This window comes from Chloracidobacterium sp. N (assembly GCF_018304765.1).
In the GTDB taxonomy this organism is placed as follows: Bacteria; Acidobacteriota; Blastocatellia; order Chloracidobacteriales; family Chloracidobacteriaceae; genus Chloracidobacterium; species Chloracidobacterium aggregatum.
In genome coordinates, this window is the sequence record NZ_CP072642.1 from 452,378 (window position 1) to 681,811 (window position 229,434).

A 229,434-nucleotide genomic window follows, 5' to 3' on the forward strand; every position below is an offset into this window, starting at 1 on the left:
GCCCACCCCAGCAGCAGCCCAACCGACAGCGCCAGATTAAGTGCCAACCTGAGCCAACGTCGTCCCGGGTTCACAGCTTGCCTTCGGCGTACATCTGACGGAGCACCTTCTTGTCAAACTTGCCCACCGAGGTTTTGGGGATGCTCTCAACAAAGCGAAACTCATCGGGAACCCAGAACCTGGCACACTGCGCCGCCACCAGTTCGTGGAGTTCCTCCGGCGTCGGGCGGTCATCAGGGTTGCGCGGGACGACCAATGCCAGCGGCCGTTCGCTCCACTTTTCATTCGGGATGGCAATGACCGCCGCTTCCAGCACCTTCGGATGCGCCATGATGACGCTTTCCAACGCCACGCTCGAAATCCATTCACCGCCGCTTTTGATGAGGTCCTTCGTCCGGTCGGTGATGGTCAGCAGCCCTTTGGGATCAATGGTGGCCACGTCACCGGTACGAAACCAGCCGTCGGGGGTGAACTGCGCCGCGGCCGAGTCGTCGTTGTAGTACGCACCGACAATCCAGGGACCACGCACCTGGATTTCGCCCACCGACTGGCCATCCCAAGGCATTTCACGGCCATCATCGCCCACGATACGCATTTCGACGCCGGGTGGGGCATAGCCCTGGTGGGTTTTGATGGCGATTTTCTCGTCAATGGAAAGGTCTGTGCGATGACTGAGCGTGCCAGTGGAGGTGCCCATCGGCGACATCTCGGTCATACCCCAGGCGTGAACGACCGGTATGCCCAGTTCTTTCTCGTAAGCTTCAATCCAGGTTTTGGGAAATGCCGCGCCGCCAACGATGAGCGCCCGCAGACTGGAGACATCGAAGCCATGTGCCTTGATCGCCTGATACATCCCAATCCAGAGTGTGGGAACGCCGGCCGCCACCGTGACTTTTTCATCCTGGATGAGTTGCGCCAGGGTTTCCGGCTTGAGGTGCGGCCCCGGCAAAACAAACTTGAAGCCGAGCGAAGCACTCAGATAGGGCAGTGCCCAGGCATTGGCGTGAAACATCGGCACGACGGCAATCACTGTATCCGTCCCGCTGAGCGAGAGGGCGTCTCCAGCGCCGGCCGCAATCGTGTGAATGAACTGCGACCGGTGGCTGTAGAGAACGCCTTTCGGCTTCCCCGTCGTTCCGCTGGTGTAGCACAGCCCGGCCGCCGCCCGTTCGTCCAGCCGGGGAAATTCATACGTCTCCGGTTCACCCTCAAGCAGCTCTTCGTAGTGCCGGACGTTGGGCAGTTTCGTCGCAAAGTCCGGCGGGGCATTGATGATGACAAAGTGCTGGACCCCCGTCAGGTGCGGTTGAATGGCTTCCAGCAGCGGGACCAAGCTGGCATCCACGAAAATGATGCGGTCGGCGGCGTGATTGATGACGTAGGTCAGTTGGTCGGGTGCCAGGCGCAGGTTGAGCGTGTGCATCACCGCCCCGTAGCAGGGAACGGCAAAGTACAGCTCAAGGTGCTGGTAGTGATTCCAGGCCAGGGAGCCAATCCGGTCGCCCTGTTCGACGCCCAGTTTGGCCAGCGCATGCGCCAGACGACAAACCCGCCGGTACGCTTCGCCATACGTGTAGCGGTGCAGTGAGCCGTCGGGGCGTTTGGTGACGATTTCGACATCGTGGTGATAGCGCCGGGCACGTTCGAGAAAATGTGTCATGGTCAGGGGATAGTCCATCATCAAACCCTGTAACATAGGCAACCTTGCGCTCCTTGCGTGGAATGATTCGTCTTGTACAATCCTTTTGACAAAGCCTTTCTGCCCCGAAACCAGGGTGCGGTGAGAGGCAGCGCCTGTCGCTGGTCGTTCATCGAAAGGCTGGCCTGGCAAACCGCAGCCGTCTTGTTGAGTGATTCAGGCTTGTTCAGTGATTTCAGGTACGTGGTGATGTCGTCTGGATGCTTGATACCGCAAACCATCAGAAAGGGATGATACTCATGTCAGGCAGGGATTTGAAGTCACAGTCGGGAGAAGTGACTGCTGTGGGACGGAGCGAGGCAGGACTTCGACGCAGCCGGATGACGCGCAGCATGGCCATGCTTCTGGTCGGTCTGGTGCTGGTAAGCGCCATGGGCGGGCCAGTGTGGGCCGCCGACCGCAACCGTTCTGCCGGACCCAACCCGTACGACAAGTTCCGGCGGCTCGACGACCGGGCGCGCGCCCGTGGGGCCATGTCTGTCCGGGATGAGCTGGCGTTTGCGGAAATGGCCCATCAGGAAATCGCGAAACAGTACCGTTTTGTGACCGACCCGGTCATCGTCAACTATGTCAACCAGGTCGGACGACGGGTGGCGGAAGTGTCCGGGCGACCAGACCTGCCCTACCAGTTCTATGTCGTGGAAAACGACCAGATTAACGCTTTCACACCCGGCGGCGGGCGCATTTACATCCACACGGGACTCATCAAACAGGCGACGACTGAAGGGCAACTGGCCGCCGTTCTGGCGCATGAAGTCGGCCACAATGTTGGCTATCACCTGAGCGCCACACTCCGCCGGACGCAAACGACGGGTCTCATCATCGGGATTGCCGGGATTCTGTTGGGCAACGGCGCCATCGGTCAGCTTGGGCAGTTGGCCGTGACCCTCGTCGCCGGCGGCAAACTGTTTCAGCGGTCGCGCGATCAGGAGCGCGAAGCCGATTTTCTTGGGCTGTACGACATGCACCACGCCGGCTACAACACCGAGGAAATGAACAACATGTTCCGGCTGCTTGGCTCGCTGATGCAGCGTAGTCCCGGCACGTTCGACAAAATCTTTGCTTCCCACCCGCCGCCGGCGGAACGTCTCCAGAATACCCAGCGCGAAATCGCGCAGTATCTGGCGGGATCGGATCAGCGCGGGGTACGGACAACCCAGGCTTTCATTGATGTCCAGCGCCGCCTGGGAGTGACGGGACGGGCAGTGCCACCAACCCCGGATGACGAGGTGTGGCCGGCGTCACGGGATACGGGGGCGGACACAACGGCATCTGAGCCGCCGCCACCCCGCAGCCGGGAAGTCACCTACGAAGACGCGGAAGCAATTTTCAGCCGCGCCGATCTTCAGGGCGCCAATCCGCTGCGCGCCGTCCGCGGAGACATGCTCGGCAGTGATGCGGTTGGCAACGATACCGTAATTGCCTATGAGCAGGGGGGGCGCGTCGGCGCACTGGTGGACGTGAGCGGACGGGTCTATCCGCTGTTCATCGAAGACCGTGGGCAACGGACCAACGTGCTGCCGCTTGCGCCAAGAGAGGTCGCGGCCGTCGGCATCATCCCGGTCAGCAGCCAGCAGCGGGCGCAGGTTGTCGTAGTCAGCCAGCGGCGACTTCGCTATGTTTGGGAGTGGACCGGCCGCGGCTTCCGCTATCTTGGCAGTCAGTGAGTCCACGTGGCCGTTCCGTCAGCCCGGCGGTCGGGATGAACGGTGTCAGAGGAAGCGTACGCATGCCGGAACATCTTGAGCAGCAGGAGACAACACCACTGCCCCAGAGCCAGCCAGCCACCGATGCTTTTCACGAGGAGTTCGAGCTGTTTCACCGTCACTTGGTCAAGCATCGGCTCAAGCGGACGGCCCAGCGTGACCTCATCCTGCGGACGTTTCTGGAAACCGAGGCGCACCTGAGCGTCGAGGAACTCTATGACCTCGTCAAACAGCGTGACAAAACCGTTGGCTTCACGACGGTTTATCGAACCCTGCGCCTGCTCGTCGAAGCCAAACTGGCCCGGGAAGTCAACTTCAACGATGGGCGCGCGCGCTATGAACACGAATACAAGCACGATCACCACGACCACCTGATCTGTACGGAGTGTGACGCGCTCATCGAATTTTTCAGCCCGGAGATCGAACGCCTGCAAGAGGAAATTGCCAAACAGTACGGCTTTGTCATTGCCGACCACAGCCATCGGGTGTTTGGGATGTGTCAGGCGTATTACACCAACAGCGACGACTACCCCCCCTATTGTCGCAAGCGTCCGGGAGCAGCTCAGGAAGGGAAGATGCGCTAGGCCGGGTCGGCCACACCGTCTGGCCACAGCCGACACTGCATGTTTGTCTCCTATGCGCCGGGTTACTTCGTGGACATCGGTGATGCCCACGTGTTTCCGATGGTCAAGTTTCCGCGCGTCCATGCCCAACTGATTGAAGAGGGCACGCTGTCGCCGGAAGATGTCGTTGCCCCGGCCCCCGCCCGCGAGGAAGACATTCTGCTGGCCCATACCCGTGATTACTGGACGCGCCTGGCGGCCGGGCAGTTGACACCACGCGAACTGCGCCGTCTGGGGCTTCCCTGGTCGGAAGGACTGGTGATGCGCGCGCGGCTGGCGGCCCAGGGGACACTCAATGCCGCCCGCCACGCCCTGGCAGAGGGCGTCGCCGGCAACCTTGCCGGGGGCACGCACCATGCCTTTCCCGATCATGGCGAGGGCTTCTGTGTCCTCAACGACATTGCGATTGCTGTCCGGGTGCTCCAGCGTGAGGGCGACGTCGGCCGGGTAGCGCTCATTGACTGCGATGTTCACCAGGGAAATGCCAACGCCGTCATTTTCGCCGGCGAGTCGGATGTCTTCACCTTTTCCATGCACGGCCGGAACAACTATCCGCTGCGCAAACCGCCGGGTTCGCTTGACCTGGAGCTGCCGGATGGCATGACGGACGCGGCCTATCTGGAGGTGCTCCGCGAGTACGTGCCGCGCCTTCTGGCGGCGTTTCGCCCGGACCTGGTGTTTTATCTGGCCGGGGTGGACCCCTACGTCCACGACCGCTTCGGTCGGCTGGCGCTGACGCTGGAGGGCCTCATGCGCCGGGACGAGTTCGTGCTGCGTGCCTGTCGGCAGGCCGGCATCCCGGTCACCATCACGCTTTCAGGCGGCTATGCCCGTGACCGTCAGGATACGGTTGAAGCCCACTGCAACACCTACCGCGCGGCCCGCGAGGTCTTTGGGTGAAAACCGGCCCGGCGGTGGTGAAGGGGGGCTTCAATCGGCGCGTAGCGCCTGAATGGGATCGAGCCGGGCGGCCTTGCTGGCCGGATAAATCCCAAAAAACAGCCCCACACTCCCCGACACAACCAGCGCCAGCACCACGGCCCAGAACGGCAGTGCCACCGGCAGCCCGGAGAAGTGCGACACAACCAGCATCACCAGGTAGGCCAGCACCAGCCCGATGATGCCGCCAATCAGCGACAGCAGGGCCGATTCCGCCAGAAACTGGCGCAGGATGTCGCGCCGGCGCGCCCCCAGGCTTTTGCGGATGCCGATTTCACGGGTTCGCTCGGTGACGGAAACCAGCATGATGTTCATGATGACGATGCCGCCGACGACAAGGGAAATACCCGTGATGGGCAGCACCACGGCGCTGACCGTGGCGAGCAGGGTCGTGAAAATGCCCTGTGTGGCTGGATCACTCGTGATGCTGAAGTCGTCTTCCTCGCGGGGTGAAAGGTGGTGTCGCGTCCGCAGAATGGCGCGAATTTCATCTTCGACGAGTTCCGTCGGCACTCCCCGGCGCGGACGGACGTACAGGGTCAGCGAGCGCCGTTCACCATAGACTTTGTGAAACGTGGTGAGCGGAATCTGCACGTAGTTGTCCTGCGACTGACCAAGAAACGTGCCGAGCGGCTTGGCAACGCCGATGACCTCATAGGGATCACGCCCCAGCTTGACGGTCTTGCCAATGGCGTCGCCCCGGGGAAAAAGCTCTTTGGCCACGTCGGCGCCAAGCACGCACACAGCGCGGCGGTTTTCTTCATCGAAAGGACTGATGACGCGCCCCTGGGCAAGTTCAACGGTGGAAAGGTCATTGAAGTTGGCCGTGACGCCCTGGATGCCCACCAGTGTAACCACCGTGTTGCCATAGCGGACATCCGCTGCCGAGCCGTCCTGCGCTGCGACTTCATCGGCCAGGGTCAGTTGCTCGCGCAGCGCCCGCATGTCTTCGGTCGTCAGATCGGGATTGCGCTGAATGGCGCGCAGGAATTTCTCGAAGTCCGCAAAGCCCTGAAAGGCGGCTTTTTCGACCGTGAGCGCCCCGGTGCCATAGACGGCCACTTTTTCGTTGACGTACTCGCTGAAGCCCTCGATGACGGTCGCTACGGCCGTGACGCTGGCCACCCCGATGATGATACCCAGCAGGGTGAGAAAGGAACGCAGCTTGTGCGCCCAGATGGCATCCAGGGCCAGACGAAAGACCTCATACCAGCTCATAGCCCACTGACTCTAACAGAGCCGGGCCGCTGTCCGGTAGGGAAACAGCCCCACGACAGCCATCTCGCACCGGGCAGGATGGCTGTCATGGGGCTGGCAAAAGGAAACGGTGGCTCACCGCCACCGGTCACTGCACAAAGGCCGGCGCCCGCAGCGATGGCTTGAGGTTGCACACAATGCCTTTGGGCCTGGTTGACGCGCCGGTGTCCGATGGACGCGGCCGCCGGGGCGGCGGGTTTGTCGCCCGGGCTTTCCGGGGTTGCCCGTTCGGGGTGACAATCTCCACTTCGAGCGTGTTTTCTCCGTAGCCGACGACGGGCGCCTTGAATTTCATTCCACCAGCTTCAAAAGTCTGGTCATTGAAGAAGTTGTAGAGATCGAGCACCTCCAGCGTCGTTTCAACCGTCATGCGGTCGCCGACGCCGCCGACGCCAAGCGTCACATAGGCATTCTGCGCCTGCAGCGCCTTGATGATGGCCTGTGTCTGCTGGGGCGAGGTTTTGCCATAGACGGTCAGGGCGATGTTGTTCCTGAGCTGCTTCTGATCGTAGATGACATCGCTATCTGCGAAAATGGACTGGTACAGTTGCCCGACGGCGCGCGTCATCAGGATGGGGGCCGCTTCGTCCATGGCTTTGCCGAACGCCACCATCCCGGAGTTGGCGCTGCCACGGGTTGTAATCACGCCTTCGCCCAGGATGCGGTTGTCGTTGGGGCGCATGACCGTGTAGATGAAGTTCGCGTCGCAGATATGGCCGCCGATGCTGGCCGGGCGGTTGTCGGTTTCCGGGTCCACATAGATGAGGTAGTCCGCTCCATACTGAAGCGCCTGCTTGGCGAGCACCCGCAGCCCGTTGGGCGATTGCTTGATTTGCACCGAGGTAATCTCCGTCACCCCCTCGAACGCCACCGATTGCAGCCCGGCCTGGCGCATCTGCTCATAGACGAGGGCGCGCAGCGTCTTGGCTGCTTTCGGGTCATCAAAGCGGCTGGAGGGCAGGAACATCACGCGCGGCGGGCGCTCGCCAAAACTGAGCACCTTGTTTTGAACCAGGGCCGACACCATGGCCGGCAGGTTGACGTCGCCTTCAACCGTCAGAATGATCTTGGTTTCATCGTCGTTGAAGCGTGTGTTGGTAATTTTGAAATCGGTCAGGAACTCATCCGGTGGATCGAGGGCAATGTCAATTTCCTCGGCCAGGCTCTCGATGATGGCGCGGGAGAACTTGGCTTCAAGGAAGTCCGCCAGGAATTGCTTCCGGGCTTTTGATTTGGCGCGTGCTTCCGAAGCCGAACGGGTGGCCGGGTTGTAGTCGAAGGTGTAGCGTTTCTTGAGCGTCTCGGCCTGAGCCGGGAGGGCTACGGCGAGCAGCACCGCGCCGGCGGCCATGAGGAAACGCAGAGTGGATTGGCGTACGAGTTTCACAGGGACCTCCTCCAAAGCCCACGATGGTCAACAAAAAGACCCCGGCAGGTGGGCCTCCGGCCGGGGCTGGGAATGACCAGACTATTTGTTGCGGCGGGGTGGCGGGGCCGTCATCCGCGCGACCTGCCGCACGGTCATGTCGGTCTGGATGCGTCCGAGGTTGGGCGTCGGATCGGCCACCTTTGAATTCGGATCGAAGGTCTGAACCACATCGCAGTAGGTGACTTTCTCACTGACCTTCGCAGCGCGCAGCGTGGCCACGCGGTTCGTGATCCGTTCCAGAATGCTTCCGTCTGCATCCCGGATGGGTTCCCCTTCGAGGATGACATCGAACTGAATCCCCTCCTGGACGCCGTCGGCCGACCCGCTGCGGATGATGACCTGCCCATCCCGCACCATGGCCACCGTGGTTTCAAACGGTACTTCCAGGCTGACGACTTCGGCGAAACGCTGCGCAAAGGTCTTCATCATCTTGGTGAAGGATTCCTGTCCGGGCGCATCGGCCGTATTGCCGCCAAAACTGCCCACCTGCGTCGAGGTGGTGGCATCGCTGGCGTCATAGTTTTCTGACTTGATGACCGAGCCGGTCTCGGCATTGATAAGCTGTATGTTGACCTTGGTGGTCATCTTCTTTTCGCGGCGTCCAAAACCGCCGATACTGACGCCACCTTCCTTCACATCAATCGAAACGCACTTGGCGACGATGATGTACTGCGCCGAGCCAAGTCGCCCAACTTTGATGGCGTTGTTGGGATCGGCCAGATCGGAGTTGGCGAGCTTTTGTTCTGCAATGATGGAGTTGAGGGAGTCACGGGACAGGATGTCGAACCGGCCGCCGGTGAGCGCCGTCTCCAGTTCAGCCACCATAATGTCCTTGGTCCAGCCGCGCTGGTTGTCCTGCGGAATGATGGCCACCTTGATTTTGCCTTTCTTCGGCTGGTTGCTCCGCATGTCACTTGCCGGGGAGTCGCTGGTCTGGCGTTGCGCAAAGACCTGCGTCCCCCCAACGACGGCGAGCAGGCAGCCGCCGACGACGAATGCCAGGAAAAACTTGTGATACTTCATAGTGGGTCGTGTCATCTCCAGTAAAAAAATGGCTGTGGCGTTTGACGTTCAGGTGAAGCTGGAAAGTAGCACAGAGCGTTGTGTAATGTGAGAAAACCTACATCCGATGTTCTGGTTGCCAGGCGGGGGCCGCGCTGGCGGGTTCGGTCCTGTTTGGTTGGGTGCTTTCATGACGTTGCATGAGTACCGGCGGTTGATTGATGAAACCGATGCCCAGTTGCTGGCATTGCTGAATCGGCGCGCCGAACTGGTCATTGCCATTGCGCACCTCAAACACGCGCAGGGGCTGCCGGTACACATCCCGGCGCGCGAAATGGAAGTGTTGACGCAGGTCATCACCAGCAATACCGGGCCGCTTGATGACCAGGCGGTGCGGCGGCTTTTTGAGTCCATTATTGCCGAGTCACGCCGGCTTGAACATCGGGTTCTGGGAACACCGGAAGACACGCCGGCGGCTTCTCACGAGGGCCGGTAGGCTTGAAAGCCAACAGGCTGAAAGCCAGCAGGCTGCCTGCGTCACCGCGTTGCGTACGCTCGGCAGATGTCAGCCACTTTTCAGTCGTTGCCCGGCCGGTGCTGTGCTAAAAAGGAATGCTGCCTGCCGGTCAGCCGAAACAATGACCTGCCAAACCGCCCGGCAGCCTGGAAAGGCATGCGGGAAATGGCTGACAATGGCGCGGAACCCTAGTTGAGAGTGGACAACCTCGATGACCGAAACCCCTCGGCGGTTGGCCAAACCTCCAAAGGCCTATCGCAATCACGAATTTCTCGAAAGCCGCGCGGCGCGCATCATTCGTATCCAGAGTGAATACCTCGAACCGGCCGTCCGGTTGCAGCAGCACCAGGTACGCGACACCATCGTGTTTTTCGGCTCGGCCCGCATTCACCCCCATCCTGAAGGCAAGTACCCACCGGAGTACGAACCGGAGGAAACCAACGGAGAGCACGCGGACCCGGCGCTGTCCCATTTCTATGATGACGCGGTGGACCTGTCCCGGATGCTCACGACCTGGGCCATGAGTCTGCCAACGACGCAGCGCCGGTTTCTGGTCTGCTCCGGTGGCGGCCCGGGGATTATGGAAGCTGCCAATCGTGGCGCTGCCATTGCCGGCGGCAAGTCGGTCGGGTTCAACATCAGCCTTCCCTTCGAGCAGTATCCGAATCCCTACATTTCGCCTGAACTGTGCTTTGAGTTTCACTACTTCTTCATGCGGAAGTTCTGGCTGGTCTATCCGGCCAAGGCGCTGGTCATCTTTCCGGGTGGGTTCGGAACGCTCGATGAGTTGCTCGAAGTCCTGACACTCCTTCAGACGCGCAAACTCAACCGCCGGATACCGATTGTCATTTACGGTGAAGCCTACTGGCGTGAGGTGCTCAACTTTGAAGCGTTGGTCAAATGGGGCATGATTTCGTCTGCCGACCTGAATTTCTTTCGCTACGCCAACAGCCCGGAAGAGGCTTTTGTCTATCTGCGGGACTGTCTGCTGGAGATTTACGGCCAGCCGGAAGACGGGCCGGCTTTCAGTGACTGAACTTCTGGGGATAAGCGAGGCGGAAACAGGCTTCCATGTCGTCTGCGCCAGCACTTTTGGCCACCAGGTCCACGACCGTCCGTTTCGGCGGACTGGTTGCCGTCAAAGACCTTGACCTGACGGTTGCACCCGGCCAGGTCTTTGGCCTCATCGGCCCGAACGGGGCCGGTAAAACGACGATTTTCAACGTCCTGACCGGCGTCTATCGGCCGACTTCAGGCGATGTACAGTTTGAAGGCCAGAGCATCGTCGGGTTGCCGCCCCACGCCATTGCGCGGCGCGGGCTGGCCCGGACGTTTCAGAACATCCGTCTTTTTGGTGAACTGTCGGTGCTGGAGAATGTCATGACGGCCTGCCATAACCAGAGTCGGTCGGGTGTGCTGGCCACCATCCTGCGTACGCGCCGCCAGCAGGCCGAAGAACGCGAACAACGCGAGTTCGCTCTGGAACTTCTGGAGCGTTTCGGGCTGGCCTCCCAGCAGCATGCCCCGGCGAAGAGTCTTTCCTATGGCAACCAGCGGCGGCTCGAAATTGCCCGCGCCCTGGCCACCCGCCCCAAGGCCCTGCTGCTGGATGAACCGGCAGCCGGTATGAACCCCCAGGAATCTCTCGCCCTGATGCGTCAGATTCGTCAACTCCGCGAGGATTTCAAGCTGACGGTCGTTCTGGTTGAACACAACATGCGGGTGGTGATGGGGGCTTGCGAGCAGATTCACGTCGTCGAGCAGGGGCAGACCATTGCCGTGGGCACGCCGGATGAGATCAAACAGGACGTCCGGGTGATTGCTGCCTACCTTGGCCGGGCCTGAGGAAACGATGTTGATTGCAGGCGATACCTACAAGCCGGAGTTGGGAGTATCCGTTTCAGAACAGGAAGCGACCGGACCTGTATCACTCCCTCGGGACCGGATTCTGTGCGGGGACAGCCTGGTTTTGTTGTCATCGCTGCCGTCCGGTACGGTGGATTTGGTGTTGACCTCGCCGCCCTACTTTCGCCAGCGGGATTACGGCGGCGGCATCGGCAACGAAACCAGCCTGCAGGACTATCTGGAAGGCTTGCTGAGTATTTTGGGGCACTGTGTACGCCTGCTCAAACCGACGGGCAGCATCGTCATCAACATCGGGGACAAATATGCCCACCGGGGGTTGGCGCTGATCCCGTATCGCTTCGCCGTGGCTGCCATGGAGCGTTTTCCGGTACGCCTCGTGAATGCCATCACCTGGGTCAAGCGTAATCCCACACCACGTCATTTTCGGCGGCGGCTTGTCTCCAGCACCGAACCGTTTTTTCACTTTGTCATTTCGGATGCCTACCAGTATTTCCCGGAGAGTTTTCTGTGCCAGACAAAGCCACCCGACGCCACCCGCCGGGGAAACCGGATCGGACAGCGGTATTTTCGCCTCATCGAGGCCTCGACGCTGACTCCTGACCAGAAAGCACAGGCGCGCCTGGCGCTGGAAAATGCGATTGCCGAGGTGCGGCGCGGTGAGATTCAGGACTTCCGCATGAAAATCCGTGGCATCCATTCCGTGCCTTTTGGGGGGCGGGAAGGGGGGCGAAACATTCATCTGGAACGCGATGGCTTCACCGTCATTCGCATGCATGGTGCGCGACTCAAACGCGATGTCATTGAAACGCCGGTCGAATCGCTCAAGGGTTGTCCCCACCGGGCTGTCTTTCCAGAGGCGGTCGTAACGGAGTTCATCCGGCTGTTGACGCGCCCTGGGGATGTCGTCCTCGATCCCTTTCTTGGTTCGGGAACGACAGCGGTTGCCGCCAAGAGGCTGAACCGCCACTACCTGGGAGTGGACATCAATCCTGACTACTGCGACTATGCACGTCGGCGGTTAGCCGGCGTGGCCCTGCAGACCTCGCTGCTCGATGTGACCTTGCCGTAGCGCCCATCAAAGCGCCCCACAGAAGCCCTGTTTTGGAAAAGAGGCAACGATGTCGGTTGCACCCAACCACCACCTGCCGGCTGATGGAACGCCGCTGCTGACCGTGGAGAACCTTGGTGTGGCCTATGGGGCCATCGAGGCGCTGCACGATGTGTCGCTGACGGTGGGCAGGGGGGAAATCGTGACCCTCATCGGCGCCAACGGGGCCGGCAAAACGACGACGCTGAAAACCATCGTCGGACTGCTCAAGCCGAAGCGGGGCCGGGTTGTGTTCAATGGCGAAAGCATCACGGCACGTCCCACGCACGAGATTGTTGCACGCGGCATTGCCCTCGCCCCCGAAGGGCGGGGCATTTTCCCCGACCTGACGGTGCTCGAAAATCTCGAACTCGGCGCTTACCGCCAGCCGGACCGGAAGCAGTTTCGCCGCGACCTCGACCACGTGTGTACGCTGTTTCCGCGCGTCAGAGAGCGGCTCCGGCAGCGGGCCGGAACGCTTTCCGGGGGCGAGCAGCAGATGGTGGCCATTGGAAGGGCGCTGATGAGCCGTCCGACGCTGCTGCTTCTGGATGAGCCATCGCTGGGGCTGGCGCCACTCGTCACACAGGCGATTTTTGACGCGCTTGGGGAACTCAACCGCGAAGGTTTGACGATTCTGCTCGTCGAACAGAACGCACACCTGGCGCTGAGCTGTTCCAGTCGCGGGTATGTGCTGGAAACCGGGCGTGTCCTGCTGACCGGCAGCGCCGCCGAACTTCTGCAGGACGCCCGTGTACGGGAGGCCTATCTGGGGCAATGAAAAAGTTCATCCGACAGCTTATCGAGAAGGCCGGATACACGGTTTTCAAGACCGCGTACGCGCCCAAACAAATGGATGTCATCCTCGACATCCGGCGGCTTGTCCCGCTGTCATCGGTACAGGTCATTTTTGATGTCGGGGCCAATGTCGGCGAAACCGTTTGCTGGCTTCGGGGGGCGTTTCCACACGCTCACATCGTGGCCTTTGAGCCGGTCAAGGCTACCTTCAATGAGCTTGAGCGTCGGGTTGGCCACCTTCCGAACGTGACACTTTTGAATGTTGCTTTGGGGGAGCAGCCCAAAGTTGAAGTCATGCACCTGCAAAGGTATTCAGCGCATAACTCACTCAATCCAGCACTCAACCAGCCTTCACCAACTGGTCAATCTGAGGAAGTTCAGGTTGAGACAGCACAAAACATCGCCAAGAAGCTAGCTCTTCCGCGAATTGATTTCTTCAAGATTGATACCCAAAACTATGAGATTCCGGTTCTGGCCGGAGCGGTGGATTATCTGCCGACGACGACGTTTATTTATGCTGAAATGGGCTTTGAGAAAGCTGGAGAAGCTACTAACTTTTTTGCCTTGCATGAGTTTCTAAGCCGTCATGGTTTCGCCTTCTTTGGCCTTTACGAACTGTCTCATCATGAAGATGGACGGCTGTATTATGCCAACGCCCTGTTCATCAACCCTGCCCGACTTCGCGCGCCGGTGGGTGGCGCGGCGACGGCCTGAGTCCGATGTTTGTCGCTTGCGGGGGGGCACGTATGGCATCCTCTGCAACAGTCCATTTGCGTCAACTGATGTGGTGCATTCTGTTTCCGTGCACGCTTGCGTGCATCCTGAACCTTGGAGGTAACGATGCGAAACAACGTCCGACTGGCGTCCGTTTGGGGGCTGGCGCTGCTTGCCAGTCTGATCCTCTGGCTTCCATCCACCGGTTTGGCGCAGGCAGGTACGCCAAATGAGCCGACACTGGTGGTCTATGGTGGTCTCAACCCACCAGCGCATATTGCGCAAATCACCTACACCCATCCGCAAACCAAAGTTTCCAGCACATTCGACATCCCGCTGCTGACGACACGTGAGCACCACCGCCACGAGATCAGGCTTTCAGCCGACAGGGATTGGCTGCGTCACCTCACCGTGCACCTTCAATGGATTGAACGCCCCCAGATGGTCGAGCGTCTGGATGTGGCGTTGCTGCTGGACATACAGGGCCGGCAGGTCAAGATTCCGCTCAAGTCTGACGATGGATTTCAGACGTTCCATGTGGATGAGCGGCATTACAATGGTATGAGCAGCCCCGGACTGATGGGCGGCCGCCTGTCTTCGCCGGCAACGGCCCGGGTCGCCATTATATCCGTCGCTTTCCAGGATGGACGGCAATGGGCGCCTACGTTGGGCTACTACCAAGTGCGGCAACTGCCGGATGGCAAACGCGCCATCGAGGTTGATGATAAACAAGGGGGGGCAGAATCCCCTGAGCGATGAATTTTGCGGCTGTGCCAGGCTGTTGGAAAGCTGGCGTGAGGCCTGTCCGGGCGTAAACGACTGAACTGGAACCGGGCGGTGGCTCAACCGCCCGGTTTGTTTTCTGGCTGGTTTTGGAGCAGGCGTCGCAGCCGCTCAATCTCGGCAGCCAGAGCTGCTGCCTGTGCTTCGGCCGCTTCAGCGCGTTTTCGTTCAGCTTCCGCCTCAGCCTGGGCAGCTTCGGCACGGGTTCTTGCCGTCTCAGCTTCCGCCTGGGCGGCTTCAGCCCGCTTTCGTTCGGCCTCAGCTTCCGCTTGGGCACGTTCCGCCTCGGCTTGGGCGCGTTTGGCTTCCGCTTGGGCACGTTCTGCTTCGGCTTGGGCGCGTTCGGCTTCCGCCTGCGCAGCTTCCGCTTCCGTCGGAATCAACCGCCCCTCGGCATCATACAGCCGCAACCACCGACTCCGCGCCCCGTGATACTCGCCTTCCCACTCCCCCACCCACGCCCCAAACACCCGACTCCACAACCACCCACGCTCATCCGCCGCCAGCGCCTCGTACCCATCACGCCCCAGCACCCACCCCAGCAACTCCGGCTCTCCACCCTGTGTCGGGTCCGGCCCGTAGCAAAAATACTCCCGCGTCCGAAACACCCGCTCGTACAACGCCTTCTTCGCCCCCAAATCCACTCCCCGCGTCGAGGGCGACAGCAACTCCACAATCACGTCCGGCAACCGCCCGCCTTCCCGCCACGCCACCCAGCACGGTCGCACGTACGACCCGTTCACGTCCTTCACCACGAAAAAGTCCGGCCCCTTGTAGTCCTGCCGCTGCACCTGCTGAAGGCTGTAATAGACAAACATGTTACCACCGGCATAAAAGTCCGTCCGCCCGCGCCAAAGCTGGTGAACGCAGTCGTCAAGCAGGTTGATTTGCAGCCGATGCCAGAGATTCTCCAAGGGTATCCCGTCCTCACAGGGCAGTTCCCGGGTGAAGTCTTCCGTGAAGTCCAACGCCTGCCCCACGGCTTCCACAGGTCCAGCTTCCACAGATACGGCTTCCACGGGTGATGTCATTGGTTGTCCCTCCCGCCTGATGTCAGCGGTGCAGCCACCGGGTGAGATTGTTCCAGCCTGAAATCCACGCTAGGGCTGCGATGGTTTTTCGGGTTGACTTGATAGCAATGCCTGCACCCGTGCCAGTTCCGCCTCCAGCGCCGCCGCCCGCGCTTCAGCCGCTTCCGCGCGTCTCCGTTCAGCTTCGGCCTCGGCCCGGGCACGTTCTGCCTCCGCTTGGGCGCGTTCGGCTTCCGCCTGCGCAGCTTCCGCTGCCGTCGGAATCAACCGCCCCTCGGCATCGTACAGCCGCAACCACCGACTCCGCGCCCCGTGATACTCGCCTTCCCACTCCCCCACCCACGCCCCAAACACCCGACTCCACAACCACCCACGCTCATCCGCCGCCAGCGCCTCGTACCCATCACGCCCCAGCACCCACCCCAGCAACTCCGGCTCTCCACCCTGTGTCGGGTCCGGCCCGTAGCAAAAATACTCCCGCGTCCGAAACACCCGCTCGTACAGCGCCTTCTTCGCCCCCAAATCCACTCCCCGCGTCGAGGGCGACAGCAACTCCACAATCACGTCCGGCAACCGCCCGCCTTCCCGCCACGCCACCCAGCACGGTCGCACGTACGACCCGTCCACGTCCTTCACCACGAAAAAGTCCGGCCCCTTGTAGTCCTGCCGCTGCACCTGCTGAAGGCTGTAATAGACAAACATATTGCCCCCGGCATAAAAGTCCGTCCGCCCGCGCCAAAGCTGGTGAACGCAGTCATCGAGCAGGTTGATTTGCAGCCGATGCCAGAGATTCTCCAAGGGTATCCCGTCCTCACAGGGCAGTTCCCGGGTGAAGTCTTCCGTGAAGTCCAACGCCTGCCCCACGGCTTCCACAGGTCCAGCTTCCACAGATACGGCTTCCACGGGTGATGTCATTGGTTGTCCCTCCCGCCTGATGTCAGCGATGCAGCCACCGGGTGATTGTTCCAGCCTGAAATCCACGCTAGGGCTGCGATGGTTTTTCGGGTTGGTTCGACAACAGCGCCTGCACCCGTGCCAGTTCCGCCTCCAGCGCCGCTGCCCGCGCTTCAGCCGCTTCCGCACGTCTCCGTTCGGCTTCGGATTCCGTCGGAATCAACCGTCCCTCGGCATCGTACAGCCGCAGCCACCGACTCCGCGCCCCGTGATACTCGCCTTCCCACTCCCCCACCCACGCCCCAAACACCCGACTCCACAACCACCCACGCTCATCCGCCGCCAGCGCCTCGTACCCATCACGCCCCAGCACCCACCCCAGCAACTCCGGCTCTCCACCCTGTGTCGGGTCCGGCCCGTAGCAAAAATACTCCCGCGTCCGAAACACCTGCTCGTACAACGCCTTCTTCGCCCCCAAATCCACTCCCCGCGTCGAGGGCGACAGCAACTCCACAATCACGTCCGGCAACCGCCCGCCTTCCCGCCACGCCACCCAGCACGGTCGCACGTACGACCCGTTCACGTCCTTCACCACGAAAAAGTCCGGCCCCTTGTAGTCCTGCCGCTGCACCTGCTGAAGGCTGTAATAGACAAACATATTGCCCCCGGCATAAAAGTCCGTCCGCCCGCGCCAAAGCTGGTGAACGCAGTCGTCAAGCAGGTTGATTTGCAGCCGATGCCAGAGATTCTCCAAGGGTATCCCGTCCTCACAGGGCAGTTCCCGGGTGAAGTCTTCCGTGAAGTCCAACGCCTGCCCCACGGCTTCCACAGGTCCAGCTTCCACAGATACGGCTTCCACGGGTGATGTCATTGGTTGTCCCTCCCGCCTGATGTCAGCGATGCAGCCACCGGGTGATTGTTCCAGCCTGAAATCCACGCTAGGGCTGCGATGGTTTTTCGGGTTGGTTCGACAACAGCGCCTGCACCCGTGCCAGTTCCGCCTCCAGCGCCGCCGCCCGCGCCTCGGCCGCTTCCGCGCGTCTCCGTTCAGCTTCCGTCTCAGCTTGGGCGGCTTCGGCGCGTTTTCGTTCGGCTTCAGCTTCCGTTGGAATCAACCGCCCCTCGGCATCATACAGCCGCAGCCACCGACTCCGCGCCCCGTGATACTCGCCTTCCCACTCCCCCACCCACGCCCCAAACACCCGACTCCACAACCACCCACGCTCATCCGCCGCCAGCGCCTCGTACCCATCACGCCCCAGCACCCACCCCAGCAACTCCGGCTCTCCACCCTGTGTCGGGTCCGGCCCGTAGCAAAAATACTCCCGCGTCCGAAACACCCGCTCGTACAGCGCCTTCTTCGCCCCCAAATCCACTCCCCGCGTCGAGGGCGACAGCAACTCCACAATCACGTCCGGCAACCGCCCGCCTTCCCGCCACGCCACCCAGCACGGTCGCACGTACGACCCGTCCACGTCCTTCACCACGAAAAAGTCCGGCCCCTTGTAGTCCTGCCGCTGCACCTGCTGAAGGCTGTAATAGACAAACATATTGCCCCCGGCATAAAAGTCCGTCCGCCCGCGCCAAAGCTGGTGAACGCAGTCATCGAGCAGGTTGATTTGCAGCCGATGCCAGAGATTCTCCAAGGGTATCCCGTCCTCACAGGGCAGTTCCCGGGTGAAGTCTTCCGTGAAGTCCAACGCCTGCCCCACGGCTTCCACAGGTCCAGCTTCCACAGATACGGCTTCCACCGGTGATGTCATAACCTACCCTCCCCCACGGCAACCCGGTCCGGCCGGGCAGAACCAGGTAGGTTGCCGTGTGATCCGTCAGAAACCGCCGGTGGTTGTGAGTGCACGGCTGCGGCAATTACAAGCGGGGCTTACAATCGTCCCTGAGCTGCGGCAATAAACGTCTGGGCGTTTTCCACCGGCGTTGGCGGCAGGATACCATGCCCCAGGTTCATGATATGACCCGGCGCATCCTTGGCTTTGGCACGGATGTCTTCGACGCCACGCAGGATACCCTCGCGCGGCCCAAGCAGGCGGCAGGGATCGAGATTCCCCTGCAGCGCGACCCGTCCCTGAGTACGCCGTACCGCCTCGGCCAGGTCAGTCCGCCAGTCAATGCTGAGCACCTCGGCGCCTGAAGCGGCCATGCCTTCGAGCAGGTGGGTGCTGCCGTTGACATAGAGGATACGCGGCACAGCCGACCCGACCTGCTCAAAGACCCGCTGAATGTAGGGCAGGGCAAAGGTGGCAAAATCTTCCGGCGACAGTTCGCCCGCCCACGAGTCAAAGAGTTGCAGGGCGTCAATTCCAGCTTCAATCTGGGCTTTCAGATAGAGTGCCTGCGTGTCGGCCAGCTTTTCCATAAGCCGGTGAAAGATGGCCGGCTCGCTGTACATCAGGCTCTTGATAATGTGGTAGTTCTTCGAGCTGCCGCCTTCGATCATGTAGGCCGCAAGCGTCCACGGCGCGCCGGCAAACCCAAGCAGCGGAACGGCATCGGCAATCTCGCGCTTGAGCGTCCGAATGATGTCATAGACAAACGGCATCGTTTCGACCGGGTCCGGGACGCGCAGGGCTTCCACATCGGCGGCCGAGCGTACCGGATGCGGCATTTTGGGCCCGATTTTTTCCGTCAACTGCACCTCCAGCCCCATCGCCTCGACCGGAATGAGGATGTCGGAAAACATGATGACGGCATCCACTCCCAGAATGCGGAGTGGTTGCAGGGAAACTTCGACGGCCAGATCAACTGCTTTGCACAGGGTCAGAAACGGCAGGTCCTTGCGTACGGCGCGGTACTCCGGCAGGTAGCGTCCGGCCTGGCGCATCATCCAGACGGGCGTACGTTCAACGGGCTGGCAGCGCGCAGCGCGAACCAACAGGTCATTTTTGAGAGGCATGGGCGTGAGACTCGCAGGTGGCGAAAGAGTTGTCGCCGCGCAGGGGCGACCTTGAAGGCAATCTACATTGCCCGTCCGACGAAAGTCATTGTCGAATTGGCCCGCCCAGGCATGCTACGAATAGGGTGCTGCGCCCGAAACCGGCCGCACTGCCGACGGAAGCCATCCCAAAGGACACCCAACACCATGCCTGCGGTTGCCACCAACCACGCCAAAACCATTGAACTGATCTATCAACTCCTGTGCGACGACGTGCGGCTCGAAGTCGGCAACAAACTGAGCTTCATGGGGGTGTTCCAGGAAATTCACGTGCCGGAAGTACCCTTCGGTCTCCCACGCATAGCCGTCTGCAATCACTGGCGTGGCACCGGGGATTATCTGGCCGAAGTGCGCATTCTCTATCCGGGACGCCAGCAGGCGCTGGCCGCTTCGACACCTTCCCAACTGTCTCTGCCGGCGGCCGGCGGGTTCAACACCAACATCACCTTTTTCTTCAACCTGCACTTCACGCGACCCGGCGATTACATTGTGCAGACCCTGCTCGATTCCAACCTCTTCTGTGAAGCCATCCTGCCTGTGCGTTGTGCCAAGTCGCCAGACGATGGTTACGCCAATCCACTGCTCAACTAGCCGCCCACGTCTGTCTTTGGCGCCACGCTCCGGCCGAAACCTGTGTCGCTGGCGTCCCGTTTGCACGCAGGGTTGGGCTGTGCTACAGACCGGGACGCACCTTGTAACGCCTTATTTTTCAGGGAACATCCCGTGACCCGATCAACCAGCGCCTACTCCCCGACACGCCCCCGGATTCGCAGCACAACCGTGCTGGCCGTCCGGCGCGATGGGAAAGTCGTCATGGCGGCCGATGGGCAGGTGACCATGGGAGCCAACGTGGTCAAAGGCAACGCCCGCAAGATTCGTCGGCTGTACAATGACAAGATTCTGGCCGGATTTGCCGGCGCCACGGCCGATGCGTTTTCACTCTTTACGCGCTTCGAGGCCAAACTCGACCAGTACCACGGCCAGCTCCAGCGGGCGGCCGTCGAGCTGGCCAAGGACTGGCGCACCGACCGCATGCTGCGCCACCTGGAAGCCCTGCTCCTGGTGGCCGATGAGAAAGCCACCCTGCTGCTTTCCGGCACCGGCGACATCATCGAGCCGGATGCCGACTGCATGGCCATTGGTTCAGGTGGGCCGTACGCGGAAGCGGCAGCGCGCGCCCTGCTGCGGCACACGGACTTTCCGGCCCGGCGGGTGGCCGAAGAAGCCATGCAGATTGCCGCCCGGATATGCATCTACACCAACGACACGATTGTGTATGAAGAACTGTGACCTGACCGCTTCGGCCGGGTAACGGGGCAAGCCATGGCCCGCGAGCACGACTTCATCGAGCGCCGGCGCGCAAGCTGGCAACGGCTGGAAAGTCTCCTCTCCACAGTGCAGAAGGGCGGTCTGCATCGCCTGCAGCGGGAGGAAGTCCGGGAGTTCGGGCGGCTTTACCAGCGGGCGGCGGCCGATCTGGCCATTGCCCGGCAGGAAGTTCGTGATGCCCAGCTCGTCAACTATCTCAATCACCTGGCCGTGCGGGCGCACGGGGCGATCTACCGCACCGAAAGCGGAAGCTGGCGCAAGCTCTGGCACTTTTACCGCTACGACGCACCGGCGCTCTTCCGCGCCTACCGGGGCTACGTGCTGGCGGCCTTTCTGGTCTTTGCCGGCTTTGCCCTCGGCGGCGGTCTGTTTGTGTGCTACGACGAAGCCTTTGCGTCCGTGATCGGGCTGTCCGGTGCGCTGGAGCAAATCAAACGCGGGCAGGACTGGACGGCGAATATCAACGGTGAAAACCAGCTTGTGGCTTCGCTCATTATGACCAACAACCTGCAGGTGGCCCTGGGTGCGTTTGCCTTCGGCATCTTTGCCGGTCTGGGCACGTTCTACATTCTGGCGTTCAACGGTCTCCACATCGGCGGCATTCTGGCGCTGGCCGTGAAATACAGCTTTACGCCGCTGCTGGTCTTCGTCTGCGCCCATGGCGTTTTCGAGCTGATGGCCATTTTCATTGCCGGGGGAGCCGGTTTTCTGATGGGAGGCGCGCTGATTGCACCCGGCGACCGAACACGCGGCGAGGCGCTGCTGGAGCGCGGCATCGCCGCGATCAAGCTCCTTTCCCTGTGCTTTCCGCTGCTCGTCGTGGCCGGTCTCATCGAGGGCTTTCTCTCGCCGGCCAATGTGCCCGGCGTCTTCAAATTCTCGGTAGCCCTGCTTTGCGCGGCTTTCCTGGTCATCTATCTTGCTGTACCGGCATCGCGCCCGCTGTCCTCGGACGTGGCGTAAGTGGCTCCCCCAAGTCGCGTGGGCTGGATTGAATTATCCTGTGCAGGTTGAAAGCTATGAAACCCATTCTCGAAGACATTGATGTTGAGCAGACGACGGCGCTGCTTTCTGAAATCATGGAGTGCGAACTGGCCGGCGTCGTGTGCTACACCCACTTTGCCCTCATGGTGACCGGGCCCAACCGGATTCCCATCGTAAACTTCTTCAAGCAGCAGGCGACAGAATCGCTGTCCCACGCCCAGCAGGTGGGTGAAATCCTGACCGGACTGGAGGGGCATCCCAGCCTGCGGATTGCCGCCATCGAGGAAACCCACCGCCATAGCGTCCGCGACATTCTCGAAGAAAGCCTCGCGCACGAACGCCGCGCGCTGGACCTGTACAAAAAGCTCCTGGCGCTGGTGGCTGACCGGAGTGTGTACATCGAGGAATTTGCCCGGACGATGATTGGGCAGGAGGAGCTGCACTGCATCGAACTCAAGAAGATGCTGCGTGATTATGGTCAGTGATGGCGATGGTGGCCAACCCTTCCGTTGTCTGACGGCGGCCGTGAACAGCCTGCACCACAAGTGCTATGACCTGTCTGACCTGGTGGCCCAGCGGTCCGAGTGGCGGCGACGTGGACAACGTGTCGTCTTCACCAATGGCTGTTTTGACTTGCTGCATCCGGGTCACGTGACCTACCTGCATCAGGCGCGCGCGCTGGGTGACGTTCTCATCGTTGCCCTCAACAGCGACCGCTCCATTCGGGAACTCAAAGGTCCGGGGCGTCCCATTCTGACGGCCGCCGAACGCTGCCAGGTCATGGCGGCGCTCGCGGCTGTGGACGCCGTAACGGTTTTCGACGCGCCAACGCCGCTTTCCATCATCGAAGCACTGGCGCCGGATGTGCTTGTCAAGGGCGGCGACTGGCCCATTGAGCAGATTGTCGGCCGGGAAATCGTCGAAGCCCACGGGGGCGCTGTGTACTCCCTGCCGTTCGTCCCTGGTGTTTCCACGACGGACCTCATTGACCGCATCCTTTCGCGTCAGGCCGCCCTGGTGCGGCCCCAACCGTGAAGTCAACCGCTGCCGTGTCCACCGCGACGCCCCAACTCGTCTTGCCTGCGCCATTCAGCGACCTGGCGCGTACCCCTGAAGGCAGCGAACTCCTGCGTCAGCTTCGCCAGACACGACCGGTCAGTGTCGTCTCCGGGGTGACGGGAAGCGCCCGCGCGCTCATCCCGGCGCTGCTCCATGCCGTGACCGGGCAGCCGGTGGTGTTTGTTGTCCCGACGCCCCAGGATGGCGAGCTGCTCGAAGCCGATGTGCGCTACTTCGTCCGCCTCACGCAACGACTGGCCGCCGATTCCCCGGATGGGGTGCAGGTATTTCCGGTGGTGGAAGGCGGCCCCTACTGCGCCACGTCGCCGCATCCCGATGTCCTTGAAGCCCGCGCCCTATGTCTGAACCGGCTGCTGCAGGGCGAAAGCCGGGTCACGCTCGTTCCGGCGCGGGCGTTGGCGGAAAGACTCGCACCGCCACAGGCATTGACGGTGGGGCGGGTGACGCTTGAAGTCGGCGAAGAATATCCCCTCGATGACCTGCTCAAACTGTTGAGTGGGACCGGGTACGTGCGGCGCGAGCCGGTGATGGCCCCGGGCGAGTTCAGCCTGCGAGGGGGCATTCTGGACATTTACTCGCCGGCCCAGGACAACCCCGTACGGCTGGAGTTCTGGGGCGACACGCTGGAGTCCATCCGGGAGTTTGACATCGAAAGCCAGCGTTCCATTGCCCGCCGGACGAGTTGCCAGGTGCTTCCCCTGCGCGAGTTTGCGACCCTGCCGGAGGGGTTGCGCGCCTGGGCCGCCCGTGCCCGTGAGCACTGGGCCGAGGCACGCTTTGCCGACGAACTGCGCCCACGGCTGACACTGGCCGAGCGTGGGGAACTGTTCGACGGCTGGGAATCGCTCCTGCCGCTGGCGCATCCGCTGACCGGCAGCCTGTTTGACTACCTTGGCGCGGTGCGGTTCGTCATCGAGGAGCCGGCGGCTGTCGAGCGATCGCTGGAAAAGTATGCCCGGCAGCTCCACGACCAGTTCACGGCGGCCAACGACGCTGGTGAACTGGTGCTGGCGCCCGATTATTTCCTGCTCGATGCGGAGGCGCTGCGGACGGCACTGGCCAGGTATCCCCGGTGCGAACTGCGCGCGCTGGGCATCACGGCCGACCGCGTGGACGCCGGTTTCATGGGTGAGCTGACGCCCCGCGAACCTTCGGACAACGGCGCGGCGGCGGCCGGTGCGCCGTGGTTTCTTTTTCCGCCGCCGGAAGACGCCGCTGAACTGGCGCTCGCCACGCCGCCGATGCGCCGTTTCCACGGCCGGATGTCACAGCTCGTCACCGAACTGCGCGAACTGCGCCAGCGTGGGGTCACGACCCTCTTTGTCATGCCTTCGTCCGGGGTGGCCGAGCGGGTTCGCGACATGCTGCGCGAATATGACATCGCCGTTGGCTGTTATCCCGACCTGCTGACGCTCTGCCAGGCACTGGCTGAAACCCAGCGCGCAAGCTGCTTTGTCACGGTGGGCAGCCTGCTCAACGGCTTCCGTTTTCCGGCCGCACAACTGGCCTTTGTCGTCGAGCGGGAGCTGTTTGATGAAGCGCCGTCGGTTGAGGAAGTGCGGCTGACGCCGGCCGGCAGCCCCAAGCGCAAGGTCTCGGTGAGCAGCTTCCTCTCCGATTTCCGCGACCTCAAGGTGGGGGATTTCGTCGTCCACGTCAACCACGGCATCGGACGTTTTCTGGGCTTGCAGCAGGTGCAGGTGGACCATCGGACGCCGCCCTGCGAAGTCATGGTGCTCGAATACGCCGACCAGCAGCGGCTTTCCGTCCCGGTCGAGCGGCTCGATCTGGTGCAGAAGTTTTCCAGCGCGGAAACCAGCACGCCCCGGCTCGACAGGCTGGGTGGCAATGCGTGGGCCAAGACCAAGGCGCGGGCCAAGCGCGCCATGCGCGACATGACCGAGGAGTTGCTCCGGCTCTACGCCGAGCGGCAACTCGTGCAGGGCGCAGCCTGCGCCCCCGATACGCCGTGGCAGCAGGAATTCGAGGACGCCTTTCCCTACGAACTCACCCGCGACCAGGCCACCGCCCTGACCGACATCAAGCGCGACCTCGAATCGCCCGTGCCCATGGACCGTCTGCTCTGTGGCGATGTGGGCTTCGGCAAAACTGAAGTCGCCATGCGGGCGGCTTTCAAGGTCGTGATGGAAAACCGGCAGGTGGCCGTCCTGTCGCCAACGACTGTCCTGGCCTTTCAGCACACCAAAACCTTCCGTGAGCGGTTTGCGTCTTTTCCGGTCACGATTGAAATGGTGTCGCGTTTTCGGACGGCCAAAGAGATTGCCGATGTGCTGGCGCGCACGGCGCGTGGCGAGGTGGACATCCTCATCGGCACGCACCGGCTGCTCTCAAAGGATGTGACGTTCAAGCACCTGGGGCTGGTCATCATTGACGAAGAACAGCGGTTTGGCGTGGCGCACAAGGAAAAGCTCAAGCAGTTGCGGCGGAAGGTGGACGTGTTGACGCTTTCGGCCACGCCCATCCCGCGCACGCTCAATCTGGCGATTGCCGGGCTGCGTGATATGTCCGTCATCGAAACGCCGCCCCGCGACCGCCTGCCGATCCATACCGTCGTGGCGCAGTTTTCCGAAAATGTCGTCCGCAGCGCCATCGAGACCGAACTGGCGCGCGGCGGACAGGTGTTTTTTGTCCACAACCGGGTCGAGAGCATTTTCACCATCGCCGAGCTGATTCAGCGTCTGGCGCCAGCGGCGCGGATTGGCGTCGGACACGGGCAGATGGGTGAAAAGGAACTCGAAGCCGTCATGATGCGCTTCGTCAATCACGAACTGGATGTGCTGGTTTCGACGACCATCATCGAAAACGGCATTGACATCCCGCTGGCCAACACGATTGTCATCAACCACGCCGACCAGTATGGTCTGGCACAGCTCTATCAGTTGCGTGGCCGGGTCGGACGCTCCAACCGCCGGGCCTTTGCCTACCTGCTCATTCCGCCGGAGACGGAACTGTCCAGTGTCGCCCGCCAGCGGCTGGCGGCCATCCGGGAGTTTTCCGACCTTGGCTCAGGCTTCCGCATTGCCGCTCTTGATTTGGAGCTGCGCGGCGCAGGGAATCTGCTCGGCGGGCAGCAGTCGGGCCACCTCGACACCATCGGGTTCGATCTCTACTGCCGGTTGCTGGACGAAACCGTGCGCGAACTCCGTGGGATGCCCATCGAGGAAGACATCCAGACCGCTATCAACCTGCGGATGGACATTCGGATACCGGAGACCTACATCGCCGATGTCGGACAGCGGTTGCGCACCTACAAACGGATTTCCTCGGCGGCGGATGATGCGGCGCTGGAGGCGCTGGGGCAGGAACTCGATGACCGCTACGGCCCGCGCCCGCCGCAGGTTATCGCCCTGTTCGAGTATGCGCGGCTACGGCATCGCGCTTCGGCGCTGGGTATCTTGTCGCTGGACTGGGATGGCGGTACGCTCAGTGTCAGGTTCGCCGACAAGCCACACATTGACGTTGCCGCTCTGACCCGGCTGGTGGCGGAAGTTCCCGGGGCGCGGCTGACAGGCGGGCAGATGCTCCGGTTGCCGTTGGCCGCCGCTGAACCTGCGGACGTGTTTGCGGTCATCCACAGGTGGCTGGAACGTCTCACACCGGAAGAGACACAAGGTTAGCCGGATGGATGAGGGGACAGGGAAGACAGCCAAGGCCGGCAGATGGAATTTCGACGCCAGCCCGACCGCTCATGGTGAAAGCTATCGCTTCGTGACGAGACGTGTATGAAAGTTCTGGTGCTTGGCGGCGGCGGACGTGAATCCGCCATGGTGTGGAAAATCCTCCAGGCGGCGCGGGTGGAGAAAGTCTATTGCGTGCCGGGCAATGCCGGCATCGCCCGCATGGCTGAATGTCTTGACCTCGACCTGAAGAAGCCGGACAAGCTGGCCGCGGTGGCCAAAGACCTGGGTATTCATCTGACCGTCTGCGGGCCGGAACAGCCGTTGGTGATGGGCGTCGCCGATGCCTTCACGCGCCTGGGACTGCGGTTCGTCGGCCCGTCGCGCGCCGCCGCCTGCCTGGAAGGAAGCAAGGTCTTTGCCAAGGAATTCATGTCCCGCCACCATATCCCGACGGCCACTTTTGCCGTCTGCGAGACGGTGGAAGAGGCCGAGGACATTTTCGACTCCAACCTGCTCGACGGTTTTCCGGTGGTTGTCAAGGCGGATGGCCTGGCGGCCGGCAAGGGCGTTTTCATCGTGCCTGACCGGGAGCAGGCGCTGGAGGTCATCCGGGGGCTGCTTATCGAGCGCAGGCTGGGCGAGGCCGGACGGCGCATCGTTCTCGAAGAATGCCTGTCCGGGGTGGAAACGTCTTTCCTCGTGTTTACAGATGGCAAAGCCATGCTGCCCCTCGTGCCGGCGCGCGATTACAAGCGCCTCGGCGACGGCGACACCGGCCCCAACACCGGCGGGATGGGCGCTTATTCCAGCCCGGATATGCTGGAGCCGGGACTGCAACGGAAAATCCTGCGCCACATCGTGCAGCCCACCCTGACCGGGCTACAGTCGGAGGGCACGACCTTCAAGGGGGTGCTCTACGTCGGGCTGATGCTGACCGAACAGGGGCCCAAAGTGCTGGAATACAACGTGCGGTTGGGCGACCCGGAAGCCCAGGTCATCCTGCCGCGTCTGAAGACCCCGTTCATTGACGTGCTGACCGCCATTGCCGATGGCACCCTCGAAGGCCTCGAACTCAACTGGTCCGATGAATCGGCAGTCTGTGTCGTGTTGGCTGCGGACGGCTACCCGGAAGCGCCGGTTTGCGGGCATCCGATCACAGGTCTCGAAAAAGCTGAACTCCACCCCGGCGTGCTGCTCTTTCATGCCGGAACCAAACGCGATGAAGCGGGGCAGCTCATCACCAGCGGTGGACGGGTGATTGGCGTCACGGCCCTTGGCGACACGCTGGCGCAGGCCCGGCAGCGCGCCTACGCTGCCGCCGCCGAGATTGAGTTTGCCGGCAAGCAGTACCGGAAGGACATTGCCAGCCCCCTGCCAACACCCTGAAACGCCTGCCTGGGGGTGAAACTAGCGCCCCAGGTGGCGGCGGAAGAAGTCCGGCAGCCGCACCTGGTGTTCCTCCATGGCGGCGCGGTAGCACCGGGCATGCGTGGCTCCCTCCACAAGCCACAGGTCTTTTTCCCGGGCGTTGACCAGCGCCTCGAAAATGGCCTGCGAGTGATGGGGGCGCACGAAGTCGTCGGCCAGACCGTGCACAAGCTGCACCGGGCAGGTAATCCTGCCGGCCACGGCCAGCGGATTGACATCCGAGATCGAAAAGTTGCCCCGGTAGTTGGCGATGAGTTCAGCCACCCAGGTGGTGGGGGCTATTGCCGTGGAGGGCATGTGCAGCACGTCGGCGACATACTCGCGTGAAATTTTTTGCAGCGATGAAAACGGGCTTTCGGCCCAGACAGCGGCAATGCGCGGGTCCCGCGCCGCCGTCTGAAGGGCAATGGCAGCGCCCATGGAAATTCCAACCAGACCGAAGTGCTGGTCCCGCAGGCGGAACTTTTTGGAAATGTGGTCAAGCGCCGCGCTGACATCGCGTACCTCGTGGTAGCCGTAGGTGACAAAGCGCCCGCCGCTGTACCCGTGGGCGCGGCCGTCGAACAAAAACACGTTGAACCCGGCGTCGTAGAGGATGACGCCAAACCGGATGAGGCTCGTCCGGTTGCCGGTCACGCCGTGCAGACCGACCACCGTGGGCCGCCACCAGCCACGGTCCAGAAACCAGCCGGTGAGTTTCGTGCCGTCGTAGGAGGTAAACTGCGTTTCGCGGTAGGGAATGCGCCGTGCCCAGAGGTAATCGCGCAGCCGCATGCTCTCCAGGTGGCGGCGGCGCTTGGGGCGCGGGGAAACCAGCAGTACGGAAAGCGGAATGGCAATGGCCACCGAGGCAGCGACATAGCCGGCCGTGACTCCGGCCGCGACGAGTCCAAGCCGCTTCAGCCAGCGTCCCCAGGAAGAGGTGTCCTCACGCGGGGTGGCTGTGGGCTGGGTGGTGGTGGTGACGGGATGCGGTGACGCCATCGGTGACAGTCGTCAGGGCCCGTGAAGGTTGCCATCGGGGCCCGGAAAGAAATGGGAGCCGGGCCGCGTACGGCCTGACCTGTATTGTGGCGGCCGGGTGGGGCAGAAAACAAGCCGTCGGCTGCGGGCGTCCGGCCGGGGCGTCCGGGCCGGACAGGCACTGGTGTCCGCCCGCACGAAAACTTCGGAACTTTCTTTCCGGGGGGCGTGCTATACTGGCAAGCCTGACCTGATTGGATGTTGTTGCTGACGGTTGGAAAGCATGCCTGAGTTTACCTGCCGCCTGGGGACTCCCAGCGGTGACATTGTGACCCGGATCGTTGAAGCCAACGGGATTGAAGAGCTGCGAGCCCGCCTGCAAAACGAGGGGTTTCGCATTTTCGCCATCGAGCGTCCGGTACGGCAGGCGCTGTCCCGGTCCCTGTTCGGTGGCGTCAAGGTCAAATCCCAGGAATTTCTTCTTTACAACCAGCAGTTGGCCACGCTGCTCCGCGCCGGGCTGCCGCTGCTTCAGGTGCTGAACATTCTGATTCGCCGTCAGCCGCCGGGCGCCTTTCGCACGGTGCTGGAAGATGTCGAGCGGCGCATTACCCGTGGTGCCCTGCTTTCGGAGGCGTACGGTGAGCATCCCGACGTGTTTCCCCGTCTGCTGACGGCTTCGGTGCTTGCCGGGGAGCGCTCCGGGGAACTGGATGCGGTGCTGGAGCGGTACGTGACGTATGCCAAGGCGACCGCCGAAGTACGGCGCAAGCTCATCAAGACGCTGACCTACCCGGCCGTCCTCACCGTGGCTTCCGTGGCTCTGGTGGCCCTGCTGACCACCTATGTCATTCCCAAGTTTGCCACGTTGTATGAGTCGTCCCAGAGCCAGTTGCCGCTGGTGACGGTCTATGTTGTGGCGGTGTCGAAGGCCGTTGAGAGCAACATGTCGTGGGCCGGGCCGTTGCTTCTGGCCGCATTGCTGGGCTTCTTTATCTGGCGGCGCACGACCCACGGGCGCGACGTGCTGGATGGTCTGCTGCTCAGGTTGCCCATTGTCGGCGACATCATCCGGCAGTCCACGACCGTCCGGTTCTGCCGCAGCGCCGCCACCCTGCTCAACGGCGGGCTGCCGCTTCTGGAATCGCTCGACATTGCTTCCGAAGTGATTGGCAACCGGCGCATTGCCAGGACGATGCCCGATGTCGTGCGCGGGATTCAGGAAGGGAAGACCCTCGTCGAGGTGCTGGAACGGGCGGCCTGGCTCCCCCCTCTGGCCACGGACATGATTGGTGTGGGCGAACAATCCGGCGCGCTCGTGACGATGCTCGATGAGGTGGCCCAGTTTTATGAAGCCGAACTCGATGTGAAAATTGCTTCGCTCACGGCGCTCGTCGAGCCGGTGGTGCTGACCTTTATGGGCACCATTGTGCTCATCGTCGTCATGGCGCTTTACTTACCCATCCTGAGTTTTGCAACGGGAGGTGCGGCGGCGCGCTGACGGCACATCGCCGACGCCTGAACGGTTTATGTCTTTGGATTCCACCCCTGATCTGCCCTCGATGCTTCCCTCGGCCGAGGAAGCCGACCGTGAACTGGCGGCGGCGCGCGAACTGGCGCGGCGCTACCGGCTCGAATTCGTGGATTTGACCACGGCCGAACTGGATTACGACCTCATCCACAGCCATCCGGTGGATTTGATGACCCGGTACAAGTTCGTTCCCCTGCGCCAGGAGAACGGACGGCTGCTGGCGGCCATGGCCGATCCGACCAACCTCGATGCGCTGGATGAGTTGTCAGCCCAGTTGAAGGTACGCATCAAACCGGCCGTCGCCACGCGGTCGGCCATCGAGACCGCCCTGCGCCGGGGGGATTCCGCCCAGCGCGTCCTGCAGGACGCCACGGAGTCGTTCCGCATCAAGCTCGTCAAGGAAACCGACCAGGGCGAGCAGGACCTCGATCTCGACCGCCTGGCGGATGAAACCGCCCCCGTCATCAAGCTCGTGGACACCATCGTGCTGACGGCGCTCGAACGGCGGGTTTCCGACATCCACATCGAGGCCCACGAGTCGGAAGTCCACGTCAAGTACCGCATTGACGGGGCGCTCTATCCGGCGATGAATCCGATTGATGCGAGTTATCACCAGATGCTCGTCTCGCGCATCAAGGTCATGTCGGAACTCGACATTGCCGAGCGCCGGACACCCCAGGACGGACGCTTCCGGGTGCGCGTCAAGGGGCGGACGATTGACTTTCGCGTCTCCATCATCCCGGCTGCCTTTGGTGAAAACTGTGTCATCCGTATTCTGGACAAGGAACAGATCAACGAAGCCTTCCGCGAACTGACGCTCAATGTCGTGGGGTTTGACCCGCATGATCTGGCGCGCTTCCGGCGGTTCATCAAGGAACCCTACGGCATGGTGCTCGTCACCGGGCCGACGGGTTCCGGGAAGACGACGACCCTCTACGCCGCGCTCAACGAAATTGCCAATCCCGAAGACAAGATCATCACCATCGAGGACCCGGTCGAGTACCAACTGCGCGGCATCATGCAGATTCCGGTCAACGAGAAGAAGGGACTCACCTTTGCCCGTGGTTTGCGCGCCATCCTGCGGCACGACCCGGACAAGGTCATGGTTGGCGAAATCCGTGACACCGAAACCGCCCAGATTGCCATCAACGCCGCGCTGACCGGCCACCTGGTTTTCACCACGGTTCACGCCAACAATGTCATTGACGTTATTGGCCGATTCGTCAACATGGGCGTCGAGGTCTATAACTTCGTCAGCTCCCTCAACTGTGTTCTGGCGCAGCGTCTGGTACGGCAGCTCTGCCCCCATTGCAAGCGGCAGTACCAGCCGACGGACCGGGAACTCGAAGAAGCGGGCCTCAATCCAAGCAAGTTTCGGGATCAGGTTTTTTACGAAGCGGTGGGCTGCCCGGAATGCAACGGGACAGGCTACCGGGGACGTACGGCTATTCACGAAATGCTGGACTTGACCGATCGCATCCGGGAACTCATCCTCGACCGGCGCCCCGGCTCGGAGATTCGCCGCGCTGCGCGGGAGGAAGGTTTGGGTTCGCTGCGTGAATCGGCCCTGAAAAAGGTGTTTGCCGGAATTTCGACGTTGCGCGAAATCAACCGCGTGACGTTCGTCGAATGAGATTGGTATTCACTCGATGTTTTTGTTTCGCGCCGACTGGGGTGTGCTTATGTTTCAACCACGGCTGACGTTTCGTTTCGCATCCGACTGGCGTCGGATGATGGCACTGGGACTGGCAACGGCGTTGGTCATCGTCACGCTGTCACCGGCCGTCTGGGCCGGCAATGGCCGGAAGTATTTCAAGGAAGGTCTCAAGTACGAGGCCGTCAAGCAGTGGGACAAAGCCGCTGAGCTCTTTGCCCAGGCGCTCCAGGAAGACCCACGCAATGTCGAGTATCAGCTTCACCTGCAACGGGCCCTGTTCAACGCCTCGATGTTGTGCGCCACCCGTGCCCGGCAGATGGAAGAGCAGGGGGATTACGAAGGTGCTTATCACGCCTACCGGGAAGCCTACCGCTACGACCAGACCAACGAAGTCGCCCTCGCCAAGATGAAGGAAATGCTGAAGAAGCAGGGCATCGAGGCGACCTCGCAGGGCGAACCTTCACCCTACCAGCGCACGGCGGCCGAAGCCAATGAAGCCGAAGTGCGCAAAGCCGCCGAAACGGCGGCCCGCCAGCGCTATGTGGGACGCTGGCAGGGCTTCATCAACCAGCCGATTGAAACCATCATCCGCACCCTGTGCGACAAAATGCGCCTCAACGTCGTATTTGAAAGCACGACCCTCCAGCAACTGGCCAACACGCGCTTTACGCTCGACATCAAGCAGGACATGACGGCCGGCAAGGCGCTGGAACTCGTCCTCGATGCCAATGGCTTTCAATACTTTCGGGTGGACACCCGGACGATTCTCATCGTCAAGCGGGGGCTGGGACAGTTCCCCAACGGCGGCTCGCTGGCGCAGAAGTACGAAGATTCACTCGTCAAGCCGTTCTACATCAAAAATGCCAAGCTCGATGACATCAAGCAGATGCTGACGCTGCTCGGCCCGGCTATGGCGCAGCAGGTGGTGAGCGTTCCGCAATCGAACATGCTGCTGGTTCGCTCATCGGGCGAGAACCTGAAAATCATCGAGCGGATGATCAACACCGTGGACCGCCCCCAGGCGGAAGTCGTCATGGATGTCAACATCTATGAAGTGACTCACCAGGAAGCCCTTCAGTTGGGGAACCAGTTCGCCACGACACCGCCGGCGATCACGACGCCCGACGGCGGCACCACCCTGACCCTGACGCCGCCCAGCGCCACCAACCTGGGCGGCATTGGACAGGGGCCGCTGCTGCGTCCCGCCTCACCGGCCGGAATCTTCTCCAATACGCTGGGCTTCGGGCTGGGACTGCCGCCTTCGACCATCACCGCGCTGCAAAGTCGCGGGCTGGGGCGGCTGATCTCACAGATTCAGGTGCGCGCTTTCGAGGACAAGGAAGGCAAGGTCAACATCGGCCAGTCCATCCCGATTCAAATCGGCAATCCCTTCCCAACCGGCCCGGGCAACGGACAGCCACCGGGACAAATCTTCTTCCCCGGCTTCAACCAGGTGCAGTACCGTGATGTCGGTTTGAACATTGCGGTCAAACCGCACATTACCGACGACATCGTGCAGATGGACATCTCCATCGAAACCTCTACGGCTCCGCCCAACACCGGGCCGCAGAATCTCACCCCGACGATTTCCCAGCGGAAGGTCAGTGGTGTGGCGCGGGTCCGGGACGGCTACACGGCTTTGGCCGCGAGTGTCATGCGCGAGGACGACACCGACAGCCGGACGGGGCTGCCCGTCATCAGCTTTATTCCGGTCATCGGGCGGCTGTTTTCCACACCGTCACGGAACAAGCAGGCCACCCACATTGTCATCACGATCACGCCACACATCGTACGCGGCGGCGCGGTTACGGAAGAAGAACTCAAAACCGCCTTCGGGCCGCTCGATGTCTCCGTTGGCGTTGGCGGTCTGAGCTACGGCCGGTTTCTCACCATTGATGAGATCGTGGCCGATGCTGACCGCGAGGAAATGCGCGAAGCCAACCAGCTCCGGGAAACACCGGTCACGGTGCAACCAACGGACAAGCCCGTGGGCACCCCGGCGGCCGCGCCGCCGGTAAGCGGCAGTGGTGAAAACGGACGCTTCACCATCACCACGGCGAGTACGACGGCACCACCTCCGACTGTGCCGGCCGCGCCGGTGGTGACGGCCCCCAGTCCGATGACGGCCACGAGTGGCGGAAGCCTTGGGGCCACCATCCAGCCCTTGCCCGTAACCGAGCCATCGGCGGCCGGGGGCGTGGCGCCCAACGGCACGGCAACCAATCCGGCCTTCAATCCAAACGATCCAAACACCCAGACGCCAACCCGGCCGAATCCGGGACCCACCACGCCGGTGCGCGCCATGCTGATGGTGTCCCCAAGCCTGCGCCCGATGGTGGGGCAGGTGGTTTCCGTGGCGGTCATTCTCAACAGCGACGGCACGAACATTTCCGCGGCATCGGTCTTTTTGCACTACAACCAGACCGTCTTCAAACTGGTCGGGATCCGGGATGGCGGGTTGCTGGCGCCCGGCAGCTTCCAGACCGGAGACAACGGCGGGCAGGCTTTTGCCACGGCGCTGGTTTCATCGGGCGTCAACACGGGCCGCCCGGCCATGGGGCCGGTGGCCATTTTTGACTTCCAGGTGATTGCGCCGGGCAATGCCGATGTCCGCCTCGATGTGCTTGACTTGCGCGGCCTGACCAACGAACTCATCCCGGCCATTCCCAGCCCGGCGCCACCGGTCATTGCTGGCGGTACGCCGAACGGCAAGCAGTGAGATGTCGTCAGGAAGGTGAAACCGTGAAGAACGGATGGTCTCTCCACATCAAAGACGGGCAGCGGCCGGGACGCCCCGGCACCAACCCGATGGCTGCTGGCCGGCCGGCTCCGTCCGGGGTATGGCGCTGGATGGGAAGCGTCCGCGCGGCACAGCGTGGCTCATCCCTGCTGGAGATGATCATCACCCTGGCGATTCTGGCCATCCTGACCAGCGCCGCCCTGCCCCTGGCGCGCACGGCCGCCCGAAGCCGGCAGGAAACCGAACTACGGCGGGCCCTGCGTGAAATCCGCTTCGCCATTGACCGCTACAAGGAGTTCAATGACCAGACCGGGGGGCAACGCATTCCGGCCGAGTTGCGTACGCCAAGTGGCTACCCCAAAAACCTGGAAGTGCTCTCCGAGGGGTTCGTCCCGGTCGGCAACGTGGATGGCAGGAAAATCTTTTTTCTGCGGCGGCTTCCGATTGATCCGATGACGGGCAAGGCCGACTGGCAAATCCGTAGCTCACAGGATGACCCGGATTCATCACTTTCCATGGGGGACGATGTGTTTGATGTCCGGTCACGTTCGACGGCTACGGCCCTGGATGGAACACGCTATGACGAATGGTGATGTGGAAATGGCAAGTGGAAGGAAGGAAACTGGTTTGAAAGGGAACCACAGAGGGTGGGCTCCGGGACACCGGAGGAAAGCAGGGCGCGACCGGGGGTTCACCCTGCTGGAACTGGTCATCGTCATGACCATCATGTCCATCCTGCTGACGGTGAGCATTCCCATCTACCGCAGTCTTCTGTTGCGGGCGCGGGAGACGGTTCTGCGTGAAAATCTTTTCAAGCTGCGCGATGCCATCAACCGCTACACCTACGACAAAAACCGCGCGCCGCAAACCCTGAGCGATCTCGAAAGTGCCAAGTATCTGCGCGAAATCCCGATGGACCCCATCACTCAGAGCCGTGATACCTGGGTGGTGCGGATGGAAGATGAGCCGGTCGTGCCCTCGGCGCCACGGGGCATTGTGGATGTCTTCAGCGGCGCAGAAGGCATCGGCACGGATGGTGTTCCCTACAACGAGTGGTGAGCGGGGACGTCTGTCGGGCGTGCGCGTGCCGGGTGGCGCTTCCATTGGCGATCCCAACATCCCTGGAATGAACCATGAGTTTCTTTGAACGCTTCTGGCGGCGGCTTGTGCTTCCGGCCCCTTCGCGCGCCATGTGTGCGCTGACCGCCGAGGGGGTGGTCATGTTTGACCGGCGAACCCGGCAGTCACACTTCCAGCCCTGGGTGGACCAGGCTTTCCAACCGGCGTTTGACACGGAAAACGTCCGCCATGCCAAGGCGTTTGCCTCCACGCTGGTTCAGGGAGCGCATGCGCTGGGGGTGGCTGGAGAGCGCCGGTGGTCAGTGCTGCTGCCGGGAGCCACCGCCCGCGCCTATGTCGTGACCATCGAGGCGACCGTCCCCCCGCAGGATGTGCCGGATGTCCTGGTGTGGAAAGCCGAGCGGTTGACCGGGCTGCCGCAGGAAGACATCTGGATGACCACCGCCGAGCTGGGCCCGGGCATGACCGCAAACGGCGCCGCCGGGAGGCGGTTTTTGCTGGCTGCCATGAGCCGGCGCGTGGCACTGGCCCTGCACGCTGACCTGGAACCGTTGAACTGGCAACCCGGTCTGTTGCTGCCCCGGCTCGTCGGGGAGTCCCTGTGGTTGCAGCACGCGGCGGCGCAGCTTGACCAGATGCTCATCAGTGTCGAGGGCGACACTCTGGCCGTCATGCTGCTTCAGCGGGGTGTCCCGCTGGCCATCCGCACGTTGCCGCTGGCCGGCGAGCTGCCGGCCGAGCAGTTGCTCCGGGTGCTGCTCTTCTTTCGTGAACACGCTGTCGAGTCCGGGCTTGGCTCGGCCGAACAGGAAATCCGGTTTGAGGTTTTGCCGGTCAACGTCCCGCTCGAAATCGCTGAAATCAGTCAGTGCATCCGGGAGACCTTTGGTGAGCTGCCGCGAGTCATCGCGCCACAGCAACTTGGGTTTGATTCTTCAGCAGAGTTTTCCCGGCTGGCCGGCGTCACCGGGCTGGCTCTGGCCACGGCTTGAGGTTGTTGTGGTCTGTGGAGGTGTGCTGTGTCTGTGACGCTTGCCGGGGACACACCGGAAACCGTCGTCGAGGCGCTGTCCGGGACGCCGCTGATGCGGCGCCTGACGGCGTATCTGACAACGACTGCCGATGCCATCACCCGCGAGCATCTGGCCGTCACGGAAATTCCCGCGCCCCCTTTTCACGAAGCGGCCCGGGCGGCCTTTGTTGCCGACCGCCTGCGCGACAGCGGACTGTCTTCCGTCTGGCAGGATGCCGAAGGCAACGTCTATGGCTGGCTGCCGGGGACGGAAAAGACGCTGGCCCGCGCGCCCATCGTGCTTGCCGCCCATCTTGACACGGTGTTTCCGCCCGGAACGGATGTGAACGTCCGGGTGCAGGGAACGCGCCTCTGCGCGCCGGGCATTGCCGACAATGCCTGTGGTGTAGCCGGACTGCTTGCTCTGGCGCGCGCCTTTGTCACCCAGTCCGTCCAGTTCTCCGGCCCGGTGTGTTTCGTGGGAACCGTCGGGGAGGAAGGCAGTGGCAATCTGCGCGGCGCGCGCGCCGTCGTGGAGCAGTTTCCCCACATGCGGAGTTTCATCGCCCTGGACGGGCCCGGACTGGAGCACATCACCTGCCGCGCCATTGGCTCACGGCGTTTCTGTGTGACCTTTCACGGCCCGGGTGGTCACTCCTGGGCTGACTTTGGCACGGTGAATCCGGTTCACGCGCTGGGTGAGTTCATCAGCCGGGTGCGGCGTTTGCCCCTTCGCCGGGGCGCAACCTGTACGGTGGCTATTGCCAGCGGCGGCAGTGCCATCAATGCCATTCCGGCAATGGCCCAGGGGGAAGTGGACTGCCGGGCGCACCGGATGGCCGACCTGGATGCACTCGAACACGCGCTCCAGTTGGCGGCCGTCGAAGCCCAGCAGGCCGAAATACAGCATGCAACCCGGCAGCGTCGCCTGTCGGTGGCCGTGCAGCGTCTGGGCGAGCGTCCGGCGGGAGAGACACCTTCCACCTCGCCGCTGGTGCAGTGCGCCATCGCTGCCACCCGTGCCTGTGGCCGGCGTCCGGTGCTGGAGAGCGGCTCGACGGATGCCAATGTGCCTATGGCTCTGGGAATTCCGGCGATTGCCATTGGTGTTGGCGGTGAGTATGGCGGTTGCCATACCTTGGAGGAATGGTATGACCCGGTTGGGCGTCCGCAGGCGTTGGTGCGGGCCGCTCTGCTGGTGTTGGCCCTGGATCAGTTGGTGGCAGCATCGCCGGAGGTCGCCCGGCCGCTGGCGGCATCACACGCTGTTTCGTCCCTGCCCGAGCCCGAATGATATGTCACGTTACTGGCTGCTCAAATCGGAACCGGGTGTCTTTTCGATTGACGACCTGCAGGCTGCGCCCAACCAGACGACAAGCTGGGAAGGGGTACGCAACTACCAGGCCCGGAACTTCCTGCGCGATGTGATGCAGGTTGGCGACCGGGCTTTTTTCTACCACAGCAACGCCACCCCGCCGGGGATTGCCGGCATTGTCGAAATCGTACGGGCCGGGTATCCCGACCACACGGCTTTCGACCCGGCGAGCCGTTACTACGATCCGAAAAGCGACCCGGCGCAGCCCACGTGGTTTATGGTGGATGTCCGCCTGGTGCAAAAATTTCCGCGCATCATCGCCCTCGATGAACTCAAACGCACCCCCGGTCTGGAGAACATGCTCGTCATTCAGCGCGGGATGCGGCTCTCCGTGCAGCCGGTGACAGAAGCCGAATGGCGCATCGTGCTTACCTTGGCCGGTGAGGCCGACCGGCCGGCGTGAGGTGGGCCGGGCTGTTCAGCCCCTGCCAATCCGGCCTTGTCGCCCGGATGTCGGCTTTCCATAATCCGCCCTGACCGGAAACCTGTCACTGAAGGAGCCTGATCTGCTGTGCCTGTCGTTGAATCTGCTGCCGGCTGCCGTTTTGGCGGCGAACATGCCCAAGCCCTCGAACAGCTTTACAAACTCGTGGAACGTCTGTGGAAGGAACACCGGACTTCACCCACCCGCGCCGGAGATGAACTGGTCTATGCGTTCGGGAATCTCGACTGCGTGGTGATTGTCAACCAGGATGTGCTCGGCGCCCTGGTCGAAGTCAAGACCAAGCTGGGCAATGTGGACTGTCAAGCCAACGACAAGGGGGAAATCGTCGCCACACTCAACACCGACCCCAAAGAAGGCGGCCGGGAGGATGGTGATGTCGCCAAAATTCTGAGCTTCGCGGTGCGGGCGCTGGATGACTACTACTACAAGCGCCGCGTGGCGTGACGCCCGTCGCCGTGGGCACTTCTGACGCGGGCCGTCGGGAGCCGTCCTGCCGCCACTTTCTTGTTGCCGGCGGACTGGTGGTTCTCGACCAGGCCAGCAAGCTGTGGGTGTACTGGGCGCTGCGTCCGACGGATACCATCATCCGCGTCATACCCGGATGTTTCCAACTGCGCTACGCCGAAAACCCCGGTATTGCGTTCAGCCTGCTGGACAGCGGCACGCCGGCCATGCGGCTGACACTGCTCGTGGTGGCCATCTGTGCGGCCGTGGGCGTCGGGCTGTACCTCTGGTGGACGCCGGCCGACCGCCGGCTGCTGCGCTGGACGCTGACCTGCCTGCTGGGCGGCATTCTGGGCAATGCCATTGACCGCGTCGTGCACGGCGCGGTCATTGATTTTCTCGATTTCCACTGGGGAGCGTGGCACTTTCCCACCTTCAACCTGGCGGATAGCTGCATCACCGTCGGGGCCGTCATGCTGGCGCTGGACACCTTTGGCGAACTGTGGCGGCCGTCCCGGACGGAGACCTGACCGGACCCATGCCAACCGGCCCCATGCCAACCTGCGATGCCGACATCGTTATCGTCGGTGCGGGCGCGGCCGGATTGATGGCCGGCATCTGGGCGGGCCGGACGGCCGGGCCGCAGGCGCGCATCGTGGCGCTGGATGGTGCGCCGCGCCTGGGGGCAAAAATTCTCGTCTCCGGCGGCGGGCGCTGCAACGTGACGCACGAACAGGTGACCGCCGATGATTTCGCCGGTTCCGGGCCGACCTTCATTCACCCTGTGCTGCGGCAGTTTGACGTACCTGCCACGGTTGCGTTCTTCAATGAACTCGGCGTGCCGCTCAAGCGGGAAGCCACCGGCAAGCTCTTTCCCGTCACCGACCGCGCGCGGACGGTCCTCGATGCCCTGCTCACGGCAGCCACAGCGGCCGGGGTTGTGTGTCGTCATCCCTGCCGGGTTGAAGTCGTACAGCCGACCGCACATGGCTTTCTGGTTGGCGGCCCCTGGGGGACAGTGACGGCCCGGCAGGTCATTCTCGCCACGGGCGGCAGGAGCCTGCCCAAGTCGGGTTCGGATGGCTCCGGCTATCACCTGGCAACGGCACTGGGACACACCATCACGCCGACGTTTCCGGCGCTCGTCCCGCTGCTGCTTCCGCCAAACCATCCGCTGTGTGACCGGCGTGGCATCAGTACGCCGGCCGCCATGTCCGTCAGGGTTGGAAGCCGGACGCTGGCGGCCGTTACCGGGGCGCTGCTGTGTACGCATTTCGGATTGTCTGGCCCGGCGACGCTCGACATCAGTCGGCACTGGCTGGCGGCACGGCAGAAAGGGCTGGCGGCACAGCTTGTCATCAACTGGTTGCCGGAACTGCCGCCGGGCCGGTTTGAGCAGCAGTTGCTGTCGCTGGGGCGGACAACCGTCCTGCGGTTTTTGGGCGAGCATCTGCCAGAGCGTCTGGCGCAGCTTCTGCTCGAACTGGCTGCGGTTCCCCTCGCCCGTACCGGAGCGCAACTGACCCGTACCGAACGGCAGGCGCTGGTCACCACCGTGCTGCGGTGGGTGGCGCCGGTCACTGGTGATCGTGGATTTACCTGTGCGGAAACAACCGCCGGCGGCGTGCCGCTCCGGGAACTCGATGTCAGCCGCATGGCCTCGCGGCGCTGTCCGGGGCTGTACTGTTGCGGGGAAATCTGCGACGTGGACGGCCGCATCGGGGGCTTCAACTTTCAGTGGGCCTGGTCAAGCGGCTACGTGGCCGGCGTTGCGGCAGCCCGCGCCCTTCGCATGGCGTCGGACAGCTTGCGCCAGGCTTAGGAAAGTCAGGAAAAAAGCCGGCGCGCCACCTGCTGAATGAGTGGCGGGATGCCTTCGCCGGTCACGGCCGAGACCGGAAAGCAGGGCACGCCAAGCTGCTGGCAGTGCCGTTCGAGCGCGGCCGTCCGGGCTGGATCAGCAATGTCCTGTTTGGTGGCGACGACCAGGCGCGGCCGGGCGGCGAGTTCCGGGTCATAGTGCGCCAGCTCGTTTTCGATGGCGTCGTAGGCCGTTACCGGGTCATGGGCTGCCATCGCCGACACATCCACAAGGTGCAGCAGCAGCCGCGTCCGCTCGATGTGCCGGAGAAATTGCAGGCCGAGGCCGCGCCCCTCGTGGGCTCCTTCGATGATGCCGGGAATATCGGCAATGACGAAGCTCCGGTAGTTTTCCAGGCCAACGACGCCCAGGTTGGGAACGAGTGTCGTGAACGGATAGTCGGCAATTTTCGGCCGCGCCGCTGAAACGGCCGCAATGAAGGTGGACTTGCCGGCGTTGGGATAGCCCACCAGTCCCACGTCGGCCAGCAGTTTGAGTTCGAGCCGCAGGGTACGGCGTTCACCCGGTTGTCCCGGTTCGTGTCGCCGTGGGGCGCGGTTGACCGAGCTGGCAAAGCGGGCATTGCCGCGTCCGCCGCGTCCGCCCCGGGCCACGGCCACCATCTGACCGTCCGTGGTCAAATCGGCCAGGCATTCTCCGGTATCGGCGTCATACACCAGCGTGCCCACCGGGACATCCACGATGCAGTCAGCGCCGTTCCGCCCATGACGGTTGCTGCCTTCGCCGTGGCCGCCGCGTTCGGCGGCGTAACGCGGGTTGTAGCGGAAGGCGAGCAGCGTGTTGGTGTGGTGGCTGGCCCGCAGATAGACCGTGCCGCCATCGCCGCCATCGCCACCGGAAGGGCCGCCGCGTGGCACGAACTTTTCACGGCGAAAAGCCATACAGCCGTTGCCGCCGTTGCCGCCAGCGACATCAATGATGGCTTCATCAATGAACATGGGACAAAACACAAAGCCCAAGGCCGGTCCGGGACCTTGGGCTTCCGGTTGGGGCTTTTTGCCAGTTGGGGCTTTTTGCCGGGGGCTGCCGCTGGCACGCCAAAGCGCCAGCGCCAGACATCACCCCATTCAGGACCCCACTCAGGCTGTCGCCGTGTCAGCCGTGGCGGACGGCGTTTCCAGCGGGATGACCTCGATGTAGCGCCCAAGCTGTCCACGGTCGCGGAAACGCAGGTGTCCGGCCGTCAGCGCAAAGAGCGTGTGGTCACGCCCCAGACCAACATTGCGCCCCGGCTTGAAGCGGGTGCCGCGCTGCCGAACCAGAATTTCACCGGCCTTGACGAACTGATTGCCAAAACGCTTGACGCCAAGGCGCTTCGCATGTGAGTCGCGCCCGTTGCGGGAACTTCCAACGCCTTTTTTATGAGCCATGGCTGGTATGACCTCGTAGATGAAATGGGATCGGAACCAACTACGCGGCGGCTTCGATCTTCTGCACCAGCAGCGCCGTAAAGTTCTGGCGATGCCCGCGTTTGCGCCGGTACTGCTTCCGACGTTTGAACTTGAAAACAATGACTTTCCGGGCGCGTCCATGCCCGATGACCGAAGCCGTGACACTGGCGCCGGTCAGGTGTGGCGCCCCGACCCTGAATTCCGAACCGGTGTGCAGCGCAAGCACATCGAGTTGCACCGTCTGTCCTGGCTCGGCTTTCAGGCTTGGCACCTGAATGACATCACCTTCGGCAACCCGAAACTGTTTTCCACCCGTGGCAATAATGGCATAAGACATGGCGTATCTCCTGCTTCCCCGTGACAATCTTTCTGCATGACAATTGCCGGCCGACGCACGATAGGCGGCATTTAAGGGCAAAGCCGGAAGTCTAGTGATCGGTGGGTGAACCTGTCAAGTTTCCGGCTTGCCATGTCAACGCTGCGACCGTCTGCGGTGCAAAGACCTCCGGCCATTGCGAAGGTCTTGTTGGGTTGGGCCGGGATTGCTTATGCTGCGGCCCACCCCATTGCCCATACATGGTCATTGCCATTCAAAGTCCAACCTTCAGAGAGACTTGTGTACTGGAAGCCGCATCGTTCGTCCTTTGCTTCGCGGGTCGGCGTCTTTGTCCTCATGGGACTGGTTGCCGTCTCCGGTCTGCCGTCAGCGTTCCTGTCTGACACGAAATGGGGAAGTCCGGTTGCCGCCAAAGCGAACCAGGACCCGCTCCGGGAGACCCTTGATTTCGTTGCCCAGGCTACGCGCCGGGAGACACAGGGACTTCCCTGCCGCCAGCTCAAAAACGGTGCCCTGATGATGGAACTTGGCGACGGCTTCCAGCACGTCGCCCTGGCGCGTACCGAAGCCGACGGTCGGATTTCCGTGCGCTGTGTGGGCAGCGTCACCGAAGCGGAAGCCTTCCTGCGTGGCGGCGATGAAGCTGCTGGCGGGCAGGATGATCAGCACACTGGCCAGAACGACCACCCTGCCGGGCGTGACCTCGTGCTGCCGCCGCTCCGTAAGCCGGCTGGCGTGGTGACGAGTCTGGCAACCCGGTCTGAAGTCCGCATCGAGAACCCACAGGGTTCGACCATCATCATTCGGAACGTGAATGAACCTGGCGTCGGCTTCAACGATCCGACGCCCGCCACTCCGGTCGGCGGCAACCCGGGGACGACCCTTGGCCAGCAGCGCCTGAACGTCTTTCAGCGCGCGGCTGAAATCTGGGGCGCGACGCTGCGCAGCAACGTGCCGATTGTTATCGAAGGAAGATTTACCTCGCTGGGCAGCGGGGTGCTTGGCTCGGCTGGAACGACATTCATCTTCCGTGGCTTCCCGAATGCGCCGTTTGGGGATACGTGGTACCACTACGCCCTGGCCAACGCGCTGGCCGGGGAGGACCTGTCGGCGCAGAACCCGCCGCGTGCGCAAATCAACACCAACTTCAGCACGAACTTCAACTTTTACCTCGGACTGGACAACAACGCGCCGCCTGACCAGTCCGATCTGCTCAGCGTCGCGCTGCACGAATTCGCCCACGGTCTGGGCTTCAGCACCTTTGTCAACGGCGCCAACGGCCGCAATGCCGGCGCGGACGATACCAACCCGGACGGCGGCTTCACCGATTGCTATGCCCGCTTCCTCCGGGATGAAAACCTCAACCTCAACTGGAACCAGATGACGGCCGCACAGCGGCAGGCATCAGCCATCAACACCGGAAACCTGACCTGGACCGGCCCCACGACCCAGAGTGCCCTGTCCGTTGCTCTGGAGCCATCGGCGGTGCTGCGCGTTGAACGCACACCGCCGGTGTTCATTGCCGTCAACCAGGCCACGTTCGGCGGCCCCATCACCTTGGGCGGATTGACGCGCCCACTCGTGGCGGCCCAGCCGCCGCTGGCCTGTGGGCCGCTGTCGAATCCGGGCACGGTCAACACCAACTTTGCCCTGGTGGACCGGGGCGAGTGTCCCTTCATAGATAAAGCCGCCAATGTCCAGCAGGCCGGGGCGCAGGGGCTGATCATTGCCAACAACACGACGGGCGGCTTCATCCCGGGTGGAACCGCCCCGAACATCACCATTCCGGTCGTCGGGATTTCGCAGGCGGATGGCACGACCCTGCGCAACTTCCTGTCCAGTGGAAGTGTCACCGCCACGCTGCTCCTGGACTCCACCCTCCTTGCCGGAACGACCAACGGACGGATTCGCATGTTTGCTCCCAATCCGCGGCAGGCGGGTTCGTCGGTATCGCACTGGGACAACACGGTACGCCCACGGCTGCTGATGGAGCCGGCCATTACGCCGCGCCTGCCGCGTACCCAGGACCTGACGCTCAACCTCTTCCGCGACCTGGGTTGGACGGTCAACCCCATCTTTTCCACATCGGGACTCCAGGTGCCGTCTGACGGTGCAACGCCACAAGTTGCCATCAATGCCGTCGGGCCGTGGAGCGTGGCCGGGCTGCCCGCCTGGGTCACGGGCTTCCCGGCGGCCGGCAACCTGTTGACCAATATCAATTTCCAGGTCGCGCCGAATCCCGGTTCACAACGCACGGCGACGCTGACCCTCAATCCCGGCGGGAATACGCTGACGATTGTGCAGAACGGCGCTGCCGATATTGCGCCAGGTTTTACCAGTCCCAACAACGTGACGTTCACTCTGGGGCAGGCGTCGAGTTTCCTCATCACCGCGAACGGCAGCCCGGCTCCCACCATCACCCTCGTGAGTGGAAACCTGCCGGCCGGAGTGCGGTTTATCAGCGGTGTCGGCGTCGCCACACTGGTCGGGACACCGGGAGCAGGCACGTCGGGCAACTACACCCTCGTGGTTCAGGCTGCCAACAGTCTGGGGGCTGTCACCCAAAACCTGACCCTGACTGTGGGCCAGGGGGTGTGTGCGTTTACGGTTGCGCCAACGGTCCTCAACGTGGGCGGGGAAGCGATTGACAATGTAACGCTGACGGTGTTGACAGGCACAAGCTGTGCATGGGAGGCGCGGGTGCGCAGCACCGATGCCCCGTGGATCAAGCTCATTTCAGCGCAGCTCGTCAGCGGACAGGTCGTGACGCCGCGCATGGTGGATGAGCTCGGGCAGGAAGCCCGGCGGCTGGTGATTTCCGGCATCGGCAACGCTACGTTGACCATTGGTGTCGGGCGCAATCCACGCTCCACGCCACGCACCGGAACGTTTGTGGTGGCCGGGCAGGTGGTGACGGTGACGCAGGCTGGCAGCAGTGGCGGGGGCGCGCCGCTGGGCGCGACGATGGCAATGTTCCGGCCGTCAAACGGGTACATGTACCTCAAGAACCGGCTGATTTCGGACTTTGCCGACCAGGATTTCTTCTACGGGACGGCCGGGGATGTGCCGATTGCCGGAGATTGGGACGGCGACGGCATTGACACGCCGGGGATTTACCGGAACGTGGGTGGGGCGATGACCTTTTTCCTCATCAACAACAACACGGGCGGATTTGCGGACGTGTCGTTTGCGTTTGGGCAGCCGGGGGACATTCCGATTGCCGGCGACTGGGACGGCAACGGGACGGTGACGTGCGGGGTGTACCGTCCGGGGAATCAGACGTTCTTCCTGCGGAATACAAATGCGGCCGGGAATCCCGACCTGACGGTGGTGATCACGGGGGCGCAGGCGACGGACCGGCCGGTGGCCGGGCGCTGGACGCTCGGAAGCCCGGCGACAGGGGTGGGATTGTACCGGCCGGGTAACGGGCAGTTTCTGCTGAAGAACGTGAACGTAAGCGGCCCGGCGGATGCCAGCTTCGTGGTGACGACGACGGGGACGCTGGTGGCACCGGTGGCCGGGGACTGGACGCGGCAGGGATTTGCGGCGGTGGGCGTGGTGGTGAACGTCGGGGGAACGATTCAGTTCCAGTTGCGGACGGCAAATACGGCCGGGGCGCCGGAGCTACGTGTGAACTACGGTGCGCCGGGGGACGTGCCGCTCATCGGCAACTGGGATGGGCAACCCAAACTGCCGCCGGTCTCCGTGCCGTAGTCGGGAAACCGAAGCCAAAAATGGAGGCGGGGTACACACGGTGTACCCCGCCTTTTTGCCTGCTGGGAGATGTCAGTTCAGGTTAGGGTTTGCGGCCAAAAGGAAGGCTCGCCGGTCCCGGTCCGGGCATCGAAATGGGCTGGCTGGAAGGGGCGCTGTTCGCTGGCGAAGGCGAAGATGGCGATGGCATGTCAAAGTCGAAGTCACTGCCTGAGCCTGATACGCCGCGGAGGTCGTATTGGGCTTCTATGTATTCACGAAGCCTTCTCAGGTCTTCCGCTGATGGTGGGGGTGTTCCCGGCTGCGGTTTCTGGCCGAATACCAGGTCCGGTCTGACCGTGAGCGGCTGTCCCAAATGGAAAGGCTCCGTTGACAGTGACTGTGTTGACGGCGACGGCGTTGCCTGCGGCGTGTTGGCTGGCACAGGCACCATCACCGGTATCATCACGGGCTGATATTGGGTCGCGGTGTTCGTACCACTTGAAACCTCCGGCTGGCCCGGCGCGGTGGATGCACTTGGTGGCGGGGCATAGGCCGCTCCGGCCGGAGCCACGGCAGCCGGTCTGGGCTTTGGCGTTGCGTAGGGCAGCGGCGGGGCGGGTTGTCCTTCGCGTGCGGCCCGCCGGACGAGTTCCTGATAACGCCTGGCGTCTTCCATACCCTGCAAGACACCAATCGGCAGGTCGGCGGGGTTGTTGTCGGTGGTCTGGGGGGCAGGGGAAGCGCCGCGGGTGGAAGCTTTCTGACGTACCTGTGGCTTTGGGTTCTGGGCCAGCGCGGTGTCAAGTGCAAGGGCAACGAGGAGACCAAACGCCAGGCCGGCGGTCGTGTACTTCGGGTTCATGGCGGTCCTTCCTTTCATCTCAGCCTTTGTCTCGGGGATTTATCCAATCAGGTGTGGGAGCGACTACTCAACTCAGGTGTGGGAGCGACTACTCAACGGTACGCGCCGGGCGTTTCGGCGATGTTTCAAGGTTTGTTTCAGGTCCTGAAAATGGAGTCCGCCCCGCCCGCCGGGTGGCTTTGGTTGTGTTGGTTTGGATGGTGCCGGCTATTGCGGTGGGCTGGGCTTGGTTGTCTTTCTGACTTGCGGCCAGGTGCGGATGATGGTTTTTCCTCCGGCCGGTGGCGCCGGTGGTGCTGGCGTAGCATTTTGCGCGCCGTTCCCACTTTGACTTTCAGGCGGTTGCGTCATCATCTGCTGTTCCACCGGTGGGGTGGTGGGTGGCGGTGGGGTTTCCTCTTCAGGCGGTGGCGCCGGCTGGGAAACCGTTTGGGGCGGTGTGGGTGGTGGTGTGGCGGGCGTTTCCGGGTTGGTTTCTTCCGGTGGCGGCCACGGAAGTCCCTTCCGGCGGGCCTCGGCTTCTGCCCGGCGACGCGCAGCTTCCTCACGCCGGTATTGCTCCTGAAGCCGCCTGGCTTCAGCCAGATTGTCCTGCACGCCCAGCGGAAGGTCAGCCGGGTTGGTTACAGGAGATGTGTTTTCCTCAGTCGTTGGTTTGGCTTTGACGCGCTTTTTGGCGGCTTTGGGCGTCGCCGGTTTGGGAGAAGTGGCCCCTTCCTGTGCCGGCACAAGCAGGGGTGAACAAACGAGGCAGGCAATGAACAGACTGCCGGTCCAGAAATGTTGGCGGTACGGTACAGACATAAAAGCCGGGACTCCTTCCATCAGGCCGGGCGGATACCCTTCCGGGCCGGCAGGGCATCCGCCCGGCCGGACTGGTATCGTGCGGAAGGTCGTTCGGCTTCGTCAAGTGGTGCAGGGATGCTGCCTTTTTCAGGGGCTTCAGGAAGCGCCACGTCCCACCGTTTTCTCGGCGTCGGGTCAGGTATGGAGTTCGTCCAGCAATTCGGCCGCGCCTTGCGCCAGTACCCGTTCGGCCAGTTCCCGGCCAATGTCTTCGGCAAAGCGGGCGTCGCCGGTCAGTTCATCCTGCACGAGCCGCGTCCCGTCCACGCGGGCGACGAGCCCGCGCAGGCGCAGCCGGCCTTCGTTGTCCACGACGGCATGGGCGGCAATGGGTACCTGACAACCGCCTCCCAGTCCGTGCAGAAAGGCCCGTTCGGCTTCACAGGCGTGCCACGTGCGGTGATGGGCCATGACCTGAACCGCCGCCTGGGTCGTGGCATCATCCTCCCGAATCTCGATGCCCAGTGCCCCCTGGCCGACGGCCGGCAGCATGACCTCGGTTGGAATCCGCTGGGCAATGCGTGCCCCGAAACCAAGGCGACTCAAGCCGGCTGTGGCCAGGATAATGGCGTCGTAGCGCCCTTCTTCAACCCGCTGCAAGCGGGTGCCGACGTTGCCACGCAGGTCAGCCAGTTGCAGGTCGGGACGCCGGGCCAGAAGCTGCGCCTGGCGGCGGAGACTGCTCGTGCCGATGATCGCCCGGGGCGGCAGGTCATCGAGTGACTGGATGCCTTCCCGCGCCACAAGCGCATCCCGTACATCCTCCCGCTGGGTCACACAGCCCAGCTTGAGCCCTTCCGGCAGGCGCGTCGGCAGGTCCTTCAGGCTGTGAACGGCCAGGTCCACCACCCCGGCCAGCAGGGCTTCCTCGATTTCTTTCGTGAAGACACCTTTGCCGCCAATCTTCGAGAGCGGGGCATCAAGGATGGCATCCCCCGTCGTTTTGATGATTTGAATGGCAACGCGACGGGTCGGAACCGCCTGTTCGAGCTGTTTTTTGACCCACTCGGCTTGCCAGAGCGCCAGGGCGCTGCCGCGTGAACCGATGACAAGATCGGCGTCGGGTCGGGCGGTGGGAACGGAGAGCGTCATGGTCAGGGTCTGGATGTATGTAAAGTGACAAAATTGCTACTGCCAGCCTATATCGTCCGACGGCGTTTCACGACAAAAAATGGCGTTGTGGCCGGCGGTCCTTCAGCTTTTGCGAAAGGCAAAAAAGTTGTTGAGACCCAACTGGAAGCGCTGGTGTGCGATGAGTTCAAAGCCGGCCTGCCGAAAAATGTCCGGCGTTTGCGATACATCGAAGCCGTGGTGCGCCTCGGTTTCCATGCCATCCAGAAGGCGCAGGGCGATCATGGCGTCCAGGATGCGGTCAACGAATGGATGAGGCACGGTCATGAGCAGCTTGCCGTTCGGACGCAGGGCGTTGGCGCAGGCGGTGGCAAAGTCTGCGAGCTGATGGCTGGGGATGTGCTCGAGCACGGCCAGCAGGGTGATGGCGTCGAAGGGGTCGCCCGGCGGCAGATCGTCCGGGAAGTGTCCGCGCACCAGTTGGATGCGGTCGGTGGCCAGACGTGGATCGGCGTCGGGGTCAATGCCGACATACTGCCGGAAGCCCGTGACCTGCCGGGCGAGTGCGCCATCAAAGGCCCCGATGTCCAGAATGCGATCCGTGGGCGCAAGATGCGGACGTACCACGGCAATGCGCCACCGCTGGAGGTAACGGTCAAGCGGCTTCATGCTCTGGAAGTCCCGTCGTGGTTATCGCTGGCGCCATCCGCCGGATGCGCAGCCCCAGAATGCTCAGGAAGAGGCTGGCCAGAATGGTTTCGCAGCCGAGCATCAGGCAGAGCACCGAAGGAATGACCATCCGCAGCGTCCGGCTGGCATCGAGTGGGCCGTAGGCCGCTTCGTTCCAGGAAACAACCGCGGCGATGGAGCCGGCCAGTCCGCCAACGACGAGCAGGCTGCCGATGATGAGGCCGGTTTCGAGGGTGATGTACTGGAACAGTCTGGTCAGCCGTGGGTCTTCGGGGAGAAGTCCCTCGTTGATGGCAAAGACCTTGGCCAGCAGGGCAAAGGTGATGCACTGAAAACCAATCAGCACCGCCAGCGCAGCGTAGAGCAGCGTGTGCACGTCCAGAACGACACCGGCCAGGCGCTGCGGCCCCGGCAGAAGCCAGGTTCCCACACCCAGCCCGACCAGCATCAGGAACAGTCCCGGATAGAGAAAAAGCCAGCGTGGGCTGTACAGCAGCATGAAGCGCAGATGCCGCCAGCCGTCCCGCCACGGACGCAGATGCGGCGGACGCGACCGCCCATCGGGCGAAAGCGTGGTGGGCACTTCGGCAATCCGCAGTCCCAGGAGCGTGGCCTTGATGACCATTTCCGAGGCAAACTCCATGCCCGTGGTGCGCAAGTCCATACGCTTGAAGGCCGCCATGGAATAGCCCCGCAGGCCGCAGTGAAAATCACCCGCCGGGCACCGGAACAGCAGCCGTCCGATGCCAGTCAGGACAGGGTTGCCGATGTAGCGGTTTTTCCACGGCATGGCTCCGGGCTGAATGCCGCCGCGAAAGCGGTTGCCCATCACCAGGTCATAGCCGGCGCGGAGTTTTTCGAGAAACGGCATCAGGTTCGCGAAGTCGTAACTGTCGTCGGAGTCGCCCATGATGACGTAGCGCCCACGGGCGGCCAGCGTGGCCCCGTACAGCGCCGCGCCGTAGCCCCGCGTGGGGATGTGGACCACCCGTGCGCCAAGGCGGTGGGCAATGGACTGTGAACCGTCGGTCGAGCCGTTGTCGCCAACGACAATCTCTCCGGTGACACCGTGGCGGTTGAGAAAATCGAAGGCCTTGCGAATGCAGGTTTCCAGGGTTTCAGCCTCATTGAGGCAGGGCATGACGATGGTCAGCTCAACGGGAGCTTCAGGCGAAGCAGCGGACATGCGACATCTGGCAGATGAGGTGTGGAATCACTGGGAAGGGGGCGCTGTGACGTGGGTCTGTTCGCGCGGCGGGTCCGTGCCGTCCGGTCGCACACCAACCTTGCCGCGATTGATGAATGTCCAGATGAGCGCCACCAGCGAGAGCACCACGAGCACCCCCGTAGCCACAAAGCGATACATCTGAAGTCCATCTTCGGAAGCCGGGTTGTGCGCCCTGGTCTCCAGGTGTGAGGTGTCCGGCAGGTGCGCCACACCGTTGGAGCTGGAATCGGAGCTGGAAGCTGCCGCCGGGGCTTCTGCCGGGGCCGGAGTGACGGCGGCAAGCTGGCGTGTCAGCCCCAGTCCACCCGTAATAGCCAGTTCGGCCGGCGTCGGTTCCTGCACGGAACCACCTTCCGAGGTCAGCTCCATGGTTGGCGAGGTGTCCGGCTCGTCCTGGGTCGGTTCGTCACCCAGCCCCAGGCTTTCTTCGGTTGGGTAAGGCAGGTCGTGATCGCGGTCAATCGGGATGATGCGGTCATCGCCGGCAACCTCGCCGCGCCGTGGAAAACCCTCACCCGTGAAACGCAGGAGCATGACGGTGATGTTGTCCTCGCCGCCGCGTTCGTTGGCCAGATTCACCATGTGCTGGCAGGCCAGGCGCAGGTCGCCGTTGGTGGCGCTCAGGATGTGCTGCATGTCTTTGTCGTTAATCTTGCCGGAGAGACCGTCGCTGCACAGCAGCAGCACATCGTCGCGGCAGACCCGGATGCTATCTACCGTCACTGCGACGCTGGGCGTGGCCCCCAGCGCCTGAAGAATGACGTTTTTGTAGGGGTGGGTTTCCGCTTCTTCGCGGGTGATATGCCCGGACTGAATGAGCTGTTCGACGAGGGATTGATCCGTCGTCACCTGCTCGACGTTTCCATGCCGAAACAGGTAGGCGCGTGAGTCGCCGACTTGCGCCAGATAGAGCACGGTACCATCCAGTCCCGCCCCGGTGAAGGTCGCTCCCATCCCGGCATATTCCGGGCTGCGCTGGCTCTGGTGGTTGATGAACAGATTGGCCCGCTCAATGGCAAACCGGAGGCGCTCGTGAAACTTGAAGTGACTGAATTCGGGGGCTTTCTGAAGCCGCATCAGGCTGTCGCAGACCTGCGTCACGGCCAGATGACTGGCCACTTCGCCCGCCAGCGCCCCGCCCATACCATCGGAAACGGCCAGCAGCACACCCTGATCAGCAGGGTGCAGCTCAATGAGCAAGGGATGGTCCGGGAGTTGATTTTCAGCCGTCCAGCTCTGCCCGTTACTGAGGTTGACAATCAGGAAGTTGTCTTCATTGTGCGGGCGGACCACGCCAACGTCAGTCAGCGCATACACTTCAATTTTTCTCACACCGTTGACGGTTGTCGCAGTGGTCATAGCATCGTGATGTGGTGAGGGTTGGTCGTTCCCATGGTGGGTCATTGCCATCAGAATTTCGTGTCAGGCCATAACGCCGTGGTGATGATTGTTGTTGAGGATAATCCTTTGTGCGTATGGTGCTGCGAGAATACGGTGCCGCCGATACAAGGGCAACGTTGCGTACAACGTATGACCGCGTAGGTGCGGGCCATTCAAGGAGTCCATCACCTGTGCGCGTTGCCGACAACCGCAATCTGTGAGTCCTTGGCTGTGTTCATCACAAGAATGGATGCGTCAGTATAAGTCAACCCGGGCAGGGCGACTAGGGGGTAAATCTACCTTGTTCCAGAGGCCAACACCACCTCACAGCGGGGCCAGCGCGTGATCCAGATCGGCCAGCAAATCCGCGATGTCTTCGATGCCAACCGAAAGCCGGACAAGTCCTTCCGTGATGCCCAACCGCTGCCGCTCCGCTGGCGGTACGCTGGCATGGGTCATCGTCGCCGGATGGCAGGCCAGGCTTTCGACGCCGCCAAGCGATTCCGCCAGCGCAAACACCCGCAGGCTTTCCAGCACCCGCTGGGCGGCTTCCAGGTCTCCGACATCAAAGGCCAGCATTCCACCAAAACCCGTCATCTGCCGAGCCGCCAGCGCGTGCTGGGGATGCTCCGGCAGTCCGGGGTAATACACCCGCGCCACACGCGGATGTTCGCGCAGAAACCGGGCAACGGCGCGTCCGTTGGCGTCGTGGGCTTGCATGCGTACGACCAGCGTTTTGATGCCGCGCATCGTCAGCCACGCATCCATCGGGGAAAGAATCGCTCCGGCGGCATTCTGGACAAACGCCAGGCGCGCGGCCACTTCCGGTTCCGTGACGATGACCACTCCGCCCACGCTGTCGCTGTGGCCGTTGAGGTATTTCGTCGTCGAGTGCACGACGATGTTCGCCCCCAGCGTCAGCGGCCGCTGGAAGTAAGGCGACATAAACGTGTTGTCCACGACGACGTGAATCCCCTGCGGCCGCACTGCCTGCGCAATGGCGGCAATGTCACACAGGCGCATGACGGGATTGGTCGGCGTTTCCAGAAACACCATCCGCGTCGTCGGGCGCAGCGCCGCCACCACCTGCTCTGTATCGCTGGCATCCACGTAATCAAACGCCAGCCCGAAGTCCGTCAGCACCCGCTCAAACAGGCGGTACGTCCCGCCGTAGGTGTTGTCGGACACCACGACGTGATCGCCGGCCTTGAGGCAGGCCGTCATGACGGCGTGAATGGCCGCCATCCCCGAAGCAAAGGCAAAGCCCGCCACACCGCCTTCCAGCACGGCCACGTTGGCTTCCAGCGCCGCGCGGGTCGGATTGTGCGTGCGGGCGTACTCATATCCTTTGTGCCGCCCCAGCCCTTCCTGGACGTAGGTCGAAGTCTGATAGATCGGCACGGCAACAGCGCCGGTTGCCGGTTCCGGCGGTTGACCGGCATGGATGACGTCAGTCGCAAATCCCATGGGGTGCATTCTCCCGCCGCCGCGCCCGGCCGGCCGACGGCTGCTGTGAGTGCAGAAAGTTCTACCGCAGTTTACGCCGGTTCGCTACCGGCTGGTCATACCGCCTCTCCCCGGCAGTGGCGTCACGTTCCGCGTTCTTCCGCCGGGCCGCCGGTTCATGACCCTTCCAGAGAGGATTCCGAAGGTTGTCGGGCCTTTTCAAGCAGCATCTGGGGAATACCGTCTTCAATCGGGTACACCCGGTGACAGCGTGGACACTGGACGCCCGTCCGGTCAGCCAGCAACACGACCGGAACCCGGCACACCACACAGCAAATCAACTCAATGGCGGGCAGGGCGGCGTCGGTGTGACCGGTAGCAGTTTCCATGACAGGACTTTCAGCGGCGGCGCGTCCGGCTCAGGGTTTCGGCCAGCCGGCAAAGCCAGGCCGAAGCCTCATCATACCCGGCAAACCGGCGCTCATCTTCCTGAAATGCCGGCGTGTGAACGCACCGGCGGCCGTTGACGTGCGTGACGCCATGCCTGATGTGCAGCATTTCGTGGTAGAGCACATACTCGACGACCAACTGCGGCACGCGCGCGTCATCCAGCGTCCGGCTGATGACGATGGTGTGGTGGGCCGCGTCGTAGTGGCCAAAGGTCCGGCGCGTCCGCCGCTGGCTCCACGTCAGCGCCGGACGCCGAAGCTGGCCGTCGAAATACTGCTGATTGAGCCGGTGAAACAGCCTTTCGAGGTCATAGTGCTTCCCGCGCGCGCCGGAAATCAGCTTGAACCCGCGCTCGCGCCGCCGCTGCTCGGCCAGCCGCGTCACCGGCTTCGAGCGCACGTACTCCCGGAACACCTCCGTGCAGCGGCCGGGAACGGGCTTCCGGTACAGACGTGCCAGCAGAATGCCGGCCACGGCTTCGATGACAGCCTTTGGCGCGTGGATGAGGATGTCCGACAGCCGGACATACATCACACCCTCCCGCAGGCGAATGGTGTTGTTGATGCCCACGTAGGGGTAAAACGTCACCTGAATGGCGCGCGGCTGTCTGGCCCGGGGCGCAATGAATTGCTGCCAGCGGGCAAACATCTGGATGAGTTCAGCTTCTGAAGGTGTGCGGAGTGGTTGTGCCGGATGAGCCATAAGACCAAGCGTAAACCCCGACGATAGTCTGCCCGGGTTGTCAGCGTCAACGTACCCGCTTTGCCCCCCAAGTCAGCCTGGGCCGGTGCGCGAAGGCCGGCATCAGACACGTGAAAGGCTGAAAAAAACAGAAAACACCGTTTTGACTCCAGCCGCCCTTTCCGGCACAATGCCCGAAGGCCACAACATCACTTGTGGCTTTGAGTTGAAAAGCCATGATGCCCCACTCCGAGCCTGACCTGCCGCTGCCTTCCGGCGAGAGCCTTCCCGCTCCCGTTCCTTCAGGGCCTTCCGCGCCGCCGGACACCGGCTTTCCGCTCAAGTCGCTGCTGCTGGCCGTGGGTGGTGTCCTGATGCTGGTGGTGGTCGTTTTCGGGGGCTTGCTCTACTATGCCTTCCAACCCCAGAGAACCACGATGACTGTCGTCGGGCTGGAATGGGAGCGGACGATCCAACTCGAACAGCGGCAGCCGCCAGCCCCCGGAGAAACCGATGAGCGGTGGGTCGCCGTCCGTGAGCTGACCGAAGCCGACGCCACACCCAACCCCCGCTGGCCCGAGCTGCCACCGGGTGCCGATTACCGCGCCGGCAAGCGCACGGAACGGTATCTTGTGCGTGTCCGGTCATCCAAAAGCCCGAAGGTGTATGAACATCCCGTGCCGGCGGAACTCTTCATCCGGTTTCGTGTGGGCGCTCCATGTGAAGTCATCATCCGGCGCGGCATGGTCGAAGCCGTCACACCGCCGCCGGCGTCCCCCTGAGTGACAGGATGCCCTCTGTTGCTACGTCAACTCCGACGCCCAGAATGCGCCGGTTGTTTTTCAGACTTGTGGAAGTGTGGGGCCATCCAAACCGCATGGCGGCGCTGGGATCGCTTCACGTCGCTGTCTGGGAAGACCCCGGCGGACTGGCCACGGCTTTCAACACGCTGGGCCTGTCTGACCAGGCGCAGACTCCAGATGGCACACCCTTTGAGCTGCACTGGATGATCAAGCGTCCACTCCCGCCTGCCGGACAAACTGAGGCCGCGGCCTTTCTGGCGCAGTTGGCCGTCACCGCCAGCCAGTCACAGCCGGCCTTCGACTGGCAGACGCGCGTGGAAGTCCCGACCGGCGTTCCCGGCTTCACGCACTGCCGGGAAGTCTGGCTGCACCCGGCCCTGACCGACGACGATCCTGACACCCTCGATGACCCCCAAGGGCCCGTCAAGGTGCTCTACGTCATTCCACTTACCGAATACGAAAGTTTCATTTTGCGGCGGGAAGGCGCTTCAGCCCTGCGCGAATACGCCAGCGCCAACAGTATTGACCTGCTTGAGCCACGCTGAAGACGCCGCTGCGTCCTGACTGTCCAGGCTCACCTGACTACCCACTGAGGTCTCCCTATGTCGAATTCATCAGAGCCTTCCTATGAAACAGCTTATGCTGAAGCCTTGGAAGCCGCACTCGCCGGTCAGCCGGCGCTGCCGTCCTTTTTTGAGTCCTGGGAAGCCGATGCCTGGCCGCCGGCGGCTGACCTCATCCGCCTCCACACCCGGCTTCTTCAGGGGCGGAATGATGTGGCCCAGGAGCGTGCGGCATCGTTTCTGGCCGAGGTTCTGGCGCAGTACGACGCGCGGTATGCCGCCCTCCGGGAAGACTTTGCCTCCCTGGAGCGGCTGACCAGCGTCGGAACCTGGAAGTACGATGTCCGACAGCAACGCCTGTCGTGGTCAGACCGGGCACTGGAAGAGCTAGGGATGTCGCGGGAAGAGGCTTTGACGGATCCAAACATGGTCATTGCCCATTTCGTTCACCCGGATGATCGGGAACAGGTAGCTGCTGCCCTGTTCCGTACCATAACGGAAGGAACTGACTTTTTTCAGCAGTATCGCCTTCTGCATCCCACACAGGGGGTGCGCCATCGGCAGTGCCGTGGCGAAGCGCGCCGCGATGCCGCCGGGCAGGTGACGCAGGTGTTCATGGTTTCACGGGATGTGACCGAGGATGTGGCCTACCGGGAACACATCCAGTTGCTTGAAGCTGTTCTGGACAACATCCACGATGTCGTGCTTGTGACCGAAGCCGAGCCGATTGATCCGCCCGGGCCGCGGATTCTCTACGTCAACCGGGCGTTTGAGCAGATGACGGGCTACACAGCGCTCGAAGCCATCGGGCAGACGCCGCGCATGCTCCAGGGACCGGAAACCTCGGCGGAAGCCCGCGCCCGGATTCGGCAGGCGCTGCAAAACTGGCAGTCCATCACGATTGAACTCATCAACTACCGCAAGGATGGCCACCCGTTCTGGTCCGAGATGGCGATTGTGCCGATTGCCGATACAACCGGCCACTACACCCACTGGGTGGCCGTCCAGCGCGATGTGACCGAGCGCCGCCGCATCGAAGCCCAGCAGCGCCAACGCTCCCGGCTCGAATCCGTGGGGCAGTTGTCGGCCGGGATTGCCCATAACTTCAACAATCTGCTCGCCATCATCCAGGGGTACGGCGAAATGATCCGCCGGGATGTCGCCCACTCCCCGCAACTTCTGCGCCGCCTGGAAAGCATCCTGCGCGCCGTCAGGCGCGGAAGCGAACTCGTTCAGGAACTCATGGTGTTTTCACGCCAGCGCGACGGGCAGCCGCAGATACTTGACGTGTGCCGCGCTGCCCGGGAAGTGCTCGATATGGCCCGCCGCCTGCTTCCCGCCGAAATCGAAGTGGATGATCTGTCTCTGGCGTCGCTGACCGGCGAAAGTCTCCTGGCCCATCTCGACGCCAGCCGTTTCTCGCAGGCGCTGCTCAATCTCATCCTCAATGCGCGCGACGCCATGCCGACCGGTGGGCACCTGACCGTCACCGTCGGGCAGCAGACCGTCACCAACGCACTCACGCAGTTGACGGCGCGTGTCGTCTATGCCCACCCGCCGGAGCCGGGCGACTATGTGTTCGTGAAGGTGAGCGATACAGGTGTGGGGATGGATGCCGGAACCCAGCAGCGCATCTTCGAGCCGTTTTTCACGACGAAAGAGGTGGGCCAGGGCACCGGCCTGGGACTGGCAACCGTCTATGGCTTTGTGGGTGAAAGCCGCGGCTTCATCACGGTGGATTCAGCTCCCCGGAAGGGCACGACCATCGGGCTGTTCTTTCCACTCGCGCAAGGCACGCCGGCGGCTGAAAAAGTTTCAGGTGAGGTGAAGCTGCTCTCGGCTCTGCTCCCCGCAGATGCCACGGCGCTGATCGTCGAGGATGAAGCCGAACTGGGTGCGTTCCTGTCCGAAACGCTCTCGGACATGGGCTTCAAAACGGTTCACCACGTGCAGGACGGCGCGGAAGCCGTTCCACTGGCCGAACGCCTGGGTTCACCGCTGGCGCTGGTTGTCACTGACCGGTCGCTGCCGCACGTGACAGGGCTACAGATCATAGCGGAGTTGGCAAACCGTGGCCTGTGTGAACGGTTCCTGCTCATCAGCGGGCTGCCGGGGCAGGAAGACCTGCCGGAACTGCCGCCCGGCGTACGGCTTGGGCGGCTTCAGAAGCCCTTTTCTGTGAAGCAGCTCTATCAGGCGGTGCAGGGGTTGTTCCGGCCGACAGGTGCGCCTTCCTGAACCACAAGCCGCAGACCGTCATAGGCCAGCCGGACACCCGGCGGCAGACGGGCGTCCAGTTCGGCGTGGCGGATGTCGTGCGCCATGTGCGTGAGGTAGGCGCGTTTGGGTTGCAGCCGGGCAATGTAGGCCAGCGCCGCATCGAGGTGCAGATGGGTGGGGTGCGGCTTGTAGCGTACGCAGTCGAGCACCAGCACTTCCAGCCCCAGCAGTTGTTCACAGGCGGCATCGGGAAGGGCGTTGCAGTCGGTGATGTAAGCGAAGTTTTCGAGGCGGAAGCCGAGCGTCGTCATGTCGCCGTGGGGCAGCGCCACTGGTGTGACATGTAGGCCGCAGAGGGTGAAATCGCCGCCGATGACGTGGGGCACCAGCCGCGGACGGCTTGATGGTCCGGGCGGGCCAAAGGCGTAGCTGAACATGCGGTACAGGTTGTGCCACGTTTCGGCGCTGGCAAAGCACGGCATCGCGCCCTGGCGGTAGTTGAGGGCGCGCAGGTCGTCCATCCCGAACACGTGGTCGGCATGGGCGTGGGTGATGAGGACGGCATCGAGCGACTTCAACCCGGCGCGCAGCGCCTGCTGGCGGAAATCAATCGAAGGGTCAATGAGTATCTGCGCTCCCTGATGGCGGACAAGTAGTGAGACGCGCAACCGGCGGTCGCGTGGATCGTCCGAGGTGCAGGTGGGGCAGTCGCAGCCAATCATCGGGATGCCCACGGACGTGCCCGTGCCGAGGAATTCGATTTCCATGGTTTTGCGAGGGGAGGCTTCAGCGTGTGCGTCGGATAGGGGGGGCGCACCGGTCAACGATACTCTCAGGAAGGAACGGAAAAAACTGGTCGAAAAGAAACTGGCGGCCGGAAAACCGGCCGCCAGCGGGTTTTCGTGTGTCAGGCGTCGTCACTCGACGACAGGGCTTTGGGTGCGGGTTTGGCCGTCGCCGCCGGAGCGTACCGGGGCAGCCGGGCGCATGCCGCCGCCGGGCGCGGGACTGATCCCCGGCCCGGCATCGCCGCCGTAGCCCCCACGCATGGTTGAGCCGCCGTAGTCAGGCGTCATGCTGCCGCGCGTCATCCCGCCGCGCATGGGCATGTCGTAGCCGGGCTTGCCGAAGCCGCCGTCATCGAAGGTGGGACGTGCCACCGGCGAGGGCAGTTCCCGGCGCGGCAGGGCCGGCAGATGATCATCGTCTCCCAGGCTGGCGGACGGGCGCGGCGACGGATCGAACCGTGGTGGTGTCGGCATCGGACGCGCTGTTGGCATGGGGCGCTGGCGGCCCATTTCGCCCAGCGAGCCATCGCCGGGCGCGACCGGCTCAATCGGCATCTCGCCCGGCGCGGTCGGCTTTCCGGCCGGCTGACCGGCGACTGTACCAGGGCCATTCATCGGCGCGGTCGGGGGCGCTGGATTGAAGTACAGCGTGGGGCGGTACATATCCCACGGCAGGCCCCAGCTCGTGCCATAGGCAAAGCCGTAGGGTGAGTTCCAGTACCCGTAAAACGGAAAGAAGGTATAGCTGCCCAGCCGGGCATCAAAGAGCCAGAGACCGAAGAAGGGCGCAAAGCCGAAACCATACGCGCCGCTCTGCCGCCAGCCGTTGAACGCCGCCAGCACATCCCGGTCGCGCAGGCGGGCGTTGGCATCCCGCAGGGTCTTGGCGCGGTTGCGGCTCCATTCATCGAAGGCGTCGCGGTCTTTTTTGTCGAGCTTGGCCGTCGTCACCGCCGTGGCATCGAGGGTGACAAGCTGTTTGTCCTTGACCGGCAGCGAGCGCCCACCCTGCTCGACGGTAATCCGGCCCTTGGTCACGGCCACCGTCGGTGCGCCTTCCCGTGGGACGGTCACGCGGTACAGACCGTTCCGCACGACATTCACCGTGCCGTTCGGCGTGATGATGCGCAGCAGAAGTTCCGTGCCATCGGTTCCAGTGATTTCAAACAGGGCGCTCCCGGAGATGACTTCCACCGCCAGTGCGTCGAGGTTGGGGTTGGTCATGACGATTTCCCCGTCGCCGTCGAGGCGCAGGTAGGAGCCGGGATTGAGCAGGATTTCAGCCCGCCCTTCAGCGCTCGTGCGCAGGCGATCACCGGTTTTGAGGCGGTCGCTGAGACTGACGCCGCGCCAGGTGTCCGGGGTTTTGGCCCGGCTGCTTGTGACCGTACCTTCGATGAAGTTGATCGTGCCGGCCTTAGCCGAAACGATGAACTGTTCCGGCAGGCTCACCGTGTTGGCGCCGCGGATGGGGACTTCCGTCGTTGGCGCCTGGGGGGTCGTTTGGGCGCTGACGGCGGTTGCGCTGAACGTCCAGGCACCAGCCAATAACGTCAGTGTGAGAATAGATCGCTGCATACCCAGAAACCTCCGTGGGGTGAATGGTTGCGTTTCCCGGAAACGATGGCGTTTTCCAGTGCAGGCGTTGTGAGCGGTATTCCGGCACGGTTGCGGAACGTTGAATGCGGTGTCGCACACTGTGGCACAAGAAGCCGGACGCATTCAAGCCGCGCCGGCCGGAATGGCTTCCGCCCGGCGCGCTGCTCTCTCTTCCCAGCTATCGGGCAAGCAGTCCGCCATCCACGACGAGATTGATGCCCGTCACCCAACCGGCTTCGCCAGAAGCGAGATACAGGGCGGCGTAGGCGACATCTTCCGGGCGGCCCAGACGGCCCAGGGGATAGCCGGCCTCAAACTCGCGCCGGCGGGCAGCCGGGTCGGGCGCATCGTCAATGAGCTGCCGGTTGCCTTCGGTCGGGACGAAGCCGGGTGAAATGCAGTTGACGCGGATGCCTTCGCGCCCGTAGCGCACGGCCAGGGATTTCGTCAGCGTCACCAGCGCGCCTTTCGAGGCGGCAAAGGCCGGCGATGCGCCGGCCCCGCCCTTGACGCCCAACAGTCCGGCAATGTTGATGATGCAGCCCTGCCGCTGCGCCTGGAAGTGCGGTATGGCGTGGCGGGCATAGAGAAAAGCCCCCCGGACGTTGACATCGAAAGTCATCTGCCAGTCGTCATCCGTGGTGGCTTCGAGGCTGACCCGGCGGTTGACACCCGCGTTGTTGACGACAATATCCAGCCGCCCATAGCGGTCGAGCGTCGCTTCCAGACTGCGCCTGACATCGGCTTCCTGTGTGACATCCGCCTGAATGTGAATCGCCTGCCCGCCCATCAGCGTCAGGTGGGCCACGGTTTCCTGCCCGGCCGACAGTCGCCGCGACACAATGGCCACGCGCGCGCCGACTTCGGCAAACAGTTCGGCGATGGCGCGTCCGATGCCGCTGGAACCGCCGGTGATGAGGGCTACCTTGCCGTCGAGCCGGAACATGGGCTACGGACGCGAGCCGATCAGCCCGTCGAGGGGGCTGCTCGCGCTGGCGTAGAGGCGGCGCGGCATCCGTCCGGCCAGATAGGCCATGCGCCCGGCTTCAATGGCGTGTTTCATGGCAGCGGCCATCAGCGGCGGATTCTGGGCCGTGGCAACGGCGGTATTCAGCAGTACGCCGTCCATGCCCATTTCCATGGCAATGGCAACATCGGACGCTGTGCCAACGCCGGCATCCACGATAATCGGTACATCGGTGATCATTTCCCGCAGGATGCGCAGCGTCGTGAAGTTCTGAATGCCAAGGCCCGAACCAATCGGGGCCGCCAACGGCATAATGGCGGCGGCGCCGGCGTCTATGAGTCGCCGCGCTGCCACGAGGTCATCGTTGAAGTAGGGCAGTACGATGAAGCCTTCCTTGGCCAGCGTGTGCGTGGCTTCGATCAGTCCGGCATTGTCGGGAAAGAGCGTTTTTTCGTCCCCGATGACTTCCAGCTTGATCCAAGGCGTGTCGAGGATTTCACGGGCAAGCCGGGCCGTGCGGATGGCTTCCTCGGCGGTGTAGCACGCGGCCGTGTTCGGCAGGATGAGCATGCGGTCGAGGTCGAGGTAGTCCATCAGCGAGCCGGCCGAACGGTCGGCCAGGTTGACGCGCCGGACAGCGACCGTGACGACTTCCGCCCCCGACGCGCGGTGCGCGGCGCGCATGGTTTCCAAATCAGGATACTTGCCGGTGCCGATCATGAGCCGTGAACGAAAGGTACGGCCGGCAATCACCAGGTTGTCTGTCATAGGGTTTGTTCCCAAGTGTGGGCAGGGTGGTGTACCAAAAGCTCCCGCGGGCGGGACGCCCGCGCTCCCAGGATTATCCGCCTCCGACGAAATGGACAATCTCAATCCGGTCGCCCTCTTCCACCGGAATGTCCGCCCACCTGGGCCGCGGTGCCAGTTCGCCGTTGCGTTCAACAGCAATCCGGCGGGCATCCGTAAAACCAAGCCGGGCGACCAGTTCAGCCAGGGTCGCCGGTTCTGAAAACGTCCGGGATTCTCCGTTGATCGTGACCGTCATGGATTCCAAGGCAACCAAAAAAGCGGTTTCGGCGACACCAAACATTACGCCGAAACCGCTGTGGTTTTCAAACCGGTCGCATCCGGGGCGCCGGTTGCATGTCCAGACTAGGACTGTGGCGCTGTTTCGCCGCCTTCTTCCTTCTTCCTGACCGGCGGCTTGCGCTTGGGCAGCCCCATTTTCTCGCGGGTTTCATTGCTAAGCGTGCCGGTTACTTTGAGGCCGTTCTGTTCCTGATACTTGCGCAGCGCCTCGGTGGTTTCGGGGTTCTTGTAGCCGGTGATCTCGCCCTGGTACAGGCCAGCGTCCTTGAGCATCTGCTGGGCCTTGCCGTAATCAGTGTTGGGATTGTTGGCGCGGGGTTTTTTCTTCTTTGGCTTGGCGCTTTCTTCAGCCGCCGGGGCTTCCTGGGCCGCGGTGAAGGTCGGGCTGCCAAAGCCGGTCAGGATGAAAGCGGTCAACAGAGCCAGAAGCAGGGATTTGCGTAACATCGAAGAATCCTCCTTGGGGTGTAGAAATCCAGATGAAGTGTCCTGACAGTTGAAACCGTCAGGGGTTGAAAGGTTGATAGGCTGATTCAGGTGGCGGGTCCACACTCGGCGGCGCCAAGAGAATCATTCCGGTCTGCCGGCGCGTCACCGTCGAACGCAGGCGGTAGCGAAAGCGCCGACAGCGACGTGCATGGGCTGGAAGCGGGTCGGCGTCGAGCGTGAAGCCCGCCGCATTGGCTTCAAAACGCAGGCTGTAGCCGTACCAGCCATCGCCAATGACCTCACTGGCGGCAACCCCGTCCAACCGACGCTCAAAACCATCCAGCAGACCCAGGTGGTCAATAAGCTGTTCCCATGTGCCGAACCGCCCGTGCAGGGCATGGTGCGCCGTTTGGGCCGTAACCATCGTCTGGATGTTTTTGACCGCTCGCTGTTCAGCCACGACGACGACCACCCACCGGTAGGCCAGAACGGACAGCGCCAGCAGGATGCCAAGGATGGCCACAGCCACGAGCAGTTCAACGGCACTGGCCCCACGCGCCCGAACCCGGCCGCGGGCACCACCAAGTCCCGTGCAAAAAATACGGCGCTGCCCACGCTGCACCGGCACCCACCTGAAACCCTGGATGGAAATGTTTGCTGGGGCGCAATGGTAACGAAGGGGAAATACCGGAAACAAGCCTGAATCCTGCTGGTGAGAGGTACTTTCGGGCTGTGGCGCGGCCGCCGGTCTTTTCAGTCCCGCCCAACCAATGGGGGCGGCGGCGGAAGGAAGAAGATGAGGCGGCGCTGGCGCAGGTCGAAGGCAATACGGAAGGGGCGCAGGGCGTCACGCCCAAGGAGAAGGGGCGTTGCAGGGGCTGTGCCGTGCAGCAGGTCGGTTGGGATGCGTTCCAGGTACAATGGCTCCAGCCGGACACTCACCGGTGACACCCGCGTGACCTCAAGTGTACGACCTGTGATGTCCCGCAGGCGGCGCGCAGCGACCGGAACCTCCGGCTGGATGCCAAAGGCTGCTGCTTTGGCGGCCGGAATGGCCAACCCAAAGCCTGAACCCGTGTCAATCAGGGCCGGTTCCCGGCCGTTGAGCGCCACGAACGGACGCTTTCCGCCCGCTTCGGGCAACCAGCGCACGACCGTTCCTCCCAGGGTCCGCTGGGGTATTAGTGGGGCCAGTGTCCGGTTGGGAAAGTCGAGTTCGTAGCCAGTGTCTCCAAAAACTTCGGTTGGATCGAGAATGCCATCCACATCGGGCGGCAGCGTCTCCACAACGACCAGGCGCCCGACGCGGGGCAGCCGGTTGTTGCGCTGTCCAAGCGCCAGCGTTTGGGCCGTCACCAGACGGTGGATGTGCCCTGCACCCGCGCCGGTGCCTTGGAGCCGCAACGTGCGGCCGGTTTCGCGTACGCTGGCGCGCGCCGCCGTACGGGGCGACAGCAGGGTAAGTCCGGCGCCGGTGTCCAGCACAAACGTAAACGGCCCGGCGTCGTTGACCCAGGCCGTCACACACAGGCCGCGCCGGTCTTCCTGCCAGATGACCGGCGCGGGCCGATACGTGGGATTTCGTTTTGGTATGGCTGCCAGGGGCAGGCTTGCCTGGGTCAGGATGACCAACCATGCCCACCACAAAGGTTGCCAACGGATGAACAACGTCGGTCGTGACATTCTTTACCTCCCGTTGGCTGGTTTTCATCCACGTCGTATCCTGCCCGTTCCCGACCAGGTATCAGTTGCGGGGACGGAGACCGTAGATGTACAGCGCCGTACCGCCGCCCCCGGCCAGGGCGCCAGCACCAGCGCCGCGCTTGCCCCCGGCTATCGCGCCCACCCCGGCACCGAGACCGGTACCGGCGGCAATCGTCACGACATCCCGCCGGTTGCGCTGCCACCAGGACTGCTGCCGCCGGGCCGCCGGAGCGTTGTCATAGTTATAATAGGCGCGCTGGCTGTTGACCGGCGCACGCCCTGTCCGTCGGTTGCCATTTTGGCGTACCTGTCTGACCGGTGGGTTGTCCTCCACGGCCGTCGGGGCCGGTTGCGCTGGTGTCGCGGCTGGCGCTTCCTCTGGAACGAGACGATAGGTCTGCCCCTGAATCTGCACCCTACCTTCGGCTGGCAGTAACGGCTGGGCAACCGGCGTCTGTACCGGTAAGACCAGCGGCGCAGACGCCGGTGCAGAAGAAACGGGTGAGGAACTGGAACGGGTCAGCAGCGCACCCGCGCCGCCGCCCATCAGAAACATAGCCAAAGCCCCGGCCGTGAGCTTGAGTGTATGGGGATGTTTCAGCCAATTGAAGTCCATGGAGAGTCCTCCGTCGTCGGTCAAAAGATGCTTGGGGCGTCAACCTCGACAACTGGAAGGACAAACACCGTGCCACGCCAGCACGTCAGACCGGAAGCAAGGCACCGGGAAGCTGTGAAAACCGGGCTGGAAAATACTTTGTTCCGTAGTTTTTCCGGTTTTTTCAGTTCTGCCTGCCGGTCATCCGCATCCAGCCTCCCCGGCACGGGCGCTGCGGGCCGGCATCCGGCGACGGCGTTGTACACGATTTCGTGTCCCGTGGCGGGGCATCTACCCCAGTTGGTGCAGATGGACAGGGAGCCGGGAACGCCTCCAGGCGGGGGGGCTTCACTTGGCCATGTCGCGGTGCCGGACGCGCACGGCAAAGCGCAGCTTGCGGACTTCCCGGGCCAGCGCTTCGGCCATCATCACCGACCGGTGTTTGCCACCCGTGCAGCCGATGGCAATCGTGAGGTAACTGCGTCCGTCGCGCGCATAGCGCGGGACGACAAAGGCAAGCAGTTCCGCAAAGCGGTTGCGGGTTTCAACCACTTCTTCGTCAGCGAGCAGGAAATCGGCGACGGGCGCATCCCTGCCGGTCAGTGGGCGCAGTTCGGGAACGTAGTGGGGGTTTTTGAGAAAGCGCACGTCGAGCACCAGATCGGCTTCCGTCGGGATGCCGTGTTTGAAACCAAAACTCAGCAGCAGGACGCGCATGCGGGCCGTCTGCCCGGCACCGAGGGCTTCTCCGAGCTGGCGGCGGAGGTCGTAAATGGTCAGCCCGGAGGTGTCAATGATGCGGTCGGCGAGTTCGCGGACCGGTGCCAGCAGCGTCCGTTCGGCCTGGATGGCGGCGCGGAGTCCGCGCGTGTGGCGGTTCGCCGTATCCAGCGGATGCGGGCGGCGGGTTTCGCTGTAGCGGCGCATGAGCACGTCGTCAGTGGCTTCAAAAAACAGCAGCCGGACGTGGCTGACGAGTTCGCGCAGCCGCGTGTAGGCCGCCGGAAAGGCGGCGACAAAAGCCGGTTCCCGCGCATCCACTACGACGGCCGCGCGGGACAGTCCGCCTTCCGAACGGCGGCACAGTTCGGCAAAGGTCGGCAGCAGCGCCACCGGCAGGTTGTCCACACCAAAGTAGCCCAGGTCTTCCAGGGCATTGAGCGCCGACTGTTTGCCGGAACCGCTCAGTCCGGTGATGACCACAAAGTTTGGCGGCGCAGGCGGGGGAGACTTGGGGCGACGCGGCATCACGAATCCAAAATGGCCGGCCAGGCAGGGACTCGGCGTGTTGGCCACATCCTGTGTCGTGCCAACCGCATTGGGCAAGGTGCCGCCGGCAAAAAGGTACCGCCAACAAAAAAGTTCGGGATGCCCCGGCAGGCATCCCGAACGGCGTGACTGGCAGTGTTACGTTGGGTTTCAGTTAAGTTGGCGTCCGTAGCGGACGATTTCCCGTCCCTTTTCGAGCTGTTCGCGGTCCCAGACCATGCCGGCCCGGTTGTAGCTGGCCAGCTCAAACTCCTGAGTCAGCTCGATGCAGTCGGTCGGGCAGGCTTCCACGCACAGGTCACAGAACATGCAGCGCGACGTGTCATAGACGTAAGTGGCAAGCACTTTCTTTTTCTTCGGCTTGCCGTCTTCCATGACCACGCGGTTGACAGCGCCGACATTGATGCAGTTTTCCGGGCAGGCCAGGGCGCACAGGTTACACGCAATGCACAGCGTGTCGCCGGTGGCCGGGTCGAGGTTCAGACGTGGCGCGCCACGAAACCGCTCGCTGACCTTGGGACGCTCTTCCGGGTAAAACTCCGTGTAAGCGCCGCGCAGCGGGTCACCGCCGGTGCCACGGGGTTCGGTCAGTACCTTTTTGGTGTACTTGAAGGTAAGCGCAAAGCCCTTGAGCAAATCCAGCATGAAGAAGCGCTCCAGGGTCTGCTTCCAGTTGCGTCTGGTGGGCGCGGTTGTCGTCATAAGTGTTTTTCCTCGTGGGAGTTGCAAGTGCCGGGCCGGCGTGGAGGTTGAACCGCGTGAAAGCGTGGTATAGCCTTCCGGGGCTACTGGCGAAGCCGTCAACCACGATTTGTGCCAAGTGGTGGTGACGTTTGCCGGCGTCATTGAAAGCGTTTGAGGACTTTCAAACTGTTTGCAGGCACACATTTCAAGGGAGGTATCCGGTAATGCATGGATGGCTAAGAACGGTCGTGGCCGGGTTGCTTGTGGGGACGCCGCTGCTGGTCGGCAGCGTTTCAACCCCGGCAGCCGCGGCCAAAGCAGCCGCGGTCAAAATTGACCGCAAGGTACGCGAACGGCTCGACCGTTCAGCAGAGATACTGACCGAAATCATGCGCGCGCCTGACCAGGGCCTGTCGCCGGATTTTCTGCGCCAGTGTGAAGGGTTGGTGTTCATTCCGGGCGTCAAGAAAGGTGCCCTGATCGTGGGTGGACAGTTTGGCCGGGGCGTCATGGTCGTGCGCCAACCCAACCGGCAGTGGGGGCCGCCCGGCTTTGTCACGCTGGGAGGCGGCAGCTTTGGCCTCCAAATCGGCGGGCAGAGCACCGATGTCATTTTGCTGGTGATGAACCGCCGCGGGATTGAAAAACTGGCTTCCAACAAGTTCAAACTCGGCGCGGATGCCTCGGTGGCGGCTGGCCCTGTGGGGCGTGACCTCAAAGCGGGGACGGACATCCAGATGCAGTCCGAGATTCTCAGCTATTCGCGTTCACAGGGCGTCTTTGCGGGCCTGTCCCTGGAAGGCGCGACCCTGCAGGTGGATGATGAGGCCAACAAAGCCATTTACGGGCGCACCGTGGCCAGCCGGGAAGTTGTTGAAGGCACGCTGCCGCGCCCGAAAGAGGCCGCCCGGCTGTATGCCGTCCTTCGGCGGTACGCCGGTTGATCGGGAGACTTCATTTCCGGGAAACAGGCTGAACCATGCCTTTGTCCTCGTCACCCGTTTACCTTGACAATGCCGCCACGACCCGCGTGCTGCCGGAAGTTGTGGCGGCCTTGTTGCCGTATCTGACCGAACAGTACGGCAATGCCTCGTCGGTGCACGCCTTTGGGCAGCGGGCCCGGTCGGCCGTTGAACGCGCCCGCCGGCAGGTGGCCGCACTCATTGGCAGCGAACCCGCTGAAATCACCTTTCTCAGCGGCGGAACGGAAGCCAACAACCTGGCCATCCGGGGCGTGGTTGAGTCCTATGGTGATGCCGTTCGCCGCAACCACATCGTCACCACGTCCTTTGAGCATCCGTCCGTGCTGGCTCCCTGTCAGGCGCTCGAAGCGGCCGGTTTTCGGGTGACGTACCTGCCGGTTGGCACCGCCGGGCGCGTGAGGGTGGAAGACGTGGCCCAGGCCCTGACCGATGACACCTGCCTGGTAACGGTCATGCTGGCCAACAACGAGGTCGGCACACTGCAACCGGTGGCCGACATCGGGGCGCTCGTCGCAGAACGTCGCCAGCGTGGACAAGCCATTTTTCTGCATACGGATGCCGTTCAGGCCGTCGGCAAAATCCCCGTCAACGTCCGCGACCTGAAGGTGGACCTGCTTTCACTTTCCGGCCACAAGCTGCATGCGCCCAAAGGCATCGGCGCACTGTATGTTGCCAGGCATGTACGGTTGGCGGCACAGCAGCTTGGGGGCCAGCAGGAACGCGGCCGCCGGGCCGGAACGGAAGCCGTTGCCCACATCGTGGCGCTGGGCTGTGCGGCGGAGCTTGCTGCCGAACGGCTTGACCAAATGGAAGCCGTCCGTGCGCTGCGCGATGAACTCGAACATGGGCTGCGCGCGCGTCTGCCCCGGCTGGTTATCAATGGCGCTGCGTCACCACGTTTGCCCAACCTGACCAACCTTGCATTTGACGGCCTTGATGCCAATCGGCTCGTCATCGCCCTTGACCTTGCCGGCATTGCCGTTTCAACGGGTTCGGCCTGCTCCTCCGGCACGACCGAGCCGAGCCATGTCCTGCGCGCCATAGGGTTGCCGCCGGAGCGGGTACGCGGCTCCATCCGCGTCAGCCTGAGCCAGGAAACGACGGCGGCCGACATCGCCCGTGTGCTTGAAGTCCTGCCCCAGACGGTGGAGCGTCTGTCCCGTCAGTCCGTCGCTGCCTGAAAACATGTCAAGTGAAGGCTTCCCACGCGCCACAGCCTATCTTCAGTGCATGGAGACAAACTGCCAGGCCACCTACGACGCTGGCGAGCGAATCTACACCTGCGAGCAGTGCGGTGGGTTGCTCGATGTGCAGTACGAATGGCAACGCGCCCGGTTGTTCGATGTGCTGGAGACCTTCGATGCCCGGCGTGCGTCTTTTCATCCGCACGACATCAGCGGCGTCTGGCGTTTCCGTGAACTGCTGCCCTTTGTGACTTCGCCCACGCAGATTGTCACCTTGGGCGAAGGCAACACGCCGGTGTGGGATGTGCCACGCAGCGCCGGCTATGCCGGTCTCAAACGGCTGGCGGTGAAGCACCAGGGTCTCAATCCGACCGGTTCCTTCAAGGACAACGGCATGACGACCGGCATGGCGCAGGCCCGCCGGCTGGGAGCGCGGGCCGTGGCCTGTGCCAGTACCGGCAACACGTCGGCCTCACTGGCCGCCTATGCTGCGCGCGCCGGTGTCCACGGAATTGTCTTCATCCCCGGCGGGCGCATTGCCTACGGCAAGCTGGCGCAGAGTCTCGACTACGGCGCGGTGACACTTCAGATCGAAGGCAACTTCGACGATGCCATGCGTCTGGTTCGGGAACTGGCCCGTACTACGCCGCTGTATCTGCTCAACTCGGTCAATCCGTTTCGGCTCGAAGGGCAGAAGACGATTGCCTTCGAGCTGTTGCAGCAGCGCCGGTGGCGCGTACCCGACTGGGTTGTGGTACCGGGCGGCAATCTCGGCAATGTCTCGGCGTTGGGCAAGGGCTTCAAAGAACTGCATGACTTGGGGCTGATCGCACGGCTTCCCCGGCTGGCCGTCATTCAGGCGGAAGGTGCAGCGCCGCTGGCGCAGTGGTACGCCGCCGGCCAGACCGGCAATCTTGCGCCTGTGGCGCGGCCCAAGACCCTGGCGACAGCGATTCAGATTGGCAATCCCGTGTCGTGGTGGAAGGCCGTTCGCGCCCTGGAGTGGACGAACGGCGTATGTGCCGCAGTTTCCGAACAGGAAATTGCCGACGCCAAAGCCATGCTGGGGCGCGACGGCATCGGCTGCGAACCGGCCAGCGCCGCAACCGTGGCCGGACTGCGGCGGCTCGTTGGGGGGAGTGTCATTCACCCGGACGCCGACGTGGTGGCGATTCTGACGGGCAATACCCTCAAGGACCCGGACTTCACGGTGCAATACCACACCGGGCAGCTCTATACCGACGCCGAACGTGAAACCCATCTCACCCGCGCCGAAGGGAAGCTGACTGCGACCTTTGCCAATACCCCCCGGCGGGTTCCGGCCGATGCCAACGCCCTGCGGCAGGTCATCCTCGACCTTCTGGAAACACCGCCGGCCTGATTGGGGCGTATGCGGCAGGGGGTGCTTTTCCAAAGGCATGGCAGACGACACTGGCTGATCTGGCTGCTTATGGCCGGTTGGCTGCTTGCCGGTGTCGTTCCTGTCCTTTCCCAAGAAGACGATCCTGAGACCCTGCCGGAAAAAAGCCCCAACTGGACAGAACGCACCGGCGCACGCGCGGCTTTTGTCGCCGATGCCGGTCTGGCGGCGTTACGAACGACACCTGGCCCCGGCGGCGATCTCAAACAGCGCCTGCGCGTCGGGCGGCGCGTCTATGTGCTTGGCGGACGCCGGGTGGTTGAAGACCGTGTATATGTGTTCGTCGCCGTGACCCGGCGCACACGGGGCTGGATGGACCGGCGGGCGCTGGTACGTCCGGCCCAGCCGGGAGATGATGCCAGGCTGCTGGCGCTCATCCGGGCTGAAACCGGCGGCTACGAACGCCTGCGGCTGTGCCGGCTGTTTGAAAACCTGTTCCGCCGGTCGCCCCAGTTGCCAACGGTGCTGTTGCTGCTCGGAGAAACGGCCGAGGCCGAGGCCCCGCTGATATACCGGCGCGCCGAACGCCGGGTGTCCCAGCGGGCCGCCGCCGGGAATGCCGATGTCAGGGCGTACTTTGATGACGAGCCGGCGCTGGATCGGTACAACCGGCTGGGGGTGAAGTTCCGCTATGATGCGGTGCGGAAGGCGTATCGCTACGACGGCGCGGCCTACCGGCGGCTGGTACAGCAGTACCCACGCGCGCCGGAAGCCGAAATAGCGCGCCAGCGGTTGGCCGGCTTCTGAGGTGGTTGTGGTCAGCCTACGGGCAGGTACACGGTGCGCCGCTTCCTCCCCGGCGGTCGGCCGCGGCTTCCGCCTGGGCGCGGGTGTCAAATTCGCCAAGCAGGCAGACCTGTCCGCGGGCGCGCTGCATCTGCTCCGGCGTGCGCGTGTCCACTTCGAGTTTCCCATTGGCGCAGTAGAGACGGTACTTTACGTCTGCGTGAACGATACCAATGGCCAGGCAGCATGCCAGTCCCAATGCCAAACCTGTGAGCAGCCCTGAGCGCGCGGTCAGCATGGCAAGTTTCTCTCCCTATCCAAAGCAACGTATCCTGTCCAAGGCAGCATATTGGAGCGTTTCCGGCATAGAACCTTTGGTGTGCATTGCACACCAAAGGTTGCTTGCGCCATAGTGCCGGATGGTTGCCGGTGGTCGCAACCATCCAATCTGGCTGGTTTTGATCCCATGCTCAAATTGACGGAAGTCCAACTGCGCCGTCTGGCCGAAACCCTCGATACCCTGCACTTGCGCGGTGTTCTGGGGGGACATATCCCGGCGGCCCGCAACCGGACGGCGCTCATCGGGCAGGTCGTCGAACAGGCCCGGCAGCACACGGCAGCGGCGCACCGCCTCTACGAAGCCGCCCGGCTGACACCGGAGCAGGTGCGCGAGTGGCTGGCCGAAGCCGCCCCCGAACTGCCGCCGGAAGCCCACACGCGCCTGCTCCAGCTTCTGACGGCTTCGCTGGAGCCGGGTGAGCTGATTCCGGCCCAGCAGGTGGTGAGCCTGCTGACGATTGGATTGCCAACGGTTCTGGAGGAACTGCGCGAGATTGAACACCGCCGTCCGCGCCCGGGCCTGACCTATCACGAATTTCAGGTTGCCCGTCACCGCCGGGCGGCCCTCCAGAAGCTGCTCGAAGGCATCGGAACGCCGGAGCCGCAGCCGTTCGTGCCCGACCCCTTTCAGTTGGCGGCAGTCGCTTTCGTGACCGAAGAAGACAAGGATGTACTCGTGGCTGCGCCGACCGGTTCGGGCAAAACTTGGATTGCCGAGCAGGCTATCCGGTGCTTCCTCGAACGGGGTGGCACAGCGTGGTACACCTCTCCGCTCAAGGCGCTTTCCAACGACAAGTTCCGTGAGTTTGGGCGGAAGTTCGGCCCCGATGCCGTGGGTCTCATCACCGGCGACCGCCGGGTGAACCCCGATGCGCCGCTCAAAATTGCCACGACGGAGATTTACCGCAACGGTCTCTATGACGCCATGACGCGGGACGGCGTTTTTGGCGCGCCGGATTTGGTCGTTTTCGATGAAGTTCACTACCTTGGCGACCGCCACCGGGGTGTCGTGTGGGAAGAGTCCATCATCTACACGCCGGCTTCGACGCGCCTGCTGATGCTGTCGGCCACGGTCGGCAATGCCAGGGAACTGGCGGAGTGGGTGACGTGGACGCGCGGCGTCGAGTGCCGGCTGGTGGCGCATCCGCAGCGGCCCGTCGCGCTGCGAACGGCCTTCATTCACCCGGACGGACGCCTTCAGCCGCTCTTCGAGGAAGGGAGCGCCGGTCGGCTTCAGGCCGATGTCGAAGCCCTGTACATCAAGGCCAAGCAGCAGGAAGCCGCCGCACAGGCGCGCCGGCGCCGGCCACCTTTTCACCGCCGCCGGCGCTAACCTGGGAGCGCGGGCGTCCCGCCCGCTTCTTTCACTGGCGCACACCCTGGGGGCGCGGGCGTCCCGCCCGCCTGGGAGTAAGCTGCGGTTACCGCTTTTTGTCGTCTCCGGCATACTTGACGCCGATTTTGGTGAGAAACTCCTTGGGTGCAATGCTGCCGATGAGGGCAAACACATAGTCGTTGGGAATCCGCGCGATTTCGGATTTGTCCCGAATCTTTTCGATGACGACTTCCCGCTCGGTAATCTCGCGGATACCGGCGCCAAAGTAGGCTTTGATACGGCCGGCATCCATGCCGTAGTACACCCACATTTTGTTTTCGAGCGTCAGGTCTTTCGGAAAATCTGACCGAACGACGAGCGTGACGTGATTGGCTTCGGCCTCCGGCGGAAACTTGATCGTGCCATCGGGTTGCCGTTGGCCGGTCAGGTCCACGGCCGCTTCGACGGCCGAGTTGCCCGCGCCGACGACGACAATGTGTTTCCCCTTGAAGGCGCCGGGGTCCTGCAGGCGGTACAGCACCCGGCCTTCAACCTCGCCGGGACAACCCAGTTTGCGCGGCTCGCCGGCATTGCCAATCGCCAGCACGACCTTGCGCACGCGATACCCCGGCGCGTTTTTGGTGGTCCTGACGACAAAGACTTCGCCCTCACGCGCGATTTCCTTGCAGCCTTCATATTCCCGGATGACCAGACCGAGCTTTTCGACGGTTTCATCCCACCACGCGAGCATGTTTTCCTTGAGGTCGCCCGGCCCTTCGAGGCGAATGGTGCCAAGTGGCGGGTCAGAGGGGTTGAAGGGGTTGAAGGCGACGTACTTGCCGGCCGGATACTTGTCGGCGATGGTCGAGTACCGGCGGCCCTGTTCGATGGCGACGTAGCGCAGTCCCAGTTCGGCCGCCCGCGCCACGGCGGAAATCCCGCCCGGCCCAATCCCGATGATGGCCACGTCGTACTCGGCCCCGGCGACCGGCCCTTCCGCCTTGAGTTTCTCGGCGATGCGTTCGATGGTGAGCCGCCCTTCCTTGATGGCATTCCGAATAAGCGGCACGCCGGATACGTCCCCGACGAGGTAGATGCCCGGCGCGGTTTCGGTTTCAAAACCTTCGTTGGCGCCTTTGCGCAGCGGCTTGGGCGCTTCCCGGATGTTTTGCCGCGTGTTGATGAGAACACATGACTGCGGCACGGTCGGACAGGCCTGCTGGCAGCCGGTGTCTTCCATGCACTGTTCGAGGTTGACGACGATGGCGTGGTGTTCCTGTTCGTCGAAGCCCAGCACGTCCTGGGGGCAGGCCAGAATGCAGGCGTGGCAGCCAATGCAGGTTTCGTAGTTGATGACCGGGTGCGGAACAGGATTTTCGCGGGCCGAGGCGCGCGCGCGTTCGACCTGGGCCGGCGATTCCCACCGCTCGGCGTAGCGCGTGTCGGTAAACTTGCGGTGCCGGTTCGCCAGATCGAGGGGGTTGCCCTTGAGCGTTGCCTGTTCCCGCCGTTTGCGCAGCGTGTCGAAGGTCAGAAACCCGATGCCGGTGAGTGGAATGAGGCTGAAAAACAGCAGCCAGTTGCCAACGGTGAACCCGCCGAACCTGGCCGCCAGACTTGTCCACTGCCAGTCCTTTCCGCCCCGGTACACCCGGTCTTTGGTGAACACGACCGGTTCGGGGCCGCTGCCGGCCGGGCGGCGGGCCGCCGTCAGCGTTTGCGACTGGGGGTGCTGGGCGTGGCAGGAGTTGCAGTCAATGCCGAGGCGCAGGGCGTCGGTGTCCAGTTCCCTGAGCGATGCGGTTTGGACGTATGCCTGCCCGTGGCATACGGCGCATTTGTCGCGGTTGATGACCTTGACCTCGGCCGCGCCTTTGGCAAACGAACCGTCATGGCACTCGCTGCACTTCCAGGCGCTCGTGGCCGGCGCAACGGCGGCGTGAATGAGGTGAAACTTGGTCGAAGGATCGAGCGGCGTCCGGCTTTCGGCAAAGAGTTTGTCCCACTTCGGATTCATCGGATGCTGCCACGACCACACGCCGTTTTCGACCGGATAGCCGAATGAGCCACGGTGCGGTTCGCGCAGGGGCGTGCCGTCCTTCAGACTGACGGCCTTGGGATGGGTTGGCCCGTCGCGGTGGCAATCAATGCACATGCTGCGCGAAACGATGCCGGGGCGGAAATCCGCGCCTTTGTGCTCGGTGTGGCAGTCCACGCACTGAATCCCGGCTTCTTCGTGTCTGGCAATGACGGTCGTGTTGAAATGGTTGGTTTCGTGGCAGTCCACGCACTTGTTCTGCATGGAGGAAGTGGCGGCATGGCAGGCATTGCACTTGTTTTCCACCGGCGCGTTGGCCACGAGCTTCAATTCCAGCCGCTGCTGGATGGGGGCCGGCAACCGGTCAGCCGGAAGGGCATGCGGATTTGACGTGTCGCCCGGCAGGTAGGCCGCTTCCCAAACGAAGAAGGCTGCCACGCAGAACAGGGTTGCCACTGCGCCAAAAACATACAGGTAGCCCCGTGGCCACGGACGGATCAGATCGTTGGTGGGAATCCAGTTGAACCGTTTTTTCCCCAGGTGCAGGTTGTGCTTTTTGAGTTCTTCGGGGAGTTCGCGGGGTTCGAGCGGAGACCGCTCATCCAGCTTCTGCTCGCCCGTGATGGCCGCCTTGCGCCGCTCCCAGAAGACGTTCATCGCCTGCTGAAAACGCTTCTGTTCCTGCTCCGGCAGCGCGAGGATGGAGGTCAGCAGACCGGTCATGCCGCGCTGGAGGCGGGCCGCCTGGAGCAGTCCGGTCGCCGTTTGTGGTGGCGGCGTCTGTTCCGGTGGCTCCGGCGTGGCACCGGTGAGCGGTGTTTCCAGGCGTTGTGTTTTACCGCTCAGGTTTTGCGTCATGCCGCGCTGTTGCAGGTAGCCGGTCAGCTTTGGCAGCAGCGCCGTCCTGCCCTGGGCGGTGGCCTGAAGGGGGTCGCCCAGCAGGCGTGTGCTGCGTTCAGAAGCCGCGTAAGTATCCACCTGCCGGTCCACGTCAAGCGTCAGAGCGCCTTCTGCAAGCGTCGGCCGGAGAACAAAAATGCCAATGCGGATGACATCATCGGGCTGGAGTTCGACCGTTTCAACCAGAGCGCCGTTGACCTGGGTGCCGTTCGTGCTGGAAAGGTTCGTCAGCCACCAGCGCCCTTCGACTTCCCGGATGCCGGCATGAATCCGCGACACCGTGGGATGATTGAGCATCAGGTCACAGTCGGTCTGCGAGCCGATGACCAGCCCTTCCAGTTCGAGGACAAGGTCGCCCTTGTCAAGAAGGTCTTTCCGCTGAATGAGGAAGCGACTGAGTTTCGCCATGGTGGTTTCCAGGTTCGGTGAAGAAAGGTTGCTGGTCGCGCCAGCGGGGGAGAGCGGTCATACGACGTTTCAGGTCGCGCGTCTTAGCGCCACAGGTAGTACACCACCTGAAGAATATGGACGACCATGAGGGCCAGCATCACGGAAGTCGAAATGACGTGTGGGGGCAGCCACAGCTTCAGCGCCCGGTGAATGTAGAGCAGCGCATCAATCCGCCGGATGGTGGCCAGGGCGTCGAGGATTTGCCCCAGAACGGCCTGCTCGGTCGGCGTCGTCTGGCTGGCGATGGCTTTGGCAAAGCGTTGCCGCACGTGTTTTAGCAGATCGTCCAGGGCTTCCCGGCGCAGGTATTGCCGGAAGAGAAAACCCAGTGAAAGCAGCGTCGCCACGGCCTGGTCGCGTGCGACCAGAAACGTCTGGGCAAATTGCACTCCGCGCCCTTCTTTTTCGGCCTGTTCCTGGGCCGTTACGGTCAGGTCGGCAATTTCCTGGTACAGCTCTTCCCGCCGCCGCAGCAGGTCTTCGGCCAGAAGCGGCTCGCCCTCGATTTTGGTCAGCAGTCGGGGGCCAAGCTGATACAGCAGGATGCCGATGAGTCCAGTCAGGATGACCAGATCGAAGGAAATCATCAGCGCCGCTGTGACGGCCCCACCCAGGTTCGTTCCGCCGTGAAGCAGCAGGACAATACCGGCGATGACACCGGCGTAGGTGTGCGACAGCATCCACACCTTGAGCGCTCCTCCCCGTCGCCGCCACATCTGCCGGCGGACGGGATAGAGCATGACGATGACGATGCCAGCCAGTCCGACCAGTCCGGTGATCCAGCGGAAGTTGAACCAGTCCGACCTGAAGAGCGGTGTTCCCAGCCCATACTGGACGATGCCGGCCATAGTGGCCCCGCACAGCAGCACCGTCACCACAATACCCACCAGGTGCGCCAGCCACTTGGCCCGGTCGGCATGTCCAAACGCATTGCCAACGATCATCGCACCCGAATGACGCAGGGCCGGGCCGTGAATCCGGGCAATTTCGTTGAAGTAGGCGGTGGGCTTTACCCGTTTGAGCGCCCCGGTCGGGCAGTTTTCCTCGCAGTTGTACTTGTGGGTGGTATAAACCGGCTTGCCGCTGGCGTCCTTCGGATTCAGGGGCGTGTTGTTGCACAGGTTACATTTGATGGCGACCAGTTCTTCCCCTTGCGTCACCGGCTGGGGTTTGGGGTCAAAGCGCAGTCCGAAGGCTGCCAACGGGTCAACCGGCGTTTCCGGCGCGGATTCACCTTTGGCCGCCCCCCCTTTGCCGTTGCGGGACGCCCCGTTTTTGGAAGGTGCGGCCTTGGAAGGTGCCGCCTTGACCGGCAACCTGGCCGCGGGGGCTTTGAGTTCGCTCCGGGGGATGAGAGAAATGGCATTGTAGGGGCACTGGGTCGCGCAATCGCTGCAACCAATGCACAGACTGGGAAGGATATCCACCTGTCCCCCCTCGAAGCGTGCAATGGCCCCAGTTGGGCAACCGGTCAGGCACTCCGGGTCCTTGCAGTGCAGGCACACGGACGGCATCAGCAGGGATTGATTGAGCGTGGTGTGCGTCGGCGTCCTGGGGCGCAGGACGTGAATCCCGGTTCGCTTGAGCCGGGCCTGCCCGTGAATCTGATGGCAGGCCAGCGAGCAGTTGCCGCAGCGGATGCACAGGTCCATGTCCATCAGCAGCAGGTTGTTGGCATCTGCCAGCCCACGGTCGAGGATACGTTCCTGAGCCGCCTTGACGGCCGGGTTGAAGACCAAGGCTTGCGTCGGCTGGAGGGGTGTGCCGATGTCTCCGGCAGCCCCCAGCGCTGCCCGCAGCGCCTCCAGCAGGGCCGGGTCGCGGTGGAGAGCTTCAACCGGGATTTCCAGCAGTTCGGTCCGGCTCATCGCCACGGCCCGGTAGGGAAACCGCGCCTCACGGACGGTCAGAGCATTGAAACCAAGGATGTAGCCCGGCCCCAGGTAATCCGTGACTTCGCCGTTCTGTGCCTGTCCAATGCGTTTGACCCAGCCATCCCGGATGAGCAGCAGCTTGCGGATGACTTCGCCTGCACTGGCCAGGACATGGCCCCGGGCAACCAACTGAAAATCCGCAATTTCGGCGACTTTTTTCCGCAGTTCGTCGGGAATCTGAAGCTGATTGGCAACGGCTGCGCGTCCGTTGTTGCGATAGGTGATGTCCAGCGCCGCTCCAAACTTCCTGAGCTTGCGCAGGACGCGCAGCGCCGGCCGTTGGACTTCCAGCACCCGCGCGCCGCGCTGCCGGTGGGCGATGACCGTGGCGCTGCGTGGCATCCCGGCCAGTACACCCATTTCACCGAAGGGTTTGCCCGGCTCAAAAACAGCCACCGGCTCGGCCACGCCGGCCACGAAGACTTCGACCGCCCCGGCAACGACGATGAAGAACGTGTTGGTGTCCCAGTCGCCCTGGCGTACGATCTCCAGTCCCGGTGGATAGTCATACATCCGTATGTAGGGCCCCACCTTCTTGCCGGGGCCGTAGTTGCGCCCGTAGATGGCAACTTCCAAATCCACGCCAAACTTGTAGCCATGGCCGGGTTCGTATTCGACCAGCTCTTCAATGGCTGAAATCCCCCGGATGGCTTCGAGGATGGCATGCCGGTTGGCGATCTCCTGACGTTTCATCGCGGTGGCTGTCACGGTGGCCGTCGCCGCAGCGTTCATAGGATATTGTTCTCCAGGTAGGGGTGCCCACCAACGACCGACTGGGTGGTGATGATGGGCGCGGCAAGGTGTTTGGTGCCAGGTTGAGAGGTGGCCTGTGCTGGGGGATGAAGATAGCCGATTTGTGAACAAAACAACACTCCGGGGACGGCCTCCCGAAAGGTTGAGCTGCCCGGCCGCCTGACGCTTGGCAGATGACCGCGTGGGCGTGACATATTGGTGTCGGCAACCTGGCGGCGTACCATGCACTGGAAGTGACGCAAATGCCAGGGAACAGACGATCTTTTCTGCGAGGCATCTTCAATCCATGAGTTTTTCCCGAATGTTGGTGGCGGCCCTGGTGCTGGCGGGCACGGTGCTGCCATGTGTTGGGGGGCTGGGCACGGCTTCCTGTACGGCTGCCCAGAACCGCGCAAATGCCGCCGGCTACCGGCTCGTCGTGGGGATTGTCGTCGATCAGTTGCGGGCGGATTATCTGGAGCGTTTCGACGATCTGTTTGGTGAAAAGGGTTTCAGACGGCTTAAAACCAAAGGCGCGTACTTTGCCAATGCGCACTACGGGCATGCCTGTACCTACACCGGGCCGGGTCATGCCGTGATCCTGACCGGTTCCACGGCCGCCATAACCGGCATCATTGGCAACAAGTGGTATGACCGCCAAAGCGGCAAGGTCATCGAAAGCATCACGGATGAGACAACAACCGGTGTCCCCGAAGGCAAAGGGGCCTCACCCCGGCAGTTGCTGGTTTCCACTCTGGCGGACGAACTCAAAGCGGCAACGGGCGGGCAGGCCAGGTCCATCGGTATATCGCTCAAAAACCGTGGCGCGATCCTGCCGGTCGGACGTACCGCCGACGCTGCCTACTGGTTTGACGACAAGCGCGGACAGATGCAGACCAGCACCTACTACATGAAAGAACTTCCGGCGTGGGTGGCGGCCTTCAATGCCCGGCGGATTCCCGATCAGTGGTTTGGCAAAACCTGGGAGAAGCTGCTGCCGGAAGCGGTCTATGCCCGCTGTACGGCGGATGATGTGCCTTATGAAGGGCGCTTTGCTGGCGGCGGGGCGGCTTTCCCGCACCAGGTCGGCCGCGGCGACAAACCCAATGCCCGGTTCTATGACGACTTCACCATGACGCCCTGGGCCAACGACTTTCTGGTGGAGTTTGCCACCGCGGCCATTGAAAACGAACGGCTTGGCGCCGACGACATCCCCGATGTCCTGACCATCAGCTTTTCGGCCAACGATATTCTCGGTCACGCCTTTGGGCCGAACAGCCACGAGGTGCTCGACATCACGGTACGGACTGACCAGACCCTTGCCCGGCTGCTCGATGTGATTGACGCCAAGGTGGGCCTCGACCGGACGCTGGTGTTCCTGACGGCTGACCACGGTGTGTCGCCGGTGCCGGAATATGCCCGGCAGCAACGTCTGCACAGCCGCCGGATTCCCTTCGAGCAGGTGGCAGTGGCGATGAAACGCGCTTTGGACGCAAAATTCGGCGCCGGGCAGTGGTTTGCCGGCTTTTCGGCTGAGTCCGTGTACTTCGATCTGGCGACCATCGCGGAGAAAAAGCTCGAACGTGCCGAGGTGGAGCGGGTGGCCGCCGAAGCTGCACTGACGGTCGAGGGCATTGCCGCCGCCTTTACCCGCACCCAAATTCTGTCCGGCGGCCTGCCGCGAACACCCTTGGCCGAGCGCGTCCAGATGGCCTTTCACCCACAGCGCAGCGGGGATGTCTTTCTCGTGCCCGAACCGTTTTGTTTTTTCGGCAGCGAGGAATACACCACGGCGACAACCCACGGCACACCTTATGCTTACGACACGCACGTGCCGGTCATGCTCATGGGGCGCGGTCTTCGCCCCGGCACGTATTGGGCGGAGGCCAGTCCTTCGGACATTGCCCCCACCCTGGCGGCCCTGCTGGGGATTACGCCGCCAAATGGCACGGTAGGGCGGCCGCTCCAGGAGGTGCTATCCCGTTAGGTTGCTCAGGCAGCCGTGACGTTTCTCCAGCCCAAAGGCTGTGGCGTGCTGTACAGGCGTCATTGGCCGGGTTGCGACCTGTGCTATGCTTGCCTTTGGCCACGGTTGCACCACTCACTTCTCTCCTGTTTCCAGGGAAACATCCGATGACGTGTGGTTTTCCGGTCATCATTGTCACCGAGGGAATGAACCGTGAAACGTTCGCTCAGGCTATGTTACTCGCTCATTCTCAGTGCCCTGCTCATCCTGCTGGCCCCACTGCGTGAACATCAGGCCCATCCCCAGGGGATGCCGACCATTTCGGCTGCGGATGAACTGATGCACCGGGCGTCGCTGCTGGCCCAGACGTTGTATGGGCGCCCTCCGGCGGCGCGTGAGGAAAGTGAATATCTGGCCCTGGTGGATGTGTACACCCGCGCCATTGCGCTGGATGCCAATGCGGCGACCGGGGATGCGGCGCTCGTGGCCCGGGCGGAACTGTTCCGCGAAATGGCGCAGTTGTTCAACAAGCCGCGTTATCTTTATGCCGCCCTGGACAGCTATGACACCGTGCTGCGCCGCTATCCCGATGGGCCGTTCCTCGTCCGCGCCCTGGTTGGCGTGGCGCGGATTCACGAGCGCGATCTGAAAACGCCCGAATCGGCAATGCAGGCCTACCGCGAAATCATCCACCGCTTTCCACAGTCGGTCAGCGCCCGCGAAGCTCTGGCCTGTGTGGCGCGACTTCAGTCCACGGCCGGACAGCGGACGCCCCGCGATGTCGCCGAAGCCTATTCTGAAGACGATGCCGCCGGAGTGACGACCATCAGCCAGGTGCGTCATTTTTCGGGGCCCGACTACGCGCGGGTCATCCTCGACCTGAGCATTGGCACGGCTTACGAGCGGCGGGTTGAAGGGACATCGCTGGTGATTCGGCTGCCGTCGGCCCGGCTGTCGCCGCTGGTGACGCCGGTACAAAGCCTGGCTCCGGCCAGCGGGATGCTGCGGCAGGTTCGGCTCTCCAGCCGGGAGGGTGGCATCGAAGTGCGCATCGAGTGCACGCGCCTGCGTGACTTTGCCATTTTTGCCCTCGACAACCCGGCCCGGCTCGTGGCCGACGTGCGCGGCGCGCAACCGATTGCCGAGGAACCAACGCTGCTGGCGGAGTCGCCCATCCCTTCGTCGGGGGCCGTGCCGGGGTCACTCGTCCGTGCCCTGGGCCTCAAGGTCAAGCGCATCATCATCGATCCGGGGCACGGCGGCTCGGACACCGGCGCCATTGGCCGGGACGGTATCTACGAAAAGGATGTCGCCCTTGACATTGCCCTGCGCCTGCGTGCGGCCATTCAGCGGGAACTCAAGGATGTCGAAGTCCTGTTGACGCGCGACACCGACCGGTTCGTGCCGCTGGAAGAACGGACGGCGATGGCCAATGCCCGGCAGGCCGACCTGTTCATTTCGATTCATCTCAACTCCAGCCCGACGCCGTTGGCCAGCGGTGTGGAGACCTACTTCCTGAGTCTGGATGCCACGAAGGAAGAGCTCGATGTCGCCACCCGCGAAAATGCGACGACCTCACGCAGCGCCGGTGAGTTGCAGGGGCTGCTTCAACGCATCGTCACGGACACGCGGGTGGCGGAGTCGCGCACCTTTGCGCAGAGCATTCAGACCAGTCTGGTGTCTGGACTGGGCCGCGTCAGCCCGACGGCTGGCTTCAATCGCGGCGTCAAAAAGGCGCCGTTCGTCGTGCTGCTGGGGGCCAACATGCCGAGTGTATTGACGGAAGTTTCCTTCCTGAGCCATCCCCGGGACGGTGAGGCGCTGCGGACCATCGAGTTCCGGCAGAACATTGCCGAGTCGCTGTGTGACGGCATCAAGCGGTACATCGAAACCCTGAAACGTCCGGGCATGGTCGCGGCGGAGTAGCGCCGGGCAGGATTCCACCTGCCCGTGCGAAGCGTTTTTTCGCTCCACTGAAGCTGTGCCGGTTGGCCCGAGTGGGCGCCCTAAGTCCGCCTGAAACCACGTTCAATCAGCGACATATCGAACCGCAGAATGACCGGCCGGCCATGCGGGCAGTTGGTCGGCTGCTCGCACCGGAACAGTTCATCCACGAGCCAGGTCATCTTTTCCGGCGTCAGGTTCATGTTGACCTTGATGGCCGCCCGGCAGGCCAGGCTGGCTGCCAGTTCGCGCAGGAAATGCTCGCGGGAAACGGTCTGCTGCTCGGACGCCAGAGCGTCCAGCAACTCGGTCAGCAGGGTTTTGGCGTCCTCTGCACTCAGGTCGGCCGGTACGCCCTGCACCGCCACCGTGCGCCCGGCCAGGCGGGTGGTCCGAAATCCGGCGGCTTCCAGCTCACTTTCCAGCGCGTCAAACACCGTCGCCTGGGCCGGTGACAAATCCACAACCAGTGGCGTCAGCAGCATCTGCACCAGTACGTCGCGTGCCAGCAGGGTGCGTACCCGCTGCTCGAACAAAATCCGCTCGTGGGCTACGTGCTGGTCAATGAGCAGCAGTCCATCGGCATCGGCCGCCACGATGTAGCTGTCGTGAATCTGCCCCAGGATGCGCACATCCGTCCGCCGTCCGTCCGGTGGATGCAGTTCAGAAGCGGGCCGGGTCGCGTGTGCCTGCCGGGCTGTGCCAGCGCAGCGCGTCCGGGGACGGCCGCCCAGAATGCTGTGCAGGCGGGTGGCGGCTTCATCCGGTGGCTCCGGCGTCGGCAGCGCGGCTGCGGAAGGCGTTGCGGAACCGGAACCTGCGTCGGGATGGGGTGTCGCCGTGAAAAAGGGCGGCGGTTGGCGCTCATTCCGGCCCGGACTTGCCGGAACGGTCACAGGTGGCGGTGGCGCCAAGGCCTGAAGCGCCGCCTGAACCGCCGGCGCCGACGGCCTGCGTGTCTCCGTGGAGGGTGAGGTGGCAGCAGGGGAGATGGGCGGGTGTGCCGGGGGCGTCGCTGCCGTCGTGGGGAAAGGCGCGAACTGGGGCGACCGTCCAAGCGCCTGCTGTACGGCCGTGACGATGCTCTCCAGCACATGTTGCGGTGTGCGGAAGCGCACTTCGGTCTTTTGGGGATGGACGTTGACATCCACCATGTCGGGCGGCACTTCCACAAACAGCATCGCAGCCGGAAACACGCCCGGCGGCAGGATGTTCCGGTAGGCCTCTGACAGCGCCCGACCGATGAGCCTGTCCCGTACGAAACGGCGGTTGACGAAAAGGTACTGTCCGTCCCGGCTCGTCCGCTGGACGTGGGGACGCGAAACAAAGCCTCCGACGACAATCCCGCCCTGGGAAAATTCGACGGGCGCCAGACTGTCAAGCAGGTTCGCGCCGAAAAGCTGGTAGGCACGGGCGCGCAGATCGGTGGTGGCCGTCACGGCCAGCACCTGCCGTCCGTTGTGTTGCAGGGTGAAGCCACACTGCGGATGCGCCAGCGCATAGTGAGTGACGAGATTCGTGATGTGGAAGGCTTCCGTTGCTTCGGTTTTGAGAAACTTGCGCCGGGCCGGCAGATTGAAAAACAGGTCGCGCACGAGGATTTCCGTGCCGCCGGGGGCGGCGACTTCGCGGACATGCCGCAGCTTTCCGCCTTCGAGACAGACTTCCGTGCCGGAAGTGGCGCCGTGCAGTCTGGTCGTGAGTGTGATGCGCGCCACCGAGGCGATGGCCGCCAGGGCTTCACCCCGGAAACCGAAGGTTTGAATCGCCATGAGTTCTTCAGCCGTACGGATTTTGCTCGTGGCGTGACGTTCAAAAGCCAGGATGGCGTCATCCTGCGTCATCCCTTCGCCGTCATCCCGAATCCGAAGGCTTTCCTTGCCGCCGCGTTCAACGGCGAGGTCAATCTGGCGGGCCTGGGCATCAAGGGCATTTTCGAGGCACTCCTTGACAATTGAAGCCGGACGCTCGACGACTTCCCCGGCAGCAATCCGGTTGGCGACGACATCCGGCAGAATGCGAATCTTGGACATAGGTTCTGGCTATCCGTGGGTGAGGTGAGCGCCGGCGTCCGGCTTCACATCAGGTCAATCGGGTCAACTTCGATGAAAACGTGGCGGCGCTCCGTATCGGTCAGCGCCGGCAGCATGTGCCCCAGCGCGTGACGTATCTGCATGCGCTGGCGGCCCTTGAGCAGGATTTGAAACCGGTACTCGCCACGCAGCCGGGCGAGGGGCGCCGGAGCCGGCCCCAGAACGCGCAGCGGGGCATCGGCCGGGGCCGCCTGTGGGATGGCTGCGCGCAACAACTCTGCCACTTTTTCCCCCAGCGCCTGACCTTCGAGTTCCCGCTCGTGACGGATGATGACCGTAGCCAGAACACAGAAGGGCGGGTAGTACGCCGCCTGACGCTGGATGAGTTCCTGCTCAAAAAACGCCTGGTAGTCCTGCTGGCAGCCGGCCACCAGGGCGTAGTGTTCGGGGCGATAGGTCTGGACGATGACCCGGCCGGGGCGGTCGCCGCGCCCGGCGCGGCCGGCAACCTGGGCGATGAGTTGAAAGGTGCGTTCCGGGGCGCGGAAGTCCGGCATCATCAGTCCGGCATCCACTGAGACGACGCCGACCAGCGTGACGTTGGGGAAATCATGCCCTTTGGCAATCATCTGTGTCCCAACGAGAATGTTGAGGCTGCCGGAGGCGAAGTCGTGGAAGATACGCTCGAAAGCGCCGCGTCGCCGCGTCGTATCGCGGTCAAGGCGCGCAATGGCGAGCGTGGGAAACAGCTCGCGCAGGCGGGCTTCGAGCTGCTCCGTTCCTTCGCCGACGTAAGCAATGCCTTCGCCTTGGCACTCCGGGCAGCGGCCGGGCGGTGGCGTCGTATAGCCACAGTAGTGGCAGGCCAGGTAATGGTCGGTGCGGTGGTAGGTCAGTGTGACCGAGCAGTGGGGGCAGGTGATGACGAAGCCACACGCCCGGCACAGCCAGGAACTGGCGAAACCGCGCCGGTTCAGCAGCACCATGACCTGTTCGCCCTGGCTACAGGTTTCGGCAATGGCCGTCTGGAGTTCGTCCGAGATGAAGCGCGGCTCGCGGTGGCGCTTGAAGACTTCCCGCATGTCCACCAAGGTCACTTCCGGCAGGCTACGGTTGCCGATGCGCTGCGGCAGTTCCAGCCGGGTGTACTTCCCGACCACGGTATGCTGGAACGTCTCGATGGCCGGCGTGGCGCTGCCCAGAATGACCGGGCAGTTGAGCCGGCTGGCGCGCAGGATGGCGATGTCGCGTCCGTGGTAGTGCGGCACGCTCTCGGATTGCTTGTAGGACGTGTCGTGTTCTTCGTCCACGACGATGAGGCGCAGGTTGACCAGCGGCGCAAAGACGGCCGAGCGGGTGCCGATGACCACCCGGGCGTCACCTGACCGGATGCGTTCCCACTCGTCCACCCGTTCACCCGGCGACAGCGAGGAATGGAGCAGCGCCACCAGTGAGCCGAAACGCTGGATGAGCCGGCGCGCCAGCAGCGGGGTCAGGCCAATTTCCGGCACGAGCATCAGCGCCGAGCCGCCACGTTGCAGGACAGCACTGATGGCGGCCAGATAGACTTCCGTTTTGCCGGAACCCGTGACGCCGTGGAGCAGAAAGGTGCGGAAGCGTCCGCTGTCGTGGGCGGCCAGAACCGCCTCGCAGGCCTGGCGCTGTTCCGGCGTGAGTTCGGGGGCCGGTTCCGCCGGCAGGTGCGCCAGATGGGCCAGCGGGTCGCGCCGGATGGTCTCCGGCGCAATTTCGACCAGCCCTTTTTTGGCCATCTGACGGAGTACCGCCGGGCTGACCTCGGCCTCGGCGACCAGCTCGGACACCAGCGCCGTCGGCGTCTCGTCCAGGTACGCCAGAACGCGCGCCTGTGCCGGCGACAGCGGGCGTTCCGGTTGGTCGGCAGGGCGTTCTATCCGTCGCACGACCAGCCGCCGTTTGAATCGGACCGTCGCTTCGCCGGTGCGGGTCGTGACGCTGACCAGTCCCATGTGTTCCAGTTCACGCGCAACCTGCCGTGGGTTTTTCCCGAAGCGGTCAGGAGGCAGATCATCGAGCCGAACCGCGCCACCGACTTCCGCCAGCCACGCCAGCAGGCGTCCGTTCCGGGTGCGGGGCGAAACCGAACCGGTCTGCACGGCCTGGCGTCCGTCTTCAGTGAGGTCAATCCAGTCTTCGAGGCGGACATCGAGACCGGGCGGCAGGGCCACCTTGAGGGTCTCGCCCCACGGCGCATAGTAGTAGTCGGCGACCCACTGGGTGAGCTTCAGAATCTCATCGTTGATGACCGGTGTTTCGTCAATCCAGTCGGCAATGTCCTTGACGGCGGAGGGCTGCCCCGCCGGTTTGGCCGCCAGCGCCGCCGGGAGTTGCTCGTGGATGGCGACGACATACCCGATCAGGGTCTGGCGTCCAAAGGGAACGACAACCCGGCAGCCCGGCCCGGCCATGGCGTGGTACGCCGCCGGGATGCGGTAGGTGTAGGTTTGGGTCACGGACGCCGGTACTGCCACTTCGGCGTAGAGTTCAGGGGGAGCAGGGAACGTTTCCGGCATGGCACGCAGGCACTCCCCGGCAGCTCAGGGGCGCGGCGGGGAACAGTTTGGGAGGCAAGGGCGCCTACACGACGACAACCAGTGGGACAATGGTCGGTTTTTGTCCTGTGACGCGCATGATATGGCGTTTGAGCGCCAGGCGCAGGTGTTCCTGGAAGTGTTCCTTGCCGCCGTTGATGCGCTCGGCTGGAGGCAGGGCTTCGACGGCAGCCAGCACCACATCGCGCAGTTCGGCAATTTCTTCCTCGTCGCCATCTACGCCCAGATAACCGCGCGTGGTGATTTCCGGCGGCCCGAGCAGCATTCCGGTGGATTCCTCCACGGCGACGCCGGCAATGACGACGCCTTCGTAGGCCATGCGTTTCCGGTCGCGGAGCAGGGTTTCATCAAGTTCGAGCGAGCAGGTGTCGTCAATATACACCCGGTTGATTGTAATCTTGTCGCCCAGCCGGGCCGTTTCGCCGTCGAGCACCACGACATCGCCGCTTTCGATGAGCAGGACGCGGTCGGGGCTGTAGCCCAGCGTCTGACAGGCAAAGAGCTTGTGCCGGTACAGTTGCCGGTATTCGCCGTGAATGGGGATGAAATACTTCGGGCGCACGGCTTCGAGCATCAGGCGCAGGTCTTCCTGGGCCCCGTGTCCCGACACGTGGATGCGCGCCTGGGTGGCGTCAATGACCTGCACCTCATTGCGGTAGCAGCGGTTGATGAGCCGTGAGATGGACTTTTCATTGCCCGGAATCTGGCGGGCCGAAAGCACGACTGTGTCGCCGGCCTCCATCCAGGCCTGCCGGTGGCTGCGGTCGGCGATCCGCCACATCGCCCCCATCGGTTCACCCTGGCAGCCCGAAGCCAGCACCACGGTCTCGCCCGGCTCATAGTGCTTGAAGTCCTTGGCGCTGACCAGAATATCGGCCGTATCGAGAAAGCCGGTCCGTTCGGCAATCTCGATGTTGCGCTCCATGGCCCGGCCGACCGCGACCACCTGCCGTCCGAACTCCTGGGCGAGGTCGAACATGATCTGGATGCGGTGAATGCTCGACGCAAAGCAACTGACGAAAATACGTCCGGTGGCGCGGTCGAAAATTTCCTCCAGCGCCGGGATGACGACCCTTTCGGAGGGCATCTGCCCCGGACGCTCGATGTTGGTCGAGTCGGACAGCAGCGCCAGCACACCACGGCGTCCGACGGCGCGCAGGCGTTCGACATCAATGGCGTCGCCGCAGACGGGTGTGGCGTCGAACTTGAAGTCCCCGGAGTGCACCACCGTGCCAATCGGCGTGGTGATCGCCAGCGCGCAGCAATCCACCGTGGAATGGGAAACCCGGATGTATTCAACGGAAAACGCGCCGACCTCAACGGTCTCGCCGGCGCGCACCGGATGCAGTTGGGCCGTGGCCAGCAGGTGGTGTTCTTCAAGGCGCGGCTCGACGATGTTGAGTGTATAGGGCGTGCCATACACCGGCACGTTGACTTTTTTGAGCAGGAACGGCAGCGAGCCAATATGGTCTTCGTGGCTGTGGGTGAGCAGGACGGCCCGCACCTGTTCCCGGTGACGTTCGAGAAAGGTAAAGTCCGGGGTCATCGAGTCCACGCCAAAGTGTCCGACTTCAGAGAACATCAAACCGGCGTCAATCACGATGATGTCTGCGCCGTAGCGCAGCACCATGCAGTTCATGCCGAACTCGCCGAGTCCGCCCAGGGGGATGATTTCCAGTGTGGTATCGTTTGCATTGCTCATGCCGCCTGCCTTGCGCCGACCGGAGGGCGGCCGGCGATGAATGGTTGGTGAACCAGGGGAAGTTCCCGGTCATAGTAGCGAAGTTTGCCGTCGGCGGCGATGTGTGACGGCCTTGTTTCTGCCATCCCGCATGCTTTCGTTTTGACTCTGTCCATGAACCTGACGGGAAAAATCGGCTTGGTCATTGTTGTCGGGCTGTTGCTGGTGGCGTTGGCGGGGCCGTTCTTCATTCCTCTGGAACGGGTGACGTTTCAGGACCTGGAACGCAGCTTTGACCCGCCCTCGTGGCAACATCCGATGGGGCTGGACGAGAACGGCCGCGACATCCTGGCGCGAATTGTCTATGGCGCGCGGATTTCACTCGCCGTCGGGGTGATCGTGGTGGCCATTTCAGCGGTAATCGGTCTGCTTCTGGGGTTGCTGTCCGGCTATGCCGGGGGCTGGGTGGACCGTTTCATGTCCGGTTTCTGGTTCAACGTGTTTCTGGCCTTTCCGGGCATTCTGCTGGCCATTGCCACCGTGGCCTTTCTTGGCGCCAGCCTGGCCAACCTCATTTTGGCGCTGTGTGTGATTGGTTGGGTGGGCTATGCCCGGCTCATCCGGGCGCAGGTGCTCAAAGTCCGGGAGTACGACTTCGTGACGGCGGCCCGGGCGCTTGGTGCCAGCGATCTGCGGATTCTGTTCCGGCACATTCTGCCGAATGCCGTTCAGCCGCTGATTGTCCAGGCGAGTCTGGGGATGGCCGGAGCCATTTTGGCGGAGGCCAGCCTGAGTTTTCTGGGGTTGGGGATTCCGCCGCCGACGCCAAGCTGGGGTGCCATGCTGAGTGATGCCCGGACGCACTTCGCTTCGGGGTGGCACCTGACTGTCTTTCCGGCTGCCATGATCACCCTGACGGTGCTCGGCTTCAACCTGCTGGGGGACGGGTTGCGGGAGTGGCTCGATCCCAGGCAGCGCCCCCGGTAAGCGTGCGTGCGGTAAGCGTGCGTGCGCGGCTGGTTGCCTCTATTTCCGGTATCGCCTAGCATCTGTGTCACAAACCGCTTGCCTTCTGAGTTTGTTGCCAACCCGTATCCGTTTCCCGTCAGTCCGCGCGTTGCGGAGGCCGTACCGTTGGGTTCAGGGAGGAACTTGTCCGTATGTCTGCGCCAAACCAACTGAGCCATGTTCAGCAAAGTTTCAATCAGGTATTGCAGATGATGTTGTCGGTCTCCGACAAGGTGAGCGATCTCATCTTTTCACCGGGGCGGCCGCCGCAGGTGGAACTCGTCGGGCAGCTCCGCGCCGTCAAGATTCAGGGGCTGGAACAGCTCACGCCGCAGCACACGCATGCTTTCGCGCAGGTGTTGCTCGCCAACAATCCGGCCAACCTGGAAAAGCTGGAGAAGTTCGGCTCGGTGGATTTGTCCTACAGTGTGCCGGGGCACTCACGTTTTCGTGTCAATATCTTCAAGCAGCGGGGTACGGAAGCCATCGTCATGCGGGTGATTCCCAACCGGATTCCAACGCTTGAGGATTTGGGGTTGCCGCCCCAGCTCCGCCAGATTGCGGACCTCAAAAACGGCATCGTGCTGGTGACAGGGCCGACCGGAAGCGGCAAATCCTCCACGCTGGCAGCCATCATCAACCTGATCAACGAGACGAAGTACTACCACATCGTCACCATCGAGGACCCCATCGAGTTCATTCACCCGCACAAAAACTCCACGATTCACCAGCGTGAGCTGCACAGCGACACCCCGGATTTTGCCCTGGCGCTGCGGGCCGCCCTGCGGCAGGCGCCCAAGGTCATTCTCGTCGGTGAAATGCGTGACCGTGAAACCATCGAAATTGCGATGGAAGCCTCTGAAACGGGGCACCTGGTGTTCTCGACGCTGCACACGATTGACGCCGCCAAGACGGTGGACCGCATCATCGGCGTCTTTCCGAAAAGTGAAGAACACGTCGTGCGGACGCGCCTGGCGCAGTCGTTTCGCTACATCATTTCGCAGCGGCTCATCCCACGTGCCGACCAGCGGGGAAGGGTGGCCGCCATCGAGATTCTGCGTTCGACGATGCGGACGCGCGAATACATCGAAAAAGGCGAAACCGCCGGGAAGACCCTCGTGGATGCCATGCGCGATGGGGAAATCGAAGGCATGCAGCACTTCGACGGCGTCCTCGAAAAGCTCATCCGCCAGAATGTCATCACCAAAGAGGACGGTCTGGCCTACGCCACCAATCCGGGCAACCTCATGTTGCAGTTGAGCGACATGGGGCGTCAGTCGCCGCAGGATGCCATGCCGCCGACCACCGGCGGCCACCGCATGCCCAGCGAGTCCCCCAATCCCTCGCCGGCCTCCGGGGGGCGTCCCGGCTCGATGTTGGACATGCTCGAACGCTGATGTGACACGTCCACCGGCCCCTGTCCCGAAGGAAAACGGTCTTCCGGCGGCGCGCACTGTGGTGTTGGCCGCCGGTTGCGTCATGGGCTGCCGCTCGGTTAAGGTTTTGGCCTGAACCATTTCCGGGCTGGAGGAAATTTCGCCATGGATGCGGCTTCCAAGGCGCTTGCCGAGGCGTCGCCTCGAACCTTCGAGGCGTTTTTCCCACACTATCTCGCCATGCACAGCCATCCCATGACGCGCATGTTCCACTTCATCGGGACGGTGTTGCAGGTGCCTATCCTGTTGGCCTGTGCCCTGACCGGCTGGTGGTGGGGGCTGCTGGCCATTCCGGTGGTGTCCTATGGTCTGGCCTGGTTTTCGCATTTCGTCTTTGAGCGAAACCGGCCGGCGACATGGACCAATCCGTGGTACTCCCTGCTTGGCGACTACAAAATGGTGGGGATGATGCTGCGGGGGCAGTTGTGGCGCTGACGCGCGTCATGGGCGAACCTGTTGCCGGGGTGCCGGCCGGACGCCGGTGATGCTCCCTTCCGGCTGAAGCGACGGGTGCACCATGGTGACTTCCGTTTGGGGAACGGCGCTGTTGCATCTGCTGATTGCCACCGGTCATGGCTTTCTTGGGGCGTGGCTGGCCGTACGGATGGTGTTTCGTCCCCGCCGGGCCTGGCGGCTGTTTGGCTGGCGGATACCGTTCACGCCCGGCATGATCCCGGCGGAACGCGCGGCCTTCCTCAAACGCTTTGCCAGTGTCATTGCCGAGCGCGTGCTGACGGTCGAAACCATTGCCGATGAAATCGTGGCGCTGGGGGTCGAGGGGGAAGTCGGCGCGGCATCCCTCCGGCACTATGCGGAACAGACTTCCAGCGAGGACTTCCTGCGTCATCTGGCCCAGCGCATCGTTGAGTTGCTGGCCGATGAACGCAATGCCGCCGGCATCGGACGCCGCCTGACGGATGGTTTTGCCAACGTCGTCATCGAGGAAGTCGGCCACACGTATGGCCTGGTCGGGCGTCTGATTGCCCACCGGCTCGTCGAACTGGGGATGCTCAAGCGCATCCTCACCCTGGCGCTCGAAGACATCGCGGTGCTGCTGAGTCAGAACGAGCCGGCGCGGACAACCATGGTGGAAACCATCACCACCGTGGGCGGCCATCTGTTTGCATCGGAGGCGGCCAACCTGCGCGTGACGGCTTCCGAAGTCACGCCAATCACTGAGTTTGTGCAGTCGCTCGGCCGCCGCCTCGACATCGAAACCCTGTTGCGGACCCAACTCGAACGCCTGACTGACCAGATGATCGAGGAACTCATCTACCGCGCGGCCGGCCGGGAGTTACGGATGATTGTCCGCTTTGGGGCGCTGGTCGGACTGGGGGTGGGGATTCTCCAGGCCGGGCTCTTTCTGCTGACGGAATCCTGAAAACGATACGGCCGGCGATGCAGGTTACTCCGGGGATGTGGAAGCGTCTGCGCTTTGGGAAGTCGCCGTCGGCCGGGTGCTGAGCCGTTCCTGAATGAACGCCAGCATCTTCTGGAGCACTTCCTCCGGCGAAAGCGACGATGTATCGAGCCAGATGGCATCGTCGGCGCGGCGCAGCGGGGCAATGGCCCGGTTGTAATCCCGGCGGTCACGTTCGAGCACATCCAGGCGGGTCTGTTCGCGGGTGCAGTCCACACCGCGCGCGCGCTGCTCGGCGTAGCGCCGTTCGGTGCGCGTTTCCACGCTGGCATCGAGAAAAAATTTCACGTCGGCATCGGGAAACACGTGGGTGCCGATGTCACGTCCGTCCATGACGACCGTCCCTTCAGCTCCCATGCGCCGCTGCTGGGCAACAAGCGCCGACCGGACGCCGGCGATGGCCGACACAATCGAGGCATAGCGGCTGACGACGGGCAGCCGGATGTCCTCCGAGACATCCTCGTTGTCGGCAAAAACCTGCAGGTGAAACGGATCGCCGGCCAGCGTAATCGCCGTGGTGCGGGCAATTTCGGACAACCGGTCTTCCTGTTCGGGGTTCAGGGGTTCGGGTGGGTCGCCGGGATGAATCACCCCCAGCCGGAAGCCCTTGAGGGCAACGGTGCGGTACATGGCACCGGTGTCAATGTAGAGCGCACCAAGCTGCGCCGCCAGAAGCTTCCCGATGGTGCTTTTGCCGGCGCCGGCCGGACCATCAATGGCAATGACGATGTGTTGGGCGGGTGGTACGACTTCCTTCATACGTGCCAGGGCCGATGTGCGCTGCCGCGCCGGTGACGCGGGCGGGTCTGGAGAGGCACCCTTCAGAACACGGCTTCTCCGGCCAGATCGGCAATGACCAGGGGATAGACGACCTCCAGAAACTGCTGGACGATATAGCCGGAGGCGCCCCAGATTGGGTCACGGTCGGCATGGTGGAAAAAATACACGTTTCGGAGGCGATGATTGACGATGAACTGCCGCACTTCACGGGCTTCCGTCCGCGCAATGACGGGCAGTGGAACTTCGATGAGGGATTCGGTTTCGCGGTCATCGAGGTGGAACTCGATGGGATAGGGAATGACGCCCACCACCGGAGTAATCCGAAAGCCGGTGTGGGTGGCAAAGGTTTCAAGCAGTCCAATAACCAACACCTGTTCTGCCGGCAGACCGATTTCTTCCTGGGCCTCGCGCAGCGCCGTCATCACCGGGGAGGTGTCCTGGGGGTCGCGCCGTCCGCCCGGAAAAGCCACTTCCCCACGGTGGCGGCGCAGGTGGGAGGCCCGCTTGGTCAACAGCAGGTGGGGGATGCCCTGCTTGAAAAACAATGGAACCAGCACCGCCGCCTGCACGTCATCACCGCCGGTTGGGTGGTAGCCGGCATCCCACGGTTGCAGCACTTGCGCCGCCTGCCGCGTAAACTCGATGCTGACCGTGTAACGTTGTAAGTCAGCCCCACCCTGGCTGCTGACGGACCAACCTGATTGGAGATGGATACCCATGCGGATGTTATACGTACTCGTGCTGCTTGGCCTTTGGTTCACCACAGCGGAGGGACAAACTCCGCGTCGCCGTGCCCTGCCGCCGTCCCCGGTTCCTGCGACGGCCACCCTTCCTGACCGGATGCCAGCCGAGCCGTCGGCCGGGGTGTCGGGCGCCTCAGACACCGAGCCACCCGATCCCATCGTGCGAGAACTCCAGGCCCTGGTCAAGGCAGTCGTGGCGCTCAGGGCGCAAACCAGGGTTCAGGCCGCCAATGTCCTGTTGGATACCCTGCTCAAACGCCAGACCACGCTCGAAGGCCAGATCGAAGCCATCCAGTCCGAATACGACCGGCTACGCACGGAGCGGGCGGCCAACCTCGCCCGGCTGCAGGACCTGGCGGCGGAAGTGTCGCGCATGGCCTATGTGTCCCAGGCGGATGCCGAAGCGCGGGTGCGGGCCGATGTGGCCAGTCGGGATGCCGCCTTTCAGACGCGCCTGACGAGTCTGGAGACCCGTTTCAACGAAAAGCGCGCCGAACTCGTGCAGGTCAATGCCGAAATCGAGCTGCTCAAGGGCCGCCTCCGGGGCTTCATTGACGAGCCGGCCGAGCCTGGCCAGCCCTGATGCTGCAACCGGTTTTCCGGCAGGAACCTGCCGGAAGGGATAGCCACCTGCCAGGTGGCTTCGATAAAGTCTGTGGCGTCAAAAAAACCTCTGTGCTGGCATTGCCGGTATATCCACCGAATGCGCCACTACCCTACTCAGGAGTCATGCAGCCTATGCCTTTCGACCTGCCAGAACTACCCTACGCCAAGGATGCCCTTGCACCGCATATTTCGGCGACGACGTTCGAGTTCCACCACGGCAAACACCACAAGGCCTATGTGGACAATATGAACAAACTCATTGAAGGCACACCCCATGCCGACAAATCACTGGAAGAGATCATCCAGGCTGCCCATACGGACGGCAACGCGGCCTTGTTCAACAATGCCGCCCAAGTCTGGAACCACACCTTTTTCTGGAATTCGATGAAGCCAAACGGCGGCGGCGCGCCGACGGGCGAGCTGGCCGACCGCATCAACCATGCTTTCGGGGGCCTCGATCAGTTCAAGGACGCCTTCAAGCAGGCCGGTGTGACGCAGTTTGGCAGTGGCTGGGCCTGGCTCGTTCTTGACCATGGCGACCTGAAAATCATCAAAACCGCTAACGCCGACCTGCCGCTCGTCCACGGGCAGACGGCGCTGCTGACCTGCGATGTCTGGGAACATGCCTACTATCTCGACTTTCAGAACCGCCGCCCGGATTTCCTCCAGGCGTATCTGGATTACCTGATCAACTGGGATTTTGCCGCTGCCAATCTGGCTCAGGCGGCCTGACGCCAGCCAGACTTTCGCCTCGTCCGTGTCAAAGGGCTGCCGGGAGACTCTCTCCCGGCAGCCCTTGATGGTTTCCCGGCTGTGTGTCTGGAAAGCGGCAGGTTAGTCGAGCACTTTCACATCGGTCTGGAAGCGCCGGTAGTTGGTGTAACGAATCTCCAGCCGGATATGGATGGACTGGTTTGGAAACTCCAGCGTGTCGTCGGCATAGACGTAGGTTGGAAACCAGAACCTGCCATCGATGTTTTCGCGGTAGCTCTCGAAGCGGGGGAACTTGTTGTTTCGGTCTTCGGGCAGCGTCCGCCCGGCTGTTTTGACCACCATGAGGTCCTGGGTGTCCACCCAGACGCGGCCGGTGAAAAACCGCTTCCCGCCCTGCTCGAATTTGGGAACGCGCTTGGGGCGTACGTCAAAAACATAGGTGTCGAGTTCGTCCAGCCGTTCACGTGTCACGTACTCGATGTGATAGAGCGGGGCATTTTCCCTGGTGATTGCAAAGGGCTTCGTTGTTCCGAAGTCTTCCAGGTCAGCCGGGGTGATTTGCAGTCCCTGCAGGGTCGAAGGTGGAAAGCGTTTGACCTCTTCGCGGCGCTGTCCGCTCTCGGTGAAGGAAACTTCGGAAAGCCGGTAAAACTCGCCCGTTGGGCGGTCGTCAAACCCAAGGGTTTGCATGCGCACTTCCTGGCGATAAATGTAGTTGGCGAACTCCCGCATCAGCAGGGATTCGTTTTCGGTGAAGCGTTCGATGACCTGGGCGATGTCGAGGGGGCTGCCCCGGCGTACGTTGGGAGGCGTGCTGCGACCGGCATTGGGGGAGGGGAACTCCTGCTCCGCTGAACCGGTCGGCGGCTGGGTCACGGTGCGTGGGCGGCCGCCGCTTTGTGCCGGGGTTGTGACAATCCCCAAACTGCCCCACCCAAGCAGGGCACCTGCCAGAAGTGTCGTGCATGGTTTGGAAAGCGTCCGATGAACACGGTGGGCTGTCATGTCTGTATCCTTTCAGAATCCTTATCATCAAAAGCGGTTGACACCGGCAAACGCCTGCCGACACCAGCCTGGGGCGGCGGGACTGGTGTCACGCCATAGCGACGACGCGCTGCGCCTTTTGGAGGCACGGCGGGCAGAGGTCGTTTCCTGGGTTCCGGGCGTGTATGCTGCTGATGATACGCCAACCCTGTGGATGCCGGTGCAGAACCGCGTCCGGGCCGTGTGCGCTGCGCCACCTGACCTGCCATGAAAAATCTTATTCTTTCGGCTATCCCGTTCTTTCTGCTGACCATCATCCTGGAAGCTGTCTGGGACAAAATCAAGGGAACGGGCTTCGTCACCTGGAAAGACAGCCTGACCAACATCGCAATTGGCACTGGAAGCCTGCTGGGAAAATTCATTCCCACCGCGGCAATTTACTGGTTCTGCTGGTACATTTCACCGTTCAGAATCGAACCCGCCTGGTGGTCATGGGCCGTGGTGCTGCTGCTCGATGACTTCTTCTACTACTGGTTTCATCGCATTAGTCACGAGAGCCGGTTCTTCTGGAACATGCACGTCGTCCACCACTCAAGCGATCACTACAACCTGAGTGTGGCCGTCCGCCAGAGCTGGTTTGGTGGCTTGGTGGCGTGGGTTTTTTACGTACCCATCGCCTTGCTCGGCTTTCCGCCGGAGATGGTGCTGACGGCGCATGCCATCAACCTGCTGTACCAGTATTGGATTCACACGCAATTCGTCGGGCGTCTGGGCTGGCTCGAATGGATTTTCAACTGTCCGACGCACCATCGCGTTCATCACGGCGTCAACGAGCCTTACCTGGACAGGAACTACGGTGGGATTCTCATCATCTGGGACCGGCTCTTTGGCACTTTTGCCGAGGAAACCGAGCCGGTACGCTATGGCATCATCAAGCCCCTGCGCAGCTACAACCCGCTGTGGGCCAACCTTCACGCATGGAAGGAAATGTTTGATGCGATGCGGACCCGCCCGACCTGGCGTGAGAAATGGCAGTGTGTCTGGGGCGCGCCGGCGATGAACCCACCCCAACCCCGGACCCCGGACTGGCAGCCGGAGACAAGGGCGACTGCACAGGTCTGACTTGCATCGCCACGGCAGGTTGGGGCAAGGTGTCGGGGCGCTGCCTGTCACGCTGTGCCATTGTATTTTCGTCCCTTCTGATGGTGCGGCGCACCCTGGAAGGTATCCCCGTGCGGGATGCCACCCCTGCGAGGTGGCAACGATGGCCTGCTTTCAAGACCCACAGAAACGCTTTTCGCCGGTTGAGGTGGTGGAACGCCTGCTCATTCTGTACCACTGCGGCGACACACCGCCGTCCCTTTACCTGGCCTCGGACTTCGATCTGGCGCTGTATCTCGACGGTCTGGGCTTTGATGCCTACAGCCGCGAGCGTCTCGTCGGGCAGCACCGGGCGATAGACTTCAATCGCTTTTCGATGAACGTCCTGCCGAGTGGTGATCGGGGACACAGCCACCTGACGGCGCACTGAATGGCCTCCCGTCCCTGGTCCTGAAACTGACCCGTGGGTGGTGTCCTCCATAACGCCTTTGCCCTCAATCAGGGACTCGTGTCAGAGAGATGCCAGGCTTCTGCCTGGGACGGGTTGAATGGCAGGGCTATGGTTTGGGTCTTGACAAAATAATCTCAACCCGGGTTCTGGAGTATTCGTCACTGGAAACCCGGACCTTGCACGATACCTTCCCTTTCTCGGCTGTTATGACTGTGCCGAGATTGTCCTTTTCAATGCTATAGGAGTATCCTCTCTGGTCGAATTGCTCCTTGTAATAAAGAACTGCTTCTTTAGGGCTGTCAGACGTTGCAAGCTCGAGAAAAGTCTCGCCTTTTTCTGTACCGGTAATCGTTGTCATGCAGTTGGGACAAAGAATCCATTCTTCGGCAAGAACGTCGGATATTGACTCTTCCCGAAGATGACCCGGAAGAAATATCCTGTATCCGTGTTTGTTTACCAATACCAGGGAAGGAACCAGCCCTGTTGCCAGAACACAGGCGAGGGTTATAAAGTAAGTCTTCCAGAATCTTTCTTCTCTATTGAGTTGAGGATTTCCGTGATACATAACTGTTTTCTCCGGTAGTGAAACTTAGGTAGATTAAGACGCTTTTTCGTAGACATTTGACCCTAGAATTATGTCATACACCTGTCTTCGTTCTGAATCAAAACGTAACCAGACGGACGCCAGTCCAAGAAGGCAGCAAACTCTTTTTAGAATACCTGCGTTGCAAAGGAAAAATCGCAGGCCCTCACGAAGTGCAGACTTTCCATAGCTCAGAAAAGCTTTGCTTTCCCTGTCGAGAACAACGGTCCCTACCAGGCGCTTGCCGACTGTGCCACCGTAAGCACTCGTCAAATAAACATTCAATCCAAAGTTGACGATTGTGCCGAGAGTCATGAGGATGTAGGGGGTTGCTGTGACAGCTTCCTCTGGTGCAATGCCCTCAAGGGTTGCTGCGCTTTCCTGTAAATACAGCAGCAAAAGGCCCGGTGCGGCAAAAAGGCTGTAAGAAAGATTATCTAAAAAGAATCCCATTCCTCTCTGGAAAAGTGTAGGAAGGGTGTACTGATTTGCTTGTTGGTAGGCATAAGGTTGGTGAAAGGATGGAGATAGAGATGTCTCCTGTTGCGATGGAGGCTTTTTTCTTTGTTCTTCAAAAGCCTCCCGGAGCATTGGTACTTCTCTGGCTATTCTCCAGCCCAGTCCCTGACGGAAAATCATGTCTTCGGGTAAGACCCTACCTTCAATAACCCACTGCTTCAGCTCATCAATGTTTGTTTCGTATTCATATCCCTGAATTTTGACCAGCCACTTGCTCATATTTTCCCCTCCGCATGTTTTATATCCCACAGACGCAGCGATTTGACTTCTTGACAGGCAATACGGAGGGCGCGTTACTGCGATGTGAAATCCGCTTGTAGCGATTGTGAAAGCGGAGCGGCAGTGCCAACTAACCGTGGGCAGGGGAATCCCAGGGGCCACAGGCTGAACCACGGAGTGCGCCGCAAGTCTTATGCAGAGAAGGCAGATTGGCTTGTAATAGCAGACAGTGAAAGAAGGACGGGCCTACGTCCGCTGACGCGCAAGCATGGCGGCAGGCGCGGTGGTGTCGCCATCAGACAGCTCGCGGTCAAGGGCTTCGAGGCACTGGCGGGCGGCCGCCCGGTGCTGCGGTTTGCCCTGGGTGGTGTAGCGCACGAGGCTGTCGTACAGCGCATCGAGCTGGTCATCCGAAACCTGGTCCTCTGAAGCCACTGACAGGCTCGCCGCCATCAGGTCGGCAATGCGCCGCTGTTCTTCGGAAGGGAAATGGCTGAGACATTCCAGAAAGCCATCGAGGTCAGAGGTGATGAGGTCGGCGTAGAACATCCCCAACAGTTCCGCCGATTCCCCGACGCACCGCCGCGCGGCCCCCAACAGGGGCTGCCGCAGCGTCGTGTCGCCGCGATGGCAGAGCGAAATGACGTACTCAATCGCATCGTCGTCTTCGGTCGGATCGGCCAACCGTGCCTCAAACGCCTGCAACACCAGCGCACGGTTGTGCGCGTAGTCCTCATCCAGCGCCGCCAGCAGGTAGGCGACAGCTACCGCCCGCCTGCCGGTGGCGCGCTGTTGTTCCGCCAGAAGCGCCTGCCGAACCGCTGCCCGGTCGTAGTATTCCAGTTCCTCTGCATCCGCGTAGTCATCCGCCAGAAGTTCACTCAGCAACGGGTCGGTGACGGCTTCCTTGGCGGCAACGGTGTCAGGTGTCAGGTGTGGTGCCTGTGGAAACCTTGTGTGCGACCGCGACACGAGCCAGACCGATACGCCGGCAGCGAGCGCGAGGCTGCCGAGCAAGGCGCCAACCGTGAGACGTTTAGGCAAGTCACGCATAACCGATTTGGGACGGAAAAACGCAGACGGCGGAATCAAACTCCAGATGTGGACGGCGACACGAGCATTGCCTGGGAAAGCCGCTGCGCTGTGGCTGCATCCACCAAGTGCGCCACCAGTTCAAGGGCAAACTCAAAGGCCGTGCCGGGACTGCGACTCGTCACCGTCCGGCCGTCCACGACGACCCGCTGCTCAACATACTCGCCGCCGGCCGCCTGCAACGGTTCGCGTACGCTGGGATGCGACGTGAAACGCTTGCCGCGCAGGACACCAAAGGCCGCCAATGCCAGCGGTGCCGCACAAATGGCCGCTACCCAGCCATCCTGCTCCGCCGTGCGCTGGACAAGCCGCGCCACCCGCGCATCATCCCGCAGGTTGGTCGCGCCCGGCAATCCGCCGGGAAGCACGACAGCGTCGAAGTGGTCTTCGGCCACGGCATCCAGGGTCGTCTCGGCCACCAGAGGAATGTCATGCGAGCCGGTGACGGTCGGATGGTCCGTCAGGGAAGCCGTCACCACGGTGATCCCGGCCCGGCGCAGGACATCCACGACGATGACCGCTTCCATTTCCTCAAAGCCTACCGCGAGGGGAACCAGAACTTTCGGCATACGCTGCGAGCTTGGGCGTGAGTGTTGAGGTCGTGAATGATTCTCAGGCGTTGTTGGAGAGCGTTATGCTGGCTGCAAAGCCTGCCCATCGTCAAGCCGTTTTCAGTAAATCGCTGCGCCGTATGAAACCACCACAGTCAAACTCTTCATCTGCCAACGCGGACAATCATGATCTGGCGGCCCAGCGCCGCCGGATGCAGACAGTCATCCGGCGTTTGCGCCGCGCCTATCCCGATGCCCACTGCTCGCTCAACTACCGCACGCCGCTGGAACTGCTCGTTGCCACGATTCTTTCTGCGCAGTGCACCGATGAGCGGGTCAACCTCGTGACCAGGGAACTGTTCCAGAAATACCGTACGGCGGCTGACTATGCCCGGGCCGACCTGGAAACCCTGCAGGAAGACATTCGCTCAACCGGCTTTTACCGTAACAAAGCCAAGGCATTGCAGGGCATGGGGCAGCGGCTCGTCGCGCACTTCGGCGGGGAAGTGCCGCGTACCATGGAAGACCTGCTGACGCTGCCCGGTGTGGCCCGCAAGACGGCGAATGTCGTTTTGGGCAATGCCTTCGGGCAGGCGCCGGGCGTGGTGGTGGATACGCATGTCACCCGCCTGGCAAAGCGCCTGGGGTTTTCCGCCGCGCCGACGCCCGAAAAAATTGAGCGCGATCTGATGGCCATTGTGCCGCGCCAGCACTACGTCATGCTGCCGCACTGGTTCATCTTTCACGGGCGCGCCGTCTGCCGCGCGCGGAATCCGCAGTGTCAGTCCTGTATCCTGGCCGATCTTTGTCCCTCAGCCGGACAGGTCTGAACTGTTCGGCCCTTATCGCTGCTCCCGTTGCCGCTGCCGCCAGTACACGAGTCCGCCGCCAAGGATGAGCAGCAGCGCCTCGCCGGGGATGATGACCGGCTGCTCCTGAACGATGACATTGGCCGGCGGGCGAATCGTAGCTTGCGTCGTGGCCGGAACGATGACCGGGTTGGTCTGAAACACCCGCTGGTCGCGCTCGGTGTGAAAATACGTCGTCAGGAAAGTGTCTTCCGCCGGCTGAAATTCCGGTTGGGTGGGCGCGAGGACCCGCTTGGCCCAGTCGGCTGCCGGAACACGGTCGGCAAAGGGGACGGCCGCCGGCTCAAACAGCAGCGTGCCGTCGGCGCGGACTTCCGTCCGCTCTCTGGTCACGATGAACACCTTGAAATTGCGATATTTCGGGGCGTCTTCGAGCGCCGGCAAGGGCGGCGGGCAGATGAGCGGGACAACCGGCTGCTCGGTCGTAAAGGACACGACGAAGGGTTGAATCGAGGCCTGCTCGTCATATCCAAGGGAGATGTCCGGGACATCCGTCCGGGCCGTAACGACGACCCACGTGGCTTTCTGGTCGAGGTGCGGCCTGGCCCAGTTCAGAAAGGTCTCCGACAGCGGAAGCGGTTTTTCCGGCGTGGGCGGTTTGGTCGGATCGAAGGGAAGTTCCTCGGGGTTGCGCGCCACGGCCTTCTGGAGCGCTTTGGTCAGCTCTTCTTTCGTGGCGCGGGGCAGGGTCTCAATCCCGGCTTCGACGACACGCCGCGCCACCACGACCTGCCCCGGTTGCGGTTTGGGCAGTTCGCCGGGTTTGATGACGGGTTTGGGTTTGAACCACTCCCACAGCCAGAAAGCCAGCTTCCAGCGCCGGCGCGTCTCGATGACGGTCGGGGCCAGATATTCACTCAGGCGGAGAAAAATCTGTGGCCCGGCCGCCGCCAACTGAACCTCACCCGGAAATGGCATTGCCCAGGCAAAGGCTTCTCCGCGAAAGCGGATCGCCGGCTCGAACACGACCGTTTCGCGCTTGGCGGCCGCATCGTAGTAGATGAGCAGCCGGTCTTCCGCATAATTGAACGGTGCGTTGTCGCGGGTCACGATGCCGGCCGCCGCTACGGGCCCGGAAGCGATGCTGGCCCCAAGCCAGAGGCATCCCAACCCGATGGCGACACCGGCTACAGCCCGCCAAATAGGCAAACGAGTGTTCATGATTTCGTTCCAACCGGAGACGAACGCGCAATCCGGTAAAGACCAATGCCCAGCAGCAGGAACACGGTGATGGCCCAGGCATCGGCGAAGGCACCGTGTTCAAGCGCCGGGAAGTGTTCCGCTACGTTGAGCGTGGTCAGAAATCCGCTGGCGACAACCGTCAGGGCGGCCAGCAGCAGACCCCCAATCGAACCACCGGCAATCAGTCCCGAACTCAGCAGGACGCCACTCCCGGCTTCGGCTTCGGCCTCGGAAGCCGCGCCGCCCGTCTGACGGTCAACCAGCCAGCGGATGAAGCCGCCGACGAAAATTGCCGCCGAGGTCGAAAACGGCAGGTACAGCCCGACCGCAAACGGCAATGCCGCCACACCGCACAACTCCATGGTGATGGAGATGAACACGCCCAGCAGCACCAGCCCCCACGGAAGTTTCTGGGTCAGGATGCCGTCAATGATGAGCTTCATGAGGCTGGCTTTGGGGGCTGAGTAGGGCAGGTCGCGCCGGTCGAGCCGGTAGTGGGCCTGCCCCTGATCGTCCACGAGATATTCCACGGTGACTTCCGGCGATGTGGCCACCTGCACGACACGGTAGGTCTGGTCATCGAGGCCGCGCAGGGTCCGGCCGGTGTCTGTGCCCTGTATGGACCCGGTCGTTTCAATGAGCTGTCTGGTTTCAATCCCGCCCACGCCCGGATCAATGACGAACCGAATCTGTCCGGCGTCGTTGATGAGGTAGCGTCCGGGAAGCAGTCCCGCCGCCGGTTCGGTCACGTTGTGAATGCGGTAGGTTTTTCCGGCAAGCGTTACCGTACGGTTTTCCGTGGCCGCAGCCGTGTAGCCCGGCGCTTCCTTGGGGAAGTAAATCGTGTTCGAGTCGTTCAGAAACGAAAGCACCCAGCCGATGGCCAGCGCTGAGGTGGTCACACCGATGACCAGTCCGATTTGCTGCTGCCGTGGCGTGGCCCCGACCAGAAAGCCCGTTTTCAAATCCTGCGAGGTCGCACCGCCGATAGCCGCCGCAATGCACACCACCGCGCCGACCGAGAGCGCGACCACCCGCGCTTCAATCCCGACTTTCCCAATCGCCAGAAAAATGAGGCAGGTCAGCAGGATGGTGGCGACGGTCATGCCGGAAATCGGATTGGAGGAAGAGCCGATTTCGCCCGTAATCCGGGACGACACGGTGACGAAGAAGAAGCCAAAGGCAATGATCATCGCTGCTGCCAGCAGGCTGAACCCAAGCTCGGCCGCCGTGAAGTAAATGACGGCGCTGAGAATAATCCACAGCAGCCCGGCGCCGCCCAGGACGAGGTTCATCGGCAGGTCGTTTTCGGTTCGTGCCACGGCTGTCGCCGCCGCCGCCTTGAAGCCCCCCACCCCAGCGCGAAAGGCGGACAGGATCATCGGCAGGGAGCGTGCCAGGCTGATGATGCCACCCGTAGCGACCGCGCCGGCGCCAATGTAGAGCACGAAGTTGGTACGCACATCGCTGGGCGACATATCCCGGATGAGCTTTGCCGCCGGGAACAGCGGTTCACTGAGGCCGCTGCCGAAAAAGACAATCGTCGGGATGAGCACCAGATACGACAACGCGCCGCCGGCCAGCATAATCCCGGCCACACGCGGCCCGATGATGTAGCCGACACCCATCAGCTCCGGCGACACTTCGGCGCTGAGCGTCGCGCCGGGCAGCGCCTTGCCAAGGGCTTTTTCAGGGTACTCTTTCCACAGGTGCAGCCCGGACATCAGAAATTTGTACAGCAGCGCCAGCCCGAAGCCCCCAAAGACAAGCTTGGCCTGGCTGCCGCCCTTTTCGCCGACGATGAGCACTTCGGCGCAGGCCGTGCCTTCGGGATAGGTCAGCTTGCCGTGTTCCCTGACGATGAGCGCCCGCCGGAGGGGAATCATCAGCAGGACGCCCAGCCAGCCGCCAGTCAGCGCCGTCAGGGTCGTGCGCGACAGATCGAGCGCATAGCCCATCAGCAACAGCGCCGGCACAGTAAAGACGACGCCCGCCGCGACCGACTCGCCGGCCGAGCCAATCGTCTGCGTCATGTTGTTTTCGAGAATGGAACTTTTGCCCAGCGCCCGGAAAATCGTGATGGAAAGGACGGCAATCGGAATCGAGGCCGATACCGTCAGACCGACCTTGAGCGCCAGATAAACGGAAGACGCCCCGAAGACGATCCCCAGAATGACGCCAACGAGGACGCTGCGCAGGGTAAATTCCGGCAGGACAGTTTCGCTGTCCACGAAGGGCTGGAAGTGCGTCGCCGCCGGTGACTCAACTTGGGTGGACATGGGTGAGTTTGGCTCCAGTTTGGGCGGATGTTTCAGGTCTTCCTGCGTTGGAAGGCCTCACCGGGAAGCCAGTCGGGCATGGCCGGGTCATCGGCAACGGTGGCCACGATGAGCAGGGCGAACTGCGCATGCTGGGCCGCCCCCCGAAAGTCCCAGTCTTCCTGAATGGTGTCCGTGGGTTGGTGGTAGTCGCGGCGCACGTAGGTGTCAAACCGCTGTTTGCCCCAGCCTTCCGGTTTGCCTTCGACTTCGACCCCAAAGTTGAGCGACAGACACGGCACACCGGCCTTGGCAAAGCAGAAGTGATCCGAGCGGAAAAACGAGCCGTTTTGGGGGAACGGGTCCGGCTTCATCACCAGCCCTTCCAGTTTGGCCAGCGCGTCAATGGTTTTGCCAAGCGTCGAACGCTCCGCCCCCAGCGGGACGAAATCGCGGGTGCGCCCAAAGACATTGACTTCGTCGAGGTTGATGTTGGCCGCCGTTTTTTCGAGAGGAATGAGGGGATGTTCGCAGTAATACTGCGCCCCCAGCAAACCTTGTTCTTCGGCCGTGACCGACAGAAACAGCACTGATCGGCGCGGACGCCAGTCCGATTTTCCCAACGCCTCGGCCATTGCCAGCAGGGCCGCCACGCCCGAAGCATTGTCCAGCGCGCCACGGTAAATCAGCCGTTGCCCGGAAGCCGGGTCTTCCTTGACGCCAAAGTGGTCGTAGTGCGCCGTGACGACAACACATTCATCGCGCAACTTCTCGTCACGCCCCGGCAGCCACCCGACGACATTCGGTGACTCAAGTGTGGACACTTCACTTTTCAGGTGCAGCGAAAGGGTCGTGTCGAGCGGCACCGGGCGGAAGTCCCGCCGTTCGGCCTGCTCGATGAGTGTGGCCAGCCGCTTGCCGCCGAGCCGGGCAATCCGTACAGCCGCGTCATCGGTAATCCACGACTTCAGGGCCACGACCGGCGGGGAGTTGGCATCCCGGACGAGTTCCGACCGCGTGCCGGTGTTGGAGCTTTGGACCACCTGCCACGGGTAGGTGGCGCTCTCAGTCGTGTGAATGAGCAGCACGCCACGCGCACCCTGGCGGGCGGCTTCCTCGTACTTGTACGTCCAGCGCCCGTAATAGGTCAGCGTCCGCCCCTGAAAAATGGACGGGTTGTGCAGTCCCGGATCGTTGACCAGCAGCATGACGATCTTGCCGCGCACGTCCACGTCCTTGTAGTCGTTCCAGTCATATTCCGGCGCGACGATGCCATAGCCGGCAAAGACAACCGGAACATCATCGAACCGGACTTCGGGCAGGCACTCGCCGGATTGCGCCGTGAACTCCGTCCCATACGTCAGTTCGACGGTTGCCCCGGACGCGGCGCGAAAGGTCATCGTGGTTGGGATGGCGCGCAGGTTGACAATGGGCACGTTCTGGAAATACGAGCCGCCAAGCGGCTCCAGCCCGGAGGTCTGGAACTGGGCGGCAATGTATTTCGCGGTGAGAAGTCCGCCGCGCGTGCCGGGGGCGCGGCCTTCAAACAGGTCATCGGAAAGCAGTTCGGTGTGGGCGCGCAAGGTGGCCGGTTGAATCCGGGCCACGATGGCGCGGACTTCGGCCGGGACAGTGACCGTTTCCGTTGCCCTGACCGGCATCCCAATCTGGATGACCAGCCACAGCAGCCACCAGCCCGCAACGCCCATGCGCAGCGTTTTCATCAGGTCTGTCCTCGTGGAAACCAAAAGGTTGCCGATATTTGACGAACATCAACGGTAGCGGCATTCTCATGCCAACGCCGGCGGAATTTCAACGGCAAAAACACGCTCTGCCAGACTCATCCCGCTGAAAAAACACATGATGCCTGGACGGTTGCTTTCACGGACGGTTGGTTCACAAGGTTTGGGGGGGCAGCATGCCGCCGGGTGACACGCTGGGGCCATACACTCTTGTCCGCCTGCTCGGACGTGGCGCTTTCGGGCAGGTCTGGCTGGCGGAACGGCGTACGGCGCTGGCCGTGACGCGCGTGGCCCTCAAAATCCCACTGGCGGACGATGTGGACCTCGATGCCATCCGCAAGGAGGCGTCCATCTGGGCCCAGGCCAGCGGCCATCCCAACGTGCTGCCCATCATTGAGGCCGACATTTACGACGGCCAGGTGGTCATCGTCAGCGAGTACGCCCCGGACGGTTCGCTGGTGGACTGGCTGGCGCGGAAAGGTGGCGTGGTGAGCCTGCCGGAAGCCGCCAAAATGGTGGATGGGATTCTCGCCGGGCTGGAGCACCTGCATGCGCGCCAGATCGTTCACCGCGACCTGAAGCCGGCCAATGTGCTGCTGCAAGGGGAAACGCCCCGGCTGGCGGACTTTGGCATTGCGCGGGTGGTGCGTGCCACCTCCCACACGGGACACATTGCCGGCACACCGGCTTACATGCCGCCGGAGGCCTTCGACGGCGTACGTACCGAGCAGGGCGATCTGTGGGCCGCCGGCGTGGTTTTCCAGCAGCTCATCACCGGTGGGTTGCCCTTTCCACAACCCGACCTCACTTCCCTGATGGCGGCCATCCTCACCCGCGAGCCGGCGCCGCTTCCGGCGGACTTTCCGCCTGCTGTGCGGTCATTTCTGGCGACGGCGCTGTGCAAGGACCCGGCGCGCCGTTTTGCCACAGCCACGGCGATGCGGCGGGCGTTGGCGCAGGCCGTTGCGGCGTCAGCCCCGGTCGGGGCCTGGGGGGCGTCCCCGGCGACAGCGCCGGCGCGTCCGGCCACCGACAGCCGGGCAGCCGCTGTCACCGTACCGGCGGCATCCGTTCCGGCGCCGGTTTCGACGCCGGCCGGGGCTGCTCCGTCTGCAATCCCGGCCACCCCGACCGCCGATACGCTGCCGCTGCCGCCGGACCGCGCTGCCGGCCTCGGCCCGGCAGCTTCCGCTGCCCTGGGCAGCCACAACAAAAACCGTCTGGACAGCGAGACCCCCGGCACAGAGAGCCGGGGCAACCAGGGCCGGGAAAGCCAGGGCCGGGAAAGCCAGGGCCGGGAAAGCCAGGGTTGGTGGTGGATTGCGGCTGGTGTTGCCGTAACCCTGCTGCTGGGGGCGACGTTGTTTCTGGCCCTGCTGGTCTATTTTCAGGGCCAGGCTTTCCGCTCCCAGGCACAGCCGGCTCCTGTGCCGCCGGTTGTGGAACCGGTGCCCTCTCCGCCAGCTCCCACGGCGTCAGATACCCCGGCTGAACCTGCTGCCGAGCCACCCGCGCCGCCGACCTCCCTCGAACCGGGTTCGGAAGGGTTTTACGTCATTGCCTTCTCGGCCAAAACGGCCGAGGCTGCCGAAGCCAGAAAACAGTCCTATCTCAAGGCCGGCTTGCAGCCCTTTGTCGTCAAAACGGACGACTGGACGAACTTCGAGCCGGGCTTTTACATCGTGGCGCTGGGGATTTACCCCACGGAAGCTGAGGCAAAGGCTGTCGCGTCACTGGCAAAGGAAAAGGGAATCAGTGCCTATACCAAAGCCTCCGGCCCGCCCCGCCAGCCCGAAGCTGCCGGCCCGGACGCCCCGAACCCGGATGACGTACCGGGGGATTTCCCGGAGGCTTCCCTTCGCGATCTCACCGATGACGACCTGCGCGACCTGACCGCAGAAGAGCTGCGGCTGATGCGCAACGAGATACTGGCGCGGCATGGCTATCGTTTTTCCGACCCGGAGTTGGCGGCACACTTTGGCGCGCAGCCGTGGTACCATCCGACCGACGGTAATGCCGAAGACAAGCTGACCGCCGTGGAGCGCCGCAACATCGCGCGGATTCGGCAGGCCGAAAAACAAGCCAGAGCCGCCGAACGCACCCCCAAAGATTGAGGCTCCTGAAGGTTCAGGGCTTTGAGTCCGGCGTGATCGCCCCCAGGCAGGGAGATCACCCGACCGCCTATTGAGACTGATCAGGCAACGGGCTATCGTCAACCATCTCACCTGCGATGTGGCCGTTGCTCCAACCGGCCACAAACTGTCGCGCTGCTGCCCGGCGCCGACTGCTACCGAGCGAGGTATCTGTCCGTGGACAAAGAACTGGCTGCCCTGGAAGAAGCTCTCGAACGCATCTGGGAAATCGCCCGTGGGTTTGGTCTCGACCCGTTTCCGGTCAACTTCGAGATCGTACCGGCAACGGTCATGTACGAGATTGGCTCGTATGCGCTGCCGGGCCGTTTCTCCCACTGGACGTTCGGCAAGGCTTACCACCGGATGAAGACGATGTATGACTTCGGGCTGTCGCGCATCTATGAAGTCGTCATCAACACGAACCCGGCCTATGGCTTCCTGCTCGAAACCAACTCACCCCTCCAGAACAAGCTCGTGATGGCGCACGTGCTGGGGCACGTCGATTTCTTCAAGCACAACGCCTACTTTGCCCATACCAACCGGCGGATGGTGGATGAAGTCAACCTGCATGCGGCGCGTATCGAGGAATATGAGTTCAAATACGGCCGCAAGACCGTCGAGGCGTTTCTGGATGCCGTGCTCTCCATCGAGGAGCACATAGACCCCAACTTTCTCATTCGCAAGGAACGCGACCTGCCCCCGCCGCCGGAGAAAAAAGCCACCAGCGGCCGGGAAAACCCCTTCGAGGACATCCTGCGGCTGGGCGAGAAGCCGGCTGGCGAGACGGCACCGCCGCCGAAGCGCAAGCCGGGCGAGCCGGTCTATCCCGAAAAAGACCTCGTCTGGTTCATCGCCAACTATTCTCCTGCACTCGAAGACTGGCAGCGCGACGTGATGATGATGATTCACGACGAAATGCTCTATTTCGTGCCGCAGATGCAGACAAAAATCATGAATGAAGGCTGGGCGAGCTACTGGCATGCCCGCATCATGCGTGAACTGTGCGAGGGCACGGATGATTTCGTCGAGTTTGCCGAACTCCATGCTTCGGTCGTCTCGCCACACAAGGGACAGCTCAATCCCTACTATCTGGGCTACAAAATCTTTGAAGACATCGAGCGCCGCTGGGACAACCCGACGGCTGAGGAACGGGAAGCCTACGGCCGTCCCGGCGGGCAGGGGCGCGAAAAAATCTTCGAGGTGCGCGAGGTGGATAACGACGTGTCCTTCCTGCGCAACTACCTGACGGAAGAGCTGGTTGAAGAACTGGACCTCTATGTCTATGAACTCGTGGATGACGAGGAGTGGACGATTACGGAAAAACGCTGGGAGCGCGTCCGCGATCAGTTGGTGGCGAATATGACCAACTTCGGCTTCCCGTACATCGAGGTCACGGAGGGCGATTACAACCGGAACCGGGAGTTGTACCTGACCCACCGGTTTGACGGCGCGGAACTCGACCTGAAATACGCGCGCAAGGTGCTGGAGTACGTGTACGCCCTGTGGGGGCGGCCGGTGCACCTTGAAACCCGCGCGGACAATGAGCCGCTGGTCCTGCACTATGACGGAGGCAGCCACGACGAAGACTAGCGCCGCACGGTCTTGTGCCGGATGCGCCTCATCCACCACACTTCGGTCCCTGACTGAAATCCATTGGAGGACACCACCGTGCGCGGTGAATACCAGACACTTCGTATGCTGGCCTGTGCCGGCAAGATTACCGAGGAGATGATGGCCGTCGCCGAAGACGAGCGGCTTGACCCGGAGTTCATCCGGCAAGGGCTGGCCGACGGCACCATCGTCATCCCCAAAAACATTCGTCACCAATTTCGCCCAATCGGCATTGGCAAGGGACTCCGTACGAAAGTCAATGCCAACATTGGCGCGTCGGGCTATCACCAACTGCTCGAAGAGGAAATCACCAAGCTGCACACGGCCGTGCAGTACGGGGCCGACAGCGTCATGGACCTTTCGACCGGCACGGATTTGGACCTGATTCGTGAGACGCTTATCCGGGAAAGCCCGCTCATGCTGGGCACGGTGCCCATTTATCAGGTGGCTTCGGAAGGTTCGATCCTGAAGATGGACCCGGAAGAACTGTTTGCCGTCATTGAGAAACAGGCGCAGCAGGGCGTGGACTACATGACCGTCCACTGCGGCGTGACGAAGGAAACAGTCCGAAAACTGCGCCAGCACCAGCGCATCGAGGGAATCGTCAGCCGGGGTGGGGCGCTCCTGGCGGCCTACATCGAAGCCACCGGTAATGAAAATCCGCTCTACGAGCAGTTTGACCGCCTGTGCGACATCTTTGCCCGTTACGACGTGACCTTTTCACTGGGCGACGGCCTGCGTCCGGGCGCGACCGGTGATGCCAGCGACCGGGGGCAGTTGGCGGAGTTGCTGGTTTTGGGCGAACTCGTGACGCGCGCCCGTGAGAAGGGCTGCCAAGTGATGGTGGAAGGCCCGGGCCACGTGCCGCTCGACCAGATTGTGGCCAATGTGCAGCTTCAGAAGCGCGTCTGTGACGGAGCGCCGTTTTATGTGCTGGGGCCGCTGACCTGCGATGTCGCGCCCGGCTACGACCACATCACGGGCGCCATCGGCGGTGCGATTGCCGCCGCCGCCGGCACGGACATGCTGTGCTACGTCACGCCGGCCGAGCACCTGCGGCTGCCCGACCGGCAGGATGTCATTGAAGGTGTGATCGCAACGCGCATTGCCGCCCACTCCGGGGATTTGGTGAAGGGCGTCAAAGGGGCCAAAGCCTGGAACGACCAGATGTCCCGCTACCGCAAGCAGCTCGACTGGGACGGCATGTTCCGGTTGGCGATGGACCCCGAAAAGGCGCGGCGCTACAAGGAAGAATCCGAAGCCGCCAACGCCAAGGTCTGCTCGATGTGTGGCAGCCTCTGCTCCATCAACATTGACAACGCGGCCATTGAGAAGTTTTCCGGGCAGAAGCCGGATACCTCAGAGAAGTTTCTGACCCCGCGCCCGGCAGCCGCCGTGGCCGGCGGGGACTGAATGGGTGCCGGGCCGGGCAAAACGCACAGAGGCTTGACAGCCAGCGCCATTCCGCCTAGTCTGGCGGTTCTCCGACGCGGGGAGCGGTCACGGGCGGTTAGCTCAGTGGTAGAGCATCGGTCTTACAAACCGGGGGTCACTGGTTCGAGCCCAGTACCGCCCACCACGTCGCAGCGCGGACAGGCGCGGTGGGACGTGAGCGGGGGAGAATGATTTGCGGAGTTGTAGCTCAGTTGGTTAGAGCGCCGGCCTGTCACGTCGGAGGTCGCGGGTTCGAGCCCCGTCAGCTCCGCCACACATTTCAAGGGAACAAAGCCGTGCTTCGTCGTTGCTGAAGGACGGCTTTTCCTTTTGGCCAGAACCCTTTGAACCGCCCCTGCAAAGCGGCCTCGTCGCCGGTCAGCCTGTCAAGCCCATGCCGTTCAGCCACATTGACGAAACCGGACGCCTCACGATGGTGGATGTCGGAGAAAAGCCAATCACCGACCGGACGGCGACGGCTTCGGGCGTGGTGTTGATGCGGCCGGAAACCCTGGCGGCCATTCGCGCCCGGACAACACCCAAGGGCGATCCGCTCGAAACCGCCCGTCTGGCGGGCATCATGGCGGCCAAGCAAACCGACCGGCTGATTCCCCTGTGCCATACGCTGCCGCTGGCCTATGTCAACGTCGAACTGACGCTGGCGGCGGACCACATCCTCATCACCGCGACGGCCCGGGCGCGGGCCAGCACGGGCGTCGAGATGGAGGCCCTGACCGCCGTCAGTGTGGCGGCGCTCACCCTATTTGACATGTGCAAGGCCATTGACCGTACGATGCGGATTACGGACATTCAGGTACGGTCAAAAACGGGCGGCGCGTCGGACTGGCTGGCGTCGGGGACGCCGACTTCGGACGCGCCACCATCACCGGACATGACTCCCTCCGGGGCGGGAACCTAAGCGATGCCGGTCAAGAAGCGAAATCTGGCCAATCCCCACCTGCCGCAGCTCGAAAAGGCGCTGGCCCAGGTTTACGGCTGGGCCCCGAATGAGACCCTGCGCGCGGCGTTGCAGGCGGTGGTGACAGACAAGGCGCGCCGGCTGCTCTTTGACGAGATGACCTACTGCCGCGTGGCCGCGCAGTCGCCCGGCGAACTTCATTCGGTTGCGGAGGAAATTGCGCTGGGTGAAACCAGTTTCTTCCGCGAGCCGGAGCAGTTTCGGGCACTGTGGCGCATGGTCCTGCCCGAACTCATTGAGAAGCGCGCCGGCACGAAGCGCCTGCGGTTGTGGAGCGCCGGCTGCTCGACGGGCGAGGAGCCGTTCTCGCTGGCGATGATTCTGGAAGACCTGCTTGGAGAAGCACCCGACTGGCGCATCGAAATCCTGGCCGTGGACCTGCGCAGCAAAGCCCTGCTGCATGCCAGCCAGGGGCGTTACCATCCACTCCAGTTGCGCAATCTCGACCCGGCGCTACGCGACCGGTTTTTCCACGGCAGCCAGGCCCCGGATGCACCACCGGGCGAGCTTGACCGCCGGTTGCGCCGCAACATCCGCCTGCGCCATGCCAACCTGTACGACCCGCACCTGTGGCAACACCTGCCGGGGCCGTTCGATGTCATCGTGTGCAGCAATGTGTTGACGCACATGCACTACACGGCCGTACAGCAGACGACGGCCCGCATCCAGCAGGCGCTGGCTCCGGGCGGCTATCTGCTGGTCGGGAGTGTCGAGGTCGGATTGGTCAACCAGGCGCGGCTGCGTTCTTCACAGGCGTTGCCACGTGGCTTTTTCCACCGTCCGGAGTGAAAAAACGGACGGTTGTGGCTGGCCGGGCCGTGCAGTGCGCAACCCGGTTGCGCTACAACGTCCGGCTATGATGAACCGTCGCCATTTTTTGTCTCTGTGTTGTCTGACGGCCGGCTGGTGTTCCACGGCGTGGGGGCAGCGGCGTTCAGGTCCGCCGCCGGTTCTGGGGCGCGCCAACTCAGCCCAGCAGGCCTTTGCACGGCTGCTTCAACTTGAAGATGAGCGGTACTACCACGCCGAGGAGTTCGTGGATTTCCTTGGTTCCGCCAACGCCCGCGTACGGCGGCGCGCCTGCCTGGCGCTTGGCCGCATTGGCGATCCCCGGTCATACACCCTGCTGCTGGAACGGCTCTACGATGACGGCAACGCGCGGGTGCGCGCCATGGCCGCCTTTGCGCTGGGCGAACTGGAAACGACCGAGCCACTGGAAGACCTGCGCCGGGTGCTGTTGCGGGAAACGGAGATGCTGCCGGTGCGGGCGCGCTGCGTAGAAGCTCTGGGCAAAATCGCCGCCGCCAATGCCAGAACCCTCGATGCCGACACACTTCAGGGGCTGTTGGCCGCCGTGCTGAAGTCCCTGCCGCAGCCTGCCGAAGACATCCCGCCCGGCAGCGAACGTGAGCTGTTCACCACATTGAGCCTGACCGCCGTGATGCGGATGCGCCATGCGGCAAGCCTGCCGCCGCTGCTCAGGTGGCTGGCGTCGCCAAATGCTGCCGTTCGTTTCCACGCGGCCAACGCCCTGGCGCGGTTGAGCGATCTGCCGGAGGCGGAAAGAACCCTGACCCGCGAACGCGAGAAGCTCGTGGCGTACTTCCGGGATGAAGAGCAGGTGGTTGTGCAGGTGGCTCTGGCGCGGGTGCTGGGCGCCATGGGGGACGGAGAAGCCACGGCAGCCCTGCTCCACCGCCTGGCTTCCGAAGAAGTTGCCGTACGGATTGCCGTCATCCGGGCTTTGTCAAACGCGCGCCAGCCGGAGGAAGTCATCCCGCTATTGCTGGACCGGCTGCGTGCCGGGCTGTCCCGCTATGCCAAAGTGGAAGCCGATGAGCGCCCGACCTGGGATGGTCTGCCGGAGCTTCTGACGCTGGCTGAGGCCCTGGGGCGCCTGAAAGCTGTGGAAGCGCAACCGTGGTTGGAACAACTGCGGATGCTGCCGACGGGCAGGCTGGGGGCCAACCCGGAAGTCGAAATTGCCCTGGCGCGGCTGGGCACGGCGGCCTTTCTGGGGGCTGACCCTGAAAAGCCGCTGCTTCCGCCGGACGACGACTGGCGGGCGCAGGCGCATTACTTTGCCGGTCTGGCCGCACTGCCGCCGGAAGAGCCGCGCCGCCGCCGCGTGGTCGAGGATTTTCTGGCGCGAACCGGCCTTGATGCCCGTGCGCGCACGGCGCTGCTGGCGGCCGTGCCGAAAACGCCGGCGTGGGCCACCGTCTGGGAGCAGGAACTGCGTCACCCGGACGTCATGGTGCGGGCGGCCGCCGCCGCCGCGTTGGAAGTGCTGCCGCCGACCGACCAGGGGCGAAAGGCGCTCATTGCCGCCCTGACTACGGCGCGGGAGGACACGCAAAACGATGCCCGGCTGGCCATCCTCAAGGCCTTGGCAGCCGACCCGCATCCCGACACAGAAGCTGCCTTTGATCTGGCCCTGCGTGACCCGGACTGGCTGGTACGCAGGCAGGCCGGTGAAATACTCCGGCGGCGGCTTCCGTCCACCCTGAGCGAGGAAGAGCGCGCGCAGGCAGGCGAGACGCTCGACAGCCGGATTGGGATTTGCCGCACAAACCGTCCGGCAGCCTTTTATGGCCGGCTGGTGCGGCAGTATGCGCGGCATCCGCGCGCCGTCATCACCACGACCAAAGGCGAACTGACCCTGGAATTGTTTTCCGAGGATGCGCCTCTGACGGTTGAGAACTTCATCGCCCTGGCCGAACGTGGTTTCTTCGACGACCTGACCTTTCACCGGGTCGTTCCCAACTTTGTCGTCCAGGGCGGCGATCCACGCGGCGACAGCGACGGCGGGCCCGGCTACCAGATTCGCTGCGAAATCAACGAACGGCCCTACCTGCGGGGCAGTGTCGGCATGGCGCTTTCCGGCAAGGATACAGGCGGAAGCCAGTGGTTCATCTGCCACCTGCCGCAGCCACACCTGGACGGCGGCTACACCTGTTTCGGGCAGGTCGTCGAAGGCTGGGAGACCCTGGACCGGCTGGTGCGCCAGGACCGCATTCTAAGCATTCGTCTGGTGAGGGATTAGCTGGCAGGATGAGGAATGGAGCCGACTGCCGGACTTGAACCGGCGACCTACTGATTACGAATCAGTCGCTCTACCGACTGAGCTAAGTCGGCTCAAGGGCCTGCGGTAGGGCGAAATAGTACCACGCCTGTCAAGATGCCGGGGAAAGTGAGGTTGGCGCGTTCGCGTTGTCCTCATCCCGCCCGGTGGTTAGACTGGACAGACCAACTGGGAAGGCAGGGTGCGCCGTATGGAAACAAAGCCCACCATTGAAATCGTCCTGAGAACGATGACTGAGCAGACGGCTTTACTTCAGGAACTGGTGACGGAAGTCACAAAGAACCTGCTGCCGGAAGTTGTGGCTGTAAAGGCAGCGCAGCAGAGATTGCTGACAGAAGCCCTCACGCTGAAGTCTGAACAGTCAGCGATGAAAGCCATGCTGCAGGAAATAGACACGCGCACCCGCCGGATCGATCACCGCATCACAGTTCTTGCCCAGGACATGCTCGACCTGCGTGCCACCATGCAGCGGATTGATGCCGATCTGCTTTCCCTGAAAGCCGTCGGATAGCACGTGTGCTGTTGCCAGCAGAAGACAAGTACCGTTCAGAAGCTGGAAATCCGGTGGGCCTACGGACGTTTGGCGCGGGCGCGACGCACCTCATCAGGGCTGGGCGGCGTGCCATTCCAGACGGCCAGCACTTTTCCCTGCCGCAGCAGAACGATACGCGGGGTGTCGCCATCCGCCAGCAGACGCTTGAAGTCCTCTTTGGAAATCTCACCCAGCTCGAACTTGGCCCCGAACCGCTGAATGAAAAACTTGCGACGCCATTCCTCATTGGAGCAGAGCGCCACGAACAGCGGAAAATCCTTCACGCCCACATAGGCATTGAGCTGCGGGACGCTTTCCTGGCAATGGCTGCACTCCGTGTCAATGAGCGCCACGAGACGTTCGCCCGTCGCCACATTGACCGTGGTCCCGGAGACCTTGACCCGCGACCAGTCGCTGCCGCCAAGCGGGAAGCCAAAAGCCAGCGGCGTGAGCAGACCAAACAACGCACAGAGCAGGACGCCCAGACCGCGCCAGCGGCGTGGCTGCAAGGCCGTCACTGTGGCCTGCGGTTTCCACACCAGCCATCCCGAAACCACGGTCACCAGCAGCATCAGACTATCCTCCAGCAGGGCTTCCTTTGGGCTGCGTTTGACCTGTGAGCCAAAACAGCCACAGTCCTCGACCGGAATGCCGGCGAGGATGACCCACCCCAGCGCGCCCATGAAGATAAGGGTGAGGCCTCCGGCCCCCACCAGCGCCCAGCGCAGGCGGTAGCCGAGAATCAGCGCCGCGCCCAGCGCGCACTCGGCCACAAGCAAGCCCCAAGCTAGGGCCGTTTGCATGGCTTTTCCCGGCACGAGCTGGAAACCGGCCACCTGCCGCACGAAATCAAAGGGTTCGAGCGCCTTGATGACGCCGGCAGCCAGCCACACCAGACCCAGAAGCGCGGCCAGCCCCCAGCCAAGATAAAACCGCCACGGCAGGGAAACGGCTTCCGAAGGTTGGGAAGCCGGTTCGGCGACGTTTTCGTACCTCATGAGCGAACCTGAAAGCGTCCGCCCGAACGGCCGTCGGTCGGTCGGGGCGGGGTAATCCGTTTGACCACAAAGGTATGCGTCGGCTTTTCGCCGGGGACGGGCAGTTGCGCCTGATCACAGGGAAACAGCGTCGGATTGGCATAGAACCAGTCCGCCGCCTTGTAGTTGGCGATGCTGTGCGGGTCAATGAGCTGTGGGTCGAACTGAAACAGACGCGCCAGCTTGATGACAAACGACGCCAGCCCCTCGCGGAAGTCCCAGTGACCAATGCAGATTTTGCCGTCCGGCCACACGTGCGGATGAAAAATGGGGGTCATGCCGTGCATCATCACGGTCGGCTTCTCGAAAGGATGGTTGGGCGACAGCAGAATCCGAATCTGGTGCTCGTCGCGGGTTGTGTTGGGGCCGATGTAGCTGCGAATCCGAAGCGTCACGATGTAGTCCGTGGCCGGGACGTTGAGGTTTTGCCAGTGGATGTATTCGCCCCGGATGGTGCGCATTTCCTCATAGTCCGCCGCCAGGCGAGCGCGCCGGACATCATCAGGCGTGGCCATGAAAACCGTCATCCCCCATTTCCCTGGAATCGTTTCACCGGTAGAGTAGGCCCATTGTAGCCCGGCTTGGGGCAATCGAAAAACAAACGGTGCATTCCCCCGGGCCCGTCGCCATTCTTCACCATGGAAAATCCCATTGCCTTTCAGGGTTCGGAAAAAGCCCGGCGCATCCAGGCGATGTTTGCCGGCATTGCGCCGACCTACGACCAGCTCAACCACTGGCTTTCCCTCAACATTGACAAACGCTGGCGACGTGCAGCCGTCCGGGAAGTGCAGGACGTGCTGACGCGGCCCGGCGCCCGCGCCCTTGATGTCTGCTGTGGGACGGCCGATCTGTCACTGGAACTGGGGCGTCTGGCTCCCACGGTCGGCGTGGATTTCTGTCAGCCGATGCTGCTCCGGGGCATGGAGAAAGTCCGGCAGAGTGGCCGCCCGGTGCATCTGCTCGCCGGCGACGCCCTGGCGCTTCCCTTTGCCGATGCCAGTTTCGATGTCGCCACCGTCGCTTTTGGGATTCGCAACGTCGTGGATTTGGATGGTGCGCTGTCCGAGCTGTACCGCGTGCTGAAGCCGGGCGGCAAAGTGGCCATTCTGGAGTTTTCCCATCCGGTTGTGCCCGGCCTCAAATCGCTGTTCGGCTTCTACTTCACGCAGATTCTGCCGCGCATCGGCAATGCCGTCTCACGGTCAGGCTATGCGTACTCGTATTTGCCGGCGTCAGTACAGAACTTCCCCGATCAGGCCACCCTTGCCGCCCGGATGACACAGGCCGGGTTTCAGCAGGTGAAGTGGCGCAACCTGTCGGGTGGAATTGCGGCCCTGCACACCGGCGGCAAGCCAGCCCTTGCCGGCCAGTAGCCGCCAGACGTGAGCGCCAGCAGTGACGCTGACCGTTGATGCCAACGGTCAGCGCGTATGACCGGCGCTGGAAGTCTAGTGCCGGAAATGGCGCATGCCGGTAAAGACCATGGCCAGTCCATGCTCATCGGCGGCGGCGATGACTTCTTCATCCCGAATCGAGCCACCGGGCTGAATGACCGCCCGTGTGCCGTGGCGCGCCGCTTCATCGAGGCCGTCCCGGAAGGGGAAAAAGGCATCCGACGCGACGACCGCACCGGACAGCGGCAGACGGGCCTTCATCGCGCCCAGCCTGACGGCGTCAATGCGGCTCATCTGTCCGGCCCCGACGCCAAGCAACTGGCCCTGCCGGGCATAGACAATGGCGTTCGACTTGACGTGCTTGCAGACCGTCCACGCAAAGAGCAGGTCGCGCCATTCGTCCTCGGAGGGCGACCGGCGGGTGACGACGCGCATCTCGTCCGGCGTCGCCAGCCGATCATCCGGCGATTGCAGCAGCAGTCCGCCGGAGATCGTACGGAAGGCCGCCGCCGGGCGGGCTTCGTCGGCAACCACCAGCAGGCGCAGGTTTTTCCTGGCCGCCAGTACCTTTTGCGCTGCATCATCGAAGCCGGGCGCAATGATGACCTCCAGGAAGATTTCAGACAGTTCGGTAGCCGTGCCCGCGTCAACCGTCCGGTTGAACGCCACGATGCCGCCAAAGGCCGCAACCGGATCGGTTTCCCGCGCCAGACGGAAGGCTTCGAGCGGAACGGCCCCCAGCCCGACGCCACATGGGTTGGTGTGTTTGACGATGACGCAGGCCGCCGCGTCCCGGAATTCGCTGACCAGTCCCCAGGCGGCATCGGCATCGAGCAGGTTGTTGAACGACAGTTCCTTGCCCTGTAGCTGGCGGGCGGCAGCCAGACCACCGGCGGGATGCTCCGCCGTCACGTAGAGCGCCGCCGACTGGTGCGGGTTTTCACCATACCGCAGCGCCTGTTGCCGGTGCAGGACGAGCGAGAGGCGGGGAGGGAAGGCATCGGAGGGCTGAACCTGAACCTGTCCCGTCGCTTCCTCGAACTGTGTCCGGTTGGCCAGAAAGTCGGCAATCATCCGGTCATAGCGCGCTGTGTGGGCAAATGCCTTGCAGGCCAGGCGGTAGCGTGTCGCAGCGGAAATGCTTCCGGTGTGGGTCAGTTCCGCCGCCAGTGCGTCATAGTCGGCCGGGTCGGTGACGACGACAACGTGCTGGAAGTTTTTGGCGGCGGCCCGGATGAGGGTCGGCCCACCGATGTCAATGTTTTCCAGCGCCTCGGCAAGGGTGACTTCCGGTCGCGCAATCGTGTCGGCGAAGGGATAGAGATTGACGACGACGAAATCGAAGCGGTTGATGTCGTGCAGGGCGAGTTGTTCAAGATGTTCCGGCAGGTCGCGCCGCGCCAGAATTCCGGCGTGAATGCGTGGATGCAGGGTTTTGACGCGCCCATCAAGCATTTCTGGAAAACCCGTGACCGAGGCCACATCCAGGACGGAAATGCCGGCATCGAGAAGGGTTTGCGCTGTCCCGCCGGTTGAGACGAGTTCGAGTCCGTGGGCGTGCAGGGTGCGTGCAAAATCAACCAGTCCCTGCTTGTCAGATACACTCAGCAGGGCGCGTGGGGGAAGGGGTAAGGTCATAGGCGTTTACAGAGTCTGGCGGATTGCCGAAGATGATGTCCCGAACGGGATGATGTCCCCGCACGATAACAAAAACCCGTTTCTCTTGTCTTTCGCCCGGAATTCGGCCTAAAAGCCTGGCATCCACTGCTTTCGGTCTGGTTCTGGCAATGTTTGTTTCGATGGTCGAACTCCACGACAGCCTGCCGCTCTGGTTTTGGGCCATCTGGGCTTTTGTTCTCGGAAGCTGCATCGGCAGCTTTCTCAACGTGGTGATTTACCGCCTGCCACGCGGCGGCTCGGTCAACTCACCGCCCCGGTCCTACTGCCCAAGCTGCAACGCAACCATTGCCTGGTACGACAACCTGCCGATTCTCAGTTTCCTATGGCTCCGGGGGAAGTGCCGCGCCTGCGGGGTACGCATTTCCTGGCAGTACCCCATGGTGGAACTGGCAACCGGCCTGCTCTTCCTTGCTGCGCTGCTGGTGTTTGGCCCCACGTTGCAATGTGTCTTCAACTGCGCCTTCGCGGCGGCACTGGTGGCGCTCATCGTGACCGATTTCAACGAACAAATCCTGCCCGATGCCATTACCCTGCCTGGTACGGCCCTGGCGCTGGCGGCGCGGATGCTGGACCACAACCTGGTCGGGCTGCCCTGGATGAACCTGTTTTTTGAAGGACTGACCGGACGGCCGCTCCCGATGAACGGGCTGGCCGGCTCACTGGTCAATGCGCTGCTGGGAATGGCCATTGGCGCCGGTACGCTCTGGGTGCTGGGCGTCGGTTACTTTCGCCTGCGCGCCTTTCCCATTCGGACGCCCGACGATCTGGCGGATTTTCTCAAGCGCCGCTGTGTGGTCGGCACCCTGGCCCGGCTCAAGCTGCGCCACGCGGACGGCAAACGCGGTGTCGTCTATGTGCTCGGCGGGGATTTCAGCGAACTGTCGGCAGAGGAACTGGCCGCGGCAGACTTTGCTTCGTCCAACACCGGCGCACCGGAACTCAGCATGACGGCCCTCGACGGGGCCTGCGTTGAGGCGGGTGAACGGGGCGTCCGCATCACGAGTATCCCGGATGCCCTCGAAAACACCGTGGATGGCCGGCTCGAACCCGGTGATACGATTGTTTCCGGCAACCTGGAAGGCATGGGGCTGGGCGACGTGAAGATGATGCTGTGTGTCGGAGCGTTCCTGGGCGGGGGGCTGACCTTTTTCGTACTGCTCGTGGCCTCGCTGCTGGGGGTTTTGGTATCCATGCCACGCCTGCTGCTGCGTGGGTCATCCGCCCTTCAGCACGCGCTGCCGTTTGGCGTCATGCTGGGGCTGGCGGCCCTGGTGGCGCTCTTTTTCGGAGAAAAGGGGCTGACGACCTATCTCGATTTCATTTCCAGTTTCGTGTCCTGAACGCTTTATGCCTGACGCATCCACCCTCGACGCCGCGACCCTTCAGACCGTCATGGCCGATGCCCACCGGCGGTTGGCCACCACCTTTGGCGAACATTTCCCGGAATGGACGCTGCCGGCCTTTGAACTTCCGACATCCATACCACCCCGCCGGCAGTGGCAGGCGGTCAATGATTACTGGCTGGCCCGCAAGCAGGGCGTGCTGGCGCTCAAACTCAAGGAACTGGGCGCTTTGCCGGCCGACCAGCGCCCGGTGCGGGGGGCCGCACTCAACCGCTTCAAGGCCGAAGTCGAAGCCGTCCTGTCCGACCTCGAAGCTCAAGTACGGGCTTTCGAGGAAGCCGAAACCATCCGGCGCGAGGCCGTGGATGTCACCCTGCCGGGGCTGGTGCGCCGGCGCGGGCGCGCCCATCCGCTGACGCAAATCCGGGAACGCATCGAGGACATCTTTGTGGCCATGGGCTATGCCGTCGAAGACGGCCCGGAAGTGGACACGGTGTTTTACAACTTCGACGCCCTCAACATTCCACCAGACCACCCGGCGCGCGATCTGACCGATACGTTTTACCTTGACGACGAACTGGCGCTGCGGTCGCAGACCTCAAACGTACAAATCCACGCCATGCAGCGGCGCAAGCCCCCTCTACGGATCATCGCACCGGGGCGCGTCTTTCGCCGCGATGAGCCGGACGCCACGCACAATCCGATGTTTTTTCAGGTGGAAGGTCTCAACGTGGCCCCCGGCATCACCATGGCCGATCTCAAGGGCACGCTTCAGGTGTTTCTCACCCGGCTGTTTGACCGTCCGGTGACACTGCGTTTCCGGCCGAGCTACTTCCCCTTCGTCGAACCGGGCGCGGAGACCGACTTTCAGTGTCCGTTCTGCGGCGGCTCCGGCTGCCGCATCTGCAAGCATACCGGCTGGATTGAACTCGGCGGCTCCGGGATGGTGCATCCCAACGTCCTGCGCGCCTGTGGGATTGACCCGACGGAATTCTCCGGCTTTGCCTTCGGCTTCGGCATTGACCGCATGGCTGCGCTGCTCTACGGCATTGATGACATCCGGCTGTACTTTGAAAACGACCTGCGGTTTTTGAGCCAGTTCTGACCGCACCCCTTCCCGCGCCGTACCGTGAACCCATGAAATGCCTGCTGTTCCTGCTGCTCACTGGAAGTCTGGGCCTCTTCGGCGGCCCGGCGCAAACATCGGCACAAACATCGGCACAGGCCCCGGCGTCGGCGCCAACGCCTGACCGCCAGCAGCTTCGGGTCTGGCAGGGGCGCTATCCGCACCACGATGTCAGGGGGCCGCGCGGCCGGGTGCAGAAAATCAGCTTTTTCAAGCTGCCGGCGTTACGCAAGCCGCTCGCCGAGATGCTGGGGGAGGACTTTCTCGATGGCGTCGAACAGGGGAATTACCTTGAAGAACCCATTGAGCTGTTCGGGGATTATCTCCTCGTCCGGCTGTATCCCAACCTGCGCCGGATAGAGGACGAACACCGGCTCATCATCGTCGTGCCACTGGAAGGAACGGCGCTCCATGCCGTGTATTACCAGGAAGTCACCGGTGCGGATGGCCAGCGGGACATCCAGACCGATTGGCGGCATAGCTTCGGTACATCACTGGACGACCTGCCGGAATCGCTCAAGACAAGGTTGGCGACGATAATGGGCCTTCCGTGAACGATGCGTATGAAGGCAACCCGGACGCCTGTGCTGACAGAACGTATCCTGTGCCATCCAGAGTCCCCGGAGCCGGAGTCCATTGCCCGCGCGGCGGCACTGCTGCGCCGGGGCGAACTGGTGGCCTTTCCGACGGAGACCGTCTATGGCCTTGGTGCACTGGCTTTTGATGCCGAGGCCGTGGCAAAGGTCTTTTCAGCCAAGGGACGGCCGTCGAACAACCCCCTCATCGTCCACATCGCCGGGCGCGACTGGCTGGAGTGGGTCGCCGTTGCCATTCCACCGGTGGCCCACCGGCTGGTGGAGACGTTCTTCCCCGGACCGCTGACGCTCATCCTGCACAAACACGAACGCATCCCACCAGTGGTCACGGCCGGCGGGGCGACAGTCGGCGTCCGCTGGCCGGCACATCCTGTGGCCCAGGCGCTCATTCGCGCCGTCGGCGCACCGCTGGCCGCGCCGAGCGCCAACCGTTTCACGGAAGTTTCTCCGACCACAGCCGACCACGTGCTCAAAAGCCTGGACGGCCGCATTGCCGCCGTGCTCGATGGCGGCCCCTGCCCGGTCGGCATCGAGTCCGCCGTACTCGATGTCACCACCACACCTCCCACGCTCTGGCGGGCAGGCATTCTGTCCCAGGCAGAGCTGGAAGCGGTTGCCGGGCAGCCCTTCCAACGGCCCCAACCGGGGGCCGTCGTGGCCAGTCCGGGCCAGTTTCCGCGTCACTACGCCCCACGGGCGCACGTTGAGCTTGTCCCGTCAGGTGACGTACCGAACATCGAACACCGCCTTGCCCGGTGGCTGGCGCAGGGGCAGCGTCCAGCGGCACTGGTCATTTCGGAGATCACGCCTCCGGCAGGGGCCCGGCGGCTCCGCCTGCCAGCCCAGCCGGAAGCCTATGCCCACCGGCTCTACGCGGCGCTGCACGAACTGGATGCCCAAGGGGTGGAGGTCATCGTCATCGAGCAGGTTCCGGCTGACCCGGCCTGGGATGGGCTGCGCGACCGCCTGCACCGGGCCGCCGGCAAGCCGTAGCCCCCTTTGTGCCTTTGGCCTCCCGTAACTTCACCACACAGAACGGTTCGGACGGTGGTATCATCCGTCCCGAATACATCCTTTGGCGCTGGCTGCACTGCCTGCATGGACATCTTTCACGATTGGCAATCGTCTGCCCTGCGTACGCCGACGGTACTCACCATGGGCGTTTTCGACGGGCTTCACCTGGGCCATCAGACCATCATCCGCCGGGTGGTCGAGCGTGCGGCGGCCCTTGACTGCGTTCCAACCGTCGTCACTTTTGACCCCCATCCGCGCGCTGTCCTGTATCCCGCTGCCGCGCCCCCGCTGCTTCAGACGCTTGGCCAACGGCTTGAAGCCCTCCGCATTCTGGGCATTGGGCAGACCCTCGTCCTGCGCTTCGACCCGGCGCTGGCAGCCCTGACCGCCGCCGAGTTTGCGCAGCGCATTCTGTTTGGGGCGCTGGGCGCACGGGAAATCTATCTCGGCGAAGATTTTGCCTTCGGGCACGGACGGCAGGGCAACATCGCCACGCTCCGTTGCCTGGGCGTGGACTACGGCTGTGCCGCGTATGAAGTCGAAGCCGTGCTGCTGCGGGGCAAGCGCGTCAGTTCCACGCGCCTGCGCGAAGCCATCCAGTCGGGGCGCATCAACCTGGCGCGGCGGATGCTGCTGCGGCCCTACGGCGTCGAAGGGGAAGTCGTGACCGGCCGACGGCTGGGGCGCACACTGGATTTTCCCACCGCCAACATTGCCGTCATCAACCGGGTGCTCCCGGCCGATGGCGTCTATGTGACAGCAACCCTCATCGGCGGCGTCTGGCGGCGCAGTGTGACCAACATCGGCTACCGCCCGACGGTCAGCGATGACCGCCTGCGCGTCGTGGAAACGCACATCCTGGATTTCGGCGGCGACCTCTACGGCGCATCCCTCCGCACCCGGTTTCTGCATCGGCTGCGTGCGGAGCGGAAGTTCGCCAGTCTGGAAGAGCTGCGCGCCCAGATTGCGTACGACGTGGCCCGCACCCGGCGGTACTTCCAGCATCCGGGCGTCCGCCGTTCGCTGGCCGTCGAATGACCGGCCCCACCGGCCGGTCTGGCGTTTGGCTAGCGTTTGGCCAGCACGAACTGGTCAAGCCGTTCAACCATCCAGCTCTGTCCCACCCGCCGCAGAAAGATCAGTCCCGTCCCGGTCTGTTCTTCCTTCGTGGCGGAGACGACCACCACCCGTACGTCGAGCAGGACGCGGCGGGCGTCGAGACGTTCCATGCGCAGGCCCTGGGTTGTCCAGGCGTCAGGCTTGGAAACCACGATGCCCAGGACGAACCTGGACGTGTCGGGGCGGATGAAACAGGTTTCGAGTGCCTTGGACGTACCCGTACGGATGGCTTTGTCCATCGTGGCCAGGAAGGCCCGGAGTTCCTCGTCGGGCGGGGAGGCCTGTCCGGCGGCCGTTTCGCTGGCCAGCAGGCCCCGCCGGGCCTGCTCATCCAGTGCCGGGCCGGATTCCATCTCAAACGCGGCTTTGTAGGCGGCGCGCGCCTGCTCGTAGGCCTGGCGGGCCATGGCCAGATCGGCTTCGGTCAGCAGCGCCAGCGCCAGCGGATACCGGGAAGGAAGCGCCGCGCGGCGAATGGCGGCCACCTGTTCGGCCGCCGCATCGGGCTTGCCTTGGGCGGCCAGCGTGCGGGACAGGTAGGCCAGGGCCAGGGCAAAGTCCGGCTCGCGGGCCAGAGCCTCGCGCAGCAGTCCTTCCGCCTCGGCCTGACGCTGCGCTTCGGTTTCACCGGCCTTCAGACGACGGGTGAGTGTGGCTTCGGCATCGAGCAGCAGCCCGAAGGCATAGCGCCGCTCCGGGCGGGCGTCGTTGTCGAACTGCCTGGAGTTGCGGTCGTAGCCGAAGCGCACCTGGGGATAGAGTTTTTCGGGGTCGAGTTCGACGCTGGTGATGGCCGCCGGGGTCTCAAACACGGCCGTGGCATAGCCTTTGGAAGGCAGTTCCACCGTTGTGGTCAGCCGTTCTCCCTTGTCAGTGATGGCCACGACAGGCAGGCTGGCATCGCCCGTGCCCAGATTGCGCAGGGCGCAAGTCCAGCCCGGGCCGTCCTCGCGCCTGACCGGAACGCCGATGACGAAATCCGGCTCGCTGAGTTCCTCGAACCACTGCCGGAAGAAGTTGGCGCGGCGCTCATCGGGCGGCGTTCCGACAAGGCGGTTGCGGAACGCTTCGTAGGTGGCAGTGCCCCCCGGATCGGCGACGGTCTCCCGGATGGCCGTCAACAGCGTGTCACGCCCGACGAGGCGTTCCAGCAGGCGGAAAACGAGCGCACCCCTGTTTGGCATGCTGGCGTAGTAATCCGGGAAAGCCGGATGCTGGAGCACCGGAATCAGATCAATGCCCCGCTCGAAACCCTGCTGGGAAACCCGGATGGCAGCCAGGCGGCCGTAGGCAAAGCTCCGACGCAACCAGAAATCCCGCCCGGCGGCCGGCCCGTAGTGCTGTTCGATGTAGCGTCCTGTCAGATATGCCGGCAGCGCGTCCGCCAGGATGCCCCACCCACGCCCCCGCAGCCGGACTTTGCCGCCGAGCCAGGTCTGGGCCAGGCTCGCCGTCAGCCATTCCACCATTTCGGCATCGAGTGTCGGACGGCGCAGGGCCGCCGCTTCGATGAGCACCGCACCCGGTGCGGCATACCGGATGGCGCGGTCGGTGTCGAAATCCCGTCCACGCAGTTCCGGGCTGCGCCGGTCAGCAACCACGCGGCGGGGCGTTGTCAGCAGGTGGAACTCACGCACCGGGGCCGCACCCCACAACTTCTGGTAAAAGGCCAGAATCCGCTCGACTTCCTCGGCCAGCCGCTGCGCCTGACGCTGGGTTTCGGCCGGTAGTCCCTGGGCGCTGCGGACGTGAATCATCACAGATTCACCGTTATCTGCGGCAACGCGGCGGCTGACCGGCGGGCCGAAGGGCTGCACCACCAGCCAGGGTTCACCCGCCAAATCTGAAGTGAAGACGATGGCATCATCAGTTTCCCGGCGCGTCCCACTGGACCAGACTTCGCCATCGGGCGGCCGGGCGACGGTCAGGACGTAGGGGACCGTGTCCGGGCCGTGGCTGCTCTGGGGCAGGTGAATGAAGGGCGTCCAGCCGGACTCCGGCAGAAGCAGCGTATCGCCGGGAGTGATGGCAGCATAGCTGGTGCTTTCGCGGTAGGTCAGCGTGTAGGCCAGCCGGGCGGTGACTTTCCCTCCCGGCGCCAGGGGCGGGGAGAGTTCCGCCACGTACGTGGCAATGGCCGCATCGCCGCCGGGCTGTTTTTTTTCGTCCGTGGAAAAAGCCCGTTCGTTGACCGTGAACGCCGTCACTTTGGCCGCTTTCGTCAGCCGCAGGGTGAGCGTCCGCGCTTCGGCCTGCCGGGCAATGTTGGTCAGTTCAAGCGTGGCCGTGACATCGGCGCTGTATTCGGCCGGGCGAAGCGTTACGCTAATGGTTGAGCGAACGAGGCCGAAGTCAGCAAACTCCTGGGCCGGTACGTCCACGGGTGTCAGCCACAGGCACATGGTCCACAGAAGCCAGTGCCGGAAAAAACGTTGAACTTGGTGCATGGTCGGGATGGATTCTGTCAGGAACAACGGGAAGTTTCAGTCGCTACGCGACTTGCAGGCTGGACGCCCAAGGCTGAACCGACTATGGTTGCCGGGCCAGGGAAGCCTTTTCTAACACTGAATGCGGAACGCTGCACAGCCTTGTTCGGCTCAAAATGATTTCACTGTCCAGGATGTACTGCGTATGGCCTGGTTTCGACGCAAGCGCAATATCACCGAAGAAACACTGCCTTCCGACCGCAAGGTGCGAACCGAAGGTTTGTTTGTCAAATGTCCGGCCTGTGGGACGACGCTGTTCAAGAAGGACCTTGAAGCCAGCCTGTACGTCTGCACCAACTGTCGGCATCACATGAAATGGCCGACCCGCCAGCGCCTGGCGCATCTGTTTGATGAAGGCCGGTACGAAACCTTCGACGACAACATCGTTTCCACCGACATCCTGGGCTTTTTCGATACCAAGTCCTATGCCGAACGCATTGTGCAGGCCCGCAGGAGTACCGGTTTCAACGATGCCATCGTCTGCGCCGAGGGCATGCTTGGCGGGCGTCCCATCATCGGCTGCGTCATGGTGATGGAGTTTATCGGCGGCAGTATGGGGTCGGTCGTCGGTGAAAAGGTGACACGCGCCATCGAGCGGGCGATTGCCCGGAAAAAGCCGCTCATCATCGTTTCGGCTTCCGGCGGGGCGCGCATGATGGAAGGCACCTACAGCCTGATGCAGCTTGCCAAGATTTGCGGCGCGCTGGCCCGTCTGGATGCGGCGCGTGTGCCGTATATTTCCGTCCTGACCGACCCGACAACTGGCGGCGTCACGGCCAGTTTTGCCATGCTGGGCGACATCAACGTGGCTGAACCGGGCGCGCTCATCGGGTTTGCCGGACCACGGGTGATCGAGCAAACCATTCGTCAAAAGCTGCCCCCCGGATTCCAGCGGGCGGAATTCCTGCTGACCCACGGCATGCTTGATGCCGTCGTGGACCGGCGTGAGATGCGGAAGTTTCTGATGGATGCACTTGATTTCATGGTGACCTGATCGCGTTTTTGTCCGTGCTGGCGTCGCTGTCCGCACAATCTTCGGTATCTACGGGAGGCGGTGGGTATGTTTTGGAGGGGGGGCAGGCCACACCTGGCTTGGATCATCGGCTTCGTCACCGGCACTCTGGTCATCCCGGCCTCGGGTGTCGTCATTCTCGACAGCACCTGGGCGGAGCAGGGGGGAACGGCCCGCAACAAGCCGGCCGGTTTTGCCAGGCACATTGCCCTGGCCAACGAGCCGCAATTCCGTGCGACCATACAGCTCGTGGGCGAAAGCGCTGGTGCGTCAGGCACATGGATTGGCAATGACGCCAGGCATGGTTATGTCCTCACGGCGGGCCACAATTTCACCAAGGGCGGCAAGGCTACGGAGTATGCGTATGTGGCCACGGATGGAACGACCTACCAGGGCGTCAGGCTCATCGTGCACCCGGACTGGAATGGCGACAACGACACACGCACGGGCTACGACTTCGCCATTGTGGTGCTGGACCGCCCCGTGCGTGGTGTCGGTCAGCCGGCTGTGCTCTATGCTGGCTGCGATGAAATGGACCAGCTCTGCACCATGGTTGGCTACGGCATGCGCGGCACCGGTTCATCGGGTGAACTGGCTGAATACTATGACGAGGACAACCCCAAGGCCGCGGCGCAGAACCTGATTGAAAATGTCACTCCGGCCGTCAGCCCTCTACCAAAGGGGGAGGATGGAGGAAACTACCTGGGGATTGACTTTGACAAGGAGGACGGCAGCGCCACCAATACCTATGGTGAACCAACTCCGGTCAATGAGTACGAAGGGGCGCTTGGCTCCGGCGACAGTGGCGGTTCCTGCTGGATGCAATACGAAGGTCAGTGGTGCGTCATCGGCGTCAACGCCAACGGCAATACCTCGAAGTATGGCGCGGTATCCTACTTTGCGCGTGTTTCGGGTCAGGTTGACTGGATCATGTCGGTCTTTCCCGGGGCAAAATTCATAGGCGGTTGAGTTGTCGTTCGGGTGGGCCTGACCGTGGATTTTGAGTCGGCTGTTCGGTATCTCTACGCGCTGGGTAACGAAGTCACGGCGATGAAGCTCGGGCTCGACGCCGTGACCGCCCTTCTGGAGGCGCTGGGGCGTCCAGACCGAAACTTCACCCCGCTCCACGTCGCCGGCACGAACGGCAAAGGCTCCACATGTGCGTTTCTGGCCAGTATCTTCCACCAGGCGGGCCTGCGTACCGGGTTGTACACGTCGCCCCACCTGATGAGTCCCGTCGAGCGCATCCGGCTCAATGGGCAGGCTATCCCGGAGGCCGCTTTCGCAGAGGTCATGACGCAGGTTCATGACGCGGTTGAATCATTGTTGGAAGAGGGGCGTCTGGCTGCGCGTCCGACGTTTTTCGAGCATCTCACAGCCGCGGCCTTTACCTACCTGGCCGCCCGGCAGGCCGAGGTCGTCGTGGCCGAAGTCGGCCTGGGCGGCCGGCTGGATGCCACCAACGTCCTGCACCCAGCGGCGGCAGTCATCACCAACATCGGCGAAGACCACCGGGAATGGCTGGGGCCCACGCTGTCCCACATCGCCCGTGAAAAGGCCGGGATCATCAAGCCCGGCGTGCCGGTGTACCTGGCGGACACCCAGCCAGAGGAAGCGCGCCGGGTGTTGGCGCACTCTGCCCTGGCGCAGCAGGTCGAACCGCAGTGGGTGGCTCCCTTCGAGACCGTACATCTGGATGCCACGGGCTGCCCTTCTGTCCGCTTTGACCAGCGCTTTCCCAGCCTGGAAGGCGGAGTGTGCCGGTTGTCGCTGCGCGGCAGGCATCAGACGCAAAACGCGGCTCTGGCGGCAGTGGTTGCCCAGGCTGAACTGCGCCGCCGGGGTGTAGCCGAAAGCGACATCGGCCGGGCGATTGTGGCCGGACTGGAAACCACCCACTGGCCCGGACGTTTACAGTGGCTGGAGACAACTCCGCCGGTACTGCTTGACGGCGCGCACAACCCACAGGGAGCGCAGGCGCTGGCGCACTTTCTGGAAAGCATCGGCGGGCGGCGTCCCCGAACCGCCATCTTTGCCACCATGCGCGACAAACCGGCCGCTGATCTGCTGTCGGCGCTGGCGTCGGGTGTGGATCGTCTGATTCTGACGGAGGTCAAAAACCAGCCGCGGACCATGCCGCGTGAGCGTCTCGAAGTCATTGCCCTGGGCTACTGGCTGCCGTCGGGTATCATCCAGGTGCCGGATGTCACCATGGCGCTGGCCCGGGCCCGCGAACTGACGCCACCTGAAGGGCTGATTCTCGTCTGCGGCTCCATTTACCTCATCGGGGAGGCACTCCAGGCGCTGCGCGTGCCGGTCTGATGACGCATCCATGACGCAGATGTTCTTCGTAACCGGAACTGACACGGGTGTGGGCAAAACTGCTGTTACCTGTGCCCTGGTGCGGACATTGATCCAGTCCGGCTGTCGCGCGCGCGCTGTCAAGCCGATTGAGTCCGGCTGCGCCATGGACGCTGCTGGTGAACTCCAGCCGGCGGATGCGCTGGCCCATCGCCGGGCGGCCGGACTGGAGCACCTGCCTCTGGAACGCTTCATCCGCTATCGGTTGGCGGAACCGCTTGCCCCGGCCGTGGCGGCAGAACGGGCCGGCGTCACCATTGAACTGGAAGCCTGTCTTGAACTTGTGCAGTCCGCCGCCGCTGAAACGGATGTGTTGCTCGTGGAAGGGGCGGGCGGACTGCTCGTGCCGCTGGCGGGAACAGCCGGCACAGGCTACCAGACCGTCGCCGATTTCATCGCCCGGCTGGGTTGTCCGACGCTGGTGGTGGCGCGGGCGCGGCTGGGCACGCTCAACCACGTCCTGCTCACCTGGAACGAACTGCACCGCCGTGGACTTCCATGTGTGGGCGTCATTCTCAACGACACGGACGCTGAAGCCGGCCCGGAGCGGGAAGACAACGCGCGCGTGCTGCGAGCATTTGGCGTCCCGTTACTGGCCGAACTACCATACGGCATGACGCACCTCGAACCGTACCAGCTTGAACCCTACCTGTCGGACGCCCGGCGTTACCTCACCGGCAACCCACCGCCCTGATTGGAGTCTTGCATGACCGACGCGCGCACGCTCTATCCGCCCATCGAACCCTATGAAACCGGGATGCTGCCGGTTTCCGAACGGCACACGTTGTACTACGAAGTCAGCGGCAATCCCCAGGGGAAGCCGGTGGTCTTTCTCCACGGCGGACCCGGCGGCGGCACCTCCCCTGACCACCGGCGGTACTTTGACCCGGAGCGTTACCGCATCGTGCTGTTCGATCAGCGCGGAGCCGGGAAAAGCACGCCCTACGCCTGTCTGGAAGAGAACACGACGTGGGATTTGGTCGCCGACATCGAGCGTTTGCGCCAACATCTGGACATCCGAAAGTGGGTTGTGTTTGGCGGCTCCTGGGGCAGTACCCTGGCGCTGGCTTACGCAGAAACCCATCCCGACCGCGTCCGGGCGCTGGTGCTGCGGGGAATTTTTCTGTGCCGCAAAAAGGAGATTGACTGGTTTTACCAGGAAGGGGCGAATGCCATTTTCCCGGACGCCTGGGAGCCGTACCGCGATCTCATTCCCCCGGATGAACGCCACGACATGGTGGCCGCTTACTACCGCCGGTTGACGAGCGACGATGAGGAGGTCCGGCTGGCGGCCGCCCGCGCCTGGAGTGTCTGGGAAGGCAGTACGTCGAAACTGCTGCCTGACCCGGAACTCGTCAAGGATTTCGACGAGCGTGCGCTGGCCATTGCCCGCATTGAGTGCCACTACTTCATCAACCGGATTTTCATGGAGTCCGAGCATTACCTGCTCGAACACGTTCACCGCATTCGCCACATTCCGACGGTCATCGTGCAGGGGCGTTACGATGTGGTGTGTCCGGTGATGACCGCCTGGGAGCTGCACAAGGCGTTTCCCGAAGCCGATTTTCAAATCATTCCGAACGCCGGGCATTCCGCCTCGGAGCCGGGGACGACGGCGGCGCTGGTTGCGGCGACGGACCGTTTCGCCCTGCTGCCCGACTAGGAAACCCATAGCCCTGAAGGCGTATGACCGCCCATATTCTGAAGTGCGGTCTGGCAGTCTGGTGCCTGCTGGTGTTTCCGTTCTGGATAACCGGCGGCGGCGCTGCGCCGGCTGTACTGTCGCCCAGGGGGCAACTGCCGGAAACCCTGCGCATCGGTGTCCTGACGCTGTTTCAGCCGCAGGAAGTCACTCTGGCGGCAGGTTCCCGGCCTGCCACTCTGCATCTCGATGAACGTCCCGTGGCGCTCTTACCCAGCCGCCTCTGTCGGGTGGCGAAGGATGCCGGCGGCATCGCCCTCTGGCAGGGGGCGCGACGGTTGGCCATCGGGACACATCTGGCCGTGACCGCGGAAGATGTGACTGTAGAAGTGACCGGACGCAGAACCCGCCTGCGCCGGCAGTTTCGTGGAACGCTCACGGTGACGGCTGGCGAAAAGCATCTCCGCCTCGTCGTGACCCAGCCGCTGGAAGCCGTCGTTGCGGCGGTGGTGAGCGCCGAGCTTTCGCCCGAAGCGCCGTCGGAAGCGGCCAGGGCGCTGGCGGTCGTCGTCCGCAGTTATCTTGCCAGCCACGTTGGACGGCACGCCGGTCAGGGGTTCGACTTCTGTGACTCGACGCACTGCCAGTTGTTTTTCGGTGAGCAGTGGGCGCGGTGGGAAGCCGGACGCGAAACCGGCGGCGCCCTTTCGACGCTGGGGAAGCAGGCGGCTGCCGACACCCAGGGAGAAGTCCTGTGGGAAGCCGACGGCGGGCTGAGCGACGCCTACTATACGGCCTGCTGTGGCGGGCGCACGACGACACCCGCTGTGGCTTTTGGTACGGGCCAGGACTCCACAACCGCCACGGGCGTCCGTTGCCAGTGGTGCCGGGCGGGACGCTTCTTCACCTGGACGCGCCTGGTTGACCGACGGACGCTGGCCCGCGCCCTCCTGCCGGAGCTGGCAGCAACGGAAAGCTGGAACATCGCCGTTGCCGGGCGCACGCCGGATGGCTTTGTGACCAGCCTTGTCGTCCAGGCCGGTTCACGGCAAATCACCCTGCCCAACCATCGGTTCCGGCGCCTGGTGGGGCAGCGGCTGGGGTGGAACCTCGTCCTTTCCAACCGGTATGCCATCGAGCCGCACGGCGAATGGCTGGTGCTGCGCGGTCAGGGATTCGGCCATCAGGTCGGGTTGTGTCTGACCGGGGCCACTGCCCAGGCCCAGGCCGGGCGGCACTACCGGGACATTCTCCGGCACTACTTCCCTAAAGCCACCTGCCGCCCGCCCGCCGACTTCTGACGGCATCGGTTCTGGTAGGGATTTCCTGCGCCGACCCGGCAGCCTGTTTTTCAGGCGGCAATCTGCCGCAGGGCTTCGAGCAGTTCGGCGCGGCTGCGCTTGAAGATGGGCAGCGTTTCGACGTGGCGGTAGCGGATGATGCCCTGCTTGTCAATGATGAACACAGCCCGGTTGGCGATGGGAAGCAGACCGCCCAGCATCAGGATGCCATACGCTTTGCACAGTTGATTTCCGGGGTCTTCGAGCAGTGGGAAGGGGAAGGAATACTTTTCGGCGAACTTTTTGTGCGCCGTCAGGTCGTTGGTGCTGACGCCGAGAATCACCGCACCGAGTTGCCGGAAGTCTTCCCAGCCGTCGCGGTAGTCGCACAGTTGCGCCGTGCAGGTCGGGGTGTCGTCGCCGGGATAGAACACCAGCACGACGTGGTTTTTGCCCCGGAACTGGGACAGGGAATAGGTTTGGCCGTCACTGGCAGCCAGGGAAAAATCCGGCGCCGGGTCTCCTACGTTGGGCATGGTCGTTTCCTGAACTACCTGTTCTCAGACTGGTGAAACATCAGAAAGCTGAAACGGGGGCAAGCGGTCAGTCCGCTGCCACAGGCCACCCGGTTTCGACATTCATGGCTTCCCACTCGCCACGGTGCGCTTCCCAGAAGGGCTGGGCGTCGTCGAAAACCTTGACGTGGCGAAGCAGCGTCCCACGCGCAAAAAGCCCCTCGCCCATTTCGACGGTCCGCTGGTCATGGGGGGCTGTGGCGTCAATCAGCGCCGTCTGCTCCCGCAGCGAAACCTGAAGGTGCTCACGGTCGGCCAGTTCGGCCAGCGGCCGCGCCAGGCGGAAAGCACCTTTGGGCGCCTGCCTGATACTGGCAAAACTCACCCCGGCGTAGCCCGGCACTTCCAAGGCGATGTCATTGAGCAGGGCGCTGGCAGAACCTTTGGAAGGCATCGGGCAGCCCATGGCTTTGGCCAGCGCCTGCACAATCAGCCAGTCCGGGCGGCGGTTGCCGTCGCCTTCAAGCAGACGTGCCACCCGCTGCACCTGTCCGGCGTGATTCGTAAATGTGCCATCCTGTTCGGCATAGCTCATGGCTGGGAACACGACGTGCGCCAGCTTGGCCGTTTCCGTCAAGAACAGTTCACTCACGATGAGGCATTCCAGCCGGGCAAGCGCGGCGCGCCAGTGGTCGCCAAGGTTCGAGATGGGATCGGCTCCGGCGAGATAGGCCGCGCGAATGCTCTGTCCAAAGTCGGCTTCCAGATGCGCCGCGTTGACCGACAGCCCCATGTCGAACGTGCCTGCCGAGTTGTTGTCCTCCGCCAGCGCCAGCAGATGAACCGTCGCGTCAGGTTTCGTGAGAAGACGAACCTGCGCCAGGGCGCGAAGCGCCGCACCGCGCACTTCCGGCCCGACGATGACCACGAGCCGGTCGGCCGTTGTGATGGCCTCGCGGAGCGTGCGCAGGTCATCCACCGCAACGCCCGCCAGCAGAGCCATCGCTTCCAGGCTGGCTTCCTCAAAGAGCGCGCGCACCACGGCGCTTTCGCCGTCGGGACGCACATGCAGGAAGACCTCGGCCTGCCGCCGCGCGATGCGTGTTGCCCGCTGGTTGACCACCAGAAGGCGTGCGCCGTGCTTCCGCCGGGCATAGCGCATGGCAAAGCCGGTCAGTGGGCTGTATTCCGTCGGGTCGCCACCGATTTGGACAATGGTCGTGGCCTGCTTGATGTCCTCGTGCGTGGCCAGCGGGGCCGAGAGATGGGCATAAAAATCGCCGAGTTCGACGTTGCGGAAGTGGGCCAGGTGCGGCGTGTCGAGCGTCCGGCCAAAGCGGGCCAGCGCAAAGTTGGCTTCATTCGTCAGCCGGGATGAACCCACTATGGCTACAGCGTTTCCACCGTGCTGTTTGTGAATGCCGGAAAGAAGCCGGGCGGCTGTTGCCAGAGCCTCGTCCCAGGTGGCCGGCTTGAGGTCGTTGCCCTGCCGAATCAGGGGCGTCGTCAGCCGCGCCGGATTGGAGATGTAGGCGCTGCCGTACCGTCCCTTGATGCACAGAAACTCGCCGTTGATGCCGGTCAGGTCTTTGGAAGCGGCGCGGACGTACTGTTTGCCCCGGACGCCCAGTTCGAGCTGGCAGCCATCGGCACAAAACGAGCAGGTCGTCTGTTGTTCGCGCATGTCCCACGGACGGGCTTTGAAGCGCGAGTCCACGGAAAGCAGCGCGCCAACCGGGCAGACTTCAACGCAGTTGCCGCACTGTTCGCAGTGCAGGTCCTGCCCGTAAAAACCGATGACTTCATTGGTGCCACGAAAGATTTTGGTCAGGGCGTGCACGTCCATCCAGTCTTCGCACACGCGCACGCAGCGGTAGCACTTCACGCACCGCTGTTCATCATAGGCAATGAACGGCGAGAGTCGGCGTTCTTCCTTGTTGTTTTTGGGAACTTCATAGTGGGCATAGACCGCCCCGTACTGAAAGGCGGTGTCCTGCAACTCGCACTGTCCGCCCTTGTCACACACCGGGCAGTCGAGCGGGTGGTTGCCGAGGATGAAATCCAGCATGCCCTTGCGGGCTTCGATGACCTCATCGGAACTCGCCGTGACCACCATGCCGTCGGTAATCGTGACGGTACAGGCGGTGGCCAGCTTGGGCACCTTCTCAATGCGCACCAGACACATCCGGCAGGCCGCCTGGGAGGTCAGATCGGGGTAGTAGCAGAAGTTGGGAATGGCAATGCCCTGTGCCGTGCAGAACTCCAGAAGGAGCATGCCCTTCGGGGCCTGGTAGGTCTTGCCGTCTATCGTGAGTGTGACGAGTTCCATGGGCGGTGTGGTGTGAGAAGGCAGGTCAGGTTGGGTTTCACGGGCGCAAAGTGTTGGTTATAGTACCGTCGTGTTTTCAACGCTGACAAGCCAGCCTGCCCATCCCGTGGTGAATCCATCAATGTCATATCCATCACCGAACTGCGCCCCTGCCCGAAGGTCATCCGCAGACCAACGTGGGGTCGGGGCGGCGCATCTTGGGTGATGCTGTGGTGCCCGCTGCGGCATCGTTGACACGAATCGGCTTACACGAAAGGAAATCCTGCCATGAAACGTCACTTGACCCGAAGCCTGGTCACACATCTTGGCCTCGTCGCCCTCTGTGGTGCGATGTGGCCTGCGCTCCCTTCCCAGCAACCCTCCGTCGCCGGGATCGTTTTTGCCCAGCGTTTTCAGGACATCACCCTGCCCCCCGGAACCATCATCCGGGTGCAGATGGACCGGACAATTTCATCCCGTACGGCGCGGGTGGGAGACACCTTCACGGCCACCGTGTTTGAACCTGTAATTGTCGGGGGGCAGTTGGCCATTCCGCAGGGCACACAGGTGCAGGGGCGGGTCACGGGCGTCCAGCCGGCCGAGCGGCGCGGCCGCTCGGGAACGATTGCCGTCGAGTTTGACCGCATTATTTTTGCCAACGGCGTATCGCGTGACATGCGCGCTTCGCTGACCAGTCTGGATGCCAGGGAGCGTGAGCAGATTGACAGTGAAGGAAGGGCCCGGGGCGGCAGCTCAACGAAGCGCAATGTCATTTTCGTGGGCGGTGGCGCAGGGGCTGGCGCGGCTATCGGTGCGATTGCGGGCGGTGGCAAGGGAGCCGCCATTGGCGCTGGTATCGGGGCCGCGGCCGGTGTCCTTGGCGCTTTGCTTTCCAAAGGGCAGGAAGCCCAGGTGCAGAGCGGATACCGCTTCGGCGTCGAACTTGAACAACCGCTGCGGGTGCCCAGCGACATGAGCACCGGCGGCAACACCGGCGGCAACACCGGTGGTGGCGGCAACTGGGATGACTACGGTTACGATGCGGCCCGAGGTGAGTACACTGCTCCCGACATCGTGCGCCGGGCGCAGACCGAACTGCGCCGGCAGGGCTTCTACGATGGCGACATTACCGGCAACCTGGGACAGCTCACCCGGCAGGCTATCGGCAATTTTCAACGCCAGCAGGGCCTGACGGTGAATCGTCGCCTGGACCGCGAGACGGCGCGCGCACTGGGTGTCGTTTCCGGCGGGGGAGGCTTCTCTACCGGCAGTGACCCGAACGAAGACTTCGGCTACGGCTATGACCCGAATGCCGGAGAGTACACCGCCAGCGACATTGTGCGCCGGGCGCAGACCGAACTGCGCCGGGAACGGCTCTACAACGGACGCATTACCGGCCGCCTCGATGCCGAGACGCGCGATGCCATCCAGCGTTTTCAGGAAGAGCGCGGACTGCCGACAACCGGCCGTCTGGACCGGGAAACTGCTCTGGAGATGGGGATTGTCTATTAGTCCGGTACTGGATTGGATGCGTTCGTCCGCCGGGCGGGCGATGAACCGGTGAGAGTGACAGCGGCGCAGCCGGGAAGCCAACCGTGCTTTCCGGCTGTGCTTTTTTATGTGAACCGGCGGACCGTACGGTGGCCCAGAAAGCGCCGAATCTCATCCACAGCCGTGTTGAGCAGACCCTCCCGGCTGAGCAACGACTTGACGTACTGCGGTGCCAGCGCTTCCTGCATTGGCTCAAAGCCATGTTCGATGAGGCTCCAACCGGGACGCAGTTTCGCCGCCATGCCTTCGAGCAGGGAAAGGCTCCGAAAGACATAGACCAGTTCGGCCGGGAGGTTGAGTCCCAGTTCACGGGCTGTCCGCTCGATGGCCAGACCCACGCCCAGCATGCGGTTTTGGGCATCGAGTCCGCGGCGGTGAAGCTGGATGATTTCCTCGATGAAGGCATGAATGCGCCGGCGGTTGGTGCCCGGCGCAACGATGCCGGTTTCATACAGGCCATCCACAAGGCGTTCCCGGTCGCCGTGCAAGCCGGCCGCCACGGCATCCAGAATGGCCGCACGCATCTCGCGCGAGAGGCGGCACACCATGCCGTAGTCGAGAAGAATCAACTGCCCGCCATCGCCGACAAGAATGTTTCCGGGATGGGGGTCGGCGTGATAGACGCCGGCCACGAAGATCATTTCGGCGTAGAGCTTGACCAGCCGGGCAATGAGATCGTCAAAGTCGAAGCCGGCGGCCTGAAGCCGCTCCACATCGGTGAACTTCACGCCGGGGCAGTATTCCATGACGATGACCTGCGGGCCCGACACTTCCGGGTACACGAGCGGAACAGTGACATCTTCCCGGCGGGCAAGAATGCGCGCCATGGTTTCGATGTTCTCCATCTCGGTCGTGAGGTCGAGTTCCTGCGCCATGCCCTTTGAGCCTTCAGCAATGGCTGTGGAGAGCATGCGGGTCAGTGAGTTGGAAAAATGCCGGTCGAGCTGCCGGATGACATAGCCGGCGATTTTGAGGTCAACGGCCATCTGCGCCGGGATGTCCGGGCGAACAAACTTGACGGCCACATCCTGTCCCTGCCAGACCGCGTAGTGAACCTGCGCCAGCGACGCAGCGGCCAGGGCTTCGTCGTCAAAGCGGTCAAACACGGCTTCCAGCCGGGTGCCGTAAATGGCTTCGAGCGTCCGCCGGGCAGCTTTGCCCGAAAGGGGCGTAATGCCGTCCTGGAGCTTGGCGATTTCCTCGATGTACACCGCCGGAACGAGGTCCGGGCGGGTGCTGACAAGCTGCCCCAGTTTGATGAAAGCCGTGCCCAGCGTTTCAATGTGTTGCTTGATGGTCTGCGCCCGCTGGCGATGGGTTTCCTCCGAAACCTGCCGGGGCGGCCCAAAGGCGAGATAGCGCCGCCGGTCACGCACAAAGGCCAAGGTGGTCGGCAGGGTAAGCCGCAGCATGGTGGTCGCCCGCCGGGCAAGCCGCGCCTGCTGCGCAAGCGAGGAAAAACGCGATGAAGGACGATGTGACATAGACGACAAACCAAGGCGACGAAACCGGCGTCAACGGTGAAGCCAACTATTCCTATCGTCCATTACCCGTCGGCAAAGTGAAAGTCATATCTTCAAGCGGGCGCCCGGCCGCCCGGCAGCGTTCCGCCTGAAGCCGGGGATAGGCGTCCGTGAGATAATCGCCGGGACCCAGACCAAGCTGCGCCACCAGCCGCTCCAGTGTGGTTTCGTCGCCTTCGAGTTCCAGAAACCACCCGATGGGGGTTTCGTCGAACATCGCCCACAGGGTCAGTCCAGTGGGGTGCGTAAGGCGGTAGGTCGTGCGGAACTTCTGGTAGCGAAAGACTTTTTCAAAACCGAGGCGTTCGAGCAGCCGCATGAGCGCGCGGCCATCGGATACCGTGAGTTCGATTTCCTCCCGTACCTTTGCCTGCCGGCCCTGTTCCTGATGGCCCTTTGCCTCGTTGCCAGCAGTCCCGGCCGGCGGCCCCTTGTGCGTCAGGGTTGCCTGGGGCAGGTCATCCCGCAGCCGTACCCGAAGTGCCTGGCGGCTGGCCAGCAACGACCGCGTCGGGGTGTCGAACAGCCAGTTGTCTTCAAAATGGCGTGGTGTGACAAGTTCAAGCGTACATCCGGCGGCGATCAGACGTTGGTACAGCTCATCGAACGTTTCACCAGCCAGCTTAATTTCGGCTTCGATGTGCGACATGACAGCAGTGAGCGGAGCGGTTCAACGATGGTTGCCTGAAGCCAAAGCGCCGGTGGGGTGGTGACGGGCGACGGCCGTTGACCGGCGGGTGGTTCATCTTCGGCAATTGTGTTGCCGAAACCCGTCCCGACGTTAGAAAGTATGGGTTGCAGCCAAAAAACTCAATCCATCCGGTCATTTTTGCGTCTTTGCCGGTGATTGTCTGTCCTATCGGGTTTCGAGAGTCATTCGTCGAGGTGAAAACCAGTGATGTCGGAGTCCAGCTATAACCAGCTTGAAGCCGCACCCAACCCGCCGCTGGGGGGGAGCGTTGTCAAATTCGAGAGTGAGGGATTCTCCTTCGTCCACCCGGCATCCTGGCAGGCAACGCACGTTCATGGATTTCAGTACGGCGTTCGTGACGCCAATGGCGCCACCGCCCTGTTCCGGCTCACAACCGTGCACGTCCCCGATGTGCATGAGGAAGAGGGGACTTTAGCCGCGGCCCTCAGTGATCTGCTGGAAGAGCTGCCGGACGTTGTTCAGGGAGACAAATTCACGACCGGCTTTTACACCGGGCTGACCGCCCAACTGGAAGTCCTCTGGCGCGAGACATCCTATCTGTTTTGGGCGGTGGTCATCACCCAGACGGGTGCCGCCCGGCAGGCCGGGAAGCGGGCCGTTCTCATCATGGCCGTTCCGGTGGCGGAGGCCGAAGCCGGGGAGCGCGATGCACGTCTCATTCTGGACAGCTTTGCGGTAGGCGGGCAGCCTGTCACCGACATGCGGATTTCCATGAGCCGGGTCGAGTCGGTGACTTTCGAGCCGAGCACCCTGGTTGAGACCCGGCGTTTGCCCCTTGAGCCGGAAGCCACGACCCCGGACGTGGCAACCCTGGAAGACCTGCCTTCCCACCCGGATGAGCCGACCGAGCTGCCGGACTGGCAGGTCAGCGTCAGTACCCTGACGGCCAGTGAAGGTGGTTACGCCGATGGGCCGCTGGCGGTGGCCCGGTTTTTACGTCCGAATGGCATTGCCTGTGATCCACAGGGAAACCTGTATGTGGCTGACTTCGGTGGGCATCGCATCCGCCAGATTTCGGTGGATGGATTGGTGCGGACGCTGGCCGGAAGTGGCCAGGCCGGCAACCGGGACGACCTGGGTTTGCTGGCCGAGTTCAACGGCCCGCGCGGCATTGCCTATGCGGCTGGGTATCTCTATGTCGCCGACCTCAACAATGCTTCCGTACGCCGTCTGACCCTGGACGGAGCCGTGACCACGTTGGCCGGGGATGGTGTGGAAGGCACCCGCGATGGTGTCGGCAAACAGGCCCGTTTCAAATCTCCCCGCGCCGTCGCCGTGGACGCTTCAGGGACGGTGTATGTGGCTGACGATGCGCGGGTGCGTCGCATCAGCCCAGGCGGCATGGTGGTTACGATTGCCGGTGGCGAGCCGGGGTGCGTGGACGGTCCGGCGGAAGCGGCCCGTTTCGATACCCTCAGCGGTCTGGCGCTTGACCGGGTGGGCAACCTGTATCTGGTCGATGCCGGCAATCGCCGGCTGCGCAAACTGAGTCGGGATGGGCGGGTTAGCACCCTGCCGGTGGGGCCGGACGACAAAGTTGCAGTGCCGGTTCTGCATCCGGTGGCGGTGGCGGTTGGTCCCGACGGCACGCTGTACGTGCTCGATGTGGCTGATTTTTCCATCAAGGCCGTGCTGCCGGGCGGGCAGGTCATCCGCATTGTCGGCGGGCAGCAGGGCATGGCCGACGGTGACGATACCACCGCCCGCTTCTGGATGCCCACGGCGCTGACGTTCCTTGACCATCGGCTCTACATCACCGACCGCGAGCAGCATGCCATCCGTCTCGTCCGTCTCCAGAGCCGGCAGGAAACCAGCGTGTTCGAGCCGGCTCCCACCGGCAGTTCACCACCGTCCGGCCTGCCGCCGGCGCCGGAAGACCAGAAGCTCACCAAACCTTCCATGGCCGTGAGCGCCACCCCGCCCCAGCCGGCTCCCCCGGCGTCTGGTGTGGTGTCTGGTTCGCGCGGCGTGGCTCCCTTCGGCCGGCAAACCGGGTTGGGAACGACGGACAGCGCCGATTTGATCGTGACCGTGGCCGCCGGCGATGGCACGGCCGGTTTCCTCGATGAGGTCGGAACCGCCGCCCAGCTTAGCCATCCCGTGGGCCTTGCCCTCGATGCCGACGGTACGCTCTACATTGCCGATCACTTCAATCATGCCATCCGCAAGCTGCTGCCGGATGGCCGTCTGGTGACGCTGGCCGGCGGCGGCCAACGTGGTTTTCAGGATGGGTATGGGCCGGCGGCCCAGTTCAACGGGCCGCTTGGCCTGGCCGTCGGACGCAACGGAGAACTCTACGTAGCCGACCATCTGAACACGCGCATTCGGAAAGTCATGCCTGATGGCTATGTTTCCACCCTGGCCGGAACGGGAATCTCCAAAATCGAAGACGGTTCCGTAGCGACGGCCAGCTTTGAGGGGCCCAAAGGTGTCGCCGTGGACCTGCACGGCGTTGTGTATGTCACCGATGGCGTGACGGTCCGCACGATTACACCCGACGGAGAGGTGCGGACCCTGGCCGGGCAGATGCGTGGCTTCCGGGATGGGATCGGGGCACGGGCGATGTTCGGCTGGGCCTATGCCATTGCTATGGATGTCTCCGGGCTCTGTTTCGTGACGGACGCCGCCAATCACGCCATCCGCTGTATCTTCCCGGATGGCACGGTCAAGACCGTGTTTGGCGGCGGGGAAGCCCGGCAGTTGAACTTTCCCAACGGTCTCGCCGTGGACGTGTTTGGCCATCTCTACGTGGCCGATACCAACAACCACCGCATTCTGCGGCTGACGCCCAACGGCAACGGCTACACGGCTTCCCTGGTCTGTGGGGTGCGGCGCGGCCGCCAGACCGGTTCGGCGCACGAAGCCGAACTTGACTCGCCACGCGGGATTGTCGTCGGGTTTCAGAACAATCTCTACATCGCGGATTCCAACGCCAATCGCATCCTGTGGGTTGGCCCGGCGTATTCGCTGGCTCCTGCGACGCCAACGACAAACAGCCCATTCGCGCCCGTCGTCCTGCCGGCTGCGGAAGGCGGACTGGAAGACATCGAGACGGTCAGCGACAACCTTCCACCCCTTGAGGCCCTGCATGCTTCCAATTCGCTTCCGTCCGAGGTCACAGACCTGGCGGAACAGATGGAGCGCCACGAACAGGACACCCCGGCCCATCGGGAGAACCTGTCCGGCCAGGTCGCGGTGACACCAGCACCGGCCCCAGCACCGGCCCTGGTTCAGCCAGAGGTGGTGCCCGCCGTCCCGCCGCCTGGACGCCCACGGCACGTCGCCGCCACAGTTCTGGGATGGGGCATCGAGCTTTCCGGCAACAACCTGATCCGAACCGAACCAGACGGTTCACTGCTGCTGGATACAACCTACAGTGCGGAAAACAGCGCCTTCTTTTACCTGCCCTGGGAAGTCACGTCCGAACAGAAGGTCGTCATCGAAGTACGCATGCAGCTTGTGGCCTATGTCGGCGAGCGCGATGCCACCGGATGTGCCGTCTGGTTCGAGAATGACCGCTACGCCGATGCCCTTCTCATTCAACCGGATCGCATCCGGCTGCTGCGGGTCCCGGAGCTGACCTACGCCTGCAATCCCGGCACGGGCATCAATACCTACACCATCATTCTGTACGGTTCGGATGTGCGGGTTGGTGTCAACGGTGTGGCCCGCATTCGCGGGGAAGGTCAGTTTTGGAGGCGCCCGGCGGCGCAGTCCGGTCGTGCCCTGCGCCGCTGGCTGGCTTTCGGGGACGGTTCCTCAACGGCCGGCAGCATCTCCCGGTGGCAGTGTGTGACCTATCAGGTCGTGCCGCCCGATACGGACACCCTGCCGCTCTAGCACAAGGGATTTGAAAACCATTTTCGATTTGAGATAGACTGGCGACAGCTTTCACCTAGGGAGCTGTGGCCGTGGTCATCTGTCGCCGTAAACGCAAGGACAAGTGCTGTAAAAAGTTCAAAAAGTGCGGCAAGCACTGCAAAGGGTGTCCGCGTCTGTAGGCGGCTTTGTCTGGCTGCCAGCTTTGTCTGCTGCCAGCGCAGCTTCCCGCTAACGCCCTACGTCGCGCCCCGCGCCGGAAAATCGGGATAAAAAAACCGGGTACAGGAAAGCCTGTACCCGGTTGGCATGCGAGACGTGCTTGGGTCGGCTGACTAGAACCGCACCTTCAGGCTGAACTGCATGATGCGGGGGCCGCCCACCGTGTTGGTGATCGTGCCAAAATCGCCCGAATCCTGGAGGTCATTCCCCGGCAGGGCAAAGTTCACGTTGTTGAAGACGTTGAAAATATCCCAGCGGAACTCAATCCCGACGCGCTCCGTGATGGAGGTGTTCTTCGCCAGACTGAAGTCCACCCGTTTCTGAAACGGTCCACGCAGGACGTTGCGCCCCAGGTTTCCGTAACCGCCAAGGGGTGAGGCCAGAGCAGCCGGGTTGAAGAACTGCTCGGTTGGCTCAGGCCCACGCCGCCGCAGGTCGCTGATGGTTGCACCGGGCGCGAGGTTGGGACGCCCAAAGCCCGGACGGAACAAGCCCCCGGAACCAAGCCGCAGGCTGGTGAAGTTGGCGCCGTTGGTGCCAACGGAGGAGATTTCCGGTTCGGAGGAAAAGATGCTGAAGGGTGCGCCGGACTGCACCTGGATGAAGGTCGAAAAGGCCCAGCCCTTGACGAACCGGTTGTTGACGCCAAAGGTCGGGAAGTCATAGACAACGGTCGCGCTGAAGCGGTGCGTCCGGTCGAAGTCTGACGGCCCGCGATTGGCGCGCAGATTGCGTGGGTCGCCCTGCGCGACGAAACCGACGTTGGGGGCATCCGGCCGCGCGTTCCCGGCCGTGCTGCCGGGGTCGGCCGACATGTTGTCAATGGATTTCGACCACGTATAGGCCGCAAAGTAGCTCAGTCCGCCGTACGACTCGTTGAAACCCAGCCGCTGCTGCGTGGTCAACTGCAACGAGTGGTAGATCGAGCTGGCCGATGAGGTCAGCAGAATGGCTTCGGGGATGTTCAGCCCCAAGTAAAAACCGCGGGCCTCGAACGGCAGCACCGAGCCGGCGGCATTGGCCACGTTGAGGTCCATGGTGCGCCGTGGATCGCCCACGGGGAACGCCACGTTGGGAAAACCAAAGGCGCGTCCCATACCACGCTCCCGCGCCGTCGCCCCCGGATTGAGGGGGCCATTGGGGCTGCCGGCAGCCACGTAAGCCCGGTTGAAACGCTCATAAATCAGGTCCGGCGTGCTCGGGTCATTCATATCGAACACCGTGTTGAGAATGAGCGCCTGCAACAGCTTCGTACCTTTGGTGCCGATGTAGCGGGCTTCCACGATCCAGTTCTTGCGCAGTTCATACTGCACACCGAGATTCCACTGCTGGATGTAGGGCGTGCGCAGCCGGCGGTCAACAGCGCGGAATTCAAAGGTCTCGGCGACGTTGCCGAAGAAGGGCTGGCCCGTCGCCGGGTCAATCGGGTTGAGTGAGCCGTCCGCCTGGCGCGTGACACCCGTGCCATCCCGAATCTGGTAACTGCCGGTAGCCCCGGCTGTGCGCACCACGCGCAGACCGGGAATGCCCTGTGCCGGGATACCGGTCAGGAACTGGAAGAAGGGACGATTGGGGTCCTGCTGTGAAAAGGCCGTGGTGAACGGCACGTTGCCGGCCGGTGCCGTGACCTCGATTTCCCGCAGGAAAGGATAGTTACTGAACACCGTGTTGATGAAGGCCGCAGACGGACGGTCATAGAAGAACCCGTAGCCGCCGCGCACCACGAACCGTCCGCTGTCAAAGGGCGTCCAGGCAAAACCGATACGTGGGGCGAAGTTGTTGCGGTCATCGTTGATGGTGCTGCGGCTGTTGGCGCGCACCGAGCGGTCAATGGACGTGTCAATGGCCGCAAAGCCGGTTGGCTTGGCATTCGAGGGAACGACAAAGCCAGTGATGATGTTGTTCGGGTCGGTCACCAGGTCGGGGTAGAAGTTGCCAAAGCGCCCCCGCTTTTCACTCGGTGTTCCGAAGTATTCGTACCGCACGCCGTAGTTGAGGGTGAAGTTGTTGGTAAGGCGCCAGTCGGCAGCGGCAAACAGGCTCACGTCGAAGAAGCGGAAGTTCTTCTGGGTAAACCCGTACTGCGTGTCGGCTTCCGTGACGCGCCCGGCCAGAAACTGGGTGAAGTTTTCGAGTTTCTCGAATTCGACTCCCTGTTCTTCGGGCAGGTCGGTGTCAAAGAAGTGGCGCTTGAACTCAGCGCCGAAGCGGAAGGTCTGGTCGCCTTTGACCCAGGTCAGGGTATCGAAAAGCGAATAGGTGTTCTGGAGCCGCTTGTTGAAGGCATCGTTCGGCCCGTTGATGGAGAAGTTGGAAGCGCGTGTCACGATGCGGGGCAGCCGGAAGCTGTTCGTCCCGGAGTCGAAAATGGAAGACGGGTTGAAGGCTTGCAGACTGGACGCATTGAAGGTACGCGCAATTTCATCGGGTTGCACGAGCAGAGGGGTATCCAGGGCGCGGGAGTTGCGCAGCCGGAAGTAGCCAAAACGGAACTCGTTGATGAGCGTGGGCGAAAACGTGTGGACATCCGAAATGGCCACGGAGTAGTTCTGGTCGGCCCGGCGGATGGTTGCCGGCGAAGCCAGGTTTGTGGGTGACGTAAAGGGGTCGAAGCCGGGGAAGTCTGCAAAAAAGAACACACCACTCAACCGGTTGTTGTTGGCAATCTGCCAGTCAACCCGGGAGTTGACCTGGTCCTGGGTAAAGTTTGCCGGCTGGACGATCCGTTCCTGAAGCATGGGGTTGCCACGGGTGCCGCCAGCAGACCCGGTATTGACGTTGCGCGTCGTGCCCGTGGCGCTGTTCGTGAAGGTGACGGTGACACTGTTGCCCGTGACATTGACCGGCAATCCGGGCAGTCCCGTGCCGCTGTCTGTGCCAATAAGACGGGCGTTGGGCCCGGGGGTTGGGATGAGAAAGCCGCCCGTGACCGGATTGCGCCGGTTGAGCAGGTTGAGCGCCACCGGGCTGATTTCCGACGGCAACAGATTCAAGCCCGGATTGAGCTGGTTGACGGCGGCGGCAATCCGGGCGGCCGAGCGGTCACTGCCCACCAGCGCCAGAAACTGCGGCAGGACGGTAATGCTGCTGGCCGTCGGGACGAAAGCCGTGCTGGCCTGCGTCCGCTGGTAGCCACCAAAAAAGAACAGCCGGTCCTTGCGAATCGGCCCTCCAATGGCAAAACCGCCTTCATTGCGCCGCGCGCGGGGGCGCTCGATGCCATCCCGGTTGAAGAAGAAGTCGTTGGCGTTGAAGATTTCGTTCTGGATGTAATGATAGCCGACACCATGAAACTCGTTTGTACCGCTCTTGGTGACGAGCTGGAAGTTGCCGCCCCCGGAACGTCCGGTCGAAGCGTCATAGAGGCTGGTTTGCAGCTTGACTTCCGAGAGGGTTTCCGGCGCCGGTGAGATGTTGCCATCCAGCGAGCCTTCATTGCTGGTGATGTTCGTGGCATCAATGCCGTTGAACTGCAAGCTGGTGCTTGTCGTGCGCGTGCCGTTGACGGCCGGTGAGACGTTGCCGTTGCCGTTGGTGGAAACGGGCGGAAGATCGGCCGCGACGCCCGCTTCCGTCGAGAGCAGGTGCGTGAAGCTGCGCGTCGAGGTGGGCACTTTCGTCAGTTGCTCGGCGTTGATCTGGCGAAAGGTCGCGGCCGTGGTCGTCACCACCTGCAACGGAACATCCTCAGTGATGGTGATGGTTTCGGTGACGGCGCCGGTTTCGAGCTTGACATCAATCGTCCGCGGCACGGCCGCTTCCACTTCCACGCCCCGGCGGTCGAGTTCCCGGAACCCATCCCGGCGGTAACTGATCTGATAGAGGCCGGTCGGAAGCACGGGGATGAGCCACCGGCCGTTGCTGTCGGTTTGTACGGTGCGCTCCACACCGGCGTCTGATTTGACCGTGACGGTGACACCCGGTAGCGCCGCGCCACTGGCATCCTGGACGACACCACCCAGACTGCCGGTGGCGCCCACCTGGGCCAATGCCATATCCCATGCGCCCAGCGCCATGACCACCATGCCAATGGTGAGACACAGCGCGCGCGATAGCCTGCGAGGCAGGTACTGCCTGAACATAGTCCATCCTCCTCAAGAGCCTTGTTGAGGCCGTTAGAAAAAAGCCACGCCAGCGTGGCCTGTCGTTGTGCGTGGGATGGACGCTAGAGAGCCGGGGTAACATTCCTCTGAACAACAGTGTTACGTGTTGTTTCAAGGTGGTTACGCTTCTGTAAACTCGCAATGGATTGCTGCCGCTGGCCTTTTACCGGGGTGGAGCCAGCAGCAGGCGCTGCGCGGCCTGGGCGTCGGGATCGTCCGGGTTGAGGTCGAGCGCCTGGCGAATGTGCACGGCGGCCCGGGTGCGATCGCCCTGGGTGAGCAGAACCCGGCCGAGCAACACGTGGGCGGCCGTGAGTTTGGGATTCCAGAACACGGCGGCTTTGAGTGCCTGAACGGCGGCCGGCAGGTCGCCGCGCCGCTCATGGACACGCCCCAGCAGCAGGTGGGCCTCGCTGTGGTCGGGCGCAAGCTGAATGACCTGCGCCAGTTTTTCGAGCGCGATGTCGGCCCGGTTTTCAAGGAAGGCGGCCTGGGCGTCGCGCATGAGTTCCGCGACCCGCTCCAGTACAGAAGTGCCCAGAAAGGCTTGCTGGCGACTCTGCTCTTCGCCCCGTGCATAGCGGTGAAAGGCTTCGCGGTTGAACCGGGTCTTGACAGAGGGCAACCAGGGCGGCTTGCCGGACGTTTCCCACCGGGCGAAATCCGGCGCATGGCGCTTGGCAGCATCGAGGGCGGCCGTGGCCTCCGCCGTACGTCCCAGTTTGGCATAGACCTTGGAGAGCACGTACCAAGCGCGGCCATCGGTTGCCGTGCGTCTGGTGAGGGTCTCCAGCGGTGTCACCGCTTCGGCCGGACGCCCATCCCGCCACAGGGCATAGCCGTAGTTGAACAGGGCTTCGTCATCGAGCGGCACGGTGTCGGCCGCCAGCTTCGTCAGACGGGCCGCTTCGGCAAAATCGCCCTTCTGCATGTAGGCCACGCCGGCGTTGACGTAGGTTTCAAACAGCGGCATTGGGGTCAGCAGCGCCGTATGTGTTTTGATGGCGGCATCGGTCTGGTTGGTCAGCAGTTGACAGACGCCCAGGTAAAACCCGGCTTCCAGCCCACGTGGGTCAGTCGCCCGGACGCGCTCGAACCACGTTGCGGCTTCACCGTAGCGCCCGGCCCGATAGTGCAGCAGTCCCAGCTCGAAGTATGCCTGGGGAAAGGTGAGTTGGGCGTTGCGGGTCGCATCCTCGATGGCCCGGGTGAGCAGGCGGGCCCGGTCCGCCGGGTCTTCAGTGACGAGCGCCTTGATATAGATTTCGTAGGCGCTGGGCGCGGTCCGTGTCGCCCGCGCAATGAGCCGGTCACGTGAAAACGGCAGCGCCGGATTGCGCTGGTAAAGCAGTTCCCAGGCAAGTTTGCCCTGAATGACCTGCAAATCCGCCACCGGCGCGCTCAACACGTGTTCGCTGCCGACGAGCTTGCCTTCGCGTAGCGAAATCATCTGCGCCCGTACCGTCAGGGTGCTGTCTTTGCCCTCGCCCGTCACGGTGTAGGTGCCGCGCACAAGCAAATCGGCACCCACCGCTTCACCGAGCTTGATTTCCGTGGCGCGGGTCAGCAGCGCTGTCCGTGACAGTCCCAGCTTTTCGTAAGCCAGGTGACATTCATCGAGCGGAACGGCAATCAACCCCGGCGAATCCAGCAGCTCGGCCATGGCGACCGTAAAGCTTTCCCGAATCCAGTTGTACTCCGGGCGCGCCGTTGTATGCTCGAAGGGAAGCGTGAGAACGACCTCCGTCGCTGTGACCATCTGACCAGGAAGGCTCAAACCGAACCAGAGCCAAAACCAGATCAGCCCTGCCCACAACCGCCCGGACGGCCAGCGTCGCCTGGTCCGTGCCTTCTGCGCTGTATCCCGCTTCTGTTCAAACGCCATCGCTTCATCACGGCTGATGACATGTTTCCACTGCCAGCACTGCCAGTGTACTGACACCCTATCCGCCGGCGCGCGGCTGTCCACTTGGCAAGGGCATCCCGGCAAGGGCTTCCCGCGTGAAATGCGCCGTGGCGCGTCGGCCGGGTGTGACCGGCCGTGGTTGGCAAGCGTAACACGTTCACGCCGGTCTCCCCAAAGTTGATGCGAAAATTTTTCTTGACAACGAGTGACTAAGATTTTTATATTACCCGCAGGCTAAGAAATTAGCCGGTTCGCCATCAGGCGACACCCAAAGAGTTGATGTTCAGTGTTGAGGTTCAGTTATGCGTCACGACCAGTTCACCCTCCGCGCCCAGGAAGCCATTGCGGCTGCCGTCAGCCTTACGCAGGAACGACAGCACCCACAGGTTGAACCGGAACACCTGCTCGTGGCCCTTCTTGAGCAGACTGACGGCATCACCAAGCCCATTCTCGAAAAGATTGGGGCTTCGGTGCCGCGCGTGCTCAGGGATGCCGAGGAAGCCCTTGGCAAGATGGCGAAAGTGACGGGCGGGGAGCGGTATCTCTCCGGGCGACTCTCCACACTGTTTGTCAATGCCCGCAAGGAAGCCGACAAGCTGCAGGATGCCTACGTCAGTACGGAGCATCTGCTGCTGGCCATGGCCGAAGACAAGGAAAGCCAGGCCGGGCGCATTCTCCGGCAGCACGGCGTCACCCGTGACCACATTTTGAAAGTGGTTACGGAGTTGCGCGGCAATGAGCGCATCGTGGATCAGGACCCGGAATCGAAGTACCAGTCGCTGCAAAAGTATGGGCGCGATCTGACGGAACTGGCACGCGCCGGCAAGCTCGACCCGGTCATCGGGCGTGACGACGAAATCCGCCGGGTCATCCAGGTGCTTTCCCGGCGTACCAAGAACAACCCGGTGCTCATCGGCGAACCGGGGGTTGGTAAAACGGCCATCGTGGAAGGGCTGGCCATGCGGATTGTCTCCGGGGATGTGCCCGAGTCGCTCAAGAACAAGCGGCTGATGACACTTGACCTGGGGGCGATGCTGGCCGGGGCCAAGTACCGTGGGGAGTTTGAGGACCGTCTCAAGGCGGTGCTCAAGGAAGTGGTGCGCTCCAACGGTGAAATCATCCTGTTCATTGACGAACTCCACACACTGGTCGGCGCCGGGGCCGGCGAAGGCGCACTGGATGCCTCGAACATGCTCAAACCGGCGCTGGCGCGGGGTGAGTTGCACTGCGTGGGAGCGACGACACTCAACGAGTACAAGAAGCACATCGAAAAGGATGCGGCGCTGGAGCGGCGCTTCCAGCCGGTGTATGTGGCCGAGCCGAGTGTGGAGGACACGATTGCCATTCTCCGGGGACTGAAGGAGCGCTATGAGGTTCACCATGGCGTCCGCATCAAGGATGCGGCCATCGTGGCGGCGGCGACGCTCTCAAACCGCTACATTGCCGACCGGTTTCTGCCGGACAAGGCCATTGACCTGATTGACGAAGCCGCGTCGCGGCTGCGGATCGAGATTGACAGCCTGCCGACGGAGATTGATGAAATCGAGCGCGACATCATGCAGCGCGAAATCGAGCGTCAGGCGTTGCAGCGCGAAGACGATCCGGCTTCCCGCGAGCGGCGGGCCAGAATCGAACAGGAAATCGCCGAGTTGCGCGAGCGGAGTGCGGCACTCAAGGCGCGCTGGACGAATGAAAAGGCCATCATCGAGGCCATCCGCACCGACAAGGAAAAGCTGGAGGAACTCAAGCTCGAAGCCGAACGCTACGAGCGTCTGGGGGACTACGCCAGGGTGGCCGAAATCCGCTACGGCCAGATGAACGAGGTCCGGCAGCGCATTGAAGGCAACCGGGCCAAGCTCATCGAACTGCAATCGGCCGGGGCCATGCTCAAGGAAGAAGTGGATGAAGCCGACATTGCCCTGGTGATTGCGAAGTGGACAGGCATCCCGGTGGCCAAGATGCTCGAAAGTGAAGTCCAGAAGCTCATCCACATGGAGGAGCGGATGGGGCAGCGGGTGATTGGCCAGACCCAGGCCCTGCAGGCGGTGGCCAATGCCGTCCGCCGGGCGCGGGCCGGGTTGCAGGACCCGAACCGGCCGATTGGTTCGTTCATCTTCCTCGGTCCAACAGGGGTGGGGAAGACCGAGACGGCCCGGGCGTTGGCGGAGTTTCTGTTTGACGACGAGCAGGCCATGGTGCGCCTCGATATGTCGGAGTACATGGAGAAGCACACCGTGGCCCGGCTCATCGGCGCACCTCCGGGATACGTGGGCTATGACGAAGGGGGGCAGTTGACCGAGGCCATCCGGCGGCGTCCGTACGCGGTCATCCTGCTGGATGAAATCGAAAAGGCGCACCCGGATGTGTTCAACGTCCTGCTTCAGGTGCTCGATGACGGCCGCCTGACGGACGGCAAAGGCCGGACGGTGGACTTCAAGAACACGGTCATCATCATGACCTCAAACATCGGGAGTGGCGAGATTCTCGACTGGGGCGGCGACCCGGAACAGGATGCCGACGTGCGTCAGCAGGTCATGGGCCTGCTGCGCCGGGTGTTCAAACCGGAGTTTCTCAACCGGGTGGATGAGATTGTCATCTTCCATCCGTTGGGCCGCCGGCACTTGTACCGCATCATCGAGGTTCAGCTCGGCCGGTTGCAGGCGATGCTGGCCGAACGGCAGATCACGCTGGAACTCACCGATGCGGCGAAGGAATTGCTGGCCAGCGAAGGTTTTGACCCCACCTATGGCGCGCGCCCGCTCAAGCGTGCGCTTCAGAACCTGCTCCAGAACCCGCTGGCCCTGAAGTTACTCGACGGGACTATCCGCGATGGACAGACCGTCCGGGTAGATGTCAACGAAATGGGCGATGCGTTCACCTTCACCCCGGTCGCCAGCGCGGCAGCGGCCGGGACCACGGCCGGGGTGGCGAACGCCTAGCCAACTCAGATCAACGTCATCATGACTTTGGAGGTTAGCAAGCCATGACACTGCAACGCTTGGATCCTTTCCGTGACATCGTCAATCTGCGCAACCAGATGGATGCCCTTTTCAGCGAAATGGGGCTGTTGCCGCGGGCGGCCGGACAGGCGGAAGCCGCTGCCACGTGGTCGCCGGCGGTGGACATCTATGAGACGGACAAGGAAATCGTCCTCAAAGCTGAACTGCCCGACATCAAGCAGGAAGACATCCGCGTCAGTGTGGATAACAACCGGTTGTCCATCACAGGCGAGCGGAAGTTCGAGTCGGAGGTCAAGCGTGAAAACTACCACCGCATCGAGCGGTCGTACGGCACGTTTGCCCGTACCTTCACCTTGCCGCCGACGGTGGATCAGGACAACATCCGGGCTGAATACAAACAGGGTGTGCTGACCGTTTCCCTGCCGAAACGGGAAGTGGCCCAGGGCAAGAACATCGCCATTCAGGTCAACTGACGGCTGGCTTGCCGCCGTTGGATTGAAACCCGTGGCGTGATAGCGTTTTATGAACGGTGAGCTGCCGGGCGGCTCACCGTTTGCAGAATGGAAAGAAGATTCCACACCAAGGAGCGAAGAGCCAGGCATGAGCGACGAACCACGCGAAACCGCCGGTGCGGAGGCGCCGGTCGTGAACGTGACCGACAGGCGCCGTCTGTATATGGACACGATGGAGACGTCCGCCGACACGGCTTCGTCCGTGGAATCCTCCGTGGACACCGCATCTGTGGAAGCCGCCGCGGAAGCGCCGGCTGACGCCTCCCAGGCGGCACTGCCCACCGTGCAACAGCTTCAGATGCAGCTTCGGGAGCGCGACGCCCAACTGGCGCGCTTGCGGGCGCAGGTCGTTGAATTCGAAGCCAAAACCCAGGAAGAATTGCGTGAGACCCGCCGCCGTCTGGAGCGGACCGTCGAGCAGCGGGTGCTGCACGCGCGGCAGGCCCTGCTCGAAGACTGGCTGGCCGTGTTTGACAACCTCGACCTGATGGTGGCCGGGGCGGAGAAAGCCACCAAAGAAGACCTGCTGACCGGGATTGTGGCCATGCAGCGGATGCTCAGCCAGACGTTGCAGCGGCACGACGTGGAACGGATTGAAGCCGTCGGGCAGCCGTTTGATCCCCAGCTTCACGAAGCCATTGAAACCCTGACGGTCGCACCTGAACAGGATGGACAGGTTGTGGCCCAGACCCGTCCGGGCTACCGTCTGGGGACGCACCTGATTCGTCCGGCGCTGGTCTCGGTCGGGCGGGCTGAAACCTCGTCGGCGGTCCTTTCGGAAGCGGACGTTCCGGCGAACATTTAGGAAAAGAACCGTTCGCGGCAACGGCCGCCTATGGTATTCTCAGCGCTGTAGTTCACCTGCTCCCCGGATGGCGTCCCGCTGTGTCTTCAACCGGGGTTGGTCGGCTGGAGACACATCCCACAACAACGATCACATCATCCTCACCGAGGCACGCTATGATTGACTTTGGCGATTTCGCAGACCGGTTTTCAGAAAGCGGACAGCGCGTCATGCGCCGCGCCTACGAGGAATCGAAGAACCGCGAGCATAATTTTCTGGCGCCAGAACACATTTTCCTGGCCCTGACGGAAGTCGAGCGTCCCCTGATCAACGAGATCATGCAGAGCCTCAACCTCGACCCGCAGGCCATTCGCAATGCGCTCGATGGACGGCTTTCCATCCAGCGGCAGTTCGTGGGCAAGCGGATGAAGCTCCACGATGCCACGCGCGACATCCTCAACAAGGCCATGCGTCGGGCGCGTCAGAACGGACGGCAGGCGATTGACTCAACTGACCTGCTCATTTCCCTGTTTCAGGATGAAGATGGTGTGACAGCATCCGTACTCCGGCAGTTCGGGGCTGACCCGCAGGAAGTCGTCGAGCGGGTGGGCATGCGGCTCAAATCGCGTGAGGAGCGCGAGGCCCGCATCAGCCGCAAGTTCGAGCTGCCACCCTACATCAAGCACTTTGGAACGAGCCTCAACAAGCTGGCCCGCGAGGGCAAGCTGCCGCCGGTCATCGGCCGGGAGCGGGAAATCCAGCAGATGATTGAAATTCTCTGCCATCGGGAGCGCGCCAACTCACCTATTCTGATTGGTGAGCCGGGGGTGGGGAAAACGGCGGTGGTCGAAGGGCTGGCCCAGATGATCGAACTCGAACCGGACCGTGTGCCACGCCGTCTGCGCAACGCCCATATCGTCTCCATGCAAATCTCGAATGTCGTGGCCGGCACGATGCTGCGCGGCATGTTTGAAGAGCGCATCCAGGGCGTCATCAATGAAGTCAAGGAGCGGGAAAACCTCATTCTGTTCATTGATGAAGTCCATACCATCATCGGGGCCGGCTCGGCGATGGGCGCAGCCGCCGATGCCGCCAACATGTTCAAGTCGGCGCTGGGGCGCGGTGAACTGCGGATCATCGGCGCGACGACCACGACGGAATACAAGGAGTACATTGCCGAGGATGAAGCCTTGGCGCGTCGTTTCCGAACGGTATTCATTGCCGAGCCAAGTATCGAGGACACGCGCAAGATTTTGCAGGGCGTGCGTCCGCGTCTGGAGCAGAACTACTCGGTGCAGATTTCGGACGAAGCGCTCGAAACGGCCCTCGAAATGGCCCCGCGCTACATTCGCAGCCTGCACATGCCGGACAAGGTCATCGGCTGGCTGGATACGGCTTCGGTCAAGGTGGAAATCAATCAGCCGGAAGAGCCGCTTGTGCTCAAGCAGCATGTCATTGATGTCATTGCGCAGGAATCGCGCATCCCACACGATATGATCTTCCGCGAAACGACCGAACGCTTTGCCAATATGGAAGCCGAGCTGGCCAAGCGCGTCATCGGTCAACGCGAAGCCGTGGAGAGTGTCGCCCGCCGGCTCCGCCTCAACAAGGGGCCGCTCAAGGAAAACTTCTACAAGCCGGATGGCGTGTTGTTGTTCCTCGGCCCGACGGGCGTCGGCAAGACGGAACTGGCCAAAGCCGTTGCCGAGTTTATGTTTGGCGACGAGCAGAAGATGATTCGGATTGACATGTCGGAGTACCAGGATGGCGTTGTGGCCGTGGAGAAACTCATCGGCATGCCGCGTGGGATTGTCGGCTCGGAGCGGGGTGGGATTCTCACCGAACGCCTGCGCGACAACCCCTACACCGTCCTGCTGCTTGACGAAATCGAAAAGGCGTCGCCCTACCTGCTCAACCTGTTCCTCCAGGCTTTTGACGAAGGCTGGCTGACGGATGGCCGCGGCAAGAAGGTGTATCTGTCCGATGCCATCATCATCATGACATCGAACCTGGGCAGCGAGAACTTCAAAAAGTACATGAAGCCACTTGGCTTCGGCGTCAAGTCGCTGGGCGACATGAAGGAAATCAAAAATGAAGTGCTCAAGGCCGCCGAAACCCGTTTCTCGCCGGAGTTTCGGAACCGCATTGACGAAATTGTGGTCTTCTCGCCGCTGACGCAGGACGAGGTGCGGCAGATTGCCGTTCTCTACCTCAACAAGATCACACGGCAGATGGCGAAGTTTGGCAAATCGCTGCAGGTCACCGACGCCGCCATTGACCAGCTCGTGCAGCAGGGCTTCAGCCCGGCATACGGGGCGCGCTTCCTCAAGCGGACCATCGATGAGAAGGTCAAGCTGCCCATCACCCTGCGGTGGAATGCCGTCAATGCTTTCACTGTGGATGCGCGGGATGGGCAGGTGGTCGTGACGGAAGAACGTACGGAAGCCAGCCCGGCTCCGTTTTCAGTCAACTAGCCCTTCCGAAACCGGCCGGGTGCACACAAACCGAACCCGGAAGTACGCAATCCAAAGGGGATGCCACGTGGCATCCCCTTTCTCGTGCCTGGGAGCTGTCTCCGCTGCCGGCTTCTGGTTGGGCCACGCGGCGGCTAACCAAGGATTTCCGTCAGCACGGTCGTGGCCAGAGCGATGTCCGCTTCGGTCAGGATCAGGGGTGGCAGCAGGCGGATGACGTTGGCGCCCGCGTTGATCACCAGCAGACCCCGCTCCTGGGCGGCTGCGATGTAGGGAGCGGCTGGTTCTGTCAGCTCGATGCCAATCATATAGCCACGTCCACGCACTTCCCGGATACGGTGGCTGGGAATGGCGCGCAGCCGCTCAAAGAATAGCCCACTGAGCCGTTCAACCTGGGCCGGCAGGTTGGTTTCCGTCAGGACGCGCAGCGTGGCACGGGCGGCAGCACAGGCCAGCGGCCCCCCACCGAACGTCGTCCCGTGCTGGCCTGGAGACAGTCTGGCGACGCGCTCACCAAGGGCGACGGCACCCATCGGAAAGCCACTGGCAATGCCCTTGGCCATGGTGAGGATGTCCGGCTCGATCCCGACGGCCTGGCAGGCAAAGAACGTCCCGGTGCGTCCAAACCCGGATTGGACTTCATCCAGAATGAGCAGCGCACCACGTTCGCGGCAAAGTTGCTGCGCCCGGTGCAGAAATGCGGTCGTCCCCGGACGCACACCGCCTTCACCCTGGACGACTTCCAGGATGACCGCGCCGATCTCATCCGTGATGGCGGCATCGAGGGCGGCTTCATCGTTGTAGGGGATATAGGTGAAACCGGGGAGCAGCGGCTCGAACGGCTCACGGTACTTTGGTTCCCACGTGGCCGTCAGCGCCCCGGCCGTCCGCCCGTGGAAGCCCCGCTGGGCGGCAACCACGCCGTGGCGGCCGGTGGTCAACCGGGCAAACTTGAGGGCAGCTTCATTGGCTTCCGCCCCGGAGTTGCAGAAAAACACGCGCGTCAGTCCGTGCGGCAGGACCGTCGTCAGCTCGGCATAGAGTTGGGCGCGCTGGTCATTGCCGAATGAGCCGGAACAGGCAATGAGGGTTGCCGCCTGCTGGCTGATGGCGTCCACCACCGCCGGATGGCAGTGCCCAAGGCTGGCGACGCCATACGCGGCCGTGCCGTCCAGATAGCGCCGTCCGTCGCTGTCCCAGACGTAAGCACCTGCCCCCCGGACGAGCGTGATGCCGCGTGAGACATACAGACCCAGACCATACCGGGCTTCGAGCGTGGCCGGTGTGGCGGGCGTCGTTTCGGCTGTGGCCGTGGAAAGCCGGACGGGCGTCGGGTTAGCCATCGGCGTTCCGGCGCCCATTGCCGTTGGCAAGGTGTTTTTTGATGAGCAGTTCCGCCAGGTCAGGCACCACTTCCCAGGCGATTTCGCGCACAACGTGGTCGGAAATTTCAGCCACCACGCGCCGGACAATCTCATCCACGACGGCCGGGGGCAGCGTGAACGTTGACCAGTCCACGGTTTGCGCCGGGCTCACGGCAGACGTTGCTTCCGCAACCGGGGCTGCCATGGGCGCCATGGCGGGTGCGGCCTCAACCGGAGGTTCAGGCTGCACTTCGCCGGAGTGAACTTCGGCCGGCGGCGCTTCAGGCGCTTCAAGGGAAGCTGCCTCTTCGGCCACGGCCGGTTCCTCCGTTGGCGTTGCAATGCCGGGTTCGATGGCCTCGGCTTCGGCCGTTGGCGGGGCAGGGAAGCCGACGTCCTCCAGGGGGGCGGCTTCCAGTGGTGTTGGCACAAAGGCGGGTAGGGCAGAAGCCCCTGGGGCCGCTTCGTCTGTTGCCGGAGGAGCGGTTTCCTCCAGGGCCTCCTCAAGGGCTGGAACCTCGGTCAGGCTGGTGGCAACCGCCTCGGTTGTCACCACGGCTGCCGGCATGTCCGCTTCCGTCGGGGCGGAGGGGATGTCGTCCGCCCGGTCGGTGACTTCCAACGTGAATGGTGACACCTCAGCCGCTTCCGTTGCGGTTGGGCTTGGCGTTTCCGAAACCGCTGCGGCGGGGGCAGTCTCGTTGACCGCCGGTGACGGCTGCCGCATGGCCACCAGTTCATCAGGAAGCAAATCCGTCCCGCGAACGGGAGGCTCTTCTTCCATGACGACCTCAAACACCGGAGCCGGGGGCGGCGTGGCTGTCGGCAGCGTGGAGAAGGAGACCAGGGGAGAGGCGCTCTCCGGAGAAACGTCCGGCCGTTCCGAAGGCGGGGGCGTCGCCGTTGGAGACGACACCAGTCCGGTCAGAAAGTCCGGCGGCGGCACCGGCTCAGTGAGCAGGCTGCCCGTAGGCTGGCTTGTCAGCGGGGCGGTGAGTGGGGGCAGGGACGAGGTTTCAGGCTGTGGCTGGAAGGCGGTGGTGATGGGCGGCTCGTCGGGTTTCGGCTGCTCCCACGGTTGGGCAATCTGTGCCGGTGGCGTGATGACCGGCTCAAAGGATGGCGGCGGTGTCTCATCTGGCAAAGCCGCGCCCACCAGTGTCTCCGCAGGAGCGGCAACTGATGGCGCCGGCTCTGAAAGGACAGGCGCTGTTGGCTCGGCAGACGTGACAGCCGCTGGCAGGTCCGGGGTTGACGCTGCCGGCAGTGGGGCGAACGGGGCGACGACAAACGGCGCTGCTGCTTCATTCGGCGTTGTCGTCACTTCATCCGGCACTGTGGCCGGGGGCGTGGCGGCCGCTGTCGCTTCCGGTTCCGGCATGACCGCGGGGGCGGCAACTGGCGGTACGGCGTCATCCAGTTCCAGGGGGGAATCCAGCTCCGCCGCTGGAGGTTCCTGTTTCACGGCCGGCGGGGGCGGCACAGCCGTTGTGAGCAGTTCGGGCAGTTCAGACGGATCGAGTTTGGCCGTCGTCGTGCCGATGTTTGGCGGCGGCAGCGAGGAAAATGTCGGACGGGGAATCGGCGTCGAAAGGGTTTTGGGCGGCTCCGGGTAGCTCAGCACCGGCGGCGCCTGTTCCGGCGGTGGAAGATCGAGAATGAAATCCGTCGTATCCGTAGCCGACGCCGCCGGAGGGGGCGGCGCATCGAGCGGCAGGAGCGGGTCCAGATCAGGCAGCCGCCCGTCGTCCATCTTCGGAGAGGGAGTTATCGAGGCCAGCATCGAAGGCGTGACTTTGATGGTCGGCGGTACTTCGGCCGACGGATCAAAGCCCCCCAGATGAAACTTGGGAGGTGCTGTGCCCAACCCGGAAGGCTCTTTCGATGTGGCCGAAGGCTCTTTCGATGTGGCCGGCGGGGGAACGGAACCAAGTGCTTGGGTCTGTCCCACCGGCTGGGTGACGGTTGGCGGCGGAGTGACCGCCGGTTTCGGCGGGAATCGCTCCAGCGTCGTCCGAATCAGCGAAACAAACTCCTGTTCCGCAATCGGTTTGACGATGTGCCCATCGGCTCTGACGCGCCTGGCTTCCTTTTCGTCGTAAGGTTCAAACTTGCCGGTCAGGAGCAGCACCGGAATGTGCTTGAAATCCGGATGCTGCTTGACGTATTCGCAGACTTCATAGCCGGTCCGGCCGGGCATGAACACATCCGCCAGAATGAGATCAGGGCGTATCGTGGAAAGTCTTGAAACGGCCAACTCGCCGTTACTCATCGTAACGACGTCAATCTCGCACCTTTCAAGGTACAACCCGAACATTTTCTGAATGCTCAGGCTGTCGTCTGCAAGTAAGACTTTACGACGCATCGGCCGCTCTCTCCCCTCTCACGGCGAGAACTGGTATCCGCTTTGAATACGAAGCAGAAAGCAGAGGAAAGCTAACACCCTTGTCGAAGCCTGTCAAAACCTTCACCACGCCGAAGCCGTCGTCCAAACGGTTGTCGGGAAAGTCATCCAGCCGCCTTTCGCCGCGCGCCAGAACGATTCGGGCCAAAACGATTCGGGATGCCATCCACGGCGACATGACCTTTTCGGCTGCTGAGGTCCGTCTGCTTGACACCCAAGCGATGCAGCGCCTGCGCGGTATCAAACAGCTTGGATTGAGCCATCTGGTCTATCCTTCGGCGGTGCATACCCGCTTCGAGCATTCCCTGGGAGCCTGTCATCTGGCTGGAAAAATCATTGAGAGCCTTGAACAAAGGGGTGTTCACCGCTTCACCGAGGATGAGCGGCAGCGCATTCGGACGGTGGCTTTGCTGCACGACATCACACATGTGCCCTTTGGTCATACCTTTGAGGATGAGCGACGGATTGCGCCACGCCATGACGCTGACATCCAGCGCCTCGACACCATGCTGTCCGGCGACCTGGGGGAGGAACTGGAGCGGCAGGGGCTGCTGACCACGGTTCGTTCCCACCTTCTGGGCGAAACGCCCCTGGCGCGGGACGACGACTTCATCCGCGACATCTTTGCCGGCACCATCTGCGCCGACCTGCTGGATTATCTCCGCCGGGATGCGCGCTTCTGTGGGCTGACCGTGGATTACGACGACCGCCTGCTGGCGCTGTTCACGCGGTTGGGTGGGCGTTTGGCCCTTGACCTGCAACGCCACGGCCTGTTCCGGCACGATGCCCTTTCGGAAGTCGTCCACGTACTGCGCATGCGCTACCTGCTGACCGAACGGGTGTACTTTCACCACGCAAAAATTGCGGCCGGCGCCATGCTTTCCAAGGCCCTGGAAATGGCCATCGCGGCCGGGCGGTTTGCCTACGCCGAACTGTTTGCGCTCCGCGATGACGCCTTCCTGCATGTGCTTCGGGAGCGGGCGGTGGGCTTGCCGGAGGTCCAGCGGCTCCTGTCGGCCCTGGCGACGCGCCAGCTTTACAAACCCGTTTTCCGGGCGAGCCGGGACGGCCTGACGGAAAGCGAACTCGACCGGCTCAAGCGCCAGTTCTATGAGAATGCCGGGGGCGCCCGGGAGCAGATGGAAGCCGCCCTGTGCGACGACCTGGGACTGCCCGCCGGCAGCGTGATTGTCTATTGCCCCTCGCCGGACATGGCGCTCAAGGAAGCCCACGTCACGGTACAGTTGTCGGAACACGAATCCGCCCAGCTTTCATCACTGGCGCATCCTGAGATTGAAACCCTGCTGCTGCGCCATCGTCAGCTCTGGCGACTGGTGGTGCTGGCGACCCCGGATTTGGGACGCCACGCCGCCAAACGGCACCGCATCCTGACGCGCTGCTGCGAAGCCCGCCTGGCCCTGCCGGACCGGACCGGTGAGGGGCCCTCCAGTCTGCTGTTTTTTCCAGCCAGCGTCGGGAAATAGTCTGCCCGCCGTGACTTTTTTCACGGCCGACGGCTGCGTTGACAATCCGCCGGGCTGTCTTATAATCCTGTGCTTTTGCGTTTCCCGCGAAAGCTTCTGAATGTGCTTCCGAAAGGCGGTTTGAACCTATGCCGAATCCGAAACGACGCCACTCCTCGTCGCGGCGCGGCAAGCGCCGTGCGCACGATGCCCTGCCGAAACTGACCCTGGTCCGCTGCCCGAACTGTGGTGCGCCCCGCCTGCCGCACCGGGTGTGCGGTGAGTGCGGCTACTACCGTGGCCGTCAGGTGATAACGATTCGTCAAAAAGGGGCTGAAGAGTGAACTGAAGAAGAGTGAACTGAACCGGCGGTTGCCTGCCGCAACCGGCTGCATTGCGACGAGACGGCGATGTTGCAAATTGCTCTCGATGCCATGGGCGGAGACCATGCCCCGGCACCGGAAATCGAAGGGGCGCTGCTGGCAGCCCGCCAGCTTGGCGTCAAGGTGCTGCTGGTTGGCCAGCCGGACCGGCTGCATCCGGCCCTTCAGGAGGCTGGCTGGACGACCGAACCCATTGAAATTCTGCCGGCCCGTGAGGTCGTCGCCATGGATGAAACCGCCCGGCAGTCCATCCGTACCAAACGCGACTCGTCCCTGCGCGTCGGGATCGAGGCGCTCCGGCAGGGGTTGGCGGTTGGTTTCGTCAGCGCCGGAAACACCGGCGCCATCGTGGCGGCAGCCACCCTGTGGCTGGGCACCATACCCGGTATTGCGCGTCCGGCGCTGGCCACGGTTCTCCCGACGTTATCCGGGCGCGGCACGCTGCTGCTCGACATTGGAGCCAATGCGGATTGCAAGCCCGCCATGCTCGACCAGTTTGCCGTCATGGGCGCGGCCTATGTCGAGCAGATTCTCGGCGTTGAGCGACCGCGGGTGGGACTGCTTTCCATTGGAGAGGAAAGTATCAAGGGCAATGCGCTGACGCGCGAAGCCCACGCCCTGCTGTGCCAGCATGCGCCCCAGCGCCACTTCACCTTCGTGGGCAATGTCGAAGGGAAGGACATCTACACCGGTGCGGTGGATGTCACTGTCTGTGACGGCTTTACGGGAAATATCGTCCTCAAGACCAGCGAAGGGCTGGCAACGGCCCTGCTGACCATGCTTCAGGAAGCGTGGCGTCAGTCAGCGCCGCCCGCGCGGGACGCCCTGGCTGGCCTGCAGCAGGTGCGCTCCCGGTTCGACTATGCGGAATATGGCGGGGCGCTTCTGCTGGGCGTGCCGCAGCCGGTCATCGTGGCCCACGGCCGCTCCACCGGGCGTGCCATCTACAATGCCATTCGGGTGGCGCAGGAAGCGCACCTGCGTCGCCTGAGCCACCAGATTGCTGCTGACCCGGCGGTGGTGGCGATGTTGCACCATCCACACCACAACGGTGTGGCCCAAGACCTCTCTGGACTGGCATGACTTCTTCCACAGCACGGTTGACAGTTGGTGATCCGGCGCCCCCCTTTGCTTTGAGCGACGCCACGGGGCAAACGGTCAGACTCGCGGATTTTGCCGGGCAGCGGGTGGTGCTGTACTTCTACCCACGTGACAACACCCCCGGCTGCACCAGGGAAGCCTGCGCCTTCAACGCTGTCCGCGACGAGCTTGCCGCGCACAAGGCCCAGGTCATTGGCATCAGCCCGGACAGCGTCACTTCGCACGAAAAGTTTGCCGCGAAGTTCGAGCTGGCATTTCCCTTGCTGTCTGATCCCGAACACGTCGTGGCCGAACAGTACGGCGTCTGGCAGGAAAAGAAAAACTACGGCAGGACGTACTTTGGCATTGTCCGCACCACGTTCATCATTGACGAGCAGGGACGGATTGCCCGCATCTTTCCCAACGTCAAGGTTGAAGGTCACGCGGCGCAGGTGCTGCGGGCGCTGGCCGAAATGGATCAGAAGGCGAAGCCGGAGTAAACAGGATGCGGTGCCGAAGCAACATCGGGCTGGCCTGCCTGGTGTGGGGTCTGGTGTGGGGTCTGGTTTGGGGTCTGGTTTGGGTCCTGCTTTGGGGCTGGCCGGCGATCCCCGTCAGGGCGCAGGGCATTCCGCTTCCCACGACTGCGCCGGCCGGCGAACCGACGGCCGCCACGCGCCGGTTTGCCGACCCGGAGGCCGGTTTTGAGCTCGAACTCCTGCCCGGCTGGCGTTCCGAACATACCGTTGAGAATGACGGGCGGCGGGTTCTGGAAATCATTTACCGCGACCGCAGTCAGTCGTGGCTCCGGGTCCGACGCGAAGCCATCCCGCCGGACTGCGCCGATGAGCCGCACCGCTGTCTGGCCGAGCGCGAGGCGACGGATTCACTTCAGTTCCGCCCCGACTTCCAGTTGAAAAAGCGCGAGCGGTTTTCCACCTCCATGGCCCGTGGGACACTCCTGACCTTTACCTTTCGCCGGGTGGGAAAGCCCATGACCGGACGTTACTACTACCTTCAGACGGACGATCAGACGGTATGGGTGCTGCGTTTCGAGGGGGAGACCCGCTTTCATGACACGCTGCGTTACCAGACCGACCGCCTGGCCTACTCGTTTCGTCCCCTGCCGTGAGGCGGCGGCCGGCTGAAAGGTTCCGGTTTTGTGCCGAAGCTGATGTTTTGTGCCGAAGCTGATGCCTGACGTTCTGCCCGGCCCTTCGTTTTTGCTGAAAACACTGCGCGCCCGGTTGTCGGCGGCCCGTGGGGTGGTGTCGCTGACCGATCTGGGGCGCGAGTTGCTCCGGGCGCCACGGGCGGCACCGGAACTCGTGCGGCGGGTGCTGTTGCCGGTGCTGGCCCAGTTGCCGGAGGCTGTGCTGGAAGGGGACGACGGTCTGCGCTGGCAACCGCTGCCGACCGCGGCCCCGGAAGCGACGGCGTCCCTGCTGGAATGCCGGTTTGCCGTCGTGGATGTGGAGACGACCGGACGCCGCGCGGAGCAGGAGCGCATCACCGAAGTGGCCTGTGTCACCATCGAGCGCGGCCGGATCACCGAAACCTTTGCGAGTCTGGTCAATCCCGGTGTGCCCATTCCGCCGCTGATTACGGCCCTGACCGGTATCAGCGACGAACTCGTGGCCACAGCGCCACCCTTTGCGGCCATTGCCGCTGAAATGCGGCAGCGGCTGAGCCAGACGGTTTTCGTTGCGCACCATGCCAGCTTCGACCGTAAATTTCTGACGGCTGAACTCAGGCGCGCCGATGAAACCTTCGTGTGGACGGCGCCCACGTTGTGTACGGTACAACTGGCGCGGCAGCTCGTTCCCGGTCTGGACAATTACCGGCTCGATACCGTCACCGCCCATTTTCGGATTTCCAATCCGGCCCGCCACCGTGCATCGGGAGACGCCCTTGCGACGGCCCAGCTTTTCCTGCGATTGTTGGAGCGGCTGATAGAACAGGACATCGTGGTGGTTGAAGCCGTGACCGCCCTTCTGGCAAAGCAGAAGCGAACGGGCAGACGGCGGCGGCCATTGCCCGGCGAGGACAGACACCATGAATGACGCGCGCGACAACTGTGAGCATCTCGAAACGACGGATGACCTGGCTGTACGTGAGGCGGCCCGCTACTTTCAGGCGGCCTATCAGCGCCAGATGGAAGGCAACCTCGACGAGGCCATCCAGCTTTACGAACGTTCGATTGCGCTGCATCCGACGGCCGAAGCCCATACCTTTCTGGGCTGGACGTACAGTTTTCTGGGTGATCTGGATCGCGCCATTGCCGAGTGTTTGCAGGCGATTGAACTCGACCCGGACTTTGGCAATCCCTACAACGACATCGGGGCCTATCTCATCGAGCGCGGCGATCCGCTTTCATCTGCGCTGTGGCTCAAGCGGGCCATGAAGGCCAGGCGGTATGAGTGCTACTTCTATCCGCACTTCAACTACGGGCGGGTACTTGAATGGCAGGGGCGCTGGCTCGACGCCATGCAGGAATACACGACGGCGCTGGCGTACAACCCGGATTATGCCCCGGCCAAAAAAGCCATTCGCCAGCTTCAGTGCCGGCTCAACTGATCACCGCATAGGATAGCCGTTGTTGCATCGGGACGTGGGTTGTATCACTTTTTGACGCGCTGCTGCGTTTTCTGCTTTGTCGCGCGCCGCGCGTCAATCTGGCGGGCAAGGCGTGCAGAGGTAAGCTCCAGGTCGCTTGCCTGATGACCATGCTGGTTTCGTTTTTCCTCTCTTTCCTCAAGCGCATGGCGGTTGTCGTGCCGGTGATGTGGGCCGTGGTGACGCTGGTGTTTCTGCTTATCCATCTCGTGCCGGGCGATCCGGTGGTGATGTACCTTGGGGATAGCGCCCGGCCTGAAGACATTCAGGCGCTCCGTCACAAGCACGGCCTCGACTTGCCGCTGTGGCAACAGTACGTCCGCCTCTGGCTTGGCGCGCCGGCAAAAGACGGGCTGGACAAGCACCGGGGCCTGCTGCGCGGCGATCTGGGGGAGACCTTCGGCGGCAAAAACGTCGTGAAGGAGTTGCTGAACCGCTATCCGACGACACTCAAGCTGGCCGGGGCGGCCATGCTGGTGGCGGTCATCGTGGCCATCCCGCTGGGCATTGCGGCGGCTGTGGCGCGGGGGCACTGGCTGGATACGGCCATCTCGGTGGTGTCGCTGGGGGGCATTGCGCTGCCCAACTTCGTGATTGGGCCGCTGGCCATTCTCATTTTTGCGGTGTATCTGGACTGGCTGCCCGTTTCCGGGAGCGAACGGCTGGAGCATTTCATCCTGCCGGCGACGACGCTGGGCCTCGCCATGGCAGCGATTCTGACGCGCCTGGTGCGTTCCAGTGTCCTTGAAGAGCTGGGCGAAGATTATGTCCGCACAGCGCGCGCCAAGGGGCTGCCCGAACGGGTCGTGTTGTTCAAGCACGTCCTCAAAAACAGCCTCATTCCGGTGGTGACCATCATCGGGTTGCAGTTCGGTATCATTCTGACCGGGGCGATTGTCACCGAAACCATCTTTGCGATGCCGGGTGTCGGTGATCTCACGGTACGGGCCATCAACGAACGTGAATACAACCAGGTGCAGGCCAACCTGCTGGCCATTGCGCTGACGTATGTGGCGGTCAATACGCTGACGGACCTGCTGTACCGGCTCCTTGACCCGCGCATTGCCTTGGATCGCTGATGTTTTTGAAAGGAGCCAGTCCGCCGTGAAAGATGAAAGCCCGTCCCGTCTGCGTAGCGGCCAGGCACGGCGTCCGGCTTCGGGCGACACCCGTCCGGCGAATCGTCCCGGCCCCCCGCCAGCCACCCCGCGCATTGACCCAAGCGTGGAAGTTTCTGCCCCGCCGGCTGAGCTGGAGACGCCCATGGCAAGTCGTCTGCGCAGCCTGCGGGAGTCGCGTTCACCGGAGTCATTCCAGGAACCAGCGCCGATCCCGGAGTTCAACCAGCCTTTTGACGTTCCCAAGCCGACGCTGTGGGAACGCATCAAACGTTTTTTTGGTGGTCAGTAGTCAGCATTTCAAGTCCGATGGGAGTCACAGCATGGGTAAACTCGATGGAAAAGTGGGCGTCATTACCGGCGCCGCCAGTGGGATTGGCGAAGCCACGGCACGTCTGTTTCACGCCGAAGGGGCGTTGGTTGTCCTGAGCGACATCCAGGATGAACGCGGTGCCGCGATTGCGGCCGAACTCGGTGAACGGGCCGCCTACTGCCGGGCGGATGTCACCCACGAACCGGACATTGCGGCGCTGGTGGATTTTGCCGTTGCCCGGTTTGGCGCGCTCGATGTGATGTACAACAACGCCGGGGCGCAGGGCGTTTCAGCGCCCATTGCCGAAACGCCGGCTGAGGGGTTTGACGCGACGGTCGCCCTGCTGCTGCGCAGCGTCTTTCTGGGCATGAAGCATGCGGCGCGGGTGATGCTTCCCCGGCGTACTGGAAGCATTGTCAGCACGGCCAGCATTGCCGGCCTGCGTACCGGGCATGCGCCGCACATTTACAGCGCCTGTAAGGCAGCGGTCATTCATCTGACGCACTCCGTGGCCATGGAGCTGGGCGAGCAGGGGATTCGGGTCAACTGTGTCTGTCCGGGTTTTATTGCGACGGGCATTTTTGGCAGCGCCTTTGGTCTCCCGCCGGATGCGGCCCGGGCGCTGGCGCCGCTGATGGCGCCGATGCAGGTTCAGGCGCAGCCGTTGCGCCATGCGGGACAGCCGGTGGATGTGGCGCAGGCGGTACTGTGGCTGGCCAGCGACGATGCCCGCTTTGTCAACGGGCATGCGCTCGTCGTGGATGGCGGTCTCATCGCCGGCCGGTCATGGACGGAATACCAGCACCTGCGTGAATCGCTGACGAAGGGGATTCAGGCCGCCCTGGGGCAGGCACCGCCGCTGACAAGCTAATCGAGGTATTGGTTCTCAGATTGTGACACCCAAGGGGCTGGTTCGGACACGATAGCTGCCGGGTTCTCGCGGTCAGACGCCCAACGTCGGGGGTTGTCAGGGATGTATTGCTGTATCTGGTGCAAAGCTGCCCTGTTGCGGATGATGTGTTCGTAATAGTTACGTTGCCAGATGGCGATGCCTGGTGTTCCCCGGTGCTCGTTGATGCGCCGGGCGGAAAACGTTTTGAATTGACGGATGATTTCCGGCAACCCTTGGCGTTTCAATCGCACGGCAGATATGGCGGCAGGGCCGGGTGTGGTGGCTTCAATGATAGGGGCGGGTTCGGTTGCGGGTGTAATTGTGGATGTAGGGGTGGCGGTTGGGTTTTTGGCTTCGGTGGTCGGGGTGGGTTCAATTGCAGGGTTGGGTTTGGTTGTAGGGGCGGGTTCAGAACCCGCCCCAAACCACCCTGCGCCCCAACACCACCCTGCGCCCCAACACCACCCTGCGCCCCAACACCACCCATCCTTACATCACCATCCGCCCCCACGGTGTTCGCCCCAGTATCATCAACAATCATGATGATTCCGTGAACGTGGTTCGGCATTACGACAAATGTATCCAGCCTGATCCCAGCCACATGGTTGGGCAGATCGTGCCAGGTCTGTTGCACGATTGCCCCCAAGGGGTTCAACTGCATAGTCCCATCTACCACCTCGCCGAACAGACAGGCACGGTTTTGTGTGCAGATGGTGACGAAATACGCGCCCGCCTGGGAATAATCGTAACCACGTAGGCGGATGGAGCGACGGTGGTGGCGTTCCGGATCGTACTTCATCGCCCCCTCCCCGTTGGCAACGGCTACGCCTCGCTCTCAGCCGACAGCTTGCCAGTGTTTGTATGTAACTTCCCGCCCGGTTCAGTAGAGCGGCACCGTCGGGTCAACCTCGTGCGACCAGGCATCAATGCCGCCGATGAGGTTGACCAGACGGGTAAACCCTTTGCTGCGCAGGTAGGCGCAGGCGTGCATGCTGCGGATGCCGTGATGACAATAGATGACGTATTCCTGGGCGGGATCAAGCTCCGCAGCCCACACCGGCAGTTGGCTCATCGGACACAGGCGGCTGCCCGGAATGCGGTTGAACGCATATTCCCAGTCCTCGCGCACGTCGAGAAGCTGTACTGGATCGCCCGCGGCAAGACGCCGGGCCAGTTCAGGCGCCGTGATCTGCTGAATGTCTGTCATCCCGTATCCGTCCGTGCGTGGGGTCAGGGCATCAGCCAGCCCAGAAGGCCGTGAATCGTCGTTTGCCGTCCCAAATCCGCAATGGATTCCGTGAGCGGAATGTTTTTGGGGCAGGCTTTGACACAGTTCTGCGCATTGCCGCAGTCGGTAATGCCGCCATCGCCCATAATGGTTTCCAGGCGCTCATCCCGGTTGAGCTTGCCGGTGGGATGCAGGTTCATCAGCCGAACCTGATTGAGCACCGAAGGCCCGACGAAAGAAGACCGTTCGTTGTACTGCGGACACACTTCCATGCACACCGCACACGACATGCACGTGGAGAGCTTGTAGCGAATCTCCGTGGTTTTCTGGTCCAGCCGGGGGCCGGGGCCCATCGGGTACGTGCCATCAATCGGAATCCACGCCTTGACCTTCTTGAGGTCCTGGAAAAGCCGCGAGCGGTCAACCTGAAGGTCACGGATGACCGGAAACTTGGTCAGGGGTTCGAGCGTGATGGGGCCATCTTCGAGCTTGTCCACCAGCGTGCTGCACGACTGACGCGCCTTGCCATTGATGACCATCGAGCACGAACCACAAACGTGTTCAAGACAGGAACACTCCCACACCACCGGCGTGGTCGCCTGGCCGGAAGCCGTGACGGGATTTTTCTGGATTTCCATCAGGCAACTGATGATGTTCATGTTCGGACGGTAGGGAAGCGCAAACTCCTCCCACCGGGTGGGCTTGCCGGGTTCATCCTGGCGTCTGATTCTGAGAACAATTTTTTCGCGGGTCATCGAGCCATCTCCATCCGGGGGGCGGCGTCAGGTTACGGGGTTCATCTGGTGTGGCTATCCTCACAGCCTTGAACGTCACAGCTTTCAGCTCTTTTCAAGCTTGGGGCCGCGACTCGTTACTGAGAGAATTCCACGTAAAACTGCTTCCACTTGCGTTCGGCATGCCGGAGAAACGCGCGGTTGGCGCGCAGCCTGGCATCCGGTGTCTTTTCTCCGCCGACTGAAACATCCGGCAGCGCGATGCGGGTCGCGCCCCGCATGGCGTATTTCTGGTTGACCTCGTACATGATGAGTTTGAGCGTCGCCGGACTGACATCACCGCGGCAGGCGGTTTTGTACATCACCCACACTTCGGCAAAGCCGTCATTGTCGAGGTCTGTCACTTCGGTTGCGTCCGGGAGGAATTCCGCCGTGAGGTCGAGCGGACAGTTACGGACGAAATCCGTCACCTGCCAGACGGGTGAAAACCGGCCGTTGACGTTGACGAAGCGGTAGGCATACAGCTCGGCGTCCTGGCTGGCATCGAAGTCCTGGCGCGCCTTGCGGCCCGGGGTCTCAAACGCACCGGTTTCGGTCAAAATCAGATAGTTCTCGCCATCGAGGTCATTCCAGCGGAAGCCCTGTTTGAAGCTGCCTTTGACCAGCCCGCGGGCAGCCGCCGGCAGGCTGGACAGCGGAAAGGCCTGAAGCGGCTCACGGTGGGATACCCCAGCCGCAGCCTTGACCGGGGAAGCCACGCCCACCGGGAGCAGCAGGAGCCAACTGCCCATCGTGCCCGTGACCAGCAGCCGGCCAAGCCACGGGCGCGGACGGGCGCTAAGCCGCTTTCTTCTTCGAGTAGTCACGCTTGCGCGGCTTGATGAGACTGACGTTGACATCTTCATAGGTCAGTTGCGGCCCTTCCGGGGTCCAGGTGGCAATGGTCGTTTTCAGAAACCGCTCGTCGTCCCGTTCAGGGAAGTCGGGTTTGTAGTGGGCGCCACGCGATTCATCCCGGTTGAGCGCGCCCAGCGTGATGACACGCGCCAGGTGAAGCATGTTTTCCAACTGGCGGGCGTGCGGAATGGCCTGCGTTGCCCAGTAGTTCTGCTCGTTGAGGTTGATGCGCTCGTAGCGTTCGAGCAGTTCCTGGATTTTTTCGTCCGTGTACCGCAGGCGGTCGTTGTACCGGATGACGGTGACGTTCTCGGTCATGAGGCGTCCCAGTTCTTCGTGCAGCACCCGTGGGTTTTCCGTACCCCGCTTCGTTTTGAGCGCTTCGTTGAGCGCCGCCTGCCGGGCGCGCTCGCGCTCGAAAATGGGGTCCTGCAGGTCTTTGGTCGAGTTGTTTTTGGCAAAGTTGACGGCGGCCGGCCCGGCGATGATGCCCGCATAGACGCAGGACAGCAGGCTGTTGGCCCCAAGCCGGTTGGCCCCGTGGATGGAGTAGTCACACTCCCCGACGGCAAAGAGGCCGGCGACGTTGGTTTGCTGCTCATAGTCCACCCACAGCCCGCCCATGGTGTAGTGCATGCCGGGGAACACACGCATGGGCGTTTCACGCGGGTCATCGCCAACGAACATCTCGTAAATTTCAAGGATGCCGCCCAGCTTGCGGTCGAGCTGTTCGCGTGGAATGTGCGTCAGATCGAGATAGACCTGGAACTTGCCGCCGACGCCATAGCCGTCGAGACAGACCTGGAAAATTTCACGGGTGGCAATGTCACGGGGAACGAGGTTGCCATATTCGGGATATTTTTCTTCGAGGAAGTACCACCGCTCCGCAGGCGGAATGTCTTTCGGCGCGCGCTGGTCCTTCGGCGTACGTGGCACCCAGACCCGCCCGCCTTCACCGCGTGCGCTTTCCGACATCAGGCGGAGTTTGTCTTCGCCCGGAATGGCCGTGGGATGAACCTGGATGAACTCGCCATTGGCGTATTTGACACCCTGCCGGTAGAGCGCCCCCTGCGCGCTGCCGGTGCAGATGACGGAGTTGGTGGACTTGCCAAAAATGGCTCCAATCCCGCCCGTCGCCATGACGACGGCCGCGCCGGCAAAGGCTTTCACTTCCAGCGATTGCAGGTTCATGGCGGTAATGCCATGGCAGCGCCCGTTCTCGATGACACCCGACAGGAACTCCCAACCTTCGTATTTGCGAACCTTGCCGGCGGCTTCATAGCGCCGTACCTGCTCGTCGAGCGCATAGAGAAGCTGCTGGCCCGTGGTCGCGCCGGCAAACGCCGTGCGGTGGTGTTTCGTACCGCCGAAGCGCCGGAAGTCAATCAGCCCTTCGGGCGTGCGCGAAAAGGGAACTCCCATGCGGTCGAACATGTAGATGATGTCCGGCGCCATGTCGCACATCGCCTTGACCGGCGGTTGTTCGGCGAGGAAGTCGCCGCCATACACCGTGTCGTCGAAGTGCTCGTAGGTTGAGTCCCCTTCCCCTTTCGTGTTGACCGCGCCGTTGATACCACCCTGGGCGCACACCGAATGAGACCGTTTGACGGGGACGAGAGAGAAGAGATCAACGGTGTAACCGAGTTCACAGGCCTTGATGGTTGTCATCAGCCCGGCCAGTCCACCGCCTACGACAATGATGCTTGGTTTGTTGCTCATGAGTGCTCTGATTCGTAAAAGGTCGGGTCTTATGGAACGAAGGCAAACGCCGCCCGGACGCCAATGGCGAATACAGCTACGCCGAAAACGGCACAGGCATAGGAAAACGCCTGCTGGGACCGCGTGCTGACGGTGATGCCCCACACGATGGCAAAGGTCCACAAACCATTGGCCAGGTGGAACGCCGCCGAGAAGATGCCCAGCACGTAAAAGGCCATGACAAAGGGCTGCGCCAGCCAGTACTGCACAATCGTGAACGCCTGGTCGGGATGATGCGCTACGGCCAGCCCCAGACCGCCGACACCAAAGCGCATCGTCAGAACGTGCGCCGTGATGAACAGCAGCAGAATTACGCCGGTGACGCGCTGCAGAAGATAGTTCCAGTTGCGTGCATAGCCGTAGCTCAGCACGTTGCTCTTCGCCGTGTAAGCAATATAGACACCGTAAATTGCATGAAAGGCAATCGGCAGCCCAATCAGAAACAGTTCAGCGAGGGGCAACAACGGTCCGGGCAGCAGGTCCTGAATGCCTTTGACCGCGTCATTGAAGGCTGCCGGACCGGCAACGGCGTGAAAGTTGGTGTAGAGGTGTTCCAGCAGGAAAGCCCCAATCGGAATGACACCGCTCAGCGAGTGCAGCCGACGGGCGAGAAAGTGATGACTCAAGGCGACGCTCATGAGACCTCAGAAGACCGGTGACGTAGGCGCTTTCCAGACGCTCCCACCTGACGAACACACGACGGTAATCAGGACGACTTGGGGCATCGGGCGACGACGAATCTCGGCCGCGCATGATGCTGAGGGGAATCGGTTCCGAATCCAACATGCGCCAGCCGGCGGAGGAAGACCACGGGTGATTATAGGCCGGGCCCCGCCGATTGCAATGTGCTTTTGTGTGTGAGCGTACGTTTTGCCGGGCGACTTTTCCGCCTTCCTGCCGGATGCAGCGCCGGAAACAGGCTGCCCGTGTGACCTGCCCGCCGAGTCTGCAACCGGACCTGCGCCGGATTGTTTGCCACAGCAGCCGGCGGTATTTCAGACACCTGCTGTCTGGGCCGCGTCGGGCTGGGAAGGCGTCTCAGTGCGTGGCCGCGCCAGCTTTTGTCTGATCAACTGGTGCAGGCGGTCAAAGTCTATCGGCTTGGTCAGGTAATCCGACTCGCCCAGCGGGAGCCCTTCTTCCTGGACGTACTCGATGTTGGACTGCGCCGAGATGATGATCATCGGTACGTCGCGCAGCTCGCGGTAGTGTTCTTTCTCGCCGATGAGCGTCATCACGGCTGGGCCGCTGATGTGCGGCATCATGATGTCAATGATGACCAGGTCGGGTTTGGAGCGTTTGAGGGCGCGCAAGCCGGCCAGACCGTCGGCCGCCGTTTCGACTTCGTACCCTTCAGCCGTAAGCTCGTCGTGTAGCAGGTCGAGAACATCCTGATTGTCGTCTATGACAAGGATGCGCGGTGGGGTGTTTGGTGAGCGTCCCATGGGAAACCGACGGGGACGGAAAGGTAGGCCGGCCCAGACCGGCAGATGCAGAGTTGCAGACACACTTTCCACGATTTGACAGGGCTTGTCCACCGTGAGCTGCCAGCCGGCCGACGGCTACCGGCTTGGCCCCGGGCGCAGGGTGGTGGCCGGTGCAGGTTTTTGTCGGATGGAAGTGTTACGACGCCTGGTGGGAGCGGTCGGGGTGGGCCAGAAGCTGCTGCACAACCCGCTGCACGGCGTCGGGGCTGGCCGGTTTGGCCAGATAGGCGTCACAGCCCGCCGCCCGGAAACGGGCTTCGTCTTCCGTCATGGCATGTGCCGTCAGCGCAATGACTGGAACGCGCGCCAACGCCGGTTGCGCCTTGATGCGGCGTGTGGCTTCCAGCCCGTCCAGATTGGGCAGGGAAATGTCCATGACAATGACATCGGGATGAAACTGCGCCGCCGCTTCCACTGCGCTGAGTCCGTCGCCCACGGCGCAGACTTCATAGCCTTCGGCTTCCAGCTCCAGCGTGAGGATTTCCCGGCTGTCAGCGTTGTCTTCCACCACGAGAATGCGCGTCATGACAGCATGTTTTCCACGGAGTCGGTGAACCGGTGGCTCTGTCCCGCCTGGTGGCGGAAGGGCGTTTCCTGTTCGATCTTCTGAAGGTTGTTGAGCAGCCACGTCCGGTCGAGCGGCTTGGGATGGTAGCCGATGACCATGGGAAACTCGAAGGCCGTCTGGGCCATCCGCCGGTCAGCCTGGCTGACGACAATAACCGGGATGTGCTTGAGCATGGGGTCTTCCGCCAGCCGTTCGAGGTAGGTCAACCCGCTGATCCCGGGCAAAATCAGGTCAAGGACAACGACACGTGGACGTAGCACCGCCGTGAGTTCGAGACCTTCGGTGACGTTGCGTGCGCTGATGACCGTGTAACTGGTCAGGTCGAGCATGGTTTTCAACTGTTGCGCCAGGTCCGGTTCGTCATCAATGCACAGGACAATGCGGTTGTCCGGGGCAGGACATGGCAGGGCGATCGGCTTTTCGCTGGCTTCCATCCTTTCGTGCTCCCGCAGGCGGAGGGGGAGCCGCACGCGAAACACCGATCCCTTGCCCACTTCGCTTTCGACTTCAATGGTGCCATCCAGCAGAAGCACATTTTTCCTGGCAATGGAGAGACCGAGGCCGGTGCCGCCGTACTTGCGGGTGGCCGAGCCGTCCACCTGGCGGAATTCCTCAAAGATGTGCGGCAGGTCTTTCCCGGCGATGCCAATTCCCGTGTCCCGCACTTCGAGGGTAAAGGTTTCCCCGGACGGGTCCACGTCGAGGGTAACGGTGACGCTGCCCTGTTCGGTGAATTTGAGGGCATTGGAAACCAGATTGGTGACGATCTGGCGCAGCCGGGCCGGGTCCGTCACCGCCGGGGGCACGTGGGACGGCGGCGTGAAGCTCAGGGTCAGGCTTTTGGCCCGGGCCAGCGCGTCAAGCGGCGCAATGGTTTCGGACAAAAACTTCACGAGGTCCAGTTCACTGACCTGAGTTTCCATCTTGCCGGCGGCAATTTTCGAGAAATCCAGGAAGGTGTTGATGAGTTCGAGCAGGTTCGTCGAATTCTCGGCAATGCGGGTCAAAGCCCGCATCTGGGCCTCGGAAAGCGGGCCGTAGCGACCACGCTGGAGCAGCGAGGTGTAGCCAATGATGGCGTTGAGTGGCGTCCGCAGTTCGTGCGACATGTTCGCCACGAACTCGGACTTGAGCCGGTTGCTCTCCATGACCGCCAGGTTGGCGCGGCGCAGGTCTTCGTTGATTTTGCGCAACTGGCGCTGGTTTTCATACAGCTCGGAGTTGGCCAGCAGAAGTTCCTGGTTGGCGCTCATCAGGTCAACGGAACGTTCCTCGACCTTCTCTTCGAGGGTTTGGGCAAAGGATTCCAGCTCGGCGACGTAGTGCTGGAGGGTCTCGCGCGTCCGTACGAAAGCGCGCGCCAGGGCGCCGAGTTCGTCGTTGGCCGTGGTCGGGATGGGATAGGTGTAGTCGCGCCGCGCCATGGCGCGTACGCCCTCCAGAAGCTGGCCGAGCGGTTGCGTGACGAAGTACCGGAGAATGAGCGAGAAAAAGGCAATGATGAACAATCCCGTCAGCGTCACTTCCAGAAACAGCAGCTTGAAGTGGTCAATGATGAGCATGTTCATCCGGTCGGCGCGGGTGTGGACGGCAACCAGTCCCACCACGGAGCCTTCCGGCCCGGCGCGCAGCGGGGCATAGGCGGAAATCCAGGTGCCATGCTGGTCAGTATAGACATCCGTTGCCAGTGGTCCCTGGCGCCGGAGGACCTGCCAGGCTTCCGGGCGCAGTTCATGGGAGGGGGCGCGCTCCGTAAAAACCGGCATCCAGCCTCCGTCCTGCCGGTAGAACAGATCAATCGGCTGCTCCAGTTCGTTGGCGCGCTGAAGGTCAAGGAGTCGTGATCGCACCACCGCGGGCAGGCGGGTTTCAGCGTCCTGTTCCAACGGGATGAGGGGCGCGTCAATCACCGCCGCGGCCGTGGCGGCAATGTGCTGCAAGTGGCGGCTTTGCTCGGCAATCTTGTCGCGCCGGAGGTTGCGGTAAAACAGGTAGTCCACGCCAAAGATGAGCGGCGCAGCGCACAGCAGTGTGGTGAGCAGGATTTTGTAGTGCAGGCGTCCGTGGAGCGGCGGCTCCTCGCTGACCTGCCCGGCGGTTTGTTCCGTCGTGGTTGGAACTTCGCTCATGCGCGACTCCCGAAGCGGTGCGGTGCCAGGTCTCAGGCCAACCGTTCGCGTCCCTCCAGGTAGGGGCGCAGCGCCGGTGGAATGACCACCGAGCCATCGGCCTGCTGGTGATTTTCGAGCAGCGCCAGCCACGTCCGCCCAACCGCCAACCCGGAGCCGTTGAGCGTGTGGACGAACTCCGGCTTCATACCAGGTTCGCGCCGGAAGCGGATGTCGGCGCGGCGTGCCTGGAAGGCTTCAAAGTTGCTGCACGAAGAAATTTCCCGGTAGGTCTGCTGGCTGGGCAGCCAGACTTCCAGATCGTAGGTTTTGGCCGCCGCAAAGCCCAGATCGCCGGTGGCCAGCACGACCTTGCGGTAGGGCAGTTCCAAACGCTGCAACACCGCTTCTGCGTTGGCCGTCAGGCGTTCGAGTTCCGCGTAGCTGTCTTCGGGTTTGACAAACGCCACGAGTTCGACCTTGTCAAACTGGTGCTGGCGGATAAGCCCACGGGTGTCGCGGCCATAACTGCCGGCTTCGCTGCGAAAGCAGGGCGTGTAGGCAACATACCGGATGGGTAGTTGCGCGCCGTCGAGCACTTCACCCCGGTGCAGATTGGTGACCGGGACTTCAGCCGTGGGAATCAGGTACAGACCGCGCTCATCGGTCAGCTTGAACAGGTCCGGCTCGAATTTGGGAAGCTGTCCCGTGCCAAACAGGGCCTCGCCATTGACGATGAACGGTGGGAGCACTTCCGTGTAGCCGTGTCCGGTCAGGTGCAGGTCGAGCATGAAGCTGATGAGCGCCCGTTCCAGTTTGGCTCCCAGCCCCTTGAGGACGGCAAAGCGCGCGCCTGACACCTTGGCAGCGCGTTCCAGGTCCAGAATACCGAGCGCCGTGCCAAGTTCGACGTGGTCCTTGGGGGGGAAGTCGAAGTGGCGCGGTTCGCCCCAGCGCGCGACTTCCTGGTTGGCCGATTCATCGCCGACCGGGACAGACTCGTGGGGCACGTTCGGAATGATGCGCACGAGTTCCTGCAGGCGCTGTTCGACACTTTCCCGTTCAGCTTCGAGGGCTTCAATGCTGGCCTTGAGTTCCCGCATTTCAGCACGTTTGGCTTCCGCTTCGTCCTGCTGCCCGGCCTTGAGCAGCGCGCCAATCTGGGGACTGACCCGGTTGAGCGCAGCTCTGCGCTGTTCGACTTCCGCAATCAGCCGCCGGCGCGTGGCGTCGAGTTCGGTGAAGCTGTCAAGCGTGAGATCGGTGCGGCGGTTGAGCAGGGCGCGACGAACGAGGTCGAGGTGCTGGCGGATGAAATCAAGGGCAAGCATGGCTGTGAAATGGGTTGCGGAAAGAAAACCGGGTTCACCGGCCGGAAATACGGTTTCAGACCGTCGGGACACCGCCCGGAAGCGGTTCCGGCCTAGAAGACAACCGTTTCCTGGTATTCACCGAAGACGCGGCGCAGGCGGTCGGAAATTTCGCCTACGGTGGCGTACCGTTCAACAGCATCGAGAATGTAGGGCATCAGGTTGTCCGTCCCACGGGCGGCGGCTTCAAGGGCGTCGAGGGCAGCCGTGCAGGCGGCTGTGTCGCGCCGTGCCCGCAGACTGCGTACCCGTTCAACCTGCGCGCGTTCGATTTCGGGATCAATGCGCTGGATGGGAATGGGGTGCTCTTCGGCAACCTGGAAGCGGTTGACGCCGACGACAATGGCTTCGTTCCGCTCCACGGCGCGCTGGTAGTCAAAGGCGGCCTGCTGGATTTCACGTTGCGGGAAACCCTGCTCAATGGCCGCCAGCATGCCGCCCAGCGTGTCAATCTTTTCAATGTAGGCGGTGGCCTGCCGTTCGAGTTCATCGGTCAGGGCTTCGATGAAGTAGGACCCGCCGAGGGGGTCAGCTACGTCGGCGACACCGGACTCATAGGCGAGCACCTGCTGGGTACGCAGGGCAATCCGGGCGGATTCCTCCGTCGGCAGTCCCAGGGCCTCGTCTTTGCCGTTTGTGTGCAGCGACTGCGTACCGCCCATCACCGCCGCCAGCGCCTGCACCGTCGTGCGAATGACGTTGACTTCAGGCTGCTGGGCCGTGAGCGTGCTGCCGGCCGTTTGCGTGTGGAAGCGCAACTGCCACGCCTTGGGCTGGGTGGCTTTGAACCGCTCGCGCATGATGCGGGCCCACATGCGCCGGGCCGCGCGGAACTTGGCGACTTCTTCAAACAGGTTGTTGTGCGCGTTGAAGAAAAACGACAGGCGCGGGCCAAAGGTATCCACGTCGAGGCCGGCGGCAATGGCAGCTTCGACGTAGGCAATGCCGTCGGCCAGCGTGAAGGCAATTTCCTGGGCGGCCGTCGCCCCGGCTTCCCGGATGTGGTAGCCCGAAATCGAAATGGTGTTCCAGTTGGGCACCTCGCGGGCGCAGTAGGCAAACAGGTCGGTGATGAGCCGCAGGGAGGGGCGGGGCGGATAGATGTACGTCCCGCGCGCAATGTATTCCTTGAGAATGTCGTTCTGGACCGTGCCGTTGAGTTTGTCGGGGGTGACGCCCTGGCGCCGGCCGACGGCGATGTAGAGGGCAAGCAGAATGGGGGCCGTGGCGTTGATCGTCATCGAGGTCGAGACCTGGTCGAGCGGAATACCGTCAAACAGCACGGCCATGTCTTCGAGGGAATCAATGGCGACGCCGACCTTGCCCACTTCTCCCAGGGCGAGGGGGGAGTCGGAGTCCAGCCCAATCTGGGTCGGCAGGTCAAAGGCCACGCTGAGACCGGTCGTGCCCTGCGACAGCAGGTAGCGGTAGCGGGCGTTGGATTCCGCCGCGGTGGCAAAGCCGGCGTACTGCCGCATCGTCCACAGCTTGGCGCGGTACATCGTTGCGTGAATGCCGCGCGTGAAGGGGTACTCGCCGGGCTTTTCGTCGGTGGGGGGCGGGGCGTCGGCAGGCAGGTAGTAAGGCTTCAGCTCGATACCCGATGCGGTCCGCCGCTTGGTCTCAGCTTTTTTGGATGACATAGGGCTATGTGTTCACAGGACGTATGCAGAACAACGTCCGTCGGGTGGCGCACCGGCCATACCCAACGGCGCGTGACAAGATGATAGTGTGTCGTTGGCGTGTTTGCTACATTGTCATCCCACACTGCCACCCTTGATTTCCCTGATCAGGTCGTACTTCCGGGGCTGATACTGTGAGCTTTGTGTATGCCGTCGCGCTTTGCCCGAACGCCCTTTGGGCTGCCCTACAAGCTGCTGATATGGGGACTCGGCCTCGCTTTCTGGTCGCTGGTCATCGTCATCGAACTGAAAGTGCTGCGGGGGCTGTGGGGTGATCTGTTCGGACTCTTTCGCCAGCGCGATGGGCTGGCCGCGGCGGTGTTTCTGCTGCTTCTGATGGTGTGTGCCTTCCTGCGCCGCCGGTCGGACGCCTACGCCCATCTGCTGGCCGAAGACGGATTGATGGTGCTGTTCGTGCTGGTTTTCCCGACGGAACTGACCATCACGCTGCTCGGTCTCGCCGGCGTACTGGAATCCATCAGTCAACACGCCGAACGCTTGCAGCGACGACTCCCGATGGGCGACTGGTTGATCGTTTTGGGCGAGATCATCTTTCAGGGAGGTGTCGCTGCCTTCATCGGACTGACCGGAAGCACCGTTGAGCAGGCCGGCCATTTCAGCGAATGGCACCTGGCGCCTCGGTTTGGTCTGCGGGAACTGGTGGTGATTCCGCTTATCTACCTTTCCATCTTTACCATGCGGGTGAGCGTTTCGTTCCTGACCCTGTGGACGCGGGGCATCTCGCTGACACTGTTTCTTCAGGACGTGCGCGCGACCCAGTCGGTCATCACGTTTCTGGCTGAATTTGCCACCGTGGTGCTGTCCATCATGATTGCCGTGGTCTATGCGCGGCTGGACTTTCTGCCCGTGGTGGCGCTGGGCACGGTGCTGGTGGCGTTGGTGGCGCTGCTGAGCAAACAGGCCGAGGCAGCGGCGCGCCAGCAGCGGACGATTGCCGAGATGAAGATTCTCGTCGGAGTCGGGCGCGCCCTGAGTAATCCGGCGCAAACCCGCCGGGAGTTGCTCAAAACACTCTACCAGGAAGGGCGTGACCTGTTCCGCGCCGATTCGTTGGCGGTGTATCTGTTTCCCGAAGACGACCACCGGCCCCAGACGCTCGAATGGCAGTCGGTGACAACGGCGCGCCCGAAGTCAGAACGCCGGGGAACAAACGTGCCGGATTTCCAGCAGAGCGGGAACTGGACGGCGAACAGTTCCACCGGAGAGCAGGTGGCGCTCCTGCCCGAAATGGATGCCCTGGGTTTGGCTGAATGGTGTGTGCAGCACAAGCAGGCGCTGCGGCTTCAGGACATCGAGCGCGAGGCGGCGTTGTACAACTACCGGTGGCTGACCGAACGCCTGCCCTATCGCTCCTGGATGGGCGTGCCACTGGAGGCCGAAAAAAAAGTGCTGGGTGTCATCAGCGTGGCCAGTCAACAGCCGCAGGCTTTTTCCGAACAGGACGAAGAAATGCTCCGCGCCCTGGGACAGCAACTGGTCGGGGCGCTCGAAAAGGCCCGGCTCTATGAACTGGCCACCATAGACGGGCTGACCGGGTTGCTCAATGCCCGTGCTGTCCGGGCCAGACTGGCTGAGGTCTTTGCCAAAACCCTGGCTGATAATGGTCAGATGGGTGTCCTGATGTTTGACATTGACTTTTTCAAAAAGGTCAACGACACCTACGGCCACGAAGTCGGCAACGAGGTGTTGCAATACCTGTCCAAGCTGGTCAGAAGCAAACTGCGGGATACCGACATTGCCGGACGCTACGGCGGTGAGGAATTCATCGTGATTTTGCCACAGACGCCGGTCAAAGGAGCGCTCGATGTCGCCGAACGCCTCCGCCGGCATATTGCCGCCCGTCCCGTTCCGACGACCGCCGGAGAACTGCCCATCACGGCCAGCTTTGGGGTGGCCTACCTTCCCATGCCGGGAGTGACAACGCCCGACAAACTCGTGGAGGTGGCCGACCAGGCACTCTATGCCTCAAAGCGCAACGGACGCAACCGGGTCACATTGGCGTCGGAGCCGGGTGTGTCGGAGTCCGAAACCTCGGCTCCGGCGTAGCCCCTGGGGGCGCCGTCCCAAGCCCAACGCTTTTTCGGGAGAAATGCCATGTCGGAGTTTAGCCAGCCGCAGTTGACCGTGCTGTTTGATGCCGGGCAGATACAGGCGCGGATTCGGGAACTGGGCGCGGCCATCACCCGCGACTACGCCGGGCAGTCGCCGCTGCTCGTGGTGGTGCTCAAGGGGGCCGTCCCGTTTGGGGCCGATTTGGTACGCGCCATTGACCTGCCCATCACGCTCGATTTCATCGCCGTGTCCAGCTATGGCATGGCGACCAAGTCATCGGGCGAGGTGCGCCTGCTCAAGGACCTCGACAGCAGCCTGCGGGGGCAGCCGGTCATCATCGTGGAAGACATCGTGGATACGGGGCTGACCCTCGCCTACCTGCTCGACATGTTCCGCCGCCGCGAAGCGGCCTCGGTGCGGGTGGCGGCCCTGCTGGACAAACCCGAACGTCGCCAGCGGGAGGTGGAGGTATCCTATGTCGGGTTCACCATTCCCAATGCCTTTGTCGTCGGTTTTGGGCTGGATTATGCCGAGCGGTACCGCAACCTGCCGTACGTGGCCATTCTCGATCCAGCGGCTGTAACCGAAGGCTGAAAGGGCGGGCGGTGTTGCCGGTGATCAGGTGGCCAGGCGGATGTCGGTGGCGATGAACTGAAGGCTGGTTCGGCCCTGCCACACGTTGATGTCCGGCCGGCCGAGGACCTCGACTTTGGCCTGCCGGGGGAGTTGTTCGGCATATTCCCGCCGCTGCCACCACAGCACTTCGGCCCGGTGCGGCCCGTCGCCAAGGATGAGCTTGAGGTGCTGATCCTTGAGGATGCGCTGTTCCAGGATGTGACCGCGCAGGATGAACCGTGGGTGTGGGTTGCCGATGCCGTGGGGTTCGAGTTTGGCAAGGCTTTCGACCAGCGGGAGGGTCAGTTCGCCCAGCGGCAGCTCGCCATCGGCAACATACACGCGGGTCAGGGCGTCCGGCGGCAGGACCTGCCGGGCGTAGGCATTGATGCGCTGCTGCAACTCCGGCAACCGTTCAACCGGAAGGCAGAAACCGGCGGCGGCCGGGTGTCCCCCGTAGCGGAGAAAAAGCCCATCCTGGCCAATGGTCTGAAGCGCCTCGATGAGATTGAACTGGGGGATGCTGCGCCCGGAGCCGTGGGCGATACCGTCCCGAATGCTACAGACCAGCGCCGGGTGGTGATGGCTTTCCACGACCTTCGAGGCCGCAATCCCGACCACGCCCTGATGCCAGCCGTCGGTATGGTTGCCGGCCAGGACATAAACCGGATCATCCTGCGGTTGGCTGGCAATCCGGGCTTCGAGCTGGTCCACCAATTGCCGTTGAATGGCCTGGCGTTCGGTATTCCAGGCGTCAATCTGTTGCGCCCGCTGCCGGGCCTCATCCGGTGTGAGGCTGTCGAACAACTGGATGATGCCCACGGTGGTGCCTTCAATCCGCCCGGCGGCATTGATACGCGGCCCGAGGCGGAAGCCAAGGTCGCCGGCCCCGATGGGACGTTCCCTGAGTCCCGCCACTTCAAGGAGCGCGGACAGACCGGGATTTTTCGAGCCGCTGTTGAGACCGCGCAGCCCTTCCGCCACGATGGCCCGGTTGGCCGGGCTGGAGAGGGGAACGAGATCGGCATACGTGCCGATGGCGACGAGCTTGGTCAGGGAGCGGAGAAATGCCTCCCCATTGGGGCGTTCGCCGAGCAGGGCGCGGGCCATCTGCCAGGCCAGCCCACAGGCGGCGAGGTCTTTCTCCGGGTAGGCGTCGCCGACCTGTTTCGGGCAGACCACGACGGCATCCGCCGGAACCCGGCTGCCCAGCGCCGTATGGTGGTCAATGCACACGCCGACGATGCCCTGCGCCCGCGCCATTTCCCATTCGCGGTGGGCGGTGATGCCGATGTCCACCGACACGAGCACCTGAACGCCATCGGCGGCCGCCTGCCCGATGATGCCGGGATTGAGTCCGTAACCTTCCTGTTCCCGGTCGGGAACGTAGTAGGAAACGAAGTCGTCCGTCTGGACGCCGAGTTGCCGCAGCACATTGCGGAGCGTGACCAGCCCGGTCGTGCCGTCGCAGTCGTAGTCTCCGACGATGCGGATGCGCTCCCGGCGCTCCACGGCCCGCCCGATGATATGCAGGGCTTCTGTGAGGTTGCGCATCGGGCGCGGGTCGGGCACGTGGGTCAAATCCGGTGTGAGAAAGGCGGCCGCCTGTTCCGGTGTCGTCAGTCCCCGGTTGATGAGGCAGGTGGCGACGAGCGGGTGAATGTCCAGCGCCTGCGTCAGGCGCTTCACGGCATCCGCCGGCGGGGTGGCTTGTTTCCAGAGAGCGCCGCTGAGGGAGCGGCGGGGGGCATGGACGGACATCGGGAACAGGCATCGGGACGGAATGGGGCACCAGTCACGCGGAGACGCGGAGGCACAGAGATGACACGTTCCACTTACCACGTGACGCACGCCCGATATGACTATCACCAAGAACAGCCGGCAGGTCAAACGGTGGGCATCCGTCGGCATCCGGGGCGCTGCGCGTCCTGCGCGCCCCACCAATCGCTGGCGGGGGCATCAGGGTTGGGGCTTCTCCAGACTGGTTTCGATTCAGTAAGGTGGAAGTGTCGTCGGGCGGGCGGCGGGTTGGCCGTTTTTGTTTCACATGTTACGCTTGCTGACTTTGAACAACACTCAGCCCGATTTTCAACGATGGTTTTTGGTTGCATGCATCTGGACGGTCGGCGGTTGGCTTCAGGCCTTGGCCTTGCGCTGGATGGTGTGGCGCGCATCCAAAACCGCGCATTTTGTGGAGGGTAGGCTTTGAACAACGGCAACTTTCTTTTTTCCTCTGAATCCGTGACTGAGGGGCATCCCGACAAGATGGCCGACCAGATTTCGGACGCCATTCTCGATGAAGTGCTCCGCCGCGATCCCCAGGGGCGGGTGGCGTGCGAGACCCTGCTGGCAACCGGATTGGTGGTCATTGCCGGTGAAATCACCACGACCGCGTATGTGGACTTCCCGACGGTGGCGCGGGATGTCGTCCGGCGGATTGGTTACGACAATGCCGAGTATGGCTTCGACGCCAAGACCTGTTCGGTCATTTCCACCATCAATGCCCAGTCGCCGGACATCGCCATGGGGGTGGATACCGGCGGGGCCGGCGACCAGGGGCTGATGTTCGGCTTTGCCTGCACGGAAACGCCCGAACTCATGCCGCTGCCGATTCAACTGGCGCACCGGTTGACCCAGCGCCTGGCGCAGGTGCGGCGCGACGGCACGCTGGAGTATCTGCGGCCGGATGGCAAAGCCCAGGTGTCGGTCGAGTACCGGGACGGCAAACCACATCGCGTCGCGGCCGTGGTGGTTTCAACCCAGCATGCCGAATCGGTCAAATCCGATGAACTCCGGCGGGACATCGAGCGCCACGTCATCCGCCACATCATCACCAATGGCATGCTCGATGCCGATACCAGGCTGCACATCAATCCCACCGGGCGGTTTGTCATTGGCGGCCCCATGGGCGATACGGGGCTGACCGGGCGCAAGATCATCGTGGATACCTATGGCGGCTATGCCCCGCACGGCGGCGGCGCGTTTTCGGGCAAGGACCCGACGAAGGTGGACCGGTCGGCGGCCTACATGGCGCGCTACATCGCCAAGAACGTCGTGGCGGCCGGACTGGCTGACCGCTGCCAGGTGCAGTTGGCCTACGCCATCGGTGTTGCCGAGCCGGTCTCGATTTATGTCGAAACCTTCGGCACCGGAAAGATTCGCCCGGAAACCATTGTTGAACTCATCCGCGCGCACTTTTCCCTGACGCCCCGTGGCATCATTGAAACCCTCGATCTGCGCCGTCCCATTTACTCTCCAACGGCGGCTTACGGTCACTTCGGCCGCAATGAAGAGAGTTTCACCTGGGAGCGGACCGACAAAGCCGAGGTGCTGCGCAAGGAAGCCGGACTGTGAGTTGCCTGCCCGTGAGTGGTCTGCAAGTCGTTGGCGGCCGGGCCCGGCTCCGTGGGGTGTCCGGCTGTGAAGGGGCTGCCAGGGTTTTTTCCTTATTCCAATCCGAGGACATCATCGAATGAGTACCAGTGTCGCACAAGTCAAACACTATGACGTGGCCGATTTGGCGCTGGCGCCCCTGGGGCGCAAGCGTATTGAATGGGCCGACCGTGAAATGCCCGTCTTGCGGCTGATTCGGGAGCGGTTTGCCAAAGAGCGCCCACTTGAAGGGCTGCGGCTGGTCGCCTGCTGCCACGTAACGACGGAAACCGCCAATCTCGCCCGGGCCCTTCAGGCGGGCGGGGCCGAAGCCGTTCTCATTGCCTCCAATCCGCTTTCGACGCAGGACGACGTGGCGGCCTCGCTGGTGGCCGACTTCGGTATCCCGGTATTTGCCCGCAAGGGGGAGTCCACCGACGACTACCGCAAGCACGTGCTGCTGGCGCTCGACACCAACCCGCACCTCATCATTGATGACGGCGGGGATGTCATCTCGACACTGGTCAAAGAGCGAAGCGATTTGGTGCCCAACGTTCTGGGCAGTACCGAAGAAACGACCACCGGGATTCAGCGCCTCCGGGCCATGCAGGTCAGTGGCGTCCTGCCGTTTCCGGTCATTGCCGTCAACGACGCCCAGACCAAGCACATGTTCGACAACCGCTACGGCACGGGACAATCCACGCTCGATGGGGTGATTCGCGCCACGAACCTGCTGATGGCCGGGCGGACCCTGGTTGTCGTCGGTTACGGCTGGTGCGGCAAGGGCGTCGCCATGCGCGGGCGCGGGTTGGGCGCCAACGTCATCGTGTGTGAAGTCAATCCTATCCGGGCGATTGAAGCCGTCATGGATGGCTTTCGGGTCATGCCCATTGCCGAAGCCGCTACGCAGGGGGATGTGTTCATCACTGTCACCGGCAACCGCCATGTCATTGACCGCCAACATTTTGCTGCCATGAAAGACGGCGCCATCGTCTGCAACTCCGGCCACTTCGACCTGGAACTCAACCTGGTTGCTCTCAAGGAAATGGCGCGTGAGGTACGTGATGTGCGCCCGTTCGTACAGGAATACGAGCTGGCCGAGACCGGCCGCCGCGTCATCGTTCTGGGCGAGGGACGGCTCATCAACCTTGCCGCCGCCGAAGGCCATCCGGCAAGCGTGATGGATATGAGCTTTGCCAATCAGGCGTTGTCGGCTGAATACCTCAAAAAGCACGCGGGAAGCCTCGAAAAAACCATTCACCGCCTGCCGGAAGAGGTGGACCTGGAGATTGCCTCCCTCAAGCTTGAAGCCATGGGCGTCCGCATTGATACGCTCACGGCCGAGATGGTCGAATACATCAACAGTTGGGAGCACGGCACGTAAGCCGGCGTAAGCTGATGCCTGCCGGGGCCGCCGTCCTTTCTGATTCAGGAAGGGACGGCGGCTGTTTTTGTTGGTGGTGATATGGCCGGCGGTGGCGCCGGGCGGCTGACGCTGGGCCGTACCGATGCGCTGGCCGGTACGCCGGCGGTGCTTTCGAGCCGTGCGCCGAGCAGTTCGACATCGTAGCCTTCCCGGCGTACCCGCATGTCGAAATACAGCAGGCAGTAGGCAATGGTCGCCATGGGCAGGGTCAGCAGCTTGCCAAGCTGGTCGGCCACATTGAAGGCCAGGATGAACCAGGTCGGCGTGCGGGTCAGGTCCTCGAAATAGCCGTTGAGAATGACGTACACGAGAAACGGAATGCCAATGGCCGAGATGGCCGCCGACGCAATCGCCAGATCGAAGAGCGTAATCTGAACGACCCGCCAGATCGTTCCCCGCGCCAGTTGCAGGGCGCGAACGATGCTGTCCCACGTCGCGCGGCCCTCGATCATGACCACGCTGGGGATGAGCGCAACCTGCGCCACAGCGGCACAATACCCGACGAAGCCCAGGGCAGTGAGGGCAAACAGCAACAGGGTGAAGAGTCCGCCGGCAAGCACGGACGGGAGATAGCCAAACACCAGGAACGACATGGCGATGGCCGTCCACGCAATGATCATCCCAACGAAGAACAGGCCCGAGATCACCATTCCAAACAGGACATACCCGATAAGTTGCGTCAGAATGAGCGGCCACAGGCGGACGCCTACCATGCGCCAGGTGCGCCAGAAGCCAATTGGCACGTCGAGCATGACGAAATCGGCCACCGTCCGGGTCAGCCCGCCGGTGATGAGCATCAGCAGCAGCGGGCTGATCAGGTAGGTCAGGGAGTAACCAAGGGTCATCCCCAGGATCAGGACAGGCAGTGTGGCGGCCGATTCCCGCAGCCCGGTGAAGGTGTAGGCGATCAGGAGGGTTCCCGTGCAACTGGTCACGACCGGGATGGCCGCCAGCGCCAGCAGGGGAGCGAAGTTGTGCCGGTAGATGTGAACCGCCCGGTCAATGAGATCGCCAGTGGAGAGGGGCTCAAGATCGACCAGTTGGTGCAGGCTCGGCAGTTCGGACGACCGACCGGGAGACAGCGTACCCATTATCGTTCCGCCTTTTTCTTCATCCGCACCTGATTCCCACGGGCGTTGTACTCGACCTCATCCATAATGTGGTAGATGAGCATGACGCCGCGCCCGCAGGTACGCATCAGGCAACTCGGATCGGTTGGGTCGGGCAGGGCATTGAGGTCGAAGCCGTCGCCTTCGTCGGTGATGGTGAACGTCACTTCATCGTGCGTAAACTCGACGACGACGTGAACCTGCTTGGTCGGGTCTTCGTGGTTGCCATGCTTGATGGCATTGGCAATGGCTTCGTCCAGCGCCAGAACGATGTTGGAGTTCGGTTCGGCAATGCCGCGGGCTTCGAGCAGGTTCATCAATTCCTGCAACAGCTCGTGCATGCGCGGGATGACACTGGGGATGACGAACTCCAGGCGGTCAAGCTGCGGGGCCGGGGCGGTCGTCCGGTCGGCAGAATGTCCTCCCATGGGGCCAGGCAAGTCCTTCGGTCTGGGATCGAGGTGGCATGCCCCGGTAGGCTAACACAGTTTGCCCACCGCGCCTATGCCGCGCCGTCACACGGGCTGGGCCTGTCCGGCCAGGGCCAGCGCCCGGCGCTCATTCCGGGTGTCCGTGGCGATGCGTCCGTCGCGGATGGTCAGGACCCGGTGGGCATACGCGGCGATGTCAGGCTCGTGCGTCACCACGATGATGGTGTTGCCGCGTTCGTGAAGGACATCGAGCAGCGCCATGATTTCCCGGCTCGTGGCCGAGTCGAGGTTGCCGGTTGGTTCATCCGCCAGAATGATGGAGGGATTGTTGACCAGCGCCCGCGCAATGGCGACCCGTTGCCGCTGTCCGCCGGAGAGTTCATTCGGGCGGTGGTGCATGCGGTGCGCCAGGTCAACCTGTTCGAGCGCCCGCCTGGCGCGTTGCAGCCGTTCAGCCGCCGGCACGCCGCTGTAGATGAGGGGCAGTTCGACATTGTGCAGGGCCGTGGCACGGGGCAGCAGGTTGAAGGTCTGGAAGACAAACCCGATTTCCTGATTGCGCACCCGGGCCAGTTCATCATCGTTCATGGCCGAAACGAGTTTGCCGTTGAGCCAGTATTCACCTTTGGTCGGCGTGTCGAGGCAGCCGATGATGTTCATCAGGGTGGTTTTTCCTGACCCGGACGGCCCGATAATGGCGATGTACTCGTTGCGCTGGATGGTGAAACTCACCCCGTGCAGCGCGTGGATGACCTCATCCCCCATCCGGTAGGTTTTCCACACGTCTTTGGTCTCGATGAGCGCGGCCGACGGTGTTACGGATTGCGGGCGCAGGGCCGTGGCCGGTGCGGCTTCAAGCGACACAGTGGTACTTTCCATGAGGTTTCCGCTTCATCCTTTGCCTTGGTTGGTCGTTTCCGCCTTGGCGTCGCGGGTGATGGACGTTCCCGGCCGGAGCGTGCGAAGCAGGCGGTAGGGGCCGGTCACGACCAACTGCCCTTCCGACAGGCCCTCGACAACTTCGATGTCCGTTTCACCCAGAATACCCGTCGTGACGGGCACAAACCTCGCCTTGCCGCCTTCCTCGACGAAAACACCGGAAACCTCGTTGCGCTTGGCCGGCTTTTTGTCACCTTCACCGCTGGCGGGAGGCGGCGTTGGAGCGGGGGGCGTCGTCTGAGACATCTCGGATGGGTCGCGGCTGACCAGGGCTTGCAGCGGAACGACGAGGACATTGCGCCGGGTATCGGTGGTGATGACGGCCGTGGCCGACATGCCGGGACGAAGCCGCGCCCGGTCTTTTTCAGATGGTTCAAGGCGAATTTTGACCTTGAAGTTCTTGGCTTCCTGGGAAGTCGTGTTGGCCGCAATCGTCTGCCCGGAGCGGGTCACGGCGCTTTGTCCGACTTCGGCCACCTGGCCGGGAATCTCGGTGTCGCCCAAAGAGTCCACCTTGACCTTGGCCGGCTGTCCAATCCGAACGTTGGCAATGTCGGTTTCGTCCACCTGGACTTCGACGTTGATTTCCGACATGTCAGCAATCGTCATCAGGGGCGTAGTATTGAAGTTGGCAACGGCAAATTCGCCGACCCGCACGGGCAGGCTCGACACCACACCATCAATGGGCGACTTGCGAATGGTCTGGTCGAGGAAATACTGCGCATTCGTCAACTGTGCCTGGGAGGCTTTGACGCGCTGCCAGGCCGATTTGCTGGATTCTTCAGCCCGCTGAACCGCAATCTCGGCGTCCTTGACAACCTGCCGGAGGCGTTCGATCTGAACGAGCTGGGCGTCGTAGGCGGCCTTGGCGACCTCGTAGTTGGCCTGCGCCGTGTCAAACTCGGCGCGTGACACCACGCCTGCCTCAAGCAACTCGGTGGTGCGCTGCAACTGAACCTTCTGCAAGTCGAGCTGGGCTTTGAGCCGGTTGAGATCAGTTTCGGCCGCAATGAGCTGTGCCTTGTTCTGGGTGACGAGATTGCGGGCGCTCAGAACCTGGGTCTCAGTGGCGCGGGCATCCTGCTCGGCCGCGCGATAGTTGGCTTCGGCGCTCTGCTGCGAGGTCAACTGCTGGGTGGGGTCCACCTTGACCAGGGGTTGCCCTTTGCGAACCACGTCACCCTCTTTGACAAAAATATCCGTCACGCGCCCCGGAACTTCGGCCGTGAGGTTGTACAGCGCCACCGGACGCACTTCGCCGGAGGCTGAGACTTTGGCCTCAAGCAACTCACGCCGTCTGACCGGCTCAATCTGGACGCTCAGCGCATCGGTCCGCCGCGTCAGGAGGCTGGCCGCGACGATTCCGGCGATGAGCAGGGTCACGCCGCCAACGATGAAAAGTTTTTTGGTTCGACTCAGTGCCATAAATGTGGGAGCCTCAGACCCCTGCCAGGTTGGAAGATATTGGCTATGCACCGGGCTGGAATGTAACGCGGATGTTTACGCCGCAGGGGTACGGAGAGTTTCATGAAAAAAATGCACCGTCGGGCAGAGGTGGGGCAGAAGTCAGGTCGAAATGCTGCGCCGGGGCAGGTTTTTTAAATCGCCTTGGGCATGATAATCCGTCGGACAGGCAGACTGTGTGTGGCGGCATACTTTGATGCCGGTGACTTCATTCCGGGCAGGCGCACATGACAGTTCTTTACACAGCCCAGTGGGTGCTTCCGGTGGCCACCTCGCCAATTCAGGACGGGGCCGTTGCCGTCGCCGAGGGGCGCATCGTGGCGGTGGGGTCCGAAGCCGAAGTGCGTGCCCGCCTGGCGCGCCTGGGGGCGCTCGAAACCGTGGCCCTGGGACGCGCCGCCCTGTGCCCCGGTTTCGTCAATGTCCACAGCCACCTGGAGTTGACGGCGCTGCGCGGCCGCCTGGAAGACCTGTCGTTCTTCGACTGGATTCGGACCCTGACCCGTCTGCGCGGCGAGCAGATGGCGGCCGCGGATTTGGAAGTCTCGGCGCAGTGGGGTGTTGTCGAGGCGGCCCGGGCCGGCATCACGACCCTGGCCGATACGGAAACTTCCGGCGCAGGTTTTCGCGCCCTGTGCCAGGGTGGACTGCGCGGCATCGCCTATCAGGAAGTCTTCGGCCCTGACCCGATGCAGGCCAAAAAAAGTCTCACCGGCCTCAAGCGGCGGCTGGAAGCCCTGCGCCCGGCGGAAACCGACCTGGTGCGGCTCGGCATCTCTCCCCACGCCGTTTATTCCGTGTCGTCCCTGCTGTTCCGGCTCGTCATCGAATACGCCGAACGGCAGGCGCTTCCGGTGGCGATTCACTGTGCCGAATCCCAGGCCGAGGATGATTTTCTGCGGAGCGGACAGGGACCCTTCGCGCAGTTTCTGCGGGAGCGCGGCATTGCCTGGACGCCGCCCCGGGTGTCAACCATCCGGTATCTCAGCGACCTGAATGTGCTGCGGGTCAAGCCACTGCTCATTCACGCCGTACGCGCCACGGAAGAGGACATCGGCCTGCTGACCTTCCACGGCGCCAGCGTGGCTCACTGCCCAAAATCCAATGCCAAGTTCGGGCACGGCATCGCTCCGGTCAGCCGGATGCGCCAGCGGGGCGTGCGCGTCGGGTTGGGCACGGACAGCGTGGCCTCCAACAATGTCTGCGACCTGCTCGATGAAGGGCGGTTCGCCCAGCTTCTCAGCCGCGCCACCCAGGGCGACGGTCAACTGCTGCCGGCGGCCGCCCTGCTCCAGTGGATGACGCTGGATGGCGCGTGCGCCCTTGGGCTGGATGACCGCATCGGCACGCTCGAAGTCGGCAAGGAAGCCGACCTCGTGGGGATTTCCCTCGCCGGCCCGCATCTCGAACCGGTCTATGACCCGGTGGCGGCGCTTGTGACGGCGGCCACCGGACGGGATGTGGTGCTGACGGTTGTCCAGGGGCGGGTGATTTACGACGGTCAACGGGTGCTGACCCTGGACGAAGACCGGCTTCGGGAGCATTTGCGGCAGTTTGCCGGGCGGCTGGGTACGGTTCACGGAACGTGAGGGGCGTTACCGGAAGAGGTCAGTCCGGTGCTGCTGGGCCGGTGATGTCCAGGAATACCGGGTTTTTGGTATAGTGCGCCCTCTGACAACACCACAGTCCGGCTGCCAGCCTGCGGAGATACGAAAGGATACCGGCCGATGAACAGCATGACCGGCTTTGGCCGTGCCAGCCTTACCACCGATGAGTTCTCCCTGACGGTCGAGCTGCGGACGGTCAACAACCGGTTTCTCGACATTCAGGTGCGGTTGCCCTCCGAGTTGGCAGCGGCTGAAGTGCCGTTGCGCAAGCTCATCCAGGCGCGGCTGCAACGGGGGCGGGTTGAAGCCACAGTGAGTCTGGTTCAGCAGCGCCCGGTGACGTTTCAGGTCAACCTGCCGCTCGTGCAGGGCTATGTGGCGGCGCTCCGGCAGGCGCAGGCAGCAACCGGCGTGGCCGGGGACTTTGACCTCAGTCTGATTGCACGGCTGCCCGGCGCAATCCAGCCGGTCACGGAGACCGATGCCGCCTTTACCGCGCGTCTTGCAGAAGGGCTGCTGACCGCAGCCGGACAGGCCCTCGACGCCCTGACGGCGATGCGCCAGACGGAAGGCGCGGCCCTGGCGCAGGAGATTGCCGCCCGACTGGAACAGATTGCCGCGCGCATTCCCGAAATCGAAGCGGCGGCGGCACTGGTGTTCGAGAACCAGCGCGCCCGGCTGGAGCGCCGGATGCAGGCCCTGCTCCGTGACCTCGGCAGCCTGGATGAGACCCGCCTGGCGCAGGAAGCCGCCTATGCCGCGGAACGCTGTGACATTACGGAAGAAGTCGCCCGTCTGCGGAGCCACGTGGCGCAGATGCGTGACCTGCTGACCAGTGACGCCGCCGGAGTCGGCAAGGCAATGGATTTTCTCTTACAGGAAATGAACCGCGAAGTGAATACGATGCTGTCCAAAACCAGTGACACCACGGTTCACGACGTGGCGCTTTTCATCAAGACCGAAGTCGAGAAAATCAAGGAGCAGGCCCAGAATGTCGAGTGACCGGCCGCATTCTCTTCGTCGCGGCATGCTGGTGGTTGTCTCCGCGCCGTCGGGGGGAGGGAAATCCACGCTCCTGAGTCGTCTGCTGAAGTCAGTGGACAATCTCTACTATTCGGTTTCCTACACCACACGCCCGCCACGTCCCGGCGAACGGCACGGCGAGCACTACTACTTTGTCTCGCCGGACGACTTCGAGCGCATGCGCGAGCACGGGGAGTTCCTGGAATCAGCGCTGGTGCACGGTCACTTTTACGGTACGCACCGGAAGTTCGTCGAAACGCGCCTGGAACAGGGCCACGATCTCATTCTCGACATTGATGTGCAGGGCGCGGAAAGCGTGGCCAACATCATGCCGGAAGCGACCCGGATTTTCATCATGCCACCCAGTTACGAGGTGCTGCGCCAGCGGCTCTGCGCCCGTGGGAGCGATCAGCCCCAGGTCATCGCCCGGCGGCTGCGCAATGCCACACAGGAAGTGCGGCGCTTTCGGGAGTTTCACTACGTCATCGTCAACGATGACCTTGACCGTGCGCTCCGGTCGCTCATCTGCATCATTACCGCCGAGCGCGAGCGATGGCGCCTGTCGGAAAAATGGCTCGAAGCCATCGTGGACACGTTTGATGCTGAATCTTTGCCACTGGAGGGAGAGAAGCTATGACGACGCCGACAACGACCAATGAAATGGAAACCAAGCCGACTGAAAACCACATTCACCGTTTTCCCGACAGCAAGTATCGCCTGATCCTGGTGGCGGCGGCGCGCAGCAAGCAGCTTCAGAAGGGACGCGAGCCGCGTCTGCGCTCTTCCAGCCACAAGCCAACCCGCATTGCGCTGGAAGAAGTCAGCCAGGGGTTGGTGCCCTTTGAGGTCCTTCCGCCGCGTCAGTCCACCATCCCCCACCATGAGGATGGCATTATCAGCGTTTGAAGCGGATGACCGGTTTCGCGCCGTGGTCGCAACCGGTGCGAACCACCGGGCGGTGGGCTACGGCCCACGCTCCCCAACTGAGGTCGGTACATCATCCTGCCCCCGGATGACGACCGGACTTTTCCATGGTGAAGCGTCCTCACTTCGCCGAACTTCTGTGGATGAACGGCCTCCGGTGGGTCAGCCCCGAAGTGCGTATCACTGCGCCGATGGAGGGTTTGCCCGGACCAACCTGGGGGTGCTGCCAAATCTATGCGAATGATAGCCAGCCGCACCGAAGACGCCTGGCACGGGCTACGTCAGCCGGGCGCTTACGAGTGGTGGTATTTCGATGCCCTGTCTGAAGACCGCGAGTATGGGTTGGTGGCGATCTGGTTCTGTGGCATTCCTTTTTCGCCCGACTACAACGCCCACTTCGAGGCTTACGAACGTGGGCGCGCCCTGCCGCCCGACCCGTGTGACTACGCGGCCTTTTCCTTTGCGCTCTATCACCGTGGGCGGCCGATTGCCTACGCGCTCGTCGAGTACGACACCTTCACCGCCTCGACGACCCGGCCGATGGTCAGCGCCGGGCGCAACCTGTTGACCTACGACCCGGCAACGGCGACCTATCACCTGAACGTGGATGTGGATTTGACTGAAGTCACCACGCCCATTCCGGTCGCCATTGGCCGCCGGCTGACCGGAACGTTCAGCTTTCGCAATCTGAACGAGAACTGGCTTTCCCCCGAGTTGGTGGCTTCCAGCCGGGGGCTGATGGAGCAGGCGCTGGGAACACACACCTGGAATCTGGTGGCGCCGGTCTGTGCAACGCAGGGCGCGCTGGAAATCACCGGAGCGAACGGGCGGTGTGAACGGCGTGTGGCCTTTGCCGGGCGTGGCTACCACGACCACAACTACGATCCCGTTCCGATGTCGCGCGCCATCAACCGCTGGCACTGGGGACGCTGCTGGCGCGGCGACCGCATGCTGATTTACTACCGCAACGAACCGCTGCCCGGACAGCCCGGCGCGTTTTCATTCGGAGCCGTTTTTGACGGCGAGCGCCCGGAACTCGTCACCGACGCCATCGAGGTGACGTTCGAGGCCCAGCGGCGCAACTGGCTGGGGCTGAAGTATCCGCACCGTCTGCATGTAACCCTGCCTGCGACCGGCGAAACCTGGACCATTCGCCAGCAGCACATGGTGGATTCCGGGCCCTTTTACATCCGCTTTCTCAGCGGAGCGGGCCCGGATGACGATGCCCATGGCGTTTCAGAAACGCTCGATGGCCGGCGGCTGCGGTGGCGACTGTTTCGCCCGATGATCAACACCCGCATCCAGCGGCCGCCCAGCCGCGCCAACCTGCTTCCAGCGCCAGTTGTGCGGTTGGGGCGCACGGCGCTTATCTGGCTGGTTTCCTGAGCCTGTCCCGGCCGGGGCGCTGTTGCCGGTTGTGGGTTCCTGAGCGCGGAACACGACCTCGCCGCCAATGATGGTCATCCGGCAGCGTGCCCGGAGGATGTCCGTTTCCGGGATGGTGAGCAGGTCAGCGGAAAGAACGGTGAAGTCAGCGCGCTTGCCGACGGCTATCGTGCCGGCAAGGTCTTCTTCAAAGGCCGCATAAGCTGGCCAGAGGGTCAGCATTTTCAACGCTTCCAGGCGGCTGACCGCCTGCTTTGGATGCCATCCCGCACCGGAAAACCCGGTCAGGTCTTTCCGTGTCACAGCCGCATAAAACTCGATGAGGGGTTCACCGCGTTCGACGGGCGCATCCGAGCCGCCGGCAATGATGGCTTTGCCATCGAGCAGCGACCGCCAGGCATAGGCTCCGGCCAGACGTTCCAGCCCCAGCCGGCGCGGGGCAAAGTGCAGGTCACTGATGGCGTGCGAGGGCTGCATGGACGCAATGACACCGAGTTGGGCAAAGCGCGGGATGTCGGAAGGATGCAGAATCTGGGCATGCTCGATGCGCCAGCGCGGATCGCGCACCCGGCGCTGGGCTGGCGGCACTTCAGCAAACACCTGCTCGTAAATGTCCAGTACCTGGCGGTTGGCCCGATCCCCAATGGCATGCGTCTGGATTTGAATGCCGGCGCGCAGCGCCTGCCGGCACAGGGCGCGCAGTTCGTCCGGTGGAGTGAGAAACAGACCTGTGGTGTCGGCGTCGGCGTAGGGGGCCAGCAGGGCTGCGCCGCGTGACCCCAGTGCGCCGTCCATGTACGCCTTGATTGTCCGCATGGTGAAGCGTCCGTTGGCTTCGCCGATGATGGGGCCGCGGCGGAGCAGGGCCGCGACTTCCGCCGGACGGTTGGCCGCCGCGTTGTACACCCGGAGCTTGATAGCACCCGTGCGGCAGAGGCGGCGCAGCAGGTTCGTTTCCAGAAGGGAGCTGCCGGCGTTGTGAATGGTGCACCAGCCGAGCGACAGCTCACGCTGCGCACCGGCCATGGCCGCGCGCTCGTAATCTTCGGGCGACAGGCGGGGCAGCAGCCGCCGGACGAGGTCCTGGGCGCGGTCAATGAGCATCCCGGTTGGTTGGCCGGTGGTCGCGTCCCGCAGGATGTCGCCGCCGGGTGGGTTGGGCGTCTGTGCGTCAATCCCGGCCTGCCTGAGCGCCAGGGTGTTGACCACGCTGGCATGCCCGTCCGCCCGTACCAGAAACACCGGATGCTCCGGCGCGATGGCATCGAGTTCTGCCGCGGTCGGAAAGGTGGGCGGCGTCCAGAAGGTCTCAATCCAGCCGCGCCCAACGATCCATTCGCCTTTGGGTGTCTGGGCAACGCGGGCGGCAACGGCAGCCAGAAAGGCGGCGCGGGTGTTGGTTCCTTCCAGATTCAGGGTCAGTTCGCGTTCGCCGATGCCAAACAGGTGGCAGTGGGCATCGGTGAAGCCGGGGTACATCACGGCTCCGGCCAGGTCCACAAGGCGCGTTTTGGGGCCACGGTAGGTCATGGCTTCGGCCGTGGACCCGACAAAAACGATACGCCCGCGCCGGACGGCAACGGCCTCGGCCCGGGGTTGCCGGTCATCGAGGGTGTGCACGGTGCCGTTGATGAACAGGACATCGGCCGGCGGCGTCCGCCCCGGCGCGGCGGCAGACAATCCCAGCAGTATCCCCAGCAGCATCCCTGGCAGCCACCATCCGGTCGTCCGGTCGGTCGTCCAGCCGTACGTCATCCAGTGCGTCATCCAGTGCGTCATACGCAGCATTTCACTCCGGTGTGTTTTTATCCGTCATCCGGTCTGGCGGAGGGAACGTCATCACCCGCCAGTTGAGAAAGGCCCAGGCGCCTGCCAGCGCCAGTCCCAGCCCGGCCAGACCGAACGCGGCAGTGACCCGCCACCAGTGCGCCAGGCTGCCGGCCAGCAGTCCCCCAATGGCCATTCCGCCCCGGAAACAGACCATGTAGAGACTCACGGCCCGCCCCCGCATGTCATCCGCGACAACCTGCTGAAAACAGGTCGTCACCAGCGCGTAGGTGGCCACCAGAAGCGCCCCGCCAATGAACAGCCACAGACAGGCCAGCCAGAACCAGCCCGTGGCCGCCAGCAGCAGCATGCAGAGACCGAGCGCCGCCTGCGTCGCCAGAATCAACGGCAGGGACTGCGCTTTTTTGGCGACGGTGGCGACCACGATGGCGCCCGTCACTGCGCCCAGCCCTGAACAGGCTGCCAGCCGTGAAAACAGCACTTCATCCCCGTGCCAGATGATCCGGGTGTATTGCGGAAGCAGGGTTGGAACGGCAACGCCCAGGCTGGTCGTCAGGGTGGCCAGAAAGCACAGCCGTCGCCGCATCCGGTCGCCGAAGACATAGCGCATGCCGGTCGCAATTTCCTGCCGCCACGAGGGGCCGGGTGTCGCCGGTATCTGTTGTGGCGGGCGAATGGTGGCCAGGGCAGCCATCACGGCCAGAAACGACAGAGCGTTCAGGGCGAAACAGGTCGCCGCGCCAAAGCGCGCCAGGACCAATCCGGCAACCATCGGCCCGACAACCCGCGCCAGATTGAACTGGATGGCATTGCCGGCAATGGCCTGCGCGACAAACGGTTGCGGCACCAGGTTGGGGAGCAGCGCCAGATAGGCCGGCCCGCTCAGCGCCTGCGCCGTTCCGGTCAGAAAGGACAGCGCCAGGATGGCATACACGAGGGGCAGCCCCATGGCAACGTGCAGCCCAACCAGCAGCGCCAGTGTCAGTGCGCTGGACATTTGCACTGCCTGGGAAAACAGGAGTAGCTTGCGGCGGTCGAACCGGTCGGCCACGGCGCCGCCCACCAGCGATAATCCCAGCATCGGTGCCATGCCCAGAAAGGCATCGAGACCGAGATAAAACGGGCTGCCGGTCAGGTCGAGGACGAGCCAGGCCTGGGCAACCTGCTGCACCCAGCTTCCGATGCTGGAAGTAAAAGCGCCGGCCCACTGGAGGCGGTAATCGCGGAAGGCAAAGGCGTGCAGCGCCTGGGGCAGCCAGGCTGGTATCCCGCTGGACGCAGATGGGTGGGTGGCTTGGGGTGGGTCCGAAAGTGAGGATGTCGGGACGAGCGGCGGCGCTGCCGGTGGAAAACTTGGCATACTTCTATCGTGTGTCGGAGAGTCCCTTTCAGGCAAGAGCCGTGATAATCACAGTTCCGGCACAGATGAAGACGGCCGGACGACGCCGGATGGGTTTGCCTGGAGGGGGCCTCGTGCGGCATGAACGACGCACAGCTTTCGGAAAGGTCGTTGAATAAAGGGTTATGGAGTATCCGCTTGTGACACACCACGCGACACTTGGCGCCGTGCTGCGCCCTGAAGGTGACGGGTCCGTGCCAGCGCACTATGGCCGGTTGGCGGCCGAATACACGGCGCTGGTCAAGCACGCCGGGATCGTTGACCTCAGCGCGCGCGGCTGCTTTGCCGTTGGAGGACGTGACCGGACAACGTTCATCAACGGCTGGGTCAGCCAGCACGTCAAGCCGCTCGTGCCGGGCACCGGGGTCACTGCTCTTTTTCTGACGCCACAGGGAAGGGTCATTGCCGATGTCACGCTGGACTGCCTGCCCGATGAGTTCTGGCTGACGACCGAGCCGGCTGCGGCTGCCATCGTTCACAAAAAGTTGTCCCCGCTGGTGCGCGCCGGTGATTTCCGCTTGACCGATCTGCGCGCCACCCATGCTCTGCTTGGTCTCGTCGGGCTGGCTGCTCCGGCGCTGATCGAGTCGTTGACCGGCGCGCCGCTTGCCACTTGGCGCACCAGCCTGATGGTTGAAAAGGTCGGCGGTGGCACAGAATCTCTCCCGGTTTTTGCACACGAGCGGCTGTCTATTGGCAATGCCGGCGTGCTCGTTGTGCAGCGTCCCCGCTACGGACAGCCGGCCTTTGATCTGTTCGTTCTCCACGAGGCGGCCGTGGAGGTCTGGGCGCACCTGACCGGGGCCGGAGCCACGCCGGTCGGCTGGGATGCCCTGGAAGTGTGCCGCATCGAGCATGGCACCGGCCGTTTTGGGCAGGACTTTGACGACACCACCCTGGCGCCCGAAGCCGGGCTGGGGCATGCCATCAGCTACACCAAGGGCTGCTATGTCGGGCAGGAAACCGTGGCCAAAATCCACTGGCGCGGCCATGACCAGACCGCGCGGCGGCTGACACCGCTGCGCATCGCCAGCGACACCGGTACGGACACCGCGCTGCCGGGGAAAGGCACGCCCATCCTTGCCGATGGAAAGGAAGTTGGACAGTTGACCAGCGTCGTCCGCCATCCCGTGACTCAGGAAGTGCTGGCGCTGGGGTATCTCCGTTCGGCAGTGCTGGCGCAACCCACGGCGCTTGTGGCGGATGGCCGCCCGGTTCACATCCGGGAAGGAGCGGCGGCGTGACCCAGCCTTCAGACGTGCCACCGACGGCGCGCAACCCGTCCGAAAGAGCATCTGCCCCGGCGCTCGACTGGGCGACGGCGGAAGATGCCTATCATCTGGTCAATGCGTTGCTGTCGCAGGTCACGGCGGCCAACGATCTCATCGTGTTGCTGGCCACCCTGCTTGGGGAAGCGTCCCTCAAGCGCGTCGTGGAAACCCACCAGTGGGTGCAGTACCAGTCCAGCCGCCGGCACATGGAGTCCCTGCAAGCTGACTTGGAACGTTTTGCCGCCACGATGCAGCGGCTGGCGGCCGCACAGCCCGACCGCCCTGCCGACTGCCCGGAAGAAGAAACCGGCGTGCCGCCCGACGATGCCACGTGAGGCGTCCGCGCCGGAAAATCCGCACCGGAAAAGCTGTGGGTTCAGACCATGGCCGCCGTGGTTTCCCGAACGACGGGCTGGTAGAGCGTGTCGCGTTCGACCGGTTCAAAGCCGGCATCCCGGATGAGGGAGACGACTTCTTCACGGGTCGTCATGCAGCGGTCGCGTCCGTCGGCTGAGTAGGTCGCCACCAGCGGGCCGCCGCCGGACACCGTGCCGTCAAGGTCATCGGCCCCGAAATGGAGCGCCATCTGCGCCGTCTGGCGTCCGAGCATGACCCAGTAGGCCTTGATGTGGTCAAAGTTGTCGAGCATCAGCCGGGAGACGGCAATGGTTTTGAGACTGTCCACGGCGGTCGGCCCCGGCAGGTGCGCCAGTTCCGTATGTTCAGGATAAAACGCCAACGGGATGAAGCACTGAAACCCACCGGTTTCATCCTGCAGGTCGCGCAGCCGCAGCATGTGGTCCACACGGTCGGCGTAACTTTCAATGTGGCCGTAAAGCATGGTGGCGTTGGAGCGGATGCCTTGGCGGTGTACGGCCCGCGCCATGTCAAGCCACCGCTGGCTGTCGCACTTGTGACGGCAGATTTTTTCCCGTATGTGCTCGGCAAATATCTCCGCCCCACCGCCTGGGCAGGAATCCAGCCCGGCTTCGCGCAACCGCTCGATGACTTCTTCATCCGACAGCCGCGTGATGCGCTTGAAGTGATCGAGTTCAACCATGGTGAAGGCTTTCAGGTGCACGTTGGGGAAGGCGCTTTTCAGCCCGCGCAGCAGGTCAAGGTAGTAGTCGAACTTGAGCGTCGGATGCAGTCCGCCGACGATGTGGACTTCCGTGATACCAGCTTCATAGTAGGGCCGGACTTCGGCAATGGCCTGCTCGATGGTGTAGGTGTAGGCCCCTTCCTGTCCGGGCTTGCGGTAAAACGAGCAAAACGTGCAGTCCCAGTAGCAGACGTTCGTTGGGTTGAGGTGATGGTTGACATTGTAGTAAGCCACGTTGCCATGTCGCGCGCGGCGGACGGTGTGGGCCAGGTGGCCGAGCAGCGCGACCGACCGGGTTTCAAACAGGGCCACCCCGTCGTCGAAGGAAAGCCGCTCACCGGCTTGTACTTTCTCGGCAATGCGGAGAATAGGGTCACTGGTCATAAGTACAGGTTGAAAACGTGTGAAATGCACCAGACGGGGGTATGGCGACAAGGCATCTTAGCGACCACCGTGCAGCGCGGCAACGCGCCGTGGCAGGCGCATTGACGCACGGAAAAATCCTGTGTTAACTTCCTTGCGTATCCTTCCAGTTGGCAAAACCTCATCCACGACGGTTTTCTTTCACCCGCTCTGCTGAATCACCGTTGCTTATGCTGACCGGCTTCAATACCGACATCACCTACAACGGTGTCGTGTATCACGTACAGACCGAGGACAAAGGGCCGGCCAACCCGCTGATTCTGTCTCTTGTGTATGTTGGAGGGCAGATTCTGGCGTCGAAGCGCACCTACTACGTGAAGGAACTGGAAGAGGGGGTCACGCCGGCCGAGTTGCAGAAAAAGCTGGAGAAGCAGCACAAGGCTATCCTGGCGCTCATTGCGCGGGGACGGGTGGAGGAGTTGATCCACAAGCGGGAGACCGCGGCCAACCGGTCTCCGGTAGAACCTCCGCCGCTGCCGCCGGCGCCGCCGGCCCTTCCACCTCATCCCTCGGCTACGGAATCCCTTTCGCCTGCGTTGACCAAATCATTTTCTGAAGGACCTCCGGCGCCAGTCACCGGCAGCCTTCCCCCGCCGCCGCCCCCGCCACCACCGATTCCGGGATTGACGCGGGTCACTTCGGCGCTCGATAGCGTGCTGGCCGGCATAAGTGACCCGCTGCACCGTGCGCCTTCCACACCGCCGCCCCCACCACACCCGGCCCCTTCATCCTCCGGTCCGGCGGTAACGACGATGCTCGGCAATCTCCTGCCGCCGCTTGGTCAACCGGGAGCTTCTTCTGATTGGTCGCCTTCGACGACCGGCGGAACGCCAAAGGCTTCGATTGACCTCAACAGCATGGTCAATCAGTACGTGGCCAGCAACCTGCAATCCGAAAAGCCAGTCATCACCCTGCTTGGCAACCCGGCGTTTTATGCTGGAGAGACGGTTGTTATCCAGGTGCATGTCACCCGTGGCGTCAACGGTCCTCCCATCCCCAATGCACCGGTCATCGTCAAGGTCTTCGGTACCCATGACCGTCCGCACCGCAGCTCAGCGTCAACGGGGCAGGATGGGACAGCGGTTCTGACACTGACCCTGCCCAACATCCACGCTGGAACGGCGGCGGTGGTCATCAGCGTGATGACCGAGTCCGGCGAAGCCGAAGTCAAACACCTGATCCGGCGTCGCAAGATTGGCTGAACCCCGGCGTTCTTTTCTGTTTTCCTGACTCCCCCGGCATCTTGATGGTCTCTTACAGGTTTTGTTGCCATGGCTTTGCCTGCTACCTTCGGTGAACTCAAAAACAGCCCGTGGGGTGATCCCGCCCGGTGGCGTCGCTCGGTCAAGGACGAAATGCGCGCCAATCTCATCGCCAAGCTCGAACGGGGCGAAAAGGTCTTTCCGGGCATCGTGGGCTATGAAGATTCCGTTGAACCCCACCTCATCAACGCCATTTTGTCGCGGCACAACCTGATTCTGCTGGGGCGGCGGGGGCAGGCCAAAAGCCGTATCCTGCGTTCTCTGACCAGCCTGCTCGATGAGGCAATCCCCATCGTGGCCGGCTCGGAAATCAACGACAACCCCTTTGCGCCCATCAGCGCCTACGCGCAGCGCGTCCTGGACGAGCAGGGGGATGCCACGCCCATTGCCTGGCGAACGCGCGCGGAGCGGTACATCGAAAAACTGGCCACGCCGGATGTCACCATTGCCGACATCATCGGGGACATTGACCCCATCAAGGCGGCGAAGAGCGGCAACCTGCTCAGCGACGAGACCACCATGCACTTTGGTCTGCTGCCCCGGGCCAACCGCGCCATCTTTGCCATCAACGAGTTGCCCGATCTGGCCGGTAAAATCCAGGTTGGGTTGTTCAACATCATGCAGGAAGGGGACGTGCAGATTAAGGGCTTTCCCGTCCGGCTCAAGCTGGATGTTGCCCTGGTGTTTTCGGCCAACCCTGAAGACTACACGGCGCGCGGCAAGATCATCACGCCACTCAAGGACCGGATCGGTTCGGAAATCCTGACCCACTACCCACAGACCATCGAGGAAGGCGCACGGATCACGGCGCAGGAAGCCTGGACTGACCGCGCGGCCCACGCGCCGATCCACATCCCGAAGTTCGTCCGGGAAATCGTGGAAACCATTGCGTTCGTTGCCCGTGAGGACCAGCGGATTGACCGGCGTTCAGGCGTCAGCCAGCGATTGCCCATCTCGCTGCTCGAAAATGTCGTCAGCAGCGCCGAGCGCCGGGCGTTGCGCCACCACGAAACCATCATCGTGCCGCGCATTTCGGACATCTACGCTTCACTGCCGGCGATCACCGGCAAAATCGAACTGGAGTACGAAGGCGAACAGGTCGGCGCGGAACGCATTGCCCGCGAACTCATCCGAACTGCCTGCGGACGGGTTTATGACAACTACCTGGCGCTGGCCGAAACCGGGCGCATCGTTGAGTGGTTCAATCAGGGCCACAGTCTGAAGGTGTCTGAGACAGATTCCTCAGCCACGATACTGGAAAAGATGCGTACCATTCGGACGCTCATCGAAGTTGCCGAAATGGGCGGTTACGCTGAAGGCCGCACGCCGGCGCACCTGGTTTCCGCCGCCGAGCTGATTCTGGAAGGGCTGCACGCCCAGCGCAAAGTCAGCCGTTCGGAAGAGCGTGGCTACGGCAAGGCCGCTCCGGCTGACCGGCGGCGCGGACGACGTGGCGACGACGAGGATGACCTCGGCAACTGGGGTGGTTTCGGAAGCCTCAACTAGGCTCAACCAGGGCCGGGAATATCAGCCCGGAAGCCGTCTGGCGCGCGCAGCCGTTATGCCTGTCCGGTGAAGCGTTCCGCGCTGCCGGCTTCCGCGGCCAACGCCGCCAGCCAGTCCTCGTAACCTATCGGGTAAAAGCACACTTCATCGCCGGGCTGCAAGCGCGCCGGCTGCGGTGCAAACGGTTCAAACATCCGTACCGGTGTCCGTCCGATGAGTTGCCAGCCGCCGGGTGATGCCGTCGGGTAAATGCCGGTTTGACGCCCGGCGATGCCGACGCTGCCGGCTGGCACATGTGGGCGCGGCGTCGGACGGCGCGGTGTGGCAATCCGCTCATCCACAAGTCCCAGGTAGGCAAAACCCGGCAGAAAGCCCAGCATGAAAACCCGATAGACCGGGGCGGTGTGGCGGGCGATGACTTCTTCAACGGACAGGCCGTGCTGCTGCGCCACGAAGGGCAAATCGGGTCCACAACGAAGGTCATAGCACACGGGCAATGTGATTCGCCGCCGGGAAAAGCCGTCCGCCGGGGGCAGATCACGGAGTAATCCCTCGATGTGGCTGATGACGGCCGCCTGGGCGCTGGGATATGTCGGGTAGGCGCGGGCCACCTGGTCGGGCGCGTAAAACACGCCGAGCGAAGCATAGGCCGGGACGGTTTCCCGAAGTCCGGCAAAGGGTTGGGCCGCCAGCGCCTGATCGAGCCGGCATACCTGTTCGTGCAGTGCCGGTGAAATGGACTGTCCGAACTCAACCGTCAGCGCATCGTCGGCAATGGGAAATATGCGCATCCTGGTCGGCAGTGGGCTGGGCAACGATGTTTACCCATTGGCCGGATACCCGTTGGTCGGAGCTGCGATGCGTACGCCGTCGGCTTCGAGGGCACGCCGGATGGCCCGCGCAAAATCGAGCGCGTGGGGGCCGTCGCCGTGCAGACAGAGCGTTTCCGCCCGCAGTGCCACGACGTGATTCTGCGCGGCAATGACGGACTGCTGATGAACGATGCGCCGGGCCTGGGCCACGGCTTCGTCCACGTCCGCGATGAGCGCGTCCGTCCGGGAGCGCGGCACAAGCGTTCCTTCCAGGGTGTAGCGCCGGTCGGCAAAGGCTTCCCCAACCGCCCGCAGTCCGATCTTTTCGGCTTCCGCCACCAGGCAGCTCCCGGCCAGTCCGTACAGGATAAGTCTGGGATTGATGCACTGTACGGCCCGGGCAATGGCCGCGGCACAGTCGGCATCGCGCGCGGCGCGGTTGTACAGTGCGCCGTGGGGCTTGACGTGGTGCAGGCAGCCGCCCAGTGCGGTACACATCCCCTGAACGGCCGCGACCTGATAGAGCACGCAGTCGAAGACTTCTGCGGGAGTGAGCGCCATGTCACGGCGTCCAAAGCCGAGCAGGTCGGGATAGCTCGGATGCGCCCCGATGGCGACGCCCTGTGTCAGCGCCCGCTGAATACTTGCCCGCAGCGTATGCGGATCGCCGGCGTGGAAGCCACAGGCCAGATTGACGGATGAGACATAGGGCAGAATGGCTTCATCCGCGCCCATAGACCAGGCGCCGAAGCTTTCGCCTAGGTCGGCATTCAGATCAATCGTTACCATGTTCGGCTTGATGACCGGTTCAGTACTGGGGCCTTACCGGTCGTTGGGCTTCCGATCTTCCTTTTTCCGGTCGTTTTTGTCGTCCTTGCGGTCGTCGTCCTTCAACTTTTTGTCAATGTAGCGCGGCTCTTTTTTCTTGTCGTCTTTCCTGTCGTCGGCTTTGTCCTTCTTGTCCCTGTCGTCCCGCTTCTGAATGCCGGCCACAAGACGCAGCGCCGCCGTGCTGTCCGCCAGAACGACGTGGGAAACGGGTATGGGGGAAGGGCCCTCGTGAGAAAGTGCAGCGAGGCCCAAAAAACAACTCACCACAACGAACAGCCTGACAATGCTACGCCTGCGGAATGTCATGATGTCCTCAACGGGCGACACTTTACCGGGTGGGATGCCAGGCAACGTTCGGCCGGTTGCATAAGCGCCCTGGCTTTTGGTGAACTGTCACCGTATGCATACCGCCGATAAAGTGTGTTCTCTAACAGAACTCGCGGCGCGCGTCACGGCCTGGCGGCGCGAGGGCAAGCGGATTGTGCTGGCGAACGGGTGTTTTGACCTGCTGCACGTCGGTCACGTGCGGTATCTGCAGGCGGCGCGGGAACAGGGCGATGTGCTGGTTGTCGGCGTCAACGGCGATGCCGCTGTGCGTGAACTCAAAGGACCCGGACGGCCGGTGATGCCTGATGTCGAGCGGGCTGAAATCCTGGCTGCGCTGGCCTGCGTGGATGCCGTGGTGATCTTTCACGAGCGGACAGTGGAAACCCTGCTGTGGACGCTGCGCCCGGAAGTTCACGCCAAAGGGACGGACTACCGCCCGGAGACCGTCCCCGAACGCGACGTTGTCCGGGCGTATGGCGGGCAGGTGGTGATTGTTGGTGATCCCAAAGATCACTCGACAAGCAACCTGCTCCAGCAGCTCCGTGCCAGACCGCTGCCTGATCGGTCGTAAGCATGTCGTGTCCCGGCTGCAACGTCCGGTGCAGGTTTTCAGGCTGTCCCGCCGGCCGGCGCGGCGTCCACATCGTCCGGCGTCGGCCCCTGGGCTGCGACAAAGTACGCCACGAGCCGCCCCACCGTCAGCCCCTGCACGAGAATCGAGAAGACCACCACCACGTAGGTGGCGGCCACGATGATGTCCCGCGCCGGAGAAGGGGGCAGCGCCAGCGCCAGGGCAATCGAAATTCCGCCGCGCAAACCGCTCCAGGTGAGAATGCGAATCGTGCCCGGCGGAAGCCACTGCCGCAACCGCAGCGTCGTAATTGTCAGTCCGACCCCGGCCGCCCGTCCGACCAGAGAGGCCACTGTTGCCAGCAGTCCGATGACGAAGTAGGAGGGCTGAAGGGCAATGACGATGAGTTCGAGGCCAATCAGGAAAAACAGCACGGCGTTGAGAATTTCGTCAATCAGTTCCCAGAAGACATCGAGACGCAAGCGCGTTTCTTCGGACATGGCTTGGATGCGCGCCCGATTGCCGATGAACAGACCGGCCACGACCACGGCAATCGGCGCCGACAGGTGAAGCGTCTCGGCCAGGGCATAAGTGCCCGTCACCAGCGCCAGGGTGATCAGCACCTCGACCTGGTAGGCATCCACGGTCTTGAGCATCAGGTAAGCGGCCCAGGCCAGGACAAAGCCCAGCACCGCGCCCCCAATGGCTTCCTGGACAAAGAGTTTGGCGACGCCAGCGGCACTCAGGGATTCCGGCCGCCGGTACACTTCCAGCAGGGTGAGAAACACCACAACGCCAACACCGTCGTTGAAAAGCGATTCTCCCGCAATCTTGGTTTCAAGCTGTTTCGGGGCGCCCACCCGTTTGACAATGCCCAGCACGGCAATGGGGTCGGTAGGCGCAATCAATGCTCCAAACAGCAACGCTTCCAGGTAGGTGAGCGGCAACCCCAGAAACCCGGTGGCATAGTAAAACAGCGTCCCGGTGACGAACGTCGAGAGCACAACGCCCACGGTTGAGAGAATTCCAACCGGATACTTGGCCAGCCGGAGGTCTTCGACGTGAACGTGCAGCGCGCCGGCAAAAAGCAGAAACCCCAGCATGCCGTGCAACAGCACGTCGCCAAAGTCAATCGAACTGACAAACTGGGCAAAGCTCCGCAACGGGATGAGACCCATTTCACCCAGGATGACCAGCACGACCGAAATGAGCAGGGAAATGGCCATCAGCCCAATCGTTGCCGGCAGGCGAATCCAGCGGATGTTGACATAGGCTGCCAGGGCTGCCAGCGTGAGCAGGATGGCTATCGTGTGGTAGGCAGACATCGGTATTGTTCCTGTGGTGAGATGTTCAGCACTCTGGCTTTGGGCGGAACATATTGGTTCAGGTCGGCAAAGGCTGTGCCGAAAGCCACACGGTTTACAGGTGCGTATGGCATCAAGCCATGCCAAAATCGAGGCGAGGTTGGTTATGGCTCCAGTTTTGACTATTGGGTTGGCATCAGAGGTAAGCATCACATGACTGACCGTGTATTGCATCCGCCGGTTTCGCTCGAAGCCACGAATGGCAGGCATCAGGGGGAACTCCATCAGGCTGAGCGTCTGTCCGCCAAATCTTCGGGCCCGCTGCGCCGTCTGGCGCGTGAAGCCCTGCGTTTTCTGCCCAACCTGCTCAAGCTGGCCTACCGTCTGGCACGTGACTCGCGCGTTCCACAGGCGGACAAGATCATTCTGGCGGCCACGATTGCCTACGTGCTCACCCCGCTCGATGTGTTTCCCGATTTCATCCCGTTCTTCGGGCAGATTGACGACAGCTACCTGCTCGCGGTCGCCCTGTTGCGCCTGCTCAGCCGGACGCCCGGCGAGGTGTTGGCCGAACACTGGGAAGGCCCCGGCGACATTCGCCCCCTGCTCAACCGGATCATCGTGCTGACGACCTTTTTCCTGCCCAAGCGGGTGCGGCGGGTGGTCGTGGCGCAGGTCGAGCCGTTGACGCAACCCTGAGTTGGCTGATTTCCGCAGTCTATGCTGCGGCCGTACTGACTGAAGTCAGAGCAGCCGCTCATGCCAGAACTGCCACCCAGCCGTGGATGGGGCTGGGGGCGGGAAATCAGCCGTGACAGGCTGAACATTCAAATCACAACCCAATCGAAAGAAAACAAGGACGGTTCGGAGTGGAGACTGCCGGGCCTTGACGGCAAACGTGTTATTTTGTACCTTTGTTTTGAAAATCGTTTTCATTTTCTTGAAAGGCTGTTTCACTCCATGGCGTTCTCCCCGGCACTGGACATCCGCATCTATGTCACGGAGTGGGGTGATGTCCGCATCGAGACCCCGCACTGGCGACATACCCTGCCCCCGGCTGATTTTGTGCGTTGGCTCCGGTCTGCCCGGTCAGACCGTCCGCGCGCTGTGAACCCGGCCCCGCTGCCGAACGGTCTGCGGCGTGAATCCGGGCGTTGACCGGATGCTGCTGTTTCCGGTCATCGTGTTTTGGGGTTGGTGACGACGGCGCTGCCCCTCTCCTCTCACCAGCCGTTTTTCCGGCGGCTGCTTGCGTACGGTTGGTACGCGGAAAGGTTTTCTGCCATGACACCATTTGAGCATCTGACCAGCGCCGCTTTGGCGTGTTCGCACCAGCGGGCATTTGTCGGGGGCGTCGTCCAGCACCCACAAACCGGGAAGTTCCAGCTCTGGTTTTTGCCGACCGGACGGGACATCGAGCCACTGCGGGCTTACGAGTCACAGGCGCAGGCGGCCGCCAGCTATCACGCTTTGCGGCGCGCATTTTCGAGCGGAAATCCAACCCGTCTGGCTGAAGCCTTTGCGGCCGTGTCGGCAACCGGTGAAAACCCGGCGTCGTTTCCGCCTGATTTTCTGGAACGCCTGCGCCTTGGCGTGCAGAAAGCGCTTGCGGCGCGTGGGATCACCGTCTGTTTTGCGCCGTAGCCGGTGGGCGTGGATTGCGGGCGGTGACATGGATGACGACGGCCATCACCGCGACGCCGGCCGGCAGAAGCAGTGTCACCGCCGCACAAGTGGCTGATTGCGCTGGAAAAACGGATTCCAGACCTGCCCGGATATGCGTCGGGATTGGCTATTCAACGAATTTGCTGTTTTGTTTAATAGCCGGCCGTTGTATTCAACGATCCTTGAATACATCTCACATCCATGAAGACGGCAGGCCTGTGCAACGCGGACTGACAGGGTACTACAAGACACTTTCCGTGGCTGGGGAGACGGTTCGTGCTTTCGTCCCCCATCCCCTGCCACCTCGCCCTTCCCTGGAATTTGACAGCCGGCGGCAACGTCTCCTGGAAGAGGCCACCTTGTCTTTGGGCCGGCTGGACAGTGTAACCCTGCTCCTGTCGGAGCCTGATCTCTTTCTCTATGCCTATGTTCGTCGTGAAGCCGTGCTTTCTTCCCAGATTGAAGGTACCCAATCATCTTTGGCGCATTTACTTCTCTTTGAGCTGGAAGAAGCGCCGGGTGTTCCGCTGGATGATGTGACAGAGGTTTCCAACTATGTTGCGGCGTTGGATCACGGACTCAACCGTCTCAAGGGGGGATTCCCACTCTGTAACCGCCTGCTTCGGGAGATGCACCGCATCCTGCTTTCGCGTGGGCGGGGAAGTGGGCAGTCTCCGGGGGAGTTTCGGCGCACGCAAAACTGGATCGGGGGGACTCGTCCCGGCAATGCGCACTTTGTGCCGCCGCCGCCCGATGTCCTGGAAGATTGCCTGTCTGATTTTGAGCGATTTCTCCATGACGAGACGTTGCCGTATCCAACGCTGGTGAGGGCTGCCCTGGCACACGTCCAATTTGAAACAATTCATCCGTTCCTTGACGGCAACGGACGTATCGGCCGGCTGCTGATTGCCTTTATTCTGCATCACGAAGGGGTTTTACAGCGCCCTTTGCTCTACCTGAGCCTGTATTTCAAACAGCATCGCCGCGAGTATTACCGGCTGCTCGATGTCGTACGTTTCGAGGGAGACTGGGAAGCGTGGTTGGATTTCTTTCTGGAAGGGGTCATCCAGACGGCACGAAATGCCGTTACCACGGCCCAGCGCCTGGTGATGCTGTTCAAGGAAGACACCCAAAAAATCCAGATGTCCAAACTCGGCGTCAACAGTGCGCTGCGGGTGTTCAATGCCTTGTGCGCCCGGCCGGTGCTGTCCTTGCCGGAGTTGGTGCGCCGGACCGGGCTGACATTTCCCACCGCCGCCAAGGGCGTGGATGTCCTCATCCGCCTGAACATCGTGCGGGAACTCACCGGACGTAAGCGAAACCGCATCTTTGCCTATGACTCTTACGTGGCCCTTCTCAATGAAGGCACTGAGCCGGTATGAAGCGGGGTGGGGGTTGTGGTGAGAAGGTGATACGTCTCCCGATGACAGCCGCATAGCCTCACTCTGGCCGGAGGCCGGGAAAACACCCGTGCCAATCCAGGCCGTGGACTGTCGTCTTTGGAAGCTGCGCGGGATCAGCGTGGGTTTGGCGCCGGAGCCGGTGGGTGCTGGTGGCGGGTGGTGACCTGGTTGATGACGACAGCCATCACCGCGACACCGGCCAGCAGCAGCAGCGTCACCGCCGCGCCAAACGGCTGGTTGCGCTGGAAAAACTGATTCCAGATCACATTGCCAAGCAGAATGCTTTTGGCGCCGCCAAGCAGATCGGCGACGACAAAGTTGCCCAGGCTCGGAATGAACACGAGGGCGCTGCCGGCAATCAGTCCCGGACGCGACAAGGGAACGATGACCTTCCAGAACGTCACCCACGGCGTTGCACCCAGGTCGGCCGCCGCATCGAGAAGCTGCCGGTCGAGTTTGTCGAGGCTGGCGACCAGCGGAATGATCATAAAGGGCAGTTCACCGGCGACGAGTCCGATGAACACGGCCAGGTCGTTGTAAAGCAGCGGAAGCGGCTCGCGGATGAGACCCAACCCAAGCAGCGCCGTGTTGATAATGCCCTCGGTACGCAGCAGATGTGTCCAAGCGAAGGTGCGTACCACAAGGCTCGTCCACAGCGGAATGACCGTCATGGTCAGGAGCAGCGGTTTCCAGCGCGGCCTGACTTGGAAGGCCAGGAAAAGCGCCACCGGATAGCTGAGGACGATGCAGACCAGCGTGACAACGACAGCCATCCAGAGCGAGCGCCAGTAAATGGCCAGGTACATCGGCTCCAGGGCCTGCCGGAAGTTGGACAGCGTCCACGTCCAGGCAATGTTGCCGTAGGTTGTGCGGCTGGCGAAGGACTGCCTGGCGACGATGACAAGTGGCAGGAAACCCAGGAGAAACAGCCAGATCGTGGCCGGCGCCAACAGTCCGGCCCGCCATGCGAAACGTTGCACCGTTGGCCTCGCTGACCTCCCGCAAACCCATGCAAAATCAGGTGACAACGCAACCTAATCCTTTTGCCGGCGTTTGAAAAGTACAGCCGGGTAAGCCCGTCAAGGGTGTACCGTTGGCTGGCTATCTGCTGTTTTGGTGTTTGGGTGGGCACTGGATGGTGTCGTGGCCGGCCTTTCTTACCAGAGCGTGGCTTGGTGCAGAGAGTCTTGCTGTTCTATAGTAATTTACTTGACATTACTATTTCTTTATGGCAAGCTGCCTTCAGAACAAGCTGCCTTCAGAACAAGCTGCCTTCAGAACAAGCTGCCTTCAGAACAAGCTGCCTTCCCTTGTAGGTTAGGTAGCCTTCAATCCAGGAGATCAGCTTGTTCGTTGACCAATACTTGTTCCAAAGGAGAACCTTGCCGATGCAATCTGCAATGCGATTTGGATTGCTGCTTGTTATGAGCGTGTGGCTTTGTTCGGTCTCAGGGTTGGCAAGCACAGGCCCATCAGAATTGCCCAACCCATCAGAGCCATCAAAATCAGAGCCATCAAAAAAGACACCTGGCAAGTCGTTGGAGGCCAGGGTTGGAGGCTAGGGGAGGATACAACGCCGACCCTTTGAGCATAAATTGCCACATCGAATACTGGAGTGCTGAACAATCTGGCAACTGCATAGGTTTCTTTGCCATCGTGAACTGTGGCACCTTTTTTGCGCCAGAAATTAGTATCTGTTCAGCCTCAGTCTGTTTTGGCAACCCGGGGTCTGTCACATTGATTTGTTCTTGATAGGGAGGTGTTCTGAAGATGAGACACATCAAAACTGGACTGTTTTTGTTGGCGGCAGGCTTTTTTCTCATTGGCACCGGCGGTACGGCACTGGGGCAGCGCCGGGCTGTTGAACACCGTATGGAGATTCAGGTGACGAACCAGACGATTAATGTTGGGGAGCGGCTCACCATCCGAATTGACGGTGTCCAGCCGAATGACATGATTAACCTTGCCCCCAAGGAACAGACTACAGCCCAGGTTGCAGCCGGCATCATGGTGCCAGCGCCAGGACGTGTCACGACGCTGGGCATTGGCTCTACCTCACCGTTGCCCGATGGCGCTCTGTCCGTAACGCCATCTGAAGTACGCATCACGCGGGCCACGAACTGGACGGGCAACCTGTTCTTCCATGTTGATGTGCCGATGCAGACCCAGGTGACTTTGGTTATCAATGACCAGCCATTGCTCAACGCCAGGCTGTCCGCACCGGTTGCCTTCTGGCGGGAAGCCTTTCACCCAGGCTTCTCCATCGCCCCGGAGACCTTTGTGCGTGCTACCTTGCCAAACATTGACCGGGAAGAGCGGATTCGCCCGGAGGAGGAAGCCTATCGCGTGCCGCCCTCCAAGGTGCAGGTGCTCAAGCGGGTACTGCCGTCTTCCGACACGGCACGGGAGTTGCTGGTGGCTTTCCGCGTGAATGAGCAGGGGCAGGTGTTTGCCGCACACGTACTGACCCACGATGCCCAGGCTGCGGCGTATGCCGAAAACTTCAAGCAGTGGGTGTTTGCGCCGTACGTCGTGGATGGCAAGCCCGTACCTTTCCTGACGGTGATGAAAGTTTCCTTCTGATTCCCGGCAGAGAGACAAGCCGGGTTGTATGAAATCAGGCCGAAGCTGCCCTGTGGAAGGGCGGCTTCGGCCTCACTGTTTTGGGCAGAGCCGACCGTGAGGTCAGCGCCTGAACCAGCATCCGGTGACGCATCCGGCGCGTCCCTGAACGTTTGGTGGATGAGATACGGACGAGTGTTATACTCGCTTCCCATAAACCCAGCTTGATGCCAGTCTGTGGTTGCCAGAAGCTTCACGTCCGTACAATTGCCGCAGGCGGGTCTCTGGGTGACTTCCATACCGCCGGGCTTGCTCCGCCGGTGAGCAGGCTGCCAGGGTCCGGGCTGTGAACTACATTGGCAGCAAATTTTCCCTTCTTCCTTTTCTGGAAAGGCATATAACGGAATTCTCCAAGCCGGATTCGGGTTGGACATTTTTCGATATATTTTCGGGAACAGGCGTTGTCGGAAGACACTTCAAAAAACTTGGATTCCACATCGTCACCAATGACATTCAGTATTACAGCTACTGTCTCAACCGGGCATACATAGGCATCAACCGCCAGCCAGGGTTCAGTGGCATTGTGGAGCATCTGCCACCGCCGGCTGGTCTTTTGCAGTATGATGCGGTTGATGTCGCTCTGGACTATCTGAACCGGCTGACGGGAGTTGAAGGCTTCGTTTACCGGAATTACTGTCCGGGCGGTACGGCCGGAAAAGATTTTCCCCGTCAATACTTCACAGACGAAAATGGAAAACTCTGCGACGCCATTCGCCTTCAAATAGAAGACTGGTATCGGGATGCTGTCATTTCAGACGATGAGTATTTCTATCTGCTGGCCAGCCTGATTGAAGCCATGGACAAGGTTGCCAACACGGCTTCGGTCTATGGCGCGTTTCTCAAGCACGTGAAGCCAAGTGCGCGTAAGCTTCTCAGACTTGAGAGGCTTGAGATCATACCTGACAGCAAAGTGCATCGGGTGTTCAACTGCGATGGAAGCAAGCTGGTAAGTGAAGTGCAATGCGATATTCTCTACATTGATCCTCCCTACAACCAGCGTCAGTACTGCACGAACTACCATGTTCTGGAAACCATCGCAAAATATGACCATCCACAGCTTTATGGCATTACGGGACTGAGGGACTACCGTCACCAGAAATCAGATTTCTGCAATTCTGCAAAGGCTCTTCAATCGCTTGAAAGGCTGATTCAGGAAACAAGTGCAAAATATGTCTTTCTGAGCTACAACAGCGAAGGTCTCATGCGTGAAGATGAGATTATCAGGATGATGGGCCAATACGGAGAGGTGGATTTGAAAAAAGAGGACTATCGCCGGTTCAGAGCCGATATAGACCGGGAAAACCGCAGATACCGGGCAGACCGTGTTACCGAGTACCTGTTTTGCCTGAAAAAGGATGGATAACGGAATCAACCGGGCCGGCTTTTTTGAAAGAGGACGGCACTGCATAGGGAACGTCTGAATGATCAAGTACATCGGCTCCAAACGAACCCTCATCCCGCTCATTCTGGAAACCGTCCGCCGGGCAACAAGGGCCCGAACGGTTCTTGACCCGTTTTCCGGGACGGCCCGCGTCGGGCATGCGCTCAAGGCAGCCGGCTACCGTGTGCTCTCCAACGACCACAATGCCTATGCCGCCGTCCTGGCACGCTGCTACGTTCAGGCCGATGCCGAGGATGTCCTCGAAGACGCCCGCAAACTCGTCCGCGAGTTCAATGCCCTCAAGGGCACGCCGGGCTATTTCACCGAGACGTTCTGCATCCGGTCCCGCTTTTTCCAGCCCAAAAACGGCGAACGGATTGACGCCATCCGCGAAGCCATTGCCGCCAGGGGGCTTGACCCGGAACTGGAAGCCGTCATGCTCGTCTCCCTGATGGAAGCGGCCGACCGCGTGGATTCCACGACCGGCGTGCAGATGGCCTATCTCAAAAGCTGGGCGCCACGCTCGTACAACGACCTCGAACTGCGTGTCCCCAACGTGCTCCCGCGCGCCCGGTACGGCAAAGGGCAGGCGACATGCCTCGATGCCCTCGATGCCGTCCGTCGCTTTGCGGCTGATGTGGCCTACCTTGACCCGCCCTACAACCAGCATTCCTACCTGGGGAACTATCACATCTGGGAGTCGCTCGTGCGGTGGGACAAACCCGAAGTCTATGGCGTCGCATGCAAGCGCGTGGACGTACGCCAGCGCCGCAGTGTCTTCAACGCCCGTTCCCGGTTTACGGCTGCCCTGCACACCCTGCTGACCGCCGTGCAGGCGCCGGTCATCATCGTGTCGTTCAACGACGAAGGTTACGTGACGCGCCAGGACATGGAAGCCATGCTGCGGTCGCTGTGGAACGGCGCCGGGCAGGTCACGACCATCGAGAAGGATTTCAAGCGGTATGTCGGGGCGCAGATTGGCATTTATAACCCACGTGGGGAAAAGGTGGGTGTGGTCAGCCATCTGCGGAACCGGGAATTTCTCTACGTGGCATCCCGCGAAGACCTTGCGCCGGCGCTGATGTCTGTCACGGCTGCACAGCATCGGCAGGGCTGGCTGTTCGGTGAATCTTAGTGTGAGGACTATGCCCGTGTTTCGCCGTTGGGTTGCAACCAGACCAGTTGCCTGCTTCTTTGGCCTGACAGTTCTGCTCTCCTGGTCGTACTGGTTGACGCTGCTTGCCAGCGGGCAACAGGTTCGTCCGGGGTCATCCGCCACGCATCTGCCAGGCTTGTTGGGACCTCTGGTGGCAGCCGTCATCATCACCTGGCTGGCATTTGGGCAAGCCGCCCTGCTGGCGTTCATAAAAAGCGCCCTCGTGCTGCCGCACCCCCGTTTTCAAAATGCTCTCCTTGCCTCGTCGCCGCTTCTGATTGCCGGCGTCACCTTCCTGGGGCTTGCTGCCGCAGGTGGGGAACTGCCGTCCCGGCAAGCGTTTTGTGCCTATCCAGGCGCTCCGGCGGACACCCCGTTGCTGATACTTCTGCCGGCTGTGCTGCTTCTCAACGGTTATGGAGAGGAAGCCGGTTGGCGTGGCTTTGCCACGCGGCATCTTGCTCCAAAGCTTGGAAGATTTCGCGCCACGCTGGTCGTGGCATCTGTCTGGGCGGTCTGGCACGCGCCGCTCTTCTGGCTCAATGCGAGTATGCAGGCGCTGGTCGGGCCGGTCCTGCTGGGGTGGGGCTTCGGGCTGTTGTGCGCGGCTTTTCTGCTCGCCGGCCTATACTTCCTTTCCCAGGAAAGTGTTCTGGTCGTTGCCGTGTGGCACACGCTCTACAACTTCACCGTCGCCACTCCGGCCGGAACTGGCACGCCGGCTGCCCTCATCACGACGGTGGTGATCGTGTGGGGAGCCTGGTTCGCGTTTGTGTGGAGCCGTGAACCCAACAGCTCGAACGCATGACCTTTTCCGCCCAGACGAATGGATCGCCGCGACGTGGTTGTTTTCTGGTAAGGTGTTGCCCTGAAAGGCAACCATGGCTGTTGTGGGGAATGGGCGATCCGGTATGGAGACCACGGTCAGACATCGTGTAGCTCCGGCTGCTGACCCGGCGGCCGACCTCCATGGGCTGACGGCGCACCTCGCGGCGCTTTCGCCAACGGGCGGACGCTTCCGCGTGCAGGTCATCACCCCACATGGTTCCAGTCGTGGCGACTACCACGTGGAATGTGCTGTCAACTACGGCAAGCTGACGGTGACATACTGGGGGCCAAACGGTTCCGCTTGCTGGCGGGTCGAACGCTACGCACGGCATGGCACGGCGCTCCGGCTCGATGTTTCCCGGCGGGTCGGAGCCGAGCGCGGACAGCTCATCATCACCTCCCCGGATGAAGCCCCGGACGAAGCTCCGCCGGAGGCTTTTCCCACGCCGGACATGACACGGTGGAAAGCTTGCGTCCGAACGTGGCTCAACCGAAACCTCCCGGCCGGTGTGCGCATCACCAGCCTGCGCCAACGGCGGTATCCGTCGCCCGTGGCAGGCTGGCGGGCGCAGTATGGCAACACGATCTGGCTGGTCTTCACAACAACCGGGCCGGCAACGCTGCGCCGGCTTCTGGGAGACGCCCTGCACGCACTCGACGCGCTGCCGGCCGCAACCCATCTCTGGCTGTTGCTGCCGCCAGACAGCCGGGTGGAGCTGTTGCCGTTTCTGTCCCTGCTGCGCGTGCCGCAGGTGAGGCTCTACGAAGCCGCGCCCGACTGGTCAGCCGTGCATCCGCTCGCGCCCGGCCACCAGTTGCCGCTCATCACCGAGCCCGTCCGGCTGTGGCGCTACCGTCCGCCCACGCCAGCCGAACTCCAGTACCTGCGCCAATGGTTTGGCGATGCTCTGGATACCCACTGCGAAGTTGTCCCGGCCGGAGGCAGCACGCTATCCGTCCGGTGGTACGGGCTGGAATGCGCCCGGTTGCAACGCCGTGTCGTGGCCGAAGAAAAGGCAGCCGGGCGCACGACACCGGCCCTGCGTTTTGGGTTGACGACGCTGGGCCAGCCAAGCCGTCCGTTGACTGCCCGGAACCGGGCTGATTTCCACGCGCTGCTGGAAACGCTTGGCCGCTACCGGACGCCGACGGCGCGGGAAGTTGGGCATCCGCTCTACCGCGCCCACCCGGAACGCTGGCTGGACGTGGCGGTGCGCCGTCAACTGCACCTTATTGACGAGGCTCTGGATTCGGCGCACATCCGCGTGCAGGCACCCCACTTCAGCCGCGATACGTTGGGGCTGGCCGATTTCGTCACGCTGACCCGCACCGGCCGGCTGGCCGTGGTGGAACTCAAAGCCGACGCCGACGCGGACTTCATCTGGCAGGGGCTGACCTACTGGCTGCGGGCCGTCCATCACTGGCAGAACGGGGATTTCCTGCGCCGGGGCTACTTTGCCGGCGCACAGCCTGATCGCTGCGCCCTGCCCCATCTGTACCTGCTGGCGCCAACGCTGCGGTTTCATCGCACCGTCCGCGCTGTTGCCCGGCGGCTGCGCACAGGCCTGCCGGTGACGCTGCTAGGCGTCAACGAGCGGTGGCGGCAGTCACTGCGGGTTGTCTTCCGGGAGTGCTTTGGCGACTTCTGATGGCCCCCGGCCCCGGAAATGAAAAAGCCGCCGGAACCGGCGGCGGGTGGTGTCTCGTACGGGAGTCGAACCCGTGTTACCGCCGTGAAAGGGCGGTGTCCTAGGCCACTAGACGAACGAGACGCAAATGCTTTGAAAAGAACATCCAAAAGGGCCGTCTCAAAAAACGAATGCGCAATTGGCCATGACCGGGGATGGGCTGTCAAGCCCGCCAACTTCTTCTGAAGCCGGCTTTCCGGCGCTGTGTCCGCCCATCCATACCGGAACGGGCAGGTGTGGCGTCCAGCCGGAACCGGACGGACAGCCGGGGTGCAGCCGGGAGCCTTGCCCCTGGCGCTGTAGTTTCAGCGCAAGCTGTTGCATAGCATGGCGGAGATCAACGTCAATGTTCCGGCGTACGTCTTCAAGGGTCAGCTTGACCGTGACATCAGGGGTGACACCCTGCCCTTGGAGTCGCACACCGCGCACCGTGCGGTAGTCGCGGATGCTGATCTGCACTTTGCCGCCATCCGGGAGTGGTTCCTGGATGCTGGCCAGTACGGCCCCGGCCGTCCGCCGTCCAATGACCGTACCGCGCCCGGTTTCCTGAACGGCCGCAGCGAAAATTTCGGCGGCGCTGGCCGAGTGTTCGTCAATCAGCACCAGCACCGGCCCGGCAAAGGCCTGCCGGTTGCCGCTGACCCGCATCCGCAGTGGCTTCTGGTTACGCTGGATGAAATCGCCAAAAACCACGTCCTGGCGGTAGATGAGCCGCAGACAGTCAGCGAGCACATCGAGCAGGCCGCCGGTATTTTCGCGCAGGTCAAAAATCAGACCGGCAGCCTGTGGATTGGACGTGATGTGCTCTTCCAGCCAGTCGGCCGTTTTCGGTGCAAACTCAGTGAACCGCAGGTAAAGGACGCCATCGGGAAGGTACTGCGCCCGCTGTTCCGGTGTTGTGGCGAAGGGGCGGCAGATGACTTCAACCCGCTTGGGACGGTCGTTCGGGTCAAGAAATTTGAGTTTGACAGACTGACCCGCCTGGAAGCGTTGCCCCGGCCTGAAGCCGGTGAAGGGCTGCCCGTCCATTTCGGCTATGATCCAGCCCGGACGAATGCCGGCTTCGTGAGCGGCCGAACCGCCGAGCGTGTGCGTGATCACCCATTGCCCTTCGAGCTTGCGCAACTGGATGCCAAGACCGACCCGCGCGCCCTGCTTTTCTTCCCGTACGCGGCTGGGCGGCAGGGCGAAGGTATGTTGGTCGTCGAGTGTTGCCAGAAGCTGATTGATCACACGGTAGAGGGTGGATTCATCCCTGGCTGCCAGTGCCTGTTGCCGGAACTGCTGGGTCAAATCCCGCCAGTTCGCGCCGTGCAGCCGGGGGTCGTAGTACCGGCGCTCAATCAGCCGGCACACCGTATCGAAAACCCGTACATTCTGCTGGGCGCTGACCGTCGTTTCCCGGCTCGTTTCCCGGCTTGTTGCCCAGCTTGTCGCCAGAACCGGCGGATAGACCGGCCACGGGAAACTGCCAGCCAGCAGCAGCCCCAGCGCCACACCAAGGAACGTTCGCCAGAGGCGCTGGCTGCACCTGCCTTGGCTTGATGGAAAACGATGCTGCATAGTCAAGCCCCGGATAACAGACCGTTGAAGGAGACAGATGAAACTAAGGCCGATCATCTGGTTTTGGCAACGGAAAGCTGGAAAAGCATCGCCGGGCTGTGGTTGCATAAAGGGTTGTGCAGGTTGACCCGGAAAAATCATGAAGGCCAAACCCCGGCATGCGACGCTTGACCAACAAAGGGGAAGTTCAGACGCGATATGATGGAAACCGACGAGTCAAAGTTTGAAAGCATGCGGCGTGAAAACCGGTTGACGTGCCACCTGCCCGCCGTGGTCGAAGGGCGTGACAAGGATGGTCTCAAACGGGATACCGCCGCCCAGTGTGTTTCGATTAGTCGGCGTGGGGCCTGTGTCATCACCCCGCTGGAAGTCACGGTTGGCGAAAAACTCACCCTGGCGCTGCCGAGCGTCAATGCCGAGCGCAGGGAAATGATGGTCGTCGCGTGGATTCGGGAATTTGAGGGCCAGCGGCACGTCGGCCTGGGACCGATTGACGAAGATACCTTCGTCATTTTCAGCGATGCCGCCGTAACGGGCGGGGCCGCCGGTGAAGCTTCGGCAGCCGGTTAGGAGAGCAACCCGCTGCCATGCTGAAGCGACTCATTCAGTCCTGGGAACTCCGCCTGTCGAAGGTGGACCGCCACCGGCGTGCTTCACCCTTTGCCTGGGGACTCGACCACCTCACCAGCCACAGCGAGCACCTGCCGGCGCCCCTGCCGGTGGCCGATTTTCCCCATCCGCCGGACTTTCTGCGCGAGTACGTCCGGCAGACCCTCGCCGCCGGGGAACGCTTCTTCGCACCGCCGCCCCTTGCGCAATGGCACCTCCATGACGGGTGGCTGACCTTTCCCAGCTCGATTCAGACGCCGGACGAACCCAACAACCTGGCTTGGGCGCGTTACTTTCCGGTTCGGGAACGGCCGGGCGCAACAACCCGCCCGCCGGTTGTGCTGGTGCTTCCCCAGTGGAATGCCGACTACGCCAGCCACGTTTCGGTCTGCCAAGGGCTGAATGCCTTTGGCATTGCGTCCGTCCGGTTGAGTCTGCCCTACCACGGCAGCCGGCGGCCCGTGCATCAGGTACGCGCTGATTACATGGTCAGCCCCAACCTAGGGCGTACCCTCCAGGCCGTCCGGCAGGCCGTTCACGAAGTGCGGCTCGTGCTCGACTGGCTCGAAAGCCAGGGCTACCACCGCTTCGGCATCATCGGGACGAGTATCGGCTCCTGTGTGGCGTTTCTGGCCTACGCCTTTGACCCACGCCTGCAGGTTGCGGCGTTCAACCACGTGTCGAGCTACTTTGCCGACGTGGTCTGGACCGGCATTTCCACCAGCCACGTCCGGGCCGGGTTGGAACAGCACGTCACCCGCCATGACTTGCGCGAGTACTGGCTGCCGATCAGCCCTTTCCCCTACATTGAGCGGCTGGGCCGCCCGGAAAACCGGAGCAAAAAGACCCTGCTCATCGCGGCGCGCTACGACCTGACGTTCCTGCCACACCTGACCCGCCATGCCCTGAGCGAGTTTGAGCGCCACCGCGCGCCGTACACTTCGGCCTGGATGTACTGCGGCCACTACACCACCGGTGAGACGCCGTTCAAGTTTCACGACGGCTACCTGATGATCAACCACATGCGCAAGCATCTGAATCCGGGCGGCCATGTCGTGCGGCAGGCCCTGAAAAGCCAGCTTCCGGCGGTGCTGCGGCCACGCTCGCGGGCGCTTCGTCCGCCCGCGTAGGACCCTGGTTGGTCTGCGCCTGTTACATCCCTGAAAAAACGCCGTAACACCCATCGCGCTTGCTTGGCGCATCTTCCCGGCCGAGGTGCGCCTATGTGGTTTCAGTCCCTGTTGGTTGTCGGGCTGGCGCTGATGACGGCGACGACCCCCTATTGCGCTCCGGCAGGGCGCGGTTTTCCGGTCATCCGCGTGGACGGCTCCAGCACCGTCTATCCACTGGCCGAAGCCGTCGCCGAGGAGTTCCAGCGGAACTATCCGGGCGTGCGCGTGACCATCGGCGTCTCCGGCACGGGCGGCGGCATGAAAAAGTTTTGCCGTGGAGAAACTGACCTGGCCACGGCTTCGCGCCCCATCGCCGCGTCTGAACGTGAAGCATGTCGCCAGGCCGGGCTGGCCTATTACGAACTGCCTATCGCCATGGATGCCATCGTCGTCGTCACGCATCCCGGCAACGTCCAGGTGTCGGCCATGACGCTCGATGAGTTACGGCGCATCTGGGCCCCTGAAGCCCAGGGACGCATCCGCCGCTGGTCGCAGGTCAACCCGGCGTGGGGCGACCGCCCGCTCAACCTGTACGGCGCCGGAACCGACTCCGGGACGTTCGATTACTTCACCGAAGTCGTCAACGGCAAGGCGCGGGCCAGTCGCGGCGACTACATGGCGTCCGAAGACGACAACGTGCTCGTGCAGGGCATTGCCGGCGATCCCAACGCGCTGGGGTACTTTGGCTTTGACATCTACTACGAAAACCGCGACCGGCTGCGTCCCGTCCCGATAGCGCGGGCTGCCGGCCAACCGCCCGTGACGCCGACCGTCGAGACAATCCTCTCCGGGGCGTATGCGCCGCTGGCGCGGCCGCTGTTCATCTACGTCAACGCGCGCTCCCTGGAACGCCCGGAAGTTGCCGACTTCGTTCACTTCTGGCTCGAACACGGCGCGGCGCTGGCGGACGAAGTGCACTGTGTGCCGCTGCCGCCGGAAGCCTACGCTGCCGTCCGTCAGCATCTGGCCAACGGGCGCGTCGGCAGCGTCTTCACCCATCGCCCGGCGGTGGCAGTTTCCATTCAGGATTTGCTGACCTGGCCGGCCGCGTTGTAGGCGGCAGCCGTGGCTGAAACCGATATGCCAAAGCGACAGCGAAGCTGGCGAAACTGGTGGGAAACCGGCATCGAGTGGCTGCTGGCCGGTGCGGCGCTGGTGGCCGTACTGACGACACTGGGCATCGCCGCTGTGCTGATTGGCGAGTCGCTGCCGTTTTTCAGGGTGGTTTCCTGGCGCAGCTTTCTCACCGACACGCAATGGACGCCGCTTTTTGCCGAGCCGCGCTTTGGCATTGGCGTTCTGCTGTCGGGAACCATCACCAGTTCCGCCGTGGCGCTGGCTGTTGCCATTCCCTGTGGCACGTGGCTGGCCCTGTATCTGTCGGAATTTGCCACGGGACGCTTCCGGGAAAGCGTCAAGCCCATCCTTGAACTGCTGGCTGGCGTGCCGACGGTGGTGTTCGGGTACTTTGCGCTCTACACCGTCACTCCGCTGCTGCAAAAGCTGTGGCCGGCGCTGCCTGGCTTCAATCTGCTCTCGGCCGGGCTGGTCATGGGCGTGATGATCGTGCCCTACGTGGCCTCGCTCAGCGAAGACGCCCTGCGGGCCGTCCCGATGAGCCTGCGCGAAGGCGCTTACGCTCTGGGTGCGACACGCCTGCAAGCCGCCTGGCAGGTGGTGCTGCCGGCGGCGTTTTCGGGCGTGGCGGCGTCGTACGTTCTGGGTGTCTCCCGCGCCATCGGCGAAACGATGATCGTGGCGATTGCGGCCGGACAGCAGCCGCGCCTGACGTTCAACCCACTCGAACCGGCGGCGACCGTCACGACCTACATCGTCCAGGTGTCCAAGGGGGATGTGCCCTACGGCAGTCTGGGCTACCGGACGATTTTTGCAGCGGCGCTGGTGTTGTTCATCCTGACGCTGGTGTTCAACCTGGCGGCGGACTGGGTCCGCCGCCGGCAGCGTGTTCAGGGGTGTGTCCTATGACGAACCCGGCAACGATTGGCCGCCTGGGGGACCGCGCCGCGGCGCGCATCCGGTGGGCCAGGCAGCTCGAACGGGGCTTTGTGCTGGGGGCCTGGGCGTTGCTGGGACTGCTGGCGGTGGTGTTTCTGTCCCTGTTTGCCGGTGTGCTCCAGACGGGGTGGGAGCGTTTGCAGCCGGATTTCTTTCTGACCTTTGCTTCCCGCCGGGCGGCACAGGCCGGGATTCTGGCCGCCTGGGTCGGGACGCTGGTGGTCATGGCGGTGACGGCAGCCGTGGCCCTTCCGCTTGGCGTGGCGGCCGGGGTCTATCTCGAAGAGTACGCCCGCCCGGGCCGCCTCACCACGCTGATTGAAGTCAACATTGTCAATCTGGCCGGTGTGCCTTCGATTGTCTATGGCTTGCTGGCGCTGGGGCTTTTCGTCCGCCTGCTGGGGCTGGGCGCGAGCATCCTGACGGCCGGCCTGACGCTGGGGCTGCTCATCTTGCCGATTGTTGTCGTGGCCACGCGCGAGGCCATCCGCACGGTGCCCCAGTCCATCCGGGAAGCGTCCTACGCCGTCGGCGCAACCCGCTGGCAGACGGTGTGGCAGCACGTCCTGCCGGCGGCGCTTCCCGGCATTCTGACCGGCATCATCATTGGCCTGGCGCGGGCCATCGGCGAAACCGCCCCGCTGGTGACGATTGGGGCCGTGACCTTCATTGCCTTTCTGCCACCTGCACCGTTCTCGCCCGAAGCGCCGTTTCTGTCGTTTGACTGGCTGTGGGCGCCGTTTACGGCGCTGCCGATTGTGACCTTTGACTGGACTTCCCGCCCCAATCCGGCTTTTCGCCCCAATGCGGCGGCGGCGGCGCTGGTGCTGACCTTTCTGACAGCGGTGATGAATGCCACGGCGGTCTGGCTGCGCTATCGCCTGCGCCGGCAGCAACTCTGGTAGCGTGGGAGGTTTTCCGGCCTATGAACAACAGCGTCCAAAGACAGCCGGCCAACAGCCATGAACCATCCCACGTTCTCAAGGCCGAAACCCGCAACCTGAGCTTCTTCTACGGAGACAAGGCCGCCCTGCGGGAAGTCAACCTGCCGGTGCACGCCCGGCGCGCAACCGCCCTCATCGGCCCTTCAGGGTGTGGCAAAAGCACCCTGCTGCGCTGCTTCAACCGGATGCATGATCTCTATCCGGGGCATCGCTACCAGGGCGAAATCCGCCTCTATCCTGACGACATCAACCTGCTCGCCCCGGAAACCGATCCCATTCTGGTGCGGTCGCGCATCGGCATGGTCTTCCAGAAGCCGAATCCCTTTCCGAAGTCGGTCTTTGAAAATGTCGCCTACGGGCTGCGCCTGCGCGGCATCCGCCAGACCGCCGAACTGGAAGCACGGGTTGAACGCGCCCTGCGGGATGCCGCCCTGTGGGATGAAGTCAAGGATCGGTTGAAGGACTCCGCCTACGCGCTTTCCGGCGGGCAGCAGCAACGCCTGTGTATCGCCCGTGCGCTGGCCGTTGAGCCGGAAC

At 62.7% G+C, this 229,434-nt stretch carries 201 protein-coding genes and 4 tRNA genes (2 of these 205 only partly in view); 114 read left to right on the forward strand and 91 right to left on the reverse strand.

Features of this window, described 5'->3' with window-relative positions; genetic code table 11:
- Positions 1-47: the start of a hypothetical protein gene (locus J8C05_RS01905; protein WP_211422537.1), read on the reverse strand. It extends 601 nt beyond the left edge of the window; the window shows 47 of its 648 coding nt (coding positions 1-47); its start codon is at positions 45-47; the stop codon falls past the left edge of the window.
- Between the two features lie 23 nt (positions 48-70).
- Positions 71-1,696, reverse strand: coding sequence for a long-chain fatty acid--CoA ligase (locus tag J8C05_RS01910; RefSeq protein ID WP_246840718.1), 1,626 nt, complete (start codon positions 1,694-1,696; stop codon positions 71-73).
- Between the two features lie 335 nt (positions 1,697-2,031).
- Between J8C05_RS01910 and J8C05_RS01915 the strand changes: the two genes are divergently transcribed.
- The 3 genes from J8C05_RS01915 to J8C05_RS01925 all read left to right on the forward strand — a co-directional run bounded on the left by J8C05_RS01915 (position 2,032) and on the right by J8C05_RS01925 (position 4,928).
- Positions 2,032-3,366: a M48 family metallopeptidase gene (locus J8C05_RS01915; protein ID WP_211422538.1), complete on the forward strand. Its 1,335-nt coding sequence runs from the start codon at positions 2,032-2,034 to the stop codon at positions 3,364-3,366.
- Between the two features lie 62 nt (positions 3,367-3,428).
- Positions 3,429-3,989: a Fur family transcriptional regulator gene (locus J8C05_RS01920; RefSeq protein WP_211422539.1), complete on the forward strand. Its 561-nt coding sequence runs from the start codon at positions 3,429-3,431 to the stop codon at positions 3,987-3,989.
- Positions 3,990-4,028: 39 nt separating this feature from the next.
- Positions 4,029-4,928 (forward strand): histone deacetylase family protein, encoded by a 900-nt coding sequence (locus J8C05_RS01925; RefSeq protein WP_211422540.1) that lies wholly within the window; start codon positions 4,029-4,031, stop codon positions 4,926-4,928.
- 30 nt (positions 4,929-4,958) lie between these two features.
- Here J8C05_RS01925 and J8C05_RS01930 read toward each other — a convergent pair whose 3' ends face one another.
- The 3 genes from J8C05_RS01930 to J8C05_RS01940 form a co-directional block, all read right to left on the reverse strand.
- The gene (locus J8C05_RS01930) at positions 4,959-6,185 is read right to left on the reverse strand and encodes an ABC transporter permease (RefSeq protein ID WP_211422541.1); all 1,227 of its coding nucleotides are present in this window, start codon (positions 6,183-6,185) and stop codon (positions 4,959-4,961) included.
- A gap of 127 nt (positions 6,186-6,312) precedes the next feature.
- Positions 6,313-7,611, reverse strand: coding sequence for a hypothetical protein (locus J8C05_RS01935; protein ID WP_211422542.1), 1,299 nt, complete (start codon positions 7,609-7,611; stop codon positions 6,313-6,315).
- An 81-nt stretch (positions 7,612-7,692) separates the two neighbouring features.
- Positions 7,693-8,676, reverse strand: coding sequence for a CsgG/HfaB family protein (locus J8C05_RS01940; RefSeq protein WP_211422543.1), 984 nt, complete (start codon positions 8,674-8,676; stop codon positions 7,693-7,695).
- 169 nt (positions 8,677-8,845) lie between these two features.
- Between J8C05_RS01940 and J8C05_RS01945 the strand changes: the two genes are divergently transcribed.
- From J8C05_RS01945 to J8C05_RS01975, 7 genes are all read left to right on the forward strand, one after another.
- Entirely contained in the window at positions 8,846-9,151 is a 306-nt protein-coding gene (locus J8C05_RS01945; protein ID WP_211422544.1) for a chorismate mutase, read from the forward strand.
- Positions 9,152-9,383: 232 nt separating this feature from the next.
- Positions 9,384-10,208, forward strand: a complete 825-nt coding sequence (locus J8C05_RS01950; protein ID WP_211422545.1) for an LOG family protein — start codon at positions 9,384-9,386, stop codon at positions 10,206-10,208.
- 35 nt (positions 10,209-10,243) lie between these two features.
- Positions 10,244-11,017: an ABC transporter ATP-binding protein gene (locus tag J8C05_RS01955; RefSeq protein WP_211422546.1), complete on the forward strand. Its 774-nt coding sequence runs from the start codon at positions 10,244-10,246 to the stop codon at positions 11,015-11,017.
- A gap of 124 nt (positions 11,018-11,141) precedes the next feature.
- A complete protein-coding gene (locus J8C05_RS01960; protein WP_246840719.1) occupies positions 11,142-12,107 on the forward strand; it encodes a DNA-methyltransferase in 966 nt (321 codons plus the stop codon).
- Between the two features lie 49 nt (positions 12,108-12,156).
- Positions 12,157-12,906: an ABC transporter ATP-binding protein gene (locus J8C05_RS01965; RefSeq protein WP_211422548.1), complete on the forward strand. Its 750-nt coding sequence runs from the start codon at positions 12,157-12,159 to the stop codon at positions 12,904-12,906.
- Positions 12,903-13,637, forward strand: coding sequence for an FkbM family methyltransferase (locus tag J8C05_RS01970; RefSeq protein WP_211422549.1), 735 nt, complete (start codon positions 12,903-12,905; stop codon positions 13,635-13,637). The genes J8C05_RS01965 and J8C05_RS01970 overlap by 4 nt, the downstream gene beginning before the upstream one ends.
- 126 nt (positions 13,638-13,763) lie before the next feature.
- Positions 13,764-14,396 carry a hypothetical protein gene (locus tag J8C05_RS01975; RefSeq protein WP_211422550.1) on the forward strand — a complete coding sequence of 211 codons (633 nt, stop codon included), beginning with the start codon at positions 13,764-13,766 and terminating at the stop codon, positions 14,394-14,396.
- 83 nt (positions 14,397-14,479) lie between these two features.
- Here the strand turns inward: J8C05_RS01975 and J8C05_RS01980 are convergent, their stop codons facing one another.
- From J8C05_RS01980 to hemE, 5 genes are all read right to left on the reverse strand, one after another.
- Entirely contained in the window at positions 14,480-15,424 is a 945-nt protein-coding gene (locus J8C05_RS01980) for a Uma2 family endonuclease (RefSeq protein ID WP_246840720.1), read from the reverse strand.
- A 96-nt stretch (positions 15,425-15,520) separates the two neighbouring features.
- A complete protein-coding gene (locus tag J8C05_RS01985; RefSeq protein ID WP_246840721.1) occupies positions 15,521-16,339 on the reverse strand; it encodes a Uma2 family endonuclease in 819 nt (272 codons plus the stop codon).
- Positions 16,340-16,433: 94 nt separating this feature from the next.
- Positions 16,434-17,189: a Uma2 family endonuclease gene (locus J8C05_RS01990; protein WP_246840722.1), complete on the reverse strand. Its 756-nt coding sequence runs from the start codon at positions 17,187-17,189 to the stop codon at positions 16,434-16,436.
- Between the two features lie 94 nt (positions 17,190-17,283).
- The gene (locus J8C05_RS01995; protein ID WP_246840723.1) at positions 17,284-18,081 is read right to left on the reverse strand and encodes a Uma2 family endonuclease; all 798 of its coding nucleotides are present in this window, start codon (positions 18,079-18,081) and stop codon (positions 17,284-17,286) included.
- A 146-nt stretch (positions 18,082-18,227) separates the two neighbouring features.
- Complete coding sequence (gene hemE, locus J8C05_RS02000; RefSeq protein ID WP_211422555.1) at positions 18,228-19,256, reverse strand: uroporphyrinogen decarboxylase; 1,029 nt, start codon at positions 19,254-19,256, stop codon at positions 18,228-18,230.
- Between the two features lie 186 nt (positions 19,257-19,442).
- Here hemE and J8C05_RS02005 point away from each other — a divergent pair, with 186 nt between their 5' ends.
- The 7 genes from J8C05_RS02005 (at position 19,443) to purD (ending at position 27,715) form a co-directional block, all read left to right on the forward strand.
- Complete coding sequence (locus tag J8C05_RS02005; RefSeq protein WP_211422556.1) at positions 19,443-19,886, forward strand: DUF6941 family protein; 444 nt, start codon at positions 19,443-19,445, stop codon at positions 19,884-19,886.
- Between the two features lie 132 nt (positions 19,887-20,018).
- Positions 20,019-20,585 carry an ATP-dependent protease subunit HslV gene (gene hslV, locus J8C05_RS02010; RefSeq protein WP_281503758.1) on the forward strand — a complete coding sequence of 189 codons (567 nt, stop codon included), beginning with the start codon at positions 20,019-20,021 and terminating at the stop codon, positions 20,583-20,585.
- A 33-nt stretch (positions 20,586-20,618) separates the two neighbouring features.
- The gene (locus J8C05_RS02015; protein WP_211422557.1) at positions 20,619-21,587 is read left to right on the forward strand and encodes a stage II sporulation protein M; all 969 of its coding nucleotides are present in this window, start codon (positions 20,619-20,621) and stop codon (positions 21,585-21,587) included.
- A 56-nt stretch (positions 21,588-21,643) separates the two neighbouring features.
- Positions 21,644-22,093 carry a ferritin-like domain-containing protein gene (locus J8C05_RS02020; RefSeq protein WP_058868100.1) on the forward strand — a complete coding sequence of 150 codons (450 nt, stop codon included), beginning with the start codon at positions 21,644-21,646 and terminating at the stop codon, positions 22,091-22,093.
- Positions 22,083-22,643 carry a D-glycero-beta-D-manno-heptose 1-phosphate adenylyltransferase gene (rfaE2, locus tag J8C05_RS02025; RefSeq protein ID WP_211423174.1) on the forward strand — a complete coding sequence of 187 codons (561 nt, stop codon included), beginning with the start codon at positions 22,083-22,085 and terminating at the stop codon, positions 22,641-22,643. Before J8C05_RS02020 ends, rfaE2 (J8C05_RS02025) begins: the two co-directional genes overlap by 11 nt.
- Positions 22,640-26,326: a transcription-repair coupling factor gene (gene mfd / locus J8C05_RS02030; protein WP_211422558.1), complete on the forward strand. Its 3,687-nt coding sequence runs from the start codon at positions 22,640-22,642 to the stop codon at positions 26,324-26,326. Before rfaE2 (J8C05_RS02025) ends, mfd begins: the two co-directional genes overlap by 4 nt.
- Positions 26,327-26,431: 105 nt before the next feature.
- Positions 26,432-27,715, forward strand: coding sequence for a phosphoribosylamine--glycine ligase (gene purD, locus J8C05_RS02035; RefSeq protein WP_211422559.1), 1,284 nt, complete (start codon positions 26,432-26,434; stop codon positions 27,713-27,715).
- A 21-nt stretch (positions 27,716-27,736) separates the two neighbouring features.
- Here purD and J8C05_RS02040 read toward each other — a convergent pair whose 3' ends face one another.
- The gene (locus J8C05_RS02040; RefSeq protein WP_211422560.1) at positions 27,737-28,741 is read right to left on the reverse strand and encodes an alpha/beta hydrolase; all 1,005 of its coding nucleotides are present in this window, start codon (positions 28,739-28,741) and stop codon (positions 27,737-27,739) included.
- 262 nt (positions 28,742-29,003) lie between these two features.
- Between J8C05_RS02040 and J8C05_RS02045 the strand changes: the two genes are divergently transcribed.
- The 11 genes from J8C05_RS02045 (at position 29,004) to J8C05_RS02095 (ending at position 40,826) form a co-directional block, all read left to right on the forward strand.
- Positions 29,004-30,221 (forward strand): type II secretion system F family protein, encoded by a 1,218-nt coding sequence (locus tag J8C05_RS02045; RefSeq protein ID WP_211422561.1) that lies wholly within the window; start codon positions 29,004-29,006, stop codon positions 30,219-30,221.
- Positions 30,222-30,282: 61 nt separating this feature from the next.
- A complete protein-coding gene (locus J8C05_RS02050; protein ID WP_058868343.1) occupies positions 30,283-31,884 on the forward strand; it encodes a GspE/PulE family protein in 1,602 nt (533 codons plus the stop codon).
- Between the two features lie 16 nt (positions 31,885-31,900).
- A complete protein-coding gene (locus J8C05_RS02055) occupies positions 31,901-34,627 on the forward strand; it encodes a secretin N-terminal domain-containing protein (RefSeq protein WP_211422562.1) in 2,727 nt (908 codons plus the stop codon).
- Positions 34,628-34,650: 23 nt separating this feature from the next.
- The gene (locus tag J8C05_RS02060) at positions 34,651-35,241 is read left to right on the forward strand and encodes a type II secretion system protein (protein WP_246840724.1); all 591 of its coding nucleotides are present in this window, start codon (positions 34,651-34,653) and stop codon (positions 35,239-35,241) included.
- A gap of 7 nt (positions 35,242-35,248) precedes the next feature.
- Positions 35,249-35,707, forward strand: a complete 459-nt coding sequence (locus J8C05_RS02065; protein ID WP_211423176.1) for a type II secretion system protein — start codon at positions 35,249-35,251, stop codon at positions 35,705-35,707.
- A gap of 74 nt (positions 35,708-35,781) precedes the next feature.
- Entirely contained in the window at positions 35,782-36,720 is a 939-nt protein-coding gene (locus tag J8C05_RS02070; RefSeq protein WP_211422563.1) for a type IV pilus biogenesis protein PilM, read from the forward strand.
- 27 nt (positions 36,721-36,747) lie between these two features.
- Complete coding sequence (locus J8C05_RS02075; protein ID WP_211422564.1) at positions 36,748-38,034, forward strand: M20/M25/M40 family metallo-hydrolase; 1,287 nt, start codon at positions 36,748-36,750, stop codon at positions 38,032-38,034.
- A gap of 1 nt (position 38,035) precedes the next feature.
- Complete coding sequence (locus J8C05_RS02080; protein ID WP_211422565.1) at positions 38,036-38,518, forward strand: EVE domain-containing protein; 483 nt, start codon at positions 38,036-38,038, stop codon at positions 38,516-38,518.
- A gap of 108 nt (positions 38,519-38,626) precedes the next feature.
- Positions 38,627-39,004 carry a hypothetical protein gene (locus J8C05_RS02085; protein ID WP_211422566.1) on the forward strand — a complete coding sequence of 126 codons (378 nt, stop codon included), beginning with the start codon at positions 38,627-38,629 and terminating at the stop codon, positions 39,002-39,004.
- Positions 39,005-39,015: 11 nt separating this feature from the next.
- Positions 39,016-39,534: a signal peptidase II gene (lspA, locus tag J8C05_RS02090; protein ID WP_211422567.1), complete on the forward strand. Its 519-nt coding sequence runs from the start codon at positions 39,016-39,018 to the stop codon at positions 39,532-39,534.
- An 8-nt stretch (positions 39,535-39,542) separates the two neighbouring features.
- On the forward strand, positions 39,543-40,826 hold the full coding sequence (locus J8C05_RS02095) for a BaiN/RdsA family NAD(P)/FAD-dependent oxidoreductase (protein ID WP_246840726.1): 1,284 nt from the start codon (positions 39,543-39,545) through the stop codon (positions 40,824-40,826).
- Between the two features lie 5 nt (positions 40,827-40,831).
- Here J8C05_RS02095 and obgE read toward each other — a convergent pair whose 3' ends face one another.
- The 3 genes from obgE to rplU form a co-directional block, all read right to left on the reverse strand.
- Entirely contained in the window at positions 40,832-41,824 is a 993-nt protein-coding gene (obgE, locus tag J8C05_RS02100; RefSeq protein WP_211422568.1) for a GTPase ObgE, read from the reverse strand.
- A 141-nt stretch (positions 41,825-41,965) separates the two neighbouring features.
- A complete protein-coding gene (gene rpmA / locus J8C05_RS02105) occupies positions 41,966-42,256 on the reverse strand; it encodes a 50S ribosomal protein L27 (protein WP_058868088.1) in 291 nt (96 codons plus the stop codon).
- Positions 42,257-42,296: 40 nt separating this feature from the next.
- Positions 42,297-42,614: a 50S ribosomal protein L21 gene (rplU, locus tag J8C05_RS02110; protein WP_211422569.1), complete on the reverse strand. Its 318-nt coding sequence runs from the start codon at positions 42,612-42,614 to the stop codon at positions 42,297-42,299.
- 279 nt (positions 42,615-42,893) lie between these two features.
- Here rplU and J8C05_RS02115 point away from each other — a divergent pair, with 279 nt between their 5' ends.
- Entirely contained in the window at positions 42,894-46,328 is a 3,435-nt protein-coding gene (locus J8C05_RS02115) for a PA domain-containing protein (protein ID WP_211422570.1), read from the forward strand.
- Between the two features lie 82 nt (positions 46,329-46,410).
- Here J8C05_RS02115 and J8C05_RS02120 read toward each other — a convergent pair whose 3' ends face one another.
- From J8C05_RS02120 to J8C05_RS02160, 9 genes are all read right to left on the reverse strand, one after another.
- Complete coding sequence (locus J8C05_RS02120) at positions 46,411-47,172, reverse strand: hypothetical protein (protein WP_211422571.1); 762 nt, start codon at positions 47,170-47,172, stop codon at positions 46,411-46,413.
- Positions 47,173-47,379: 207 nt separating this feature from the next.
- Positions 47,380-47,976, reverse strand: a complete 597-nt coding sequence (locus J8C05_RS02125; RefSeq protein WP_211422572.1) for a hypothetical protein — start codon at positions 47,974-47,976, stop codon at positions 47,380-47,382.
- A gap of 177 nt (positions 47,977-48,153) precedes the next feature.
- On the reverse strand, positions 48,154-49,110 hold the full coding sequence (gene hemC / locus J8C05_RS02130; RefSeq protein WP_211422573.1) for a hydroxymethylbilane synthase: 957 nt from the start codon (positions 49,108-49,110) through the stop codon (positions 48,154-48,156).
- A gap of 102 nt (positions 49,111-49,212) precedes the next feature.
- The gene (locus J8C05_RS02135) at positions 49,213-49,758 is read right to left on the reverse strand and encodes a class I SAM-dependent methyltransferase (RefSeq protein WP_211422574.1); all 546 of its coding nucleotides are present in this window, start codon (positions 49,756-49,758) and stop codon (positions 49,213-49,215) included.
- The gene (locus J8C05_RS02140) at positions 49,745-50,965 is read right to left on the reverse strand and encodes a glycosyltransferase family 2 protein (protein ID WP_211422575.1); all 1,221 of its coding nucleotides are present in this window, start codon (positions 50,963-50,965) and stop codon (positions 49,745-49,747) included. The genes J8C05_RS02135 and J8C05_RS02140 overlap by 14 nt, the downstream gene beginning before the upstream one ends.
- 27 nt (positions 50,966-50,992) lie before the next feature.
- Positions 50,993-52,366: a PP2C family protein-serine/threonine phosphatase gene (locus J8C05_RS02145; protein WP_211422576.1), complete on the reverse strand. Its 1,374-nt coding sequence runs from the start codon at positions 52,364-52,366 to the stop codon at positions 50,993-50,995.
- Positions 52,367-52,711: 345 nt separating this feature from the next.
- A complete protein-coding gene (locus tag J8C05_RS02150; protein WP_211422577.1) occupies positions 52,712-53,854 on the reverse strand; it encodes a cystathionine gamma-synthase in 1,143 nt (380 codons plus the stop codon).
- 155 nt (positions 53,855-54,009) lie between these two features.
- A complete protein-coding gene (locus J8C05_RS02155) occupies positions 54,010-54,222 on the reverse strand; it encodes a Trm112 family protein (protein WP_211422578.1) in 213 nt (70 codons plus the stop codon).
- A gap of 10 nt (positions 54,223-54,232) precedes the next feature.
- Complete coding sequence (locus tag J8C05_RS02160) at positions 54,233-54,985, reverse strand: SprT-like domain-containing protein (RefSeq protein WP_246840727.1); 753 nt, start codon at positions 54,983-54,985, stop codon at positions 54,233-54,235.
- A 215-nt stretch (positions 54,986-55,200) separates the two neighbouring features.
- Here J8C05_RS02160 and J8C05_RS02165 point away from each other — a divergent pair, with 215 nt between their 5' ends.
- From J8C05_RS02165 to J8C05_RS02175, 3 genes are read left to right on the forward strand one after another with little or no spacing between them, the layout of a single operon-like run.
- On the forward strand, positions 55,201-55,746 hold the full coding sequence (locus J8C05_RS02165) for a hypothetical protein (protein ID WP_211422579.1): 546 nt from the start codon (positions 55,201-55,203) through the stop codon (positions 55,744-55,746).
- Positions 55,747-55,754: 8 nt separating this feature from the next.
- On the forward strand, positions 55,755-56,312 hold the full coding sequence (locus J8C05_RS02170) for a suppressor of fused domain protein (protein WP_211422580.1): 558 nt from the start codon (positions 55,755-55,757) through the stop codon (positions 56,310-56,312).
- A 57-nt stretch (positions 56,313-56,369) separates the two neighbouring features.
- Positions 56,370-58,568, forward strand: coding sequence for a PAS domain S-box protein (locus tag J8C05_RS02175; protein WP_211422581.1), 2,199 nt, complete (start codon positions 56,370-56,372; stop codon positions 58,566-58,568).
- Here J8C05_RS02175 and J8C05_RS02180 read toward each other — a convergent pair.
- The 11 genes from J8C05_RS02180 to J8C05_RS02230 form a co-directional block, all read right to left on the reverse strand.
- Positions 58,523-59,317, reverse strand: coding sequence for an MBL fold metallo-hydrolase (locus J8C05_RS02180; protein WP_211422582.1), 795 nt, complete (start codon positions 59,315-59,317; stop codon positions 58,523-58,525). The two genes, J8C05_RS02175 and J8C05_RS02180, sit on opposite strands and share 46 nt — an antisense overlap.
- A 150-nt stretch (positions 59,318-59,467) precedes the next feature.
- The gene (locus tag J8C05_RS02185; RefSeq protein ID WP_211422583.1) at positions 59,468-60,916 is read right to left on the reverse strand and encodes a FecR domain-containing protein; all 1,449 of its coding nucleotides are present in this window, start codon (positions 60,914-60,916) and stop codon (positions 59,468-59,470) included.
- A 199-nt stretch (positions 60,917-61,115) separates the two neighbouring features.
- Positions 61,116-61,883, reverse strand: coding sequence for an SDR family NAD(P)-dependent oxidoreductase (locus J8C05_RS02190; protein WP_211422584.1), 768 nt, complete (start codon positions 61,881-61,883; stop codon positions 61,116-61,118).
- Positions 61,884-61,886: 3 nt separating this feature from the next.
- Complete coding sequence (locus J8C05_RS02195; protein WP_211422585.1) at positions 61,887-62,672, reverse strand: thiazole synthase; 786 nt, start codon at positions 62,670-62,672, stop codon at positions 61,887-61,889.
- Between the two features lie 73 nt (positions 62,673-62,745).
- Positions 62,746-62,949 carry a sulfur carrier protein ThiS gene (gene thiS / locus J8C05_RS02200; protein WP_211422586.1) on the reverse strand — a complete coding sequence of 68 codons (204 nt, stop codon included), beginning with the start codon at positions 62,947-62,949 and terminating at the stop codon, positions 62,746-62,748.
- A gap of 107 nt (positions 62,950-63,056) precedes the next feature.
- Positions 63,057-63,440, reverse strand: coding sequence for a peptidoglycan-binding domain-containing protein (locus tag J8C05_RS02205; protein WP_211422587.1), 384 nt, complete (start codon positions 63,438-63,440; stop codon positions 63,057-63,059).
- A 58-nt stretch (positions 63,441-63,498) separates the two neighbouring features.
- On the reverse strand, positions 63,499-63,951 hold the full coding sequence (locus J8C05_RS02210) for a hypothetical protein (protein ID WP_211422588.1): 453 nt from the start codon (positions 63,949-63,951) through the stop codon (positions 63,499-63,501).
- A 224-nt stretch (positions 63,952-64,175) separates the two neighbouring features.
- On the reverse strand, positions 64,176-65,105 hold the full coding sequence (locus tag J8C05_RS02215) for a retropepsin-like aspartic protease (protein ID WP_211422589.1): 930 nt from the start codon (positions 65,103-65,105) through the stop codon (positions 64,176-64,178).
- A 61-nt stretch (positions 65,106-65,166) separates the two neighbouring features.
- Positions 65,167-65,742, reverse strand: coding sequence for a hypothetical protein (locus J8C05_RS02220; RefSeq protein WP_211422590.1), 576 nt, complete (start codon positions 65,740-65,742; stop codon positions 65,167-65,169).
- 327 nt (positions 65,743-66,069) lie between these two features.
- On the reverse strand, positions 66,070-67,047 hold the full coding sequence (rapZ, locus tag J8C05_RS02225) for an RNase adapter RapZ (protein ID WP_246840728.1): 978 nt from the start codon (positions 67,045-67,047) through the stop codon (positions 66,070-66,072).
- 93 nt (positions 67,048-67,140) lie between these two features.
- Entirely contained in the window at positions 67,141-67,692 is a 552-nt protein-coding gene (locus J8C05_RS02230; RefSeq protein WP_211422591.1) for a NuoI/complex I 23 kDa subunit family protein, read from the reverse strand.
- A 206-nt stretch (positions 67,693-67,898) separates the two neighbouring features.
- On the opposite strand from J8C05_RS02230, the gene J8C05_RS02235 reads away from it, so the two are divergent.
- From J8C05_RS02235 to J8C05_RS02250, 4 genes are all read left to right on the forward strand, one after another.
- Positions 67,899-68,618, forward strand: coding sequence for a lipid-binding SYLF domain-containing protein (locus J8C05_RS02235; RefSeq protein WP_246840729.1), 720 nt, complete (start codon positions 67,899-67,901; stop codon positions 68,616-68,618).
- 35 nt (positions 68,619-68,653) lie between these two features.
- Entirely contained in the window at positions 68,654-69,838 is a 1,185-nt protein-coding gene (locus J8C05_RS02240) for a cysteine desulfurase family protein (protein WP_211422592.1), read from the forward strand.
- A gap of 4 nt (positions 69,839-69,842) precedes the next feature.
- Entirely contained in the window at positions 69,843-71,222 is a 1,380-nt protein-coding gene (gene thrC, locus J8C05_RS02245) for a threonine synthase (RefSeq protein WP_211422593.1), read from the forward strand.
- 69 nt (positions 71,223-71,291) lie between these two features.
- Positions 71,292-72,008, forward strand: coding sequence for a hypothetical protein (locus J8C05_RS02250; protein ID WP_211422594.1), 717 nt, complete (start codon positions 71,292-71,294; stop codon positions 72,006-72,008).
- Between the two features lie 16 nt (positions 72,009-72,024).
- On the opposite strand, the gene J8C05_RS02255 is transcribed toward J8C05_RS02250, so the two are convergent.
- Positions 72,025-72,285, reverse strand: coding sequence for a hypothetical protein (locus J8C05_RS02255; protein ID WP_211422595.1), 261 nt, complete (start codon positions 72,283-72,285; stop codon positions 72,025-72,027).
- A 168-nt stretch (positions 72,286-72,453) separates the two neighbouring features.
- Here J8C05_RS02255 and J8C05_RS02260 point away from each other — a divergent pair, with 168 nt between their 5' ends.
- Positions 72,454-73,659 (forward strand): DEAD/DEAH box helicase, encoded by a 1,206-nt coding sequence (locus J8C05_RS02260; RefSeq protein WP_211422596.1) that lies wholly within the window; start codon positions 72,454-72,456, stop codon positions 73,657-73,659.
- Positions 73,660-73,747: 88 nt separating this feature from the next.
- On the opposite strand, the gene J8C05_RS02265 is transcribed toward J8C05_RS02260, so the two are convergent.
- Entirely contained in the window at positions 73,748-76,987 is a 3,240-nt protein-coding gene (locus J8C05_RS02265; RefSeq protein WP_211422597.1) for an NAD(P)-binding domain-containing protein, read from the reverse strand.
- 83 nt (positions 76,988-77,070) lie between these two features.
- Positions 77,071-79,695: a cyclic nucleotide-binding domain-containing protein gene (locus tag J8C05_RS02270; RefSeq protein WP_211422598.1), complete on the reverse strand. Its 2,625-nt coding sequence runs from the start codon at positions 79,693-79,695 to the stop codon at positions 77,071-77,073.
- 307 nt (positions 79,696-80,002) lie between these two features.
- On the opposite strand from J8C05_RS02270, the gene J8C05_RS02275 reads away from it, so the two are divergent.
- Together J8C05_RS02275 and J8C05_RS02280 are read left to right on the forward strand one after the other, a co-directional pair.
- The gene (locus tag J8C05_RS02275; protein ID WP_211422599.1) at positions 80,003-81,682 is read left to right on the forward strand and encodes an alkaline phosphatase family protein; all 1,680 of its coding nucleotides are present in this window, start codon (positions 80,003-80,005) and stop codon (positions 81,680-81,682) included.
- 192 nt (positions 81,683-81,874) lie between these two features.
- Positions 81,875-83,587 (forward strand): N-acetylmuramoyl-L-alanine amidase, encoded by a 1,713-nt coding sequence (locus J8C05_RS02280; RefSeq protein WP_211422600.1) that lies wholly within the window; start codon positions 81,875-81,877, stop codon positions 83,585-83,587.
- A gap of 80 nt (positions 83,588-83,667) precedes the next feature.
- Here J8C05_RS02280 and mutL read toward each other — a convergent pair whose 3' ends face one another.
- From mutL to J8C05_RS15610, 4 genes are all read right to left on the reverse strand, one after another.
- The gene (gene mutL / locus J8C05_RS02285; RefSeq protein ID WP_211422601.1) at positions 83,668-85,638 is read right to left on the reverse strand and encodes a DNA mismatch repair endonuclease MutL; all 1,971 of its coding nucleotides are present in this window, start codon (positions 85,636-85,638) and stop codon (positions 83,668-83,670) included.
- A 44-nt stretch (positions 85,639-85,682) separates the two neighbouring features.
- Complete coding sequence (gene priA, locus J8C05_RS02290; protein WP_211422602.1) at positions 85,683-88,190, reverse strand: primosomal protein N'; 2,508 nt, start codon at positions 88,188-88,190, stop codon at positions 85,683-85,685.
- Between the two features lie 64 nt (positions 88,191-88,254).
- Positions 88,255-89,931, reverse strand: a complete 1,677-nt coding sequence (locus tag J8C05_RS02295; protein WP_211422603.1) for a ribonuclease J — start codon at positions 89,929-89,931, stop codon at positions 88,255-88,257.
- The gene (locus J8C05_RS15610; protein ID WP_281503759.1) at positions 89,928-90,056 is read right to left on the reverse strand and encodes a hypothetical protein; all 129 of its coding nucleotides are present in this window, start codon (positions 90,054-90,056) and stop codon (positions 89,928-89,930) included. The genes J8C05_RS02295 and J8C05_RS15610 overlap by 4 nt, the downstream gene beginning before the upstream one ends.
- 28 nt (positions 90,057-90,084) lie before the next feature.
- Between J8C05_RS15610 and J8C05_RS02300 the strand changes: the two genes are divergently transcribed.
- The 4 genes from J8C05_RS02300 (at position 90,085) to J8C05_RS02315 (ending at position 93,735) form a co-directional block, all read left to right on the forward strand.
- Entirely contained in the window at positions 90,085-90,897 is an 813-nt protein-coding gene (locus tag J8C05_RS02300) for an ABC transporter permease (RefSeq protein ID WP_211422604.1), read from the forward strand.
- Positions 90,898-91,070: 173 nt separating this feature from the next.
- Entirely contained in the window at positions 91,071-92,315 is a 1,245-nt protein-coding gene (locus J8C05_RS02305; RefSeq protein ID WP_211422605.1) for a type IV pilus twitching motility protein PilT, read from the forward strand.
- Positions 92,316-92,459: 144 nt separating this feature from the next.
- Entirely contained in the window at positions 92,460-92,789 is a 330-nt protein-coding gene (locus J8C05_RS02310) for an Mpo1-like protein (protein WP_058866715.1), read from the forward strand.
- Between the two features lie 82 nt (positions 92,790-92,871).
- Positions 92,872-93,735: a DUF445 domain-containing protein gene (locus J8C05_RS02315; RefSeq protein WP_058866714.1), complete on the forward strand. Its 864-nt coding sequence runs from the start codon at positions 92,872-92,874 to the stop codon at positions 93,733-93,735.
- Positions 93,736-93,759: 24 nt separating this feature from the next.
- On the opposite strand, the gene cmk is transcribed toward J8C05_RS02315, so the two are convergent.
- Together cmk and J8C05_RS02325 are read right to left on the reverse strand one after the other, a co-directional pair.
- Positions 93,760-94,533 (reverse strand): (d)CMP kinase, encoded by a 774-nt coding sequence (cmk, locus tag J8C05_RS02320; RefSeq protein WP_211422606.1) that lies wholly within the window; start codon positions 94,531-94,533, stop codon positions 93,760-93,762.
- Positions 94,534-94,595: 62 nt separating this feature from the next.
- Positions 94,596-95,273, reverse strand: a complete 678-nt coding sequence (locus J8C05_RS02325) for a CoA pyrophosphatase (RefSeq protein ID WP_211422607.1) — start codon at positions 95,271-95,273, stop codon at positions 94,596-94,598.
- Between J8C05_RS02325 and J8C05_RS02330 the strand changes: the two genes are divergently transcribed.
- Complete coding sequence (locus tag J8C05_RS02330; protein WP_211422608.1) at positions 95,272-95,880, forward strand: hypothetical protein; 609 nt, start codon at positions 95,272-95,274, stop codon at positions 95,878-95,880. The genes J8C05_RS02325 and J8C05_RS02330 overlap by 2 nt on opposite strands.
- 155 nt (positions 95,881-96,035) lie before the next feature.
- Complete coding sequence (locus tag J8C05_RS02335) at positions 96,036-96,635, forward strand: superoxide dismutase (protein ID WP_211422609.1); 600 nt, start codon at positions 96,036-96,038, stop codon at positions 96,633-96,635.
- A gap of 102 nt (positions 96,636-96,737) precedes the next feature.
- On the opposite strand, the gene J8C05_RS02340 is transcribed toward J8C05_RS02335, so the two are convergent.
- Positions 96,738-97,622, reverse strand: a complete 885-nt coding sequence (locus J8C05_RS02340; protein ID WP_211422610.1) for a hypothetical protein — start codon at positions 97,620-97,622, stop codon at positions 96,738-96,740.
- Positions 97,623-97,868: 246 nt separating this feature from the next.
- Here J8C05_RS02340 and J8C05_RS02345 point away from each other — a divergent pair, with 246 nt between their 5' ends.
- Both J8C05_RS02345 and J8C05_RS02350 read left to right on the forward strand, forming a co-directional pair.
- Positions 97,869-98,723, forward strand: coding sequence for a sterol desaturase family protein (locus J8C05_RS02345; RefSeq protein WP_211422611.1), 855 nt, complete (start codon positions 97,869-97,871; stop codon positions 98,721-98,723).
- Between the two features lie 142 nt (positions 98,724-98,865).
- Positions 98,866-99,132, forward strand: coding sequence for a hypothetical protein (locus J8C05_RS02350; RefSeq protein ID WP_211422612.1), 267 nt, complete (start codon positions 98,866-98,868; stop codon positions 99,130-99,132).
- A 127-nt stretch (positions 99,133-99,259) separates the two neighbouring features.
- On the opposite strand, the gene J8C05_RS02355 is transcribed toward J8C05_RS02350, so the two are convergent.
- From J8C05_RS02355 to J8C05_RS02370, 4 genes are all read right to left on the reverse strand, one after another.
- On the reverse strand, positions 99,260-99,718 hold the full coding sequence (locus tag J8C05_RS02355; RefSeq protein ID WP_211422613.1) for a hypothetical protein: 459 nt from the start codon (positions 99,716-99,718) through the stop codon (positions 99,260-99,262).
- A 33-nt stretch (positions 99,719-99,751) separates the two neighbouring features.
- Positions 99,752-100,474: an RDD family protein gene (locus J8C05_RS02360; RefSeq protein ID WP_211422614.1), complete on the reverse strand. Its 723-nt coding sequence runs from the start codon at positions 100,472-100,474 to the stop codon at positions 99,752-99,754.
- A gap of 246 nt (positions 100,475-100,720) precedes the next feature.
- The gene (locus J8C05_RS02365) at positions 100,721-101,527 is read right to left on the reverse strand and encodes a hypothetical protein (protein WP_211422615.1); all 807 of its coding nucleotides are present in this window, start codon (positions 101,525-101,527) and stop codon (positions 100,721-100,723) included.
- 35 nt (positions 101,528-101,562) lie between these two features.
- Complete coding sequence (locus tag J8C05_RS02370) at positions 101,563-102,135, reverse strand: DJ-1 family glyoxalase III (protein WP_211422616.1); 573 nt, start codon at positions 102,133-102,135, stop codon at positions 101,563-101,565.
- Positions 102,136-102,257: 122 nt separating this feature from the next.
- Between J8C05_RS02370 and nth the strand changes: the two genes are divergently transcribed.
- Positions 102,258-102,947, forward strand: coding sequence for an endonuclease III (gene nth / locus J8C05_RS02375; protein WP_246840730.1), 690 nt, complete (start codon positions 102,258-102,260; stop codon positions 102,945-102,947).
- 12 nt (positions 102,948-102,959) lie between these two features.
- Here the strand turns inward: nth and J8C05_RS02380 are convergent, their stop codons facing one another.
- From J8C05_RS02380 to J8C05_RS02390, 3 genes are read right to left on the reverse strand one after another with little or no spacing between them, the layout of a single operon-like run.
- Positions 102,960-104,147: a hypothetical protein gene (locus J8C05_RS02380; RefSeq protein ID WP_211422618.1), complete on the reverse strand. Its 1,188-nt coding sequence runs from the start codon at positions 104,145-104,147 to the stop codon at positions 102,960-102,962.
- Positions 104,144-106,447, reverse strand: a complete 2,304-nt coding sequence (locus tag J8C05_RS02385) for an OPT family oligopeptide transporter (RefSeq protein ID WP_211422619.1) — start codon at positions 106,445-106,447, stop codon at positions 104,144-104,146. Before J8C05_RS02385 ends, J8C05_RS02380 begins: the two co-directional genes overlap by 4 nt.
- A gap of 32 nt (positions 106,448-106,479) precedes the next feature.
- On the reverse strand, positions 106,480-108,150 hold the full coding sequence (locus tag J8C05_RS02390; protein WP_211422620.1) for a M20/M25/M40 family metallo-hydrolase: 1,671 nt from the start codon (positions 108,148-108,150) through the stop codon (positions 106,480-106,482).
- A gap of 194 nt (positions 108,151-108,344) precedes the next feature.
- On the opposite strand from J8C05_RS02390, the gene J8C05_RS02395 reads away from it, so the two are divergent.
- The 8 genes from J8C05_RS02395 (at position 108,345) to J8C05_RS02430 (ending at position 117,370) form a co-directional block, all read left to right on the forward strand.
- On the forward strand, positions 108,345-110,282 hold the full coding sequence (locus tag J8C05_RS02395) for a protein kinase domain-containing protein (protein WP_211422621.1): 1,938 nt from the start codon (positions 108,345-108,347) through the stop codon (positions 110,280-110,282).
- A 195-nt stretch (positions 110,283-110,477) separates the two neighbouring features.
- Positions 110,478-111,890, forward strand: a complete 1,413-nt coding sequence (locus tag J8C05_RS02400; protein ID WP_211422622.1) for a SpoVR family protein — start codon at positions 110,478-110,480, stop codon at positions 111,888-111,890.
- 78 nt (positions 111,891-111,968) lie between these two features.
- Positions 111,969-113,324, forward strand: coding sequence for a phosphomethylpyrimidine synthase ThiC (thiC, locus tag J8C05_RS02405; protein WP_459543832.1), 1,356 nt, complete (start codon positions 111,969-111,971; stop codon positions 113,322-113,324).
- Between the two features lie 91 nt (positions 113,325-113,415).
- Positions 113,416-113,490, forward strand: a tRNA-Val gene (locus J8C05_RS02410).
- A 52-nt stretch (positions 113,491-113,542) separates the two neighbouring features.
- Positions 113,543-113,619 (forward strand) — tRNA-Asp (locus tag J8C05_RS02415).
- Positions 113,620-113,739: 120 nt separating this feature from the next.
- Positions 113,740-114,264 (forward strand): cyclic pyranopterin monophosphate synthase MoaC, encoded by a 525-nt coding sequence (gene moaC, locus J8C05_RS02420; protein ID WP_211422623.1) that lies wholly within the window; start codon positions 113,740-113,742, stop codon positions 114,262-114,264.
- Positions 114,265-114,267: 3 nt separating this feature from the next.
- Entirely contained in the window at positions 114,268-115,113 is an 846-nt protein-coding gene (locus tag J8C05_RS02425) for a CheR family methyltransferase (RefSeq protein ID WP_211422624.1), read from the forward strand.
- An 88-nt stretch (positions 115,114-115,201) separates the two neighbouring features.
- Positions 115,202-117,370 (forward strand): peptidylprolyl isomerase, encoded by a 2,169-nt coding sequence (locus J8C05_RS02430; protein ID WP_211422625.1) that lies wholly within the window; start codon positions 115,202-115,204, stop codon positions 117,368-117,370.
- A 16-nt stretch (positions 117,371-117,386) separates the two neighbouring features.
- On the opposite strand, the gene J8C05_RS02435 is transcribed toward J8C05_RS02430, so the two are convergent.
- Positions 117,387-117,462, reverse strand: a tRNA-Thr gene (locus tag J8C05_RS02435).
- Positions 117,463-117,590: 128 nt separating this feature from the next.
- On the opposite strand from J8C05_RS02435, the gene J8C05_RS02440 reads away from it, so the two are divergent.
- A complete protein-coding gene (locus J8C05_RS02440; RefSeq protein ID WP_211422626.1) occupies positions 117,591-117,920 on the forward strand; it encodes a hypothetical protein in 330 nt (109 codons plus the stop codon).
- A 59-nt stretch (positions 117,921-117,979) separates the two neighbouring features.
- Here J8C05_RS02440 and J8C05_RS02445 read toward each other — a convergent pair whose 3' ends face one another.
- Entirely contained in the window at positions 117,980-118,939 is a 960-nt protein-coding gene (locus J8C05_RS02445; RefSeq protein ID WP_211422627.1) for a MauE/DoxX family redox-associated membrane protein, read from the reverse strand.
- Positions 118,936-119,493 carry a ubiquitin-conjugating enzyme E2 gene (locus J8C05_RS02450; RefSeq protein WP_211422628.1) on the reverse strand — a complete coding sequence of 186 codons (558 nt, stop codon included), beginning with the start codon at positions 119,491-119,493 and terminating at the stop codon, positions 118,936-118,938. Before J8C05_RS02450 ends, J8C05_RS02445 begins: the two co-directional genes overlap by 4 nt.
- A 123-nt stretch (positions 119,494-119,616) precedes the next feature.
- Between J8C05_RS02450 and ubiE the strand changes: the two genes are divergently transcribed.
- On the forward strand, positions 119,617-120,351 hold the full coding sequence (gene ubiE, locus J8C05_RS02455) for a bifunctional demethylmenaquinone methyltransferase/2-methoxy-6-polyprenyl-1,4-benzoquinol methylase UbiE (RefSeq protein WP_211422629.1): 735 nt from the start codon (positions 119,617-119,619) through the stop codon (positions 120,349-120,351).
- Positions 120,352-120,426: 75 nt separating this feature from the next.
- Here the strand turns inward: ubiE and purH are convergent, their stop codons facing one another.
- Positions 120,427-122,010 (reverse strand): bifunctional phosphoribosylaminoimidazolecarboxamide formyltransferase/IMP cyclohydrolase, encoded by a 1,584-nt coding sequence (gene purH, locus J8C05_RS02460; protein ID WP_211422630.1) that lies wholly within the window; start codon positions 122,008-122,010, stop codon positions 120,427-120,429.
- Positions 122,011-122,159: 149 nt separating this feature from the next.
- Here purH and J8C05_RS02465 point away from each other — a divergent pair, with 149 nt between their 5' ends.
- The 5 genes from J8C05_RS02465 (at position 122,160) to J8C05_RS02485 (ending at position 127,169) form a co-directional block, all read left to right on the forward strand.
- Positions 122,160-123,392: a prepilin peptidase gene (locus J8C05_RS02465; RefSeq protein WP_211422631.1), complete on the forward strand. Its 1,233-nt coding sequence runs from the start codon at positions 122,160-122,162 to the stop codon at positions 123,390-123,392.
- A gap of 7 nt (positions 123,393-123,399) precedes the next feature.
- Positions 123,400-124,500: a phenylalanine--tRNA ligase subunit alpha gene (gene pheS, locus J8C05_RS02470; protein WP_211422632.1), complete on the forward strand. Its 1,101-nt coding sequence runs from the start codon at positions 123,400-123,402 to the stop codon at positions 124,498-124,500.
- A 32-nt stretch (positions 124,501-124,532) separates the two neighbouring features.
- A complete protein-coding gene (locus J8C05_RS02475; RefSeq protein WP_211422633.1) occupies positions 124,533-125,075 on the forward strand; it encodes a hypothetical protein in 543 nt (180 codons plus the stop codon).
- 9 nt (positions 125,076-125,084) lie between these two features.
- Positions 125,085-126,110, forward strand: a complete 1,026-nt coding sequence (locus tag J8C05_RS02480) for an L-threonylcarbamoyladenylate synthase (protein WP_211422634.1) — start codon at positions 125,085-125,087, stop codon at positions 126,108-126,110.
- 105 nt (positions 126,111-126,215) lie between these two features.
- Positions 126,216-127,169 (forward strand): bifunctional riboflavin kinase/FAD synthetase, encoded by a 954-nt coding sequence (locus tag J8C05_RS02485; RefSeq protein ID WP_211422635.1) that lies wholly within the window; start codon positions 126,216-126,218, stop codon positions 127,167-127,169.
- Positions 127,170-127,198: 29 nt separating this feature from the next.
- Here the strand turns inward: J8C05_RS02485 and J8C05_RS02490 are convergent, their stop codons facing one another.
- On the reverse strand, positions 127,199-129,652 hold the full coding sequence (locus J8C05_RS02490; protein WP_211422636.1) for a YfgM family protein: 2,454 nt from the start codon (positions 129,650-129,652) through the stop codon (positions 127,199-127,201).
- 229 nt (positions 129,653-129,881) lie between these two features.
- Here J8C05_RS02490 and accD point away from each other — a divergent pair, with 229 nt between their 5' ends.
- The 6 genes from accD to J8C05_RS02520 all read left to right on the forward strand — a co-directional run bounded on the left by accD (position 129,882) and on the right by J8C05_RS02520 (position 136,052).
- Entirely contained in the window at positions 129,882-130,730 is an 849-nt protein-coding gene (gene accD / locus J8C05_RS02495; RefSeq protein WP_211422637.1) for an acetyl-CoA carboxylase, carboxyltransferase subunit beta, read from the forward strand.
- A gap of 66 nt (positions 130,731-130,796) precedes the next feature.
- Positions 130,797-131,717, forward strand: a complete 921-nt coding sequence (locus J8C05_RS02500) for a trypsin-like serine peptidase (RefSeq protein ID WP_211422638.1) — start codon at positions 130,797-130,799, stop codon at positions 131,715-131,717.
- A gap of 12 nt (positions 131,718-131,729) precedes the next feature.
- Complete coding sequence (locus J8C05_RS02505) at positions 131,730-133,070, forward strand: bifunctional folylpolyglutamate synthase/dihydrofolate synthase (protein WP_211422639.1); 1,341 nt, start codon at positions 131,730-131,732, stop codon at positions 133,068-133,070.
- A 10-nt stretch (positions 133,071-133,080) separates the two neighbouring features.
- Positions 133,081-133,803: a dethiobiotin synthase gene (gene bioD / locus J8C05_RS02510; protein WP_211422640.1), complete on the forward strand. Its 723-nt coding sequence runs from the start codon at positions 133,081-133,083 to the stop codon at positions 133,801-133,803.
- A gap of 12 nt (positions 133,804-133,815) precedes the next feature.
- Positions 133,816-134,772 (forward strand): prolyl aminopeptidase, encoded by a 957-nt coding sequence (pip, locus tag J8C05_RS02515; protein ID WP_211422641.1) that lies wholly within the window; start codon positions 133,816-133,818, stop codon positions 134,770-134,772.
- 23 nt (positions 134,773-134,795) lie between these two features.
- Positions 134,796-136,052 (forward strand): SpoIID/LytB domain-containing protein, encoded by a 1,257-nt coding sequence (locus J8C05_RS02520; RefSeq protein ID WP_211422642.1) that lies wholly within the window; start codon positions 134,796-134,798, stop codon positions 136,050-136,052.
- A 50-nt stretch (positions 136,053-136,102) separates the two neighbouring features.
- Here J8C05_RS02520 and J8C05_RS02525 read toward each other — a convergent pair whose 3' ends face one another.
- The gene (locus tag J8C05_RS02525; protein WP_211422643.1) at positions 136,103-136,567 is read right to left on the reverse strand and encodes a peroxiredoxin; all 465 of its coding nucleotides are present in this window, start codon (positions 136,565-136,567) and stop codon (positions 136,103-136,105) included.
- Between the two features lie 67 nt (positions 136,568-136,634).
- Positions 136,635-138,875: a molybdopterin-dependent oxidoreductase gene (locus tag J8C05_RS02530; RefSeq protein ID WP_211422644.1), complete on the reverse strand. Its 2,241-nt coding sequence runs from the start codon at positions 138,873-138,875 to the stop codon at positions 136,635-136,637.
- A 267-nt stretch (positions 138,876-139,142) separates the two neighbouring features.
- On the opposite strand from J8C05_RS02530, the gene J8C05_RS02535 reads away from it, so the two are divergent.
- Positions 139,143-140,366 carry a peptidoglycan-binding protein gene (locus J8C05_RS02535; protein WP_211422645.1) on the forward strand — a complete coding sequence of 408 codons (1,224 nt, stop codon included), beginning with the start codon at positions 139,143-139,145 and terminating at the stop codon, positions 140,364-140,366.
- Positions 140,367-140,470: 104 nt separating this feature from the next.
- On the opposite strand, the gene J8C05_RS02540 is transcribed toward J8C05_RS02535, so the two are convergent.
- Together J8C05_RS02540 and J8C05_RS02545 are read right to left on the reverse strand one after the other, a co-directional pair.
- Complete coding sequence (locus tag J8C05_RS02540) at positions 140,471-141,889, reverse strand: ABC1 kinase family protein (RefSeq protein WP_211422646.1); 1,419 nt, start codon at positions 141,887-141,889, stop codon at positions 140,471-140,473.
- A 52-nt stretch (positions 141,890-141,941) separates the two neighbouring features.
- The gene (locus J8C05_RS02545; protein WP_211422647.1) at positions 141,942-142,577 is read right to left on the reverse strand and encodes a class IV adenylate cyclase; all 636 of its coding nucleotides are present in this window, start codon (positions 142,575-142,577) and stop codon (positions 141,942-141,944) included.
- A gap of 249 nt (positions 142,578-142,826) precedes the next feature.
- Between J8C05_RS02545 and J8C05_RS02550 the strand changes: the two genes are divergently transcribed.
- Positions 142,827-146,480, forward strand: coding sequence for an NHL repeat-containing protein (locus J8C05_RS02550; RefSeq protein WP_211422648.1), 3,654 nt, complete (start codon positions 142,827-142,829; stop codon positions 146,478-146,480).
- Positions 146,481-146,794: 314 nt separating this feature from the next.
- On the opposite strand, the gene J8C05_RS02555 is transcribed toward J8C05_RS02550, so the two are convergent.
- Both J8C05_RS02555 and J8C05_RS02560 read right to left on the reverse strand, forming a co-directional pair.
- The gene (locus J8C05_RS02555) at positions 146,795-150,763 is read right to left on the reverse strand and encodes a carboxypeptidase-like regulatory domain-containing protein (protein WP_211422649.1); all 3,969 of its coding nucleotides are present in this window, start codon (positions 150,761-150,763) and stop codon (positions 146,795-146,797) included.
- 184 nt (positions 150,764-150,947) lie between these two features.
- Positions 150,948-152,543, reverse strand: a complete 1,596-nt coding sequence (locus tag J8C05_RS02560) for a tetratricopeptide repeat protein (protein ID WP_211422650.1) — start codon at positions 152,541-152,543, stop codon at positions 150,948-150,950.
- 449 nt (positions 152,544-152,992) lie between these two features.
- Here J8C05_RS02560 and clpB point away from each other — a divergent pair, with 449 nt between their 5' ends.
- The 4 genes from clpB to J8C05_RS02580 all read left to right on the forward strand — a co-directional run bounded on the left by clpB (position 152,993) and on the right by J8C05_RS02580 (position 159,420).
- On the forward strand, positions 152,993-155,629 hold the full coding sequence (clpB, locus tag J8C05_RS02565; protein WP_211422651.1) for an ATP-dependent chaperone ClpB: 2,637 nt from the start codon (positions 152,993-152,995) through the stop codon (positions 155,627-155,629).
- Positions 155,630-155,673: 44 nt separating this feature from the next.
- Complete coding sequence (locus tag J8C05_RS02570; RefSeq protein ID WP_058866674.1) at positions 155,674-156,123, forward strand: Hsp20/alpha crystallin family protein; 450 nt, start codon at positions 155,674-155,676, stop codon at positions 156,121-156,123.
- Positions 156,124-156,250: 127 nt separating this feature from the next.
- Positions 156,251-156,967 carry a nucleotide exchange factor GrpE gene (locus J8C05_RS02575; RefSeq protein ID WP_211422652.1) on the forward strand — a complete coding sequence of 239 codons (717 nt, stop codon included), beginning with the start codon at positions 156,251-156,253 and terminating at the stop codon, positions 156,965-156,967.
- Positions 156,968-157,122: 155 nt separating this feature from the next.
- Entirely contained in the window at positions 157,123-159,420 is a 2,298-nt protein-coding gene (locus J8C05_RS02580; protein ID WP_211422653.1) for an AAA family ATPase, read from the forward strand.
- Between the two features lie 134 nt (positions 159,421-159,554).
- Here the strand turns inward: J8C05_RS02580 and J8C05_RS02585 are convergent, their stop codons facing one another.
- Both J8C05_RS02585 and J8C05_RS02590 read right to left on the reverse strand, forming a co-directional pair.
- Positions 159,555-160,763 carry an aspartate aminotransferase family protein gene (locus J8C05_RS02585; RefSeq protein WP_246604640.1) on the reverse strand — a complete coding sequence of 403 codons (1,209 nt, stop codon included), beginning with the start codon at positions 160,761-160,763 and terminating at the stop codon, positions 159,555-159,557.
- Complete coding sequence (locus tag J8C05_RS02590; protein ID WP_211422654.1) at positions 160,756-163,149, reverse strand: response regulator; 2,394 nt, start codon at positions 163,147-163,149, stop codon at positions 160,756-160,758. Before J8C05_RS02590 ends, J8C05_RS02585 begins: the two co-directional genes overlap by 8 nt.
- A gap of 80 nt (positions 163,150-163,229) precedes the next feature.
- Between J8C05_RS02590 and J8C05_RS02595 the strand changes: the two genes are divergently transcribed.
- From J8C05_RS02595 to J8C05_RS02640, 10 genes are all read left to right on the forward strand, one after another.
- Complete coding sequence (locus J8C05_RS02595) at positions 163,230-164,672, forward strand: HD domain-containing protein (protein ID WP_211422655.1); 1,443 nt, start codon at positions 163,230-163,232, stop codon at positions 164,670-164,672.
- A 128-nt stretch (positions 164,673-164,800) separates the two neighbouring features.
- Complete coding sequence (gene rpmF / locus J8C05_RS02600; RefSeq protein WP_072234223.1) at positions 164,801-164,995, forward strand: 50S ribosomal protein L32; 195 nt, start codon at positions 164,801-164,803, stop codon at positions 164,993-164,995.
- Positions 164,996-165,061: 66 nt separating this feature from the next.
- A complete protein-coding gene (gene plsX / locus J8C05_RS02605) occupies positions 165,062-166,117 on the forward strand; it encodes a phosphate acyltransferase PlsX (protein WP_211422656.1) in 1,056 nt (351 codons plus the stop codon).
- Positions 166,114-166,614, forward strand: a complete 501-nt coding sequence (bcp, locus tag J8C05_RS02610; RefSeq protein WP_211422657.1) for a thioredoxin-dependent thiol peroxidase — start codon at positions 166,114-166,116, stop codon at positions 166,612-166,614. Before plsX ends, bcp begins: the two co-directional genes overlap by 4 nt.
- Before the next feature lie 5 nt (positions 166,615-166,619).
- Positions 166,620-167,246 carry a hypothetical protein gene (locus tag J8C05_RS02615; protein WP_211422658.1) on the forward strand — a complete coding sequence of 209 codons (627 nt, stop codon included), beginning with the start codon at positions 166,620-166,622 and terminating at the stop codon, positions 167,244-167,246.
- Positions 167,247-167,307: 61 nt separating this feature from the next.
- On the forward strand, positions 167,308-168,177 hold the full coding sequence (locus J8C05_RS02620) for a 3'-5' exonuclease (RefSeq protein WP_211422659.1): 870 nt from the start codon (positions 167,308-167,310) through the stop codon (positions 168,175-168,177).
- On the forward strand, positions 168,170-168,691 hold the full coding sequence (locus tag J8C05_RS02625) for a tetratricopeptide repeat protein (protein ID WP_211422660.1): 522 nt from the start codon (positions 168,170-168,172) through the stop codon (positions 168,689-168,691). The genes J8C05_RS02620 and J8C05_RS02625 overlap by 8 nt, the downstream gene beginning before the upstream one ends.
- 143 nt (positions 168,692-168,834) lie before the next feature.
- Positions 168,835-169,809 carry an ABC transporter permease gene (locus J8C05_RS02630; protein WP_211422661.1) on the forward strand — a complete coding sequence of 325 codons (975 nt, stop codon included), beginning with the start codon at positions 168,835-168,837 and terminating at the stop codon, positions 169,807-169,809.
- A gap of 25 nt (positions 169,810-169,834) precedes the next feature.
- The gene (locus J8C05_RS02635; RefSeq protein WP_211422662.1) at positions 169,835-170,140 is read left to right on the forward strand and encodes a hypothetical protein; all 306 of its coding nucleotides are present in this window, start codon (positions 169,835-169,837) and stop codon (positions 170,138-170,140) included.
- A 31-nt stretch (positions 170,141-170,171) separates the two neighbouring features.
- Entirely contained in the window at positions 170,172-171,032 is an 861-nt protein-coding gene (locus J8C05_RS02640) for a glucose 1-dehydrogenase (protein WP_211422663.1), read from the forward strand.
- On the opposite strand, the gene J8C05_RS02645 is transcribed toward J8C05_RS02640, so the two are convergent.
- The 12 genes from J8C05_RS02645 to J8C05_RS02700 form a co-directional block, all read right to left on the reverse strand.
- The gene (locus J8C05_RS02645; protein WP_211422664.1) at positions 171,029-171,283 is read right to left on the reverse strand and encodes a transposase; all 255 of its coding nucleotides are present in this window, start codon (positions 171,281-171,283) and stop codon (positions 171,029-171,031) included. The two genes, J8C05_RS02640 and J8C05_RS02645, sit on opposite strands and share 4 nt — an antisense overlap.
- Positions 171,284-171,294: 11 nt before the next feature.
- Positions 171,295-171,852: a transposase gene (locus J8C05_RS15420; RefSeq protein ID WP_246840731.1), complete on the reverse strand. Its 558-nt coding sequence runs from the start codon at positions 171,850-171,852 to the stop codon at positions 171,295-171,297.
- 81 nt (positions 171,853-171,933) lie between these two features.
- Positions 171,934-172,260, reverse strand: coding sequence for a rhodanese-like domain-containing protein (locus J8C05_RS02655; protein ID WP_211422665.1), 327 nt, complete (start codon positions 172,258-172,260; stop codon positions 171,934-171,936).
- A gap of 23 nt (positions 172,261-172,283) precedes the next feature.
- On the reverse strand, positions 172,284-173,036 hold the full coding sequence (gene sdhB, locus J8C05_RS02660) for a succinate dehydrogenase iron-sulfur subunit (protein WP_211422666.1): 753 nt from the start codon (positions 173,034-173,036) through the stop codon (positions 172,284-172,286).
- Between the two features lie 116 nt (positions 173,037-173,152).
- Entirely contained in the window at positions 173,153-173,806 is a 654-nt protein-coding gene (locus tag J8C05_RS02665) for a M949_RS01915 family surface polysaccharide biosynthesis protein (protein WP_211422667.1), read from the reverse strand.
- 46 nt (positions 173,807-173,852) lie between these two features.
- Positions 173,853-175,631 (reverse strand): succinate dehydrogenase flavoprotein subunit, encoded by a 1,779-nt coding sequence (sdhA, locus tag J8C05_RS02670; protein ID WP_058866659.1) that lies wholly within the window; start codon positions 175,629-175,631, stop codon positions 173,853-173,855.
- A 29-nt stretch (positions 175,632-175,660) separates the two neighbouring features.
- The gene (locus J8C05_RS02675; RefSeq protein ID WP_058866658.1) at positions 175,661-176,308 is read right to left on the reverse strand and encodes a succinate dehydrogenase cytochrome b558 subunit; all 648 of its coding nucleotides are present in this window, start codon (positions 176,306-176,308) and stop codon (positions 175,661-175,663) included.
- A gap of 357 nt (positions 176,309-176,665) precedes the next feature.
- Positions 176,666-177,115: a response regulator gene (locus J8C05_RS02680; RefSeq protein WP_211422668.1), complete on the reverse strand. Its 450-nt coding sequence runs from the start codon at positions 177,113-177,115 to the stop codon at positions 176,666-176,668.
- 178 nt (positions 177,116-177,293) lie between these two features.
- On the reverse strand, positions 177,294-177,683 hold the full coding sequence (locus tag J8C05_RS02685; protein WP_211422669.1) for a response regulator: 390 nt from the start codon (positions 177,681-177,683) through the stop codon (positions 177,294-177,296).
- A complete protein-coding gene (locus tag J8C05_RS02690) occupies positions 177,680-179,854 on the reverse strand; it encodes an ATP-binding response regulator (protein ID WP_211422670.1) in 2,175 nt (724 codons plus the stop codon). Before J8C05_RS02690 ends, J8C05_RS02685 begins: the two co-directional genes overlap by 4 nt.
- Positions 179,855-179,886: 32 nt before the next feature.
- On the reverse strand, positions 179,887-181,164 hold the full coding sequence (serS, locus tag J8C05_RS02695) for a serine--tRNA ligase (protein WP_211422671.1): 1,278 nt from the start codon (positions 181,162-181,164) through the stop codon (positions 179,887-179,889).
- 92 nt (positions 181,165-181,256) lie between these two features.
- Positions 181,257-182,846 carry an acyl-CoA mutase large subunit family protein gene (locus J8C05_RS02700; RefSeq protein WP_211422672.1) on the reverse strand — a complete coding sequence of 530 codons (1,590 nt, stop codon included), beginning with the start codon at positions 182,844-182,846 and terminating at the stop codon, positions 181,257-181,259.
- 186 nt (positions 182,847-183,032) lie between these two features.
- On the opposite strand from J8C05_RS02700, the gene J8C05_RS02705 reads away from it, so the two are divergent.
- Complete coding sequence (locus J8C05_RS02705) at positions 183,033-184,952, forward strand: GGDEF domain-containing protein (protein ID WP_211422673.1); 1,920 nt, start codon at positions 183,033-183,035, stop codon at positions 184,950-184,952.
- A gap of 48 nt (positions 184,953-185,000) precedes the next feature.
- A complete protein-coding gene (hpt, locus tag J8C05_RS02710) occupies positions 185,001-185,552 on the forward strand; it encodes a hypoxanthine phosphoribosyltransferase (RefSeq protein ID WP_211422674.1) in 552 nt (183 codons plus the stop codon).
- Positions 185,553-185,576: 24 nt separating this feature from the next.
- On the opposite strand, the gene recJ is transcribed toward hpt, so the two are convergent.
- Positions 185,577-187,334 carry a single-stranded-DNA-specific exonuclease RecJ gene (recJ, locus tag J8C05_RS02715; RefSeq protein WP_211422675.1) on the reverse strand — a complete coding sequence of 586 codons (1,758 nt, stop codon included), beginning with the start codon at positions 187,332-187,334 and terminating at the stop codon, positions 185,577-185,579.
- Between the two features lie 97 nt (positions 187,335-187,431).
- Here recJ and J8C05_RS02720 point away from each other — a divergent pair, with 97 nt between their 5' ends.
- From J8C05_RS02720 to ahcY, 3 genes are all read left to right on the forward strand, one after another.
- Positions 187,432-187,572 (forward strand): hypothetical protein, encoded by a 141-nt coding sequence (locus J8C05_RS02720; protein ID WP_211422676.1) that lies wholly within the window; start codon positions 187,432-187,434, stop codon positions 187,570-187,572.
- A 206-nt stretch (positions 187,573-187,778) separates the two neighbouring features.
- Positions 187,779-188,927 (forward strand): methionine adenosyltransferase, encoded by a 1,149-nt coding sequence (gene metK / locus J8C05_RS02725; protein WP_211422677.1) that lies wholly within the window; start codon positions 187,779-187,781, stop codon positions 188,925-188,927.
- A 118-nt stretch (positions 188,928-189,045) separates the two neighbouring features.
- Positions 189,046-190,329 carry an adenosylhomocysteinase gene (gene ahcY, locus J8C05_RS02730; protein ID WP_211422678.1) on the forward strand — a complete coding sequence of 428 codons (1,284 nt, stop codon included), beginning with the start codon at positions 189,046-189,048 and terminating at the stop codon, positions 190,327-190,329.
- A gap of 44 nt (positions 190,330-190,373) precedes the next feature.
- Here the strand turns inward: ahcY and J8C05_RS02735 are convergent, their stop codons facing one another.
- The 4 genes from J8C05_RS02735 to J8C05_RS02750 all read right to left on the reverse strand — a co-directional run bounded on the left by J8C05_RS02735 (position 190,374) and on the right by J8C05_RS02750 (position 194,275).
- Positions 190,374-191,462 (reverse strand): hypothetical protein, encoded by a 1,089-nt coding sequence (locus J8C05_RS02735; protein ID WP_211422679.1) that lies wholly within the window; start codon positions 191,460-191,462, stop codon positions 190,374-190,376.
- Positions 191,462-191,908 carry an ATP-binding protein gene (locus J8C05_RS02740; RefSeq protein ID WP_058866646.1) on the reverse strand — a complete coding sequence of 149 codons (447 nt, stop codon included), beginning with the start codon at positions 191,906-191,908 and terminating at the stop codon, positions 191,462-191,464. The genes J8C05_RS02735 and J8C05_RS02740 overlap by 1 nt, the downstream gene beginning before the upstream one ends.
- A gap of 87 nt (positions 191,909-191,995) precedes the next feature.
- A complete protein-coding gene (locus tag J8C05_RS02745) occupies positions 191,996-192,790 on the reverse strand; it encodes an ABC transporter ATP-binding protein (RefSeq protein ID WP_281503760.1) in 795 nt (264 codons plus the stop codon).
- Positions 192,791-192,802: 12 nt separating this feature from the next.
- Positions 192,803-194,275 carry an HlyD family secretion protein gene (locus J8C05_RS02750; RefSeq protein ID WP_211422680.1) on the reverse strand — a complete coding sequence of 491 codons (1,473 nt, stop codon included), beginning with the start codon at positions 194,273-194,275 and terminating at the stop codon, positions 192,803-192,805.
- A 266-nt stretch (positions 194,276-194,541) separates the two neighbouring features.
- Here J8C05_RS02750 and J8C05_RS02755 point away from each other — a divergent pair, with 266 nt between their 5' ends.
- From J8C05_RS02755 to rpoZ, 4 genes are all read left to right on the forward strand, one after another.
- Positions 194,542-195,903, forward strand: a complete 1,362-nt coding sequence (locus J8C05_RS02755) for an amidohydrolase family protein (protein WP_211422681.1) — start codon at positions 194,542-194,544, stop codon at positions 195,901-195,903.
- Between the two features lie 138 nt (positions 195,904-196,041).
- Entirely contained in the window at positions 196,042-196,923 is an 882-nt protein-coding gene (locus J8C05_RS02760; RefSeq protein ID WP_211422682.1) for a YicC/YloC family endoribonuclease, read from the forward strand.
- Positions 196,913-197,581, forward strand: coding sequence for a guanylate kinase (gene gmk / locus J8C05_RS02765; RefSeq protein WP_246840732.1), 669 nt, complete (start codon positions 196,913-196,915; stop codon positions 197,579-197,581). The genes J8C05_RS02760 and gmk overlap by 11 nt, the downstream gene beginning before the upstream one ends.
- Entirely contained in the window at positions 197,578-197,850 is a 273-nt protein-coding gene (gene rpoZ, locus J8C05_RS02770; RefSeq protein WP_246840733.1) for a DNA-directed RNA polymerase subunit omega, read from the forward strand. The genes gmk and rpoZ overlap by 4 nt, the downstream gene beginning before the upstream one ends.
- Before the next feature lie 1,254 nt (positions 197,851-199,104).
- Here rpoZ and J8C05_RS02775 read toward each other — a convergent pair.
- Entirely contained in the window at positions 199,105-201,033 is a 1,929-nt protein-coding gene (locus J8C05_RS02775; RefSeq protein WP_246840734.1) for an amidohydrolase, read from the reverse strand.
- A gap of 10 nt (positions 201,034-201,043) precedes the next feature.
- Positions 201,044-202,402, reverse strand: a complete 1,359-nt coding sequence (locus J8C05_RS02780; protein WP_211422684.1) for an MFS transporter — start codon at positions 202,400-202,402, stop codon at positions 201,044-201,046.
- Between the two features lie 164 nt (positions 202,403-202,566).
- Here J8C05_RS02780 and ygfZ point away from each other — a divergent pair, with 164 nt between their 5' ends.
- Positions 202,567-203,685 (forward strand): CAF17-like 4Fe-4S cluster assembly/insertion protein YgfZ, encoded by a 1,119-nt coding sequence (gene ygfZ / locus J8C05_RS02785; RefSeq protein ID WP_211422685.1) that lies wholly within the window; start codon positions 202,567-202,569, stop codon positions 203,683-203,685.
- Entirely contained in the window at positions 203,682-204,047 is a 366-nt protein-coding gene (locus J8C05_RS02790; RefSeq protein WP_211422686.1) for a hypothetical protein, read from the forward strand. Before ygfZ ends, J8C05_RS02790 begins: the two co-directional genes overlap by 4 nt.
- A 41-nt stretch (positions 204,048-204,088) precedes the next feature.
- Here the strand turns inward: J8C05_RS02790 and mqnE are convergent, their stop codons facing one another.
- Positions 204,089-205,198: an aminofutalosine synthase MqnE gene (mqnE, locus tag J8C05_RS02795; RefSeq protein ID WP_211422687.1), complete on the reverse strand. Its 1,110-nt coding sequence runs from the start codon at positions 205,196-205,198 to the stop codon at positions 204,089-204,091.
- 209 nt (positions 205,199-205,407) lie between these two features.
- On the opposite strand from mqnE, the gene J8C05_RS02800 reads away from it, so the two are divergent.
- Together J8C05_RS02800 and J8C05_RS02805 are read left to right on the forward strand one after the other, a co-directional pair.
- Entirely contained in the window at positions 205,408-206,439 is a 1,032-nt protein-coding gene (locus J8C05_RS02800; RefSeq protein ID WP_211422688.1) for a hypothetical protein, read from the forward strand.
- A gap of 69 nt (positions 206,440-206,508) precedes the next feature.
- Positions 206,509-208,005, forward strand: coding sequence for a magnesium chelatase (locus J8C05_RS02805; RefSeq protein WP_211422689.1), 1,497 nt, complete (start codon positions 206,509-206,511; stop codon positions 208,003-208,005).
- A gap of 53 nt (positions 208,006-208,058) precedes the next feature.
- Here the strand turns inward: J8C05_RS02805 and pxpB are convergent, their stop codons facing one another.
- Genes pxpB through J8C05_RS02820 form a run of 3 tightly spaced genes read right to left on the reverse strand, consistent with a single transcriptional unit; the run spans position 208,059 to position 209,954 of the window.
- The gene (gene pxpB, locus J8C05_RS02810) at positions 208,059-208,796 is read right to left on the reverse strand and encodes a 5-oxoprolinase subunit PxpB (protein WP_211422690.1); all 738 of its coding nucleotides are present in this window, start codon (positions 208,794-208,796) and stop codon (positions 208,059-208,061) included.
- A 30-nt stretch (positions 208,797-208,826) separates the two neighbouring features.
- Positions 208,827-209,606 carry a LamB/YcsF family protein gene (locus J8C05_RS02815; protein WP_211422691.1) on the reverse strand — a complete coding sequence of 260 codons (780 nt, stop codon included), beginning with the start codon at positions 209,604-209,606 and terminating at the stop codon, positions 208,827-208,829.
- A gap of 33 nt (positions 209,607-209,639) precedes the next feature.
- Positions 209,640-209,954, reverse strand: coding sequence for a hypothetical protein (locus J8C05_RS02820; protein WP_211422692.1), 315 nt, complete (start codon positions 209,952-209,954; stop codon positions 209,640-209,642).
- A 94-nt stretch (positions 209,955-210,048) separates the two neighbouring features.
- Between J8C05_RS02820 and rfaE2 (J8C05_RS02825) the strand changes: the two genes are divergently transcribed.
- Positions 210,049-210,546: a D-glycero-beta-D-manno-heptose 1-phosphate adenylyltransferase gene (gene rfaE2 / locus J8C05_RS02825; RefSeq protein WP_211422693.1), complete on the forward strand. Its 498-nt coding sequence runs from the start codon at positions 210,049-210,051 to the stop codon at positions 210,544-210,546.
- A gap of 38 nt (positions 210,547-210,584) precedes the next feature.
- On the opposite strand, the gene J8C05_RS02830 is transcribed toward rfaE2 (J8C05_RS02825), so the two are convergent.
- Positions 210,585-211,871: a cation:proton antiporter gene (locus J8C05_RS02830; RefSeq protein WP_211422694.1), complete on the reverse strand. Its 1,287-nt coding sequence runs from the start codon at positions 211,869-211,871 to the stop codon at positions 210,585-210,587.
- 192 nt (positions 211,872-212,063) lie between these two features.
- Between J8C05_RS02830 and J8C05_RS02835 the strand changes: the two genes are divergently transcribed.
- The 4 genes from J8C05_RS02835 (at position 212,064) to J8C05_RS02850 (ending at position 214,897) form a co-directional block, all read left to right on the forward strand.
- Positions 212,064-212,549 (forward strand): YkvA family protein, encoded by a 486-nt coding sequence (locus J8C05_RS02835; RefSeq protein WP_211422695.1) that lies wholly within the window; start codon positions 212,064-212,066, stop codon positions 212,547-212,549.
- Positions 212,550-212,810: 261 nt separating this feature from the next.
- Entirely contained in the window at positions 212,811-213,008 is a 198-nt protein-coding gene (locus tag J8C05_RS02840; RefSeq protein WP_211422696.1) for a hypothetical protein, read from the forward strand.
- 126 nt (positions 213,009-213,134) lie between these two features.
- Entirely contained in the window at positions 213,135-213,494 is a 360-nt protein-coding gene (locus J8C05_RS02845; RefSeq protein WP_211422697.1) for a hypothetical protein, read from the forward strand.
- A gap of 32 nt (positions 213,495-213,526) precedes the next feature.
- The gene (locus J8C05_RS02850; RefSeq protein ID WP_459543833.1) at positions 213,527-214,897 is read left to right on the forward strand and encodes a Fic family protein; all 1,371 of its coding nucleotides are present in this window, start codon (positions 213,527-213,529) and stop codon (positions 214,895-214,897) included.
- Between the two features lie 134 nt (positions 214,898-215,031).
- Here the strand turns inward: J8C05_RS02850 and J8C05_RS02855 are convergent, their stop codons facing one another.
- Complete coding sequence (locus tag J8C05_RS02855) at positions 215,032-215,898, reverse strand: ABC transporter permease (RefSeq protein WP_211422698.1); 867 nt, start codon at positions 215,896-215,898, stop codon at positions 215,032-215,034.
- A gap of 790 nt (positions 215,899-216,688) precedes the next feature.
- On the opposite strand from J8C05_RS02855, the gene J8C05_RS02860 reads away from it, so the two are divergent.
- The 5 genes from J8C05_RS02860 to J8C05_RS02880 all read left to right on the forward strand — a co-directional run bounded on the left by J8C05_RS02860 (position 216,689) and on the right by J8C05_RS02880 (position 222,554).
- The gene (locus J8C05_RS02860) at positions 216,689-217,501 is read left to right on the forward strand and encodes a hypothetical protein (protein WP_211422699.1); all 813 of its coding nucleotides are present in this window, start codon (positions 216,689-216,691) and stop codon (positions 217,499-217,501) included.
- Positions 217,502-217,826: 325 nt separating this feature from the next.
- Entirely contained in the window at positions 217,827-218,903 is a 1,077-nt protein-coding gene (locus J8C05_RS02865; RefSeq protein ID WP_211422700.1) for a DNA adenine methylase, read from the forward strand.
- Between the two features lie 58 nt (positions 218,904-218,961).
- Positions 218,962-220,056, forward strand: coding sequence for a DNA adenine methylase (locus J8C05_RS02870; RefSeq protein WP_211422701.1), 1,095 nt, complete (start codon positions 218,962-218,964; stop codon positions 220,054-220,056).
- Between the two features lie 10 nt (positions 220,057-220,066).
- On the forward strand, positions 220,067-220,885 hold the full coding sequence (locus J8C05_RS02875) for a CPBP family intramembrane glutamic endopeptidase (protein WP_014099092.1): 819 nt from the start codon (positions 220,067-220,069) through the stop codon (positions 220,883-220,885).
- A gap of 103 nt (positions 220,886-220,988) precedes the next feature.
- A complete protein-coding gene (locus tag J8C05_RS02880; protein WP_211422702.1) occupies positions 220,989-222,554 on the forward strand; it encodes a hypothetical protein in 1,566 nt (521 codons plus the stop codon).
- A gap of 47 nt (positions 222,555-222,601) precedes the next feature.
- Here the strand turns inward: J8C05_RS02880 and J8C05_RS02885 are convergent.
- Positions 222,602-222,677 (reverse strand) — tRNA-Glu (locus tag J8C05_RS02885).
- A 36-nt stretch (positions 222,678-222,713) separates the two neighbouring features.
- On the reverse strand, positions 222,714-224,156 hold the full coding sequence (locus J8C05_RS02890) for a S41 family peptidase (protein ID WP_211422703.1): 1,443 nt from the start codon (positions 224,154-224,156) through the stop codon (positions 222,714-222,716).
- 198 nt (positions 224,157-224,354) lie between these two features.
- Here J8C05_RS02890 and J8C05_RS02895 point away from each other — a divergent pair, with 198 nt between their 5' ends.
- The 6 genes from J8C05_RS02895 to pstB all read left to right on the forward strand — a co-directional run.
- Positions 224,355-224,726: a PilZ domain-containing protein gene (locus J8C05_RS02895; RefSeq protein WP_211422704.1), complete on the forward strand. Its 372-nt coding sequence runs from the start codon at positions 224,355-224,357 to the stop codon at positions 224,724-224,726.
- A 17-nt stretch (positions 224,727-224,743) separates the two neighbouring features.
- The gene (locus J8C05_RS02900; protein ID WP_211422705.1) at positions 224,744-225,895 is read left to right on the forward strand and encodes an RcgR family putative quorum lactone hydrolase; all 1,152 of its coding nucleotides are present in this window, start codon (positions 224,744-224,746) and stop codon (positions 225,893-225,895) included.
- Positions 225,896-225,988: 93 nt separating this feature from the next.
- A complete protein-coding gene (locus J8C05_RS02905; RefSeq protein WP_211422706.1) occupies positions 225,989-226,993 on the forward strand; it encodes a PstS family phosphate ABC transporter substrate-binding protein in 1,005 nt (334 codons plus the stop codon).
- Between the two features lie 24 nt (positions 226,994-227,017).
- Positions 227,018-227,923 carry a phosphate ABC transporter permease subunit PstC gene (pstC, locus tag J8C05_RS02910; protein WP_211422707.1) on the forward strand — a complete coding sequence of 302 codons (906 nt, stop codon included), beginning with the start codon at positions 227,018-227,020 and terminating at the stop codon, positions 227,921-227,923.
- Positions 227,920-228,858, forward strand: coding sequence for a phosphate ABC transporter permease PstA (gene pstA / locus J8C05_RS02915; protein ID WP_211422708.1), 939 nt, complete (start codon positions 227,920-227,922; stop codon positions 228,856-228,858). Before pstC ends, pstA begins: the two co-directional genes overlap by 4 nt.
- Positions 228,859-228,878: 20 nt before the next feature.
- Positions 228,879-229,434 carry the 5' portion of a phosphate ABC transporter ATP-binding protein PstB gene (pstB, locus tag J8C05_RS02920; RefSeq protein ID WP_211422709.1) on the forward strand. It continues 254 nt past the right edge of the window, so only the first 556 of its 810 coding nucleotides appear in the window; the start codon lies at positions 228,879-228,881; its stop codon lies off the right edge, out of view.

Excerpts from the sequence above, each read along its gene's own strand:
- J8C05_RS02335 (WP_211422609.1), top strand. The coding sequence starts at position 96,036 with ATGCCTTTCGACCTGCCAGAACTACCCTACGCCAAGGATGCCCTTGCA.
- J8C05_RS02640 (WP_211422663.1), top strand. The coding sequence starts at position 170,172 with ATGGGTAAACTCGATGGAAAAGTGGGCGTCATTACCGGCGCCGCCAGT.
- J8C05_RS02465 (WP_211422631.1), top strand. The coding sequence starts at position 122,160 with ATGTTTGTTTCGATGGTCGAACTCCACGACAGCCTGCCGCTCTGGTTT.
- J8C05_RS02205 (WP_211422587.1), bottom strand. The coding sequence starts at position 63,440 with ATGTTACGCAAATCCCTGCTTCTGGCTCTGTTGACCGCTTTCATCCTG.
- J8C05_RS02590 (WP_211422654.1), bottom strand. The coding sequence starts at position 163,149 with ATGCGTCGTAAAGTCTTACTTGCAGACGACAGCCTGAGCATTCAGAAA.
- J8C05_RS02050 (WP_058868343.1), top strand. The coding sequence starts at position 30,283 with ATGCTTCCCTCGGCCGAGGAAGCCGACCGTGAACTGGCGGCGGCGCGC.
- J8C05_RS01915 (WP_211422538.1), top strand. The coding sequence starts at position 2,032 with ATGGCCATGCTTCTGGTCGGTCTGGTGCTGGTAAGCGCCATGGGCGGG.
- J8C05_RS02265 (WP_211422597.1), bottom strand. The coding sequence starts at position 76,987 with ATGGCGAAACTCAGTCGCTTCCTCATTCAGCGGAAAGACCTTCTTGAC.
- recJ (WP_211422675.1), bottom strand. The coding sequence starts at position 187,334 with ATGTCCGTCCATGCCCCCCGCCGCTCCCTCAGCGGCGCTCTCTGGAAA.
- J8C05_RS02260 (WP_211422596.1), top strand. The coding sequence starts at position 72,454 with ATGCTCAAATTGACGGAAGTCCAACTGCGCCGTCTGGCCGAAACCCTC.
- J8C05_RS02345 (WP_211422611.1), top strand. The coding sequence starts at position 97,869 with ATGAAAAATCTTATTCTTTCGGCTATCCCGTTCTTTCTGCTGACCATC.
- J8C05_RS02550 (WP_211422648.1), top strand. The coding sequence starts at position 142,827 with ATGTCGGAGTCCAGCTATAACCAGCTTGAAGCCGCACCCAACCCGCCG.
- J8C05_RS01910 (WP_246840718.1), bottom strand. The coding sequence starts at position 1,696 with ATGTTACAGGGTTTGATGATGGACTATCCCCTGACCATGACACATTTT.
- J8C05_RS02350 (WP_211422612.1), top strand. The coding sequence starts at position 98,866 with ATGGCCTGCTTTCAAGACCCACAGAAACGCTTTTCGCCGGTTGAGGTG.
- clpB (WP_211422651.1), top strand. The coding sequence starts at position 152,993 with ATGCGTCACGACCAGTTCACCCTCCGCGCCCAGGAAGCCATTGCGGCT.
- J8C05_RS02080 (WP_211422565.1), top strand. The coding sequence starts at position 38,036 with ATGTCACGTTACTGGCTGCTCAAATCGGAACCGGGTGTCTTTTCGATT.
- J8C05_RS02425 (WP_211422624.1), top strand. The coding sequence starts at position 114,268 with ATGCCGGTCAAGAAGCGAAATCTGGCCAATCCCCACCTGCCGCAGCTC.
- J8C05_RS02555 (WP_211422649.1), bottom strand. The coding sequence starts at position 150,763 with ATGTTCAGGCAGTACCTGCCTCGCAGGCTATCGCGCGCGCTGTGTCTC.
- hemC (WP_211422573.1), bottom strand. The coding sequence starts at position 49,110 with ATGACGCTCTCCGTTCCCACCGCCCGACCCGACGCCGATCTTGTCATC.
- J8C05_RS02850 (WP_459543833.1), top strand. The coding sequence starts at position 213,527 with ATGACGACGGCCATCACCGCGACGCCGGCCGGCAGAAGCAGTGTCACC.
- J8C05_RS02170 (WP_211422580.1), top strand. The coding sequence starts at position 55,755 with ATGCCCTCTGTTGCTACGTCAACTCCGACGCCCAGAATGCGCCGGTTG.
- mqnE (WP_211422687.1), bottom strand. The coding sequence starts at position 205,198 with ATGACCAGTGACCCTATTCTCCGCATTGCCGAGAAAGTACAAGCCGGT.
- rfaE2 (WP_211422693.1), top strand. The coding sequence starts at position 210,049 with ATGCATACCGCCGATAAAGTGTGTTCTCTAACAGAACTCGCGGCGCGC.
- J8C05_RS02325 (WP_211422607.1), bottom strand. The coding sequence starts at position 95,273 with ATGGGTATCCATCTCCAATCAGGTTGGTCCGTCAGCAGCCAGGGTGGG.
- J8C05_RS02235 (WP_246840729.1), top strand. The coding sequence starts at position 67,899 with ATGCATGGATGGCTAAGAACGGTCGTGGCCGGGTTGCTTGTGGGGACG.
- J8C05_RS02705 (WP_211422673.1), top strand. The coding sequence starts at position 183,033 with ATGCCGTCGCGCTTTGCCCGAACGCCCTTTGGGCTGCCCTACAAGCTG.
- moaC (WP_211422623.1), top strand. The coding sequence starts at position 113,740 with ATGCCGTTCAGCCACATTGACGAAACCGGACGCCTCACGATGGTGGAT.
- J8C05_RS02315 (WP_058866714.1), top strand. The coding sequence starts at position 92,872 with ATGGTGACTTCCGTTTGGGGAACGGCGCTGTTGCATCTGCTGATTGCC.
- J8C05_RS02450 (WP_211422628.1), bottom strand. The coding sequence starts at position 119,493 with ATGGCCACGCCTGATGATGTCCGGCGCGCTCGCCTGGCGGCGGACTAT.
- J8C05_RS02890 (WP_211422703.1), bottom strand. The coding sequence starts at position 224,156 with ATGCAGCATCGTTTTCCATCAAGCCAAGGCAGGTGCAGCCAGCGCCTC.
- J8C05_RS01930 (WP_211422541.1), bottom strand. The coding sequence starts at position 6,185 with ATGAGCTGGTATGAGGTCTTTCGTCTGGCCCTGGATGCCATCTGGGCG.
- J8C05_RS02020 (WP_058868100.1), top strand. The coding sequence starts at position 21,644 with ATGAAACCCATTCTCGAAGACATTGATGTTGAGCAGACGACGGCGCTG.
- J8C05_RS02520 (WP_211422642.1), top strand. The coding sequence starts at position 134,796 with ATGACCGCCCATATTCTGAAGTGCGGTCTGGCAGTCTGGTGCCTGCTG.
- J8C05_RS02155 (WP_211422578.1), bottom strand. The coding sequence starts at position 54,222 with ATGGAAACTGCTACCGGTCACACCGACGCCGCCCTGCCCGCCATTGAG.
- J8C05_RS02365 (WP_211422615.1), bottom strand. The coding sequence starts at position 101,527 with ATGCGTGACTTGCCTAAACGTCTCACGGTTGGCGCCTTGCTCGGCAGC.
- J8C05_RS02905 (WP_211422706.1), top strand. The coding sequence starts at position 225,989 with ATGTGGTTTCAGTCCCTGTTGGTTGTCGGGCTGGCGCTGATGACGGCG.
- J8C05_RS02045 (WP_211422561.1), top strand. The coding sequence starts at position 29,004 with ATGCCTGAGTTTACCTGCCGCCTGGGGACTCCCAGCGGTGACATTGTG.
- J8C05_RS02830 (WP_211422694.1), bottom strand. The coding sequence starts at position 211,871 with ATGTCTGCCTACCACACGATAGCCATCCTGCTCACGCTGGCAGCCCTG.
- J8C05_RS02755 (WP_211422681.1), top strand. The coding sequence starts at position 194,542 with ATGACAGTTCTTTACACAGCCCAGTGGGTGCTTCCGGTGGCCACCTCG.
- J8C05_RS02745 (WP_281503760.1), bottom strand. The coding sequence starts at position 192,790 with ATGGAAAGTACCACTGTGTCGCTTGAAGCCGCACCGGCCACGGCCCTG.
- J8C05_RS02750 (WP_211422680.1), bottom strand. The coding sequence starts at position 194,275 with ATGGCACTGAGTCGAACCAAAAAACTTTTCATCGTTGGCGGCGTGACC.
- J8C05_RS02040 (WP_211422560.1), bottom strand. The coding sequence starts at position 28,741 with ATGGCGTCACCGCATCCCGTCACCACCACCACCCAGCCCACAGCCACC.
- J8C05_RS02215 (WP_211422589.1), bottom strand. The coding sequence starts at position 65,105 with ATGTCACGACCGACGTTGTTCATCCGTTGGCAACCTTTGTGGTGGGCA.
- J8C05_RS02270 (WP_211422598.1), bottom strand. The coding sequence starts at position 79,695 with ATGAACGCTGCGGCGACGGCCACCGTGACAGCCACCGCGATGAAACGT.
- J8C05_RS02690 (WP_211422670.1), bottom strand. The coding sequence starts at position 179,854 with ATGAGCGAAGTTCCAACCACGACGGAACAAACCGCCGGGCAGGTCAGC.
- sdhA (WP_058866659.1), bottom strand. The coding sequence starts at position 175,631 with ATGAGCAACAAACCAAGCATCATTGTCGTAGGCGGTGGACTGGCCGGG.
- J8C05_RS02190 (WP_211422584.1), bottom strand. The coding sequence starts at position 61,883 with ATGTTCCGGCTCGACGGCAAGGTAGCCCTCATCACCGGCGGTTCCAGC.
- J8C05_RS02895 (WP_211422704.1), top strand. The coding sequence starts at position 224,355 with ATGATGGAAACCGACGAGTCAAAGTTTGAAAGCATGCGGCGTGAAAAC.
- J8C05_RS02370 (WP_211422616.1), bottom strand. The coding sequence starts at position 102,135 with ATGCCGAAAGTTCTGGTTCCCCTCGCGGTAGGCTTTGAGGAAATGGAA.
- J8C05_RS02220 (WP_211422590.1), bottom strand. The coding sequence starts at position 65,742 with ATGGACTTCAATTGGCTGAAACATCCCCATACACTCAAGCTCACGGCC.
- accD (WP_211422637.1), top strand. The coding sequence starts at position 129,882 with ATGGCCTGGTTTCGACGCAAGCGCAATATCACCGAAGAAACACTGCCT.
- J8C05_RS02680 (WP_211422668.1), bottom strand. The coding sequence starts at position 177,115 with ATGGGACGCTCACCAAACACCCCACCGCGCATCCTTGTCATAGACGAC.
- J8C05_RS02095 (WP_246840726.1), top strand. The coding sequence starts at position 39,543 with ATGCCAACCGGCCCCATGCCAACCTGCGATGCCGACATCGTTATCGTC.
- ubiE (WP_211422629.1), top strand. The coding sequence starts at position 119,617 with ATGGAAAATCCCATTGCCTTTCAGGGTTCGGAAAAAGCCCGGCGCATC.
- J8C05_RS02360 (WP_211422614.1), bottom strand. The coding sequence starts at position 100,474 with ATGAGCAAGTGGCTGGTCAAAATTCAGGGATATGAATACGAAACAAAC.
- rplU (WP_211422569.1), bottom strand. The coding sequence starts at position 42,614 with ATGTCTTATGCCATTATTGCCACGGGTGGAAAACAGTTTCGGGTTGCC.
- J8C05_RS02845 (WP_211422697.1), top strand. The coding sequence starts at position 213,135 with ATGACACCATTTGAGCATCTGACCAGCGCCGCTTTGGCGTGTTCGCAC.
- J8C05_RS02900 (WP_211422705.1), top strand. The coding sequence starts at position 224,744 with ATGCTGAAGCGACTCATTCAGTCCTGGGAACTCCGCCTGTCGAAGGTG.
- J8C05_RS02380 (WP_211422618.1), bottom strand. The coding sequence starts at position 104,147 with ATGAACACTCGTTTGCCTATTTGGCGGGCTGTAGCCGGTGTCGCCATC.
- J8C05_RS02150 (WP_211422577.1), bottom strand. The coding sequence starts at position 53,854 with ATGGGATTTGCGACTGACGTCATCCATGCCGGTCAACCGCCGGAACCG.
- bioD (WP_211422640.1), top strand. The coding sequence starts at position 133,081 with ATGACGCAGATGTTCTTCGTAACCGGAACTGACACGGGTGTGGGCAAA.
- J8C05_RS02300 (WP_211422604.1), top strand. The coding sequence starts at position 90,085 with ATGAACCTGACGGGAAAAATCGGCTTGGTCATTGTTGTCGGGCTGTTG.
- sdhB (WP_211422666.1), bottom strand. The coding sequence starts at position 173,036 with ATGACCCGCGAAAAAATTGTTCTCAGAATCAGACGCCAGGATGAACCC.
- J8C05_RS02250 (WP_211422594.1), top strand. The coding sequence starts at position 71,292 with ATGGCCGGTTGGCTGCTTGCCGGTGTCGTTCCTGTCCTTTCCCAAGAA.
- J8C05_RS02615 (WP_211422658.1), top strand. The coding sequence starts at position 166,620 with ATGCGGTGCCGAAGCAACATCGGGCTGGCCTGCCTGGTGTGGGGTCTG.
- J8C05_RS02475 (WP_211422633.1), top strand. The coding sequence starts at position 124,533 with ATGAAATGCCTGCTGTTCCTGCTGCTCACTGGAAGTCTGGGCCTCTTC.
- J8C05_RS02500 (WP_211422638.1), top strand. The coding sequence starts at position 130,797 with ATGTTTTGGAGGGGGGGCAGGCCACACCTGGCTTGGATCATCGGCTTC.
- thiS (WP_211422586.1), bottom strand. The coding sequence starts at position 62,949 with ATGACGGTCACGATCAACGGAGAATCCCGGACGTTTTCAGAACCGGCG.
- thrC (WP_211422593.1), top strand. The coding sequence starts at position 69,843 with ATGTCAAGTGAAGGCTTCCCACGCGCCACAGCCTATCTTCAGTGCATG.
- J8C05_RS02685 (WP_211422669.1), bottom strand. The coding sequence starts at position 177,683 with ATGACGCGCATTCTCGTGGTGGAAGACAACGCTGACAGCCGGGAAATC.
- pstA (WP_211422708.1), top strand. The coding sequence starts at position 227,920 with ATGACGAACCCGGCAACGATTGGCCGCCTGGGGGACCGCGCCGCGGCG.
- gmk (WP_246840732.1), top strand. The coding sequence starts at position 196,913 with ATGTCGAGTGACCGGCCGCATTCTCTTCGTCGCGGCATGCTGGTGGTT.
- J8C05_RS02840 (WP_211422696.1), top strand. The coding sequence starts at position 212,811 with ATGGCGTTCTCCCCGGCACTGGACATCCGCATCTATGTCACGGAGTGG.
- J8C05_RS01920 (WP_211422539.1), top strand. The coding sequence starts at position 3,429 with ATGCCGGAACATCTTGAGCAGCAGGAGACAACACCACTGCCCCAGAGC.
- pxpB (WP_211422690.1), bottom strand. The coding sequence starts at position 208,796 with ATGCGCATATTTCCCATTGCCGACGATGCGCTGACGGTTGAGTTCGGA.
- J8C05_RS02735 (WP_211422679.1), bottom strand. The coding sequence starts at position 191,462 with ATGGGTACGCTGTCTCCCGGTCGGTCGTCCGAACTGCCGAGCCTGCAC.
- J8C05_RS02570 (WP_058866674.1), top strand. The coding sequence starts at position 155,674 with ATGACACTGCAACGCTTGGATCCTTTCCGTGACATCGTCAATCTGCGC.
- J8C05_RS02185 (WP_211422583.1), bottom strand. The coding sequence starts at position 60,916 with ATGCAGCGATCTATTCTCACACTGACGTTATTGGCTGGTGCCTGGACG.
- J8C05_RS02140 (WP_211422575.1), bottom strand. The coding sequence starts at position 50,965 with ATGTCCGCTGCTTCGCCTGAAGCTCCCGTTGAGCTGACCATCGTCATG.
- J8C05_RS02875 (WP_014099092.1), top strand. The coding sequence starts at position 220,067 with ATGCCCGTGTTTCGCCGTTGGGTTGCAACCAGACCAGTTGCCTGCTTC.
- J8C05_RS02580 (WP_211422653.1), top strand. The coding sequence starts at position 157,123 with ATGATTGACTTTGGCGATTTCGCAGACCGGTTTTCAGAAAGCGGACAG.
- J8C05_RS02295 (WP_211422603.1), bottom strand. The coding sequence starts at position 89,931 with ATGAGCAATGCAAACGATACCACACTGGAAATCATCCCCCTGGGCGGA.
- J8C05_RS02625 (WP_211422660.1), top strand. The coding sequence starts at position 168,170 with ATGAATGACGCGCGCGACAACTGTGAGCATCTCGAAACGACGGATGAC.
- J8C05_RS02545 (WP_211422647.1), bottom strand. The coding sequence starts at position 142,577 with ATGTCGCACATCGAAGCCGAAATTAAGCTGGCTGGTGAAACGTTCGAT.
- rpmF (WP_072234223.1), top strand. The coding sequence starts at position 164,801 with ATGCCGAATCCGAAACGACGCCACTCCTCGTCGCGGCGCGGCAAGCGC.
- pheS (WP_211422632.1), top strand. The coding sequence starts at position 123,400 with ATGCCTGACGCATCCACCCTCGACGCCGCGACCCTTCAGACCGTCATG.
- J8C05_RS02585 (WP_246604640.1), bottom strand. The coding sequence starts at position 160,763 with ATGGCTAACCCGACGCCCGTCCGGCTTTCCACGGCCACAGCCGAAACG.
- rfaE2 (WP_211423174.1), top strand. The coding sequence starts at position 22,083 with ATGGTCAGTGATGGCGATGGTGGCCAACCCTTCCGTTGTCTGACGGCG.
- J8C05_RS02160 (WP_246840727.1), bottom strand. The coding sequence starts at position 54,985 with ATGGCTCATCCGGCACAACCACTCCGCACACCTTCAGAAGCTGAACTC.
- J8C05_RS02630 (WP_211422661.1), top strand. The coding sequence starts at position 168,835 with ATGACCATGCTGGTTTCGTTTTTCCTCTCTTTCCTCAAGCGCATGGCG.
- J8C05_RS02740 (WP_058866646.1), bottom strand. The coding sequence starts at position 191,908 with ATGGGAGGACATTCTGCCGACCGGACGACCGCCCCGGCCCCGCAGCTT.
- J8C05_RS02240 (WP_211422592.1), top strand. The coding sequence starts at position 68,654 with ATGCCTTTGTCCTCGTCACCCGTTTACCTTGACAATGCCGCCACGACC.
- rpoZ (WP_246840733.1), top strand. The coding sequence starts at position 197,578 with ATGACGACGCCGACAACGACCAATGAAATGGAAACCAAGCCGACTGAA.
- J8C05_RS01950 (WP_211422545.1), top strand. The coding sequence starts at position 9,384 with ATGACCGAAACCCCTCGGCGGTTGGCCAAACCTCCAAAGGCCTATCGC.
- pip (WP_211422641.1), top strand. The coding sequence starts at position 133,816 with ATGACCGACGCGCGCACGCTCTATCCGCCCATCGAACCCTATGAAACC.
- J8C05_RS02775 (WP_246840734.1), bottom strand. The coding sequence starts at position 201,033 with ATGACGCACTGGATGACGCACTGGATGACGTACGGCTGGACGACCGAC.
- J8C05_RS02395 (WP_211422621.1), top strand. The coding sequence starts at position 108,345 with ATGCCGCCGGGTGACACGCTGGGGCCATACACTCTTGTCCGCCTGCTC.
- J8C05_RS02490 (WP_211422636.1), bottom strand. The coding sequence starts at position 129,652 with ATGTGCCTGTGGCTGACACCCGTGGACGTACCGGCCCAGGAGTTTGCT.
- J8C05_RS02445 (WP_211422627.1), bottom strand. The coding sequence starts at position 118,939 with ATGAGGTACGAAAACGTCGCCGAACCGGCTTCCCAACCTTCGGAAGCC.
- pstC (WP_211422707.1), top strand. The coding sequence starts at position 227,018 with ATGCCAAAGCGACAGCGAAGCTGGCGAAACTGGTGGGAAACCGGCATC.
- J8C05_RS02535 (WP_211422645.1), top strand. The coding sequence starts at position 139,143 with ATGAAACGTCACTTGACCCGAAGCCTGGTCACACATCTTGGCCTCGTC.
- J8C05_RS02330 (WP_211422608.1), top strand. The coding sequence starts at position 95,272 with ATGCGGATGTTATACGTACTCGTGCTGCTTGGCCTTTGGTTCACCACA.
- J8C05_RS02390 (WP_211422620.1), bottom strand. The coding sequence starts at position 108,150 with ATGAAAACGCTGCGCATGGGCGTTGCGGGCTGGTGGCTGCTGTGGCTG.
- J8C05_RS02305 (WP_211422605.1), top strand. The coding sequence starts at position 91,071 with ATGTCTGCGCCAAACCAACTGAGCCATGTTCAGCAAAGTTTCAATCAG.
- J8C05_RS02860 (WP_211422699.1), top strand. The coding sequence starts at position 216,689 with ATGAGACACATCAAAACTGGACTGTTTTTGTTGGCGGCAGGCTTTTTT.
- J8C05_RS02620 (WP_211422659.1), top strand. The coding sequence starts at position 167,308 with ATGCCTGACGTTCTGCCCGGCCCTTCGTTTTTGCTGAAAACACTGCGC.
- J8C05_RS02880 (WP_211422702.1), top strand. The coding sequence starts at position 220,989 with ATGGAGACCACGGTCAGACATCGTGTAGCTCCGGCTGCTGACCCGGCG.
- nth (WP_246840730.1), top strand. The coding sequence starts at position 102,258 with ATGAAACCACCACAGTCAAACTCTTCATCTGCCAACGCGGACAATCAT.
- hemE (WP_211422555.1), bottom strand. The coding sequence starts at position 19,256 with ATGCCTCTCAAAAATGACCTGTTGGTTCGCGCTGCGCGCTGCCAGCCC.
- J8C05_RS02165 (WP_211422579.1), top strand. The coding sequence starts at position 55,201 with ATGATGCCCCACTCCGAGCCTGACCTGCCGCTGCCTTCCGGCGAGAGC.
- J8C05_RS02355 (WP_211422613.1), bottom strand. The coding sequence starts at position 99,718 with ATGTATCACGGAAATCCTCAACTCAATAGAGAAGAAAGATTCTGGAAG.
- J8C05_RS02760 (WP_211422682.1), top strand. The coding sequence starts at position 196,042 with ATGAACAGCATGACCGGCTTTGGCCGTGCCAGCCTTACCACCGATGAG.
- J8C05_RS02805 (WP_211422689.1), top strand. The coding sequence starts at position 206,509 with ATGGCTTTGCCTGCTACCTTCGGTGAACTCAAAAACAGCCCGTGGGGT.
- ygfZ (WP_211422685.1), top strand. The coding sequence starts at position 202,567 with ATGGAGTATCCGCTTGTGACACACCACGCGACACTTGGCGCCGTGCTG.
- J8C05_RS02340 (WP_211422610.1), bottom strand. The coding sequence starts at position 97,622 with ATGACAGCCCACCGTGTTCATCGGACGCTTTCCAAACCATGCACGACA.
- J8C05_RS02180 (WP_211422582.1), bottom strand. The coding sequence starts at position 59,317 with ATGGAAATCGAATTCCTCGGCACGGGCACGTCCGTGGGCATCCCGATG.
- purD (WP_211422559.1), top strand. The coding sequence starts at position 26,432 with ATGAAAGTTCTGGTGCTTGGCGGCGGCGGACGTGAATCCGCCATGGTG.
- J8C05_RS02800 (WP_211422688.1), top strand. The coding sequence starts at position 205,408 with ATGCTGACCGGCTTCAATACCGACATCACCTACAACGGTGTCGTGTAT.
- J8C05_RS02120 (WP_211422571.1), bottom strand. The coding sequence starts at position 47,172 with ATGAACCCGAAGTACACGACCGCCGGCCTGGCGTTTGGTCTCCTCGTT.
- J8C05_RS02255 (WP_211422595.1), bottom strand. The coding sequence starts at position 72,285 with ATGCTGACCGCGCGCTCAGGGCTGCTCACAGGTTTGGCATTGGGACTG.
- J8C05_RS02275 (WP_211422599.1), top strand. The coding sequence starts at position 80,003 with ATGAGTTTTTCCCGAATGTTGGTGGCGGCCCTGGTGCTGGCGGGCACG.
- J8C05_RS02480 (WP_211422634.1), top strand. The coding sequence starts at position 125,085 with ATGAAGGCAACCCGGACGCCTGTGCTGACAGAACGTATCCTGTGCCAT.
- rpmA (WP_058868088.1), bottom strand. The coding sequence starts at position 42,256 with ATGGCTCATAAAAAAGGCGTTGGAAGTTCCCGCAACGGGCGCGACTCA.
- J8C05_RS02540 (WP_211422646.1), bottom strand. The coding sequence starts at position 141,889 with ATGTCACATCGTCCTTCATCGCGTTTTTCCTCGCTTGCGCAGCAGGCG.
- J8C05_RS02135 (WP_211422574.1), bottom strand. The coding sequence starts at position 49,758 with ATGAAGCCGCTTGACCGTTACCTCCAGCGGTGGCGCATTGCCGTGGTA.
- J8C05_RS02055 (WP_211422562.1), top strand. The coding sequence starts at position 31,901 with ATGTTTTTGTTTCGCGCCGACTGGGGTGTGCTTATGTTTCAACCACGG.
- J8C05_RS02675 (WP_058866658.1), bottom strand. The coding sequence starts at position 176,308 with ATGAGCGTCGCCTTGAGTCATCACTTTCTCGCCCGTCGGCTGCACTCG.
- J8C05_RS01945 (WP_211422544.1), top strand. The coding sequence starts at position 8,846 with ATGACGTTGCATGAGTACCGGCGGTTGATTGATGAAACCGATGCCCAG.
- J8C05_RS02310 (WP_058866715.1), top strand. The coding sequence starts at position 92,460 with ATGGATGCGGCTTCCAAGGCGCTTGCCGAGGCGTCGCCTCGAACCTTC.
- J8C05_RS02700 (WP_211422672.1), bottom strand. The coding sequence starts at position 182,846 with ATGTCATCCAAAAAAGCTGAGACCAAGCGGCGGACCGCATCGGGTATC.
- hpt (WP_211422674.1), top strand. The coding sequence starts at position 185,001 with ATGTCGGAGTTTAGCCAGCCGCAGTTGACCGTGCTGTTTGATGCCGGG.
- serS (WP_211422671.1), bottom strand. The coding sequence starts at position 181,164 with ATGCTTGCCCTTGATTTCATCCGCCAGCACCTCGACCTCGTTCGTCGC.
- J8C05_RS01955 (WP_211422546.1), top strand. The coding sequence starts at position 10,244 with ATGTCGTCTGCGCCAGCACTTTTGGCCACCAGGTCCACGACCGTCCGT.
- J8C05_RS02230 (WP_211422591.1), bottom strand. The coding sequence starts at position 67,692 with ATGACGACAACCGCGCCCACCAGACGCAACTGGAAGCAGACCCTGGAG.
- J8C05_RS02385 (WP_211422619.1), bottom strand. The coding sequence starts at position 106,447 with ATGTCCACCCAAGTTGAGTCACCGGCGGCGACGCACTTCCAGCCCTTC.
- J8C05_RS01965 (WP_211422548.1), top strand. The coding sequence starts at position 12,157 with ATGTCGGTTGCACCCAACCACCACCTGCCGGCTGATGGAACGCCGCTG.
- J8C05_RS02575 (WP_211422652.1), top strand. The coding sequence starts at position 156,251 with ATGAGCGACGAACCACGCGAAACCGCCGGTGCGGAGGCGCCGGTCGTG.
- J8C05_RS02870 (WP_211422701.1), top strand. The coding sequence starts at position 218,962 with ATGATCAAGTACATCGGCTCCAAACGAACCCTCATCCCGCTCATTCTG.
- J8C05_RS02005 (WP_211422556.1), top strand. The coding sequence starts at position 19,443 with ATGCCTGCGGTTGCCACCAACCACGCCAAAACCATTGAACTGATCTAT.
- cmk (WP_211422606.1), bottom strand. The coding sequence starts at position 94,533 with ATGAAGGAAGTCGTACCACCCGCCCAACACATCGTCATTGCCATTGAT.
- J8C05_RS01940 (WP_211422543.1), bottom strand. The coding sequence starts at position 8,676 with ATGAAGTATCACAAGTTTTTCCTGGCATTCGTCGTCGGCGGCTGCCTG.
- J8C05_RS02665 (WP_211422667.1), bottom strand. The coding sequence starts at position 173,806 with ATGGGCAGTTGGCTCCTGCTGCTCCCGGTGGGCGTGGCTTCCCCGGTC.
- J8C05_RS02525 (WP_211422643.1), bottom strand. The coding sequence starts at position 136,567 with ATGCCCAACGTAGGAGACCCGGCGCCGGATTTTTCCCTGGCTGCCAGT.
- J8C05_RS02485 (WP_211422635.1), top strand. The coding sequence starts at position 126,216 with ATGGACATCTTTCACGATTGGCAATCGTCTGCCCTGCGTACGCCGACG.
- J8C05_RS01975 (WP_211422550.1), top strand. The coding sequence starts at position 13,764 with ATGCGAAACAACGTCCGACTGGCGTCCGTTTGGGGGCTGGCGCTGCTT.
- J8C05_RS01970 (WP_211422549.1), top strand. The coding sequence starts at position 12,903 with ATGAAAAAGTTCATCCGACAGCTTATCGAGAAGGCCGGATACACGGTT.
- J8C05_RS02560 (WP_211422650.1), bottom strand. The coding sequence starts at position 152,543 with ATGGTCACAGCGACGGAGGTCGTTCTCACGCTTCCCTTCGAGCATACA.
- priA (WP_211422602.1), bottom strand. The coding sequence starts at position 88,190 with ATGCCGGAAACGTTCCCTGCTCCCCCTGAACTCTACGCCGAAGTGGCA.
- J8C05_RS02530 (WP_211422644.1), bottom strand. The coding sequence starts at position 138,875 with ATGGAACTCGTCACACTCACGATAGACGGCAAGACCTACCAGGCCCCG.
- J8C05_RS02820 (WP_211422692.1), bottom strand. The coding sequence starts at position 209,954 with ATGACATTCCGCAGGCGTAGCATTGTCAGGCTGTTCGTTGTGGTGAGT.
- mutL (WP_211422601.1), bottom strand. The coding sequence starts at position 85,638 with ATGTCCAAGATTCGCATTCTGCCGGATGTCGTCGCCAACCGGATTGCT.
- J8C05_RS02655 (WP_211422665.1), bottom strand. The coding sequence starts at position 172,260 with ATGACAGACATTCAGCAGATCACGGCGCCTGAACTGGCCCGGCGTCTT.
- J8C05_RS02780 (WP_211422684.1), bottom strand. The coding sequence starts at position 202,402 with ATGCCAAGTTTTCCACCGGCAGCGCCGCCGCTCGTCCCGACATCCTCA.
- J8C05_RS15420 (WP_246840731.1), bottom strand. The coding sequence starts at position 171,852 with ATGAAGTACGATCCGGAACGCCACCACCGTCGCTCCATCCGCCTACGT.
- J8C05_RS15610 (WP_281503759.1), bottom strand. The coding sequence starts at position 90,056 with ATGGCAGAAACAAGGCCGTCACACATCGCCGCCGACGGCAAACTTCGC.
- obgE (WP_211422568.1), bottom strand. The coding sequence starts at position 41,824 with ATGTTCATTGATGAAGCCATCATTGATGTCGCTGGCGGCAACGGCGGC.
- J8C05_RS02195 (WP_211422585.1), bottom strand. The coding sequence starts at position 62,672 with ATGACAGACAACCTGGTGATTGCCGGCCGTACCTTTCGTTCACGGCTC.
- bcp (WP_211422657.1), top strand. The coding sequence starts at position 166,114 with ATGACTTCTTCCACAGCACGGTTGACAGTTGGTGATCCGGCGCCCCCC.
- purH (WP_211422630.1), bottom strand. The coding sequence starts at position 122,010 with ATGACCTTACCCCTTCCCCCACGCGCCCTGCTGAGTGTATCTGACAAG.
- J8C05_RS02835 (WP_211422695.1), top strand. The coding sequence starts at position 212,064 with ATGACTGACCGTGTATTGCATCCGCCGGTTTCGCTCGAAGCCACGAAT.
- ahcY (WP_211422678.1), top strand. The coding sequence starts at position 189,046 with ATGAGTACCAGTGTCGCACAAGTCAAACACTATGACGTGGCCGATTTG.
- J8C05_RS02815 (WP_211422691.1), bottom strand. The coding sequence starts at position 209,606 with ATGGTAACGATTGATCTGAATGCCGACCTAGGCGAAAGCTTCGGCGCC.
- plsX (WP_211422656.1), top strand. The coding sequence starts at position 165,062 with ATGTTGCAAATTGCTCTCGATGCCATGGGCGGAGACCATGCCCCGGCA.
- J8C05_RS02175 (WP_211422581.1), top strand. The coding sequence starts at position 56,370 with ATGTCGAATTCATCAGAGCCTTCCTATGAAACAGCTTATGCTGAAGCC.
- J8C05_RS02015 (WP_211422557.1), top strand. The coding sequence starts at position 20,619 with ATGGCCCGCGAGCACGACTTCATCGAGCGCCGGCGCGCAAGCTGGCAA.
- J8C05_RS02720 (WP_211422676.1), top strand. The coding sequence starts at position 187,432 with ATGACTATCACCAAGAACAGCCGGCAGGTCAAACGGTGGGCATCCGTC.
- J8C05_RS02065 (WP_211423176.1), top strand. The coding sequence starts at position 35,249 with ATGGCAAGTGGAAGGAAGGAAACTGGTTTGAAAGGGAACCACAGAGGG.
- J8C05_RS02125 (WP_211422572.1), bottom strand. The coding sequence starts at position 47,976 with ATGTCTGTACCGTACCGCCAACATTTCTGGACCGGCAGTCTGTTCATT.
- J8C05_RS02145 (WP_211422576.1), bottom strand. The coding sequence starts at position 52,366 with ATGACCACTGCGACAACCGTCAACGGTGTGAGAAAAATTGAAGTGTAT.
- J8C05_RS02070 (WP_211422563.1), top strand. The coding sequence starts at position 35,782 with ATGAGTTTCTTTGAACGCTTCTGGCGGCGGCTTGTGCTTCCGGCCCCT.
- J8C05_RS01925 (WP_211422540.1), top strand. The coding sequence starts at position 4,029 with ATGTTTGTCTCCTATGCGCCGGGTTACTTCGTGGACATCGGTGATGCC.